222 protein-coding genes, 3 tRNA genes and 1 pseudogene (2 of these 226 cut by a window edge) are annotated in these 228,439 nt (G+C 58.6%); 122 read left to right on the top strand and 104 right to left on the bottom strand.

What is annotated here, in order from left to right; all coding sequences use genetic code 11:
• The 3 genes in view from mtnA to RDA78_RS03705 are tightly spaced (each overlapping or abutting the next) and all read left to right on the top strand, a layout consistent with a single transcriptional unit that may run on beyond the window.
• Positions 1-146, top strand: partial view of an S-methyl-5-thioribose-1-phosphate isomerase gene (gene mtnA, locus RDA78_RS03715; RefSeq protein WP_434054018.1) — the final stretch only. It extends 964 nt beyond the left edge of the window; 146 of the gene's 1,110 nt are visible here — the last part of the coding sequence; its start codon lies off the left edge, out of view; it ends in the stop codon at positions 144-146.
• Positions 143-1,147, top strand: coding sequence for a sugar-binding transcriptional regulator (locus RDA78_RS03710; protein ID WP_434054017.1), 1,005 nt, complete (start codon positions 143-145; stop codon positions 1,145-1,147). Before mtnA ends, RDA78_RS03710 begins: the two co-directional genes overlap by 4 nt.
• Positions 1,140-1,805 carry a class II aldolase/adducin family protein gene (locus RDA78_RS03705; protein ID WP_434054016.1) on the top strand — a complete coding sequence of 222 codons (666 nt, stop codon included), beginning with the start codon at positions 1,140-1,142 and terminating at the stop codon, positions 1,803-1,805. Before RDA78_RS03710 ends, RDA78_RS03705 begins: the two co-directional genes overlap by 8 nt.
• 25 nt (positions 1,806-1,830) lie before the next feature.
• On the opposite strand, the gene RDA78_RS03700 is transcribed toward RDA78_RS03705, so the two are convergent.
• From RDA78_RS03700 to aroA, 5 genes are all read right to left on the bottom strand, one after another.
• A complete protein-coding gene (locus RDA78_RS03700; RefSeq protein WP_434054015.1) occupies positions 1,831-2,685 on the bottom strand; it encodes a DMT family transporter in 855 nt (284 codons plus the stop codon).
• A 136-nt stretch (positions 2,686-2,821) separates the two neighbouring features.
• Positions 2,822-3,874: a DUF3616 domain-containing protein gene (locus RDA78_RS03695; protein WP_434054014.1), complete on the bottom strand. Its 1,053-nt coding sequence runs from the start codon at positions 3,872-3,874 to the stop codon at positions 2,822-2,824.
• A 169-nt stretch (positions 3,875-4,043) separates the two neighbouring features.
• A complete protein-coding gene (gene rpsA / locus RDA78_RS03690; protein WP_306142453.1) occupies positions 4,044-5,741 on the bottom strand; it encodes a 30S ribosomal protein S1 in 1,698 nt (565 codons plus the stop codon).
• Positions 5,742-6,017: 276 nt separating this feature from the next.
• Positions 6,018-6,644: a (d)CMP kinase gene (gene cmk / locus RDA78_RS03685; RefSeq protein WP_434054013.1), complete on the bottom strand. Its 627-nt coding sequence runs from the start codon at positions 6,642-6,644 to the stop codon at positions 6,018-6,020.
• The gene (aroA, locus tag RDA78_RS03680; protein ID WP_434054012.1) at positions 6,641-7,996 is read right to left on the bottom strand and encodes a 3-phosphoshikimate 1-carboxyvinyltransferase; all 1,356 of its coding nucleotides are present in this window, start codon (positions 7,994-7,996) and stop codon (positions 6,641-6,643) included. Before aroA ends, cmk begins: the two co-directional genes overlap by 4 nt.
• Positions 7,997-8,338: 342 nt before the next feature.
• On the opposite strand from aroA, the gene RDA78_RS03675 reads away from it, so the two are divergent.
• The 4 genes from RDA78_RS03675 (at position 8,339) to RDA78_RS03660 (ending at position 11,765) form a co-directional block, all read left to right on the top strand.
• Positions 8,339-8,728, top strand: a complete 390-nt coding sequence (locus tag RDA78_RS03675) for a TIGR02300 family protein (protein WP_434054011.1) — start codon at positions 8,339-8,341, stop codon at positions 8,726-8,728.
• Positions 8,729-8,880: 152 nt separating this feature from the next.
• Positions 8,881-8,956 (top strand) — tRNA-Ala (locus tag RDA78_RS03670).
• A gap of 390 nt (positions 8,957-9,346) precedes the next feature.
• Positions 9,347-10,663, top strand: a complete 1,317-nt coding sequence (locus tag RDA78_RS03665; RefSeq protein ID WP_434054010.1) for a B12-binding domain-containing radical SAM protein — start codon at positions 9,347-9,349, stop codon at positions 10,661-10,663.
• A 160-nt stretch (positions 10,664-10,823) separates the two neighbouring features.
• Positions 10,824-11,765 (top strand): hypothetical protein, encoded by a 942-nt coding sequence (locus tag RDA78_RS03660; protein WP_434054009.1) that lies wholly within the window; start codon positions 10,824-10,826, stop codon positions 11,763-11,765.
• Here RDA78_RS03660 and RDA78_RS03655 read toward each other — a convergent pair.
• The 3 genes from RDA78_RS03655 to RDA78_RS03645 all read right to left on the bottom strand — a co-directional run bounded on the left by RDA78_RS03655 (position 11,755) and on the right by RDA78_RS03645 (position 14,187).
• A complete protein-coding gene (locus RDA78_RS03655) occupies positions 11,755-12,546 on the bottom strand; it encodes a class I SAM-dependent methyltransferase (RefSeq protein WP_434054008.1) in 792 nt (263 codons plus the stop codon). The two genes, RDA78_RS03660 and RDA78_RS03655, sit on opposite strands and share 11 nt — an antisense overlap.
• A 7-nt stretch (positions 12,547-12,553) precedes the next feature.
• Positions 12,554-13,219 (bottom strand): phytanoyl-CoA dioxygenase family protein, encoded by a 666-nt coding sequence (locus tag RDA78_RS03650; RefSeq protein WP_434054007.1) that lies wholly within the window; start codon positions 13,217-13,219, stop codon positions 12,554-12,556.
• A 65-nt stretch (positions 13,220-13,284) separates the two neighbouring features.
• A complete protein-coding gene (locus RDA78_RS03645) occupies positions 13,285-14,187 on the bottom strand; it encodes a LysR substrate-binding domain-containing protein (RefSeq protein ID WP_434054006.1) in 903 nt (300 codons plus the stop codon).
• Positions 14,188-14,334: 147 nt separating this feature from the next.
• On the opposite strand from RDA78_RS03645, the gene RDA78_RS03640 reads away from it, so the two are divergent.
• Positions 14,335-15,294 carry a hypothetical protein gene (locus RDA78_RS03640; protein ID WP_434054005.1) on the top strand — a complete coding sequence of 320 codons (960 nt, stop codon included), beginning with the start codon at positions 14,335-14,337 and terminating at the stop codon, positions 15,292-15,294.
• Here RDA78_RS03640 and RDA78_RS03635 read toward each other — a convergent pair.
• The 7 genes from RDA78_RS03635 to RDA78_RS03605 all read right to left on the bottom strand — a co-directional run bounded on the left by RDA78_RS03635 (position 15,291) and on the right by RDA78_RS03605 (position 21,970).
• Positions 15,291-16,694, bottom strand: coding sequence for an amidase (locus RDA78_RS03635; protein WP_434054004.1), 1,404 nt, complete (start codon positions 16,692-16,694; stop codon positions 15,291-15,293). The genes RDA78_RS03640 and RDA78_RS03635 overlap by 4 nt on opposite strands.
• Positions 16,695-16,898: 204 nt before the next feature.
• A complete protein-coding gene (locus RDA78_RS03630) occupies positions 16,899-17,195 on the bottom strand; it encodes a hypothetical protein (protein ID WP_434054003.1) in 297 nt (98 codons plus the stop codon).
• Positions 17,196-17,349: 154 nt separating this feature from the next.
• Positions 17,350-18,405 (bottom strand): L-idonate 5-dehydrogenase, encoded by a 1,056-nt coding sequence (locus RDA78_RS03625; RefSeq protein ID WP_434054002.1) that lies wholly within the window; start codon positions 18,403-18,405, stop codon positions 17,350-17,352.
• Positions 18,406-18,413: 8 nt separating this feature from the next.
• Positions 18,414-19,691: a TRAP transporter large permease gene (locus RDA78_RS03620; RefSeq protein ID WP_434054001.1), complete on the bottom strand. Its 1,278-nt coding sequence runs from the start codon at positions 19,689-19,691 to the stop codon at positions 18,414-18,416.
• Between the two features lie 2 nt (positions 19,692-19,693).
• Positions 19,694-20,191 carry a TRAP transporter small permease gene (locus RDA78_RS03615; RefSeq protein ID WP_434054000.1) on the bottom strand — a complete coding sequence of 166 codons (498 nt, stop codon included), beginning with the start codon at positions 20,189-20,191 and terminating at the stop codon, positions 19,694-19,696.
• A 64-nt stretch (positions 20,192-20,255) separates the two neighbouring features.
• On the bottom strand, positions 20,256-21,233 hold the full coding sequence (locus RDA78_RS03610) for a TRAP transporter substrate-binding protein (protein WP_434053999.1): 978 nt from the start codon (positions 21,231-21,233) through the stop codon (positions 20,256-20,258).
• Between the two features lie 5 nt (positions 21,234-21,238).
• Positions 21,239-21,970, bottom strand: a complete 732-nt coding sequence (locus RDA78_RS03605; protein ID WP_434053998.1) for a GntR family transcriptional regulator — start codon at positions 21,968-21,970, stop codon at positions 21,239-21,241.
• A 125-nt stretch (positions 21,971-22,095) separates the two neighbouring features.
• Here RDA78_RS03605 and uxuA point away from each other — a divergent pair, with 125 nt between their 5' ends.
• Positions 22,096-23,316, top strand: a complete 1,221-nt coding sequence (gene uxuA, locus RDA78_RS03600) for a mannonate dehydratase (protein WP_434053997.1) — start codon at positions 22,096-22,098, stop codon at positions 23,314-23,316.
• A gap of 33 nt (positions 23,317-23,349) precedes the next feature.
• On the opposite strand, the gene RDA78_RS03595 is transcribed toward uxuA, so the two are convergent.
• Positions 23,350-24,213 carry a LuxR C-terminal-related transcriptional regulator gene (locus tag RDA78_RS03595; protein ID WP_434053996.1) on the bottom strand — a complete coding sequence of 288 codons (864 nt, stop codon included), beginning with the start codon at positions 24,211-24,213 and terminating at the stop codon, positions 23,350-23,352.
• Between the two features lie 214 nt (positions 24,214-24,427).
• Between RDA78_RS03595 and RDA78_RS03590 the strand changes: the two genes are divergently transcribed.
• Together RDA78_RS03590 and RDA78_RS03585 are read left to right on the top strand one after the other, a co-directional pair.
• Positions 24,428-25,606, top strand: coding sequence for an MFS transporter (locus RDA78_RS03590; protein ID WP_434053995.1), 1,179 nt, complete (start codon positions 24,428-24,430; stop codon positions 25,604-25,606).
• Positions 25,603-26,142: an amino acid synthesis family protein gene (locus RDA78_RS03585; protein WP_434053994.1), complete on the top strand. Its 540-nt coding sequence runs from the start codon at positions 25,603-25,605 to the stop codon at positions 26,140-26,142. The genes RDA78_RS03590 and RDA78_RS03585 overlap by 4 nt, the downstream gene beginning before the upstream one ends.
• Positions 26,143-26,206: 64 nt before the next feature.
• Here RDA78_RS03585 and RDA78_RS03580 read toward each other — a convergent pair whose 3' ends face one another.
• On the bottom strand, positions 26,207-27,472 hold the full coding sequence (locus tag RDA78_RS03580) for a fasciclin domain-containing protein (RefSeq protein ID WP_434053993.1): 1,266 nt from the start codon (positions 27,470-27,472) through the stop codon (positions 26,207-26,209).
• A 220-nt stretch (positions 27,473-27,692) separates the two neighbouring features.
• Here RDA78_RS03580 and RDA78_RS03575 point away from each other — a divergent pair, with 220 nt between their 5' ends.
• Complete coding sequence (locus RDA78_RS03575; protein ID WP_434053992.1) at positions 27,693-28,007, top strand: antibiotic biosynthesis monooxygenase family protein; 315 nt, start codon at positions 27,693-27,695, stop codon at positions 28,005-28,007.
• A 66-nt stretch (positions 28,008-28,073) separates the two neighbouring features.
• Here RDA78_RS03575 and RDA78_RS03570 read toward each other — a convergent pair whose 3' ends face one another.
• Positions 28,074-28,535, bottom strand: coding sequence for a DUF302 domain-containing protein (locus tag RDA78_RS03570; RefSeq protein WP_434053991.1), 462 nt, complete (start codon positions 28,533-28,535; stop codon positions 28,074-28,076).
• 232 nt (positions 28,536-28,767) lie between these two features.
• Between RDA78_RS03570 and RDA78_RS03565 the strand changes: the two genes are divergently transcribed.
• From RDA78_RS03565 to RDA78_RS03540, 6 genes are all read left to right on the top strand, one after another.
• Positions 28,768-29,208, top strand: a complete 441-nt coding sequence (locus RDA78_RS03565) for a DUF4174 domain-containing protein (protein WP_434053990.1) — start codon at positions 28,768-28,770, stop codon at positions 29,206-29,208.
• Positions 29,209-29,221: 13 nt separating this feature from the next.
• Positions 29,222-29,707: a DUF3429 domain-containing protein gene (locus tag RDA78_RS03560; protein WP_434053989.1), complete on the top strand. Its 486-nt coding sequence runs from the start codon at positions 29,222-29,224 to the stop codon at positions 29,705-29,707.
• A gap of 228 nt (positions 29,708-29,935) precedes the next feature.
• A complete protein-coding gene (locus tag RDA78_RS03555) occupies positions 29,936-30,631 on the top strand; it encodes a cupin domain-containing protein (RefSeq protein ID WP_434053988.1) in 696 nt (231 codons plus the stop codon).
• A gap of 25 nt (positions 30,632-30,656) precedes the next feature.
• Positions 30,657-31,721 (top strand): flavin monoamine oxidase family protein, encoded by a 1,065-nt coding sequence (locus RDA78_RS03550; RefSeq protein ID WP_434053987.1) that lies wholly within the window; start codon positions 30,657-30,659, stop codon positions 31,719-31,721.
• A gap of 140 nt (positions 31,722-31,861) precedes the next feature.
• Positions 31,862-33,088: a sodium/glutamate symporter gene (gene gltS / locus RDA78_RS03545; RefSeq protein WP_434053986.1), complete on the top strand. Its 1,227-nt coding sequence runs from the start codon at positions 31,862-31,864 to the stop codon at positions 33,086-33,088.
• 58 nt (positions 33,089-33,146) lie between these two features.
• Complete coding sequence (locus RDA78_RS03540) at positions 33,147-34,169, top strand: DUF4105 domain-containing protein (RefSeq protein ID WP_434053985.1); 1,023 nt, start codon at positions 33,147-33,149, stop codon at positions 34,167-34,169.
• A 44-nt stretch (positions 34,170-34,213) separates the two neighbouring features.
• Here the strand turns inward: RDA78_RS03540 and RDA78_RS03535 are convergent, their stop codons facing one another.
• The gene (locus tag RDA78_RS03535; protein ID WP_434053984.1) at positions 34,214-34,858 is read right to left on the bottom strand and encodes an NADPH-dependent F420 reductase; all 645 of its coding nucleotides are present in this window, start codon (positions 34,856-34,858) and stop codon (positions 34,214-34,216) included.
• 87 nt (positions 34,859-34,945) lie between these two features.
• Between RDA78_RS03535 and RDA78_RS03530 the strand changes: the two genes are divergently transcribed.
• Together RDA78_RS03530 and RDA78_RS03525 are read left to right on the top strand one after the other, a co-directional pair.
• The gene (locus RDA78_RS03530) at positions 34,946-35,845 is read left to right on the top strand and encodes a LysR family transcriptional regulator (RefSeq protein ID WP_434053983.1); all 900 of its coding nucleotides are present in this window, start codon (positions 34,946-34,948) and stop codon (positions 35,843-35,845) included.
• Between the two features lie 165 nt (positions 35,846-36,010).
• Entirely contained in the window at positions 36,011-36,730 is a 720-nt protein-coding gene (locus RDA78_RS03525) for a carbonic anhydrase (protein WP_434053982.1), read from the top strand.
• Between the two features lie 143 nt (positions 36,731-36,873).
• Here the strand turns inward: RDA78_RS03525 and RDA78_RS03520 are convergent, their stop codons facing one another.
• Positions 36,874-37,221, bottom strand: a complete 348-nt coding sequence (locus RDA78_RS03520) for a winged helix-turn-helix transcriptional regulator (protein WP_434053981.1) — start codon at positions 37,219-37,221, stop codon at positions 36,874-36,876.
• A 74-nt stretch (positions 37,222-37,295) separates the two neighbouring features.
• On the opposite strand from RDA78_RS03520, the gene RDA78_RS03515 reads away from it, so the two are divergent.
• A complete protein-coding gene (locus RDA78_RS03515; protein ID WP_434053980.1) occupies positions 37,296-38,222 on the top strand; it encodes a DMT family transporter in 927 nt (308 codons plus the stop codon).
• A gap of 116 nt (positions 38,223-38,338) precedes the next feature.
• On the top strand, positions 38,339-38,905 hold the full coding sequence (locus tag RDA78_RS03510) for a hemerythrin domain-containing protein (protein ID WP_434053979.1): 567 nt from the start codon (positions 38,339-38,341) through the stop codon (positions 38,903-38,905).
• Between the two features lie 63 nt (positions 38,906-38,968).
• Here RDA78_RS03510 and RDA78_RS03505 read toward each other — a convergent pair whose 3' ends face one another.
• On the bottom strand, positions 38,969-39,709 hold the full coding sequence (locus RDA78_RS03505; protein WP_434053978.1) for a helix-turn-helix transcriptional regulator: 741 nt from the start codon (positions 39,707-39,709) through the stop codon (positions 38,969-38,971).
• A 96-nt stretch (positions 39,710-39,805) separates the two neighbouring features.
• Between RDA78_RS03505 and RDA78_RS03500 the strand changes: the two genes are divergently transcribed.
• Together RDA78_RS03500 and RDA78_RS03495 are read left to right on the top strand one after the other, a co-directional pair.
• A complete protein-coding gene (locus RDA78_RS03500; protein WP_434053977.1) occupies positions 39,806-40,219 on the top strand; it encodes a GFA family protein in 414 nt (137 codons plus the stop codon).
• 172 nt (positions 40,220-40,391) lie between these two features.
• A complete protein-coding gene (locus RDA78_RS03495) occupies positions 40,392-41,246 on the top strand; it encodes a DMT family transporter (RefSeq protein WP_434053976.1) in 855 nt (284 codons plus the stop codon).
• 57 nt (positions 41,247-41,303) lie between these two features.
• Here the strand turns inward: RDA78_RS03495 and RDA78_RS03490 are convergent, their stop codons facing one another.
• Positions 41,304-44,558 (bottom strand): EAL domain-containing protein, encoded by a 3,255-nt coding sequence (locus RDA78_RS03490; RefSeq protein WP_434053975.1) that lies wholly within the window; start codon positions 44,556-44,558, stop codon positions 41,304-41,306.
• Positions 44,559-44,757: 199 nt separating this feature from the next.
• Positions 44,758-44,922, bottom strand: a complete 165-nt coding sequence (locus RDA78_RS03485; RefSeq protein ID WP_434053974.1) for a hypothetical protein — start codon at positions 44,920-44,922, stop codon at positions 44,758-44,760.
• 3 nt (positions 44,923-44,925) lie between these two features.
• Between RDA78_RS03485 and RDA78_RS03480 the strand changes: the two genes are divergently transcribed.
• Entirely contained in the window at positions 44,926-45,210 is a 285-nt protein-coding gene (locus RDA78_RS03480) for a hypothetical protein (protein WP_434053973.1), read from the top strand.
• 27 nt (positions 45,211-45,237) lie between these two features.
• Here the strand turns inward: RDA78_RS03480 and RDA78_RS03475 are convergent, their stop codons facing one another.
• From RDA78_RS03475 to RDA78_RS03465, 3 genes are read right to left on the bottom strand one after another with little or no spacing between them, the layout of a single operon-like run.
• A complete protein-coding gene (locus RDA78_RS03475; protein ID WP_434053972.1) occupies positions 45,238-45,471 on the bottom strand; it encodes a DUF1127 domain-containing protein in 234 nt (77 codons plus the stop codon).
• A gap of 18 nt (positions 45,472-45,489) precedes the next feature.
• Positions 45,490-45,792, bottom strand: coding sequence for a hypothetical protein (locus RDA78_RS03470; RefSeq protein WP_434053971.1), 303 nt, complete (start codon positions 45,790-45,792; stop codon positions 45,490-45,492).
• A 15-nt stretch (positions 45,793-45,807) separates the two neighbouring features.
• Positions 45,808-46,062, bottom strand: coding sequence for a DUF1272 domain-containing protein (locus tag RDA78_RS03465; protein WP_434053970.1), 255 nt, complete (start codon positions 46,060-46,062; stop codon positions 45,808-45,810).
• A gap of 80 nt (positions 46,063-46,142) precedes the next feature.
• Between RDA78_RS03465 and RDA78_RS03460 the strand changes: the two genes are divergently transcribed.
• Positions 46,143-47,147 carry a GlxA family transcriptional regulator gene (locus RDA78_RS03460; protein ID WP_434053969.1) on the top strand — a complete coding sequence of 335 codons (1,005 nt, stop codon included), beginning with the start codon at positions 46,143-46,145 and terminating at the stop codon, positions 47,145-47,147.
• A gap of 258 nt (positions 47,148-47,405) precedes the next feature.
• The gene (locus tag RDA78_RS03455; protein ID WP_434053968.1) at positions 47,406-48,242 is read left to right on the top strand and encodes a c-type cytochrome; all 837 of its coding nucleotides are present in this window, start codon (positions 47,406-47,408) and stop codon (positions 48,240-48,242) included.
• 27 nt (positions 48,243-48,269) lie between these two features.
• Here the strand turns inward: RDA78_RS03455 and RDA78_RS03450 are convergent, their stop codons facing one another.
• From RDA78_RS03450 to RDA78_RS03440, 3 genes are all read right to left on the bottom strand, one after another.
• On the bottom strand, positions 48,270-48,815 hold the full coding sequence (locus tag RDA78_RS03450; protein ID WP_434053967.1) for a hypothetical protein: 546 nt from the start codon (positions 48,813-48,815) through the stop codon (positions 48,270-48,272).
• 105 nt (positions 48,816-48,920) lie between these two features.
• Positions 48,921-50,315: an adenylate/guanylate cyclase domain-containing protein gene (locus tag RDA78_RS03445; RefSeq protein WP_434053966.1), complete on the bottom strand. Its 1,395-nt coding sequence runs from the start codon at positions 50,313-50,315 to the stop codon at positions 48,921-48,923.
• Between the two features lie 352 nt (positions 50,316-50,667).
• Complete coding sequence (locus RDA78_RS03440) at positions 50,668-50,931, bottom strand: hypothetical protein (protein ID WP_434053965.1); 264 nt, start codon at positions 50,929-50,931, stop codon at positions 50,668-50,670.
• Between the two features lie 211 nt (positions 50,932-51,142).
• Here RDA78_RS03440 and RDA78_RS03435 point away from each other — a divergent pair, with 211 nt between their 5' ends.
• Positions 51,143-51,952 (top strand): alpha/beta hydrolase family esterase, encoded by an 810-nt coding sequence (locus tag RDA78_RS03435; protein WP_434053964.1) that lies wholly within the window; start codon positions 51,143-51,145, stop codon positions 51,950-51,952.
• Positions 51,953-52,047: 95 nt separating this feature from the next.
• Here RDA78_RS03435 and RDA78_RS03430 read toward each other — a convergent pair whose 3' ends face one another.
• From RDA78_RS03430 to RDA78_RS03420, 3 genes are all read right to left on the bottom strand, one after another.
• Complete coding sequence (locus tag RDA78_RS03430; protein WP_434053963.1) at positions 52,048-52,470, bottom strand: DUF4345 domain-containing protein; 423 nt, start codon at positions 52,468-52,470, stop codon at positions 52,048-52,050.
• A gap of 25 nt (positions 52,471-52,495) precedes the next feature.
• Positions 52,496-53,323: an NAD(P)H-binding protein gene (locus tag RDA78_RS03425; RefSeq protein ID WP_434053962.1), complete on the bottom strand. Its 828-nt coding sequence runs from the start codon at positions 53,321-53,323 to the stop codon at positions 52,496-52,498.
• Positions 53,324-53,453: 130 nt separating this feature from the next.
• Entirely contained in the window at positions 53,454-54,458 is a 1,005-nt protein-coding gene (locus tag RDA78_RS03420) for an AraC family transcriptional regulator ligand-binding domain-containing protein (protein WP_434053961.1), read from the bottom strand.
• 102 nt (positions 54,459-54,560) lie between these two features.
• Here RDA78_RS03420 and RDA78_RS03415 point away from each other — a divergent pair, with 102 nt between their 5' ends.
• Positions 54,561-55,391: a DUF3883 domain-containing protein gene (locus RDA78_RS03415; RefSeq protein WP_434053960.1), complete on the top strand. Its 831-nt coding sequence runs from the start codon at positions 54,561-54,563 to the stop codon at positions 55,389-55,391.
• A gap of 22 nt (positions 55,392-55,413) precedes the next feature.
• Here the strand turns inward: RDA78_RS03415 and RDA78_RS03410 are convergent, their stop codons facing one another.
• The 7 genes from RDA78_RS03410 to RDA78_RS03380 form a co-directional block, all read right to left on the bottom strand.
• Complete coding sequence (locus RDA78_RS03410) at positions 55,414-56,472, bottom strand: ABC transporter ATP-binding protein (protein ID WP_434053959.1); 1,059 nt, start codon at positions 56,470-56,472, stop codon at positions 55,414-55,416.
• Positions 56,473-57,300 carry a carbohydrate ABC transporter permease gene (locus tag RDA78_RS03405; RefSeq protein ID WP_434053958.1) on the bottom strand — a complete coding sequence of 276 codons (828 nt, stop codon included), beginning with the start codon at positions 57,298-57,300 and terminating at the stop codon, positions 56,473-56,475.
• Between the two features lies 1 nt (position 57,301).
• A complete protein-coding gene (locus tag RDA78_RS03400; protein WP_434053957.1) occupies positions 57,302-58,174 on the bottom strand; it encodes a carbohydrate ABC transporter permease in 873 nt (290 codons plus the stop codon).
• A gap of 44 nt (positions 58,175-58,218) precedes the next feature.
• Positions 58,219-59,538: an ABC transporter substrate-binding protein gene (locus RDA78_RS03395; RefSeq protein ID WP_434053956.1), complete on the bottom strand. Its 1,320-nt coding sequence runs from the start codon at positions 59,536-59,538 to the stop codon at positions 58,219-58,221.
• Between the two features lie 122 nt (positions 59,539-59,660).
• Complete coding sequence (locus RDA78_RS03390; protein ID WP_434053955.1) at positions 59,661-63,050, bottom strand: error-prone DNA polymerase; 3,390 nt, start codon at positions 63,048-63,050, stop codon at positions 59,661-59,663.
• Between the two features lie 700 nt (positions 63,051-63,750).
• Complete coding sequence (locus tag RDA78_RS03385; RefSeq protein WP_434053954.1) at positions 63,751-65,202, bottom strand: Y-family DNA polymerase; 1,452 nt, start codon at positions 65,200-65,202, stop codon at positions 63,751-63,753.
• Positions 65,171-65,773 (bottom strand): ImuA family protein, encoded by a 603-nt coding sequence (locus RDA78_RS03380; RefSeq protein WP_434053953.1) that lies wholly within the window; start codon positions 65,771-65,773, stop codon positions 65,171-65,173. The genes RDA78_RS03385 and RDA78_RS03380 overlap by 32 nt, the downstream gene beginning before the upstream one ends.
• A gap of 538 nt (positions 65,774-66,311) precedes the next feature.
• On the opposite strand from RDA78_RS03380, the gene RDA78_RS03375 reads away from it, so the two are divergent.
• The 5 genes from RDA78_RS03375 to RDA78_RS03355 all read left to right on the top strand — a co-directional run bounded on the left by RDA78_RS03375 (position 66,312) and on the right by RDA78_RS03355 (position 71,896).
• Positions 66,312-67,622, top strand: coding sequence for an extracellular solute-binding protein (locus RDA78_RS03375; RefSeq protein WP_434053952.1), 1,311 nt, complete (start codon positions 66,312-66,314; stop codon positions 67,620-67,622).
• Between the two features lie 130 nt (positions 67,623-67,752).
• Positions 67,753-68,634, top strand: coding sequence for an ABC transporter permease subunit (locus RDA78_RS03370; protein ID WP_319385507.1), 882 nt, complete (start codon positions 67,753-67,755; stop codon positions 68,632-68,634).
• Positions 68,635-68,644: 10 nt separating this feature from the next.
• Complete coding sequence (gene ugpE / locus RDA78_RS03365) at positions 68,645-69,487, top strand: sn-glycerol-3-phosphate ABC transporter permease UgpE (protein WP_434053951.1); 843 nt, start codon at positions 68,645-68,647, stop codon at positions 69,485-69,487.
• Positions 69,488-69,504: 17 nt separating this feature from the next.
• Complete coding sequence (locus RDA78_RS03360) at positions 69,505-70,581, top strand: sn-glycerol-3-phosphate import ATP-binding protein UgpC (protein ID WP_434053950.1); 1,077 nt, start codon at positions 69,505-69,507, stop codon at positions 70,579-70,581.
• A gap of 190 nt (positions 70,582-70,771) precedes the next feature.
• Positions 70,772-71,896: a DNA alkylation repair protein gene (locus RDA78_RS03355; RefSeq protein WP_434053949.1), complete on the top strand. Its 1,125-nt coding sequence runs from the start codon at positions 70,772-70,774 to the stop codon at positions 71,894-71,896.
• 476 nt (positions 71,897-72,372) lie between these two features.
• On the opposite strand, the gene RDA78_RS03350 is transcribed toward RDA78_RS03355, so the two are convergent.
• Positions 72,373-73,560, bottom strand: a complete 1,188-nt coding sequence (locus tag RDA78_RS03350) for an MFS transporter (protein WP_434053948.1) — start codon at positions 73,558-73,560, stop codon at positions 72,373-72,375.
• The gene (locus RDA78_RS03345; RefSeq protein WP_434053947.1) at positions 73,550-73,909 is read right to left on the bottom strand and encodes an MmcQ/YjbR family DNA-binding protein; all 360 of its coding nucleotides are present in this window, start codon (positions 73,907-73,909) and stop codon (positions 73,550-73,552) included. Before RDA78_RS03345 ends, RDA78_RS03350 begins: the two co-directional genes overlap by 11 nt.
• A 155-nt stretch (positions 73,910-74,064) precedes the next feature.
• Here RDA78_RS03345 and RDA78_RS03340 point away from each other — a divergent pair, with 155 nt between their 5' ends.
• On the top strand, positions 74,065-74,883 hold the full coding sequence (locus tag RDA78_RS03340; RefSeq protein ID WP_434053946.1) for an RNA polymerase sigma factor: 819 nt from the start codon (positions 74,065-74,067) through the stop codon (positions 74,881-74,883).
• A 101-nt stretch (positions 74,884-74,984) separates the two neighbouring features.
• Positions 74,985-75,476: a YybH family protein gene (locus tag RDA78_RS03335; protein ID WP_434053945.1), complete on the top strand. Its 492-nt coding sequence runs from the start codon at positions 74,985-74,987 to the stop codon at positions 75,474-75,476.
• Between the two features lie 37 nt (positions 75,477-75,513).
• Here RDA78_RS03335 and RDA78_RS03330 read toward each other — a convergent pair whose 3' ends face one another.
• Positions 75,514-75,843: a hypothetical protein gene (locus tag RDA78_RS03330; protein WP_434053944.1), complete on the bottom strand. Its 330-nt coding sequence runs from the start codon at positions 75,841-75,843 to the stop codon at positions 75,514-75,516.
• Between the two features lie 104 nt (positions 75,844-75,947).
• On the opposite strand from RDA78_RS03330, the gene RDA78_RS03325 reads away from it, so the two are divergent.
• The 3 genes from RDA78_RS03325 (at position 75,948) to RDA78_RS03315 (ending at position 77,714) form a co-directional block, all read left to right on the top strand.
• Positions 75,948-76,808 carry a LysR family transcriptional regulator gene (locus RDA78_RS03325; protein WP_434053943.1) on the top strand — a complete coding sequence of 287 codons (861 nt, stop codon included), beginning with the start codon at positions 75,948-75,950 and terminating at the stop codon, positions 76,806-76,808.
• 159 nt (positions 76,809-76,967) lie between these two features.
• Positions 76,968-77,396: an Hsp20 family protein gene (locus tag RDA78_RS03320; RefSeq protein WP_306144507.1), complete on the top strand. Its 429-nt coding sequence runs from the start codon at positions 76,968-76,970 to the stop codon at positions 77,394-77,396.
• A gap of 33 nt (positions 77,397-77,429) precedes the next feature.
• On the top strand, positions 77,430-77,714 hold the full coding sequence (locus tag RDA78_RS03315) for a DUF1150 family protein (RefSeq protein ID WP_434053942.1): 285 nt from the start codon (positions 77,430-77,432) through the stop codon (positions 77,712-77,714).
• A gap of 107 nt (positions 77,715-77,821) precedes the next feature.
• Here the strand turns inward: RDA78_RS03315 and RDA78_RS03310 are convergent, their stop codons facing one another.
• Entirely contained in the window at positions 77,822-78,343 is a 522-nt protein-coding gene (locus RDA78_RS03310; protein ID WP_434053941.1) for a CBS domain-containing protein, read from the bottom strand.
• An 83-nt stretch (positions 78,344-78,426) separates the two neighbouring features.
• Between RDA78_RS03310 and RDA78_RS03305 the strand changes: the two genes are divergently transcribed.
• On the top strand, positions 78,427-78,612 hold the full coding sequence (locus RDA78_RS03305) for a hypothetical protein (RefSeq protein WP_434053940.1): 186 nt from the start codon (positions 78,427-78,429) through the stop codon (positions 78,610-78,612).
• Between the two features lie 16 nt (positions 78,613-78,628).
• Here RDA78_RS03305 and nqrM read toward each other — a convergent pair whose 3' ends face one another.
• A complete protein-coding gene (gene nqrM, locus RDA78_RS03300; protein WP_434053939.1) occupies positions 78,629-78,856 on the bottom strand; it encodes a (Na+)-NQR maturation NqrM in 228 nt (75 codons plus the stop codon).
• 24 nt (positions 78,857-78,880) lie between these two features.
• Positions 78,881-79,915: an FAD:protein FMN transferase gene (locus RDA78_RS03295; RefSeq protein ID WP_434053938.1), complete on the bottom strand. Its 1,035-nt coding sequence runs from the start codon at positions 79,913-79,915 to the stop codon at positions 78,881-78,883.
• A 172-nt stretch (positions 79,916-80,087) separates the two neighbouring features.
• Between RDA78_RS03295 and RDA78_RS03290 the strand changes: the two genes are divergently transcribed.
• The 6 genes from RDA78_RS03290 to nqrF are packed head-to-tail and all read left to right on the top strand — an operon-like array spanning position 80,088 to position 85,945.
• Positions 80,088-81,431: a Na(+)-translocating NADH-quinone reductase subunit A gene (locus tag RDA78_RS03290; protein WP_434053937.1), complete on the top strand. Its 1,344-nt coding sequence runs from the start codon at positions 80,088-80,090 to the stop codon at positions 81,429-81,431.
• Between the two features lie 3 nt (positions 81,432-81,434).
• The gene (locus tag RDA78_RS03285) at positions 81,435-82,634 is read left to right on the top strand and encodes an NADH:ubiquinone reductase (Na(+)-transporting) subunit B (protein ID WP_434053936.1); all 1,200 of its coding nucleotides are present in this window, start codon (positions 81,435-81,437) and stop codon (positions 82,632-82,634) included.
• Positions 82,627-83,451, top strand: coding sequence for a Na(+)-translocating NADH-quinone reductase subunit C (locus RDA78_RS03280; RefSeq protein WP_434053935.1), 825 nt, complete (start codon positions 82,627-82,629; stop codon positions 83,449-83,451). Before RDA78_RS03285 ends, RDA78_RS03280 begins: the two co-directional genes overlap by 8 nt.
• A complete protein-coding gene (locus tag RDA78_RS03275; protein WP_420335378.1) occupies positions 83,451-84,104 on the top strand; it encodes an NADH:ubiquinone reductase (Na(+)-transporting) subunit D in 654 nt (217 codons plus the stop codon). Before RDA78_RS03280 ends, RDA78_RS03275 begins: the two co-directional genes overlap by 1 nt.
• Complete coding sequence (gene nqrE / locus RDA78_RS03270) at positions 84,104-84,712, top strand: NADH:ubiquinone reductase (Na(+)-transporting) subunit E (RefSeq protein ID WP_306144497.1); 609 nt, start codon at positions 84,104-84,106, stop codon at positions 84,710-84,712. Before RDA78_RS03275 ends, nqrE begins: the two co-directional genes overlap by 1 nt.
• Positions 84,713-84,724: 12 nt before the next feature.
• Positions 84,725-85,945 (top strand): NADH:ubiquinone reductase (Na(+)-transporting) subunit F, encoded by a 1,221-nt coding sequence (gene nqrF, locus RDA78_RS03265; protein WP_434053934.1) that lies wholly within the window; start codon positions 84,725-84,727, stop codon positions 85,943-85,945.
• A 138-nt stretch (positions 85,946-86,083) separates the two neighbouring features.
• Here the strand turns inward: nqrF and RDA78_RS03260 are convergent, their stop codons facing one another.
• Both RDA78_RS03260 and RDA78_RS03255 read right to left on the bottom strand, forming a co-directional pair.
• Positions 86,084-87,301, bottom strand: coding sequence for an OpgC family protein (locus RDA78_RS03260; protein WP_434053933.1), 1,218 nt, complete (start codon positions 87,299-87,301; stop codon positions 86,084-86,086).
• Between the two features lie 107 nt (positions 87,302-87,408).
• Positions 87,409-88,794, bottom strand: coding sequence for a tetratricopeptide repeat protein (locus RDA78_RS03255; RefSeq protein WP_434053932.1), 1,386 nt, complete (start codon positions 88,792-88,794; stop codon positions 87,409-87,411).
• Positions 88,795-89,065: 271 nt separating this feature from the next.
• Between RDA78_RS03255 and RDA78_RS03250 the strand changes: the two genes are divergently transcribed.
• Both RDA78_RS03250 and RDA78_RS03245 read left to right on the top strand, forming a co-directional pair.
• Positions 89,066-90,217, top strand: coding sequence for a YeeE/YedE family protein (locus RDA78_RS03250; RefSeq protein WP_434053931.1), 1,152 nt, complete (start codon positions 89,066-89,068; stop codon positions 90,215-90,217).
• Between the two features lie 97 nt (positions 90,218-90,314).
• Entirely contained in the window at positions 90,315-90,794 is a 480-nt protein-coding gene (locus RDA78_RS03245) for a DUF302 domain-containing protein (protein WP_434053930.1), read from the top strand.
• Positions 90,795-91,101: 307 nt separating this feature from the next.
• Here the strand turns inward: RDA78_RS03245 and RDA78_RS03240 are convergent, their stop codons facing one another.
• Positions 91,102-91,863 carry an SDR family oxidoreductase gene (locus tag RDA78_RS03240; protein ID WP_434053929.1) on the bottom strand — a complete coding sequence of 254 codons (762 nt, stop codon included), beginning with the start codon at positions 91,861-91,863 and terminating at the stop codon, positions 91,102-91,104.
• A 202-nt stretch (positions 91,864-92,065) separates the two neighbouring features.
• On the opposite strand from RDA78_RS03240, the gene RDA78_RS03235 reads away from it, so the two are divergent.
• From RDA78_RS03235 to RDA78_RS03220, 4 genes are all read left to right on the top strand, one after another.
• Entirely contained in the window at positions 92,066-92,851 is a 786-nt protein-coding gene (locus RDA78_RS03235; protein ID WP_434053928.1) for an ion transporter, read from the top strand.
• 118 nt (positions 92,852-92,969) lie between these two features.
• The gene (locus tag RDA78_RS03230) at positions 92,970-93,821 is read left to right on the top strand and encodes an alpha/beta hydrolase family esterase (protein ID WP_434053927.1); all 852 of its coding nucleotides are present in this window, start codon (positions 92,970-92,972) and stop codon (positions 93,819-93,821) included.
• A gap of 120 nt (positions 93,822-93,941) precedes the next feature.
• Positions 93,942-95,222, top strand: coding sequence for a CaiB/BaiF CoA transferase family protein (locus tag RDA78_RS03225; protein ID WP_434053926.1), 1,281 nt, complete (start codon positions 93,942-93,944; stop codon positions 95,220-95,222).
• The gene (locus tag RDA78_RS03220) at positions 95,219-96,835 is read left to right on the top strand and encodes a thiamine pyrophosphate-binding protein (protein WP_434053925.1); all 1,617 of its coding nucleotides are present in this window, start codon (positions 95,219-95,221) and stop codon (positions 96,833-96,835) included. The genes RDA78_RS03225 and RDA78_RS03220 overlap by 4 nt, the downstream gene beginning before the upstream one ends.
• A gap of 76 nt (positions 96,836-96,911) precedes the next feature.
• Here the strand turns inward: RDA78_RS03220 and RDA78_RS03215 are convergent, their stop codons facing one another.
• From RDA78_RS03215 to RDA78_RS03200, 4 genes are all read right to left on the bottom strand, one after another.
• Positions 96,912-97,313 carry a RidA family protein gene (locus RDA78_RS03215; protein WP_306144486.1) on the bottom strand — a complete coding sequence of 134 codons (402 nt, stop codon included), beginning with the start codon at positions 97,311-97,313 and terminating at the stop codon, positions 96,912-96,914.
• A gap of 137 nt (positions 97,314-97,450) precedes the next feature.
• Positions 97,451-98,053 carry a hypothetical protein gene (locus RDA78_RS03210; RefSeq protein WP_434053924.1) on the bottom strand — a complete coding sequence of 201 codons (603 nt, stop codon included), beginning with the start codon at positions 98,051-98,053 and terminating at the stop codon, positions 97,451-97,453.
• 28 nt (positions 98,054-98,081) lie between these two features.
• A complete protein-coding gene (locus tag RDA78_RS03205; RefSeq protein WP_434053923.1) occupies positions 98,082-98,747 on the bottom strand; it encodes a hypothetical protein in 666 nt (221 codons plus the stop codon).
• Positions 98,748-98,773: 26 nt separating this feature from the next.
• Positions 98,774-100,183 (bottom strand): FAD-binding oxidoreductase, encoded by a 1,410-nt coding sequence (locus RDA78_RS03200; protein ID WP_434053922.1) that lies wholly within the window; start codon positions 100,181-100,183, stop codon positions 98,774-98,776.
• A 165-nt stretch (positions 100,184-100,348) separates the two neighbouring features.
• On the opposite strand from RDA78_RS03200, the gene RDA78_RS03195 reads away from it, so the two are divergent.
• Positions 100,349-101,083, top strand: a complete 735-nt coding sequence (locus RDA78_RS03195) for a winged helix-turn-helix transcriptional regulator (RefSeq protein WP_434053921.1) — start codon at positions 100,349-100,351, stop codon at positions 101,081-101,083.
• A 235-nt stretch (positions 101,084-101,318) separates the two neighbouring features.
• Here the strand turns inward: RDA78_RS03195 and RDA78_RS03190 are convergent, their stop codons facing one another.
• Together RDA78_RS03190 and RDA78_RS03185 are read right to left on the bottom strand one after the other, a co-directional pair.
• Positions 101,319-103,442, bottom strand: a complete 2,124-nt coding sequence (locus tag RDA78_RS03190) for a TRAP transporter permease (protein ID WP_434053920.1) — start codon at positions 103,440-103,442, stop codon at positions 101,319-101,321.
• Positions 103,443-103,529: 87 nt separating this feature from the next.
• A complete protein-coding gene (locus RDA78_RS03185) occupies positions 103,530-104,546 on the bottom strand; it encodes a TAXI family TRAP transporter solute-binding subunit (protein ID WP_434053919.1) in 1,017 nt (338 codons plus the stop codon).
• A 728-nt stretch (positions 104,547-105,274) separates the two neighbouring features.
• Between RDA78_RS03185 and panC the strand changes: the two genes are divergently transcribed.
• The 3 genes from panC to RDA78_RS03170 all read left to right on the top strand — a co-directional run bounded on the left by panC (position 105,275) and on the right by RDA78_RS03170 (position 108,090).
• Positions 105,275-106,126 (top strand): pantoate--beta-alanine ligase, encoded by an 852-nt coding sequence (gene panC / locus RDA78_RS03180; protein ID WP_434053918.1) that lies wholly within the window; start codon positions 105,275-105,277, stop codon positions 106,124-106,126.
• Positions 106,127-106,142: 16 nt separating this feature from the next.
• The gene (gene panB, locus RDA78_RS03175) at positions 106,143-106,952 is read left to right on the top strand and encodes a 3-methyl-2-oxobutanoate hydroxymethyltransferase (RefSeq protein WP_434053917.1); all 810 of its coding nucleotides are present in this window, start codon (positions 106,143-106,145) and stop codon (positions 106,950-106,952) included.
• 70 nt (positions 106,953-107,022) lie between these two features.
• The gene (locus tag RDA78_RS03170) at positions 107,023-108,090 is read left to right on the top strand and encodes a bifunctional transcriptional activator/DNA repair enzyme AdaA (RefSeq protein WP_434053916.1); all 1,068 of its coding nucleotides are present in this window, start codon (positions 107,023-107,025) and stop codon (positions 108,088-108,090) included.
• Between the two features lie 634 nt (positions 108,091-108,724).
• On the opposite strand, the gene RDA78_RS03165 is transcribed toward RDA78_RS03170, so the two are convergent.
• The gene (locus RDA78_RS03165; RefSeq protein WP_434053915.1) at positions 108,725-109,918 is read right to left on the bottom strand and encodes a DegT/DnrJ/EryC1/StrS family aminotransferase; all 1,194 of its coding nucleotides are present in this window, start codon (positions 109,916-109,918) and stop codon (positions 108,725-108,727) included.
• A gap of 455 nt (positions 109,919-110,373) precedes the next feature.
• Here RDA78_RS03165 and RDA78_RS03160 point away from each other — a divergent pair, with 455 nt between their 5' ends.
• Complete coding sequence (locus RDA78_RS03160) at positions 110,374-110,496, top strand: hypothetical protein (protein WP_319385547.1); 123 nt, start codon at positions 110,374-110,376, stop codon at positions 110,494-110,496.
• A gap of 69 nt (positions 110,497-110,565) precedes the next feature.
• Here the strand turns inward: RDA78_RS03160 and RDA78_RS03155 are convergent, their stop codons facing one another.
• From RDA78_RS03155 to RDA78_RS03135, 5 genes are all read right to left on the bottom strand, one after another.
• Complete coding sequence (locus tag RDA78_RS03155; protein WP_434053914.1) at positions 110,566-112,218, bottom strand: ABC transporter ATP-binding protein; 1,653 nt, start codon at positions 112,216-112,218, stop codon at positions 110,566-110,568.
• A 2-nt stretch (positions 112,219-112,220) separates the two neighbouring features.
• On the bottom strand, positions 112,221-113,285 hold the full coding sequence (locus tag RDA78_RS03150; protein WP_336623432.1) for an ABC transporter permease: 1,065 nt from the start codon (positions 113,283-113,285) through the stop codon (positions 112,221-112,223).
• Positions 113,286-113,295: 10 nt separating this feature from the next.
• Positions 113,296-114,252: an ABC transporter permease gene (locus RDA78_RS03145; RefSeq protein ID WP_319385550.1), complete on the bottom strand. Its 957-nt coding sequence runs from the start codon at positions 114,250-114,252 to the stop codon at positions 113,296-113,298.
• 179 nt (positions 114,253-114,431) lie between these two features.
• Positions 114,432-116,042 (bottom strand): ABC transporter substrate-binding protein, encoded by a 1,611-nt coding sequence (locus RDA78_RS03140; protein WP_434053913.1) that lies wholly within the window; start codon positions 116,040-116,042, stop codon positions 114,432-114,434.
• 385 nt (positions 116,043-116,427) lie between these two features.
• Entirely contained in the window at positions 116,428-116,817 is a 390-nt protein-coding gene (locus RDA78_RS03135; RefSeq protein WP_434053912.1) for a CoA transferase, read from the bottom strand.
• Between the two features lie 307 nt (positions 116,818-117,124).
• Here RDA78_RS03135 and RDA78_RS03130 point away from each other — a divergent pair, with 307 nt between their 5' ends.
• Genes RDA78_RS03130 through RDA78_RS03115 form a run of 4 tightly spaced genes read left to right on the top strand, consistent with a single transcriptional unit; the run spans position 117,125 to position 121,312 of the window.
• Positions 117,125-118,672, top strand: coding sequence for a trimethylamine methyltransferase family protein (locus RDA78_RS03130; RefSeq protein WP_434053911.1), 1,548 nt, complete (start codon positions 117,125-117,127; stop codon positions 118,670-118,672).
• A 59-nt stretch (positions 118,673-118,731) separates the two neighbouring features.
• Complete coding sequence (locus RDA78_RS03125) at positions 118,732-119,835, top strand: mandelate racemase/muconate lactonizing enzyme family protein (protein WP_434053910.1); 1,104 nt, start codon at positions 118,732-118,734, stop codon at positions 119,833-119,835.
• Between the two features lie 14 nt (positions 119,836-119,849).
• The gene (locus RDA78_RS03120) at positions 119,850-120,581 is read left to right on the top strand and encodes an SDR family NAD(P)-dependent oxidoreductase (protein WP_434053909.1); all 732 of its coding nucleotides are present in this window, start codon (positions 119,850-119,852) and stop codon (positions 120,579-120,581) included.
• A complete protein-coding gene (locus RDA78_RS03115; RefSeq protein WP_434053908.1) occupies positions 120,578-121,312 on the top strand; it encodes an SDR family NAD(P)-dependent oxidoreductase in 735 nt (244 codons plus the stop codon). The genes RDA78_RS03120 and RDA78_RS03115 overlap by 4 nt, the downstream gene beginning before the upstream one ends.
• An 11-nt stretch (positions 121,313-121,323) precedes the next feature.
• On the opposite strand, the gene RDA78_RS03110 is transcribed toward RDA78_RS03115, so the two are convergent.
• On the bottom strand, positions 121,324-122,193 hold the full coding sequence (locus RDA78_RS03110) for a LysR family transcriptional regulator (protein ID WP_434053907.1): 870 nt from the start codon (positions 122,191-122,193) through the stop codon (positions 121,324-121,326).
• A gap of 90 nt (positions 122,194-122,283) precedes the next feature.
• On the opposite strand from RDA78_RS03110, the gene RDA78_RS03105 reads away from it, so the two are divergent.
• On the top strand, positions 122,284-123,306 hold the full coding sequence (locus RDA78_RS03105; protein WP_434053906.1) for a permease: 1,023 nt from the start codon (positions 122,284-122,286) through the stop codon (positions 123,304-123,306).
• A 500-nt stretch (positions 123,307-123,806) separates the two neighbouring features.
• Here the strand turns inward: RDA78_RS03105 and RDA78_RS03100 are convergent, their stop codons facing one another.
• From RDA78_RS03100 to RDA78_RS03085, 4 genes are read right to left on the bottom strand one after another with little or no spacing between them, the layout of a single operon-like run.
• Positions 123,807-125,150, bottom strand: coding sequence for an NAD(P)/FAD-dependent oxidoreductase (locus RDA78_RS03100; protein ID WP_434053905.1), 1,344 nt, complete (start codon positions 125,148-125,150; stop codon positions 123,807-123,809).
• Positions 125,147-126,646: an aldehyde dehydrogenase gene (locus RDA78_RS03095; protein WP_434053904.1), complete on the bottom strand. Its 1,500-nt coding sequence runs from the start codon at positions 126,644-126,646 to the stop codon at positions 125,147-125,149. Before RDA78_RS03095 ends, RDA78_RS03100 begins: the two co-directional genes overlap by 4 nt.
• A 2-nt stretch (positions 126,647-126,648) precedes the next feature.
• On the bottom strand, positions 126,649-127,554 hold the full coding sequence (locus tag RDA78_RS03090) for a dihydrodipicolinate synthase family protein (protein WP_434056094.1): 906 nt from the start codon (positions 127,552-127,554) through the stop codon (positions 126,649-126,651).
• Between the two features lie 19 nt (positions 127,555-127,573).
• On the bottom strand, positions 127,574-128,284 hold the full coding sequence (locus tag RDA78_RS03085) for a GntR family transcriptional regulator (protein WP_434053903.1): 711 nt from the start codon (positions 128,282-128,284) through the stop codon (positions 127,574-127,576).
• A gap of 129 nt (positions 128,285-128,413) precedes the next feature.
• On the opposite strand from RDA78_RS03085, the gene RDA78_RS03080 reads away from it, so the two are divergent.
• Positions 128,414-129,391, top strand: a complete 978-nt coding sequence (locus RDA78_RS03080; RefSeq protein ID WP_434053902.1) for a GlxA family transcriptional regulator — start codon at positions 128,414-128,416, stop codon at positions 129,389-129,391.
• Positions 129,392-129,427: 36 nt separating this feature from the next.
• On the opposite strand, the gene RDA78_RS03075 is transcribed toward RDA78_RS03080, so the two are convergent.
• Both RDA78_RS03075 and RDA78_RS03070 read right to left on the bottom strand, forming a co-directional pair.
• The gene (locus RDA78_RS03075) at positions 129,428-130,603 is read right to left on the bottom strand and encodes a mandelate racemase/muconate lactonizing enzyme family protein (protein WP_434053901.1); all 1,176 of its coding nucleotides are present in this window, start codon (positions 130,601-130,603) and stop codon (positions 129,428-129,430) included.
• Positions 130,590-132,104: a trimethylamine methyltransferase family protein gene (locus RDA78_RS03070; RefSeq protein ID WP_434053900.1), complete on the bottom strand. Its 1,515-nt coding sequence runs from the start codon at positions 132,102-132,104 to the stop codon at positions 130,590-130,592. The genes RDA78_RS03075 and RDA78_RS03070 overlap by 14 nt, the downstream gene beginning before the upstream one ends.
• Before the next feature lie 95 nt (positions 132,105-132,199).
• Between RDA78_RS03070 and RDA78_RS03065 the strand changes: the two genes are divergently transcribed.
• The 3 genes from RDA78_RS03065 (at position 132,200) to RDA78_RS03055 (ending at position 136,106) form a co-directional block, all read left to right on the top strand.
• Positions 132,200-133,117, top strand: a complete 918-nt coding sequence (locus tag RDA78_RS03065) for a LysR substrate-binding domain-containing protein (protein WP_434053899.1) — start codon at positions 132,200-132,202, stop codon at positions 133,115-133,117.
• Between the two features lie 192 nt (positions 133,118-133,309).
• The gene (locus RDA78_RS03060) at positions 133,310-135,451 is read left to right on the top strand and encodes a methyl-accepting chemotaxis protein (RefSeq protein ID WP_434053898.1); all 2,142 of its coding nucleotides are present in this window, start codon (positions 133,310-133,312) and stop codon (positions 135,449-135,451) included.
• 169 nt (positions 135,452-135,620) lie between these two features.
• Complete coding sequence (locus RDA78_RS03055) at positions 135,621-136,106, top strand: hypothetical protein (RefSeq protein ID WP_434056242.1); 486 nt, start codon at positions 135,621-135,623, stop codon at positions 136,104-136,106.
• Between the two features lie 140 nt (positions 136,107-136,246).
• On the opposite strand, the pseudogene RDA78_RS03050 reads toward RDA78_RS03055, so the two are convergent.
• Positions 136,247-136,324: pseudogene (locus tag RDA78_RS03050) on the bottom strand (SEC-C metal-binding domain-containing protein); the annotation flags it as partial.
• A gap of 665 nt (positions 136,325-136,989) precedes the next feature.
• Here RDA78_RS03050 and RDA78_RS03045 point away from each other — a divergent pair.
• Positions 136,990-137,232, top strand: a complete 243-nt coding sequence (locus RDA78_RS03045) for a hypothetical protein (protein WP_434053897.1) — start codon at positions 136,990-136,992, stop codon at positions 137,230-137,232.
• Between the two features lie 32 nt (positions 137,233-137,264).
• Here RDA78_RS03045 and RDA78_RS03040 read toward each other — a convergent pair whose 3' ends face one another.
• The 9 genes from RDA78_RS03040 to RDA78_RS03000 all read right to left on the bottom strand — a co-directional run bounded on the left by RDA78_RS03040 (position 137,265) and on the right by RDA78_RS03000 (position 145,820).
• On the bottom strand, positions 137,265-137,879 hold the full coding sequence (locus tag RDA78_RS03040) for a hypothetical protein (RefSeq protein WP_434053896.1): 615 nt from the start codon (positions 137,877-137,879) through the stop codon (positions 137,265-137,267).
• A 440-nt stretch (positions 137,880-138,319) separates the two neighbouring features.
• Complete coding sequence (locus RDA78_RS03035) at positions 138,320-138,751, bottom strand: hypothetical protein (protein WP_434053895.1); 432 nt, start codon at positions 138,749-138,751, stop codon at positions 138,320-138,322.
• 252 nt (positions 138,752-139,003) lie between these two features.
• Positions 139,004-139,264, bottom strand: a complete 261-nt coding sequence (locus tag RDA78_RS03030) for a hypothetical protein (RefSeq protein ID WP_434053894.1) — start codon at positions 139,262-139,264, stop codon at positions 139,004-139,006.
• 14 nt (positions 139,265-139,278) lie between these two features.
• Positions 139,279-139,569 carry a hypothetical protein gene (locus tag RDA78_RS03025; RefSeq protein ID WP_434053893.1) on the bottom strand — a complete coding sequence of 97 codons (291 nt, stop codon included), beginning with the start codon at positions 139,567-139,569 and terminating at the stop codon, positions 139,279-139,281.
• Positions 139,570-139,803: 234 nt separating this feature from the next.
• Positions 139,804-141,765: a hypothetical protein gene (locus tag RDA78_RS03020; protein ID WP_434053892.1), complete on the bottom strand. Its 1,962-nt coding sequence runs from the start codon at positions 141,763-141,765 to the stop codon at positions 139,804-139,806.
• Positions 141,765-143,555 (bottom strand): hypothetical protein, encoded by a 1,791-nt coding sequence (locus tag RDA78_RS03015; RefSeq protein ID WP_434053891.1) that lies wholly within the window; start codon positions 143,553-143,555, stop codon positions 141,765-141,767. The genes RDA78_RS03020 and RDA78_RS03015 overlap by 1 nt, the downstream gene beginning before the upstream one ends.
• 623 nt (positions 143,556-144,178) lie before the next feature.
• A complete protein-coding gene (locus RDA78_RS03010; RefSeq protein WP_434053890.1) occupies positions 144,179-144,949 on the bottom strand; it encodes a recombinase family protein in 771 nt (256 codons plus the stop codon).
• The gene (locus tag RDA78_RS03005) at positions 144,946-145,176 is read right to left on the bottom strand and encodes a hypothetical protein (RefSeq protein ID WP_434053889.1); all 231 of its coding nucleotides are present in this window, start codon (positions 145,174-145,176) and stop codon (positions 144,946-144,948) included. Before RDA78_RS03005 ends, RDA78_RS03010 begins: the two co-directional genes overlap by 4 nt.
• A gap of 59 nt (positions 145,177-145,235) precedes the next feature.
• Entirely contained in the window at positions 145,236-145,820 is a 585-nt protein-coding gene (locus RDA78_RS03000) for a hypothetical protein (RefSeq protein ID WP_434053888.1), read from the bottom strand.
• A gap of 23 nt (positions 145,821-145,843) precedes the next feature.
• On the opposite strand from RDA78_RS03000, the gene RDA78_RS02995 reads away from it, so the two are divergent.
• Together RDA78_RS02995 and RDA78_RS02990 are read left to right on the top strand one after the other, a co-directional pair.
• Positions 145,844-146,203 (top strand): transcriptional regulator, encoded by a 360-nt coding sequence (locus tag RDA78_RS02995; RefSeq protein ID WP_434053887.1) that lies wholly within the window; start codon positions 145,844-145,846, stop codon positions 146,201-146,203.
• A 5-nt stretch (positions 146,204-146,208) separates the two neighbouring features.
• Entirely contained in the window at positions 146,209-146,553 is a 345-nt protein-coding gene (locus tag RDA78_RS02990; protein ID WP_434053886.1) for a hypothetical protein, read from the top strand.
• Positions 146,554-147,276: 723 nt separating this feature from the next.
• Here the strand turns inward: RDA78_RS02990 and RDA78_RS02985 are convergent.
• Positions 147,277-147,717, bottom strand: coding sequence for a hypothetical protein (locus RDA78_RS02985; protein ID WP_434053885.1), 441 nt, complete (start codon positions 147,715-147,717; stop codon positions 147,277-147,279).
• Between the two features lie 136 nt (positions 147,718-147,853).
• Here RDA78_RS02985 and RDA78_RS02980 point away from each other — a divergent pair, with 136 nt between their 5' ends.
• From RDA78_RS02980 to RDA78_RS02970, 3 genes are all read left to right on the top strand, one after another.
• Entirely contained in the window at positions 147,854-148,213 is a 360-nt protein-coding gene (locus RDA78_RS02980) for a recombinase family protein (RefSeq protein ID WP_434056093.1), read from the top strand.
• A gap of 852 nt (positions 148,214-149,065) precedes the next feature.
• The gene (locus RDA78_RS02975; protein WP_434053884.1) at positions 149,066-149,365 is read left to right on the top strand and encodes a hypothetical protein; all 300 of its coding nucleotides are present in this window, start codon (positions 149,066-149,068) and stop codon (positions 149,363-149,365) included.
• A 296-nt stretch (positions 149,366-149,661) separates the two neighbouring features.
• A protein-coding gene (locus tag RDA78_RS02970) for an IS3 family transposase (protein WP_434053883.1) occupies positions 149,662-150,851 on the top strand; the annotation gives its coding sequence in 2 pieces (ribosomal slippage) (positions 149,662-149,914 and positions 149,914-150,851; 1,191 coding nt in all).
• 34 nt (positions 150,852-150,885) lie between these two features.
• On the opposite strand, the gene RDA78_RS02965 is transcribed toward RDA78_RS02970, so the two are convergent.
• Both RDA78_RS02965 and RDA78_RS02960 read right to left on the bottom strand, forming a co-directional pair.
• Positions 150,886-151,419, bottom strand: coding sequence for a hypothetical protein (locus RDA78_RS02965; protein WP_434053882.1), 534 nt, complete (start codon positions 151,417-151,419; stop codon positions 150,886-150,888).
• Positions 151,420-152,085: 666 nt separating this feature from the next.
• Complete coding sequence (locus tag RDA78_RS02960; RefSeq protein ID WP_434053881.1) at positions 152,086-153,018, bottom strand: hypothetical protein; 933 nt, start codon at positions 153,016-153,018, stop codon at positions 152,086-152,088.
• A 258-nt stretch (positions 153,019-153,276) separates the two neighbouring features.
• Here RDA78_RS02960 and RDA78_RS02955 point away from each other — a divergent pair, with 258 nt between their 5' ends.
• Positions 153,277-153,705, top strand: a complete 429-nt coding sequence (locus RDA78_RS02955) for an SH3 domain-containing protein (RefSeq protein ID WP_434053880.1) — start codon at positions 153,277-153,279, stop codon at positions 153,703-153,705.
• A gap of 103 nt (positions 153,706-153,808) precedes the next feature.
• The gene (locus RDA78_RS02950; RefSeq protein WP_434053879.1) at positions 153,809-155,113 is read left to right on the top strand and encodes a hypothetical protein; all 1,305 of its coding nucleotides are present in this window, start codon (positions 153,809-153,811) and stop codon (positions 155,111-155,113) included.
• 352 nt (positions 155,114-155,465) lie between these two features.
• Here RDA78_RS02950 and RDA78_RS02945 read toward each other — a convergent pair whose 3' ends face one another.
• From RDA78_RS02945 to RDA78_RS02910, 8 genes are all read right to left on the bottom strand, one after another.
• Complete coding sequence (locus tag RDA78_RS02945) at positions 155,466-156,380, bottom strand: hypothetical protein (RefSeq protein ID WP_434053878.1); 915 nt, start codon at positions 156,378-156,380, stop codon at positions 155,466-155,468.
• A complete protein-coding gene (locus RDA78_RS02940; RefSeq protein WP_434053877.1) occupies positions 156,377-157,807 on the bottom strand; it encodes a replicative DNA helicase in 1,431 nt (476 codons plus the stop codon). The genes RDA78_RS02945 and RDA78_RS02940 overlap by 4 nt, the downstream gene beginning before the upstream one ends.
• Before the next feature lie 126 nt (positions 157,808-157,933).
• Positions 157,934-158,248, bottom strand: a complete 315-nt coding sequence (locus RDA78_RS02935; RefSeq protein ID WP_434053876.1) for a hypothetical protein — start codon at positions 158,246-158,248, stop codon at positions 157,934-157,936.
• Positions 158,245-158,982, bottom strand: a complete 738-nt coding sequence (locus tag RDA78_RS02930; protein WP_434053875.1) for an HNH endonuclease signature motif containing protein — start codon at positions 158,980-158,982, stop codon at positions 158,245-158,247. Before RDA78_RS02930 ends, RDA78_RS02935 begins: the two co-directional genes overlap by 4 nt.
• Positions 158,983-158,994: 12 nt before the next feature.
• Positions 158,995-159,207 (bottom strand): helix-turn-helix domain-containing protein, encoded by a 213-nt coding sequence (locus RDA78_RS02925; protein ID WP_434053874.1) that lies wholly within the window; start codon positions 159,205-159,207, stop codon positions 158,995-158,997.
• Between the two features lie 208 nt (positions 159,208-159,415).
• Entirely contained in the window at positions 159,416-160,129 is a 714-nt protein-coding gene (locus RDA78_RS02920) for a hypothetical protein (protein WP_434053873.1), read from the bottom strand.
• Positions 160,130-160,137: 8 nt separating this feature from the next.
• Complete coding sequence (locus RDA78_RS02915; RefSeq protein ID WP_434053872.1) at positions 160,138-161,340, bottom strand: tyrosine-type recombinase/integrase; 1,203 nt, start codon at positions 161,338-161,340, stop codon at positions 160,138-160,140.
• A 137-nt stretch (positions 161,341-161,477) separates the two neighbouring features.
• Positions 161,478-161,567 (bottom strand) — tRNA-Ser (locus RDA78_RS02910).
• Between the two features lie 493 nt (positions 161,568-162,060).
• Between RDA78_RS02910 and RDA78_RS02905 the strand changes: the two genes are divergently transcribed.
• From RDA78_RS02905 to fdhF, 18 genes are all read left to right on the top strand, one after another.
• Positions 162,061-162,756, top strand: coding sequence for a 50S ribosomal protein L21 (locus RDA78_RS02905; RefSeq protein ID WP_434053871.1), 696 nt, complete (start codon positions 162,061-162,063; stop codon positions 162,754-162,756).
• A 54-nt stretch (positions 162,757-162,810) separates the two neighbouring features.
• Positions 162,811-163,080: a 50S ribosomal protein L27 gene (gene rpmA / locus RDA78_RS02900; RefSeq protein WP_305984616.1), complete on the top strand. Its 270-nt coding sequence runs from the start codon at positions 162,811-162,813 to the stop codon at positions 163,078-163,080.
• 141 nt (positions 163,081-163,221) lie between these two features.
• Entirely contained in the window at positions 163,222-163,827 is a 606-nt protein-coding gene (locus RDA78_RS02895; protein WP_434053870.1) for a GNAT family N-acetyltransferase, read from the top strand.
• Positions 163,824-164,393, top strand: a complete 570-nt coding sequence (locus RDA78_RS02890; protein WP_434053869.1) for a GNAT family N-acetyltransferase — start codon at positions 163,824-163,826, stop codon at positions 164,391-164,393. The genes RDA78_RS02895 and RDA78_RS02890 overlap by 4 nt, the downstream gene beginning before the upstream one ends.
• Positions 164,390-164,935 carry a GNAT family N-acetyltransferase gene (locus RDA78_RS02885; RefSeq protein ID WP_434053868.1) on the top strand — a complete coding sequence of 182 codons (546 nt, stop codon included), beginning with the start codon at positions 164,390-164,392 and terminating at the stop codon, positions 164,933-164,935. The genes RDA78_RS02890 and RDA78_RS02885 overlap by 4 nt, the downstream gene beginning before the upstream one ends.
• Positions 164,936-164,981: 46 nt before the next feature.
• A complete protein-coding gene (obgE, locus tag RDA78_RS02880; RefSeq protein WP_434053867.1) occupies positions 164,982-166,028 on the top strand; it encodes a GTPase ObgE in 1,047 nt (348 codons plus the stop codon).
• Positions 166,028-167,173: a glutamate 5-kinase gene (gene proB, locus RDA78_RS02875; protein ID WP_434053866.1), complete on the top strand. Its 1,146-nt coding sequence runs from the start codon at positions 166,028-166,030 to the stop codon at positions 167,171-167,173. Before obgE ends, proB begins: the two co-directional genes overlap by 1 nt.
• 51 nt (positions 167,174-167,224) lie before the next feature.
• Entirely contained in the window at positions 167,225-168,505 is a 1,281-nt protein-coding gene (locus tag RDA78_RS02870) for a glutamate-5-semialdehyde dehydrogenase (protein WP_434053865.1), read from the top strand.
• Positions 168,502-169,134 carry a nicotinate-nucleotide adenylyltransferase gene (locus RDA78_RS02865; RefSeq protein WP_434053864.1) on the top strand — a complete coding sequence of 211 codons (633 nt, stop codon included), beginning with the start codon at positions 168,502-168,504 and terminating at the stop codon, positions 169,132-169,134. The genes RDA78_RS02870 and RDA78_RS02865 overlap by 4 nt, the downstream gene beginning before the upstream one ends.
• A gap of 206 nt (positions 169,135-169,340) precedes the next feature.
• Complete coding sequence (gene rsfS, locus RDA78_RS02860) at positions 169,341-169,751, top strand: ribosome silencing factor (RefSeq protein WP_434053863.1); 411 nt, start codon at positions 169,341-169,343, stop codon at positions 169,749-169,751.
• Between the two features lie 122 nt (positions 169,752-169,873).
• Positions 169,874-170,356, top strand: a complete 483-nt coding sequence (gene rlmH / locus RDA78_RS02855; protein ID WP_434053862.1) for a 23S rRNA (pseudouridine(1915)-N(3))-methyltransferase RlmH — start codon at positions 169,874-169,876, stop codon at positions 170,354-170,356.
• A 51-nt stretch (positions 170,357-170,407) separates the two neighbouring features.
• On the top strand, positions 170,408-170,905 hold the full coding sequence (locus RDA78_RS02850) for a GNAT family N-acetyltransferase (RefSeq protein ID WP_434053861.1): 498 nt from the start codon (positions 170,408-170,410) through the stop codon (positions 170,903-170,905).
• 374 nt (positions 170,906-171,279) lie between these two features.
• Entirely contained in the window at positions 171,280-172,581 is a 1,302-nt protein-coding gene (locus tag RDA78_RS02845) for a murein hydrolase activator EnvC family protein (RefSeq protein ID WP_434053860.1), read from the top strand.
• Positions 172,578-173,906, top strand: coding sequence for a S41 family peptidase (locus tag RDA78_RS02840; RefSeq protein ID WP_434053859.1), 1,329 nt, complete (start codon positions 172,578-172,580; stop codon positions 173,904-173,906). Before RDA78_RS02845 ends, RDA78_RS02840 begins: the two co-directional genes overlap by 4 nt.
• Before the next feature lie 120 nt (positions 173,907-174,026).
• Complete coding sequence (locus RDA78_RS02835; protein ID WP_434053858.1) at positions 174,027-175,172, top strand: divergent polysaccharide deacetylase family protein; 1,146 nt, start codon at positions 174,027-174,029, stop codon at positions 175,170-175,172.
• 116 nt (positions 175,173-175,288) lie between these two features.
• Complete coding sequence (locus RDA78_RS02830; RefSeq protein WP_434056092.1) at positions 175,289-175,744, top strand: RNA pyrophosphohydrolase; 456 nt, start codon at positions 175,289-175,291, stop codon at positions 175,742-175,744.
• 210 nt (positions 175,745-175,954) lie between these two features.
• Positions 175,955-177,631, top strand: a complete 1,677-nt coding sequence (locus tag RDA78_RS02825) for an NAD(P)H-dependent oxidoreductase subunit E (RefSeq protein WP_434053857.1) — start codon at positions 175,955-175,957, stop codon at positions 177,629-177,631.
• Entirely contained in the window at positions 177,628-180,396 is a 2,769-nt protein-coding gene (fdhF, locus tag RDA78_RS02820; protein WP_434053856.1) for a formate dehydrogenase subunit alpha, read from the top strand. The genes RDA78_RS02825 and fdhF overlap by 4 nt, the downstream gene beginning before the upstream one ends.
• Positions 180,397-180,463: 67 nt before the next feature.
• Here the strand turns inward: fdhF and RDA78_RS02815 are convergent, their stop codons facing one another.
• From RDA78_RS02815 to RDA78_RS02805, 3 genes are all read right to left on the bottom strand, one after another.
• Positions 180,464-182,542: a hypothetical protein gene (locus RDA78_RS02815; protein WP_434053855.1), complete on the bottom strand. Its 2,079-nt coding sequence runs from the start codon at positions 182,540-182,542 to the stop codon at positions 180,464-180,466.
• Between the two features lie 226 nt (positions 182,543-182,768).
• Positions 182,769-183,917, bottom strand: coding sequence for a tRNA epoxyqueuosine(34) reductase QueG (queG, locus tag RDA78_RS02810; RefSeq protein ID WP_434053854.1), 1,149 nt, complete (start codon positions 183,915-183,917; stop codon positions 182,769-182,771).
• Positions 183,918-183,960: 43 nt separating this feature from the next.
• Entirely contained in the window at positions 183,961-184,653 is a 693-nt protein-coding gene (locus RDA78_RS02805; RefSeq protein ID WP_434053853.1) for a glutathione S-transferase family protein, read from the bottom strand.
• Between the two features lie 189 nt (positions 184,654-184,842).
• On the opposite strand from RDA78_RS02805, the gene RDA78_RS02800 reads away from it, so the two are divergent.
• Positions 184,843-185,649, top strand: a complete 807-nt coding sequence (locus tag RDA78_RS02800; RefSeq protein ID WP_434053852.1) for an undecaprenyl-diphosphate phosphatase — start codon at positions 184,843-184,845, stop codon at positions 185,647-185,649.
• Here the strand turns inward: RDA78_RS02800 and RDA78_RS02795 are convergent, their stop codons facing one another.
• Positions 185,650-186,669, bottom strand: a complete 1,020-nt coding sequence (locus RDA78_RS02795) for a helix-turn-helix transcriptional regulator (protein ID WP_434053851.1) — start codon at positions 186,667-186,669, stop codon at positions 185,650-185,652. It abuts the gene before it with no gap.
• A gap of 146 nt (positions 186,670-186,815) precedes the next feature.
• Between RDA78_RS02795 and RDA78_RS02790 the strand changes: the two genes are divergently transcribed.
• On the top strand, positions 186,816-187,046 hold the full coding sequence (locus RDA78_RS02790) for a DUF1127 domain-containing protein (protein WP_434053850.1): 231 nt from the start codon (positions 186,816-186,818) through the stop codon (positions 187,044-187,046).
• Positions 187,047-187,076: 30 nt separating this feature from the next.
• On the opposite strand, the gene RDA78_RS02785 is transcribed toward RDA78_RS02790, so the two are convergent.
• Positions 187,077-188,330 carry an MFS transporter gene (locus tag RDA78_RS02785; protein ID WP_434053849.1) on the bottom strand — a complete coding sequence of 418 codons (1,254 nt, stop codon included), beginning with the start codon at positions 188,328-188,330 and terminating at the stop codon, positions 187,077-187,079.
• Between the two features lie 354 nt (positions 188,331-188,684).
• A complete protein-coding gene (locus tag RDA78_RS02780; protein WP_434053848.1) occupies positions 188,685-189,659 on the bottom strand; it encodes a complex I NDUFA9 subunit family protein in 975 nt (324 codons plus the stop codon).
• Positions 189,660-189,834: 175 nt separating this feature from the next.
• Between RDA78_RS02780 and RDA78_RS02775 the strand changes: the two genes are divergently transcribed.
• The 7 genes from RDA78_RS02775 to RDA78_RS02745 all read left to right on the top strand — a co-directional run bounded on the left by RDA78_RS02775 (position 189,835) and on the right by RDA78_RS02745 (position 194,825).
• Positions 189,835-189,921 (top strand) — tRNA-Leu (locus RDA78_RS02775).
• 196 nt (positions 189,922-190,117) lie between these two features.
• Entirely contained in the window at positions 190,118-191,302 is a 1,185-nt protein-coding gene (locus RDA78_RS02770) for a tyrosine-type recombinase/integrase (RefSeq protein WP_434053847.1), read from the top strand.
• A gap of 90 nt (positions 191,303-191,392) precedes the next feature.
• Entirely contained in the window at positions 191,393-191,797 is a 405-nt protein-coding gene (locus RDA78_RS02765; RefSeq protein ID WP_434053846.1) for a hypothetical protein, read from the top strand.
• Between the two features lie 445 nt (positions 191,798-192,242).
• Positions 192,243-192,461 (top strand): helix-turn-helix transcriptional regulator, encoded by a 219-nt coding sequence (locus RDA78_RS02760; protein WP_434053845.1) that lies wholly within the window; start codon positions 192,243-192,245, stop codon positions 192,459-192,461.
• 1 nt (position 192,462) lies between these two features.
• Positions 192,463-192,951 carry a helix-turn-helix domain-containing protein gene (locus RDA78_RS02755; RefSeq protein WP_434053844.1) on the top strand — a complete coding sequence of 163 codons (489 nt, stop codon included), beginning with the start codon at positions 192,463-192,465 and terminating at the stop codon, positions 192,949-192,951.
• Positions 192,944-194,056, top strand: coding sequence for a tyrosine-type recombinase/integrase (locus RDA78_RS02750; RefSeq protein WP_434053843.1), 1,113 nt, complete (start codon positions 192,944-192,946; stop codon positions 194,054-194,056). Before RDA78_RS02755 ends, RDA78_RS02750 begins: the two co-directional genes overlap by 8 nt.
• A 205-nt stretch (positions 194,057-194,261) precedes the next feature.
• Positions 194,262-194,825, top strand: a complete 564-nt coding sequence (locus RDA78_RS02745) for a hypothetical protein (protein ID WP_434053842.1) — start codon at positions 194,262-194,264, stop codon at positions 194,823-194,825.
• Between the two features lie 103 nt (positions 194,826-194,928).
• Here RDA78_RS02745 and RDA78_RS02740 read toward each other — a convergent pair whose 3' ends face one another.
• Genes RDA78_RS02740 through RDA78_RS02720 form a run of 5 tightly spaced genes read right to left on the bottom strand, consistent with a single transcriptional unit; the run spans position 194,929 to position 198,771 of the window.
• Positions 194,929-195,414, bottom strand: coding sequence for a methylated-DNA--[protein]-cysteine S-methyltransferase (locus tag RDA78_RS02740; protein ID WP_434053841.1), 486 nt, complete (start codon positions 195,412-195,414; stop codon positions 194,929-194,931).
• Positions 195,414-196,643, bottom strand: a complete 1,230-nt coding sequence (locus RDA78_RS02735) for an MFS transporter (RefSeq protein ID WP_434053840.1) — start codon at positions 196,641-196,643, stop codon at positions 195,414-195,416. Before RDA78_RS02735 ends, RDA78_RS02740 begins: the two co-directional genes overlap by 1 nt.
• Before the next feature lie 56 nt (positions 196,644-196,699).
• Positions 196,700-197,593, bottom strand: coding sequence for an isocitrate lyase/PEP mutase family protein (locus RDA78_RS02730; RefSeq protein WP_434053839.1), 894 nt, complete (start codon positions 197,591-197,593; stop codon positions 196,700-196,702).
• An 11-nt stretch (positions 197,594-197,604) separates the two neighbouring features.
• Complete coding sequence (locus tag RDA78_RS02725; RefSeq protein ID WP_434053838.1) at positions 197,605-198,216, bottom strand: DUF3237 domain-containing protein; 612 nt, start codon at positions 198,214-198,216, stop codon at positions 197,605-197,607.
• Positions 198,217-198,237: 21 nt separating this feature from the next.
• Complete coding sequence (locus RDA78_RS02720) at positions 198,238-198,771, bottom strand: VOC family protein (RefSeq protein ID WP_434053837.1); 534 nt, start codon at positions 198,769-198,771, stop codon at positions 198,238-198,240.
• A 105-nt stretch (positions 198,772-198,876) separates the two neighbouring features.
• Here RDA78_RS02720 and RDA78_RS02715 point away from each other — a divergent pair, with 105 nt between their 5' ends.
• Positions 198,877-199,383 carry a MarR family winged helix-turn-helix transcriptional regulator gene (locus RDA78_RS02715; RefSeq protein ID WP_434053836.1) on the top strand — a complete coding sequence of 169 codons (507 nt, stop codon included), beginning with the start codon at positions 198,877-198,879 and terminating at the stop codon, positions 199,381-199,383.
• A 169-nt stretch (positions 199,384-199,552) separates the two neighbouring features.
• Here the strand turns inward: RDA78_RS02715 and RDA78_RS02710 are convergent, their stop codons facing one another.
• Positions 199,553-200,707, bottom strand: a complete 1,155-nt coding sequence (locus tag RDA78_RS02710; protein WP_434053835.1) for an MFS transporter — start codon at positions 200,705-200,707, stop codon at positions 199,553-199,555.
• 67 nt (positions 200,708-200,774) lie between these two features.
• On the opposite strand from RDA78_RS02710, the gene RDA78_RS02705 reads away from it, so the two are divergent.
• From RDA78_RS02705 to RDA78_RS02655, 11 genes are all read left to right on the top strand, one after another.
• Complete coding sequence (locus RDA78_RS02705) at positions 200,775-201,071, top strand: hypothetical protein (protein ID WP_434053834.1); 297 nt, start codon at positions 200,775-200,777, stop codon at positions 201,069-201,071.
• Between the two features lie 37 nt (positions 201,072-201,108).
• Complete coding sequence (locus tag RDA78_RS02700; RefSeq protein ID WP_434053833.1) at positions 201,109-201,966, top strand: LysR family transcriptional regulator; 858 nt, start codon at positions 201,109-201,111, stop codon at positions 201,964-201,966.
• Positions 201,967-202,082: 116 nt separating this feature from the next.
• Positions 202,083-202,958: an NmrA/HSCARG family protein gene (locus RDA78_RS02695; RefSeq protein ID WP_434053832.1), complete on the top strand. Its 876-nt coding sequence runs from the start codon at positions 202,083-202,085 to the stop codon at positions 202,956-202,958.
• 59 nt (positions 202,959-203,017) lie between these two features.
• Complete coding sequence (locus RDA78_RS02690; protein ID WP_434053831.1) at positions 203,018-203,575, top strand: DUF924 family protein; 558 nt, start codon at positions 203,018-203,020, stop codon at positions 203,573-203,575.
• Entirely contained in the window at positions 203,572-204,033 is a 462-nt protein-coding gene (locus tag RDA78_RS02685) for an SgcJ/EcaC family oxidoreductase (RefSeq protein ID WP_434053830.1), read from the top strand. The genes RDA78_RS02690 and RDA78_RS02685 overlap by 4 nt, the downstream gene beginning before the upstream one ends.
• A 10-nt stretch (positions 204,034-204,043) precedes the next feature.
• Complete coding sequence (locus tag RDA78_RS02680) at positions 204,044-205,069, top strand: glutathione S-transferase family protein (protein ID WP_434053829.1); 1,026 nt, start codon at positions 204,044-204,046, stop codon at positions 205,067-205,069.
• Between the two features lie 103 nt (positions 205,070-205,172).
• Entirely contained in the window at positions 205,173-205,532 is a 360-nt protein-coding gene (locus tag RDA78_RS02675; protein WP_434053828.1) for a DUF6713 family protein, read from the top strand.
• A 326-nt stretch (positions 205,533-205,858) separates the two neighbouring features.
• Positions 205,859-206,554: a Crp/Fnr family transcriptional regulator gene (locus RDA78_RS02670; protein ID WP_434053827.1), complete on the top strand. Its 696-nt coding sequence runs from the start codon at positions 205,859-205,861 to the stop codon at positions 206,552-206,554.
• A gap of 84 nt (positions 206,555-206,638) precedes the next feature.
• Positions 206,639-207,490: a hypothetical protein gene (locus RDA78_RS02665; protein ID WP_434053826.1), complete on the top strand. Its 852-nt coding sequence runs from the start codon at positions 206,639-206,641 to the stop codon at positions 207,488-207,490.
• A gap of 417 nt (positions 207,491-207,907) precedes the next feature.
• On the top strand, positions 207,908-208,813 hold the full coding sequence (locus RDA78_RS02660) for a tyrosine-type recombinase/integrase (protein WP_434053053.1): 906 nt from the start codon (positions 207,908-207,910) through the stop codon (positions 208,811-208,813).
• Between the two features lie 4 nt (positions 208,814-208,817).
• Positions 208,818-210,008, top strand: a complete 1,191-nt coding sequence (locus RDA78_RS02655) for an IS91 family transposase (RefSeq protein WP_434053052.1) — start codon at positions 208,818-208,820, stop codon at positions 210,006-210,008.
• Positions 210,009-210,542: 534 nt separating this feature from the next.
• On the opposite strand, the gene RDA78_RS02650 is transcribed toward RDA78_RS02655, so the two are convergent.
• Both RDA78_RS02650 and RDA78_RS02645 read right to left on the bottom strand, forming a co-directional pair.
• Complete coding sequence (locus RDA78_RS02650; RefSeq protein WP_434053825.1) at positions 210,543-211,562, bottom strand: CHAP domain-containing protein; 1,020 nt, start codon at positions 211,560-211,562, stop codon at positions 210,543-210,545.
• A 344-nt stretch (positions 211,563-211,906) separates the two neighbouring features.
• The gene (locus RDA78_RS02645; RefSeq protein WP_434053824.1) at positions 211,907-215,251 is read right to left on the bottom strand and encodes an AAA family ATPase; all 3,345 of its coding nucleotides are present in this window, start codon (positions 215,249-215,251) and stop codon (positions 211,907-211,909) included.
• Between the two features lie 447 nt (positions 215,252-215,698).
• Here RDA78_RS02645 and RDA78_RS02640 point away from each other — a divergent pair, with 447 nt between their 5' ends.
• The 7 genes from RDA78_RS02640 to RDA78_RS02610 all read left to right on the top strand — a co-directional run bounded on the left by RDA78_RS02640 (position 215,699) and on the right by RDA78_RS02610 (position 223,097).
• Complete coding sequence (locus tag RDA78_RS02640; RefSeq protein WP_434053823.1) at positions 215,699-216,181, top strand: Hcp family type VI secretion system effector; 483 nt, start codon at positions 215,699-215,701, stop codon at positions 216,179-216,181.
• A gap of 25 nt (positions 216,182-216,206) precedes the next feature.
• Entirely contained in the window at positions 216,207-217,565 is a 1,359-nt protein-coding gene (locus RDA78_RS02635; protein WP_434053822.1) for a hypothetical protein, read from the top strand.
• A 161-nt stretch (positions 217,566-217,726) separates the two neighbouring features.
• Positions 217,727-218,485, top strand: a complete 759-nt coding sequence (locus RDA78_RS02630; protein ID WP_434053821.1) for a prephenate dehydrogenase/arogenate dehydrogenase family protein — start codon at positions 217,727-217,729, stop codon at positions 218,483-218,485.
• A gap of 346 nt (positions 218,486-218,831) precedes the next feature.
• Positions 218,832-219,782, top strand: coding sequence for a homocysteine S-methyltransferase family protein (locus tag RDA78_RS02625; protein WP_434053820.1), 951 nt, complete (start codon positions 218,832-218,834; stop codon positions 219,780-219,782).
• 404 nt (positions 219,783-220,186) lie between these two features.
• A complete protein-coding gene (locus RDA78_RS02620) occupies positions 220,187-221,638 on the top strand; it encodes a cytochrome-c peroxidase (RefSeq protein ID WP_434053819.1) in 1,452 nt (483 codons plus the stop codon).
• A gap of 135 nt (positions 221,639-221,773) precedes the next feature.
• On the top strand, positions 221,774-222,505 hold the full coding sequence (locus RDA78_RS02615; RefSeq protein WP_434053818.1) for a hypothetical protein: 732 nt from the start codon (positions 221,774-221,776) through the stop codon (positions 222,503-222,505).
• Between the two features lie 94 nt (positions 222,506-222,599).
• The gene (locus tag RDA78_RS02610) at positions 222,600-223,097 is read left to right on the top strand and encodes a GNAT family N-acetyltransferase (protein WP_434053817.1); all 498 of its coding nucleotides are present in this window, start codon (positions 222,600-222,602) and stop codon (positions 223,095-223,097) included.
• A gap of 339 nt (positions 223,098-223,436) precedes the next feature.
• Here RDA78_RS02610 and RDA78_RS02605 read toward each other — a convergent pair whose 3' ends face one another.
• Positions 223,437-224,996 carry a winged helix-turn-helix domain-containing tetratricopeptide repeat protein gene (locus RDA78_RS02605; RefSeq protein ID WP_434053816.1) on the bottom strand — a complete coding sequence of 520 codons (1,560 nt, stop codon included), beginning with the start codon at positions 224,994-224,996 and terminating at the stop codon, positions 223,437-223,439.
• Positions 224,997-225,214: 218 nt separating this feature from the next.
• Positions 225,215-226,801: a winged helix-turn-helix domain-containing tetratricopeptide repeat protein gene (locus RDA78_RS02600; RefSeq protein WP_434053815.1), complete on the bottom strand. Its 1,587-nt coding sequence runs from the start codon at positions 226,799-226,801 to the stop codon at positions 225,215-225,217.
• 365 nt (positions 226,802-227,166) lie between these two features.
• On the opposite strand from RDA78_RS02600, the gene RDA78_RS02595 reads away from it, so the two are divergent.
• Both RDA78_RS02595 and RDA78_RS02590 read left to right on the top strand, forming a co-directional pair.
• A complete protein-coding gene (locus tag RDA78_RS02595) occupies positions 227,167-228,120 on the top strand; it encodes a homocysteine S-methyltransferase family protein (RefSeq protein WP_434056091.1) in 954 nt (317 codons plus the stop codon).
• Between the two features lie 169 nt (positions 228,121-228,289).
• On the top strand, positions 228,290-228,439 hold the start of the coding sequence (locus tag RDA78_RS02590; protein WP_434053814.1) for an AfsR/SARP family transcriptional regulator. 900 nt of this gene lie beyond the right edge of the window; 150 of the gene's 1,050 nt are visible here — the first part of the coding sequence; it begins with the start codon at positions 228,290-228,292; its stop codon lies beyond the right edge, outside the window.

The following is a 228,439-nucleotide window of genomic DNA, read 5'->3' as shown; positions in this document are numbered from 1 at the left end:
GCACACCTGGCGGCAACCCGGCCTTCGACGTGACCCCGAACCATCTGGTGACGGGCCTGATCACCGAGCGCGGCGTGTGTGAGGCGAGTGCGGACGGCCTCGCGGGTCTGTTCCCCGATCTGGCGGCGGTTGCCAAGAGCGCATGAGCCCCGCCTCGTCCAGGTCCCGGGCAGCTGAGCCCAGAAGCGGAGCGCGCCCGCGCACGCAGGACGACGCGATCGTCGAGGTGACCTGGTGCTACTATCAGGACGGGATGAACCAGAACGAGATCGCCGAGCGGCTGGGGATTTCCCGGGCGACAGTGGTCAATTATCTGGCCGAGGCCAGAAAGCGGGACTACGTGCGCATTTCGCTCGACACGGATGTCTTTCGGAACCAGGAACTCGCCCGCAGGATCGTCGACCGTTTCGGCTTGCGCGATGCTGTCGTCATTCCGTCTTCTCCCGACGGTCCCGAACGGTCCCTCGACCGCGTGACGCGCGTGGTTGCCGACTGGCTGCCGGGCTTGCTGGAGCCCGGTGACCGGCTCGGTGTCGCCTGGGGCGAGACCGTCTACCGGGTCGCGGAGGCCGCGCCGAGGGTCGATCTCGAAGATCTCACCATCGTTCAACTGGTGGGATCGCGCCCCGCCGCGCTTGGCTTTGCCGCCGAGACCTGTTCTGCCACGCTTGCACGGCGCTACGGCGCACACTGCGTGAACCTCCACGTCCCGCTGGTCCTGTCGGACAAGGACCTTGTCGAACAGCTGAAACGGGAGCCGGTCATCGAAGCGCAATTGCAGGCCGTTGCCGACTGCAACAAAACCATCTTTGCGTGCGGCACCTGCGGCGAGGACAGTCACGTGGTACACACCGGCCTTCTGGATAAATCGGATATCGGCGCCTGCGCGGCAAACGGGGCCATCGGGGTCATTTGCGGCCGGCTCATAGACCAGGACGGACACGGCCTGAACCGTGACATCGAAGACCGCATGATTGCCGTCACCCTGGAGCAGATGCGACACAAGGACATGGGGCTGCTCGTTGGTTCGGGCCCCGACCGGGCCGCGCCGATGCTTGCGGCCATTCGCGGCGGGTATGCCACCCACGTTGCGACTTGTTCCGAAACCGCGGCCGACCTGCTCAGACGATCGGAAGACCATGCTTAAGCCACCCTACAAGGACACCAACAAACTGCGTCAGGCCATCATCGATACCTGCCGCGAAATGAACCGGCGCGGGATCAACCAGGGCACGTCGGGCAATGTGTCGGCCAGAGCCGGCAAGAGAATGATCATAACGCCGTCCGGCGTTCCCTATGAGCGGATGACACCCGACATGCTGGTTTCCGTTCCCCTGAAGGGACTCGGCAAATTGAAGGGCGACTATCCGCCTTCGACCGAATGGCAGTTTCACCAGGCGCTGCTGCGGGAAAAGGAAGCCATGCACGCTGTCGTCCATGCCCATCCTGTGCATTGCACGGCGCTTTCCATCGACCGTGTCGAGATCCCGGCCTGCCATTACATGATCGCGATCTTCGGTGGAAACACCGTGCCGCTCGCGGATTATGCCCTGTTCGGAAGTCAGGCCCTGGCGGATCATGTGACCAGCGCGATGGCGGAGCGGTCCGGGTGCCTGATGGCCAATCACGGGGCTGTCGTTACCGGCGAAACGCTTGAAAAGGCACTCTGGCGGATGGAGGAACTGGAGGTTCTGGCACGCGCCTACATCGTCAGCCAGACGGTCGGCAAACCGCATATCCTGTCGAAGGCGGAAATCGACGAAGTCCTCGGCGCGGTCGCCAATTACGGCATCAAGTCTTCCTGATCTTCTGCATCGCGGCAGCGCCTATTCACGCCGCGCGCCGGGTCGCCAGGGATCCGAGGCCGGAAGCGGCAATCAGAAACAGTCCGGCAAAGGCTGTCATGTCCGGCCATTCGCCGAAAACGACAACGCCGAGAACGGTTGCGGAGATGAGCTGCGTATAGACCAGCGGCGCTACAAGACTTGCATCCGCTGTCCGGTTGGCGATCACCAGAAGATAGTTGCCTGCGGCCGAAGTCAGCGCACTCGCAATGAGCAGGAGCCAGACGCCGATTTCATTGACGGGCAGCGGCGACGACAGACCGAAGGGGGTCAGCAGCACTGTGCCGATCAGGAGTTGCGACAAAAGCAGCCGGGTGGGCCGCATGGCTCCGGCAAGCAGTTTTGTCATGAAGAGATAGCAGCCATAGGACGTTCCGGCGAGCAGAGCGAACAGCGTGCCCGTTGCCATGCCAAATCCGGGTTTGACCACCAGGAGCACCCCCAGGAACCCGACGGCCAGGAGAACGGTGTGCGTGGCCGATGGCCGTTCCTTCAGAAAAACGACGGCAAGGACATAGGAAATGATCGGTCCGATGAAAAAGGCGCCGAACACGTTGGCGATCGGCTCGGTTTCGAGCGCCGTCAGAATGGAGCTGATCCCGCCCGCGATGAAGACAGCCCGCAGGATCACCCGCCAGTCCTTCATCGGGCCAAGTTCGCGCCACTGCAGACGCGCAAGCGGCCAAAGCACAAGCGCTGCGATTGCAAAGCGCGTCCAGGCGATGATGAAGGGATCCACGCCGCTCTGTGTGAGCAGCTTGCCGCAGGTATCGCCGGTCACCACCAGCGTGACGGCAAGAAAGACAGTGCCGGCAAGGCGGCACAGATCGAGGGCTGACATGTCTGAAATCCAGAACGGAGTATCGGGCGCGGCCTGCAATCATTCAAAAGAACTGCGACGGGCACAAGCCCTGCGATCCTCAATTCGGTTCGCTTTGCGCGCGGCGAGCGAGGGCACGCCGGTTCAGTTCCAGGGGCTATTTCCCGACCATAAATTCTACCGGCGCGCCGTTTTTCTCACCATCAAACAGGACCAGCACCTTGTAGCCTGCGTCGGTTTCCTCCAGCACCAGCAGCGTTTCGGCGCTCGCATTTATGTCGACCCCGGGCAGTGTCCCAAGGGGCTTTGCAGCATCACCCGTTGTCCCGCTCCAGAACCAGAGAGACGGCGCGGGCGATGGCGGCGCACGTTTTTCGCCGCAGGTGAATTCCTCGGTGCCGCGGCGGTCGTCGCTCCGGCCCGCCAGAATGAGAAGGCCGTTCTTCACCCGGGTCAGGTCGCGAATGCCGACATTGTCGCCCAGTTGGACCTTGTCGGTTGTTGATGGGGGCGGTTTGTCCTTGAACAGCTCGCCCAGTGGCACGCGCAGGACGAGCGCGTGATTTGCTAGGCAGGGGCTCCTGAGACCGAACAGCATGTCGCCGTCCATTTCGGAGATGCCCTCTATGGTGACGCCATTGCGGTCCAGCGTCTTGTCGGCAAACGGCGCAAGGTCGGGATTGGATTTGATCGTTTCGGCGAGCAGTGTGGTTCGCTCAACAGCCGGATCGACCTTCTTGTCGTTGATCTTGAACGCTGGCTTGCCGGACTGCGTGTCGACCGGAAAGCGAAACAGCGTATACCGGGAGGGTTGAAACTCTCCGCTCCTGGAAAGCCCGTGCGAACCGGTGACATAAAAATGGGACGAAGCCTTCTCGTCACCGGAGGGCACGAACACCACACCTTCGGCGTCGATCTCGTCCATCTTCTTGCCGTCGACCTTCTTCGGCAACAGCCGGATCACCCCTTTCTTGTCCGGGTCCAGACTGTTCTTGCCGATCTTGAAGAGCTGCGCATAGTTCTTTTCGTCGTTGGCTGCGAGACACCATCCGCCGGCCGGGGCGCAATCCGCACCGCTGATCGACTCGCGCGCGGCCGCGCTTTTCTCGAAGTCTGGTTTGACCTTCCACTTGGTCTTCAGCCGTTCAATATCCGCGAGCGCGGGTGAGGCTAACATGGGTGCGAGGAGAAGGGCAAAAAGCAAGCGCATCGGTTACTCCCGTTCCGATCCATTTTGTGCTCCTCTATCAGGGCACATTCGCGTGCTGAAGTCCACGCTGCCGGGCGGACACACAGGCGCGCGTTTGGCGCAACAAAAAAGCCCGGCATTGCTGCCGGGCTTTTCATTTCCGTACCCGGTGTCCCGGGCTCCGAAAACCTTAGTCGTCGGACTGCTGCTTCAGGGCAGCACCCAGGATGTCGCCGAGAGACGCGCCGCTGTCGGAGGAGCCGTACTGTGCGACAGCTTCCTTTTCCTCGGCGATTTCGAGCGCCTTGATTGACACGGTAACCCGGCGGGTCTTCTTGTCGAACTGAGTGATGCGAGCGTCGAACTTGTCGCCGACGGAGTACTTCTCCGGGCGCTGCTCTTCGCGGTCACGGGAAAGGTCCGCACGGCGAATGAATGCGGTCAGGTCGCTGTCGGCGATCTTGACGTCCAGGCCGCCGTCCTTGATTTCGGTGACTTCACAGGTCACGACGGAGTTCTTGCGCAATTCGCCGGCTGCGCCCGATTCCATCGGATCGCCGGTGAGCTGCTTGATGCCGAGAGAGATGCGCTCTTTCTCGACGTCCACATCGAGGACGATGGCCTTGACCATGTCGCCCTTCTTGTACTCCTCGATGACCTGCTCGCCCGGACGGTTCCAGTCGAGGTCGGACAGGTGAACCATGCCGTCCACGTCGCCGTCGAGGCCGATGAACAGGCCGAATTCGGTCTTGTTCTTGACTTCGCCTTCGACGTTGGCACCGATCGGGAACTGTTCTGCAAACGCATCCCACGGATTCTGAAGGGTCTGCTTCAGGCCGAGAGAGATGCGGCGCTTGACCGGGTCGACTTCCAGGATCATCACTTCGACTTCCTGGGAAGTGGAAACGATCTTGCCCGGATGGACGTTCTTCTTGGTCCAGGACATTTCCGAAACGTGGATCAGGCCTTCGATGCCCGGCTCCAGCTCGACGAATGCACCATAGTCGGTGATGTTGGTCACGCGGCCGTTGAACTTGGCTTCCAGCGGGTACTTGGCTTCGATACCGTCCCACGGATCGGTTTCAAGCTGCTTCATGCCAAGGCTGATGCGGTGCGTTTCCTGATTGACGCGGATGATCTGCACCTTGACCGTCTGGCCGATGGTGAGAACTTCCGACGGATGGTTGATGCGGCGCCACGCGATGTCGGTGACGTGCAGCAGGCCATCGATACCGCCGAGGTCGACGAACGCACCGTAGTCGGTGATGTTCTTGACGACGCCTTCCACGGTATGGCCTTCTTCCAGGCTCTGAACCAGTTCCGAACGCTGTTCGGCGCGGGTCTCTTCCAGAACGACACGGCGGGACACGACGATGTTGCCGCGGCGCTTGTCCATTTTCAGGATCTGGAACGGCTGAGGCGTGTGCATCAGCGGGGTCACGTCGCGGACCGGACGGATGTCGACCTGCGAACGCGGCAGGAAGGCAACGGCGCCATCCAGATCGACGGTGAAACCGCCCTTGACCTGGTTGAAGATCTGGCCGTTGACTTTTTCGTTTGCTTCGAACGCGACTTCCAGGCGAACCCAGCTTTCCTCGCGGCGTGCTTTTTCGCGCGACAGGACAGCTTCGCCGAGAGCGTTTTCGACACGCTCCAGGTAAACTTCAACTTCGTCGCCGACACCCATTTCGCCGTCGCGGCCCTTGGCGCCGAATTCCTTCAGCGGCACACGGCCTTCGACCTTCAGGCCGACGTCGATGACGGCAAGGTCTTTTTCAATAGCGACAACGGTGCCTTTGACGACGGCACCTTCGTAAAGGTCGTTCTGGACGAAAGACTCTTCGAGAAGAGCTGCAAAATCCTCGGTAGAGGGATTGAAATCGGTCATTTAGTCTCCTGAGCGCCTGTTGGCGCACCGCCGGCGGGTTGGTGTTGCACTCCGGATTGCCTGTCTCCCGGGATCGCGATCTTCGCTGATCCTTCCGCTTCGAAAAGCGGGCCGGCGGAGGCGGCAGACGGAAAATCCGGTCTCGCCACAGGACACGATCTGAAACACGTCCTGCCGAAATTCAATTGTCGTTCATTAAGAACCTGCGGCTTTCAAAGCCCGAGTTGCTCCGGATGCACGGAAAGGGGCGCACCTGAAAGTGAACCCCTAAGCTCTTTAAGCATCCTTGGCGCTTGAAATGATATCCACAGCCGCCTGGAACGCGGTTTCTATATCCATTTCTGTCGTATCAAGCAAGACCGCATCTTCAGCTTGTTTCATGGGAGCGACGGTTCTCTGGCTGTCGCGCTCGTCCCTGCGTTTGAGATCATCAAGAACGGAGGCGTAATTTGCGTCCTTGCCCTTGGAGATCATCTCGTCCGTCCGCCGGCGCGCACGCGCTTCGGGAGACGCGGTGACGAACAGTTTGACCGTGGCGTCAGGGCAGACCACGGTGCCGATATCGCGCCCGTCGAGAACGGCCCCGGGAGGCGTCTCGGCAAAGCGTCGCTGGAGTTCGACAAGCTCCTTTCTGAGCCCTCCCAGAACCGCGATGCGCGAGGCCGCCTCGCCGATTTCATGTGCGGACAGCACGGTCTTGTCCATCTGGGCGAGGTCCAGGTTCTGCGCGATCTCGATGGCAACGCCTTCATCCCCGAGCGGCAGCCCCTTGGCGAGAAGCGCGGCCGAGACCGCCCGGTAGGTCAGGCCGGTATCGAGATGCCTGAGGCCGAAGTGATCGGCGAGCCTGCGCGCAAGCGTGCCCTTTCCGGATGCCGCGGGACCGTCAATCGCGATGATCATGCCGCCTCGCTGGCTCTCGCGGAAAATTTGGCACCGAGGGTTTCAAACAAAGGCGTGAAGGTCGGGAAGCTGGTGGCAATGACCGCGCCGTCGTCCACCGTCACGGCGGCGTCGGAAGCCATGCCGAGCACGAGAAAGGCCATGGCAATGCGATGATCGAGATGGGTGGTGACCGTGCCGCCGCCGATGGCATCGGCACCGCCGGTCACGGTTAGCGTGTCTTCTGTCTCCACGCAGGGAATGCCGTTTGCTTCCAGGCCGCGGGCGACGGCCGCAAGGCGGTCGGATTCCTTCACGCGCAGCTCGTCGAGCCCCGGCATGAACGTGTCGCCCGTGGCAAAGGCCGCGGCGACCGCGAGCACCGGATATTCATCGATCATGGACGGTGCCCGGTCTGCCGGTACGGTGATGCCCTTAAGCTGGCTGGCTTTCACCCTCAGATCTCCGACGTCTTCGCCGCCGGTCTCACGGCGATTGACGATCTCAATGTCGCCGCCCATTTCGATCAGCGTGGTGATCAGGCCGGTCCTGTGCTCGTTCAACAGCACATTCTCGATGGTGATGTCGGAACCTGGAATGATAAGTGCGGCAACGAGCGGAAAGCCTGCCGAGGACGGATCGCCCGGAACGTCGATGTCCTGCGGTTTCAGCTCCGGCTGTCCCGTCAGCTTGATCACCCGTTCGCCGTTCTCATTGAGCGTGACCGAGATTTCCGCGCCGAAGCCTTTCAGCATCTTCTCGGTATGATCGCGTGTCGGTATAGGTTCGATCACGGTTGTTTCGCCGGGGGCATTGAGGCCCGCAAGGAGCACGGCGGACTTGACCTGTGCGGACGGCATTGGCACCCGGTAGGTGATCGGCAACGCTGTTTCCGCACCCCGGATGGAGGCCGGCAGGCGGTCACCGTCGCGGGCAATGACGTTTGTCCCCATCTCTCGCAACGGGTCGAGCACGCGGCCCATCGGACGCTTCGAGAGGGAGGCGTCGCCAACAAAGGTGGCGGCGATATTATGGCTGCCGAAGATCCCCATGGTCAGGCGGACCCCGGTGCCGGCATTGCCGAAATCGATCACGCCTTCGGGCTCCAGAAGACTGCCCAGGCCGATCCCGTCGACGGTATAGGAGCCGTTATCGTGTTTTTCGATGGTTGCCCCGACAGCGCGCATGGCATCGGCTGTCGCCAGAACGTCTTCGGACTCCAGAAGGCCTGTCACAGTCGTTCGTCCGACCGCAAGCGCGCCGAACATCATCGATCTGTGTGAAATGGACTTGTCGCCGGGAACGCGGATCGTACCGGTCAGGGGGCTGCCCTTGCTCGCGGTAAGAGGCGTGGGCGCGGTATTATGTGACATTTTCAATGTCCGGAACTTGAGAGTTTTCGAAAAGGTGTCACGTCCTATCACGCGGACGCCGCCTCGTCATCACCCGGTTTTTTCGGTGCTGGTTTTGAATGTGCCGTCGTGACATCCGGCGCGTCCGTCCGGACGCGTTGCGTTTTGGCGAGGGCTAGGCGATGGACCCATAAATGAGATTTGTTGGCGAGAACTTTTTGGCGCGCTTGAAATTTCGTCCGCAACATGCAGAAGAATGGGGCGAACGGTTTTTTTGTCCGATTTGTCTTTGACAGCAGCTGAGCTTGACGCTATGGGGCCCCACCGACAAGTCAGCCAGACAACAAACGAAGGGTGAGCACAGTGGCAAAACCTGAACTTGGCACAAAGCGGCTTTGCCCGAGCTGCGGCGCCAAATACTACGATCTCAACCGCGATCCGATCACGTGCCCGAAATGCGGCACGATCTTCGAAACTGTCATGACCGCGCGTGCGGCCAAGGCGGCAAAGGTCGAAGAGAAGCCGGAAGAGGAAGAAGAAGAGGCGGACGCAGCAGCACCGGAAATTGTAACCCTGGAAGAAGCCGACGCGGAAGCGGAAGGCTCCGAAGACGTGCCGGATATCGATGGCGACGATGATGTCGAGATCGAGAATGAAGAATCCGACGACGACGTTTTCCTGGAAGACGAAGACGAAGACGAGGATTCCGTTCCCGGTATCCGCGTTGAGATCGAGGACGATACCGACCAGTAATCGTCTTGCGGGGCTGCCGTTCCATGCGGCCTTTCCGCTGTTGTTCACGGCGGGATATTTCTTCGAAAATTCTGCTTGATCTTGGGGGGCGGTGTGACTATGTTCCGCCTCCATCGACGCCGGGGACCTAGACCGGCGGCAAGATGCGACAAGGGGCCATAGCTCAGCTGGGAGAGCGCTTCGCTGGCAGCGAAGAGGTCAGGGGTTCGAGCCCCCTTGGCTCCACCATTCCTACATTGCGAAAATCAGTCTTCAATTGACGATGTGCCATCCGCGCATCGCACACTGTTTTCCGGACATCTGAAGTCGTCGTGTGCCGGCTTTTTTCAGCATGAGACGAACAGATCCCCGATAGCTTCGATCATGCGGCTTTCCGGCGGATCGCTCACCACGGTTGCGGGATGCCGGTGCACAGCTTCACCCGTTTGGGAATTCGCTTCTTGACGACAAATCAGACTTGCATCGCAGGCAGGTACGCAATCCAGAGTAAGCCATTCCGCATTCTTGCCTTTTCTGCACCGGGACTGTTGCGCCAAATAGCTTGACTTAGCGTCAGCTTGTGTCGCCAAATGACGGACAGGTTCCAGACATCCATTTTTGAATCTGGAGGTCTTTGGCATGGTTCGAGCATTGTTGGTTCTGCCTCCGCTGCCGCAACCGATGAATGCGCCGTATCTCGGCCAGCAATACATCGCGGCGGTGCTGCTTTCAGCCGGGCACACGGTGCGTTGCCTCGACCTGGCCAATTTGAGCGAAGCAGAAGCTCGAATTCGTCTGACCGAAGAGGTTTGCAGCTTTCGCCCCGACCTCGTCGGAATGACCCTCTTCACCTACAACGCCCTGTCCGGATACAGACTGGCGGCTTTGCTTCAGGATGACGGCGTGGTTTTGATTGCTGGTGGACCGCACCCGACGGTGCTGCCGGACGAACCCTTGTCGCACGGTTTCGATCTGTCGCTGAGCGGAGAGGGAGAGCACGCAATCCTTGCCATTGCCGAGACGCTTGACAGGGGCGGCAGCTTCGACACCATACCGGGGCTGCACACGCGGACCGGACATGGACCGCCCTACGGCACGATCGAAGATCTCGATGGCTTGCCCTTTCCCCATGTTGCGGCCGGAACCACGGACGAAGACGCCGTTGCAGGCGGCATCGTCACCAGCCGCGGGTGTCCGGCACGCTGCACCTTTTGCGCCAATTACGTCACCGGCCGCGCCTATCGATGGCGGAGCCCGCAGAACGTCGTCGCGGAATTGCTGACACTGCGGCGCCGGTTCGGCCTCGACCATGTGCCCTTTTGGGATGACGCCTTTACTGCCCGCCGCCCGCGCCTTGAGGCACTGTGCGACGCCATTCTGGCGGAACCGGATCTTGCGGGCATGACCTGGACCTGCATCACCCCTGGCAACATGGTGCTTCCCAGGGATCTTGACCGCATGCGCCGCGCCGGATGCGTCGCGATCAACTTCGGCATTGAAAGCGGTGACAAGAGCATTCTGCGCGCGATCAGAAAAGGACAGACGCCGGAACGCATCGTGACGGCAGTCGAGGCTGCAAAGGCTGCGGGAATGACGACAATCGTGAACTTCATGTTCGGCTTTCCCGAAGAGGGCCTGGAAGAACTTGCCAACACGCGCGCCCTGATGATGCAGTTGGCGCCAATAACGGATTTCTTCAACAATTTCGGCGTGCTTGTGCCGTTCCCCGGAACGGCGATCTACGACCGCCACCACCTCGAATACGGGTTCACCGGCTGGTGGCTCGATCCCGCGCGGATTCCGGCAGCGCCCGGTCCGGATCTTGGATGCGATCCGGCGCTCGAAAAGAATTTCTTCAACTACGCGCCGCACCTCAAGGCTGAGATTGCCGGACTGGTGCGCTGGAAGGCCCGGCACAATGCCGCATGGGCAAGCCGGAATTCCAAAACCGGTTAGGAATATTTTTAAGGAGACTTGAACAATGATTCGCAGTTTGCGTCGTACCAGAGTTTCTAAACATGCTGCAGAGTTTGCGGGTCAGACCGCAAAATCGGTTGCCAAAAAGGCCAGCCAGCAGATCGACACTGTTTCGAAAGCAGCCACAAAAGTAACCCATATGGCCACCGAAACCGCCGGGAAGGCATCCGGGGCGGCCCAAAAGACCGCGCAGCATGCGGCCGGGCTTGCAGCCAAGACGGCGGGCAAGGCAGGTCAGGGCGCGGCCAATACCGCGAAGTTCGTGGAGTCCAACGTCAGCAAGGTTGCCGGAAACGTCGCGAAAGTCGGCAACGCCGGTGCCAACGCGGCCCAGGCGCAAGCTGTCATGATGGTCGAACAGATGTCCTCGATCACGTCCGGATCATCAGGCGGCAGCAGCGCGCCAACCGCGTCGTTTACCACCGCCGATCAGGCTGCGGTCATCGATGCGATCAAGCCTGCAGTCAAACAGGCGGTCGACATGTGGAAGCTCAGTGCACATTTCTCCGATCTGAATGTCATGGCGGTCAGCGCCATCGGCACACCGGGCTGTCTCGACGGTCCGGAACTGGAGTCCCAGATTCGCATCCATCCGAAGATCCAGTCGCTGTCCGGTCTTGCGCGGGACATGGCCAACGGGATCGCAGAGGGGTTTTCCGACAATTTTTTCCTTTGGCAGAACGGGGTCACCGTGCCGGGTCTGCCATGGTATCCGGCCTTCGCCGCCTTTCCGGGACCCAGCGCTCCTCCCATGCCCAACGTTCCGTCGCCGCTCATCGGCTGTGTCTCGAACCGGGTTTCCAAGCTTATCCTCGCCACCGAACTGGCCGACACCATCACCCAGGCGCTGCCCGCACCATTGAGCTCTGAGACGGCGTTCATCAACCGCGTGGCCTCGGGACTGGCGATCGGAGCATCGACGTGGCTCGCCGCTGCGCAGGTCATGAATGTTCTCGGGTACGGTCCGGTTCCCTCGTTCGCGCCGCCTTACGTTCCGGTCGGTCCGGTTGTCGGGGGCACGAATATTCCCGCTCCCGGGCATCTGATGGCGGCGCCGTCACTGAACCCGATCATCGTGTAACCCGGGTTCCGGCACATAAGGCCCAGGTTTCCCAGCGCCAGGAGGACATGTCGAGACCGTCTGAACACCGGGCGAGAAGCGCCGGCCGCTCCTCCGGCGAGACTTTTCCAAGCAGTGTCTCGTTCACCGGCGGCAGCGCCAGCCAGTCGCGATAGGCATCCTGCGTGAGCCGCAGCCGGATGCTTGACCGCGACAGGAAGAACCCGTGGTCGCGAAACGCCTGGGTCAGCGATGCTTCTGTGAGGGGCGTCAGTGCGGTTGCTGTCGGGTTGCCGAGGTCAAGTCCGGCAAGTGCTTCCGTCAGCGCGATGAGCCGGGGATCGCTGCCGCCGCCTGGTGCGTCAGCCTCACCCAGATAGGCAGCTGGCAGGGAGACCGCGAGAACACCCGAGGGCGCAACATGTTGCGCCATCCATCCGATCACCTCGCTGACCGGTCCGAGGGCCCATATCGCGGCGCCGCAAATCACCCGGTCGTACTGCTGCCCCTTGGGAGGCGCGGTGTGCCAGGTGATCGGACGGTCCCGCGTTCGGGCCGAGCCTTCCTGCCGCATGGCATCCGATGCCTCAACAGCCGTGACCACGTCTCCGTCGCCCAGCTGTTCCAGGCAAGCCAGCGCAGTGCAGCCGATACCTGCGGCAATATCCAAAACCCGATGCCCAGGTGCAACGGCAGCCGCCTGAACCAGTGCTTTCGCTGCAATCCGGTATCGGTCATGCCGGTCGGTGAAAAGACGGTAGTGCCGGGCGGTTACCTGATGGTTCCAGAGGAGAAGGCTCATCCGGGTCTCATCCTGTCGGCAAGCCAAAGCGCAGGTCAAGCGACAGCCTTGGACGGTCGGCGCTCCGGTTCGGCAGGCTCCTGTGCGGGGTTAGTCCCGAAAACAAAAGAACGTCTCCCGGAGAGCAGGGCACGGCGCCCCAGTCGCACGATATGTCTCCGCTCAAACCGGTCTCGTCATGAGGCAGCAGTTCCGTTTCCCGGTCCGCGACTTCGAGGCTCCCGAGCCGCCGCGGACAGGGAACGAGCGGAAGCCAGGCGATCCACAGACCGGGTGCTTGGCAGTACCACGCATCCTGATGCGCCGCCGTACCTTGTGTTTCTCCGGGAAAGGTCATCCTGCAGACATCGGCCTGAAGAGCTTTCAAATCGTGGCCACTGATGCGTCTGAGTGCATCTGTCAGGCCTGGATCGGAACGAAGTGCGGCGACCTCTTCAAACGCAAGAACCTCGGCCAGAAACGACACGTAGCCAGGGTCGTCTGCCGTGAGCCTGGTGCCGTGTATGTGCGGTTTGGCGCGCCCGTGCCGGTCGAGCCAGCCACGTGCAGCTGCCGCGTCCTGCACCCGCGCGGCAAGTGTTCTCACAAGACCAAGATCAACGGCGTGTCGAAACAATCGCGGACGTTTGAACTCCGGATCTGGATCCGTCTGGAATGTTGCCGCCAGGGTCATCATGGCTCACTAATCAAATGATGCCGGTTTCCGGTGCGCGTCCCGGTCCGATGCCCGGTTCTTGTTCAGGCAAGCTCGACAGAAAGCCATTCCAGCAATTTGTCGGTGTCTGGATGCAATGCGCGCGCGGTGCCACGATACACCGAAATTTCCGTCGGTCGCGAAACAAACTCCTCGCAAGGTCTGATGAGCTTGTTTTCCTCGATCATGATCTGCGTGGTTCGTCTCCAGCCAAGCGCAATGCCTTGCCCTGCGACCGCGGCCTGAAGCGCAAGCGGATAGCTGTCAAAATGAAGAAGACGAGGTCTTCTGGGCGCGGTCGCCGCGACGGCGCCGAACCAGTCGGACCAATCCATCCAGTCTTGCGGGACCACCCGGTGAGCCAATAGCGGATACGATCCGAGTTCGGCGGGTTTCAGCTTGCGGTCAGGCTCCTGCAAAAGGGACGGTGCACAGACCGGGAAGATGTCATCGGAAGCCGTGAATGCCAGTTTCGCCGCGCCGGAGGGCCGTCCCGACGTTTGCATGGCCGCATCAAAGTGTTCCTTTGCTTCGGTGATCGGGTTTAACGAGCTGACAATCCGCAACTCGACACCCGGGTGACGTTGCTGAAAGCCGGCAATGCGTGGCATCAGCCAGTAGAAGGCCTCGCAAAGCTGGCAATGCAGCACCAGTTCTTCGGGCCGTCCCAAGCCCTGCAGCAGTGCCATTTCCTCGGCGATGTCCGACAGCGCGGTGCCAACGACCTGGCCGAGACGCCGCCCTTCGTTTGTGACAAAGACGGCGCGATTTCGGCGTTCGAAGAGCATCACGCCGAGTTCCTGTTCCAGAAGCGCGATTTGTTTGCTGACGGCTGTTTGAGTCATGCCGAGTTCCGCTGCCGCGCGCGAGAAACTTTCAAGCCGTGCAGCGGCTTCGAAGGGTTTGAGGCGCGAGAGTGACGGCAGTGAACGAGGCATATTTTTCATAATCTGAACTCATGTATAAACGAAGAAAAATCGCTTTTTTGATAGCTTAAATCATGATTTTTGGTTGCGCAAAGGGACAGTATCCAGCGTCGCCGCAAACCGAAAAGGTCTTGCTCGAGCGCAGCTGGCGACCAACTGGAGTTGCGCGTGGCATCGGTTTCAAAACTCGGACTGTCGTTTTGTCTTGTCTTCGTGACGCTGGAGGCGTTTCAGGCTGTCTATCTTGGTTCGGTCTTCCAGACGGTTGACTCGTTTTTGGTCGGCGCCTGCGTATTCGGCATTTCCGTTCTGGCCTGCACCTTGATCACCGCATTCTTTCGCGCGGGAGAACTCGTCGCGTCATTCAGGTCCTGGAGAATTCTGGCAACCCTCAATATCCTGGCGGCGGCAACCTGGTGCACTTATTTCTTCGCAATTCAGCTCATCGAACCGGCCATTGTCTTCACGATTTTCTCGGGCATGGTCCCGCTTTGCACTGTCATTGCCGGGTGGTGCGGGCTGCCCGAAGCAGCGTCTAGGCGTCAAAAACCGGAAATGGCCGGAAACGCATTGATCCTTCTGTCCTTGCTGCTTCTCGGGGTGGTGACTGTCTTCGGTTATTCGGGATTTGTCCGTGGCAACTGGCTTGCCGGTCTTGCCGGCGCGGTTCTCTCTGCGACGTCCGGACTTTGCACCGCGTATGTCATTCTCTTTTCGGCGCGGCTAAGCACAAAGGGCGTTGGTCCGCTGGCCCAATTCGGACTGCGCTTCATTCTGTACACTTTGCTTGCACTTGCCGCCTACGCACTGGGTTTGGATGACAAAGGCGTCCGGCCCGAACCTGTCGATCTTGCGGCAGTGGTTTTGGTTGGACTGGGTGTGATTGCGTTTCCCCTTTATCTCGTTCAAAAGGCAATCCCGCTGTTACACCCCTCCACTATAGCGGCCATGACCGCCCTGGGCCCGGTCATGGTGTTTTCGATGCAGTTGTTGGAAGGCCGCGTTGACTACTCCGCCGAAACACTGACTGGCCTGATCGTTTACATGGCCGGCGCTCTTCTTGCCGTTTACGGAACCGTTTCGCAGCCCGCACGCCCGGAGCCGGGCTGTTTTCGCACCACGTCTTAAGTTCCGCCTTCCATGCCTTCTATCGCCGCCATCAACGCCAGTACTTTTGCATCCTGACCGCGCGCGCCGATGATCTGGAGACCGACGGGCAGGCCGGCCTGTGTCTTGCCGCAGGGAACAACACCCGCGGGTTGCTGCGTCAGGTTGATCGGAAAGCTGAAACTTGCCCACTCTGTCCAGCGCTTCAGACCCGAATCCGCCGGAACCTCAAGTCCCGCTCCGAAAGCCGGAACCGTGACAGCGGGTGAAAGAATGAAACCATATTCGGCAAGGGCCAAGTCCATTCTTGCGCCGAACTCGGCACGTTCCACCTGGGCGGCAACGAGCGTTTTCGCGTCATAGGCCGAGCCCGCTTGTGCGATTTCGCAAAGACCCGGATCGATCTTTTCGCGCTCGGCCGGACCATAGGGCGCAAGGCGCGCTGCTGCACCGGTAAACCAGTGGACATGAAAGATCTCAAGCAGGTCCTTTGCGGGCAGGTCGAATGGCTCGACAATGGCCCCCGCCGCTTCCAGCTGTCTCATCCGGATGTCGACAAGCGCAGCGACTTCAGCATCGAGTTTGCCTGCGGGCGGGGCGGTCCAGTAGCCGATGCGGCTGTCCGCGATGGCCGTGGTCAGGTCTTCGAGCGCGGCGAGAGTGCCTTCTCCCTGGTTCCAATCGCGCCGGTCCCGCCCGCTCATTGCGCGCAGCATGGCAGCCGTATCATGCGCGTTGCGGCACATCGGGCCGATATGGGCGACGGTTCCGAACGGACTGGCCGGATAAGCGGGCACACGGGTGAAGGTCGGCTTGAGCCCCGTGATGCCGCAGAAGGAGGAAGGGATCCTGATTGATCCGCCGCCGTCCGTTCCAAGATGAAAGACCCCCGAACCGAGAGCCGCCGCGATCGCGGCGCCGCCCGACGAACCTCCTGAAGTCATGTCCGGATTGTGGGGGTTGCGCGTGATCCCGAAGGCGTTGCTGTCCGTGACCGCCTTCCAGCCGAACTCCGGCGTCGTCGTCTGACCGAGAAAGACGATCCCCGCGTCCCGCATCAGGCGCACGCTTGGTGCGTCTTCCGCCAGAGGCGCATCACTGGTGACAAGGCTGCCGAAGCGGGCAGGCCAGCCCTTCACCCAAACGATATCCTTGATGGTGGCCGGAACGCCATCAACGGACGACAAGGGGGTTCCCTCGGCCCACCGGGCCTCGGATGCCTTTGCAGCTTCAAGCGCGCCCTCGTGATCGAGGAACGTGAAGGCATTGAAGACGGGATCGATCTCCTCGGCACGTGCAAGGCACGCCCTGGTCACGTCAACGGGAGAGATGGTGCCTTTCCGGTAGGCGGTCGCGAGCTCGTCCGCGCTCATCCGGCAAAGCGGATCCGCCTGCTGCAAGCTGTGAAACCCGTCGCTCATTCGTCATCACCCTCGCTGTTCGTTGAAGACCGATGGTAGCCCTTTTCAGATCGCTGGGAAGGGATAAATCACGGACCAGTTCTCGTGGACGGCTTGCGCACCACCGAGCCGGCGCGAAGGAAACGGGCGCGACGCAGCAGGACATCTGCGATGTTTCTCTGCTACGTCGCACAAACTCGCTCGGTGCTGCCTCAGCTGCGGTTGTCAGGTGATGGTCCACGTAACCGTCTCGCCCTGCCCCCGGTCGTGCACGAAGGAGACCTTGTCTCCTTCGACGGCAACCGACTGGAAATCCTCGGGAAGATCCTTTCCATCGAAAAAGATGGTCCGGCAGTAATAAGTATCGCTCCAAGACCATGTTCCCGTGATGGCCTTCCGGTCGGGACCTACGCCTTCAACGCCGCCCCGGGGCGTTATGATCACCCAGCTGTCGCCGAGAACCAGCCTCCTGCCGGCCACGTGCTCCAGAAAATCCTGTCGTGTTGTGATGTTCCTTGCCATGTGATGCTTCCCCCGGGCTTGTCGCTTTCCGCGACTGTTCAGATCGCTCGAAAGTATAGGCACCGGGCGGCACAAGTCATCTCCGGAGAGTTGCCTGTCACGGTGCGGGTGCGATCAGGTTCAAGTCCGCAAGCAGCATGCGGGAGCCTGGCGGTCATTCACCAATGTAACCATTGAAGAGTATGTGCACCTTCATGGCGTGGGCGCGGTCGCCGGCCTGTTTGAACGCATCGGGCGCCCTTTCGATCGGGAACGAGGGGCTGATGATCGGTGCAACATCTATCGCGCCGCTGTTGATTGCCTGGACGGCGGCGGCAAATTCCGTGTGAAAGCGGTGTGTTCCCCTGACTGCGATTTCCTTGCCGACAATCAGGTTGAGCGGCATGGGTGTATCCCCGGCAACACCGACCGCGATCAATGTACCGCGCGGCCTGAGGCAGAGCAGCGCATCCCTGATTGCAGCGGCTGATGCGGAACACTCAAATGCGACATCGAACTGTCCCTTGTCCGCCTTGTAGCGATCGAGACCGTCACGATCCGCTGCCAGATTGAGGGTCTTGCCCGCTCCCATCTGTTCTGCGATGCGGAGAGGCATCTCCTGCAGATCCGTCGCGACGATTTCGGTTGCTCCTGCGTCGCGGGCCACGGCAACGCAGAGGGCCCCGATCGGTCCTGCCCCGGTAACAAGTACGCGTTTTCCTCTCAGATCCGGCGCTTGCGCGCGCGCATGAAGGCAGACGGCAAGCGGTTCGGCACATGCAGCCGCACGGACAGGAACATTTTTGTCGATCGGTTGGATCTGTTTTGCGGGAACCACGATCCTTTCGCGGAACAGGCCCTGTTCATGCGGCAACCGGTAGGCGGAGCCCATGAACCGCATGTGAAGGCAATGAACGTGGTTGCCCTCCTTGCAGTAAAGACAGTGTCCGCAAGGCTGGCTCGGGTTGATGGCGACGAGATCGCCGGTCTGCACTGTATCGACCTCGCTGCCGGTTTCAACGATGCGGCCGGCCGCTTCATGTCCCATGGCAATCGGTTCCCTGACCCGGACCGGACCGAAGCCGCCATGATGAAAGTAATGCAGGTCGGAGCCGCAGATGCCGCCGGCCAGAACGGCAACTTTCACGTCACCAGGCCCGGTTTCCGGCTCCGGTTGCGTTTCGATCCGCAGGTCGTGGACACCATGCAGGATGCAGGCGCGGGACAGCATGGCGGCTCCTATCCGAATATGAGATTTGGCAGCCAGGTTGCCAGGGCCGGGATGAAGGACACGAGCAAGAGGACGATGATGTTGCTCAGGAGAAAGGGCAGTATGGCCCTGACCACCGGCGACAGCGGCAATCTGGCAATCCCGGCACAAACAAACAGGCAGACGCCGACCGGTGGGGTTGTCAGTCCGATCATCAGGTTCAAAACGGCAAAGGTTGCAAAGTGCAGCGGTTCGATGCCGACAGCCTGCGCGAGCGACAGGAGGGGAACGAACAGGATGATCAGCGCGGCAATCGTTTCCATGAACATGCCGACAAACAGCAGCAGCAGATTGATGATCAAGACGACAAGTATGGGATTGTCGGTGATCGATAGCACGGTGCCCGCAATTGCCTGCGGTATCCGTTCCGACACGAGTATCCAGCCGAAGACGTTTGCAAGACCGACCAGCGCCAGGATCGAGGCCGCTGAGACGGCGCTGTCCGCAATGATCTTCGGAACTTTCTTCAAGGGCAGTTCGCGGTAAACGAATGCGCCGACGACAAAAGCGTAGACGCTTGCGACAACCGCGGTTTCCGTCGGGGTGGCGATGCCGCTCAGGAGACCGTAGATGATGATGCCTGTCATCGCGATCGCCCAGAAGGCGCTTGCGAATGCGCGGAAAAGTTCACCGGTGCCCCGCCAGGGTTCCCTCGGAAAGTTGTTCCGCCGCGCAATCACGTAGCAGGTGATCATCATTGCAAGGCCCATCAGCAAACCCGGAACAGCCCCGGCCATGAACATCTGGCCGACGGAGATGCCGCTGAGCGCGCCGACAATGATCATCGGGACGCTCGGAGGAATGATCGGCCCGACGGTGGAGGATGCCGCGGTGACGGCTGCAGAAAAGTCTGCCGGGTAACCGGCTTTTTTCATGCCGGGGATCATGACACCGCCAATGGACGCCGCATCCGCGACAGCCGTGCCGGTGATGCCGCCAAAGAGCATTGAAGCGCCGATATTGGTGAGGCCCAGTCCCCCGCGTACCCAGCCGACCAGCGCATTGGCGAACCGGATGATCCGTTCCGTGATACCGCCATTGTTCATCAGGTTTCCGGCCAGGATGAAACCTGGAATGCTCAGCAGAACGAAAACATCGATGCCGGCATAGACCTTCTGCGGCACGACCACGAGCGGAATGCCCGAGACCAGCAGATAGCTGAGAGAGGAAAGCCCAAGGGCGATGGCGACGGGGATACCGATCACGAGCGAGCCGACAAAGACGGCGAAAAGTACAAATACCTCCAACGTCAAACCTCCTGCCTGGCGTGGGAAACTTCAACATGCAGGAGCGTGAGAACGGCACGCATCACGGCAAAAAGAAGAAGCAGAAGAAACAGCAGGAACACGCTGAAATGGACAAAGGACATCTGCAGGCCCATAGCGGGAGATTTCTGGAGAAATCCGATCTGAACGTATCTCCAGGCTCCCGGCAGGAGAATGGCTGCAAGAAATGCGGTCGCCAGCGACGCGACAACGTTCAGGACGCGAGGCCACGGATCGGGCAGCGCGTCGCAGACGATATCAACATTGACAAGGTCGCCGCTCATCAGTCCGAGACCGACACCGAGCGCAGTCATGTAGATCAGGGCAAACCGGGTGAGTTCTTCCGTCCAGACCGGAGAATCGCCAATCGCACGGCCCAGGACCTGGGTGAGGACCGCTATGATCAGCACCATGAAGGCGATGAGAACGCCTGCCCGGCAGAGAAGCTCGAGCGCGCGATAGACTTGCAAGATGACCTTCATGAACCGACCTGAAGAAAGGCCCGCCGCCTTTTTTGCAGGACGGCGGGCAAGTTAGGGGAGGAAGTTACTTCTGGCTGTTGAAGAGATTTTCCACGATCGGTTTGATCTCGTCATTCACGTTGGCCAGAACAGCGTCTTTGGCTGCGGCCGCATAGGCAGCACCGTCCACCTCGACAAATGTCATGCCGTTTTCTTCCAGATAGGCACGATCCTCGGCGAGGCTGATTTCAAGAAGGCCGCGCTCGAACTCCTGGGCGCGCTTGGCCGCTTCAAGAACGTGGGCCTGGTCTTCAGGGCTCAGGCCTTGCCACGTCGATTCGGCGATTGTCAGGTAAATCCAGGACCGGACATGCTGCGTCAGGTTCACATGGGACTGGACCTCGTTGAAATTGGCGGAGCGGATCAGCGCAAGCGGGTTCTCCTGCGCCCCGATGGTGCCGTTCTGCAAACTTGTGAACACTTCGGAAAAGGCCATTGGAGTCGGCGCGGCACCAAGCGACTTCCAGACGTCCACGAAGAGCGGGACGTTGGGCACGCGCATCTTCAGGCCTTCAAGCTGATCGGGAGCCGAGATGGCCCGGTTCGATGTGAGATTTCGCGGACCGCGCGCAAAATAGGCAATCGGCCGGATCTGCGCCTTCTCGATGATCTGCGCCTCGATCTGGTCGCCGATCTCCCCGGAGGCGACCTCGTCCATATGGTCCGTCGAAGCGTAGGCATAAGGCACGGCAAGAAGAGCGGCCATCGGCGCCCAGTTCTGAAGGCTTTCTCCGGTGATCGTCATGTCGACCGTGCCGAGTTGCATGCCGTTGATCAGGTCGATTTCCTTGCCGAGTGATTCGTTCGGATAGACTTCGACCGCGATCCGCCCGTCGGTCAGGGTGGAGAGCTCTTCGCCGAATTTGACCGCCGCCTTGTGCCAGGCGTTCTGTTCATTAGCCAGATGGCCCAGTTTCAATGTGGTGTCCTGCGCCACTGCTGCGCCGGCCACGAACTGTGACACGAGGCAGGCGGCGAGAAATTTGCCAAATCTGATTGTCATGACTCTCACTCCCTTGTGGATGATGATCCATCAGTCGCCAGATCCTCGCAGCGATCGAAATAGACCTGATTTCTCTCTATGATCTGGGGCAGAGTCTTGAGGATCTCGTTCAGATGTTTGCGCATGGCCCGGGAGGCTGCATCCGGGTTGCCCGCGTCTATCTGATCGACGATGGCGGTATGCTGATCGATCAGCGTGGCAAATGGAAAGAGTTCGAAGCTGAGGAACCGGACCCGGTCCATCTGGCTTTTCAGTCCTTCCACGAACTGCCAGGCAACGTCCTTTCCGGCCGCCTCCGCGAGGGTGCGGTGGAACTTTTCGTCTTCGTTGATGAAGTCTGCTGAGGACGCTTTTCCGATCTTGGCCTGATGCCGCAATTGCGACCGCAATTCCTTTACCAGGGCCGGCTTCGGATCCTGTGCGAGCAATCGCACGATGTCGGCCTCGACCGCCTCCCGAACGAACCGCGATTGCAGAACGGTCGGATAGTCGATCTTGGTGACAAGTGTGCTGCGTTGCGGCCGGATCAGGAGCAATCCCTCCTCGGCCAGCTTGATGAACGCTTCGCGAACCGGTTGCCGGCTGATGCCATAGCTTTTGGCGATCTCTGCCTCGGACAGCTTGCTGCCCGCTGGAAGGTCATTCTTGACGATCCGTTCGCGCAATATGCGCCGCACCTGCGGCGCAATCGCAAGCGTATCGTCAAGCCATGTATCAATGTTCACTTCGTTCAACACGAGGTGTCCTCCCAGGTCGGTTATCTGCCATACTGCCATACTAGTCAACAAAAATTTGACAAGCGGCTGCCAAGCCTTCAAAAAATGCGTTACATGTTGAGATAACGGTATAGGAGGGAACCGGCTTGCGCGAAACATGGAGATGGTTCGGACCGGCAGATCAGGTCTCGCTGGATGATGTCGCGCAGGCGGGAGCCCGCGGGATCGTCACGGCATTGCACCATGTTTCGCCGGGAGACGTGTGGTTGCCGGAGGAGATTACAGGGCGGCAGGCCGCGATCCGGAACCAGACCGCGCATCTGCCCGAGCCGCTGGAGTGGGAGGTCGTTGAAAGCTTGCCGGTCTCCGAAGACATCAAGAGACAGACTGGCAATTGGCGTGAACATGTCGCGGCCTACAAGACCAGCCTGACCAACCTTGCGCAGGCTGGACTCAAGGTCGTCTGCTACAACTTCATGCCTCTGCTTGACTGGACCCGGACCGACTTGGCTTACCAGGTCTCCAACCGGGCGACATGCATGCGGTTCGATCTGGTCGACTTCGTCATGTTCGACCTCTTTCTGCTTGGGCGAAAGGCCGCTTCATCCGATTTTCCCGAGGAGGTGGTCGAGGCCGCCCGCAAGCGTTTCTCCGAAACGGACGACACCTTCAAGGCTTCCCTCGTCAGCAACGTCATTTGCGGGCTCCCCGGAGGAAACGACCAACTGACGCTTGACGACATCCGATCCCACCTGGCGGCCTATGAACCGTTTGATCATGCTGCGCTCTGCACTCACCAGGCCGCGTTTCTGGAACTTGTCGTGCCGCATACGCAGTCGCTCGGTCTGCGGCTGTGCTGCCACCCGGACGATCCGCCCTACCGCCTCCTTGGCCTGCCGAGGATCATGTCGACGGAATCTGATTACGACCGCCTCGTAAAGTCAGTTGATTTGCCGGCTAACGGCATTACCCTTTGCTCCGGATCACTGGGTGCCAGGGCCGACAACGACCTTCCCGGTATCATGCGGCGCCTCGGCGCCCACGTTCACTTCCTGCATCTGCGCAATGTTGCGCGAGAGCATGACGCGGTGTTCGGTTCTTTTCATGAATCGGAGCATCTCGGGGGCGACGTCGACATGCCGGCTCTGATTGCGGCGGTACTCGCTGAAGAGGAAAACCGCCGCCAAGGCGGCCGCGACGACACGTCGATCCCCTTCCGGCCTGATCACGGACAGGACATTCTGGATGATCTGGCTCGCCGGGCGCAGCCCGGCTATCCCGCGATAGGGCGTCTGAAAGGCCTTGCCGAACTGCGCGGGGTCATTGCGGGGCTGCAGTATGCATCTCACAGAGAAGCTGCCGAGTGAAAAGCCTCGGCTCCGCTGAGTTCGCACTGGTGGTCACGCCTTGCCGCCGAGCGCTCTTAACTCGCTGATCATGCGCGCATTGTCGAGTGCGATGACGCTCTGGTCCGCAAAGGTATGGGCAAGGGCTGTTGCCTGCGCATTGAAAGGGCGGACCTGCTGCCGGTAGATGGTGAAGGCTCCGACCAGGCTGTCGCCGGACAGCATGGGGATTGCCACAAAGGAGCGGGCGCCGCCGAGATCGGCTGTTGCATGGCGCAGCGGGTCGTCCGTTCTGTAGAGTTCTTCGGACCGGACATCGACGATATTGACGACGTCCTGCACTTTTTCCATCCGTCCAAGGCCGGTTGCCTTGCCAACCGTGAAAACACCCTGTCGATCGAGCCAGTCCCGGAAGCCCTGCGGAATGCCACGCGTGAACCTTGCCGAGAATTGCCGGTCGTCGTGATACTCGAACAGGATCCCGAATTCCGCGTCGCACAGCTCCAGTGCGTGACCCAGGATCGCGGCCATCACGGCGTCTGTGTCGCCTCGCGAACGGCTGATGATCCGCAGGACTTCGCTCAGAGCTCTCTCGCGTCCGATAGCCTCTTCAAGGCTGAGCGCCAGTTCGGAAATGACAGCCGCATGGTCCGTCTGCGCATCGCCCGGTGCACTGTCTCCTTCCAGGCGGGCATGCAGTTCGAGCTTGGAGGAGACTTCCAGCTTGCGGTAGATCGCAGCAAGATGTGTGCGCACCGTTGACGGTGCAATATGCAGACGCACGGCAATTGCATGATAGGTCTGCCCGCGGGCGTAGTTCTCGGCAATCTCCAGTTCGCGCGGACTTAGTATCGTGTCTGGCTGCACCTGCTTCCGTCCCCCGGCTGTTCCCGCGCATCCTGCGACGTCTGTCTGCAACGTGCAATCCCGCACTGATCTCCGCCAAATACTGCATCGGCATGCAAAAATTACAGCATCTGCACGATACCCGCCCGCAAACACGCTTCCTATGCTCGCCTGCATTGGGGGATCGAATGAGCAAAATCGGACATTCAACGAACCTGTTCCGGGCGCACATGCCGGCCGGGACCGGCGCGTATGCGGGTCGGGACAAACAGACAGGGCGTGCGTGATGCGCTGGCGGATGCTTGCCTTGCTTTTCTTTGCACGAATTGCGCTGGGGTTTCAGTTTCAGACAGCTGCGTCTGTCGGGGGCGATCTCGTTGCGGACTTCGGCATCGACTATTCCGAGGTCGGCTTCCTGATTGGACTGTTCATGGTTCCGGGCCTGTTCCTGGCGCTGCCGGCAGGGGCTGCCGGGCGGTTTCTTCCAGATCGAATCCTTGCGTTTGCCGGGTTGAGCGCGCTGGCCCTCGGAGGCCTGATCAGCGGTTTCGGACCAGGTCCCGTTACGATCGGCCTCGGCAGGCTGGTTGCGGGTGCAGGCTTTCTTCTCGCCACGCTCTATTTCACGAAAATGACCGCCGACTGGTTCGAAGGCCGTGAGATTTCAACCGCCATGAGCATTCTCGTCATGAGCTGGCCCTTCGGCATCGCGATGGGTCAGGTGGGACATGCCTATCTGGCCGCATTCCAGGACTGGCGGCTGCCGTTCGTGGTTGCTTCACTCTATTGCGCCATCGCGGCTGTCGGTGTGCTGCTTCTCTATCGCGCTCCGGCGCAAAAGAAAGCCGCTGCGGGCAGCAGCGGCAGCCGGTTGAGCGGGCTGGAGTTCCAGCTGATCCTGCTTGCGGGAATTGCATGGGGTGTGTTCAACGCCGGGTATGTCGTCTACCTCTCCTTTGCACCGCAAATGCTGGAAGAGCTCGGCTATGCGCCGCTGCAGGCTGCGGCACTCGTGAGCGTGGCAAGCTGGATCATGATTTTCTCGGGCGCAGCCTGCGGCCAGATTGTCGACCGGTTCAATCACCGGGATCTTGTGCTGATCGTGTGCATGGCCAGCGCCGTCGCATCGCTATGGCTGATCGGGACCTCCGGCGCGGGCCTCGCGGCAAGCCTGCTGTTCGGCCTCGTCGGCATGGCACCGGCCGGTGTCATCATGGCTCTGGCGGGCGCGGCGGTGGCCCCTGCGCGGCGGGCCTTTGGCATGGGCGTCTTTTTCACGGTCTACTATGCGATCATGGCTGTTGGTCCGCCGCTGGCCGGCTGGATCTATGAACAGGCGGCGACCGCAGGTGCCTCGCTTGTTCTGGGTATGGGCCTTTTTGCATTCGTCATCCCGGTCGCACTTGTGTTTCGATTGGTGCAGACCAGAGACCGTGCACATGAACTGGGGGAGGAAAAAGGGTGAAAATTCGAAAGACCGTATTGATCACGGAAACCGTTGAGGCCGATGAGTTCGGTGTTGCCTGTGACCCGCTGATCCGCATGGCGGCGCTGGCAGTGCTGGACAATCCGTTTGCCGGCATTGACGCCGATGACCTTTCTGAACTGTTCGAAATGGGCGCGGTTCTCGGAGACCGGCTTGCCAGCCAGATCATGCGTCAGCTGGATGGACCGCCGACCGGCTACGGCAAGGCCGCGATCGTGGGCTCTGAAGGGGCAGCCGAACATGGCGCGGCTCTCATGCACCCGATGCTGGGCAAGCCTGTGCGCGCTGCAATCGGTGGCGGCAAGGCGCTGATGCCATCCAACGTGAAGGTGGGCGTTCCCGGTGCCACGATCGATCTTCCGCTCGGCCACAAGGACGAAGCCTGGGCGTTCAACTACATCGACACGCTGACCGTGGCCATTGCCGACGCACCGCGGGCAAACGAAATCGTGCTGTGTGTCGGGATTGCAAGTGGCGCGCGCCCGCGTGCCCGCGTCGGCGACGGCCCCCGATAGAAAACGGCATCGGCCTGGTGACCGATGCCGTCTCGGCTGCGAAAGGTCGCAGCGTGGTCTGTCGTTAGCTGATCGGGTCGTCGTTCGTGAGGAACTCGACGGCCGGAAGCAGGGCTGCCGGGTCGACATCGGACGGGATACCGTTGAGCTCGATCGTGCCGGTCAGATGGGTGATCAGCAGATCGCCATCGTGGGACGCGCCGAGCGAAACGGCGCCGGCATCAACCAGGTCGAAGAGTTCCAGTTCGTTCGGATCGTTGTTGGCGACGATGGATGCCAGCAGGTCCGGATCGCCGTCCCGGAGGTCCAGCACAAGCTTGTCCCGCTTGGCATTGAAATCTGCGATCACGTCGTCGCCTTCGCCTTCGCGGAACGGGTTGAAGATGAAGCTGTCGGCAGACCGGCCGCCAACCAGGAAGTCGTTGCCCTCTTCACCTTCAAGGCTGTCTTTTCCACGGCCACCGTTGAGGTAGTCGTTGTCGGCTCCGCCTTCGAGCATGTCTTTGCCGCGGCCACCGATAACATTATCGTTGCCGTCGCCGCCATTGAGGAAGTCGTGTCCGCGTCCGCCGTTGAGGTAGTCGTTGTGGGCCCCGCCTTCGATCGTGTCGTTGTTCCGGCCACCGAAGAGATAATCGTTACCGTCGCCGCCCTTGATCAGATCGTCGCCGCGTCCGCCGAAAATGATGTCATGTCCGCCAAGACCATTGGCAATGTCATTGCCTTTGCCAAGCGAAATGAAATCGAAATGATCGGAGCCGATCACCGCATCCGGACCGTTTCCGGTAAACAGGAAGCCACCCGTGGCAAACGTGATGTCATAGGGCAGAAGAACATTGTCGATCACGTGAACGATGCCGTTGTCGGCAACGATGCCGTTTTCGGATCCCGCCGGATTGGCAACGTTGGGATCGGCGAAACCGTCATCCTTGTCGCCGAGCGAAAGCCCTGATGAGGCGTCTGGTTCGATTGTCTCACCGGAAAGGGTCGTGATGCTGCTGCTTCCGGCGACCGCGGCTCCGTCAAGAGCGCCGCCTGCGATGTGGTAGGTCAGGACCGACTTCAAAAAGGCGGTCGGATCGTCGGAAGGCGAAAGAAGTTCGGAAGCGGCGATCAGGGCTGGAACAACCTTGTTTTCGTCCGTACCGACACTCGGGTCGAGCGCATTTGCGAGATTGAGAAATGCCTGGTCTGTTGGTGCGAAAACGGTCAGCAGTGCGTTCTTGTCGCCAGCCGCGGCGGCAAGGTCTGGAAAGGCTCCAAGAGCCGCGGTGAGGATTTGAAAATCGTTACTTCCGCTCGCGATATCGAGGATCGTGTTTGTAGGCATTTTTTTGCGCTCCCTACTTGCGCCCCATCGCGCTTGTCTACGGATAGACGGAAGATTGGTTTGAAAATGAGCACAAATCTGTCTTCACAGTCTCGTGAAGACCGGACGCGACCACACTGAGCGCGCATCGCACAACGATATTGAATAATATGAATTTTTCAGTCAGGTTAACCACATCTGCGGTCGGCGACAGGTCCGGTGAACTTTCCAGGAGATATGCATGTATCTGGCAATGAACAGGTTTTCCATTCTTGAGGGCCAGGAAGACGCATTTGAAAAGGTATGGCGCGAACGGGAATCCAGGCTCGCGGATGTTGGCGGTTTCAAGACGTTTCATCTCTTGAGAGGGGCATACAACGAGGAGACGGGAACGACGCTTTATGCCACCCATACGATATGGGCCAATCGCGAGGATTTTGTGAACTGGACGAAGTCCGAACACTTTCGCGCCGCGCACAAGAATGCTGGCGACAACAGGCATCTTTATGCCGGCCACCCGCTTTTTGAGGGGTTTGAAGCTGTCCTGAGCGAGTGAAAACCCGGCCACGGATCCCGGATCGAAGCCGTGGCCAGGCCTCACTGACGGCGGTCAGGGTCGCGCTTACTCTGCCGCGTTGGCGGTCAGGTTTTTGAGCGCGCCCGTCATCTTGACGATGCTTGGATGGTCCGCGGGAAGGCCGTGGGCTGCCGCAAGCGCTTCCGGCGCGCGATAAACCAGGATCGTGCCGTCGCTCGTTTCGATGATCGCGACCCGGATTGGCAGGTCAAGACCGGCTTCCGGTGCGTCCCTGATAACGGGCGTGCCAAGTTGAGGATTGCCGAAAATCACGACTTCATTCGCCGGAATTTCCATGTCGACGCTTTTGCCGCCGGCCGCGTGATCCACCCGCGCGAAAACCTTTGCTCCCGCCTTTTCGACGGCGGCAACCAGATTGTCGGCAGTCTGAGCGACCGAATGCGCACTTGGCACGTGAACAAGCGACGAGTCGGCTGCATTGGCGGCAGGCACGATGATGGTCAGCGCCAGCGCTGAAAGAAGGGACTTGAAAGCAGTGGTCAGCATGGTGGTCTCCGCAATTGTTGATCTGAACGGCGCGCAGTTTCACTTGTTGATTGTCCATCACGCCAATCACACTTTTATGAGCAGAGCGTGGCAACGGCAATTCAGGTCCGAGATGTGCGCTCATTCTTTCCGGAAGGACACCTGTATGACCCAGACGAGATCCGACAACAGGAAGCGTGCGTAAACTTCACGGACCGCGGAGGAGCTCAACATTCATACCGCCACGATCAAGATGGGTTTGGCTTTGCTCGTGACATCCGTTTCGTTTGCCGCGAGCACATCGCTTAGGGCAAGTCCGGCGGATGCCTGGGCGTGGAAACATCGGGTTGTTGTCGTCGTCGCGCCTGACGTAAGCGATGTTTCGCTTGGAAAACAGCGTGATGCTCTTTCGGGCACCGAAGCCTCGATCTCGGACCGGCACATGTCCGTTATTGAAATTGTGGGTGGTGAGGCAAGCGCCGTGATGGGTGCCCGGATTGACGTTTCGGCACCTGAACTGAAGGCATTCCTGCGCAAGAAAGACGACAGTTTCGAGGTTTTCCTGCTTGGCAAGGACACCGGTGTGAAATTGCGCTCAGCGACGCCAGTCACGAGTGATGACCTGTTTTCGCTGATCGATTCAATGCCCATGAGGCAACGGGAAATGAGCGCCGGCGGCGCGCGGAAGTCTTAGGGATGAAAGTGTGATGGAAACGCAGACGGTCCACGCGGAGAATGCGGCTTCCTTGAAGACAGCTGCGATGCCGGTCCCGGCAAAGTGGCTCGGCGCGACCGGCGCGATCCCGTTTGTCGCCACCGCGATTTTTGCTGCTTTCGGTCCTGAAAACTGGTCCGGCTGGGCGGCACAGGCACTGGCCTACTACGGTGCCGTGATCCTGTCCTTTCTCGGTGGCATCCACTGGGGTCTGGCAATTGCGAATAACGGGGCTGAAAGGATATCGCCGGCGCGGCTGTGCTGGAGTGTCGTCCCGTCCCTGATCGCTTGGGCCGCGCTGCTCCTGCCCCTGTTCACTGGCCTGGTGGTCCTTACGGCTGCATTTGGTCTTGCTCTTTTCGTCGATACGAGAGCAAACACACGCGCGCTTGTCCCGCCCTGGTTCCCCGACCTTCGAACAGCTTTGTCCATTGCCGTGATCGCATCGCTCCCGCTGGGACTGATCGGCGCCGCCTGAACGCAAACTGTCCTGCGTTCCACATTTTGCGTCCAACGACTCCCGCGGCCATTTGCTCTCAATTCAATGCGAACGGGTGCTCTTCACGCGTTCGTGATTTGCGGACGTCACATGAATTTACAATCTATCTATCAGTAGATAGATTAACGAGCATGCGCGTGATATTGTAAGACCTGTAAGTCCCGTTGACTTTGTTGACCGGGAAACCGTTTGGTCAAGGCAGGTTACATGGAGATGACGAAAATGGAACTGAATGCGGATTTTGACGAAAGCGTCCAGGTAACTCCGGCCGAACACAACTGGGTCTTATCCCCGATGCCGGGCGTCGAACGCATGATGCTGGATCGTCTTGGTGACGAAGTGGCCCGTGCGACAACGATTGTGCGGTATGCGCCCGGCAGCGCGTTTTCTGCCCATACCCACGATGGCGGCGAAGAGTTTATCGTGCTGGAAGGGGTGTTCGAAGATGAACACGGCGCGTTTCCGGTCGGATCCTATATCCGCAATCCACCCGGTTCGAGCCACACGCCTAGCGCGCCCCAAGGCGCTGTCATCTTCGTCAAGCTATGGCAATTCGATCCTGAGGACCGCAGCCATGTGCGGATCGATACAGGCAAGCTCGGCGCGATCGCCGATATAGACCGGCCGGGTGTGAGCGTATCACCGCTCTTCAAGGACCCGTACGAATCCGTGAGCATGGAAACATGGTCCGCCGCAACCGAGGCAGTCATAGACGCGCCGGGCGGTGCGGAAATCTTCGTACTGTCCGGCAGCGTCAGCATAGACGGCGCCGTGCTCGACCCCTGGTCCTGGCTGCGCCGGTCGGACGGCCACGACGTGGCGTTGAAGGCGGGAGCCGACGGTGCCCGTCTGTGGGTGAAGCGCGGACATCTCAGCAATGTTTCCGCCCCTGAAGCCCGATAAGAGCGCGTCCGTCAGGGTGGAAGATATGCAGTTTGACAGCGTCGTGATCGGAGCGGGTTTAAGCGGTCTTGCGGTCGCCAGGGCACTTTCGAGAAAGGGCGAGACGCTCGCGCTTCTCGAAGCCAGGGACAGGGCAGGCGGGCGCATCCTGTCCCGCTCCGTTTCTGCGGATGGCGGAGCACGATACGACCTCGGCCCGGCCTGGATCTGGCCACACAACAGCAGAATTCTGGAACTCGTTGCGGAACTCGGCCTCCCGCTGATGCGGCAGTACTCCGCGGGTAAGCTGGTGTTTCAGGATCAGAATGGTTCGGTCCGGCGCGATCTCGACTTTTCCACGATGGGGGAAGCCCTGCGCGTAGAGGGCGGCCTCTCGCGGATTACCGACGGCCTTGCACACGCCTTGCCGAAGGGTGTCTTGCATCTCGCTCATGTGGTCAAGACGATCGAAACTTCCGGGACGGGCGTGCGTCTCAGGGGAACGAACGGTGACGGCGCATTCACGGTCGACGCAGACAGGGCCATCCTGGCGTTGCCGCCCCGCCTCTCCGCGCGCCGGATCGTGTTTTCGCCGGCACTCTCCGAGCCATTTCACCGGAGCTTGTCGTCCGTTCCGACCTGGATGGCGGGACATGCCAAACTCGTCGCTGTCTATGGACGTGCTTACTGGCGCGAGGCAGGGTATTCCGGTGATGCGATCAGTCATCTCGGACCGCTTTTCGAGGTCCATGACGCGTCGCCCGATCCGGACGCTTCAGGCGGGGCCGCCCTGTTCGGCTTCGTCGCGCCGGACCGCGCGGGAGCCGAATGTGATGAGGCCCGGTTGATCGAGGATGCGACCCGTCAGCTCTCGGCGCTCTTCGGTCCGATCCTTGGTGCACCGACCCGGGTGTTGTTGGAGAACTGGGCGAGCGACCCATTCACGTCGACGGAGGTTGATCGCCCGGACCTGTCCGGACACCCCCGATATCGCAATCTGACCTTTGCGGACGATCCCTGGTCCGGTCGCGTCTTTTTCGCCGGCACGGAGACAGCGCCCGAAAACGGAGGCTTTCTGGAGGGTGCTCTGGAAGCGGCTGAACGGTTTTGAGCCTGTGGTATGTACCTGATCGGACATAATGAATTTTACGATCGTGCAAGTGTGAGCGGAATTGAGATAAGGTTCCTCTCGAGCTGAAGCAGGACCGGGTGCGCATCTGGCTGCGATGCGTATCAGAAGTGGGGAATGTCATGGAGCCTGCAGCCGTCGCCGATCCGATACTGATTGACAGCTTCGCTGCTTTCACCCTCGGCATCATCGTTTACTTCATTGGCGCGCGGCTGACGAAACGCTTTTCCATTCTGTCGGCCTACAGCATTCCCGAGCCTGTAAGCGGTGGCCTTGCGGCAGCGTTTTGCGCGCTTCTTGTTGTTGTGGCCACAGGCCGGACGATTGAGTATGACCTGTCGGTCCGCGATTTCCTTCTGGTCTATTTTTTCACCACGGTGGGTCTCAATGCCCGTGTGTCAGACCTGACACGTGGCGGGCCTGTCCTGGCCATCATGCTCGGATTGACCCTTGTCTTCATGATTGTCCAAAATGGCGTTGGAGCGCTTGGCGCACTGCTTTTCGGATTGCCGTCACAGGCCGGCGTTCTGCTCGGCACAGCGTCCCTGATCGGCGGTCATGGAACGGCGATCGCTTGGGGTCCGACGATTGCCTCCCAGTATGATGTTACCGGCGCGGCAGAACTCGGCATTGCTTCGGCCACGGTCGGTTTGATCCTTGCGAGCGTGCTGGGCGGTCCGATTGCCAAGTACCTGATATCGAAGAACGGCCTGACGGCGGCGGACGAGACGGATGGCGTCGAAACCCATGAAGCCGCCGCGACCGATGAGACCCGCGCGCCGATCAACCATGTGGAGATCATGCGCTGCATCCTGTGGATCCATGTCGCGATCGTGATCGGGTACTCCGCACATGAGAGCCTTCTGACGGCAGGCCTGAAACTGCCGCTCTTCGTCCCATGCCTGATCACCGGGATCGTGTTGTCGAACCTCGTGCCGATGGTGTTCAGAAAGTCGAAATCTCCCGCCGGCACACAATCGCTGGATCTGATCAACGAGTTCAGCCTGTCTGTTTTTCTGTCGATGTCGCTGATGAGCATGGAGCTCTGGACGCTGGCCGGCAGCGCGGGCGTCCTTGCCGCGACAATGGTGCTGCAGGCAGTGGCCGCGGCCATCTTCATCGTGTTCATCGTCTTCCGGGTTATGGGCCGGAACTATTTTGCGGCGGTGCTGTCTGCCGGGTTCGCGGGCTTTGCTCTTGGTGCGACGCCGACGGCAATCGCAAACATGAAAGCCGTGACTCAGCGCTATGGGCCGTCGCCGCTTGCCTTCATCGTGCTGCCGCTGATTTCAGCGTTCTTCGTCGATCTTGCCAACGCGTTCATCATTCAGTGGTTCCTGAGCCTGTGACGACCTTGTGTCTCACACTGAGGCAGCGCGCGAATTGCCCAAATGTGAGCTGCGGCACATGAAACGGTTGCTGCTTGCCACGATGAGGATTGGCGCAGGGGTTCTGGTCCTGTTGATTGCCATCTTCATGGCACTGGCCAGCTACTACTGGCTCGGTTGGCCGGACTGGCTGCGCCTGACACTTGCCGTCGTGATCATCCCCGTGCTGGCCGGCCTGTGGTTTCTTCCGGGCGACAGACTGTGGACACGCCGCGCGGCGGTGCTGTTTTCCATTGCCGTTTTTTTCACCGCCTACTCTCAAAAAGAGGTTCTTACCCGAACCTTTGTTCCGCTGCATGAACGCATCATCGATGCGAACTTTTCAGGCGATGTCGTCGAGATCGTAAATTTCCGGGATGCGATCCATCCGGTTGGAGCACCGGCGCAGCCCAGGTGGACAACCCGTTCTTTCAACCTTGGTGAACTCACGGGCGCTCAGCTTGTCTACCAGCCCTTCGGCAATTCCGCCGCAACGGTTCACGTCATGATGACCTTCGCATTTCAGAACGGCGATCAACTGGCCGTTTCCTTCGAAGCGCGCCGCACGAGTTGGGACAAATTCGATGCGCTGGCCGGCTTCTTCAGGCACGATCAGCTCTATCCGGTTCTGGGGACGGAACGCGACCTGCTCTGGAAGCGCCTCGCCCACGTGCCGCCCAACGAGCTTTACTTCTTCGACATTGAGGGCACCAACGACGAGATCAGGGCCTATCTCAGGCGGCTTCTGGAATTTGTTGCAGAGCTGCATGACCGTCCGCAGTTCTATTCGACCGTTTCCGAAAGCTGCTTCACGACGTTGATCAAGCTGAGCCCGCAAATTCAGCAGGTGGTGCCCTGGTACGATTTGAGGCGTTGGGTGCCTGGAGCTTCGGTTGGACTGCTGCAGGAACTCGGCGTGATCGAAAGTGATGTCAGCGAAGAGACGCTGATGAAAAGGCAGAAGCTGGGACCTGGCGTAAAACCACCCTGGGAGTTCGAGAATGCCAATGCCTGGAGCCGCCATGTGCGGTCCCGGATCGGAGTTCCGGGAACCGCTTCATAGAGACTGTTGATGATCCGCAGCGCAAAACTTCAGGCGTAAACCGATCAGCGCACGGCCCGGACTTCCGGCTGGATGAAATTGAAGATGGTCTGCGGATCCCGCCCTGCGAAAAGGAACTTGATGACGATCGCCGCCGCGGCTTCGAGCTGGTAGGCGTGTTCGTTGCCGCCCAGGCGCAGCGGGTCGGCGCCGACGACCCTGATGAGCTGCGCAATCGCGTCATCCGCTCCGGCATCTGACGTATAAAGCGTAACCATCTGGCGGCCGTCATAGGTCATGTCCTCGTCTTCCCAGACCGCGACCTGCGCCATGTTGAAGGCTTTGCCGACATGAGCTTCCGGCAGATGGGCGGCGATGGCCTCGGTCAGCGACCGGCCGTCCTCGCGCGTCGTCAGGAAGGTCTCGATACTGACCGGATTGTTGATGTCGATGACGATTTTGCCTGCAAATGCCGGCGGGCCGCCTGCGCTGTCAATACCGCTGAAGGTGTCTTCCCAACGGGTGGCGAGAACGACAACGTCACCAAACGCTGCCGCCTCTTCCGCAGAACCGGCGCTTGCTCCGATGTCCGCCGCAACGGTGGAGGCCTTGTTCAAGTCTCTTCCGGAAAGCATGACCTCATGCTTGCCTGCCCATTTGCCCGCCAGCGCTTTCGCCATTCCGCCTGATCCGATGATGCCTATTTTCATGACCGTGTCCTCGTTCGTGATGGCTTGTATTTGGCGAATGACCACGCATAATTGAAATTTCCAATTTGTATGGCTTGTATAATCTGAATGGATATAAAGCAGGGCGATATCGGACTTCTCATGGCGCTGGATGCACTTCTTGAGCATGAGAGTGTTTCCAGGGCGGCCGACCAGTTGGGCATCAGCCAGCCGGCCATGTCGGCGCAGCTCAAACGGCTGCGGAATCTTTTCAACGATCCGCTCCTGACCCCGTCCGGCCGGAGGCTGGTCGCGACAAGCCGTGCCCGTGCGCTTCAACAGAACTTGCGCCGACACTTGCAGAACCTCGATGCGCTAGTGCGCGAGAACGAAGCCTTTGATCCCGCAGAAACGCGAAAGACCTTCCGGATGATCGCGACGGATTATGTGCACCTGGTTCTTGCGGCACGGCTGGAGGAACGGATCAGGGCTGCCGCCCCCGATGCGCGCCTTGCCTTTTTGCCGTTCGAACCGAGGTCGATGTGGGAAGTGCTCGAAGGGGACAGCGCCGACCTGGCATTGGTCACGGGAATGGAGCTCCCGGATGCGATCAGCCGGCCCGCGATGACGGAGACTTTCTGCGTGATCATGCGCCGCGGCCACGTGCTGGAGAAAACCGACCTGACGCACGTGGCCTTCTGCGCGCAGCGTCACATCCTGATATCACCTGAAGGTGGCGGGTTTGTCGGGGCGACCGATCGCGCGCTCGCAGGTTTCGGGATGAAGCGCCGCGTCGCCGTATCGCTTCCCAGTTTTCTGCTCGCACCGGGTCTGGTTGCCGGTTCGGATGCGCTTTGCGTCGTGCCCCGCAGGCTTGCCGATCTTTATCGTGACGTCGTTGTCTGCCGGGACCTGCCGTTCGACGTCAGGGGCTTCGATGTCGACATGCTCTGGCATCCCCGACGGCAGAATGATCCGGCGCATACCTGGTTTCGCGGTGAAATCGCGCGTTTGACCAAGAGGATTTGAAGCGGAAAACCAGGTGCCCGACAAAGGCACCGCCGCCGTCATTCCCAACGGTTGGGCTGACACTTACCTGAAATTCATTTGTTTGCGCGCAGAAAGGACACAACATCAGTTCCTGAGGTGATGCGTGTTCGAAGGATCAAACATGGGCGATGAAAGGAATAATGCATGACGGAGAGCCACGAAAAGGACGGCGTCAGCCGCCGAAACCTGATCGCCGGCGGTCTTGCCGGAGCGGGTCTTGTGCTGTCTCCTGCGGCTGTGGCGCAGACGGCGTCAGTTTCCCGGAACACGGCAAGGCCGGCCTCACCGCAGGAAGCGCTGCAACTCCTGAAGGACGGCAACGCCCGCTACGTCGCCAATGCACCGGTCAACACGGATCATTCCCTCGACAGGGCCAAGCGGTCGGCGGGGCAGAAACCGTTTGCCGCCGTAGTTGCATGTTCTGATTCCCGGGTCGCGCCCGAAATCATTTTCGACCAGGGCCTTGGCGACATATTCGTCGTTCGGGTTGCCGGAAACTTCGTCAACGAGGACGGCCTTGCGAGTCTTGAATTCGGTGCCGCCGTGTTGGGTGTGCAGGTCATCATCGTCCTCGGCCATACCGCGTGCGGAGCGGTGGATGCCACGATCAGATCCGTAGAGGACAGGACATTGCCGCCCGGACACCTGCCCAGTCTGGTCGAGGCGATCCGTCCGGCAGTCTATGACGTCATGCCCGAAAGACCGGTCGATCTTCTGTCAGCCGCCATAGCCCAGAATGCCCGGCTGAATGCGGACAAGGCGTCTCAATCGGGACCGGTTCTTGCCGAGCTGAAAGAAGCCGGAAAGCTCATGTCGGTTGCGGGAGTATATGACATTGCAACGGGCAAGGTCGAATTCATCTAGGCCGTCGGTTTTCACCGGCTTGCTCCTCCTCCGCGTTTTGAAAGGCTTGAAAATGAGGGGGCATTTCCTGCGCTTTGGCGCCTTGACGAGAAGCAAACCGCCTCAAACCAATGCGGCCTCATTTATAAGCCCATCACCTGGTGTCAGCGCAGCTTTTCCACCCAGTCCATCGCCCAGTCGCCAAGCGGCTCGAGCCTGTCGAAAAGCTGACGTCCCTCTTCGGTCAGGGCGTAGCCGTCCTCCGCATTATAGATCAGACCGGCGGCGCGCAGTTCCTTTAAACGTGTGTTGAGAACGCTTGGCGAGGCCGATCCGCACCTGTCCTGAAGGTCACGAAACGTCCGGCTCCCGTCGCTGAGGTTCCACAGCACACCCATGGACCAGCGGCGGCCGATCAGGTCGAATAGAACCATGATCGGCTGACCTGATTTCGACCCGCGCACCGGTACGCCCGGTTTCGGAAGCTTCGGCGGCGCCTTCTTTTCCGTCATATCGTCTCCATTTTGCTTGCTACTAAAATAGTAGCAGCGTATGCTACGAATATAGTAGCAAAGGACTGATCGACATGAAAGACGCTGCAAGCCCTGCCGATATTGCCCTCTGGCTTTTGCTCGCGTTGCTGTGGAGCACCTCCTACACCGCCATCAAGGTCGGCGTTGAGACACTTGATCCGGTGGTTCTTGTTGCAGGGAGACTGGTGATTGGTGCCTTGGCACTGTTCGCTGTTCTGAAGCTGCGCCGGTTGGCACTTTCTGGTCGCTTGGTTGATTGGAAACATTATGCTGTCAGCGGATTGCTCGGCAGCGCGATCCCGTTTCTGCTGATTTCCTACGGGGAGCAGTCGGTCGACAGCGCCTTGGCGTCGATATTGATGGGCATAGCACCGGTCACCACCGTCTTCATGGCGTCCTTTGTGTTTTCAGACGAGTATCTCACGCCCCGGATCGTGCTTGGCCTTGTTTTCGGTATCGCCGGGGTGACCCTTCTCGTCGGGCCGGAAGCCCTGAAGGATCTTGGCGGTGATCTGACGGCGCAACTGTCGATCCTTGCCGCCGCCCTGTGTTACGGCGTCACGACGATCTATGTCAGGCGCTTTGTCAAACGGCCGCCGCTTGAAATGGCGGCCGGGTCAACGATTTTTGCCGCCGTTGCCATGTCTGTCATGGCGGCCCTGTCCGGCTCGATGGAGACTATTGACACGAGCGCGGCCTCGCTCGGAATCGTTGTTTATCTGGGCCTTTTCTCGACCGCGCTGGCGACCCTGATCTATTTCCAGCTTGTTCCAAGACTTGGCGCTACACGGATGTCGCAGGTCAATTTTGCGGTGCCGGTCGGAGGCGCACTCATCGGCGCGACCGTGCTTTCCGAGACCCTTGCCATCCATCAGGTCGCGGCTCTCGGTGTCATCATGGTCGCAATTTTTCTCGTGACGAAGAAGCGCCGCCCAAAAGTTCGGGACGCTATATCGGTCAGGCCGGGTACAGGTGAGTAAACTCTGCCTGGCGATCGGCAATCCTTCGCTAACCGGTTGATGCATAACGGCAATGCAGGTGTGGACGTGGAATTCCTCCGATGTCGTCCCGATATGGGGGACGAAAGGAGATGGCGATGACACACGCATTCGACATCCGCACGCAAGACATGCCCGCGACCATGCGCGTCCTGCTGGACGACTATCCCCGTGACAGCTGGGACGCCCATCCGGGCTTTAAGGAGAAGACGAAACACTGGCTCAGCGCGCATCAGATGTTCCGCCGGCTCGGCGAACTCGTGCGCTCCGAAACCGAACTCTATCTGGACAAGTCCAGGGAACCGGACGATTTCGCGGGGCGGCTGTCCTATTACGGCAATGCGCTGGTGGCCAATCTCCACGGACATCACAACTGGGAAGACAAGAGTTACTTCCCGGAGCTTTCGGCAGCCGATCCTCGGTTCGATGCCGGACTGGAGATCCTCGAAAAGGACCATCAGGAGCTGGATCGTGTCCTCGACACGTTTACCGAGACCGCGAACCGGTCGATCAAGCTGATCCATCTCGACGAGCCCCAGGCACGCGAAGAAGCAGGCCGGCTGCACGGTCTCGCAGGAACGATCGAAGCTTTCCTTGACCGTCACCTTGCCGACGAGGAGGAACTCGCCGTTCCGATCATCCTGCATCATCGCTTGCTCGGTTAGCCGGCCGATACGACCCTGGCCGCACACGAAAGAGATCGTGTGCGGCTCACCCGCCAGTTTCCATCAGTCTTTCTGTGAGGACGCGCCACCAACCGGGCCAGCTTCGGTGCCGTGGAACCGCCCGCGTTCCGCCTTCATGGCCGTCTCCCATTCGCTGCGGAGCTGAGCCCGGCGTTTGGGGACGCCATCTTCCAGTATTTCCGCTTGCATGATCCGCTCGGTGCGGAAGTACCGGAACCCGTTCCGCAACTCGCACCACGCAGCCAGAATCCGTCCTTCGTCCCTGTATCCGAGCAGAACGGGCCAGATAACCCGGTTCGTCACGGTCCCCCGGTCATCCCGGTATTCCAGCCTGATTTTTTTCTGCCGCCGGATCGCGGCTCGGATGTCGGACGAGGCGAGCACCTCAGACCGCGTCTCAACGGGTGCGACGCTGGTTGCCGGCTGTGCGAAAAAGCTGTGCAGGTCGTCCGGTGCGATTGCCTCTATCTTTGCGAGCAGGTTTGCCGCCGCGCGCTGCATGTCCGGTTCGCCGCGCGTCCGCACCCATTGCGCCCCGAGAACCGCCGCTTCGATTTCGTCCGGTGTGAGCATCAGGGGTGGCATGTGAAATCCCGGCTCCAGCACATAGCCGACCCCGGCCTCGCCGCGGATCGGGACGCGTTGCGCCATCAGCGCCGCGACGTCCCGGTAGACGGTGCGTTTGCAGACCTCCAGCTCCGCCGCGATCGCCGTGGCGGGAACGGGGCCGCGTGCGCGTCTCAGGATCTCGATCAGTTCGAACAGCCGGTCGCCGCGCCTCACGTCACCTTCCTTTCTTTGATGCTGACACCATGCTGACAATACGGTGTCAGCATGGCGTTGCTAAATCAAGGGCAGCGGAACATGAAAGGAGACTCCATGGAGACGACGGACAGGAAGATCTCGGGAAGCTGTTGTTGCGGCGCCGTGCGGTTCACCGTCAAAGGCAAGCCGGGCATGATGGGTACCTGTCACTGCGCGCGCTGCCGGAAACTGGGAGCAACACCTTTTGTCTTCGTCAAGCGGGAGCAGTTTCAACTTGTGAGCGGAGAAGCGGAGATCGCCTGCTACCAGCCCGAAGCGCCCTATACATACGTCCGCTCCTTCTGCAGGCGCTGCGGCACGGCGCTCGGTGAGCCGTTATCTGAAGCAGCCTCCTTTCCCGTCAACGCGCATTGCTTCGATGAGGACCCGGGCGTCCGCAACGCGTTTCATGAATTCGTCGCCGAAAAGCCGGACTGGTACGAAATCTGCGATGGCGCGCGCCAATTTCCGGGGCATCCGGAAACCTGAAGCTGATCGATGTGCCGTGATTTTGCGAAGTTGTCGTGGACGCGGGACGCATCGCCGGATAACACTTCTGCACGGCCCCATTGATCGGACCGGTCAATGGAGATGCAAGATCGCTAGGCCGTACCCTCGCCCACCCAATCCAGATCCGCCCGGCTCCGGGCATTTCGACACGATGCGCGGGATTGCGCTCATGGCGCTCGGCATGTTCATGTTTTCCGCCGTGGACACAATGGCGAAGTTCCTGACGGACACGATCCATCCGTTCCAGATCGTCTGGTGCCGTCAGCTGGGTTTGTTGCTCGGTGTCGTTGTTCTTATCGGCCTGAAGGGCCGTTCCGTTCTCGTCTCGGCCAATCCGGCGTTGCAGATCGGACGCGGCGCTCTCGCAGCCGTTTCCGCCACGCTGTTTGTCATCGGCGTCAAGTTCGTTCCGCTGGCAGACGCGGTCGCCATCACTTTCGTCGCGCCGTTTATGGTCACGGTGATGGGCGCACTGATCCTGCGCGAGCCGGTCGGAATCCGCCGATGGACTGCGGTCATCATCGGGTTCATCGGCACGCTGATCGTGATCCGTCCGGGGCTCGGCGTGCTGCATCCGGCGGCCGGGTTACTGGTGATTGCCGCCAGCGCTTTCGCGCTCCGCCAGATCCTGTCGCGCATTCTCGCCGGTGGTGACAGCGCCGGAACAACGGTGGCCTACACCGCGATCGTGTCCTGCATCCTGTTGACCGGGCCGATGCTTTTTGTCTGGGAGACGCCGGGGTCGTCAACTGAAATCCTGCTTCTGGTCGCCATGGCGATTCTTGCGGCGGCGGGGGAAACGCTTGTCATCCTGGCGCTGGATGCCGCCCAGGCAGTCGTCGTCGCACCGCTGCAATACACGCTCCTGATCTGGGGAACTTTCTACGGGTTTGTCGTCTTCGGACAGTTCCCCGACGCCTGGACTTGGCTCGGCGCCCTGATCATCGTTGCGACCGGCATCTATACGCTCAACCGGGAGCGCCTGGCGCTACGCAGGACGCGTTGAAATCGCGCATTGTGCATCGCGGCAGACAAGGCTTGTGATGCCTAAGCTTGAACCGCTCTAGGCACCCCGGACCAGACTGTCTGGCGTTTCCAGGTGGTTCAGCAGGTCTGAAAACGCCATGGGCCTGGCAAAGTAGTAACCTTGCAGCCTGTCGCAGCCGAGCCGGGTAAGGATCTCGGCCTGTTCCCGCGTCTCCACGCCCTCGGCGGTCACGCCCAGTTCAAGGGCCTGCCCGATTTCGATGATCGAACGTAGCAGGCGCAGCCCGCCGCTGCCTTCCGCCACCAGCGAAACCAGCCTCCGGTCGATCTTCAGCCTGTCCGGATTGATCCGCTGCAGCGCAACAACCGAAGCTCGGCCGCTGCCGAAATCGTCGACTTCGATGCCGACCCCGAGGTCCCGCAGCTGGCGGAGACGGGCGAGGAAGTCATCGTCCTGTTCTTCAAGAAAGATGGTTTCCAGGAGTTCGAAACTGATGGGCCCGGCATAGCTGTTCACGCAGTCCTGGATTGTCTTTATTTCGCTGTCGTTGATCCGGTTTTCACTCACGTTGAACGACAGCGACAACGGTTCGCGGTAAGCGCCGAAGGCCTGCTGGCATTCCTGCACCGCCCTTTCGAAGATCATCCGGTCAATGTCTGCCGCCACATGCAGGTCGGTTGCAACGGAGAGAAACGCAGCGGGTGTCAGAATGCCTTTTTCCGGATGCTGCCAGCGCGCAAGCGCTTCGATCCCGACCACCTGCCGCGTCACCGCATCCACCTGCGGCTGGTAGTAAGGCACGAATTCGTCGTTTTCGATGGCGCGCAGAAGATCGTCGGCGACCTCTTTCGTGCGCTGCACTTCCTCGAGGTCGGCACGGTCGAAAATGCCAAGCTGACCACGCCCGCGCCGCTTGGCCTTGTAGAGCGCCACGTCGGAATTCGTCAGCAACTGGTCGACATCCGCGAGTGGCGTGCGTGCCAGGCCGATCGACGCACCGAACCGGCAGATCTTTCCCTCGTAGCGCATCGGTTGGGCGAGATCCTCGAGCAACACACGCGCGAGTGTTTCGGGCCGGTCATCATCGCCGGATACATAGAGCAGAACGACGAACTCATCGCCGCCGATGCGTGCGACAACGTCTTGCGGGCGAACCCGGGCCAGAATGCGTCTGGAGATACCAAGGAGCACTTCGTCGCCGGCGGCATGCCCCATCGTGTCGTTGATCTGCTTGAACCGGTCCAGGTCGATATGAAGAGCGGCGATCTCGCCGCCGGAAGCGGTCCGCCGCCGAACGAAATCTTCGAATTTCTGGGTGAGGTAGCGACGATTGCCGAGACCCGTCAGATCATCGTGCAAAGCCTTGTAAGTGATTTCCTGGTTCGCCTTTTCCAGCCGGGCGGAATACTGTTCCAGAGCGCGGCGCTGCCGAACGACTTCCGTGATGTTCAGGCGCAGGACGACATATTCACCCTTCTCGGTACGCGAACGAACCATGCGGTGATGCTGATCGTCGGAAAACTCGAAATCCTCGACGCCGGGCTCAAGCACATCCGGCGAATAATACGCTTCGACCCATTCCTCTTCGCGCCCGATGGCCGCCGGAATACGCCCGCATTTCGCCGCAGTGGTGAGAAGTGCTTTCAGACTGCTGCCTGCAGTGATCTCGTCCGGATTGTCCGACATCGAGACCGCATAGGCCGGGTTCCAGATCACCAGTTTGTGGTTTTCGTCATAGATCGCAAAGGGGTCGGGATAGGCGTTGATCGCCGAGAACAGCCGGTCCTGTGTCTCTTCCAGCGCCCGGCGCTGACGCACCAGCTCGGTTGTGTCGAGACGGAGCATGACCAGATCGCCATTTTCCACGCGCGTCCTCAGAAGCCGGTGATGCACGTCACCCGGGAGTTCCAGGTCCTGAACCGGCTTGGCGACATCGACCTCCTGATGGTCATCGGACATCCACTCTTCTTCGCGGCCGATTGCGTTTGCGATCTTGCCGGCCGAAATCGCGATCCGCGCCACGAGCGTTCTGTGCATCCCGGCCTCAAGCTCATCCGGGTTGTTCGTCATGGAGGCGCGATAGGCATCGTTGCACACAACGAGACAATCATCGGAATCGTAAATGACGAAAGGAGCGGGATAGGCGTTGAGCGCGGCCAGCAATCGCGCTTGTGCCGCTTCGGCGGTGCGTTTTTGTCTTACAAATTCCGTGGCGTTCAACCGGATAACGACGTAGTCGCCGTTTGAGGACCTAGAGCGCAGCAGCCGGTGGTGAATGTCGCCTTCCAGCTCGACGTCCTCCCAGCCGCTGCCCAGATTCTCGGGCGTCATGATGCTTTCTACCCAGGCCTCTTCCTGCCCGATGGCATCGGGGTACCGCCCGTGTCCGATCGCGAGACCGAGAACATCGCGCAGGTGCATGCCTTCGGCCAGATCTTCCGGATTGTCGGTCACGGATGCGGCGTAGCCTTCATTCCAGCTGACGAGATTGAGGTTCCTGTCATATATGACGATCGGATCCGGATAGGCATTCAGGGCCGCAACAAGCCGTGCATGCGTGCGGTCCGCAGCCTGTCGCTCGCGCGTGATCTCTGTCGTGTCGAAGCGAATAACCAGCAGGTCGCCATTCGCAATCCGGCTGCGCAGCACACGCTGGTGCACATCACCCGCCAATTCCAGGTCGGATGCGGGTTCTGTCCTGTCGGCGAGCTGTACCTGCTTTTGAAGCCAGGCTTCTTCCTGTCCTTCTGCCTCGGCAAACCTGCCGTTCGCCAACCCGATCCGCAGCAAGGCCTCAAGGTGCAAACCTGCCTTGATATCGCCGGGTGTATCGGTCAGCGAGGCCGCGAAGGCCTTGTTCCAGAAACACAGGCGCTTGTCCTTGTCGTAAAGGGCGATTGGATCGGGAAAGGTCTCAAGGGCGGCTCTCAGGCGGTTGTGTTCCGATTGTGCGTCTTCAGCTTTCGCAAGCCGGTCTGAGGCAGCACTTTCATCGGTCTCCCGGAATGTTGCACAGACAAAATGGCCGCCGTCATCGCTGCTCTCGAAGACAACAAGCGAAACACTCACCGGTAAATGCGAGCCGTCCGCACAAAGGCAGTCATCTTTGACGCGCTGTGCCTTGCCGCATTTGACGAGGTCTTCAAAAATGACGCTGACAAATCCGTGTGGGCCGGCCTGGCGGAAGAGGCTGGCCATGTCGCGGCCGAGTACATCGTCCGGCCGATACCCAAAGAGCTCGCAAAAGGCGTTGTTGACATGAACCAGGTGCGCCGACGGCGCGCCGGGCAGCAATTGCCCTACGGCGACCGCATCACCCATCAAGTCCATGAAGTTGTTCTTTAACGCCGCAAATTCCATTCCGCCTCGCAACTCAGTATTTGAGTGTAGTGGAACGGGGTTAGATAAACATAAATTTGCAGTGAGGCAGGTGTTTAAGTGAGGTTCAGGTCTGAAATATTGGTATTTCTAGCAATATATTCAGCTTGGAGCAGATGTTTGGATTGGTTTCGATGAATGTGCCGTGATTTTATTGTAAATCATGAATTGCAGCGTCGTAACTTTCAACTCGGTAGTCTTCCCCTGCGTACCGGTTCGGCTGATCCAGTGCACCCGGGTCGCCAAGGAAATGCGCCCAGTCGGCACCCGGTTTCCAGATGCTGTCCGTGATTTCGAAAGCCCTGGTTTCGGGCATTAGATGCCCGCTCTTGGCATGGCGATAGAAGAACACGCTCACCCGCGCATTGTAGATGCAGTGCACGTGGATCGCGGCCCCGTCAAGTCCTTCAAGTGCATTACGGACCGCGTCGAAATCGGAAACTGCAGAACGATCGAACTCGACCAGAATACAGACACATCATTGCGCGGCGCGGAACTGATCGGGCGCAATCTGGATATTTCGTTTTTCGGTGTGATCATTGCTTTGCTCATTTCCCGGAACAAGCCCGACGTAAAGGCCCTCTTGCGGAAGACCGGCGGCTGACTGTCCCAAGCAAGCCGCCGGTCGGTCTTATTTCCAGAAGTCAGCACGATAGCGGTGCTGGTCCAGTTCGCTGTATCCTCGTTCCGTGCGCATGAGGCCAATGTCCTTCAACTCCTGCTCATTCAGATGAGAAAGGGCACGGGCAGTCGTCCGGCGGCGAAAATACCGGCGGAACTCGTCGGCACATAAACGAAGAATGGTGAACGCAAAGCCGCGGCCATGCGCGCGGCTGCGGAAAACGTTGTCGATTTCATAGCTCATCTCTCTACTCCTCGGCGGTCATGGCCGCCGTTCTGCGGCGGCAAGGAGACAATGGCAGGTCAAACCTGACAGCTGTGAGTCAGGTTTGATCTCGTTCTGTTCGCAGGATGTGTTTTTTCCTGAAGCAACCTCCACATCCAGACCGGCAACGGGTCCCGGTTTAGTGGCAAGCGCGCCCTTGTTGTGATGCGAGCCGGGCTTGATGATATTGGTCGCGACAACGGACCTGATTTCGGCGAACTTTGATTCGCTTGGTTGCCCGAACGCGTTGATCCTTTCATTCATCCGCCGCCAGGTCAGGACGCGAGTCAGATCGCGCATGGCAAGGGTTCTCCCTCAGGCCTGCAGGGCCGCGCATTGCGGGTGCGCCTTGGTGAAGCGCTTGGTCGAAGCCGGATTTTTCAGAAGGTGATTTTCCGGCCGCACCGGCCGGATGACGAGGTTGCCGCCACAATTGGGGCAGATGTTGCCGAAGCGCTCGTCTGCGCAGTCGGCGCAGAATGTGCATTCGAATGTGCACATGCGGGCGTCGGCCGCCGAAGGCGGAAGGTCCTTGTCACAGCATTCGCAATTTGGCTTGAGCATCAGCATGGGAAGTCTCCGGTTTGTTGATCTCTGGGCGGTTTGGGTAGCTCTAGACTAGCAAGCCCTTCCATGGCATGAATGACAAGATGACCTCGTTTTCTGCCAATGTTGCCAAACCCCGGGAAACAGCCAAGCTGGTGGTGTTCATCGTATATCCGGACATCGTCCTGCTTGACCTTGTTGGTCCGTTGCAGGTCTTCAGTCATGCGCCGGACCCGGAAACGAAATCCAACGGCTACGTGTGCGCAGTCGCCTCGATCGACGGCGGCATGATCGGCACAAACACGGTGGTATCGATCCCGAGCGAACCCGTATCGGACTATCTGAACCGCGAGATTCATACGCTGGTTGTCGTGGGTGGTGACGGCGCCAAAGCGGCCATGCGGGACACGCGCATGCTTGAAACGGTCAATGCTCTGGCGGAAAGCGCGCGGCGTGTCTGTTCGGTCTGTTCCGGTGCCCTGGTGCTTGCGGCGGCAGGTCTGCTCGACGGACGAAGAGCGGTCACGCATTGGGACGACTGCCCGACGCTCGAAGCAGGTTTTCCCGAAGTGACGGTTGAAGTGGACCCGATCTATATCAAGGACGGGGATGTCTGGACATCGGCGGGTATCACCGCAGGCATCGACATGGCCCTTGCGGTTGTGGCGGAAGACCTTGGCCGTCACTCGGCGCTTCGTGTCGCAAGATCGATGGTCACGCACATGGCCCGCGCCGGAGGGCAATCGCAGTTCAGCCCAGTCCTGCAGCGCCAACTGGTGGACGCGACCGGTCGGTTCGAAGACTTGCACCACTGGATTGCGGAGCATCCTGACCGGGATTTGAGGGTCGAAGAACTTGCCGCAAGGATGAACATGAGCGCCAGGAATTTTTCCAGGCTCTACACTGCGCAAATGGGTCTGACGCCGGCGAAGGCGGTCGAGGCCATTCGGATTGAAGTCGCTCAGGGCCTGCTCGAAACGAGTGAAAAGACGATCAAGCAGATTGCTTCGTACTGCGGGTTCAACGACGAGGAACGCATGCGCCGGGCGTTCATGCGCACACTCAACGTCTCCCCGACAGACTACCGGCGCGGTTTTCGCGCTGGATGACGCAGCAGACCCGGTCCAGCCAAACCGCGAACTTCTTCGTTCGACGCTGACTACATGCCTCTACGGAGCTTTTAAAGACAAAAATCTAGTAGTTTTTCTATGAAAAATCGGGACCAGATAGCACGCTCCTGAGTATATGGATAAAACTACCTATAGATTTTTTCTCGAAATTTGTGAGAAGGTGTTCGGAAAATCGATTTTCAGAGAGCCTAAAAAAGTTCGCCGGTAAGAAGCGAAAACATGAATGAGGGGGATGAGATGTTTAAGCTAATACTTGTATTCGCCGCAGGTCTGCTGCCTGCATCAGCTTTTGCAGAGCCAAGTCTGGAACGTGGTGAGTACCTGGTGCGCGGACCCGCCGCATGTGGCAATTGCCATACGCCGCAGGGACCGAACGGTCCGGACATGACCAATGAGTTCGGCGGGTTTCTGGTCGAAAAGAACGACGCGATGGAGGCCTGGGCGGTCAACATCACCCCCGGCAGCCAGGTGGCCGGCTGGAGTGACGAAGAGCTGGCCAGGGCAATCCGCGAGGGCATCAGGCCCGATGGCAGTGTCATCGGCCCGCCGATGCCCATCGGTCTCTACAGGGGCTTGAGTGATGACGATCTGATGTCGATCGTGATGTTTTTGAGGACTGTTCCCGCCAGCGCGAACCAGACGCCGCAGTCCACGTACAACTTCCCGCTTCCGCCTGCCTATGGTCCGCCGATCGATACCGTGGCATCCATCCCCCAAGGCGTCACGGTCGAATATGGCGAATACCTCGCCGGCCCGGTCGCGCACTGCGTGGAGTGCCACACAACCTTTGGCGAAAAGGGACCGATGTTCGAGACACATCTCGGTGCGGGCGGGTTTGAGTTCCACGGACCCTGGGGTGTTTCCGTTGCTCCCAACATCACGCCTCACGAAGACGGAATTCCCGGCTATTCCGATGCTGAACTCGCGCAGATGATCACGGAAGGCAAGCGGCCCGATGGCAAGCCGATGCTGCCGCCAATGGGGTACGCCTACTACAAGGCGATGACACCTGACGATCTGGCCGCAATCCTTCTCTACCTGCGTCAGATACCGCCTTTGCCCAGCCCGGGCTGATGCCGCGCTGGCAAATATCTCGTCCGATCATTTGAGTGCCCGCATGCTGCGCAGCGGATCGGATTGAACCGCCACCCGTTGAACGTATTTCAAGTGGCCGATGGCCGGCAGGAAGTCCTGGTGCGCGGGCTTGTGCTCCAGGAAGTCCTGCAGACGCAGGAGGTTGATCGGCTGTTTCTCGATCAGGGCCTTCACGCGCTCGACAGCCTGTTCGAGCGGATAGCTGTCGATGAACTGACAGGCCGTTTGCGTCGGTGTCAGGATGTAGAAATCCTCAGGCCGCTTCGGCGCGTAGCGCGTGATGTCGAACGGCGACGCACCGAGGGCATGAAACTTGGGCATCAGTCCGCAGATGCCCGATTGTCCGTGTTTGACAACCGTGCCGGAGGTCTGCTTGTAACCGAGCCTTTCGAGCCGCTGCACCACGTGACGGCGCATGGCCGGAGACAGCATGTCGGCGTCCGAGCGATCGTATGTCAGATCGTCGAAGACAGACAGAAGACGGAGATCGGTGTCGGCGACGTGGAGGTATGGCCCCAGCTTCGGAAGATCTGATTGTTCGAAAATGTTCAAGAGACCAATCCATGATCGCCCTGTGTCCGTTTCCGGTCACAAACGCAGGCACTGACGACACGCTGACAAATAGCGCGCACGCGCCGCTTGAGAAGCCGGAGCTCGTCATACTGTCCAGACGTCGATCTCGTTCTGTCGTCCACGCAGCTTGATGGGCTTTCGGTGCGCGAACCTTGTTGCAGGCGTGCCGGCGTCCTCGGACAGCCCGGCCCGGCGCATCAGTTCCTCGCTGACGACACATTTGCAGCCAAGTTCGCGCGTCGAGGCCTCAAGCCTGCTGGCGACGTTGACCGTGTCGCCGACAACCGCAAATTCCAGTCTGCGCGACGGACCGATATCACCCAGAATGACCGGTCCGAAGTGAACGCCGATGGAGACGTTGATGGGCAGCTGACCTGCGGCCTCTCTTTGCCTGTTGAAGCTCTCGGTTTCTTCGATCAGCTGAAGCGCCGCCTTCAGCGCGTTGGCCGCGTCGCCGGGACCTGTTTCCGGTGTGCCAAAGGTCGCCATGACACCGTCACCCAGATATTTGTCCAGCGTGCCGCCGTTCTGGAAGATCGAGCGTTCCACAAACGCGTGGTAATGACGAAGCAGCTCCATAACGTCTTCCGGCGAGTGTTCTTCCGCATATTTTGTGAAGCCGACAATGTCGGTGAAGAGGACGGCGACGTCCTGTGTGCGCACCGCGCCGATGTCCCGGTCCGTGGACGCCAGAACATCGACCAGGCTGGAGGGAAAGTAGCGCGACAGGTTTGCGCGCTCCGCGGCAATGTTCGCCTGGCGCATGAGAAGCTGGTTCGACCGCCATCCCTTGATGGCGAGGATCGCGGCGACAATCAGCATCACAACCAGCTCCTGAACACGCACGCCGGGTTGAACGCTGTTCGGATCCAGCTCCTCTGCGACAAGAGAATACCCGGCAAATGCATTTGCGGCAGCGGTACTGAGCTCCGGTATCTTGTGTCCGAACCAGGAAACGCCGACCGAACCGATCAGCCACAGCACGACAATCCAGGTGCCCATGGCCCAGACAGTCCGGTACGAATAGGCCAGTGTACCAAGGGCAAGGAATATGAAGAAGTAGATGAAATTGTCGAACCGGTACATGAAGGCCGTCGGCACTTCCTGGCTCAGGAAGGGATTCGGTGTGACGAACAGAAGTGTCAGAAGGCCGACATCGGCAAAGATCAGCAGCAGCTCCGACTTCGAATAGCCGACGCTCGCGAGGCGCAGTTGCAGCCAGCCAAGCGCAATGAACATCAGCAGCGTGGCTTCGTAAAAGATCACGCTCGGGCTGAAATTCAGGAATGGCAGGAGAAGTCCGATCAGGATCAGGGCGACCGTTCGGGCAATGATCGCGAGCCGGTGCCCCTCCATTTTTTCCTTTTCAAGTGCCTGCGCCAGGAAGGGGTTTGAAAGGGCTTGCTGCTTTTCTTCTTCCTGCATGGCGCGCAGGCGTTCGAAGAACCTGAGTGGCTGGGGTAATCTGAGGGCCGGCATGCTCGCTCCGTGTCACGGTCGGTACGTGCAAGGATATCATTCAATCGAGTCCGGACTGAAACGATTTCGGCAGGTGCCGGGTGTGACATTCGGCGCGCACGGCCGTTCCGTGACCGGGTTCAAAACAGCCGCGCCCCGTTGGCAGACGTGTTGAACTCACCTGAGTTTACGCAGGCCTGTTGCCAGGTCCCAGCCAGGAAGAGGTCAGACAATCTGCGTGGAATTGCGTGCCATCCGCAAAGGCCGAAGGGCAATGCCTGAAAAGTTCCGTTGTGAAATGTTGCAAAATATCAACCGGATAGACCGGGGGCAAAAAGTTCGTACCGTAATTCCCGGATGTCATAAAAGCAGGCTACGCAAAAAAGTCATCGAAAATCCGAACGTCGGTATCATGAGGGCGTTCGATGTGTTCATGAGCGATGATCACCTCTTCCATTGCGATATCCGTTTCAGTGTTTTCCTCGCCGGCGGAAAACTCCGGATCGAACTCGTCCGCGGCATCTTTGCTGCCGGCCGTCTTGAAATTGAAGTTGAACGTGTCGCGGTCATTGCTCTGATCCGACCTGTGATAGGTCCATTCGATTTTTTCGTAGTTGAGTGTGACTTGTTCGGACATTTTCCTCTCCGTGAGTTTGGATGACGTGAGGTTATTTTCAGACGTGGTTCCGGTCTGTGACCCAAGTTACAGTGTGACGTTTTGCAGATTGCTGTCCCGCTTCTTGCGAAGCGACCCCGCGAAAGGAAGAGGACGAACTCACGGACAATTGCCTTGCGGTTTGCCTGTGTTCGGCAAATCATCGGCCCGTTTTCAATCAGGGCATTGCCGCATGCGTGCGTTTTTCTTGTCGGTCTTTCTGTTCGTTCTTTCGCTCCCCGCGCTCGCTTGTGGCCCCGAGACCCGGTGCGAAGTGCCGGGCGGGTATTATCTTGCCGCCGCACCCGATGGCTGGGACGGCGAGACACCGCTCGCGCTCGTCGTCTACTTCCATGGCTGGAACAGTTCACCGGAAGCAACTTTCCGCAACACGGCAATGGTCAACGGCGTCACCAGCCGCAACGCACTGTTGGTCGCGCCCTTTGCCGAGCGTGGCTATTGGCGTCAGATCGGGGAGGGCAGGGCGGAACCCGGCCGTGATGAAGCAGCCTTCATTCGCGCGGTTCTGAAGGACGTCAGAAAGCGCTGGCCGATTGACGGGATCAGAACCCTGGCATCGGGTTTCTCGCGCGGAGCCTCAACGGTATGGAATGTCGCCTGCTACATGGGCAATGAGTTTCGGGGCTATGCACCGATTGCAGGCGGCTTCTGGCGGTCGAACCCGGATACCTGCCCGGGCGGGCCGGTCAACTTGCGGCACATTCACGGTCTTGCCGACGGTGTCGTCGCGTTTGACGAGGTCGGCATCTACAACTCCATGGCGATCACTGACGGATTTGACATCCTCTCAAGGCTGAATGGAGCGTCCGGCGAAAGCCGCGCTGTCGCGAGCGGCGACCGGCGTCTTGACTGCGAGCGCTGGGACAGGAGCCGCGGCGGGCGCGCTCTCGAACTGTGCCTCCACGAAGGCGGTCATTCTATCCCGGCCGAGTGGGTTGCCCAGGGCCTCGATTGGCTGGACGCTTTGCCGGAAGGGTCATGAAGGGATGCGGCATGGCAAGACCATGCCCCAAAGAGCCGGAGCGGCTCGCGTGGATGCGCGAACCGCTTCGTGGCTCTGGTGGTTTGAAACGCAGGTCAGTGCGCCGGTTGGGCGCTTCGCTGTGAGCCTGCCTCGCGTCCGGTGCGCCTCAGGGCCTGCGCGCACAGGCCGCCGAGGGTCAGTTCGATGACGAGCGCAAGCAGGATGGCCTCGGACGGCAGTCCATCGAGCGCGATGCTTATCATCCGGCCGGTCGCGTAGGCGAGAAAGACACAGGTTCCGAGCGCTGCCGAAAATCGTATCCAGGCCGCCCTGAACGCCCCGATGAGCATCAGGGCTCCTAGGACAGCAAGGTTCGCGCCCGGTGCCCTGATTTCGCTGGTAAAGTCCGGGCTGGCCGGAAGCGCGACACCGTAGGACCCGTAAAAGGCATGAGGCGTCAGTGCAATGGCAGCGCCGATCCCGAAGGCGAGCGCCCCGGCGACGCCAAGCGTCAATCGCGTGAACATGGGTTTCATGTCGATCTCCCTCGGAATTTCCGGGTCAGGCCGCATTTGACCAGGCACCGGCCCGGGCAGCTTTTGCGGCAAACTCTGTGAAGTCGCGGGGTTTGCGGCCGAGGGCGCGTTCAACACCATTGGTCACATGGGCGTTGCGCCCGTCGAGCGTCTCGCGCGCGATTGCCTCGAAGACACCTGCGATGAACGGTCCGGCCGCTTCCGCGACACCAGCCCGGAATTCCTCGAAGCTGATCGGAATGTGCCTGACCGGGTGCCCGGTAGCGGCGCCGAGTTCGTCGGCCATTTGTGCGAAGGACATGAGGCGCGGACCGGTGACTTCGTAAAGTTCGCCCCTGTGTCCGTCTTCCGTCAGTGCGGCCACTGCGACATCCGCGATATCGTCGATATCGATGATCGGTTCCAGGACATCGCCACCCGGCATCGGCAATACGCCCTCCAGCACCGGATCGCGCAGATAGCCTTCGGAAAAGTTCTGGGCGAACCAGGCAGAGCGGACGAGCGTGTAGTCGACCCCGGAAGCGCGGATCACCTCTTCACCGAGCCTTGCATGATGTTCGCCGCGCCCCGTCAGCATCACAAGATGTTCGACACCGGCGGATTTGGCGGCGGCTGCGAGAGCTTCGACTTTCTCAACGGCGCCTGGAATGGCGATATCGGGAAAATAGGTGACATAGGCGCTGACAGCGCCGTCGAGAGCCGCGTTCCAGGTATCCGGCCTGTCCCAGTCGAATGGAATGGCGGCAGCGCGTGAACCGCGCCGGACGGGGATGCCTTTGTGTTCGAGAATGCTGGCAACGCGCGAGCCGGTCTTGCCGGTCGCACCGATGACGAGTGTAGGTCTGGTCTGCATTGGATTTCTCCCCTTGGGTGACGTGATGACCAAGAGATAGAAAACCGGACGTCCGGAGTATTGACTGCGCGTGCCACAGTTTTGATCCGCCGCGCCAATCATGCCGCGCGGGCGGGGGATGCGACCGGGATCAGGCGTGCTGAATGGTGCGCCGGAAGTTGGCTGGTGTTTCGCCGCGCCAGCGCTTGAAGGCACGCGTGAAGGCGCTTTGCTCGGCAAATCCGGTCAGAAACGCGACTTCTGCCAGCGCGTAATCCGTGCGCCTGAGAAGCCGGACGGCGAGGTCCTGACGCGCATCGTCGACAAGATCCTGGAAAGCGTGGCCCTGTGCTGCCAGCCGCCGCTGCAAAGTGCGGGCGCTGAGGCCAAGGCGGGCGGCGACATCAGCAACGTTCGGCACGCCTTCGCTCAAGGTGCGCGATACGAGGCTGCGCACGCGTCCGTCCAGCTCCTGGGCTTCGGGCAGTTCCGCGATTTCCTTTTCCATATGGGTATCGAAGAAGGCGGAAATGCTCGGGTCGCCCAGCTTGTTCGGCGCAAGGAGATGATCCTTCGATACCTCGATGGCGTCGCGATCCGCATCATAGTGAACCGGACAGCCGAAATAGCTTTCATGCGCGGTGATATCATCCGGTCCGGAATGCCGGAAATAGACGGCGTCCGGTGAAAACGGCTCCTGCGCCACTTCCCGGCTGATCTGCGTGACCGCAACGATGGTCTGTTCGTTTGACAGGCGCATGCCGAGGTGGCGCTCGCCGGCGCGGTTGAGGGTCATGAAGAACCGGCCGTCCTCCTCGACGCATTCATAAGTGGCAACGCTCGTCAGTACCCTCGCATAGCGTTCCGAACGCTGGTAGGACCCGCGCAGGTCGATCGCGGATTTCCAGGCAAGCCCGAAAGCACCGTAATCGTCGCAGCGCATCGAAGAGCCGACGCGGATCGGCACCGAGGCCCCGTTCGGGTCTTCCCGGGCAACCCTTGCGCACAGCGCGTAGTAATCCGTGTCCGGCACCATCTGCTTCGGATCGACCGGCCCATCCGGGTCCACGCCGATAGACCGGAAGAGATCACGCCGGCGCGTGCCCCCGGACGGCTCCGCCGCGGTCGCCGCATCAATCACCTTCTGCGCAAACAAGGCCGATATCTGTCCCATGCCGGAAAGTATAGCGGAGGGAGAAGAAAGTTCGAGATGGCTGGAAAGTTGCTGACTTGAGTGACACAACCCATGCGCTGTCATATGTTCAAAACTATGTCTTCAGACGATTGGTCAGACGCGGAGAATGACGCGACCGTAGCATCTTATTTTACGATGCTTGGCGATGAACTTGCAGGTCGCCCTTATGTTAAAGCTGAGCAAAACCGCCTGCTGCAGGAACAGATTGGACGCAGCCGCGGCGCGATTGAATTCAAGTATTGCAATGTCTCCGCAGCTGCCATGGGATTGGGCCTTCCTATCATCAGGGGCTATCAACCCAGATTTAATTTTCAGATGTCGCTCGCTGAAGCGATTTCGCGTTGGCTGGCGCAGCATCCGAATTGGGACTTGTTGCGAAAAGATGTCGAAGTAGCGGAGGCTCCTTCATTGTTCGTCGGTGTGGCGCCAACGCTTAGGAATGCGCCGCCACCGAAGGAAACGGAAATGCTTCAAGCTATAGCGCGGCGGTTCGATGTTGCCGGTCGTGATGAGCGCAACAGGGCTTTGGGCAAGGCTGGAGAAGAGTTAGTATTTCAGCGCGAACAAGCCTTGCTTCGGCGACAGGGAAAGGAAGACCTTGCAAAGCGAGTTCGTTGGATTTCGCACGAGGACGGGGATGGTGCAGGTTATGACATTCTCAGTTTCATGCCCGATGGGCGCGACCGTTTGATCGAAGTAAAAACGACCAACGGCTGGGACCGCACCCCATTTTATCTCTCCCGGAATGAGTTGACGGTCGCCGACGCTCACCGGGAAAACTGGTTTTTGTTCCGGCTTTACGATTTCGCGAGAACGCCAAGAGCTTTTGAACTGCGGCCTCCGCTGGAAGCGCATGTGGAACTTACGGCGATGAGTTTTCAGGCGAGTTTTTGAGGGTTGATAGCCATCTTAGTGGTCAAAGCCGTATCCGTTTTTCGCTCTCCGGATCGAAGAGATAGAGATGGTCCGGGTTGAGGCTGAGGCCGACGACGTCATCCTGTTCCTTGCGCAGATGCCGATCGCCGCGGGCGATCACGCGCTGCTGGCCCCATTCGACGGTCAGGAAGGATGCTTCCCCGGTGTTCTCGAAGGCGTAGATCGGGGCATCGATGTCCCCGGCACCCGCCTCGTGCACGTTGATGTCGTCGGCGCGCACGCCGAGGACAACGTCATCCCTGTCCCCGGTTGCGATCGGGGTAAGGTGCAGCCCGTTTTGGGTGACGAAATGACCGTCCCTGACGCTGCCGCGTACGAGGTTCATCGCCGGAGACCCGATGAACCCTGCGACGAAGAGATTGGCAGGGTCGTTGTAGATCTCGTCCGGTGTGCCGAGCTGCTGGATGACGCCGTGCTTCATCACGGCGACCCGGTCGGCGAGGGTCATGGCCTCGATCTGGTCATGGGTGACATAGACGGTCGTGACTTTAAGTTCCCGGCCGAGATGTTTCAGTTCAGCGCGCATGGTCACCCGGAGCTTGGCGTCGAGGTTCGACAGCGGCTCGTCCATCAGGAACACTTTCGGCGTGCGCACGATGGCGCGGGCAAGCGCGACGCGTTGGCGCTGCCCGCCGGAGAGTGCCTTGGGCTTGCGGTCCAGAAACTGCGTCAGTTCCACCTGCTCCGCCGCGCGCTCCACCCTCGGGCGGATCTCGGCTTTCGGCGTGCCGCGCACCTTCAGCGGGTAGGCGATGTTGTCGAAGATCGTCATGTGCGGGTAAAGGCCGTAGTTCTGAAAGACCATGGCGACGTCCCGGTCCTTCGGCAGGTCGTCATTGACCTTCCGCTCCCCGATCCAGATCTCGCCCGAGGTCGGTTCCTCCAGGCCGGCGATCATCCGCATCGTTGTCGTCTTGCCGCATCCGGACGGCCCGAGCAGCACCAGGAACTCCTTGTCGTGGATATCGAGGGACTGGTTGTCGACACCGACAAAGTCACCCCAGCGCTTTGTCAGGTTTTTCAGGATCACCTCGGCCATTTACCGCACCGCTCCCATGGTCATGCCCTGTACGAAATATTTCCGGATGATGAGCGCCAGCACGAACATTGGCGCCATGATGATGATCCCCGCAGCGGACAGGAGATTCCACAGATCACCTTCTTCGCCCTTGAACAGCGCCAGCCCGATCGGCAGCGTCACCGCATCCTTGTTGGTGAGGATGAGCGCGAACAGGAACTCGTTCCACGCAATGATGAAACAGAAGATTGCCGCGGTCAGAAGCCCGGGCGCCGCCATGGGCAGCACGATGTTGCGGATCACCTGGAGCCGCGAGGAGCCGTCCACCATGGCGGCTTCTTCGGTATCCATCGGAATGCCGTCGATGAACCCCTTGATCATCCAGATCGCGAAGGGCATCACGATGGCAAGGTTCACGAGGATCAGACCGAGGCGGGTGTCCAGAAGCCCGACATCGCGGAACATGACGAAAAACGGCAGGATGATCACGACCGCCGGAACGAACTGGGTCGCCAGGATCATCACCAGCATCGTCGTCTCGCCGCGCAGGCGGAACCGGCTGAAGGAATAGGCGGCACAGGTCGCGATCGGGATGGCGAAGACCACCGTGACGAAGGCGACCACCGTGGAATTGTAGAGCTTTTCCCCGAGCCGGTAGGGATCGTCGAAAACGGTGCCGAAATTTTCAAGCGTCGGCCGGAAGAACAGTTTGAGCTGGTAGACGTCAACATGCGTCTTGAACGCCGCCAGGAAGATCCAGACGATCGGAACCAGCATGATGAAGGTGGCGATCAGGATCAGTGTCAGCTGAACCGCGTTCCAGAACTGTTTGCGTTGTTTGCCGGTCATGTCAGTCCTTCCGGAACACGTATTTCGCGTAGAGATACGTCAGGAGGATCATCGGGATGACCATCAGCCAGGCGACGGAAGCCGCGTATCCGATCTGGCCGTATTTCATCCCGTTGAAATAGATGTAGTGGCTGAGCGTCTGGGTCGCCGTTCCCGGCCCGCCGTTGGTCAGCATGAAGATCTGGTCGAAGGTCTTCAGCGAGAAGATCGATTTCAGGATGATCACGACCGCGAGCACCGGTGCGAGCTGCGGCAGCGTGATGTCCCTGAAGACCCGCCACCCGGAGGCGCCATCGACCTGGGCGGCTTCGATCGTGTCCTGCGGGACGGACGCCAGCCCGCCGATCAGGACCAGTGTCAGGAACGGGATCCAGCCCCAGACATCGGCCATGACGCAGACCGCGAAGGCAAGCGTCGGGTCGGCGAGCCAGCTTACATCGGCCAGCGGCGGCATCACCGCACCGAAAAAGGCGTCGAACAGGCCGAATTCCGGGTTGAACATGAAGCGGAATGAGACCCCGATAAGGGCCGGAGACATGGCGAAAGGCAGGATCAGCAGCGTTTGCACGCCCGAGCGCAGCCGTCCCCCGGGAGCCAGCAGAAGCGCAAGCCCCAGCGCCAGCAATGTCGTCAATCCCACAGTGAGCAGGGTGTAGATGCCGGTGACCCAGACCGAATTCCAGAAGGCGGGCTCTTCGAAAAAGGCCCATGTGTAGTTTTCCAGGCCGATATACTGGTCGAGCGAACCGGGCCGGTTCAGCCTTCCGACGGTCGCTGACAGCCGTGCGCTCTCCATCAGCGGCCAGATCGCGGTCGCAAAAACCACCATCACTGCCGGAAGCACCAGCACGTATTTGAGTGTGTTGTCGCGCATGGGATAGCGTGCCCCTCTCCCTGGCGGAGAGGGGCTTTTGGACCTTACTGGATGCAGCCGGAACGGCGAAGGACACGGGTCGCCTGGTCGGCGGCACCGGTCATGAGTTCGCGGACGTCTCCGCCGGCCGCAGCTTCCGCGATGGCCGCGGACAGCAGGTCGCCGACCTCGGGCCATTCGGCGATTTGCGGCATGATGTCGGACTCCTCCAGAGAATCCCAGGCCGCCGCCTGGATGCCGTCATTGGCGGCGTTCACATCCGGATCCTGCAGCGAGGAGATGTGCGTGACCACATTGTTGACGATGGGCTTGCCACCGACTTCCCGGACGATGGCGTTTGCCTTGTCCATCTCCGGGTTCGAGAGCCACTTCATGAACTCCCAAGCCGCATCCTTGTTCTTGGAATAATCGGAGATCGAGAACGGCATGGAGATGGCGTAGGTTTTCGTGGCGCCCTGATAGGACGGCATGCCCGCGAAGGCGACCTGGTCCTTGGTCAGCGTGCTGGAATCCGGATTGTGGAAACCGGAATAGGCCCACCACCAGACGGGGATCATCGCGGATTTTCCCTGCATGAACGACTGGCGCGCGTCCTGTTCGACAAAGGCCACCGAATTCGGGTTGGTGACCTCATGCACCGTGTGAAGGGCGATGTAGTCTTCCGTTGCCTTCAGCGCTTCTTCCGTGGTCCAGGCCGGTGTGCAATTGTCGTTGAAGACATCTCCGCCGGCGGCCCACAGGAAGTTCAGCCAGATGAACAGGTTCTGCCTGTTGCCGTCATTGTTGAAGTAAAGCGCAAGCGGTGCGATGTCGGGATTGCTTTCCTTCAGTTCCTTGCCGATGCGAACCACGTCTTCCCAGGTCTTTGGCGGTTCTGGAATGAGGTCCGCGCGATAGAACATCAGCTGCGGGTGGGCACGCAGCGGAAAACCGAGGGTCTTGCCCTCGAACTGGGCCGACCTGGCAAAGGCGGCCGGGTAGCGGTCCATCGAGATGCCGTCGCGGGCCATCAGGTCGTCGATCGGCATCAGCCAGTGCGCGTTGGGCGGTCCCCAGCTGTCGAGATAGTTGACCACGTCGAAGGTGCCGTTCGCCGCGATGCCCTCGGCGTTGATTTTCTCCTGAAGGCTGCCAAAGGGAATGAAGGTCCATTCGGTCTCGATACCGGTCAGTTCGGTGAACTCGCCGTCGCGCAGCATCAGCCCGTCGAATTGGGGCGTGACGACGCTCAGGATGTTCAGCTTGGTACCGTCGAACGGTTTGCCGGCCGTCAGGCCATGGGGCAGGTCTTCGGCAGTGGCCTGAGGCACACTCCATGCCAGTCCCGCGGCTGTCACTGCCGCAAGAAGTGTCCGTCTGTTCATTGTTCAGTTTCCTCCCTGGATCGTGCGGTTGACCGCAATTTCCAGGATCAGGGTATCACGTTTGCATACGAATGCAAAAAAGATTCACGCTAGGTCACTTTTGATGCGCTGCATCACGATGCTCAATGAAAATCCCGGCTCGGGAACAGTTTCTTCGCCTGGTCGCGCGGGTGCATGGCGCGGGGCTTGGGGGCGGCTGACTTGAGGTGGACCGGCACCTCGTCGGTCTTGCCGGTCATCTGTCCCAGGACCTCGTCATTCGGGTGGCCGAGCAGGGTGAGCTTGTGCGAGCAGTCCTCGATGTGATCGGCGATCAGGTGAACGACAATGCCTTCGCGCTCCAGCCGTCCGGTCACCTTCAGGAGACGCCCGCCGATGACGGCGGCCCGGTATTGCTCGTACATCTTCGGCCAGACGACCACGTTGGAAACCCCGGTCTCGTCTTCCAGCGTGATGAAGATGACGCCGGAGGCGGTACCGGGGCGCTGGCGGGTGATGACAAGACCGGCGACGGAGACGCGCCGGGCCTCGTAAGGCGTGAGCCGCGCCAGCCGGTCATGGGGTGTCAGCTGCGGGATATGCGGGCGTAACAGCTCCATCGGATGGGCGCGCAGGGTCAGGCGGGTGGCGAGATAATCCTCCACCACTTCCTGGCCGAGATGCATGGCGGGCAGGAGGATATCGGGCTCGAAGATCGCCTCGCCGTCGATCGGATCGTTGAACAGCGGCAGTGGCTTCGGACTGCGGATGGTCTTCACCTGCCAGAGCGCATCCCGGCGGCTGAGGCCCATGCCGGCAAAGGCGTCGGCCTCCGCAAGGCGCTCCAGCGTCGCGGGCGGCACGCCGGTCCTGAGCCAGAGGGTCTCGGTATCCGGGTAGCCGTTGCCGCGCGCGGCCACGATCCACTCGGCGTCCTCCTCGCGCATGCCCTTGATCTGGCGGAAACCGAGTCTCAGCGCCAGCGCACCGTCGCTGCGCCGCTCCAGCGTGTTGTCCCAAAGGCTCGTGTTGACGCAGATCGGGCGAACCTCGACCTGGTGCTCGCGCGCATCGCGCACGATCTGTGCCGGGGCATAAAAGCCCATCGGTTGGGAATTTAAGAGCGCGCAGGCGAACTCGGCCGGGTAGTGGCATTTCAGATAGGCCGAGACATAGGCGAGCATGGCAAAGGCGGCCGCATGGCTTTCGGGAAAGCCGTATTCGCCGAATCCTTCGATCTGGCCGAAGCAGCTTTCGGCGAACTCCCTGTCGTAACAGCGCCGGATCATGCCGGCGATGAACTTCTCGCGCAGCTGGCCGATCGTGCCCATGCGCCGGAAGGTCGCCATGGAGCGGCGCAGCTTGTCGGCTTCCGACGGGGTGAAACCGGCAGCGACGACGGCGATCTGCATGGCCTGTTCCTGGAACAGCGGCACGCCGAGCGTCTTGCCGAGCACTTCCTCCAGTTCCTTCGATGGAAACCGGACCGGTTCCTTGCCCTGGCGGCGGTTGATGTAGGGATGCACCATGCCGCCCTGGATCGGTCCGGGGCGGACGATCGCCACCTCGATGACGAGATCGTAGAACTCGCGCGGGCGCATGCGCGGCAGGAAGTTCATCTGCGCCCGGCTTTCCACCTGGAAAACGCCGATCGCGTCGGCCTTGCACAGCATGTCATAGGTGGCCGTGTCGGCCTGGGGCACGGTGCCGAGGGTGAAGTCCCGGTCATGATGGCTGCCGATCAGGTCGAAACACTTGCGGATGCAGGTCAGCATGCCGAGGCTGAGCATGTCGACCTTGAGGATGCCGAGCGCATCGATATCGTCCTTGTCCCACTCGATCACCGTGCGGTTTTCCATCGCCGCGTTCTCGATCGGGCAGAGCGCGTCAAGCCGCCCCTGCGTGATCACAAAGCCGCCGACATGCTGGCTGAGGTGGCGCGGAAAGCCGATGATCTCCCGGATGAGTTCAATGGTCTGGGCAATGCGCCGGTTCTCCAGGTCCAGCCCGAGTTCCTTCATCCTTGTGTCGTCCGGTCCGCTGTTGGAACTGCCCCAGATCTGGCCGGAGAGGGCAGCGGTCACATCCGCGTTCAGCCCCATCACCTTGCCGACCTCGCGGATGGCCGCGCGGGTGCGGAAATGGATCACCGTGGCACAGAGCCCGGCCCGGTGGCGGCCGTATTTCTCGTAGACATACTGGATCACCTCCTCGCGCCGTTCGTGTTCGAAGTCGACGTCGATATCCGGCGGCTCGCCCCGGTGCTCGGAAATGAAACGCTCCGAGACCATGGTGATGGTTTCCGGCCCGACATCGGTGATGCCGAGCGCGTAGCAGATGATGGAATTGGCCGCCGACCCGCGCCCCTGGCACAGGATATGACGGCTACGCGCGAAGCGGATGATGTCGTGGACGGTCAGGAAATAGGCGGCGAACTTGAGTTTGCGGATCAGCCGCAATTCCTTGTGCGCCAGCTTTTGCGCGTGCTCCGGCACGCCGGCGGAATAGCGCATCTCCAGGCCTTCGAAGGTCAGCCGTTCCAGCCGGTCCTGCGGGTCTTGCCCGTCGGTGATTTCGTCCGGGTATTCATAGGAGAGTTCCGACAGGTCGAAGCTGCAGCGCGTGGCGATTTCGACCGTGCGCCTGAGGGCCGCCGGGTGGTGGCGGTAGAGGCGGGTCATGTCGGCGGCCGATTTCAGCCGCCGCTCGCCATTGGGCTGCGCCCGTGTGCCGATCTCGTCGATGGTGCAGCCTTCGCGCAGACAGGTCAGCACGTCGGCAAGCCGCCGCCGTCCGGCATGATGCATCATGACATCGCCGACGGCGACCATGGGGGTTGCGAGGGAATGGGCCACTTTCGCGCAGGTGCGGAACCAGGCCTGGTCGGTGCCGTCATAGCGGGGTGCTGCCCCCAGGAATACGTGGCCCGGCACCTCCTGGCGCAGCGTGCGGATGTGATCCCGGGCGGTCTTGGAGAACGCGTCCTGCGAGTGTCCGCCCTGGGGCAGGGCAACGAAGATAAGCCCCTCGGAGAACCTCACCACATCCCCGAATTCCAGGTGGCAGTCGCCCTTTTCCGCCCGCCGCTTGCCGAGGGTCAGAAGCTGGCTGAGCCGTTCATAGGCGGCCCGGCTTGTCGGCAGTGCGACGAAGTCGACCGGGCTGTCGGTGAGCACCAGCCGGGCGCCGACGATCAGCCGCGGCAGCTTCAGGACCTCCGGCACGGGCAGGGGCGGGATCTCGTTCGTCTGCTGCCGGGAGGAGGCATCGATCTGCGAATGGGAACGCACCGGCACGCCGCCTTCACTCGCTGCACGCTTGATTTCCTTGAGCGCCGAATAGGCCCTGACGACACCGGCCAGGGAATTCCAGTCGGTGATCGCAATCGCCTCAAGCCCGAGTTCGGCAGCCCGCGTCACCAGCTCTTCCGGATGGGATGCACCGCGCAGGAAAGTGAAGTTGGAGGTCACGGTCAGTTCCGCATGCCGGGGAACATCCCAGTGCAGGCTTTCCGGCAAGACGTGAGAGGTCATCGTCGGACCTCCCGCTTTCTTTCCGGGGCTTGCCCCGGGAGCCGGACAGCCTTGTTGTCTCCGTGCCGCCCCGGTCCTGAGCCGGTGCCTTTTGAAGACAGGTGGTGTGCTGGTCCCGGCTCAAGGCCGGGACGGCGAGATTTTTTGATGCCATCCCCGATCAAGCCGGCGATGACCGTTGAAAGTTGGGGCCAGGCCGAATGTATCGGTCGAGGGCCTTTTTCCGCGTCAGTGAACAGAAAACCCTCATCCTGAGGAGGATCGTGAGGTCCGTCTCGAAGGATGGGCCTGACGGTTCTGAACTCGCCGTACGTCCTTCGAGACAGCGCTACGCGCTTCCTCTGGATGAGGGAGGATTTGCGCGGCGGCTTCCGGGGCGGGCAGGGCGCTTGGGCAGGCATTATCCGGGTTGCCTCCGCCTCTCCATCGTCATCCCCGGCTTGATCGGGGATCCACTCGTTTCCAGAAACGGTTTTTCTGGACCACCGCTTTGCCGCTTGGGCGTGCCCTGAAACCAGGGCCGGATTTGCGGGTTTGTAGATTGGCCCCCCGATCAAGCCGGGGATTACATTCATGGAAAGGAAGCTCACCCGATACGCCGCCCCGGCCTTGAGCCGGGGCCATCTCCAGGGTCTCTCACAAGGAGGTCCCGGCTCAGGGTCCGGACGGCGGGAAGAAAGTGATCGAGCGCAGAGACACATCAGCCGAACTCCCCTTGCACATACCAGCCGGGGTTCTGCGGCGTGTGGAACAGCCACAGGCGTTGGCCCTGTCCCGTGGCGACGCGCCAGTAGTCGCGCAGGCCCCGTGTCCAGTCGTCGTCGCCTTCCCACCAGGCGGGCGTGATCCGTTCCGGACCTTCGGCCTGAAGCGTCGTCAGGACGCGGCCGCGCCAGCGGAAGCGCGGCGGCGGGGTGGTGCCGGCCCCGGTGATCGGTTCGGGAGGAAACAGACGCAACGGGCGTGGACGCCGGTATGGCCACGAGCGGGCCGGCATGCTGTAGGCCGCAGGCACCAGCTTGAAACTGCGTTCCGGGATATGGCTGTCGACCGGGGTGAAACGCTGGATATTTTCCAGTCCGATCCGGTTGCCGAGCTGGGTGATGAGATCGGCCAGACTGTCCTTTTCCAGGGTCTGCGACGGGGTCAGCTGACGAGGCCCGAGATCTTCCACCTGGATGGCTTCCAGGCGGATCATGTCGATGCCGTAGCCTGCATCGACCGCACTGACCCCGCGTTCGAAAAGGGCCAGCATCCGATCGCCGTCGCGCATCGGCCGCGCCAGGCGCAGTTCGACCGCCTGGTTTTCCTGGTCCACTCTGCGGAAGGTCAGTTTCAGGCTGCGGGCGCCTTTCTGGGCCGTGTCCAGTTGCTCGCACAGATGGCCGATCAGCCGTTCCGCCCCGGCCATGACGTCGTCCACAAGGCCGATCGGGTCGGGCAGGGTCATGCGCACGGCGAAACTGAGATCTTCCTTCAAGGGAGAGATCTGTTCGGGAAGATTGCCGAGGGCCTGGTCGAGGCGGCGCAGCACCTCCGGATCGTAGCGCCGCGCCACGCTTGCCCGCGGCAGGTTGTGGAGATCGGAGACGGTGGCAATGCCGAGCCGCTCCAGGCTGGTGCAGGTCTGGTCGGCAAGGCGCAGGGCCGCCAGCGGCAGAGGCCCTATACGGGCGAGCGTTTCGACCGGTTCGGCGATGCCTTCGGCAAAACGGGCAAGCGCCCAGGCGGTGCCCGGGGTGGAGGCAAGACCGAGCCGGGCGGTGAGACCGGCCCGGGCAAGGCGGGCGCGGATATCGTCAAGCAGGGGAGCTTCGCCCCCCATCAGATGTGCCGAGCCGGTGATGTCCAGAAACAGGCCGTTCAGCCCGTCGAGCCCGACCCAGGGACAGTAACGGGTCGCCCACCGGGCCAGCAGCCGCAGAAACCGCTGGTCGGCCTTCGGGTCGGCGGGCCGGGTCAGCAGCCCCGGGCAGAAGCTTCTGGCATGAACAAGCGTGATGCCCCTGTTGAGACCCGCGCTTTCCGCGCGCGGACACAGGTCGTAGACGCGTTCGGAATTGCGGTCGTAAAGGGTCAGGGCAAAGGGCGCGTCAACGGGATTGGCGCGGAGCGAACGCTCAGCCGCCAGCCTCGGAAACCACAATGACACGATGCGCCGCTGCATCCCAACGCACTACCCATTCAGATAATGTTCCTGTTTTGTTCTTTATAATCGACCACAGCCAGGGAGTCGAGTCGTGGTCATTTTGCCAAGGGCCGGTTGACGGGGGCATGCCCTGGCCATGCGTGCCGGAAGCGGGCAAGCCGGTGCAGCGCCATCTTGTCTCCGCGGCGTTGCTGCCACCGCCTTCGGGAACCAGAAGCAGCGCCGTCGTGCCCCCGGTTTCGGCGGCGAGCTGCAGCCTGCGGCCCTCCGTCAGCCCGATCGGGTCGGTGATCTCGGCGACCACAAGCCCGGCCGCCCCGGACCTGAGCGCGGTTTCCGCGCTGGCAAGGACGTTGAGCGGCGTATCCGCACGGGTGATCAGGAGCTTGCCCGGATCACAATAGGGCGCAAGCCCTTCCGGATTGATCACGGGCCGCCAGCGTTCCGACACCCAGACGACAGCACCGCTTGCCTGGCCGGCCGTGATCGCGGCAAAGACCAGTCCGCCTTCGCCGCACACTTCATGGGCACGGGCGCGTTTCAGCGGAAAGGCGGAGGAAAACGGCAGGGACATGATCTGGCAGAAATGGCATCGGGTTAAACGGTCCCTGTTGAACATAAGGCCAACAGGGCTGGCGTCAAAGCCGGATTTCATACAGCGCGAATCGTATTCATGCGCACCAGGCGTATGTGATTGAAAAACTCCGTCGATTCAGCACCGTAACGAACTGTCATTGCTTCTTCATGCAAGCGCCGCTGAAGCGTCATGTAAGCCGACTAATCTTTGGTGAAAACAAGAGGTGCTCAGGGGTAAAAGTGCGGTACCGGAGGCAAATGCCGAGGTGGCCGCTTCGTCAGTTTTCATCAAAATGCGACCGCGAAAACCTTCGTTCGCCGGACTGCCGCCATGTAGGGGCAAAGTAAAGTCCGTTCTCGATTGCGGACGCGGTTAAGGCGTGTTTAAATGTTCATATGAGCGTCATACAACGTTCATATGAAAACAATACGAAACGCAGGCGTTATCGTTTCTGGTGCCCGCAAAGCCATTGCAGCACCGTGAGAACAAACTGCTGACCGGGGCATATCGCCCTCCAATGTGGGAGCAAACAAACATGGCTTATCGTAAGACCGTCGCCAGCTTCGTTGCTGCGGCCGCCCTTCTGGGGACTTCCTCCGCTTCTTATGCGGCGACCGACATCGCCTGGTGGCACGCAATGGGCGGTCGTCTCGGCGAAGTCGTTGTCGACATCGCAAACGGCTTCAATGCTGACCAGAGTGCCTGCAAGATCACCCCGGTCTACAAGGGCACATACGAAGAGACGCTGACCTCCGGCATCGCCGCTTTCCGTGCAGGCGAACAGCCGAACATCCTTCAGGTCTTCGATGCGGGCGCAGCGACCATCATCGGTGCCAAGGGTGCGGTGATCCCGGCTCAGGACATTCTTGAAACCTCGGGTGCGGGCTTCGATATCGAAGATTACATTGACGGCGTTCGCTATTTCTACGCTGACAGCGACGGCAAGATGATCGGCATGCCGTTCAACTCTTCCACCCCAATCCTCTACTACAATGTGGACGCTCTGGAAAAAGCCGGTGTTGAAGCTCCCAAGACCTGGGAAGAGTTCGAAGCGATCGCTCCGAAGCTTAAGGAAGCCGGTTACGTACCGCTCGCCCAGTCCCACCTGCCGTGGATCTTCACCGAGAACTTCAAGTCGCGTCATAATCTGCAGTTCGCGACCAACAACAACGGTTACGACGGAACCGCCGACACCAAGCTGGTTTTCGGTGAGCCGATCAAGAACCACTTCACCAAGGTGAAGGGTTGGCTGGACGACGGCATGTTCGGCTACTACGGCACCGGCTGGGGCGACAACCAGACCCCGTTCAACGAAGGCAAGGTCGCCATGTGGCTCGGGTCTTCGGGCTCCTTCGGCGGCATCCAGAAAACCGTCGAGTTCCCGTTCTCCGCGACTTATCTGCCTTACTGGGATGCGGTTGACGGCGCTGGCACCGGCACGTTCATCGGCGGTGCAGCCCTCTTCGCGATGGCCGGCAAGCCGGAAGAAGAGAACAAGTGCGTTGCGTCCTTCTACGAGTACCTGACCTCTCCGGAAGTCCAGTACATGTGGCACAAGGAAACCGGTTATGTGCCGATCACGACCGCTGCCTACGACATGGCCAAGAAAGACGGCTACTATGAAAGCACCCCGGCCGCTGAAATCGGCATCAAGCAGCTGACCCTGCCGGGCGGCGACTGGACCAAGGGCTACCGCATGGGCTTCTACGTTCAGATCCGCGACGTCATGAACCGCGAGTACGGCAAGATCCTGTCCGGTGAAACCTCTGTTGAAGACGCATTTGCTACCATCGAAGGCGAAGGCAACAAGCTTCTTGAGCGTTTCTCCAAGACCACCGGCAACTGAGCCGGACGGACCACTTGTCCTTGGGGGCGCATCACCTGCGCCCCCATTTCCATGCTCATGAAGCGGGCCGGCCTGGTGACAGCCCGCTTTCCCGCTCCCGGCGGTCGAGCAACAATCAGGTCGCGGCCATATGAAAAAAGTCCAGTTCAAGTCCCCGTTGCTGCCCTATCTGCTTCTTCTTCCGCAGTTGGCAATCGTGACGATCTTCTTCCTGTGGCCGGCGGCCGAGGCGGTGCGCTCGTCCTTTTATCTTGAAGATCCTTTCGGCTTCGGGTCGACCTTTGTCGGCATCGACAACTTCACCGACACGCTGACCTCTTCCGACTATGGCAGGGTTGCGCGCTTTACCGCCGTCTTCACGTTTTTCGTCACCTTCCTGTCGCTTGGCATCGCTCTTTTGCTGGCAGTCAAGGCGGACAAGGTCATTCGCGGCGCGTCCAGCTACAAGACGCTGCTGATGTGGGTCTACGCGGTTGCGCCTCCGGTGGCCGGCCTGATCGGTGTCCTGTTGTTTGACCAGCATGTCGGGCCGATCGTCGATTTCTTCGCGATGTTCGGCTGGAGGATGCAGATCGGCGTCGACTATTTCGACACCAGCTTCGCCATGATCGTCACCTCCGTCTGGAAACAGATCCCGGTCAATTTCATCTTCTTCCTGTCCGGCCTGCAGGGCATATCCAAATCCGTTCAGGAAGCGGCCAGCATCGATTGCCGCTCCGGCATGCGCAGGTTCTGGACCGTCACGTTCCCGCTTCTGGCACCGACCGGGTTCTTCCTGCTGATCATCAACATCACCTATGCCTTCTTCGACACGTTCGGCATCATCGACGTGATGGTGAAGGGCGAGCCGGGCAACAACCCGGTAACCCTTGTCTACAAGGTCTATCTCGACGGTTTCCGGGGCAATGACCTCGGCGGGTCGTCGGCGCAGTCCGTCATCCTGATGGCCCTTGTGTTCATCCTGACAATCATACAGTTCCGCTTGATCGAGCGGCGTGTGCACTACACGTGAGGAGCCGGAAATGAAAAAGAACCAGATCTGGGACCACGTCATTCTGCTTGTCGGCGTTTTCTTCATGGTCTCGCCGGTCGTTCTGACCCTCATGACGAGCACGCACGATGCCATCACGGTCTACAAGGAAGGCGTCCAGTTCCTTCCCGGCGGCAAGTTCCTCGAAAACTACGAAACGGTCCTGTTCCAGGCCGGTGGCTTCACCAAGGAAGTCGACGGCTTCGTGATGCTCAAGAACTCGATGATCCTCGGCCTCGGCTTTGCAATCGGCAAGATCATCATTTCCATGCTTGCGGCTTACGCCATCGTCTATTTCCGGTTCCCGATGGCCTCGCTCTGCTTCTGGGTCATCTTCGCGACCCTGCTGCTTCCCCTTGAAGTCCGCATTCTGCCTTCTTACGAAATCGTCCAGCAACTCGGCATGGTGAACACCTATTCGGGACTGATCGTCCCGCTGATCGCGTCGGCGACGGGGACCTTCTTCTTCCGGCAGTTCTTCCTGTCGGTTCCAGATGAACTTCTGGAAGCAGCGCGTATCGACGGTGCCGGCCCGTGGAAATTCTTCAAGGATATCCTGGTGCCGCTGTCGCAGACCATGATCGCGGCGATCTTCATCATCATGTTCGTCTTCGGCTGGAACCAATATCTGTGGCCGACCCTGATGACGACGGATGAAAGCCTGTTCACCCTGGTGCGCGGCATCAAGCAGATTCTGCAGGTCTGGGTCGGGGCCCAGATCCCGGCCTTCAACGAGGCGATGGCGCTGGCGATCCTGGCAATCGTACCGCCGGTGCTCATCGTGGTCATTTTCCAGAGCTGGTTCGTCAAGGGACTCGTCGAGAGCGACAAGTGAGAAACTAGAGGTAACTTATGTCAACGATTACTCTCGACGCCGTCCGGAAGGTCTATGCGGGCGATGTGGAGGCCGTCAAAGGTGTCTCCATCGATATCGCCGACGGCGAGTTCATCGTGCTTGTCGGTCCGTCCGGTTGCGGCAAGTCGACCCTGCTGCGCATGATCGCCGGTCTGGAAGATATCACGACGGGCGAAGTCAAGATCGGCGACCGTCTCGTCAATGATGTCGACCCGGCCGATCGCGACATCGCCATGGTGTTCCAGAACTACGCGCTCTACCCGCACATGTCGGTCTACAACAACCTGGCTTACGGTCTGAAGAACCGCGGCATGGCCAAGGACGAAATCGACCGGCGCGTGAAGGAAGCCGCCCGCATTCTGGAAATCGGCGATTTTCTCGACCGCAGGCCGCGGCAGCTGTCCGGCGGCCAGCGTCAGCGTGTTGCGATGGGCCGCGCCATCGTGCGCGAACCCGCAGCCTTCCTGTTCGACGAGCCGCTGTCCAACCTCGATGCCAAGCTGCGTGTCCAGATGCGCGTTGAGATCAAGCGTCTGCAGCGCTCGCTCGGCACCACCAGCGTCTACGTCACCCACGACCAGCTGGAGGCGATGACCCTGGCGGACCGCCTCATCGTCCTGAACGGCGGTAACATCGAGCAGATCGGCGCGCCGATCGATGTCTATGACAAGCCCGCCTCGACCTTCGTTGCAAGTTTCATCGGCTCGCCGGCCATGAACCTTCTGAAAGTGAAGGCAGGTGAAGACGGTCTTTCAGGCGAAGAAGGCGGTGGTCTCTCAGGTCAGAACACCAAGGGACGGGACCGCTACACGATCGGCATCCGGCCGGAACATCTGGAAGTGACCGATGCGCCGGATGACGGCGATGGCGTGAAACTGGAAGTGACCGTGAATGTTCTGGAGCCGATCGGTGCGGAAAGCTTCCTCTATGCCAATCTCGTGGATGACGGCCCGGAAATCGTTGTGCGGGTCTCCAGCCACGCCAAACATGAGCCGGGCGAAAAACTGTTCCTTCAAGCTGCCGCCGAAAACGTGCATTTCTTTGACGTGGAAACGGGACGCCGCATCGACTGAACACTCCCGAACTTGGACGGATAGCGAACGAGGGTGCTGTCCGTTTCGAAAGGCCACTCCGGGAAACCGGGGTGGCCTTTTGATTTCATCCTGACGGTTCTTGTCAGGAGAGTGGCAGGAAGAGACTGGGACGAGCGCTCCGCTTCTGGCAAAGACAGGGCAACCGAACCGCGACAAACAAGGACCGCCGATGGAACCGTTCAAGAACAAGATCTCGCCGGACCTCGTAAAGTGTCTGGGACTGCATGTCGAGCGGCATCTGGAAGGGTTCGACCGCGCGTCCTATGAAGCTGCCATCCTGGCCGAACTGGACAAGCTCGAGCTGAAACAGCGCGCCCGGCTGATCGCCGACGAGACCGGCAGGGTCCTGCCTGAATCACTGGATGCGAAATTCGAGATCCTGAGAGCGATCCTGCACCCGCTGGAAAACGAAGGTGTCGACCGGGCGAGCGATGAGGCGGGAATCCGCGGCTGGGGCATGATGCCGCTCGGCATGGTCGTCACGGATTTTGGTCTGGAGGATTTCGACAAGTCCTTTGCGCTCTTAAAGGAAATGACCAAGCGCGCGACAGCCGAGTTCGAGGTACGCCCCTTTCTCGACAGGGATCAGGACAGGGCGCTCGCCATCATGACACCCTGGGTAAAGGACGACAGCGTCCATGTCCGCCGGCTCGTCTCTGAAGGCACCCGCCCGCGATTGCCCTGGGGCATGCGGCTGAAGCAGCTCGTCGAAGACCCGACGCCGGCCCTGCCGCTTCTGGAAGCGCTCAAGGACGATCCGGAAGAATATGTCCGCCGGTCGGTCGCCAATCATCTGAATGACATTGCCAAGGATCATCCGGACCTTGTTGCGGCGATCGCCACACGCTGGCTGAAGGGTGCTGACATGAACCGGCAGAAACTGGTGCGCCACGCCTGCCGTTCGCTCATCAAGCAGGGTCACGCCGGAACGCTGACGGCGTTCGGACTGAACCCGCCGAAGATCATTGTGGATGGCCCGAACATCAAAACGCCCAGGGTAGCTTATGGCGACGCCGTCTCGTTCGATGCTGAGCTGAGGTCATCAGGCAAGCGCACACAGGAGCTTGTGATCGACTACCTGGTGCATTTCAAAAAGGCCAATGGAGCGCTCGCGCCGAAAGTCTTCAAATGGACGAAGGTGAAACTTGCGCCGGGAGAGACGGTCTTCATGTCCCGCGATCACGCCATCCGGCCGATCACCACGCGGGTCTACTACGGCGGAACACAAGCCGTCGGCCTCAGGATCAACGGCAAGGATTTCGGCTATGCGGAATTTGAGCTGGTGATGGACTAGGCGAGCGTGGGAAAACCTCATCCTGAGGAGAACCGGAAGGTCCGGCGCGCACGCTGGACCACTCACGGGTTGTCTTCCCGGTTTGCCGCATTGGCGGCAAGACCCGGAACCAGTAATCCGTAGGGTTGGCCAGTGATAAAGACGGTCAGACAAGCGGATACTGGATCCCTGCCTTCGCAGGGACGACAAGAAAAAACACGCATCACGGTATTCTGAAAACTCTGGATTTTGGCTTTCCATCGTCACCCCGGGCGAACGTGAGTGAGATCCGGGGCCGGGGAGCCGAGTCGCGTGTTTTCATATCCCGAGAAGCCTTTGCCTCTCCGGTCCCGGCTCGCGCTGCGCTTGGCGGGGATGACAACGGCAGACCGTGCCGCAAGCGTCTCCGCCTCTCTTCCGCAAGACCTCATCCTGAGGAGGACCGGAAGGACCGTCTCGAAGGATGGGCCACGCGCGCAGGTTCCGCCGTCCACCCCTCAACCGATCCGCTTCAGCCGCAGCATGCCCAAAATCCCGAGCGCAGGCCCGATCGCCATCAGGGTGAACATGCCCGGCCAGCCGATCAGGTCCGCCCCGAGCGGTGTGAGCTGGACGGTGAAGAACGTCAGCGCAAACCCGAGGGCGGTCTGGAAGCTCATCAGGCTGCCGGCCTGTTCGGGCGGAGCGTAATCGGCGACGAGGGCTGAGAACTGGGCGGAGTCCGGCAGGATCGCCGCGCCCCAGACAAGCACGCAGACGATTGTCAGCCAGACAGGTCCGCCGAAGGTGAGGGCCGAGGCGATCGCCGCGGTGCCGCTGACCACCATGGCCAGGATCGCGATGTTTGCCTTGCCGACCCGGTCGGCGACAATCCCGGCGAGGACACTGGCGACACCGCCGGCCGCGATCGTCAGAAAGGCGATCAGGCGGGAGAGGGATACGGCCTCGCTTTCCGCCATATGCGCGGAAAAAGAGAGCGTGAGCGCGACGCCGATCCAGGCCCACATCGCATAAAGCTCCCACATGTGACCGAGATATCCGGCATAGGCATAACGGATCCGGGCATTGGTCCAGGCGTAAAAAATCGCGTCGATCTTCATGCGCGGGGCCTTGGCGTGAAACGGCCCGAGACCAGCGAACAGGCAGAGCATGCCGCCGATGGCGGAGGCAAGCGAGGCAATCGTCAGGCTCCAGCGCCAGTCGGCGCCGCCCAGAAGCGCCAGGAGATGCGGTGCCGCCGAGCCAAGCGTCAGGGCACCTACAAGCGCGCCGACAAGAAAACCGCGGTCCTTCTGACCCCAGCCGACGGCAATCTTCATGCCGACGGGATAGACCCCGGCAAGCAGTGCGCCCGTTGCAAATCTTGCCAGGATCGAGACGGTGCCTCCCGGTTCGGCAACAAGAAGGCTTGCATTGAACAGCGCAGCGGCGATGGCGCAAAAGGCGAACAGCCGGCGCGGGTCGATCCGGTCGGCAAGCCCGAGCAGCGCGGAGGCAAGCGCGCCGACGACAAACCCGATCTGGACGGCGCTGGAGAGCGCCGCCTGCCGCATTTCGGAGATCGGAAACTCACGGGTGAGGTCCGGCAGGATCGCGGCCGACATGAACCAGAGACCCATGCCGGCGACTTCCGCGACCATCAGGAGCGAAAGCGAGCGCCATTTGCCTGTGAAGTCAGTCTCCAAGGCCGAGCTCTTTCCGGGCTTTTTTGGTGAGCTTGCCCGCAATGATCTTGTGAGCTGCGGTGATGTAGGCCTTCAGATCCTCTTCGGTGAGCGCGCCTTCCCGTTCCATCTGCACCCACTTCGCACGCGCAAGATAGGGCGCAGGGATCAGGCCTTCCTGCTGGGTCAGCAGCGAATAGGACATGTCCGAACACTTGAACCCGATCCGCTGATGGTCTCCGTCGCCCCAGCGCGAGCAGATCGCGAAAATCTTGCCACCGACTTTCCAGACGGATGCATTGCCCCACTGGATCACGTGGGTGGTTGCAGGCAAGCTTTTGCAGAAGGCATCGAATTCGTCGCGGGTCATATGAAACTCGTGTCTGAACAGCACGCTGGGAACGGGAGCGCAGAGTGACGATTCATGTCCGCTCGCGCAAGCCGCGCGCCGATCAAAAAAATATGTCACACATTCCGTTGCGCTGCCCTCTAACACTGTGAAGGACCGAAAAACAGGATCGCGAAATGACAATTGCAGATGTACCTCAGGCAGTGATCAAGGCCGCACAGCAAGGCGACAGGGTGGCCCTGGAAAAGGTGCTGCAGGGCGTTCAGGACCGGATTTACAACCTTGCACGCAGAATACTGGTCAATCCCGACGATGCCAGCGAGGCGACCCAGGAAATCCTGATCCGGATCCTGACAAAACTGTCCACGTACCGCGCAGAGAGCGCATTCTCCACCTGGGCCCACCGGATCGCCATCCGTCATATCCTCAGCGCGAAAAAGCTGCGGGACCGCGACCCTGGCCTGACCTTCGAAATGTTCGCAGCCGATCTGGAATCGGGTCTTGTTGCAGATCCGCCGGAAGCGCCCGATGAGGCGCTGCTCCTGAACGAGCTGCGGGTTTCCTGCACCATGGCGATGCTCCTGTGTCTGTCGATGGATCTCCGGCTTGCCTACGTGCTCGGCGATGTCTTTGAGCTGGACCAGTCCGAAGCCTGCGCGATCCTCGAACTGCAGCCTGCGACCTACCGCAAGCGGCTGTCGCGCGCCCGCGCAGAGGTGATTGCCTTCACCTCGCGACATTGCGGGCTGGTTAGCGAGAATACGAAATGCCTCTGTCCCAGAAGGCTGCCGGCTGCCATACAGGCCGGTCGGGTGCAGCCCGGTGCCTATCCGAACTCGGCCGGATCGCGTCTCTCCTACGCGGATGCAAGAGACGAGATTGGTGCCGTGGTTGAAGATCTGAAGACCTTCAAGCTTCAGCAGGCGGTCCCGCGTCGGGACTGCCCTCAGGACATTCGCAGCGAGCTCACCAGAATTCTGTCGCCGGGCCGTTAGGACCGCTTCCGGCACAGACCTGCCAGAAACCGAAAACCTTAACCGGCTTGGCAACGGGCGGGACTGGCACCGCTTTGCCTCATCCATGAAGGAAGACCCCAATGAAACATCGACTTCACACAGCAGCGGCCGCGGCCGCGATGGCAGTTTCAACCCTTGCCTTTCCGGCACATGCAGAAGGAACACTAAAGATGACACAGGATCAGCAAGACGTTCTGGCACTTATCGGAAAAATGACAGGTTCATTCGAGGCAGGTGATCTCGATACGGTGATGCAGACCTATGAAGCGGATCAGACGATCATGTTCGAGCCGGGCAAGCCCGTTTCGGATGCGAAAGGTGCAAGACTGGCCTTTGAACAGTTTCTTGCCGTCTCACCGAAGTTTTCCTATTCCGGCCACGAAGTGATCGTGGAAGGCGATATTGCTGTTCACATCGCGCCCTGGCAGATGACGGGAACCGATCCAGCAGGCAAGCCGGTCGAAGCGGCGGGGCTTTCCGTCGCCGTCCTGCGCAGGCAACCGGACGGTTCCTGGAAGATGGTGATCGACAACCCGCACGGCAGTCACCTGATGACGGGCAGAGCCGACTGAGTTTGGGAGTAAGCTGGGCCGGACCGGCGCAGCCCTTTCACGACGGTGTGGCCCGGCGGTCTTTCGCCGCGCCTTGCCCGGTCCGTCTCTGCATTGGATCTTCCGGCATCAGGTGCGGCCAATGTGGTGCCCGTGCAAAAGCCATCACGGCACCGAGCCAGCGAAGCCTGAAAAACGAACGCACCCACGCGCGCTGTTTCTGTTTCCGGAGCCATTTTGCCTCTCTTTCGAAGCGGACATGCTCGGGAAGGTCCTCCGGCCAGAGTTCTGCATGGTGCGGATAGAGCTGTCTGCGCGGGTCGTTCCAGGCGTGGCACCCGTTACAATCATCCGTCCCGGTGGTGAGAAGCGAACTGGGAATTATCATCGTTAAATTCCTCTCATATTTGATTTTGAAGAAGCATGTGATGCATTATTTCTCACGAATGGGATCTATCTGCATGTTTTTGAATTGAAATTGAGGTTTCAAAAATGAAACAAAATATGGATTGGGAGGATCTGAGGCTCTTTCTCGCGGTTGCCAAGGCAGGCGGCCTGGCTGGCGCCGCCGAGACGACCGGAGTGAGCGCGGCAACGCTTGGCAGGCGTGTCGCCTCCCTGGAAAAAAGCCTGAATGTACGGCTGGTGGAGCGCGAGGCGCGCGGCTATCAGCTGACATCGACCGGCCGTGACCTTCTGGTGCGTCTTGAGGATATGGATGACGCCGCCCGCGCGATTTCGGCATGGCGGGACAGCGGCAGCACGAAGAGGCGCGTTCGCATCTCCGCGGGCGACTGGACCGCGCGGCTGCTCATGGACAATATCGGTGCCTTCTGGTCGCAGGATGATCCCTGGGTCCCGGAGTTTCTGGCTGATCCGCGCAGCCGTGATGTTGCGCGGCGGCAGATCGATATCGGGGTTCGTAGCCGGCGCCCGAAACAGGAATGGCTTGCGGGCAGGAAGATCGGAACCGTCCGGTATGCCGTCTACCAGGCCGCGTCGGTCAGCGACGGATCAGGGATCGGCTGGATCGGAGTCGTCGAGGATGAGGCCCATTTCCCGACCGGCAACTGGATACGGGACAACCACGGCGGTGAGGTGACGATTACGGTGAACAGGGCCATGCATGCGCTGCCGCTGGTTCGTCAGGGTGCGGGGCGCATGCTGTTGCCGACATTCGTCGGTGACGCTTTTGCCGACCTCGCGCGGCTGAATGGCCCGATCGAGTCCCTGCAGACGGAAAGATGGCTTGTCATGCATCAGGATGAGCGCCATGAACCGGCCGTTCGCCAGGCTCTGTCCGCACTGGGAAAGCTGTTGAAAACAGACCCGGTCTTGCGTCCCGAACTGTGAAAACCCGCCCGATAGGCCAGCGAAACCGGTGGAAATGACCGCTCTCCTTGAATCAATTTTAACTAGGCTCCATATTTACTAACGAATGGAGCCGGTTGGTTCCTGCCTGGATGCCTGATTGGGTCCGGGTGCAAGGTCGCTTCGACAAGGACTTTGAGGATGTCACGCATGTCAGCGTTTTCCAGCCCGTTTATGCTCGGGTTCGACGATATCGAACGTGTGCTCGATCGCGTTTCAAAAGCCGCCAATGACGGCTATCCGCCCTATAACATCGAACGGCTTCCCAAAGTCGAGGGCAGAGGTGACGTCATTCGCATCACGCTTGCGGTCGCCGGCTTTACCCGGGAACAGCTTGATGTTTCGGTGGAAGAAAGCCAGTTGGTCATTCGCGGCAGGCAGGTCGACGACAAGTCACGCGAATATCTGCATCGCGGCATCGCCGCCAGGCAGTTTCAGCGGGCATTTGTCTTGGCCGAAGGCATCGAGATCCTCGGCGCTGACCTCAAGGATGGCCTCTTGTCCATCGATCTTGCGCGTCCCGAACCGGAACGCGTGATAAGAAAAATAGAAATCTCCAGCGGCGAATAGACCCTCGTCGGCAAAAAGAACGGAGAAAGACTGATGCACGATCCCAATAGCCCGGACTGGGCCGACCAAACCGTTTTGTCCGAATTCATGTCCGCGGATGAACTGACCGAGCTTGGTACCGGCGACGTCGCCTACATCAAGCCGATCAAGGCCGGAGACCTGAAGGAGATGTTCCCGGACGTCCCGCCACTGCATGACAACGTGACGCTCTACGCGCTGCAGAATGCGGACGGAACACCCATCCTGCTCGCGGACAGCCGCGAAGCTGCCGTTGCAAATGCCTTCGAGGCGGAACTGGAAATGGCATCCCTGCACTGAGCAGCGACGCTGACTGGTGACTGTGGCTTCAGCGCAGCCTGATCCGGCACGCGGTGCGAAGCGGGAACAAGGATTTGGACGCGGCCTCCTCGGGCCGCGTTTTCGTTTCAGCCAACGATCAACTGCTTCAACTGCAGGGACTCGTATTCGAGTTCGGTAAGCCGGTAGTTCACGACGTCGCCGATTGTGACCATGCCGACAACAGCGCCGTTTTCAACAACGGGCATGTGCCGGAACCGTCCTTCGGTCATCTTGCGCAACAGGGAAATCAGCGGATCATCCGGACCGCAGACCTCCACGTCGCGTGTCATGATGTCCCCGACCGTCTGTTTCAGCGTTTCCCCGGGCGTCTCAGCGAGCCTGCGCACGATGTCCCGTTCCGACAGGATACCCTGCAGTTCACCGGCGGCATCCTTGACGATCAGCGCGCCGATTCTCTTGTCCCGCAGCATTTCAGCGGCTTCCAGAAGCGTGTTCTGGGGGCGGAGGGCGAAAACCTCCTGTCCCTTGGAGGCGAGGATCTTGCGCACGGAAGCCGCCTCGCTCGTCGTGTTGGATTGCGAGGACTGGCTGTGGGTTGTCGCTTGCATCTTGTCTTTACGGCTCGGGGCCTGATAAGAGCTTGGCATGATTTTGGCTCCCTTTTGTCTGTCCCTCTGCGGACCTGACAGTCAGCTTAGCCGAAACATGCCTGTTTAAGGAACTCTTCAAATTGCAAGATTTGATACTCTCCCCGTTTGTTGCCACAAGCCTGTTCGTACTGGCCTGTTTCGCCGGTTTTCAGTACCGGCGTGTCTGGGTCAACGAGGGGCCGAGATGGAAACTCTGGGTTTTCGGGGTACTGGCAGGCGCCTGCCTGGCCATTGTGGCGTTCATACCGGTCGCGGCGACGAGTTGATCCGGACCACCGGGCCTCAGCTATCCATTTGCGCCAGCATCTTGCGTGCGCGGGGACAGGCCAGGCGTTCGCGCAATGGGCTGTCCGGATCGATTTCCTTGTTGCAGACCAGGCAATGATCCGCATCTGCGATCGCGTTCAGGCCGCCGCAGCTTCCCTTGATTGTCCGTCCGGAGAAAATCACGCCGATTGCCATGCCGACAACAACGACAAGCAGAAGCGCAAATGCCAGAACGAAGGTCATCAGGATCTCAACCCGGTTGCTTTATCAGGCCTGGAGGGCTTTGAAGCGATTGCTTGTGGCAGTCACGAAGCCGCTGTTCGGCGCGTCTGATTTCCGATCGATGAACATTACCGCCAGATCGCGCTGGTTGGCAATCTCAAGTCCGCGCTCCGTGCCTGCAGCGAGGAGAGCGGTCGACCAGGCATCTGCCATCATCGTATTTTCCGCCAGAACGGTCACCGACGCCGTCTTGTGCGTGATCGGCCGGCCGGTATGGGCATCGATAATGTGCGAATACCGCTTGCCGTCATGCTCGAAATAGTTCCGGTAGTCGCCGGACGTGGCCATCCCGAGATTGGAGACACTGGCGACCTGGAAGGTCTGGCGTGAGAGTGCACTCGGCGACTCGATGCCGATCTGCCACTCCATGCCGTCCGCATTCCGCCCTGAGACGTAGACGTCGCCGCCGATCTCGACCAAGAAATCCGAAAGACCGAAGGATCTGACGACCTCTGCGATCTGGTCGACGCCGTAGCCTTTGCCGACCGAGGGAACGTAGATCTGCGTGTCCGGCCGTGTCTTGCGCAAGGTTGCGCCTTGAACGTCCAGCCCATCCGTCTGGCCTGCCGAGCCTTTGGCGGCTGCAAGAACCAGCATGTCGGGTTCGGTGTGGATGCCCGGCTTGCTGGCACCGAAGCCCCAGGCTTCGATCACCGGGCCGAGCGTGATGTCGAATTGCCCGTCGCTGGCGTGATTCACGTCCTTGGAAGCCTGCACCACCTTCGCAAGGCCATCGGATACCTGCATGGGATCTGTCGACGTCGATGCGTTGAAACGGGAAACTTCGGAAGCCGGATCCCAGTTGGACAACTGGGCGTTGACGTTTGCAAGGCTTTTTCCGATCGCCTTTTGCAGCGTGGCCTTGTCCACCTGCCGGTCATGATCGACAGCCGTTACCGAATATCCGGTCCCCATCGTGGAACCGGAAAATTCCAGAATATCCGCTCCGCCCTTGCAGGCGGCCAAGGACAGCGACATCAGGATGAAGCTGCGCCGGGAAAATAAGATATCAGTGGGCACGGTACCAGTCTCCGGTAGATCATGAGCAACATGTGTCGCATGTGCACTCGCGCTTTTCATTGGTTTTGCCGGCCAATTCAACCAAAAAATTTTGTCCACAGGCAAATTAGTGCTTTTGACCGCGGCAAAAACATAGCATATGCGGGGCTAGAATTTTCTGGAGGCCGGGTGCGTGCAAAGCTTTAAGCTCAAAAAAGGTCTTGATCTGCCGATAACGGGAGCACCCGTACAAGAGGTCAGCGACGAGCGAAAGACGAATTCCGCTGCGGTTCTGGCGGCAGACTATATCGGCCTCAAGCCGCGTCTGCTCGTGGGGGAAGGCGACACCGTCGGCATCGGAACGCCCCTGTTCTTCCATAAAGATACACCTGACGTTATGATCGTGTCGCCAGTCGCAGGCCGTGTGCGGGCAATCAATCGCGGTGCGCGGCGCGTGCTGATCAGCGTAGTGATCGACATTGACGACAACGCTGCCAACCCGGTCGACTTTTCCGGTGTTGGCGATCTGGGTGAAACGTCCGGCCTCGTGGAACGGCTCTGCGCCTCCGGGCTCTGGACATCGTTCCGCACGCGTCCTTATTCGAAGGTTCCGGACCCGGCAGCACGGCCGGCGGCCTTGTTCGTAACCGCGACCGACACCGAACCGCTTGCGGCCGATCCGGCCATCATCATAGGCGAAAATGGCTCAGCGTTCGAAAAGGGCCTTGAGGCGATCACGTCTCTGAGCGAGGGAAAAACCTACCTTTGTTGCGAAACCGGTGCCGAAATCCCCGGTTTGACCATGTCCGGCGTCGAAGTCGCCGGCTTTACCGGGCCGCATCCGGCGGGCCTCGCCGGCACGCACATCCATTTCCTGGATGCACCAAGCGCCGAAAGGACGATCTGGAGCATCGGCTACCAGGATGTCATCGCAATCGGAAAGTTGCTTGAAACCGGGCATTTCGATCCGAGCCGCGTGATCGCCCTGTCTGGTCCGCGCTGTGCCAAGCCGAGGTTGATACGCACGATTGCCGGCGCGTCGATGGAAGAATTGGCCGAGGGCGAGATCACCGGCGACGAGCCGGTGCGGCTCATTTCCGGGTCCGTCTTGAGCGGACGACTGGGCGAGGGTCCGAGTGCCTATCTCGGGCGCTACGCAAGGCAAGTGACGCTGATTGAAGAGGATCACAAACAGATCCCGATGGGCTGGATCCTTCCGATGCCGTCGAAATACGCCTTTCAGCCCGTATTGGGCTCCGCGTTTTCAAAGAAACTCTACGCGCTGACTTCGAACCTGAACGGCGGACGCCGCGCGATGGTTCCGCTCGGCACGTTCGAGGAACTGATGCCGCAGGACTATCTGCCGACCCAGCTCCTGCGCGCGCTACTCGTCATGGACACCGACCAGGCACAGGCGCTTGGTGCGCTGGAACTGGACGAAGAAGATCTCGGGCTGGTAGGCTTTGCCTGCCCCGCGAAGTATGAATATGGCATTGCGCTCCGTGATTGCCTGTCGAAGATCGAAAAAGAGGGCTAGGTTTTGGGTCTGCGCAGCTACTTTGACCGCATTGAGCCGCTTTTCGTAAAGGGCGGGAAATACGAGAAACTCTTCCCGGTCTACGAGATGGTGGAAAGTTTCCTTTACACGCCGAAAACGGTCACCACCGCAGCGCCGCATGCGCGTTCCTACATCGACATGAAGCGCATTATGACCTACGTGGTCATCGCGACGATCCCGTGCATTCTGGTGGGCCTCTACAATATCGGCTTCCAGGCAAACCATGCGATTGCGACCTATGGCGCATCCGGATGGCGTGCCTGGATCATCGAAGCGCTTGGGATCGGGTTCAATCCGGCCAATCCGTTCGCGAATTTCGTTCACGGCCTGCTTTATTTCCTGCCCATCTACATCACCACGCTGGTCGCCGGCGGCATCTGCGAGGTGGTTTTCGCGACCGTGCGCGGCCATGAGGTCAACGAAGGTTTTCTCGTTACCTCGATGCTTTACGCACTGATCCTGCCGCCAACCGCGCCGCTCTGGCAGGTCGCGCTCGGGATCGTGTTCGGTGTCGTGATCGGCAAGGAAGTCTTCGGCGGAACCGGCAAGAACTTCCTCAACCCGGCGCTCACGGGCCGTGCCTTCCTTTATTTCGCCTATCCCGCGCAGATGTCGGGCGACACGATCTGGACACCGGTGGACGGGTTTTCCGGCGCAACAGCGCTCTCCGTCTCCGCATCGGATGGCTACGCGCAGCTCGCCGCGCAAGGCATGACCTGGATGGATTCGTTCCTCGGCATCATCCAGGGCAGCATCGGCGAAACCTCGACCCTTGCCTGCCTGATCGGCCTTGCTTTCCTTCTCGTGACCAAGATCGCCAACTGGCGCCTTGTCGTCGGCTGTCTTGGGGGCATGATCGCGTTTTCCACGCTGCTCAACCTGATCGGTTCGGATACCAATCCGATGTTCGCCATGCCCTGGTACTGGCATCTGGTCGTCGGCGGGTATGCGTTCGGCCTCGCCTTTATGGTCACCGAGCCGGTCTCGGCATCCCATACCAATGTTGGGCGGTACATATACGGCGCCTTAATCGGTTTCATGGTGGTAATGATCCGGGTGATCAACCCGGCCTTCCCGGAGGGCATGATGCTCGCGATCCTGTTCGGCAACGTGTTCGCGCCGCTGATCGATTATTTCGTCGTGCAGGCCAACATCAAACGCAGGGCGAAGAGAAATGCCTGAAGACACCGGACAGAACGAAAAAAGCCGGAACAAGGGCTTTGTGCGGCGGTTTCTCGACATGCCAGCCGACTCCGTTCCCAAGACGGTGTTCGTCGCCGTGTCGCTTTGCCTGGTCGCCTCCATGATCGTATCGGCGGCTGCCGTTTCCCTGCGCCCGCTTCAGGCCGTTAACGCGCTGAAGGACAAGCAGATCAACATTTTGCAGGTCGCCGGCCGCTATGAGCCCGGCACGGATGTTGCCGAAGCATTCAAGGTGTTCAAGCCGCAGGTGCTGGAGCTTGCCACCGGCGACTTCACGGATGCGTATGATCCTGCAACCTTTGACGATCTTGCCGCCGCCAGCGATCCGGAAACGTCCATCGCGCTGGAGAACGATCCCGCATCGATCGGCCGCCAGTCCAAATTCGTCACGATTTACTTGCTGCGCAAGGAAGACGGCAGCCTGGACAAGGTGATCCTGCCGCTTCACGGCTACGGTCTTTGGTCGACGCTTTACGGTTTCATTTCGCTCGAGGCGAACGGCAACGACATTTACGGATTGCAGTTCTACCAGCACGCGGAAACGCCGGGGCTGGGTGCGGAAGTCGACAATCCGCGCTGGAAGGCCCTGTGGAACGGCAAGAAGCTTGCCGATGACAGCGGCAATCTGCTCATCACCGTTGCCAAGACGGCGCCGCCGCAGGGCGAAGAATATCATGTGGACGCGCTGGCAGGCGCAACGCTAACGTCGGTTGGCGTTGATAACCTCGTGCGTTTCTGGATGGGCGAGGCGGGCTATGCGCCCTTCCTGGCCAAACTGCAAGCAGGAGAAATCTGATGGCGCAGACCAGAAGACAGATGCTGATCGATCCACTGGTCGACAACAATCCCATCACATTGCAGGTTCTGGGGATCTGTTCTGCCCTCGCCGTGACCTCGTCGCTGCAGGTTTCGTTCGTGATGGCGATCGCGGTGACCCTGGTGACCGGTTTCTCGTCGATGTTCATCTCGATGTTGCGCAATCACATCCCGGGCTCGATCCGGATCATCGTGCAAATGGTGATCATCGCCTCTCTCGTGATCATCGTGGACCAGGTCCTGAAAGCCTATGCCTTCGAGATCTCGAAGACCCTCTCGGTCTTTGTGGGCCTGATCATCACCAATTGCATCGTCATGGGCCGAGCGGAAGCCTTCGCCATGAAGAACCCGCCGGTGGCCTCCTTCATCGACGGTGTTGGCAACGGCCTGGGCTACGGTCTGATCCTGATGTTGGTCGGCTTCATTCGCGAACTCTTCGGCGCAGGCAGCCTCTTCGGGTTCAACATCCTGCAGACCGTGAACAATGGCGGCTGGTACGTTCCCAACGGCATGCTGCTGCTGCCGCCATCGGCCTTCTTCATCATCGGACTGCTGATCTGGGCGTTCCGGACCTGGAAGCCTGAACAGGTCGAGGAACCCGAATACAAGATCCAGGTGGTGGACGCGCACTGATGGAACATCTGGTCTCCCTTGCCGTCAAGGCGATCTTCGTCGAGAACCTCGCACTGTCCTTCTTCCTGGGCATGTGCACTTTCATCGCCGTATCGAAGAAGATCTCGACCGCGATCGGCCTCGGCATTTCGGTCATGATCGTTCAGTCGATCACGGTTCCGGCCAACAACATCATCCTCAACTATCTGCTTGCGCCCGGCGCGCTCGCCTGGGCGGGGTTCAGCGATGTCGACCTGACCTTCCTCGGTCTGATCTCCTATATCGGCGTGATTGCGGCCCTGGTGCAGATCCTGGAGATGGTGCTCGATAAGTACTTCCCGCCGCTCTACAACGCGCTCGGTGTGTTTCTTCCGTTGATCACGGTGAACTGCGCGATCCTGGGCGGTTCGCTGTTCATGGTGGAACGCGATTACGATTTCACCGAGTCGGTCACGTATGGCCTTTCCTCCGGTTTCGGATGGGCGCTGGCAATCACGGCGATGGCCGGTGTCCGGGAAAAACTGAAATATTCCGACATTCCTGAAGGGCTTCAGGGGCTTGGTATTACTTTCATCACTGCCGGGCTGATGGCGCTCGCCTTCATGTCCTTCAGCGGCGTCAAACTGTAACGGGAGAGCCTTGTGGCCACATTCGGACTCGGCATTCTGCTCTTTACCCTGATCGTGCTGGCGCTTGTCACGATCATTCTCGGCGCGCGTTCCAAGCTCGTGTCGACCGGCAATGTCAACATAAGCATCAACGGCGAGAAGACGATCTCCGTCCCCGCCGGCGGAAAGCTGCTGCAGACCCTTGCTGAACAGAAGCTCTTCGTGCCGTCCGCCTGCGGCGGCGGTGGAACCTGCGCCCAGTGCCGGGTCAAGATCTTCTCCGGTGGCGGCTCGATCCTGCCGACAGAGGAAAGCCACATCACCAAGCGCGAAGCGGCTTGTGGCGATCGCCTGTCGTGCCAGGTTGCCGTCAAGCAGGACATGGAGATCGAGGTTCCCGAGGAAGTCTTCGGGGTCAAGAAATGGGAGTGCACCGTTCGCTCCAACGAGAACGTGGCGACCTTCATCAAGGCGCTGGTTCTGGAGTTGCCGGAAGGCGAAGACGTCAACTTCCGCGCGGGCGGCTATATCCAGATCGAGGCCCCGCAACACGCCCTCAAATACACCGATTTCGATGTCGAGGAAGACTACCGGGGCGATTGGGACCGCTTCAATCTCTGGCAGTTTGAATCCGTCGTTTCCGAGCCGCTCGAGCGCGCCTATTCCATGGCGAACTACCCTGAGGAAAAGGGGATCATCATGCTGAATGTGCGTGTGGCGTCTCCGCCCCCGGGTTCGGCAGGCATCCCTCCGGGCAAGATGTCGAGCTACATCTTCAACCTGAAACCGGGCGACAAGGTCACCATCTCCGGTCCGTTCGGCGAGTTCTTCGCTCGCGAGACCCAAAAGGAAATGGTGTTCATCGGCGGTGGTGCAGGCATGGCGCCGATGCGCAGCCACATCTTCGATCAGCTCAAGCGTCTGAAGTCGAAGCGCAAGATCAGTTTCTGGTACGGCGCACGCTCCAAGCGCGAAATGTTCTTCGTCGAGGACTTCGACGAACTGGCGGCTGAAAATGAGAACTTCGATTGGCACGTGGCGCTGTCGGATGCGCTGCCGGAAGACGACTGGACCGGCTACACCGGCTTCATCCACAACGTGCTTTACGACGAATATCTGAAGAACCACCCGGCACCGGAGGACTGCGAGTTCTACATGTGCGGACCGCCCATCATGAACTCGTCGGTCATCAACATGCTGCTTGAGCTGGGCGTCGATCGCGAAGATATCATGCTCGACGACTTCGGTGGCTGATTCCAAAACGGTTTCAGCAGTAACCGATAATGAAACTGCCCTGATCGCCAAGCGGTCAGGGCAGTTTTATTTTCGGGGTGCTGACACCCGACCGATGCAGCCCCTCAAGTGGACTCAGGTCTTTGAATGGCACACATGCTAAACGAGCGCCGGGTCTTTCGATTTCGGAGCGGTATCTTCAGCGCTTGCCGATCCGCTTGTCTGCGGGGAAGACCCTTGCGCTTTTGCGGATGATGATCCGGAGACAGCAGGCGGTTTGCGCCAGGGCTGGCCTTTGAACCAGGCAACCACATATGCAACCGCGATCAGGGCCAGGAAGCCGCCGAAATTGGTGTAGATCTGCGCCGTCCACTCACCGCGTGCCCAGGCCATGTCACGAAGGATCGCGACCGTCTGGGCAATCACGAGGCTCGCCATGAAGACCGCAAGGGACTGTTGGCCCACCTTCTGGACGACCCGGACAAAACCGCCCCACAGCGCGCCGTGGCCGAGGAGGTATTTCCCGTGTTCGCCGGCGGCCACCCAGGCGACATAGGCCAGCGCCAGGAAATGGACATAGCGCAGGATGCCGAACTCGGTCTTGACCCAGAGCGGTCTGATTGCCTCGCGCACTTCGCGCGCCCAGACAACGTCCAGATGGTTCTCGCTGTGAACGCGGAAATAGGCGAAGGGAACCGTGATCAGGATGATCGCGAGAGCGGCCAGGATCAGGTTCCGGCTGACCGGCGGTGCCGGGATCCAGCCGCGCATGAACGCGAACCCGGTGAAGAACAGCATTTGCCAGGCAAACGGATTGAAGAACCACTTGCGCTCCGACCAAGGCTCGGCCGGAAGGTCCAGCAGGCCGAACTGCGAGGCGAGCCAGAGCCCGAATGAAAAGGCGAACGCACCAGGCACGGAATAACGGGCGATCAGCATGATGGCCGGCATCAGAGCCAGGATCACGACGTACATCGGCAGGATGTCGAAATAGTTCGGCACCCAGGTCATCGTCATGAGGCCGGGCAGGGCAATCTCCGTCTTGTTGTAGAGATGCCATAGGTTCAGCGAGTTGACGTAGTCCTGGGTCAGGCCGCAACAGTCGTTCAGGAAGCCGCTTTCGTGCACCATGACCAGTACGACCGCGATGATCAGGAACTGGCCGATAAAAGCCCAGTAGACCTGCCACATGCGTTGCACGACACGTGCCGCACCAATGCCCCATCCATAGACATCGAACGTCTTGCCGAACGCCAGGGCAGACGCCATGCCGGAACAGAAAACAAAAATCTCGGTCGCGTCGGAAAAGCCGAAACGTGCAGGGATCCAAAGCGTCCACCAGTTCCACGGCACATGGGCGATGAAGATGATGAACATCCCGATCCCGCGAAAAAAATCGAGCCGCGGGTCGCGAGGACGTTTCGTTTGTGTATGTGCGTTCACGTCAAATCCAGAAATTTAAGTCACCCGGGCGGACAAGTCCGTCAATAGGAGTTGGCTGCCCTGAGGTTCTCGTCTTCCATAACCTGCTCGGCTTTTTGCATCTTGCCGCAAATTTCAAGCCGTTGCTCGGCGAAGCGGTCGAGCGCGCCGCGCTTGCCGCTGCGGCTCTTGATAACGGTTTCGGCCTCACTCGAAAAGCCTGCGCGCAGGGCTGCGTCGATCGTGATGCGTTCAAACACGTCGCGCTGGGCATGGGACCCGCCGATCGTGTGCAGACTGTCGCGGGCGGATGTCAGCAGGGAGAAAGCGGAGGCATAGTTGCCTTTCCGGTACTGCTCCAGGCCGAGCCCGGTCGGCAGCCCGGCCTCCGCCGAGATGCGGCCGAGGTCCGTTTCGGTTTTCGAGCGTTCTTTCAGACCGGTCAGCAGTCTGTCAGCACCCATACGCCGCCCGCCGTTCAGGAGGGCCAGCAGGTAATGAAGGTCTGCAAATACGTTGCACCCGTCCTCGGCACGCTTGTCCGAGAGCTGCGCGATCTCTTCCCAGCGAGACCCGACATCGACACCTTCCAGTTCGAGCCTGACCAGAAGCGAGGCCGCGTTGGAGATGTCGCGGTAATCGTCCGTCTTGTCCTTGCGGATGTCGGCATCGTAAAGCGCAAGCGCCTTGTCGGCCTGTCCCTGGTCGAGATACATCAGCGCGAGGTGCCACCAGACATGGTAGCCGAAATTGTTGCAGTGGGCCCATCCGTCGGGATGGTTTTCCAGCCAGCCGACGCCTTCTTCGGAGCGGCCGGTCATGTCATGAACGTGCGCGACCGCATGCAGGCCCCAGGCATCGTCCCGGGCAAATTCAAGTCCTTTGCGCCCCGACGCTTCGGCAAGGCGGTAGTCCCCTGTCTCTTCGAGGGAGAACGCCCGGCAACCAAGCAGGTAGCCATAGGCGGGATGTTTCTCGTCATAGGCGGAATAGATGCGGTCGATGGACTGGCGCATGCCGACCGCATCGCCCAGGACAAAACGGATCGCGTGGATCAGCTTCATCATGAAGGCATCTTCCGGCACACGCACCAGCATGGCGTCGAGAACATCCGCTGATCTGGAAGGGAAGCCGTTAAGCCAGACATCGAGCGCCTGGACAAAGGCCGCTTCGCGTTCTGTGATTGGCGTGTTTTGCGCGGAGGTTTTCGCAATCGCGAGACACTCGCGCGCTGTCGCGTTTAGTTCCTTGCGTCCCAGAAGAAGGCAGAACATTCCGCGTGCCGCATGGGCGAGCGCGAAATCGGTGCTCTTGCCAAGGCACGTCTCGAGATGGACCGGTGTGGCTTTTCCATGAGCCAGAAAGGCCAGCACGGTCGCGTTCCAGGCCGCCAAGGCGTCCTTGTCCGTGAGAGTGAGATCATATCCAAATTGATCGCTGAGACGCATGTGTGGCCTTCTCGTTTCCAATGCTGACGGTTACCGTGCGTTTTTGGTACAACGCAAACGGCAGCGGGCAGCCGAATGAATATTCACCGCTAAAAATCCGCAGCCTTCTCATGAACTGCAAAACACAAAAAGGTGTTGGCAATGTGTAGTGCAGACGTTGAGCTTTGGATTGTGAAGATATGGCGGCTGATGCAAGGGTAAAGCCCAATTTTCAGGCACTCCGGCCGGGAGCGGCTGCGACGATCGGCAGTAGAAAAAGGGTAGCGATTCTATGGCTGTCACGATTCCGAGGTCACAGGGCACCGTTGTCGCCGTTGCGGCCGGCCTGCTTGCGCTGATTTCGCTCGGCGCCTATGCCGAGGCCGGTGTGCGTCAGGCTGTCGCAGTTCTGATTGGCGGTCTCGCGGGGCTTTCGCTCTATCACGCCAGTTTCGGATTCACCGCGGCCTGGCGGCGCATCGTGACGGAACGGCGCGGAGCCGGGCTGCGCGCGCAGTTCGTGCTGATCCTTCTGACCAGCGCGGTTTCCTTTCCGCTGATCGCATGGGGTTCCCAGCTCGGATGGCCAACGGGAGGCTTTGTTTTCCCGTTCGGTGTCGCCGCGGCTATCGGTGCGTTCATGTTCGGCGTCGGGATGCAGCTTGGCGGCGGCTGCGGGTCGGGAACGCTGTTCACGGCCGGCGGCGGATCGACGCGCATGATGATAACGCTCGCCGCATTCATCCTGGGATCCGTCCTGGCAACGGCCCATCTTCACCTGTGGGGGCAGCTGCCGAAACTGCCCGCGACATCGCTAATCCGTGAATTCGGTCCGCACGGCGCTTTCCTGATCACGGCGGCCGTGCTGGGCGCGTTGGCATTTGCAACCGTTCGCATTGAACGCAGCGCGCATGGGGAATTGGCCGCATCGCGCAAGACGGGTTCCTTCCTGACCGGGCCCTGGTCGCCAATGATGGGGGCCGTGATGCTGGCCATCGTCGGCATCGCGACCTTTGTGGTTGTCGGGCGGCCGTGGGGCATCACATCAGCTTTCGCCCTTTGGGGCGGCAAGATCTTTCACGCGGTGGGCATTCCGGTCGACACCTGGCCATACTGGACGTGGCAGCGCGGCGCGCTGGAGAACTCCGTGCTCCGGGACACGACGTCTGTGATGGATTTCGGCGTTATCCTGGGTGCGATGGCGGCTGCGGCCCTTGCCGGCAGGTTCGCGCCGGTCTGGCAGCTCAGCCGCCGGGATCTTCTGACGGCAATCGCGGGCGGACTGCTGATGGGATACGGGGCGCGGCTTGCCTATGGCTGCAACATCGGCGCCTATCTCGGCGGCCTGGTCTCCGGCTCGCTGCACGGCTGGCTATGGCTGCTGTTCGGCTTCCTCGGAAGCCTTCTTGGTACGCGACTGCGCCTGAAACTCGGGATGGGTTAGCGCGCGGTTTTCCCTGCACACCCGATTGTGAAATGCGCGTGAGCGCTGGGGCGTTAGGCTCGGTTCACTTTTCATTTTTTTCCAAAGGGACAGGCATATGCGCACTCTTCTCAGCTTCTTTGTGCTGATTTTCGTCTCTTTTTCTTCCGCGCTGGCAGACAGCATCCCGGAGCGCGATGGCTGGCGGGTCATCGCGACGGACAAGCCCTACCAGGCACTCGTCGATGATTTGAAGGCCGCAATCAAGGCGGAAAAGATGCTTCTGGTAACACAGGCGAGCGCATCTGCCGGGGCCAAGGGGCGCGGACTGACAATCCCTGGCAACCGTGTCATGGGCGTCTACCGCAATGACTACGCGATCAGGATGCTGGAGGCATCGGTCGCTGCCGGCATCGAAGCACCGATCCGGTTCTATGTCACCGAGGACACCGGCGGGACCGCAACGCTCTCCTGGAAAACGCCGAGTTTCGTGTTTGCGCCTTACATGGAAGAAGGCGGTGATGCGCTCGCCGAACTGGCCGCGGAACTCGACGGTGTGTTCCGAACCATCGCTGACAAGGCTGTTGCATCCCGGTAACACGCGGCTTTCATTGTGCTTTGACGATTGGGGACGAGGAAAGTTTGTGCTTGTCGTGACTCACTTGCGAGGTCACACTCAAGCCATCGTCAACTATTGAAAGGAGGTGTGCCCATGTCTAGTGAGTATCGGAACGTGGCCCGGAAGTCTGGGTGGAATGGATCGGTGCTGGAGCAGCCTCTGGTATTGCAAAGTTTCACCGGGATCTGATCCGGACCTTGGGTCTACGTCGATCTCATGGGAGGGCCGCACCGCGGCCCTCTTTTGTTTTTGCGGCTTTGCGCGGCGAAACTCTCTGCCGTGAGCGTCAGATGAGGCCGACGGCCTTGCGAACGTCCTCGTCCCGCAGGGAGCAGTCGATGCCACGATAGGGGTCGCCGGCGTCTGTGCTCAGCCAGCAGATGGCCTCGCCGACCCATTCGGCCGGAATATGAACGGACGGATCCAGCTGACTGACCGGATTGACCCCGGACGCCTTGATGTCGATCTGCATCTGGGTCGCGACGGTTCCGGGGCTGAGACCGATAACCCGGATGCCCTTGTCGCCGAACTCCTTTTCGCCGCATCGCGTCAGCGAAAGCGCAGCAGCCTTGGACGAACAGTAGTGGCTCCAGCCTTCCAGCGCGCCTGAGGCCGCTCCGGAACTGATGTTGATGATCGTTCCGGACCCTTCTTTCAGCATCTGCGGCGCGGCGGCGCGAATCCCGTTATAGACGCCTTTGACATTCACATCGATGACATTTGCCCAGGCTTCGGGATCGGACGTCTCGATCCTGCTGATCGGCTCGATGACCCCGGCATTGTTCACCAGGATGTCGAGTTTCCCAAAAGTATCGAGACAATATTGAACCGCCTTTTCAACGCTCGGGTAGTCGGCGACGTTGCAGGCGACTGCAGCCGCTTCACCGTCTCCGGCGTTGATTTCCGCGGCGATCCGGTCGATATCTGCTGCCGAGCGCGCCGCGAGCACGACCTTGGCGCCATATTTCGCAAAACTCCGTGCGGCAGCTTCGCCGATGCCTCGGCTTGCGCCTGTCACCAAGGCAACTTGTCCAGACAAATCAAACATAAAACGTCCCTGAAATGTGCGGGCCCTTTGGGGGCCGCGTTGAGCTTGGCGCAAACTTAGTGTGAGAAAGCCGCAGAATAAACAGTTCGTTTGCAGTAACATCATGCGCGAATTACACGAATGACTGAACGATGTATTTTGAGAATTCCTGATCCTGCCCTCCGGCCTTGCCAACGGGGCGGACAATGACAAGGTCTGATTGATGGCTGCAGAAAAATCCGCGCTGCAGACGGGGCTCCGTCAGCTTTATTTCGGTCACTCGACGCGGGCGCGGGTCTTCAGGTTCACCCTTCTGGCATTCGACGTCATCACGATCGGATACTTCATTGTTTCCTCCGTCATGGATCCGGAGCGGCACTTTCACACGCTCGACTTCATCCTCGCGGGCGTGTTGTCGCTGGACTACATCGCGCGCCTGATCGCCTCGGCAACACCTGCGCGGTACCTGTTCAGCTTTACCTCGCTAACCGACATCGTCGTCATCGCGTCGCTTCTTGCGCCGGTGTTTTTGGAAAACTTCGCTTTTCTTCGGGTCGTCAGGATGCTCCGGCTGCTGCGTTCCTACCATCTGCTGAAGGAATTGCGCGAAGCCTCGAGCTGGTTCCGCAGAAACGAGGACATCCTCCAGTCCGCTGTAAACCTCGTGGTATTCATCTTCGTCGTGACGGCGATCGTCTTCGTCATAGAGGATGACCGGAACCCGAACATCAACAACTATCTCGACGCGCTCTATTTCACGGTAACGACCCTGACAACGACGGGCTTTGGCGACATTACCATGACCGACAGTGTCGGGCGGCTGATGACGGTTCTCATCATGATATTCGGCGTCGCGCTGTTCCTGCGTCTGGTACAGACCATTTTCCGGCCGTCCAAGGCGCAGGTCAACTGCCCCGACTGCGGCCTGAACCGTCACGACACGGATGCGATCCACTGCAAGCACTGCGGGCGTATGCTCAATATCCCGACGGAAGGGGCATGGGACTGATGGTTCGTCTGTCTCGCTGACTTGTGATGACACCAAGCTGGACAAACCGGCCACAACGCCCTTCTCTTCAATCGGCCGCTCCGACTTGTGAGCGGGACGTGCGTGACAGGAGCCGATCTTGATATCAAAAACGTTTCCCTCTGCCGCCTGCGCCATTTTGCTGGCATCAACCGGTCTGGCCGGCCCGGTTTACGCTGACGATCAACCGGGCTGCGGCGGCGAGATCCCGTGCATGCTGGACGGCGGCGAATATTACATTCACCTGCCGCAGGACCGGGCTGGAGACGAGCCCCTTGGAGCGATCTTCTACCTTCACGGTCATCGCGGCAAGGCGGTCAACGCCATCCGGAACCAGGGCTTCCAGCGCATGGCGGACAAGCTCGGCGTCGCTTTTGTGGCGGTGCAAGGTGTCAACGGCACCTGGTCGTTTCCGACCGCGCCGAGAAACCTGCGCGACGAATCGGTCTTTTTCGACAAGGTCCTGAGCGATCTCGAAGACCGGTTCGAAGTCGAACGGGACAAGACAATGCTGTCGGGGTTTTCATCAGGCGGTTTCATGACATGGTACCTGGCCTGCGAAAACGCCGGCCGTTTTTCCGGATATGCGCCGATCGCAGGAGCGTTTTGGGAGCCGCTGCCCGAAAACTGTCCGACCGACAATCCCTACCTGTTTCATGTCCACGGAACCGGCGACACGGTTGTTCCGCTCGCCGGACGCTGGCTGGGCGGCGGGCAATGGAAGCAGGGCGACGTGTTCGAGAGCTTCGATGTCTGGAGGCGCCAGAACGGCCTGTCCGAGGCAAGCTCTGAAAAACTGACGGACGGCAATCTGGAATGCCAGCGATGGGCACCCGAAGGCGGTCTGTTTGAGCTCTGCCTGCACGACGGCGGACACAGCGTGGAAGCCAAGTGGATCGAACGCGCCTGGACCGAACTTGGCGCGATCAAGGGTTGGGACCGGAAAAGCTGAACACTCACACCGGATTAACGGGAATGTGAGCCAAGGTGTTGCGCGCGCTATCTGACCGCAGTTGACGGGGAAGGGGCTATGTGTCCATTTCCCGTTAAAACGTCAGTCAAAAGGTGTTGCGTGTCCCAGTCCGCCCCCCAGCCCGGTGCCTTGTCCGGTCTTGTTGTTCTAGATCTCTCGCGCATTCTCGCCGGGCCGACCTGTACCCAGGTGCTTGGGGATCTCGGAGCCGAGGTCATCAAGATCGAGCGACCGGGCCGCGGCGACGACACGCGCGGCTGGGGCCCTCCCTTTCTGAAGGATGGTGCGGGCAACGAGACAGCGGAAAGCGCCTACTATCTCTCGTCGAACCGGAACAAGTCCTCGGTTGCTATCGATCTGGCAACGCCGGAAGGCCAGAAGCTGATCTCCGACCTTGCGGTCAAGGCCGACATTCTGGTCGAGAATTTCAAGGTGGGCGATCTCAAGCGGCGGGGCCTCGATTACAAGACACTGAAGGCACTCAATCCCGGGCTGATCTACTGTTCCATTTCCGGTTTCGGTCAGACCGGCCCCTACGCGCACCGGGCAGGCTACGACTTCCTGATCCAGGGCATGGGCGGGATCATGTCGCTCACCGGGTTTCCCGACGACGAAGGCGGCACCGAAACCAAGTGCGGTGTCGGGATCGCCGACGTGATGTGCGGCATGTATGCCACCGTCTCGATCCTCGCCGCGCTCAACCACCGCCACGCGACCGGCGAAGGCCAGCATGTCGATATCTCCCTGCTCGATGCGCAGGTGTCCTGGCTGATCAACCAGGGCGTCGCCTACCTCGTCTCCGGCAATGTGCCCGGACGGCTGGGCAACGGTCACCCGACCATCGTCCCTTATGAAACCTTTCCCGCGGCCGATCAGTCCTTCATCATTGCCGTCGGCAACGACGCGCAGTTTCAGAAGTTCTGCGAGGTGGCGGACGCACCCGAACTGGCGGAAGATCCGCTCTACGCAAAAAACGCCGACCGCGTCCGGAACCGTAAGCAACTGATCCCGCTGCTTCGCCGCCTGACCATCGACAAGACCGCTGCCGAGTGGATCGCGGAGCTGGAGAAGGCCGGTGTCCCCTGTGGTCCGGTGAATGATCTCGGGCAGGTGTTCACGGACCCGCAGATCCTGGAACGGCAGATGCGTATCAGCTTGCCGCACCCTGTCAGCGGGATGGTGGATCTGATCGGATCTCCGATCAATCTGGAAAAAACACCTGTCACCTACGCCAAGGCGCCACCGATGCTCGGAGCCGATACAGCCGAGATCCTGCGGCGCCACCTCAACTTAAACGACAAGACGTTGCACGCCCTTGCCGACAAGGGCATTGTCGGCCTCCGAAACGCACCAGAAGACAAGGAAAAACCCGCCAAATGACCACCGGCGCAGATATCATTGCCGGCAAGCTTCATGCTGCCGGTTGCCGTCATGCCTTCGGCATCCCCGGAGGCGAAGTTCTTGCCCTGATGCAGTCTCTTGATCAGGCCGGCATGAATTTCGTTCTGGTCAAGCACGAGAACGCCGGCGGCTTCATGGCGGAAGGCGGCTGGCATGCGGACGGGGCACCGGGCGTCCTCCTGGCAACGATCGGGCCCGGCGCGGCCAATGCGGTCAATGTCGTCGCCAATGCCTGGCAGGACCGGATGCCGCTCATCTTTCTGACCGGATGCGTCGATCAGGGCGAAGCAGAGAGCTACACGCACCAGGTTTTCGACCACCAGCAGCTGCTGCGCCCGATCGTCAAGGCGAGCTTTTCCGCCCGTCTCGGTGCGCTCGATGTCGTGATGGAAAAGGCGCTGGCAATTGCGCTCGACGGCCAGCCGGGTCCGGTTCACATCGATGTGCCGATCAAGGTCGCCGAAGCGGAAACGCAAGAGCCGTGGTCGCACTCCTTCCTGTCGGCTCCGGTTGCGACACGCCCTGCGACGGGTACGGATCTGGACACCGCGATGGCGCTCTTTGCCAAGGCAGAACGTCCGATTGCGATTGCCGGTGTTGATGCGGTCAACGAAGGCGCGTCAGCCGCGATCAGTGACTTCTGCAGGGAATTCAGGATACCGCTCGTCACCAGCTACAAGGGCAAGGGCCTCTTGGACGAAAACGACCCGCTGGCCCTGGGCGGCGCGGGGCTGTCTCCAAAGGCGGACGGTCATCTCCTGCCGCTGATCAATCAGAGCGACTGCATTCTCCTGCTCGGCTACGACCCGATCGAGATGCGCATCAACTGGCGCAATCCCTGGGACACGGATGCATCGGTCATCGACGTGACGCCGGTTCTCAGGACCCACGGCATGCACAGCGTCTCCGCGACGCTTCGAAGCGCGGTTGGGCCTGCACTTGAGCTGTTGAATGCGGCGCGCAAACCGGATCAGCCCTCCTGGCCGGACGGTGACCCGGATAAAGTCAGGGCAGAGCTCGCCGCAGGCTTTGCACCGGAAGGGGATGGCTGGGGCCCGGCAACGGCATTCCACACCTTGCGCGATGTCATGCCCGCCGAAACCGTTGCCACCGCGGACAGCGGTGCCCACCGCATTCTCGTCAGCCAGATCTGGCGCTGCCCGTTGCCGCGCCAGATGCTGCAGTCTTCGGCGCTGTGCACCATGGGCTGCGCCGTGCCGCTGGCCATGGGTCACAGGCTGGTAGAGGGATCGGCTCCGGTGATCGCATTTGTCGGCGATGCCGGCCTTGAAATGTGCCTTGGTGAGTTGTCGACCCTCAGGGACCTGAAGATCCCGGTGACCATCTGTGTTCTCGTCGACACCAGCCTTGCGCTTATCGAGCTGAAACAGCGCGGCAGCCAGAGACCCAATGTCGGTGTTGACTTCGGCGAGACGGATTTCCCCGCCGTCGCGCGCGCCTATGGCGGCCACGGTGTCTGGATCGACAACGCCGATGACCTGCGGCAGGAAGCCAAGGACGCGCTGGAGCGGGACGGCTTCACCATTCTTGCCTGCCGCATAGAGCGGCGTGCCTACGATGGAGCGTTTTAGGAAAGCTGCTGTTCACCAAGGACCGCGTCATGCGCGGTCCTTTCGCGGGTTTGAAGCAAAAACCGGTTACCCGTCCTCAGGGCAGAACGGCTGTTCCCTCGATCTCGACGAGAAATTCCGGGAGGGCGAGCGATTGCACCCCAAGCCAGGTGTTCGGTGCCGGTGTTACATCGCCCCAGAACTCACCAAGCGCCATGCCGACGGGTTCCAGCTTTTCCGGCGTGTGGTTCACGACATAGGTTCTGAGCCGGATGAGGTGCTGCGGCCCGAGGCCCTGATCCGCAAGTACCGCCTTCAGATTGGCAAGGCACTGCCGGGCCTGCGCGTTGAGATCGTCACCGCCGACCAGTTGGCAATCCTTGTCCCAGGCAACTTGCCCGGCAAGATGCAGAAGCCTCCCCGGTTCGCTGACGGCTGCGTGTGAGAAGCCCCACTGGACGCTGTTATAGAGTGTTTCGGGATTGATACGATCGGACATGAGACCCTCTTCGCAAGACACGGTAGGCCTTCACTTTAGCTGAGTGTTCGTCTTTGGCCACCCCTTGGGCGGAAAGGGTTTGTTTCCTGGCAAACGTGACGGGCGCGGCGGCACAGTGCCAGGCCGCGCCCGGTCATTCAGGCCGTCTTGAACCCGTCCTTCCGGCCGCGTTTCCAGAAGCCAAGTCCGAAAAATCCACCAAGAACCCCGGCAAGAAGTAGCCCGGGCGCGGGCAGGGGAACCGGTGTCGTGGGTGTCGTGAGAGCTTCGAACTCGCTCACCTGCACTTGCCGGGTGATGCCGATCGCCCCTGTGACCTCGATCCCGAAGAGCGTAAGCGAAGCGACGTCTAAGGAGCCGGCAAGACCGGTAATGTCGACAAATCCAGAGCGCGGGATCCGGGCCGGGTCGGATGGGCCAAGCACACCCGGCAGGAAATTCGAACGATCGGTCGGTATGCCCACGGTGGGATCTTGCGCCGGAGTGAGTGCGTCCACCCTGGAAAAGAGCAGCGGGGTGAGACTGGAATCCAGGATACGAACGCCGACGGCATCATTGCCTCCGAACAGATCGGCCGAGGACAGTCTCAGGAGGAGCGAGTTCGGTTCAAGCTCCGGGGCACCGAAAGTTGCAAATGTATAGCTTCCCTGGATCGTGTCACCCGTGCCAACGGGGACGGCGATTGCGGCGCTCGACAGAAATGCCCAAATCGCGGCAGAGGTGAAAATAGTCCTCAACATCTGAAATACTCCTTTTAAAAATCGGCGCTCATTTTCCCTTGGACGCCGTCGCCGTGAAAATGGCGTCCTGGATCAGGCGGCAGGCGTTGGGGCCGACCGTTCCGTCGGCTTTCGCCGTGTCGGGAAATGGAGGGGGCAGACTGTCGTCTCGGCAGCCCCCGCGGTAGCTCGTGAGCATGGCGGCTGCGATGTCCGGGATCAGCGGACCATGGTCGTTCAGCACCAGGTGGATCTCGCTTTCCTGCGGCGCGTCGAAGCTCTGGTCGTACCAGCCGCCGAATACGCTGCCTGCGGGCAGATAGGCGGCAAACTCCGCATGCCCGTCAGGAGCGTTGACCGCGCCATCGGCATAAACGATCTGCGTGCCGACCTCCGCGGCTCTGCCGATGACGTCTTCGGCGGTGCACGGTGTTGCCGAGCAGTTTTCCGGCCGCGTCATGATCACCCACCAAGCCGTTGTGACGTGGCCGGGAACGAGTTCGGCCGTGCGCAGAGTCATTGTCGCCCCGCTGGCTGTACGCGACAGACGGGCCTCGGAACCCTTGATCGGCTTGGCCGGTTGCTCGGCTGTTGCCATGTGTTCGACGGTTCGTGCGACCATCGCTCCGTCGGCGGCATGGGTTCCTGTTGCGAGGACGGCCAGGCCGGCTGTGGTGAGGAAGGCCTGCCGGACAATTCTGGAAGCGTTCATCATCGTTTGGTCCTTTCAAGCGTGGGTCTTTAGCGGGAAAGAGGTGCGCGCGGCCCGGTGGAAAGGGATTGAGGCGCGATATTCTGGTTGAACCTGAAAAGGTTGGCCGGATCGTACTTGCGCTTGATCGCAGCAAGCCGGGCAAGATTGCCGCCATAGGCACGCCGGGCGCTGCCTTCGGGCTCGGCAATGAAGTTGACGTAGGAACCCGGCACGGCGTGCTCCGTGATCCTGTCTGAAACGTGCCTCAGCCAGCCGATCATTTCAGCGTCGTCTGTCTCTTCGGTCCAGCGGGCACCCGGCGTCGTCATGAACGGGATCTGCCGGTGTGGGAAAGCCGTGGCGTCGTCACTTTTGTCGGCAATTGCACCGCCAAGAAGGCAGATCAAAAGCTCCGATTCCGGGGTTGGCAGGCCGGGTGCCAGGTCGACCAGCAGATCAATCAATTGGGATTTCAGGGTGTCATGGTTGTGCGCGCGCCAGTAATTGCGTGCGCCGAAGTCATAGGCGGCATCAAGAAAACCCTGCGCCTCCGTATAGGGCCTTGGAGCAAATGCACTGCCGAGCGGTTCGGCACCGGCGTAGAGAGCGTGCAGATCAGCCCGTGCTTCTTCCGCAGTGCCCGCATGAAACTGCATCAGCGTCAGAACCTTGGTCCCGTGAACGCTCTCAGGCAGAACCGGCACCGGTGGCGCAGTCATGAGATTTGCCCAAACGCAGGCTTTGCGTGGCAGGGAAGGGGCGTGTTGCGCGTATGCGGAAAGGACTTCTCGCGCGTCCTCAAGGGCAAAAAAGGTCGGTCCGAAGCATACATCGGGGCCCACGGGATGCAGCCGGAATGTGAATTCCGTAACGACACCGAAATTGCCGCCGCCACCGCGAAGTGCCCAGAACAGATCGGCGTGTTCGGTCTGCGAGCAGATTGCGATCGTGCCGTCCGCCAGGACGATCTCTGCCGAGAGCAGGTTGTCGATGGCAAGTCCGTGAAGGCGCGCCAGCCATCCGAAACCGCCCCCGAGAGTCAGTCCGGCAACCCCGGTCGAGGAGACGACGCCGCCCGGCACCGCAAGGCCCCGGGCCTGTGCGGCTGCATCAAGCTCGGCCCACGTCGCCCCGCCACCGGCGCGCGCAATGCAATGTTCGGCGTCGATCTCGACCTGTTTCAGATTGGACATGTCGATCATGAGCGCGCCGTCGGCAACGGCAGAGCCGGCAATGTTGTGGCCACCGCCCTTGACGCAGATATCAAGCCCGCAAGCAGCAGCGGTCTTCACTGCGTTGCGGACATCATCGCTATCCCCAGCAACCACGATTACAGCCGGGGAGCGATCGATCGAGGCGTTCCAGACCTGTCGTCGCTGCTCGTAACCGGCGTCGCCGGGAAAGACGGCAACAGGGCCGAGGCGTTCCGCAAGCCTGGGATTGAGTAAGTCGTCCATACCGTCATCCGCTGTCCGTTGGGTGTTTATGATTGCGACAGCGTGCCGGGAATTGCAGGCGCGAAAAACTCAAGAATGTGCAGTAACTCCAGATTCTGGAGTTGTCCGGCTTCAGGCGCCGCCGTACTCTTTTGCGGAACTGACGCCAGATGTGAGGAGTGCCGGATGCCGTATAAGGGTTATGGACAGTACTGCCCGCTTGCCTTGGCTGCAGAGGTCCTTTGCGAACGTTGGACCCTGCTTGTCATCAGCCGGGTGATTGATGGCTGCACGCGTTTCAATGAAATTCACCGTGGAGTTCCCAAGATCTCCGCGACGCTGCTGAGTCAGCGTTTGTCGAGCCTCGAACACGCGGGCCTGATCACGCGCCGCGCGCTCGACAACGGGCGCGGCTTTGCCTACGAGCTCACCGACGCCGGGCGGGATCTCGATCCGATCATCATGAGCCTGGCGGTCTGGGGCCAGAAGTGGTCCCGGGACATGGAAACGGAAGATCTCGACCCCGCCTTCCTCGCCTGGAGCATGCACACGAGGCTGAACGTGGAGGCGATGCCCGACAAACGGATCGTGATGGAATTCGCGTTTTCCGGCACCCACAAGGGCTTCAGCCGCTTCTGGCTGGTGGTGGAGGACGGTGAGGTCGACATGTGCCTGAAATATCCGGGCTTTGAAGAGGACCTGTCGATCTCGTCCAATATCAGGCGGTTTGTCGAAGCCTGGCGCGGCATGCGTGATCTGCGCAGCGAAATCGCAAACGGGCATATCACCGTCGTCGGGCAGGAAAAGTACCGGCGCGCCCTGCCGGACTGGCTGATGCTCAGCGCGCTTTCGAGCTTCCCCAGACAAACGGGTGCCGAGGCGGACCTGGACGGGGACGGAAAGGTCGCACAGGCGGGCTGACGAAGCTCTTGTCAGGGTTTCTGCGGTGCGTGTCTGAATGCGTTTTGAAACGCCACCGGACCCGGCGACACGCGCGCTGCAATCCGTTCACTTTCCGAGCCGGATCTCTTTGCCGAACCTTGCCCGGCCCTGTGCTGATGTCGCGACTGCGAAGAAGATGCACCCCGGCTCTGAAACGGCTGCGTGCAAGCGACCCCACTGGTCGCTGTTGCAAAGAGTGCCGGTATTGATGCACTCAGGCTGCGGACGAAAGCGGCGTCTCGCGCCGCGATTTCAGCCAGAGACCCGCTCCCAGTAGAATGCCGATCACATCGGTCCGCCAGTCCCCCGAAATCATGCAGAGTGCTGCTCCAAGCAACAGAACGCGCCAGATAGGTCCAAGCGGACCCATCAGGTAACCCTGCACGGCGCCTGACAGGAAGTAGACACCAATGATCGCGGTTATGGCGTTGCGGATGATCTCGAGCCAGCCCGCCTCCATCAGAAGACCGGGGCTGTAGAAGAACATGTAAGGCACGATGAAAGCGGCAAGACCGACACGAAATGCGGTCACGGAGGTGCGCATCGGTTCGGCCCCGGCAATCGCCGCGCCCGCATAGGCGGCGAGCGCCACCGGCGGTGTGATCGCCGAGACGACCGCGAAATAGAAGACGAAGAAATGCGCGATCAACGGCTCGATCCCGAGTTCGATCAAGCCGGGGGCCACGACTGAAGCGGCGACCGCATAGGCCGCTGTGGTTGGCATTCCCATGCCCAGAATGATCGAGATGATCATCGCGAAAATGAGCGCAAGCAGCTTGCTTGTTTCGGCCAGTTCGAAAAGAAGTGATGAAAACCGCGCACCAACGCCGGTCAGTGAGATCACGCCCACGATAATGCCTGCGGTCGCACAAACCGAAATGATCTGGATTGACATTTGCGAGGCATTGCGCAGCGCCTCGATGATCTCACGGGGCCCCATCTTGAAGGGGGTCAGCCAGCTCACAACAGCGGCGGAAGCAATCGCGAGCGTCCCGGCGCGGATCACCGAATAACCGAGGAACAGGGAGCCCACGAGAATGATGATCGGCAGGAACAGGAAGGCCTGCTTCGCCAGGTTCCGGAACTTCGGCACCTCTTCATTTGTCATGCCGCGCATGCCAAGCCTGCGCGCCTCGAAATCGACCATGAAGTAAATGGACACGAAATAAAGCACGGCTGGAATGAGCGCGGCGATCACGAGCTCGGTGTAGGGAATGCCTGTGATTTCGGCCATGATAAACGCACCGGCACCCATGATAGGCGGCATGATCTGGCCTCCGGTGGACGCAGCGGCTTCAATCGCGCCGGCCGATTGCGGCCGGTAGCCGACACGTCTCATCAGCGGAATCGTCAGCGAGCCGGTCGACACAACGTTACCCGCCGAGGTGCCGTTGATCATGCCCATCAGACCTGACGCAAACACCGCGACCTTGGCGGGCCCCCCGCGCGCACGGCCTGCCGTGGCAAAGGCGAGGTTCACGAAATAGTCGCCGACCTTGGAGCTTTGCAGGAAGGCCGCGAAAATGATGAAGAGGATAATGTAGGTCGACGACACCGCCGTCGTCGGGCCGAGAATGCCGTTGTCCGTGAAGACGTAACTGAAGAACCGTTTTGCATCGTAGCCACGATGTTCCAGGAAGCCGGGAAGCCAGGGGCCGAGAAAGGAGTAGGTGACAAATACAGTCGCGATGACGACGAGCGCCATGCCGGCGACACGCCGTGTGAGTTCCAGCATCAGTGCCATGGCAACGAAGGCCGCCCAGGCATTTTGCGGGTCGGCGAAGGGAGTGCCTGCCCGAAGTCTCAGATTAAGCGCATCAAGACTGAGCGCGATGAAGCCGGTCGACGCGATGCTGGCCAATATGAGCACCCAGTCGATCGGTGAAACGGATCCATCCCTGCCGCGCAAAAACCAGCCGGCAAAAATGGCAAGCATGGTTCCCGAGCCGAGCGCTATCCCGAAATACGCGAAAGTCGTGTCGGGATTTTGAACCGTGCCGCTGTTCCAGTACTGGCTTACGCCATAGGCGGTGAGAGCGAACGCGTAGAGAACGGGTAGTCCGGCGAGAACCGCGATAATCCACTGCAGTTTGTCGTTGCGCCAGCGCTTGTTGATGCCCGCAACCACACTTGGCAGAGCGAACCCCAGGACAAGCGCACCCAAGATGTGGAGAATGCGAAAGAGCCAGGTTTCAAGCGGCGCAATGTTCAGGCTGTAGAGGTGCCAAGCGGCGTAGAGCACACACAAAAGGCCGAACACGTTTCCTTGCCAGCCTTCAAGGCCGGTATGAGCGTCGCGATCGACGCTGGCGGAGATGGGCTCGGATGGTTCTGACATGGCGGCAGGGTCTCAAAGGTTCGCGCACGGAGCCCGGGCCGCGATTGCGGCCCGGGCCTTTTCCAACCAGCGAAAGGAGAGCGGAAATCAGCCGCCCAGAGCTGGATCGATCTCGAATCCGTTTTCCTTGAACCAGCGTACAGCGCCTGGATGCCAGGGAATGAACGCGTTCTTGTCGTAGTTTTCAGGAAGCGTTTCGATGGCAGCCTTGTGAATGTCGAGCATCTTCGGATTGTTGCTCATCACGGTGTCAACAACTGCGTAAACGAAATCATCCGGCAGGTCGGCGCGGGCAATTGCAAAGTTCCACATGGAAACGCTTGCATGGTCTTCTCCTTGCGACGGATAGGTGTCCGCCGGGATTGTGAAGAGTGAAACCGGATGGTCCTCGGCGATTTTTTTCGCCTGCTCTTCGGTCATGCCGAAAAAGTTCACATCCGCCTGGGCTTCTACCTGCGAGAAAGCCGGGAAGGGAACGCCTGCCGCCCAGGTATAAACGTCGATCAAGCCGTCCTGCAGTTGCCCGGCCAGGTCGGCTGCACCACCATGTTGGGCGTCGACATTCTTGCCGAGTGTTTCAAAGAAACGAGGCCAGTATGTGCCGGGCGTGCCGCCAACCGGGCCGAAGCCCACTGTCGCGCCGTCAGGTATCGCTTCAAGACTATCGATGCCGGAGCTTTTCAGCGTCATCACATGAAACGCGGTCTTGTACATCGGGAAAATCGCCCTGATGTTATCGTGCTTCAGACCGGGGGCGAGCGCACTTTCACCATTGATCGCATCAAAGGCGGGACCCATTGTGACCATACCGAAATCGAGATCGCCGGTTTGCACCAGCGCCGCGTTCTGTACCGGTCCGGCCGTTACTTCAGCGCCACCTGGAATGCCAAGTGCGTCGGCAACCATATTGGTCCAGCCCGACCCATAGACGAAATAGGTTCCGCCCTGGCTTGCAGTGCCTACGGAAAAGCTGGTCGGCCAGTCACTGCGGTCTTGCGCCAGTGCTGCCGGGGCGAGAAAACTCGCGGTGAGTGCCGCGGCCAGTGTCGCCGGCACTCGTTTTGAAAAAAGGCTCAATAAACCTGTCACGCTATTTGAAACCATCGTATTCCTCCTCAGATCAAGACGACCTACATCTTGTTCGTTCAAAGAGTCTCAGTTGCATGTCCAGCGATGCTTGGAGTCTTTGGAAAATCAAATTGAGCAGAAATTCCGATAATCAATGTCCGGCGCGATAACATTTTAGACAGGACTTGCCTTTTGTGCATCAAAGCAATCGCGTGCAGCTATGAGCCGGGATTACGAGAGCGCGGAACGGAGATGTTGAGCAGCTTAGGTGATGGACCCACAAATGAGACTGAAATGGCATGCGAAATGGCGAAATTCCGTCAGGAAGGGTGTGCGGAGCGGGCTTTCTGCCCGGTCAAGCACGCTGACGCCACGGGGTGAAGCCATTTCCATGTCCTTCGGATTTGATCGGCTTGCGCCTCCTCGGCGTTGCGAAAGGCTTGAAAATGAAGGACATTTCCTGCGCTTCCGCGCCTTGACGAGAAGCAAGCCGCCTCAAACCATTTCGGCCTCATTTGTGGGTCCGTCACCTGGTGTGCTTTTCAAAGGGCGTTTGAAATTGCGCGTTCAAGTCAAATATCCGCTTCAGTTTTCGTGAAGAACAGACTTGGTTCAAACCGTCGGCACGTCGTTCTTTTCTGCATGTTGCCCACGGGTGGTCTGCGTTCCCTGCTTTGGTTACTGGACCTCTGTCTTTCGTGCGCTTATGTTGCACCTGCGAAGAAGATGCACCCCGGCTGGAACCGGGGGGTAGGAGGACGAGGATGATAGTCTGCCGGACCAAGGCGGAGATGCGGGCCACCGTGTGCGATTGGCGCGCGGACCGGGCGACGGTCGGACTGGTGCCGACCATGGGGTATCTTCACGAAGGGCATCTCGGTCTCGTTCGGATGGCGCGTGAAACCGCGGATCGCACCGTCGCCAGCATTTTCGTCAATCCGACCCAGTTCGGCGTCAACGAGGACCTCGACACCTACCCGCGCGACGAAGCAAGAGACCTGGCTCTCCTGGAACAGAAAGGTGTCGATTCGGTCTTTCTCCCCGGCGTTGAGGAAATGTACCGGCCAGGCGAACCCGCCTATGTCGACGTTCCGGAGCTGTCCGGCATCTTGCAGGGCGCGCTGCGCCCGTGCCACTTCCGCGGTGTTTCAACGGTCGTGACAAAACTGTTCAACATCGTCACGCCCGATCTCGCCATATTCGGCGAAAAAGACTACCAGCAGCTCACGCTGATCCGGCAAATGGTGCGCGATCTGGACATGCCGCTTGAGATCCGCGGTCACCCGACCGTGCGCGAGCCCGATGGTCTCGCCATGTCCTCCAGGAATGTGCGCCTGCGGCCCGATCACCGGCAAGAAGCGGTCGCGCTGAACGAAGCGCTCGACAGGGCCGTGGTTGTGGCGAAGACGGGTCCTTCGATTGCGGATCTTGAGACGGCGGTCAGATCACGTCTGGAGGGTTCGCCATCGGCGACAATTGAAAGCATCGACATCCGCGATGCCGACACGCTTGAAGAGGTGTCCGGCACCTTGGATCGCCGCGTCGTCATCTTGCTCGCAGTCCGTTATGACACCGTGCTGCTGATCGATCAGCGTGTCGTCGCGCCGCCAAATTGAAATATAAGGACATCAGATGAGCGCCCAGAAACCTGTCCGCCGGATGACGGCCCCCCAGATCGCAAAGCGCAAGGGCGGCGAGCCGATCGTCTCCCTGACATCCTACCACGCGCATACCGCGTCCATCGTCGACACCTACGCCGACTTCATCCTGGTCGGTGACAGCCTCGGCATGGTCATGCATGGCATGGAATCGACGGTGGGCGTGTCGCTCGACCTGATGATCATGCATGGCAAGGCGGTCGTCAGGGGGACAAAAACGGCCCTCGTTGTCGTGGACATGCCCTTTGGCAGCTATGAGGAAAGCCCTGCGGAGGCCTTTCGAAATGCGGCGCGGGTCATGAAGGAAACCCAGTGCGGTGCGGTCAAGCTGGAAGGCGGCGTGCGCATGGCCGAAACCATCCGTTTCCTGACCGATCGCGGCGTCCCGGTGATGGCGCATATCGGCCTCACGCCGCAGTCTGTGCACGTCATGGGCGGGTTCAAGACGCAAGGACGGCAACAGGATGACTGGGACCAGCATTTCGAGGATGCACGCGCGGTAACCGAGGCGGGCGCTTTCGCGGTTGTCCTGGAAGGCATGGTGGAGCCGCTCGCGGCCCAGATCACCGGGGAAATCCCGATACCCACCATCGGCATCGGGGCATCCGCCGAGTGCGACGGCCAGATCCTCGTGCTGGAGGATATGCTGGGGCTCAATCCGGCACCGCCGAAATTCGTCAAGGTATACGGCAATCTCGGCGGCCAGATCGAGGCGGCGGTCAAGGCCTACGCGAACGAGGTCAAGGAGCGGAGTTTCCCGGCAGAGGACCAGGTCTACCGTTGATTTGCCGGTTGACAGAATAAACGCCCGATTTCCGGCTGCATCGGTTTCACGGACGGCCTATGGTCATTCCATGCTGATGATCCGACCTGACTTCGATACGCTCTATGAAGCGCTGCTCAATCGCGATCCGTCCTATGACGGGCGCGTCTTCGTCTGTGTAGCTTCCACGGGCATCTTCTGCCGGCTGACCTGTCCGGCGCGTAAGCCGAAACGGGAAAACTGTACCTTCCATGAAACCGTCGGCGAATGCATTGATGCCGGTTTTCGTCCGTGCAAGCGCTGCAAGCCGACGACACCGGAGGCGAGCGCGGACCCGGTCGTCAAACCGCTGATCGAGGCGCTTGAAAAGCGGCCAGGCTATCGGTGGGGTGAGCCCGATATCGTCAGGATGGGGCTGGACCCATCGACGGTGCGCCGCGCTTTCAAGCGGCATTTCGGCATGACCTTTCTGGAAATGGCACGCCAGCGCCGCCTGCAGGAAGGCTTCTCGACGCTAGCCGAGGGCGGCAAGGTGATCGATGCCCAGATCACGGCCGGATTTGAATCGCCGAGTGCGTTCCGCGAGGCCTTCGCGAAAATTCTCGGGCAGGCGCCCGGCACCTTTTCCGACGACCCGCTGCTGGTTGCCGACTGGGTGTCATCGCCGCTCGGTCCGCTGATTGCCGTCGCCGACAAAACGCAGTTGCATCTTCTGGAATTCCTGGACCGCAGGGCCCTGCCGGCCGAGTTCAGGAAGCTGCTGAGATTTGCAAAGGGAAGGATCGGCTTCGGACGGACCATGGTTACTGATCAGATCCAGGAAGAACTGGATCGTTTCTTTGCCGGCAAATCAGGTGTCTTTGAAACCCCTCTCGCCCTGCATGGTTCCACCTTCACCAAGGACGTTTGGCGGGAGTTGATCAAGATCCCGGCAGGCCGAACCAGAAGCTACTCCGATCTCGCCAATGAACTCGGTCGGCCGTCGGCTGTTCGGGCGGTGGCACGCGCCAACGGAGCAAACCAGATCGCGATTGTCGTGCCCTGTCACCGCGTGCTCGGAGCGGACGGTTCGCTCACCGGATATGGCGGCGGTCTCTGGCGCAAGCAGCGATTGATCGAGCTGGAACGGAGTTATGCGGCCACCGATCAGGCGTCCTAGAGTGCGCCGCGCTGCTGTCAGGACTAGAAGGTTCGACCTAGTTTATTCACTCAAAAAGGCATGATCCCAACGAGCACCAATTCGGTATATTCGAAGTTGTTGTCAACTCATTGTCGCGATTTCGTCTCTTGCTCTTGCGTGCTCACTTGGCAGAGCGTGCGTTGCCGAGGCGTCAGGGCATGGATTGCAGGGTCGAGCCCTGCAATGACGGGCGGCGAGTGACGTTTTCCGGAGACAGCCCGACCTACACTGGTCATGCCATGGCTTGACCATGGCATCCATGCCGTTTCGTTTCCACTTGGCAGGGCGTGCGGTTTTGGCTGGTCAGGGCATGGATTGCAGGGTCGAGCCCTGCAATGACGGACGGCAGGTGATGTTTTCCGGAGACAGCCCGACCTACACTGGTCATGCCATGGCTTGACCATGGCATCCATGCCGTTTCGTTTCCATCCGGCAGGGCGTGCGGTTTTGGTTGGTCAGGGCATGGATTGCCGGATCAACTCCGGCAACCGCGGCCGGAGCTCTTTCGAGACGGGTCATGACAGTGGTATCCTGTTCATGCCTCGGATTGTTTGCGGGCGTGCTGTCACCAGAGGCCCAATCAACTCTCCCGGCGGGAGAGGGGACTTTCGCTTCACGGAACTCGGCCAAGCTCCTCCACGATGATGGTTCCGATCGTGTCGCAGTCCTCTTCGGTGAAGCTCAACGGGACGCGCAGGTCCATGATCCGTCTGAGGATCGCGATGGTTCCCGGCAGCGATTGCTCCGGTGCGTATGTCCAGCTGTCGAACCGGCTGGTGAAGCCGACCGGATTGGCATCGCCGAACCATTTCAGCTCAACCCCGCGCTTCTTGCAGGCCTCCACGAAGGATCGGCAGGTCTCGTCTGTCCATTCTGGGACGAGAAACTGGAAGGACGAGCCCACATAAAGTTCCTTGTCCGGGCGGTTCGGAACGGTTGCGTTGGCGGCGGAGCGCAGCTTCGCTTCAAGGATCTTGTAGCGCCGGTTCCAGCGGTTGATGTTCCGGTCAAGGTGCGGCAGTTGCGGCCGCAGGATCGCGGCCCGCAGATTGTCCATGCGCGAGGAACAGTTTGGGTTTTCGAATCTTGATGTTTCGAAGGCGTCTGTGTCGGGACGAGCCAGATGTTTCTCGAACAGCATGTAGGAGCCGGACAGGATCACGGCCTTCGCCATGAAGTCGGGATCATCCGTCGTCAGCAGACCGCCTTCACCGCTGTTGAGATGCTTGTAGGTCTGCGTGCTGAAGCAGGCCGCTTTGCCGTAGTTGCCGCTTTTGACGCCATTCCATTCAGCACCCATCGTGTGGGCGCAGTCTTCGAGCAGCAACACGCCGTGGTTTTCAAGAAGCGCGCAAAGCGCATCCATGTCGGCGAGATGCCCGCGCATATGCGAGAGCAGCAGCACCTTCGCGGTGCTTGCCTTGATCTTGGCTTCAAGATCGCTCAGGGCGATGGTCAGGTCCGCCGTGGTTTCGATGAATACCGGCACCGCACCCACGGCCGCGATCGCACCGGGGACGGGCGCGAGCGTGAAGGCATTCGTCAGGACGGCGTCTCCGGTCTGAACGCCTGCAGCCCGCAGCGCGATCTGCATGGCGGTTCCACCGGATGTGGTTGCGAGGCAGTACTTCGCGCCCTGGTAGACAGCATATTCATTTTCCCAGAGCGCCGTGTCCCCGTCTTCACCGTCAACTGTGTTGTACCGGTGCAAACGCCCGGTTTCCAGAACGCGTGCCGCTTCCGCGATCGCTTCGGTAGATATCGGTTCTTGCTGCGTGAACGGTTTATTGAAAACCAAAACGGACATGGCATCAGCTCTCCGGAAGCGCCCCGTGTTCTCATAAGAAACGGCAAACGCACATCATCGTCAGCCTCGCACTTTGGCAGGCTTTTGAAGGATTGTCTTGCAAAGGATTGTCAACACGCCTGCGCTTCTCGCCGTCTGTTTCTGGCCAACCGGTGAGAACGCATTAAGGAGCGAGCCGCGAGCGCGATAAGGCTGGAAACGGGCGTTCCGAACCAGGATGCGGTGTGTTGCCATACGGTGCCTTGGGAATGCCGGGAAATCTTCACAAAACGCATGAAGAAACGCCATGTTTGCAAGAGCTAAGCGTTTCATGAATAAGTCACGGGTCAGATATGCAGAAATAGACGTGCGATTCTCAGTATCGATGCATTGAATTCTTAACTTCTGTCGATTAAGTGTCCGAATAAGTTGAAACGCCATCATTCTGGACGATGTTCAGGCAGAAGGAGGTCGCGATGACCCGTGATGATCTAATTCGCGAGTACAGAGAGCACAGCGGATCCTGGCAGGGTCTCGTCGGTGTTTACGCCGTGATTGTTGGCGTTATGGCTCTGTCCGGCTATCTGATGGTCGGCTGACCGCACCGTAAATCGTGCGCAAAGAAAAACCCCGGGATGAAAATCCCGGGGTTTTCTCTTGTTTGTAAATCAGACGTTGGCCGCTTCGCCGATTGAATCCGTGCCTCTTTCTTCAAGCAGCGTCGTCAGCCAGTTCGGATCCATTTCCGGAACCGACGACAGCAGGAGGTCCGTGTACGGGTGATGGGGCGGGGTGAACATCTTGTCCTTCGGCCCCTGTTCGACAACCTTGCCCTTTTGCATCACCACCACTTCGTCGGCAATTGACCGGACGGTTGCCAGATCGTGGGTGATGAACATGTAGGCGAGGTTCAGGTCTTGCTGCAGCTTGTCCAACAGCTTCAGGATTCCCTCCGCGACAAGCTGGTCGAGCGCACTCGTCACCTCGTCGCAGATGATAAAGGAGGGTTCGGCCGCAAGCGCGCGGGCGATACCGACACGTTGCTTCTGACCGCCCGACAGCTCTGGCGGGAACCGGTTGTAGAACTTCGCCGGATCCAGTTCGATCAGGTCGAGCAGTTCGTCGACGCGGTTTTTCAGTTCGGCGCCATGAAGGTTGCCGTAGAACTGTGCCGGCCGGCCGATGATCTCGCTGATGCGGATCTTGGGGTTCAGCGCGGTATCGGCCATCTGGTAGATCATCTGCGCCTGGCGGAGCTGATCCTTGCTTCTGTCCTGGTACCTCTGCGGAAGGGCTTCTCCGTTGAACAGGATTTCGCCCTTGGTCGGCGGCAGCAGTCCGGTGATACAGCGGGCCGTTGTCGACTTGCCTGACCCTGACTCGCCCACAACCGCAACGGTCATGCCCGCATAGATATCGAAAGAGACATCATCGAGGACCTGCACCTTGCCATAGGCGGCATCCACATTCTTGACCGAGATGATCGGCACGGCATCGGCAGCTGTCGGCCGGTCTTTCTGCGGCCGCTTGAAGCTGCGGACTGCCCAAAGGCTCTTTGTGTAGTCCTCGCTGGGGGAATCCAGCATCTGCTCCGTGGGCGCTTCCTCGACTTCCTCGCCTTTGAGCAGCACCTTGATCGTGTCTGCCATCTGCGCAACCACGGCAAGGTCATGGGTGATATAGATCGCCGCGGTGTTGAACTGGTCGACAATGTCCCGGATCGCGGCCAGAACCTCGATCTGGGTGGTCACGTCCAGGGCGGTTGTCGGCTCATCGAAGATGATGAGGTCGGGACGGCATGCCATCGCCATGGCGGTCATCGCGCGCTGCAGCTGTCCGCCCGACACCTGGTGCGGGTAGCGGAACCCGATTTCGTTCGGATTGGGCAGACGCAGGCGATGATAAAGCTCCATCGCATCTTCCTGCGCTTCGACGCGCTTCTGGATGCGGTATTGGATCGGAGCTTCCGTGTGCTGGTCGATAATCCGGTGCGCCGGGTTGAACGAGGCCGCCGCCGATTGCGCGACATAGGCAATGCGCGATCCGCGCAGCGCCCTAAGGTCGCTTTCCGGCGTCGTGGTCAGCTCCATGCCGTCGAACTCGATGGAGCCGCCGGAAATCCGGCAGCCGTCTCGCGCGAACCCCATGGAGGCAAGCCCTATGGTGGACTTGCCGGCGCCCGACTCCCCGATCAGGCCGAGGACTTCCCCCTTGTGCAGGGTCAGGTCGACACCGTGAACGATTTCGACCCATTGCTCGTCGGAATAACCCTCGATCCGAAGGTCCTTGACTTCAAGAAGGACTTCTTTCCTTGGGACCATGATCAAACCTCCTTCAGGCCGGAGGACCGGAACAGCATCCAGTCGACGACGAAGTTGACCGCAACCGTCAGCAGCGCGATGGCTGCAGCCGGGATCAGCGGTGTGAGTTCACCAAACGAAATCAGCGTTGCGTTCTCGCGTACCATCGATCCCCAGTCCGCGGTCGGCGGCTGAATGCCGAGACCCAGGAACGAAAGACCGGCGATGAGCAGGAACACGAAGCAGAATTCGAGACCGAATTCCGCGATCAGCGGTGCGGTCGAATTCGGCAGGATTTCCTTGCGGATCAGGTACCAGGTTCCTTCTCCGCGCAGCTTGGCGGCTTCGATATAGTCCATCACCACCACGTTGCCGGCGACGGCTCGCGTCAGGCGGAACACCCGCGGCGAATAGATCAGCGCGATCACCACGACGATCACGACGAGGCTGGTGCCGAAGATACTCAGCATCAGCAGCGCGAAGATCAGCGACGGGATCGACATGATCACGTCGGCCGCACGGCCCATGAACTGGTCGAACCAGCCACCTTTCGTGGCGGCGAGCAACCCGGCCAGCGCACCGGCGATGAACGCAAGTGCTGTGGCCAGCAGGGCAAGGCCGACGGTGTTGCGCGCGCCATAGATGATCCGGCTGAACATGTCACGCCCGAGCTGGTCGGCACCGAGAAGCATGTTCTCGTCCGCAGGCGCAAAGGCCGAGGAAATAACTTCCGCCTCGCCGAAGGGGGCGATCACGGGTGCGAAGATCCCTGCAATTGCATAGGTGAAAATCACGAACATGCCGAAGGCGGCCGTCAGCGGTGCGGTCCTGAGTTCCTTCGCGACACCATCGGGAGCGATGATGATCAGGAACTCGCGGAACGCGTAGGAGACACCTGCGGCGAGTGCGAGCAGGCCTGCCGCAATCGTGATGAAGCGCAACGCCGGTACGCCGCCGATGATCCCGGTTACGAAGGAGATCAGCGTCAGCGAAAAGATCAGCAGGAAGATCTGCCGTTGCTTGAAATACGCTGCCAGGCACGAGGCCCCAATCAGCAGCGCATAATATCCGATAACGAATGAATTCATGTCGCTGCCCTCACTTCGGATGCCGCAAACGCGGGTTTGTCAAGATGGATCCGACATCTGCTGCAAGGTTGAGCAGAATGAAGGTCGCAGCGAAAATGAGACAGCACGCCTGAACGATCGGGAAGTCGCGTTTCGACACCGCGTCGACCAGCAACTGTCCGATGCCCGGATAGACGAACACCACCTCGACCAGGACAACACCGGTGATGAGGTAGGCCAGGTTCAGGGCGACAACGTTGATGATCGGCGCCCACGCGTTCGGCAGGGCGTGTTTGACGATGACCTTCCACGCCGGCACGCCTTTCAGGCGGGCCATTTCGATGTAAGGCGATGCCAGCAGGTTGATGATCGCGGCCCTTGTCATGCGCATCATATGCGCGGTCACGACCAGAACCAGCGTCAGCGCGGGCAGGAAGGTCCTGTGCAGCAATTCACCGAAACTCATGTCTGAGCTGAGACTGGCGATTGCAGGGAAGTAGTTTGTCTTCACGGCCAGATAGAGGATCAGGATGTAGCCGAGAAAGAACTCCGGGGAACTGATCGACGTCAGGGTGACGACGTTGGCGACCCGGTCAAACAGCGTGTTGCGCAGAAGCGCGACGATGACGCCGAGAATGATCGAGATCGGAACCGCGATGACGGCCGCGTAGCAAGCCAGGAAAAGCGTGTTGATGAAGCGGTCGCTGATCGCTTCACTGACCCGTTCACCCGAAATGAGCGATACGCCGAAGTCGCCGGTCACGGCACCGCCGAGCCATTGGAAATAGCGGAAGATCGCGGGCTGATCGAGGCCCATTTTCTCACGCAAGGCAGCAACGGTTTCAGGTGTGGCGGCCTGCCCAAGAACGGCCTGGGCAATGTCGCCCGGCAGCAGCTCGACCGCGAAGAAAATCAGGATTGAGATCACGAGAAGCGTGACCACACCTAAGCCAAGTCTCTTTAGGACCAGCTGTAGGATGTCCCCCATTTAACCCTCCAGAATTAAGACGCCCGGCACCCCAGGTAACCGGATTTGTGTCAGGCGCGGATCCCGAATGGGTCCTCAATTTGTCTTTGTAAGGTGCCCGACAGTCTAGGACGGAACCGGCCGGTGAAAGACGGTTCCAAGCGAATTGCGGCGGACAGTGTCCGCCGCAACATCTTAAATCAGCCTTCGAACCACCAGCGGTGTGTTCCCCTTCCGCCGTCGGTTTCCCAGGATGCGGAAACGCTCGGGCCGTGCTTGACGTTCTTGCGGCGCGCATAGACAAAGTTGACGAACATCGGAATGACCGTGCCGCCGTCGTCGCGGGCCAGCATGCACATTTCGTGGTACATCTCGGCACGACGGGTTTCGTCCAGCTCCGCTTTCGCCTGAAGCAGAAGCTCGTTGAAGCGCGGGTTCTTCCAGTGCGCTTCGTTCCAGGCGGCATCGTCCTTGTAAGCGAGCGTGAACATGTTGTCGGGGGTCGGGCGTGCGCCCCACTTCACGAACACCCATGGCTTCTTGAGCCAGACATCCGACCAGTAGCCGTCATTGGCTTCGCGCACCGGCTTGATATCGATGCCCGCTTTCTTGGCCTGCTCGGAATAAAGCACGATCATGTCGACCGCACCCGGCAGCACGCTGTCCGCGGCAGACAGGCTCACCGAGAGGTTTTCCATGCCTGCCTGCTTCAGGTGCCATTTCGCTTTTTCCGGATCGTATGTCCGCTGCGGAATGTCGGACGGGAAGTAAGGCATGTTCGGCGACACGTGGAAGTCGTTGCCCGGGATGCCGGTGCCGAACACGATCTTCTCAACGATCTCTTCGCGGTCGATCGCAAGCTTCAGGGCCATGCGGACGTCGACATTGTCGAACGGTGCGACGTCGCAGAACATCGGCAGGGTGATCGCCGAGCCGGAAGGAATGTTGTCGACCTCTACGTCAGGATGACGCTGCAGAAGGGCCATGGTTTTCAGATCGACAGACGAAATCGCATCGACGTCGCCGGTAACAAGAGCGGTCTGACGTGCGTTCGGGTCGTTCAGAACGGTCATGTCGATGCGGTCGAACCAGGCACCTTCGCGGTGCCAGCCGTCATGACGGACCAGCGACGTGCCGATGCCGAACTCGTTCTTCTCGATCTTGTAAGGACCGGCGCCGACACCGCTCTCCCAATCGACCGTGCCGTCGTCGTTTGCCGGCAGCATGACAAGGTGATAGTCGGTCATGATCCACGGCAGATCCGCGAAGCCCTGGCTCAGTTCGATCACGATGTGCTTGTCGCCATCGACCTTGATGTCGACGACACTGTCGAGAAGGGCCTTGGCTGCGGATGTCGACTTTTCACCGCGGTGATGGTTGAGCGACGCGACCGCGTCGTTGGCCGTGAACTTGCGTCCGTCGTGGAACGTGGCATCCGTGTCCAGTTCGAACGTCCAGGTCTTGGCGTCCGGGCTTGCTTCCCAACCGACGGCCATATCCGGACCAAGTCCGTTTTCTTCCGTGATTTCAGTCAGGTAGCTTCGGTGCGTGTGCGCCAGCTGGATTGAATAGACACTCTGATAGGTGCCTGGATCATGGTTGTCGCTGGTGTTGCCGTCGTGAACGCCGTAGCGGAACGTTCCACCGCGTTTCGGCTGCGCTTTTGCCTGAGACGTCCAAAGACCGGTCGCCGTTGATGCCGTCACACCGGCAAGCATCGAATATTGCAGGAATTCACGTTTCGAGATGCCGCCCGAGCGGGCCGCCTTCTCAAGATTGTTCATCAGCTCTGGATTTTTTGATTTTGTCATACTTACTTCCCTTCAGGATCGGTGCCAGACGCAAGGCCGGCGAAACTCCCACATACAGCTTCTTCATTTTTCCGGTATTTGCAAAGCTCATATGCGACATTTAATCAGCAAAACACGAACACCGCCGATTCCGCTACCCTTTTGATAAAATTCTTTCTTCCTCATTTTGGAATTTGTCGAACACCATTTTTTCGAGTGAGCGCACAGAATTTGACCAGTTGCTTCATTTTCGGGCGGCGAAGTGGCGAATGATCGGCTCTTTCGCTGCAAATATTATTGAATACTTGGGAAACATCTGGCAACACGATAGATATTACCTTTTTTTAACGTTCAAGTCGTGAACCGGCCAAGCTTCCGGGGTCGGGGCCAAATAATTCCGGTGGACTTACAGGGTTCTTGCGTCTCGACACTCTCTTTCCAGGGTTTGTGAACTGGCCGGATAGATCACTCTTGTAAAGTTGTCGTGAAGTGGTTGATGATCGATCTTTCTGTCATTCGGGCAAAACCTCATCGGCCGGAACGCACCGGCACTCCCGGCTGCACTCAGGGCGTTAGTCTCTTTATCTTGCTGCCAATGTCGGTCGAGGGTTCGAGCGTCTGCGCGCTTGCCGCGTGACAGCATGTCGAACGCCGGATCTCGCCAGTGCGGGCCGCCGGGCGGGTCGATCCGGATGACCTCGGCACCCAGATCGGCGAGCTTCATTCCCACAAGCGGACCTGCCAGATAATGCCCGAAATCGAGCACCCTGATGTGCGAAAGCGGCCGATTTTGCACGGATGCACACTCCGAGTTTGGTTCTCTGACCGACCAGACTATGTGAACCGCCAGAAAAAATTGGTCCCATTCAGCTAAAAATCATTTTCAAACGGCCAACCCCGCCATGCAGGAGAGACCTGTTTTCTTGCAGGCACGCATGTTGCGTTCGAACGCGCCGCGACCTTCACCTGGCCGCCACCCGGTGTCCAGCAGATCAAATCGCGGCGAAATGTCGGAAAATGCGGACCCTGTTCGGTTTCGGGCAGGAAAAGCGCGGGCATAAAGAGCAGTCTGAGGTCCCAACAGACAGAGTTCGGAGATGTTTATGAGTGTCGCAGTTCGCAGCCGCAGTGGCGGCCGTGCAGGCCGAAGGGCCCTTCGCACCGCTCCCGACCACGAAATGCTTCCCGGCCTGACTCGGAACCTGCCGCTGTGCGAACCGCTCGACGACGACCAGATCCGCAAGCTCGACGATGCGTCCATGTCGATCCTTGAGGACGTCGGCATCATATTCCGTGATCCGATCGCACTGGACGACTGGAAGAAGGCCGGAGCAAAGGTTGACGGTGAACGGGTTTATCTCGATCGCGGCCACGTGCGAGAACTGATCAAGACCATTCCGTCAAGCTTCACCTATCACGCACGCAATCCGAAAAAGAACGTACCGCTCGGCGGCAACCGGACCATCTTCGTGCCGATGACCGGCGCCCCTTTCCTGCGCGATCTGGACGACGTCCGCCGCAACCCGACGCTGGAAGATCTGGCGATGTTCCACAAGCTGAGCCACATGCTGCCGGCGATCCATTCCAGCGCACACCACATCGTCGAACCCTACGACCACCCCATCAGCCACCGTCATCTGCGCATCACCTATTCGTCGATGAAACACTCCGACAAGACGTTCATGGGCATGACCACGAGCCCGAAGAACGCCGAGGACGTCATCGAGATGTGCGCGATCCTTTTCGGAGAAGACTATCTGGAAGACCACCCGGTCACGACCGGCAACTGCAACGGCAACTCGCCGCTGGTCTGGGACGAGACCATGCTCGGGGCGATGCGTGCCTTTTCAAGGCGGAACCAGCCGGTCCTGTGCTCGCCTTTCGTGCTCGGCGGTGCCAACACACCGGCATCCGTCGTTCCCGCGGTCGCCCAGCTGAACGCGGAAGCCCTGAGCGCGCTTGCCTATACGCAGGTCATCCGCAAGGGCGCCCCGGCGATCTACGGGCACTATCTCTCGACAGTCTCGATGAAGTCCGGCGCCCCGATGGCAGGCACGCCCGAGATCAGCCTGATGAATTTCCTGATCGGCCAGCTTGCCAGGTTTTATGACGTTCCCTGGCGCACCTCAGGGTCGCTTGGCGGCGCCAAGACCTTCGATGCCCAGGCCGGCTATGAAAGCGCAACGACGTTGAACGCGGTCATCCATGCAGGCGCGAACTACGTCTGGCACACAGCCGGCTGGAACGAGGCGGGCATGCATTGTTCCGTCGCCAAGTTCATTGTCGATGCAGAGCAGACAGCGATGGTCTACCGCATGGCAGAGGGCCCGCGATGGGATGATTTCGACGAAGCACTCGCCGCGGTTCGCGATGTCGGCCCGGGTGGTCACTACCTCGGGCACCCGCATACGCAGGAAAATTTCCAGCGCGCGTTTTTCATGCCGGAAATGTTCGACAACAATTCAATCGAGCAATGGAAGGCTGAAGGCGAGGTGGAGATTACCGAACGTGCGCTGAAACAGGCCCGGAAGCTGCTGTCCGAGTACCAGGAACCGAAGCTGGATGAAGCACGCAACGAGGCGCTGCTTGACTATATCGCCCGCCGTGAACGGGAAATCCCGGCGGAAGACGCCCTGAACCAGGACTATTGATGGCCTTGCGGAATTGTGTTCGCGTCGTTGCGGCACCACCGCGAATTCCGGACTGACGCATGAAAATAAAATCGGTCGAGATTTTCCGCCACGATCTCCCCGTGAAGAACGGTCCCTACACGATGGCGAATGCCGAGGTTTGGGCCCTTCAGACAACGCTGGTCAGGATTGTCGCCGACAATGGCCTTGCCGGTTGGGGAGAGACATGCCCCGTCGGACCCACTTACGCGGAGGCACACGCATTGGGCGCCCAGGCTGCGCTGCAGCAGATGGCACCTTCGCTGATCGGCCAGGAGGTCAGGCCGCTCTTGTTGAACCGGGCGATGCATGGTGCGCTCAACGGGCATAACTATGCCAAGGCGGCGATCGACATCGCCGCGCATGATCTCCTCGGGAAAACTTATTGCGTGCCTGTCGCCGACCTCCTCGGCGGCGCGGCACGGAACCGGGTGCCGTCCTACTATGCCACAGGGGTCGGAGCGCCGGAGGAGATTGCCAGGATCGCGGCAGAAAAGCGCGACGAAGGTTATCCGCGCCTGCAGATCAAAGTCGGCGGGCGTCCGGTGGAGGCGGACATCGAAACAATCCGCAAGGTCTGGGAAACGGTGTCGGGTTCAGGCATGCGTCTCGCCGTCGACGGCAACAGGGGCTGGACGACACGCGACGCCTTGCGCGTCAGCCGGGAATGCCCGGAGATCCCTTTCGTCATGGAACAGCCCTGCAACCGCATCGAGGACCTTGAAAAGATCCGGCCGCAGGTCAGCCACGCGATCTATATGGATGAAAGCGGCGTCGATCTCGCGACGGCCGTGCGCGCGGCAGGTCTTGGCATCGTCGACGGTTTCGGCATGAAGATCACCCGGATCGGCGGCCTGCAGCAGATGGCAGCGTTCCGCGATATGTGCGAGGCCCTGAACCTGCCGCACACATGCGACGATGCATGGGGCGGCGATATCATCGCCGCTGCCTGCACGCACGTCGCGGCGACGGTCAAGCCCACCCTGCTCGAAGGCGTCTGGCTGGCGGAGCCGATGATCGAAACGCCCTATTCCGAAAACGGCGGCGTTCGAATTCGGCAGGGTCACATCGATCTGCCCTCCGGCCCCGGTCTTGGTGTCGATGTGAACGAGTCCCTGTTCGGGGACCCCATTGCCACTTTCTGACGGAGAAACAGTTCATGCGATTTTCAGGCAAGAAAGTGCTTGTGACCGGATCGGCAGGCGGGATTGGCAAGGTCATCACGGGAATGCTGCGCGCGGAGGGAGCGATCGTTGCTGCGGCTGACCGGGATTGCTCGGATGTTGAAGCCGAGGCCCGGTTGGAGGGGGACCTGCTGGACGCCGCCTATTGCGACGGCTTGCCGCCGGCTGCCGCCGAAGCGCTTGGCGGGCTTGATATCATCATCAACAACGCGGGTGTCATCACCCGTGGCCCGGTGACGGAAACAACGGATGCGGATTTTGAACTCTCGGTAGGGGTAAATGTCGAGGCGCCTTTTCGGATCTGCCGGGCGGCCATCCCGCTTCTGGCCGCGAACGGGGGCGGCGCAATCGTCAACACGGCGTCGTGCTGGGGCGTTCATCCGGGCCCGAACCATGCCGTCTACTGCATGACAAAGGCGGCGATCGCTTCCCTGACCCAGTGCATGGGCCGGGATCATGCCCGCGAAGGCATCAGGATCAACGCCGTTTGTCCGAACGAGGTCGATACACCAATGCTCAGAACGGGGTTCGAGATGCGCGGCTTCGACCCGCAATCGGCTATCGAGGAACTCGGTCAGACCGTGCCTCTCGGCCGGGTGGCAAGACCGGACGACATTGCCGACGTCGTGCTGTTTCTTGCCTCCGATGCGGCCCGCTACATGTGCGGGGCGCTGGTTGAGGTCAATGGCGGGAAATCCGTTTCATGACGCGCTTTGCGGGGAAAGTGGCGCTCGTTACCGGCGGGCGCAGCGGTATCGGACGGGCCATCGCGACGCGTTTGCGCAGCGAAGGCGCGCAAGTCTTCACGGTGCAGCGCGGCGACGATCCCGAATTTGACAACATCTTCGCAGATTTGTCCGATCCGGGGGCGGTGCCCCGCGTGATTGATGAAGTCGCCGCTCGTGCCGGTGGACTCGACATTCTGGTGAACAATGCCGGCATCATGCAGGAAGCGTCGGTAGAGAACATGGAGCTTGACGCCTGGCAGCGGGCGCTCACCGTAAATCTGACCGCGCCGTTTTTGCTGATCAAACATGCCTTGCCGCACCTGAAGGCAAGCCGCGGAGCAATCGTCAATGTCGGGTCCATCGAGGCGATCGGCTGCAACGGCAATCACGCCGCCTATTCGGCGTCCAAGGCCGGGCTCCACGGCCTGACGCGCGCGGTTGCCGTCGATCACGGCAAGGACGGCATCCGCTGCAATGCGGTTGCGCCTGGTTGGATCGACACCGATCTCAATCTCGATTTTGTCAACTCAATGCCCGATCCGGACGCCTTCAGGCGAGATGTCGGGTCGCTCCATCCCCTTGGACGCACGGGCGACCCGGAAGAAGTCGCTGCGCTCGTCGCCTTCCTGGCCGCTGGCGAGAGCGGTTTCATCACGGGTCAGACCTACGTGGTCGATGGGGGCCGGATGACGAGGCTGAGCCTGCCCTGACCGCTCCGTGCTCAGGTGAATGGTGTCGAACGGCCCTGGAACGCGGCACGGATTTCTTCTTTCATGGAATTGATCAGGTCGGCGTCCTGATGCGCGCCCGCACCGATCACCAGTTTGGAAGACGGTGTCGGCACGAAACCCTCTTTTTCCCGCAGGATCGTCATGGAGCGGTCAATCGAGGATTTGCCGAGGACGCCGACGGCGACGCCCGCTTCGACGGCCGCCTTGACGCCGGCGACGCTCTGGCTCGAATAGACCATGCGGTAGGCCTTTCCGGCAGCTGTCAGCGCGGCGATGGCAGCCTCGCGCCACCAGCAGGCACGGTCGAACAGCGCAACGGGCAATGGCTCCAGATCCAGGAGATTTCGGTGCTTGCTCATGACCCAGTGCGTGCTGTCTTCATAGATTATTTCCTCGCCGGGCGCGGGGTTCTGAACCTCGTAGACGGCAAGATCGAGCCGGCCTTTTGCCAGCATCCCGGGAAAGTCAGGGCTCAGGGAACAGGTCACATCCAGTTGGACCTGGGGGTGGGACCGGGCGAAGTTGCCGACGATCTGCGTGAGTTTCGCGCGGCCGTGATCATCGGGAATGCCAAGGCGCAAGGATCCGCTGAGGGGAGTTGTGGCGAGGTCGCGCAGCGTCGCGTCCAGTCTCGCCGTCACATCTCTTGCGACCGGATAGAGCTGTTTGCCCGCATCGGTCAGCACAACACCGCGCCCGTTCCGGTGGAAGACGCTTTGGCCGATGGTCTGTTCCAGCCGGGCGATCTGGAGGCTGATTGCGGACTGGGACCGTCCAATGAGTGTTCCGCCTTCCGTGATGCTGCCGGTTTCGGCGACGGCAAGAAAGGTGCGCAGGAGTTCGCTATCGAGATTGGGCATTGGTTTTCTCAATATCTGGAATTTAAGCTATTCATTTTTCTTATGAAGAAGACACGCTTATCCTGCTGACGTCAATCAGGAGAGCCGTCCATGAACATCTCGCAAACGACCTTAAGCCGCAGCAGGAGCCGGATCTGGCGTCATGCAGCGCTGGCCGCCGTCATCATCATCCCGGTGCTTGTCTGGCCGGATTTTGTCATCGACGGCCTGAGGTTTTCGTTTCTGGGTCTCGTGAGCGTTTCTCCGCTTGTGGTGCCGGGCATCTTGTTGACCGCCTGGATCATGGCGAGCGGCGCCGACAAGATCATCAGCCGGGCATTTGAAGGGCGGATGCTGCGTGCGATTTTTGCCGCTTCCCTGATCGGTGCGATAACACCCGTTTGCGGCGTCACGATCCTGCCGCTTATGGTCGGTCTTCTGGCAGCGGGCGTGCCGCTCGCACCCGTCATGGCATTCTGGCTGTCCTCTCCGGTCACCGACCCGGCCATGCTGGCAACGACAGCAGCAACGCTCGGCCTTGCTTTCGCTGTCGGCAAGACGGTTGCAGCCTTCGGCCTGGGCCTGTTCGGTGGGATCGTCACGGCAATGCTCAGCCGGCACAACGAGGTCGGAAACATCCTGCGCAAAGGCGGGCTGGCGTCCGACCTTGCGGCCGGATCATGCTGTGGTGCCACCTCCTTCGAGCCGCGGGTCTGGCGGGACGAGGGCAGGCGCACCGCCTTTTACCGGCAGGGGGCGGCGACAACGCGCCTCATCCTGATCTGCCTGATCCCGGCCTTCTTCGCCGAATATGCCCTCAACGCCGTGCTGACCCCCGGCTCGCTTGCGCAATATGTCGGAGCCGACAAGTGGTGGGCCATTCCCGCCGCCGTTTTCGTTGGCGCTCCTGCCTATATCGACGGCTACGCGGCGCTTCCGCTGACCCGCGCCCTTGTCGACAACGGCATGGCCCCCGGTGCGGCCATGGCCTTTCTGGTGTCCGGAGGCGTTGTCAGCATCTGGGGCGCCCTGGCGATTTTCCCGGTTCTGAAACTGCGTCCGTTCCTTCTCTATCTGGTCCTGGCGGTGACGGGATCGATGATGGCCGGGTATGCGTTTGGCTGGGTGGTTTGATGGCCGGTCATTGCTGCAGAATCGGATCAGCATTCCCTCTCACCTTCCTTGTCCTTCCGGATCTTCGCTGCGCTTATGCGGGGCGACGATGCAAAGCACCGTACTGCATCGATCAATTGTCATGCCATGGCTTGACCCACTCCTGTCCGGTTTATGACGAAATGGGTCCCGTAGGGCGCGTTTGCGTATGCAGACTTGTCATCCCTGCTGAAGCGCAGTGGAAGGCAGGGAACCAGTAACCCGTTGTTTCTCCCGCTTCTTCTAACCTGAAGTCACACGGCGTACTAGATCCCGGTCTTGCCGCTTACGCGCCAAACCGGGACGACAAATCCGGAAAACAAGTCCTTGTCCCAACTTGGCGCCGGACGGAACACTGCCGCTTTCTCAATGACATAAGTTCGACAAGCAAATTCCAAACCGGACAGCAGTGGGCTTGACCATGGCATCCATGTCGTGCCCGTTCCATTTCCCTCCCGTCCCGTTGCGAGCAGTTTGCAGGCTCATTCCGCCGCAGCGCGCCACTCTTTCCAGCGCAGAACCAGGTTGGCGCCCAGTTCGCGGAAGGGCTGCGGGGGCAGCTTCTTCGGGCGGGCTTCAGCATTGAAATGCCGGGTGATTACACTCGACACGCTGCAGGCCAGCTCAGCGGCACCCATGCCGGTGAGGGTACCGCGTGCCGTCCCGAGACCATTCTGAACGCAACCCGAATAGACGCCCTCTTCCAGTTCCCGCATCACTGCGACCGAGTTCAGGCTGAGGCAAAGATGCCCGGCCCACCGGTACTCCATTTTCATGCCGGAAAGTTGCGGAAACCGCCGGTCGAACTTGCGCTGCATGACACGGGCCGCGCGGTCGAGGCTCTTTTCCTGTGGCCGCATGTCGGGTTTCAGAAGCGCGCAAGTGCGCGTGATGATCCGGTTGCCGCCCTGGCCGGTATCAATTCTTCGCATGGTCGTTCCCATCGGGTCCGACGGGGTGACGCCCCAGCGGGAGGAACCGCCGAGTTTTGCAAGTTGATCCTTATCCAGTTCGGGCGTCATCACCGCGAACAGGAACAGCTGCATCAGGCGGTCCTGTTCATAACCGAAACTTTCCAGATGCCCGTTGACGGTGAGAATGATCTTCTCTGTTGCGACGTGGCCCCCAGGCGTGACGACCTTCCAGGCGGGTCCTTCGCGTTGAAACTGCGTCACCGGGCTGTGCTCGAAGATACGAACCCCCGCCTGCCGTAATCCGCGCGCGAGACCGCGGATGTAACCGGCAGGCTGCAGCATGACGGTTCCCGGCGTATGAAGGCCGGACAGGTAGTGGCGGCTTCCGGTGATCTCCGACATCTGTTTTGCGTCCAGCATCTCGAAGGTCTCACCGAGACCGGCAAGGTGCCTGGCGTAACTTGCGTTGTGCTCGGCCGCCTTGGCGCTTGCCGCACCGTTGATCTTCCCCGCCCGATCGAAGAAATTCGGATCGATCTGATACGCGTCAACCGCCTCGCCGGCGAAATCGATGGCCTTGCGGTTGAGGCTGGTGATCGCCTGATCGTCGCCCGCACTTGCGTAGTCTTCTGAATTCAGTTCATGCGGAAGGTCGATCATGAAGCCGGAATTGCGTCCGGCGGAGCTTTCCGCGATCCGGCAGGCATCCAGGACGACGACGCGCAAACCCGTATCGATCTGCGTGAGGCGGCGCGCTGCAGAAAGTCCGGCAAAGCCGGCACCGACGATCACGACATCCGCTGATGTGGAGCCGGTAAGTGCTTCGGGTTCCGGCTGGTCCGCCAAAATCCGGTTCCAGGCGGCAGGTCCCGCCAGGTCCGGAAGTAACTTGGCGGACCGGATTGCGGTCATCCCACGGCCTCGTCCTCGTCGTCGGAGAGATCAAGCCAGATCGTCTTGAGTTGCGTGTACTGGTCATGGGCGGCGAGGCTGTTGTCGCGGCCGCCAAAACCGGATTGCTTGTAGCCGCCGAAGGGCGTTGCGATATCGCCTTCGCCGAAACAGTTGACCGTCACCGTCCCCGCCCGGATGGCGCGCGCGCCGCGAAGGGCCTTTTTCGTGTTGGCGGTGAAGATCGATGCCGCCAGGCCATATTTGGTGGAATTGGCCAATTCAATCGCCTCATCGAACCCGGTCACCGTCATGACATTCAGCACCGGTCCGAAAATCTCTTCCTGCGCAATACTGGACCCAGCCGGTGCTTCCAGGATCGTCGGTTCGACAAAGGCGCCGTCCTGCGTCCTACCTCCCATGAGCACGGTCGCGCCCGTATCAAGGTAGGAGCTCACCTTGCCGAAATGCGCCGATGAAACCAGCGCGCCGACGCGGTGCTCCGGATCGAGCGGGTCACCCATGGTCCACTCCCGGGCATGGGCAAAGATGCGTTCCAGCAGAGCGTCCTTCACCTCTTCCTCCACGATTAGGCGCGAACTCGCGGAGCAGTTTTCGCCCATGTTCCAGAACGCACCATTGACGACATGCGCCGCGACGCGGTCGAGATTTTCGGCGTCCTTCAGGACAACGCTGGGGTTCTTGCCGCCCATTTCCAGTACAACTTCCTTCAGATTGCTGTCTGCCGCATAACGCAGGAACCGGCGGCCGGTCTCCGTCGATCCGGTGAAGGAGACCATGTCGACATCCATGTGCCGGCCGAGCGGTTCGCCGACATCAGGTCCGGTGCCCGGAACGACGTTGAAGACACCGCGCGGAATACCGGCTTCCATCGCGAGTTCGGCGACACGCAGCGCGGTGAGCGAGGTTTCCTCTGCCGGTTTCACGATCACCGAACACCCTGCGGCAAGCGCGGGACCGATTTTCCAGGCCAGCATCAGGAGGGGAAAGTTCCAGGGCAACACGAGACCGACAACGCCAACGGGTTCGCGCACGATCATGGCAATATGGTCGTCGGAGGCGGGCGACACCTGGTCGTAGATCTTGTCGATGGCCTCCGCATGCCACTTCAGGCAATGGATCGTCTCGGGAACGTCCACGGTTTCACAGTCGAAGATCGTCTTGCCGCTGTCGACACTCTCCATGACGGCAAGCTCGCGCCGGTTGCGGGTCAATAGCTTGGCAAAGCGGATCAGGATGTCCTTACGCTCGGACGGATGCATCCTGGACCAGCGTCCGTCTTCGAACGCTTCGCGCGCCTTCAGAACAGCGAAATCGACATCCGCAGCGCCGCAGGCCGCAATCTCTGCAAGTGTCTCGCCGGTCGCCGGATTGACGGTCGCAAAGGTCTTTCCAGATTGGGCGGGCCGATAACTGCCGTCGATAAACGCGCTGGTGGGCAGGACGAGATTGGCGGCAAGGGCCCGGTATTCTTCGTGTGTCAGAAGATCAGTCATGCTCACGCTCCCGCCGAGATATCTTGGATTGTGGATTTCAAAACCCGGATGACCTGTTCCAGCTGGCGCTTGTCGTCCTTGTTCAGCGCTTTCAAGGGTGGCCGCGGCGGGCCGGCGCGAAGGCCCGTCATCTCGACGCCGTGCTTGACGCACTGGATGAACTTGCCACCCTGTTCCAGAACGCGCATCAGCGGCATCATCGCGGACATGATCCGGCGGCCCTTGGTGAAATCGCCTTCCACGGCGCAGGCCCGGTAAAGGGCGACGTGTTCATCGGGTAGGAAATTTGATCCGGCGCAGACCCAGCTGCGCGCACCCCAGGCGAAGAACTCAAGGGCCTGATCGTCCATGCCGCAGGACATCTGAATATGGGGATAGTCACGCGCCAGCAGGTGGACCCGGTTGATGTCGCCCGAACTCTCCTTGATGGCACAGACATTGCGCGAGCGGCCGACACGGTCGAGAAATTCCTCGCCCATGTTCACGCCCATGCGTCCGGGGTAGTTGTAGAGCATGATCGGCAGATCGGCGGCCCGGTCGATGGTCAGGACGTTGAGCGCGTTTTCCCGCTCGGTCGGCACCGCGTAGGGCGGTGTTGCAACCAGCAGCGCGGCAGCACCGATCTTTGCGCCGCCTTCCGCCAGTGCAATGGAGTCCGGGGTTCGCATGGTACCGGTCCCGACGATCAGCGGCAGCCGCCCGGCCAGTTTCTCATGGGTGAAACGTGCCAGTTCGAGGCGTTCCTCGACGGTCTGGGTATAGTTTTCACCGGTTGATCCGCCGGAAATCAGTCCGTGGACGCCGCTGTCCACCAGGTGGTCGATCACCTTTCCAAGTGCATCCCAGACGACATTGCCGTCCTCGTCATAAGGGGTGACCACGGGCGTGTAGATGCCCTCGAAAGCCATGATGGGTGTCATTGGGTCCTCATGCGGATTTCTGCTTCGGCGGAACGCCGAGCGGTGCTTCCAGTCCGTCCGGCATCACGAACAATTCAATCTGGTCGCGCGACAGCGCCCAATGCTCCAGCGCCAGCTCGGCGGCGCGATCCTCATCGCCGTTTTCGATGCAGGCAATCATCTCGTCGTGCTGAGCGCATGCCAGTGCCAGCCGGTCTTCCTTTGCGCCCGACTTCGGCTTGAAGAACGTCATCGCGATCCGCGTGTGATCGATCAGCAGCCTGTCGAGGCTCGCAAGCAGGTAGCTGTTGCCGGCCATTTGCCCGGTGATGCGGTGAAACTGGTCATTGGTAAGCGCACGGTCTGTGGTGCCGCCCGATTGCAATGCTTCGCGAAAGGCTTCCTGCGCCTCTTTGAGGTCTTCGATCTGGGACGGTCTGGCGTTCTGAACGGCGAGACGCAGGATCGAGCTGTAGATGAGAGGTGCTGCCAGAAAGAAGTCGCGGAGCGTGTAATGGGTCATGTCGGACACCCGCGCGCCGCGGTTCTGTTGCAGCACGACGAAGCCTTCGCCGGCCAGTTGCTGCAGCACCTCGCGCAAGGGCGTCCGCGACAGACCGTAGCGGTCGCACAGCTCTCCCTCTTCCAGTGAACTTCCCGGCAGCCGGTCGAGCGTCAGGATGGCTCGTTTCAGATCTTCATAGGCGAGCGACTTAGCACTGCCGCGCACATTGGGCATGGCACCTTCCCCAACCGATTTTTGTTGACCTGTTTGTATACATGATGAATACAATAGCAACACAAGAATTATACAAAGGCGTCGCCGGGGCTCATGAAGCTGAGGCGACAGAGGCCGGAGAAAAGCGACATGTCCCGCACAACCGACGTCAGCTTTCTTTTGCTGGACGATTTTTCCCACATCGCATTTTCATGCGCGGTCGAGCCACTGCGCATCGCCAACCTGCTTTCGGGCAAGGAGCTTTACCGATGGCGTCTGGTGTCACCCTCGGGCGAGAGCGCGGTCTGTTCCAACCGCACCGTCACCCTCGTAGATCAGGGTCTTGATCCGCTGCCGCCCCGGGGCAGTCTGTTCCTGATCTCCGGCCTCAATGTGGGTGAACGCGCCTCGCCGGAGGTCCTTTCCTTCATTCGCCGGGAGCGGGCGCGCGGCACCCGGATCGGTGCTCTGTGCTCCGGTGCTTTCGTGCTCGCCAAGGCAGGCCTCCTGGACAATCGCCGCGCGGCCATGCACTGGGCGTTCCATGACAGCTTCCAGGAAAATTTTCCCGAGGTGGAACTGGTCCGCAACGTCTTCGTGGCCGATGAAGCCTTCGTGACCGCGTCCGGCGGCACGGCTGCAACAGACCTGATGCTGCATCTGATCGGGGAGACACATGGTCTTGATCTGGCCATGGCGATCGCCGACCAGATGGTCTATTCGGGCGTACGCCCGGCGCATGCGACGCAACAGATTTCGGTTCAGGCGCGTTACGGCATCCGCAATCCGCATATTGCGGAGGCGATCCGGCTCCTGAACGAAAGCGCGCCCTTCTACATGCCGACCTCGGAAATCGCGCGGCGCATCGGCATTTCCACGCGTCAGCTGGAACGGCTGTTCCAGAAGCATCTGAAAATGTCGCCGAAGAAATACGCGATCAATCAGAAGCTGACAAAGGCCCGGAACCTTCTGCTCCAGACCGAGCAATCGATTTCGGAAATTGCGCTCGCCTGCGGATACGAGTCTCCGTCTCATTTCATCCGCACCTATCAGAACCGGTTTGGCGTGACGCCTCACAATCAGCGGGTCTTCGCGCCGGACACACTCTCCGCGCACCAGATCGCGTGATCGGGATTGAAGCCGGGCACGGCCTGCCAGGGGACTTCAATTCAGCGGCAGCCGCCGGAAACGGCCCGGCAGCGCCGGATCGTGGAAGTGATCGAGCGGTCCGTTCTCAACGAAGTGCCGGTGCCAGTGGGCGAGGGCGCTCCGGTCGAGCGTCACGCCGAGCCCGGGATCTTCAGGCACCGCAATCACGTCGTTGGTCTGACGGAACGGGCCGCCTTCGATGACATCGCCGACCTGCCAGCGGAACAGCGACTGGCTCGGTTCGGTTATCCAGGCCATCGCCGCAGACATGTGCAGGTAACCGGCCGTGGCAATCCCTGCATCTCCCGAATAACACCAGAAGCCGACACCCATCGCCTCGCAGGCCCCGATGAAGCGGACAGTTCTGGCAATCCCGCCCAGAACGGCGAAGTTGGTTACGATGTAGTCCGGAGCACCCAGGCTGACAGCGCGGCGGATGTCCGGAACATGGGTCGACATGCGGATCGAGGAATGTTTGCGCAACTCGGCCATCTCCTCGAAAGTCGCGACCGGGTCTTCGTAGTTGCGGATGTCGTAGGGTTCGATCTCCCGGAAGATCCGGATGGCGCTCGGAAGCGACCATTGCATGTTGCTGTCCAACCGCAGCATGGCTTCGGGCCCGAGCGCCGTGCGCAGCGCCTTGACCGTGTCTATCTCCAGCTTCGGATCACCGAGGATGAGTTTGCCTTCGAACATCGTCGCGCCATGCTCCTCACGCATGCGCAGGCAATAGTCGGTGACTTCGCCGGGGCTCGTTTCACCACCGGCGCGAAAGGCGAAATATTCCGTAAAGGGGATTTCCTTTCGCACCGCGCCGCCGAGAAGCCGGTAGAGGGGTTCTCCTGACACCTTTCCGCGCAGGTCCCAAAGGGCAATCTCGATCGCCCCGAACGCCTTCACGACGGAACTGTCATCGGTGTTCTGCACGATCTGCCAGGGCGGAACGCTCAGGCTTTCGCAGCCGGCAATATCGAGCGGGTCCGCGCCGACCAGCCGCGCACCCATCTCTCCGATCGTGGCGAGAACGTCGACCGACGGGGCTTCGCCGAGGCCGACGAGACCCTGATCGGTCTCCACCTCGATGATGGTTTTCGACGTGCCCGGATAGTGACCGCCGGTCCACCACATCGGCTTTTCCAGTGGAATGTTGACCGGTGTAGCCTTGAGACCGGTTATCCTAATACCAGGCATCGGGCAGGTCTTCTTTCCGGCGCGCCACGAAAGCTTCAAGCTCCTCACGCGTCGCCTCGTCCATCGCGGGCGGCTGGTATTCACCCAGCATGGTCTGCCAGCGTTCAAAAGCGCGCTGGCGCATATCCTTCGATCCGCCTTCTTCCCAGCTTTCCACGTTCTCGCTGTCCGACAGCCTTGGTTCATAGAAAGCCGTCTGGTAGTTCCGCATCGTATGCGCCGAGCCGAGGAAGTGTCCGCCGGGCCCGACCTCGCCGTATGCGTCGCGCGCAAAAGCTTCGTTGGACGTGTCGAGGCCACCCCCAAGCACCTTCTGGTAGGAACCGAGCCGGTCGGCATCCATGATCAGTTTCTCAAAGCCCGTGCACAGTCCGCCCTCAAGCCAACCTGCCGCATGCAGGACGAAGTTTGCTCCGGCCAGCATGGTCGAATGCATGCTGTCGACGCTTTCATAGGCAGCCTGGGCGTCTTCGATTTTCGAGGCGGTCAGCGAGCCGCCGCATAGGAGCGGCAGACCGGCCCGGCGCGCGAGCTGTCCGATGGCATAGTTGGACACCAGCGGCTCGGGCATGCCGAACGTCGGCGCGCCGCTCTTCAGGCTCATGGAACTCAGAAAGTTGCCGAGCACGAATGGTGCGCCTTGCCGGACCAACTGGGAAAACGCGCAGACCATCATCGCCTCGGCCATCGCCTGGCAGATCGACGCCGCCGTTGAAACGGGCCCCATGGCGCCGGACAAAATGAACGGCGCAACGACGATGCCCTGCCCGCGCCCGCAATAGACGCGCACAGCTTCACTCACCACCTTGTCCACCAGCAGCGGCGAGTTGGTGTTCACATTGCCCATGATCACGCATTCATGCTCCATCACCGAGCGCCCGAAGACGATCTCGGCCATGGCGACGCTGTCTTCCGCCCGGCCCATTTCGGTGATCGCGCCGAGATGCGGCTTGTCGCTCAGTGTCATGTGCGCGAACAGCATGTCGAGGTGGCGTTTCGACACCGGCACGTCACAGGGCTCACAGGTCACGAACCCGCCGTGATGCAGATAGGGGTGCATGTAGGTCAGCTTCACGAGTTTCTCGAAGCTGTCCATGTCACCGTACCGGCGTCCGCCCTCAAGGTCGCGCACGAAGGGGGATCCGTAGACCGGTGCAAACACCTGGTTGGCACCGCCGATGGTGACGGTCTTTTCCCTGTTGCGCGCGAGCTGTCTGAATTCCCGCGGTGCCTTGCTGCAGAGCGAGCGCACAAAGGCCGCATCCGCGCGAACGAGATCTCCCTCCAGCCGCGCACCGGCGTCGCGCCAGATACGCAAGGCTTCGGGATCATCCCGGAAAGCGACGCCAACCTCTTCGAATATCCAGTCGACCTGGGCCTCGAGCGCCGCGATCTGCTCCTCGTCGAGGATGTTGATCTGAGGCAACACACGCCTGATGAACGGGGCGTCCGGTTTGCCTGTCACACTGCGTCCGCGCGCTGCGCGTGCACGTCTCGCCATGGGTTTGCCTTTCACGGAACCTGTCAAGCAAATCTAGTTCGTGCTTGGGATCTTGTGACGATTGAAAAATACACCAACTTGCATAAACTGAGTTTATGCAAAGCCTTTGGAAAGTCGTCGGATCTCCGCGCTATCTCCTCATCTTTGAGGCGGCGGCGCGACATGGATCCTTTACCCGGGCGGCATCGGAGCTCAACGTTCAGCAGCCGGCCGTGAGCGCAGCGATCAAACAGCTTGAACAGTCCCTCGGCACACCACTGTTTCTCAGATCACACAAGAGGGTCGAGCTGACGCCTGTCGGGGCAGGCTACTACGCCGAGGTATCGAAGGGCCTGCACCAGATCCTCGAGGCAACCCGCACCGTCCAGTCTGAAGCCAGGAGTGCGATCGTCACCCTGTGCGCATCGACAGCCTTCAACACCTACTGGATGATGCCGCGCCTCAGGACCCTGCGTGACCTTCATCCGGAGATCGACCTGCGTCTGCAATCGAGCGACCGGGAACCGGATATCGACGATGAGGGTATTTCGCTCGCCGTCCGGCGTGGAGACGGAGACTGGCCGGGGTGTCATGCTTTCCTGATCGCGCCCGAAGTCATCTATCCGATTGCCAGCCCGGGATTGATGGCACAAACGGCTGTCCTCCGGAGGGAAGACATTCTCACCGCGACACTGATCCATCTGGAGGAGCCGGTGCGCGAGCGGCCGGGTTGGAAAGACTGGTTCGAGGCACAGAACTGCGCTGTGTCGATACCACCGTCTGGTCTCAGGCTGAATGACTACGCGCTTGTCCTGAACGCCGCGATATCAGGAGAAGGCTTTGCCTTCGGCTGGAACCATCTCGCGGCGGATCTTGTCGCGAACAACCTGCTTAGCGCCCGCCGGGAGTGGAGCTGGCACACCGGCATGGGTTTCTACCTGGTGTGGTCGAAGGCCCGTCCGCTCAGCGAGAATGCAGAGCGCGTCAGGAACTGGCTCATTTCCGCAGCTGGCAGCGGGTTAACCGCGAATTGACTGGCACGCGCCGGAGGCAAGCAATCGTACCATCGCGACCGCTCATCCACTTGTTCTCATGCATGTGCGGAAGTTTGCGCAAAATGCATCAACAATAGTATTGATGCAGCATAATCAAATAAAACAAGTTTAATATTTTGTAAATCAAAAGAAAAGATACATATATTTACAAATATTACTTGGAATCATCAGATGACTCGTTATCTTTCAAAGTTGAGTTTTCGCCTGCCGGCAATCATTTCTGGCTGTGCCGTTCTGGCCGCCGTCTTTGTGGGGGCTCTGGCCTACTGGTTCAGCGTTTCGAATATCGAAAAACAGGCGGACGAACGCTTGACTGCTCTGGCTAGTGCCCGTTCAGCGGGCCTTTCGAACTACCTTGAAGGTATCGGGCAGGATCTGACCGTTACTGCCGCGAGCCCTTTGGTCAGCGCTGCTCTTTTCGATTTTGAAAGCGCCTGGAAGACAATTGACGGCAATCCGACGGCGGTTCTCCAGAAGGCGTATATTCACGACAATCCGCATCCCCTCGGAGAAAAGGATGCTCTGTCGAGTGCCGGAGAGACGCCCTATGACGTCACCCATGAGCGGTATCACCGCTGGTTCCGCAAAATGCTCAAGACCCGCGGCTATTATGACATTTTCCTGTTTTCGCCGGATGGGTCGCTGATTTATACGGTTTTCAAGGAACTGGATTTCGCAACAAATCTCATGACCGGCGAATACCGGGACTCGGACCTCGGCAACGCGTTTCGTGCGGCTCTGAACGGCGACGGTGATAGCTTCCATTTTTTCGACTTCAAGCCCTATGCGCCGAGCGCCGGCGCACCCGCGAGTTTCGTTTCGGCTCCTGTCACGCGCGATGGTGAAACGCTCGGTGTTCTGGTCTTTCAGATGCCGATCGACAACATCAATGCCGTCATGTCGGATCCATCCGGATTTGGGGAGACGGGGGAAGCCATCCTGATCGGACCGGACAGGCTTTATCAGAACGACTCCGCAAAGACACCCGATTCAAACGACATCCTGAAGGCGCGTCTGGACGGTGATGTCGTCACCGCTGCCCTTTCCGGGCAAGTCGGTCATGGCCGCCTTGACGGGTTTCGCGGGCAGACCTTCATCGCTGCCTCTGCACCGCTTGAATTTCAGGGGACCAAGATGGCTGTTGTTGCGGCTGAAGCAGCATCGGAAGTCTTGTTGCCGGCCAGGCAACTGGGTGTTCAGATCGCCGTTATCTGTGCCGTCATCCTGGTCATCATGATGGGGGTCGGTTTGGTTGCCGCGCGCGCGATCACGGTGCCCAGCGGCCAGTTGGTTCAAAGCGCCGTCAGGCTTGCAGGCGGGGACGTCGATGTTGCGTTCGCCGAGGCGAAGCGGAAAGATGAGATCGGCGAGATCGCCTCGGCGATTGCCGGCTTCCGCGATGGCGTCGCCGAACAGGCCCGCCTTGCCAGTGCGCGGGATGAGGAAGAGCGGCAGGGCGGCGAACGGCAACACCGCATTGAAACCCTCATCGCCCGTTTCAGGGAACAGTCATCGGACATCATTGCTGCTGTTGAAGCCTCGATGGACGGCATGCAGACAAACGCGTCTGACCTGATGAAAACCGCCGGGACCGCAGCTGGAGAAGTCGCTGATGCGGCAACGGCGACAACGCGCGCTTCCGGCAACGTCCAGACAGTCGCCGCCGCAACCGAGGAGCTGTCGTCTTCAATCTCCGAGATCGGGCGCCGCGTGGAAGAAACCACCAGGGTGATTTCCGATGCGACCGGCCGGACGAAGATCAGCACGGAAAAAATGGAAATGCTGTCGTCAGGCTCTGCCCGTATCGGCGAGGTGATCGACCTCATCCAGGGAATTGCTGAACAGACGAACCTGCTTGCGCTCAACGCAACGATTGAAGCTGCGCGAGCGGGCGAGGCAGGCAGGGGGTTTGCCGTTGTCGCTGCCGAGGTGAAGGAACTGGCAACGCAAACGTCCAAGGCAACGGATGATATCTCCAATCAGATCTCCGAAGTCCAGGCCGCGACGGAACAGGCCGTTGCGGCCATTCAGGGTGTTGCCGAAATCATGGTCATGGCCAACGAGAACACGGCAACCATCGCTGCCGCAGTTCAGGAGCAGGACGCGGCGACGGGAGAAATCAGCCGGAGCGCTGCGGAAGCGTCGAGCGGCACGACCGCCGCAAGCGACAACATGTCCAACGTCAGCTCCGCCGTCGAAGTAACGTCCACGTCTGCCCGCACCGTTGATGAGGCAACGCGGGAGGCCTCGGCGAAACTCAAGACACTCAACAGCGCGGTCGCGGATTTCCTGAACGAGGTCGCTGCGGCGTGACGGCGAACGGACGCTCCGGCATCTGCTCTTCGGGATCTCGGTGTGTGCAGCTGTTTTCACAGATTCGGGTGTATGCCCGCCGCAATGGCTCCAGCCTTGATCTCGGGCCGGAAAAAGCATCCCCTCTCGTTGAGGCAGGGATGAACGTGCATTTGCAAAAGGACGTCACGTGCAACTCATTGATCCCGGTGATGTGCCGCGAGCCCTCACCTGCGAAGGCACCGTGCCCCGCCCCTGGCAGCAACAGAACCCCAACGCCTGGGGGGAGATCAAGTGCGCCCGCGAGCACGGGGCGAAGCGGGTGGTGGCCTCGGCCGATGCGCATGTTTCGGTGCCCAAGAGCGCGCACATTCTCGGCCTTCCGTTTGAAAGCATTGCTGTCCTTGAAAGTGGCTGCATGGACACGGGCCTGATGCCGGATCTGACAAATGCCGCCCTTGTCCTGACGGCTGGCACCACGGGCCGCGGCGTGATCGACGACCTGGATCTTGCAGGCAAGCGGCTGGGGAAGAGCGGTGGGCCGTCCTGGGTGCATGTGGACGCCTCCCCGGGCTTGGCCCCGTTGCCTCGCGCACTGACATCGCCGGAGAGCCGTGGGTCCGCCAGGTGGCGGCAAACATGCACATGGAACTGGACGCGGTCTGATCGCGGATAGACGCTGTTCTGGCTGAGTGCGGGTGAAGGCGACGCTGGCGGAAGCGAAGAGCGCCGGGCTACCGGCGCTCTCTGAAAGTAGTGATTTCTGTTGCTGCCGTCGAATTTGCCGCTCTTGAGGCAGCACTGCTTGTAGCGCTTGCCTGAGCCGCAAGGACAGGGGTCGTTTCGCCCGAGCTTTTCGACAAGCTCGACATCGCCCGCGCACCATGCGCGCACCGGTTTTGACACGGGTCTCGGACGGGAACGATTTGCGCCGCTTAGAAATGACCTCGAAAGGAGGGCAGGTCGTCGAATATGTGCTGGAATGTCATGGCTGCCTGCACGGTACAGGTTGACAGACTGGCGGAGAGAGGGTCCGTCTTATTAAGTAGGTAAGTTATTGAATAAAAAAATCAAAACTTCAGAATAAAACATTGTGCCTACTTATGTGCCCACTTCCGCATCTCGTGCCTATTTGTCTAGACCCTGTGGATTTCCAGCATGTCGATTGAAACGTCGGCTCAGGTTTACGAAATGTGTATCGGAACAAATTTGAACACATCGAGGACGGCGATACCTTCCGGCTTATAAGCCCATCCATGAACATCAGGCTCTGCGGTGTCGACACGCCTCCAAAGAACACACCAGAGGGTCGCTGTCGAAGGAACTATTGCTCGCTGCCATATGGTCTTAGACCGTTACCTGATATCCCGTAGGCATGGGCACTCCCTGCGACGGTCGATCGCCAAAGAAATCGTGGGGCAGTGTCGATGCGCAGTGTTTTGTCGGTGACAAGGATATCGCGCAACTGCTTGCCTCTCGCGGTATGGCGTGTAACTGGCCAAAATACTCCGGCGGGTATTATCGTCGTTGGGCGAACTGCAGCCGATAGGAGCGATCTGATGCCGGAAGCAAAAACTATCTCTGTCGCCGAGCTCATTGAGAAGCTCAAGACATTTCCGCAGCATCTGCCGGTTGTCACCGGTGGATTCGACGACATGGACTATAGCCCGGTCGATAGCATCGAGGTGATAAAGCTGGTGGAATTCAAAGGAGGCATCGCAGAGTTTAGGGATGCCGATGACATTAATCTAGGGCAGACAACCATCCGCGGCCCATTTCAGGCACTCTACATCGACCACTGAGCACCATCGGAGAGGCTGAACTGCAACAGATTTCAAAAATTTTGTCCGCTACACTTCGGTCTTCCTCCTTCAGCGCGCCCCTTGCAGTGATAGACAATCTCGTTGCCAGATTCGATTGGAATAGTGCAACGCCCGCGCCGAACCAAATCCTCCAGCTGAGGCCTCGGGACGTCTTCGACAACCAAAACGGCATCTATCCAAGTTCTACCTTCACCAATCTGTAACTTCGGGGTTTGACCGTATATACGCAGCGCTCCAGCTGATATCGCGATTGAAAACGAAGGCGTTTTTCGACCTGCTACACTGTCAAATTCAAGCGTTGCTCGGCAGAACGCTCGCATGTCTCCGCTCGAATCAGCGTTTAGATAGAAGCGGGTCTCTTCGCCTTCTCTGTTGTAAGTAGCCTCTAAGACCGTCGCCGCGGCGTCGACAGCTGCCGGTGAAACTCCGTAGTATTCGGCAACCCTTTTCACGACGTCTTTGCACCACTCATTTGCTGCGCACTCATTAATGAATTCGTAGACCCCGTCAGGCTTCATGATAGGATTGAACCGAACTTCGTAAACACGAGTGTCTTGTGCGTTAACAGAATAGGCGGCAGACAAAATCGCAAAAGATGCCAGAATTACCTTCAAGAAATGAGACATGAAATCCTCCTGCCAAAATATGCTTTGAAATTCACGTTGTGGCGTACCTCGGACTATGCACAATTTAAAATAGCAGATCTGGCCTCCATTTGCACGAATTGGCAATAAGGACTCGCGAGTGGCGCCTCAGCTGATCAAGATTGCAACGCTGGCGGAATACAGGAAGCGCGGCAACAGCCTCGTTGCGAACTGCAATACGCTCTAGTGCATGAAATGCTCAGCACTTGAACTGGACGTTCTGATCAAACGCCATAGGCCAGACTACGTCGTTCCCTATGAGGCCAGGACCGTTTTGGGGCTCCAATTAGAGGTTTGGCATGATCGATTACTAAGTGGATCTGCAATCCTGTGCGGCGCCGTTCAAAGGTGGAAGCGTTGCCAGCGCAAACTTCGCTACTACGAAACCGAATGACCCAGGCGCTCTGGCGGAGAGTGGGCCTTTACGCTTTTTGCCAACTCGCCTCTAAAGCTTCCAGACGCTCTAATACCTCGCCTGTCTCAATTGCCTTTCTCTGAGCCTCCAGGATTGACACGACTCCCTGCGCCTCTGATGGCGCGACCTCACCCGCGGACACAGCCTTCGTGACCGCGGCCAACGCGTCTTTGATCCCGTCAATTGTTGATGTGTCCGGCAGTTTGATTTCAATGCGGTTTGCCATTGGTGCTGGGCGCGCGTGAATGTACGGTGCAGCTTTCTCCGCTGCCCAGGCACGATCCTTCGCTTCAGCGCTTTTGTCCCGCATCACCGACAGCATGTACTCAACCGGCGTCACGCCCTGCTTTACCGCTCCTGCAAGGATTTCCGCACTCTTTTTGTTCGTGGCCCCTGGAGGGCGACCGGCACCAGCACGGGCACCGCCTGTTTTAGGCATGAGAGGATTCCAGACTGCTAGAAATGATTTCCAGAGGAATGCAGGATTTCACAGGTCCGTTTGGACTTGGCTCAAAAGCGCAAAGCTTTATAAGCATCGTTTCGTCGTCAAGGTCATATCCTTGATCGCTCTGGAACCGGTTTGTTTCGTCCTTAGACCGCCTTCCAACGGTCAATAGAATGAAATGCGATGGACGGACATCGTCTCCGATAATACGCTTTTCCAGCTTGGCGAGCCTGTTTGAAATGCTTGTCACCAAACTGCCTCGCTCACTGACAAGAGCCTTAAGGTGGATTTACTTGCTAGCGGGCCGCGCTCACCCACGCCCACTAATCTCCGATTGATCAAAAGATCCGAATGCGGAATGAACTGATAGCCCTGATCCTTTAGCCAACCATGGATTTCATCATCTGACTGACCACCGCTGACGATGCGAAAAACACGTGTCGGCAAACCACGATTTCCCTTCAACTTGTTTTCCAGCTTTGAAAGCCGTCTCAGGGTCGCACTCATCGAATTCTCCTGATTTAATTCAATGGGGTGTCAGCAGGGGCGCAAGCATCTGCATCGCCATCGTTTCCAGCGCTTTCCATCACAGCCATCGTCTCAAGGACTTCGCAACGGGGGCCGATATAGTCTCCCAAAACGTAGTCAAGGAACTGATCAGCTATGTCCCTGGGGTCGCCTTCCATCTTGCTTTGAATTGCGAGTTCTAGGAATTCACGACGCACAACCGTAGCCTGAATGCCCATGATGCGGCTGAAGTTATCAAGCTTAACTTTCATCGCCTGCTTTTGCTGTTCGTCTTGCTCAATCATGGTTGCTCTCGCTTTTCTCGATCCGTGTTTCTCTGTATGGTTGACCGATGGATGACGTTGCTTTTTGGAAAATTGTTGTCGCCGTGCTTCTGGGAAACAGCCTCACGGTTATGTGCCTCTACGGGTTTTACCACGCCAATCTCTCTGAAAAGCGTGGGGAGAAGCCTCGACTTGTGCACCTTGCAGGCATCATTTTCCCGTTGGCATTATCAGCCGGTGGAATGTTGATCATATTCAAGGGTTAACCCCTTGCGTTGCCATGAGTGCGCGCACGATTGCGTCACGCTCTGGAGCCAGCCTTGCCTCGAAGGGCGCGTTAATTCTGGCCTGTGCGCGCGAGAAGTCGGCGCGGTCAAGTAAGGCCCTAAAAAGCGCTTCATTTCGACGCTCAAGACCTGGCGCATTGAATGCGCGAGCTGCACGTTCGCCAACCGTTGAAATCGCATCCCCCATATTAAAGTTCATCGCGCTCCGCACAGCTCCAGGCCCGTCTGATTTTCCGGTTAGCTGATTGATAATTTGCTGCCTTGCAGCTGTGCGGGAGTTGCCCGTCACCTGATTGCGCGTTTGCGTAAAGGTGCGCTCAAGGTCCAGCTGTTTCAGCAGTTGCGCCGCCTCTGTTTCGCCAACAAGGATGGAGAGCTTCTCCTTGTTAAAGCCGCGATCAAAGAGCGCTTTGGCTGCGTTCGCGTCGTTGCGAGCGGTTCCCATGATATCGGCAATCGCTGCACGCGCGCCCTGGGTATATGCTTCACGCTCGCCTTCATTCATTCCGGCCATAGTGCGGCGGATCTGTTCGGGTGTTTGGCTGTTCTTAAAGACGGCCTTGCCACCCTCCATCGCCTTCAGTACGCCAGACGGGCCAGCGAACGCTTTACGGGCTTTCGCGTACTCTGGGACGGCATCGTCAATGATACCTGTGAGTTGCTTTTTCAGGCCAACAAGAATGCGACCTTCATTCGTATGAGCACCCGCGCTAGTGATCATGTCATCAAGTGCGCGCTTGGTATAATCAAGCTGGCGGACATCGGGAACGTTGCGGATAGATGCTGCACCATCATCTGCGATGTTGATAAACCACTGTTGGGATGGAATGCCTTCGTTTGCCGCCAACGTCTGAGCTCGGCCCAGCGCTTGCTTCATTGCAGGACGCGCCAAAAGGTCTTCAAGCTCTTTCGAAAACGGGACTGGTTTAGAACGAGATGCCTCATACAGCGGACCTGACACAGCGCTGCGTTGCGCAATGATGTCATCCGCTGATTTCAGAGTGTTAACAGGCTGTCCGAGCGCCTTATCTACAGATGCCGTGATCCTATCGCCTGAACCGGTTACACGGCTTCTAAGAACATCAGCGACTTGCTTTTGGGGATTGCCGGGAATCGCGGCCAATCCTTCTGCGTACTGCTGGAGTTGCGGAAGATCGGTAGGAAGCGCATCAGGCCCCATAGAATTCAGACGGGCGGCTGCATCGTCAATATTCATGCCATCAGCTGCGAGGGCCCTGGAAATGATGCTATCAGCGCCGCGCGCGGCCTTGTCCGATTTGCTTGAAAGTGCTCTTACGATTTGGTTTGCGACGGAATTTGCCCCCGAAGCGACTGAAGGTCCAAGCACGCCCAAGCCAAAACCGACTCCCGCGCCACCTGCGGTTCTTTTCAAGTCACCGTCAGACCTTGCGGCGGCGTCGGCTGCACCTATTACACCTCCAGAAGCTCCAGACGCCAAACTGTTCGCAAGAAGGCCACCGCCACCAGCACCAAACACAGCGGGCGCTGCGGCAACAGCCGGAGCAACACCGGCCACTGCACCGGCAACTTGAAGGCCGGTAGACGTAAGCGGGCGCTCTTCGGAGAACTGGTCCATTCGCCTTGAAGCGATTTCCCTTTGGACGGGATCACCCATACCAGCAACATCGCGCATGTATGCACCAGCAATAGGAACACCTTCCATCGCTGCGGCACCAGCTGTACCGAGCTGGCCCATAAGACCCTGATTTTGGCGCTCAGCAGCCGCAGCCGTATCAACGTATTGCCCGGTTTCAGAATTGAAAACCATACCGTCAGGAATATCAGGAGATGCATTGGAAGACGCCTGACGAAAGCGTTTGAGTTCGGCAGCAAGCTTCCGCGCTGCGGGAACATCACCAGCTTTGTGAGCATTTCGCAGAGCAGTTTCCAGTTGGTTCAGATCCGCCATCATTGCCCCCCGTACATCTGCAAAAGGTCGTCAACGCTCAACTCTGGCGCAGCCTGTCGAGAGCTATTGAAGATCTGCAAACCGGCTTCGGAGCCATGAATCACTTGCAGCAAAGTCAGTTCGTAGTCGTCAAGATCGCGCAGAAAGTTAGGGCTCGAAGGGTCCAGCGCCCCCGCCTTGTCAGCAAGCATTGCACTTTCTTTTTCTGTGACGCTGCCTAGCGCACCGCCAGTCTGAGACGCGGCGCGCATCGCTTGAAGGTTTTCAATCTTGGCGTTCGCTTTCAGAACCTCGACTTGTCGCGAAACTTCCGCGCTATCAGTCCAGGGAAGGTGCTGGACAAGGCTTTGCCCATATGGGCCGAAGTCCCGTTGACCTGCCGCCTCACGGGAACGCATTGCCGCACTCGAAACAACACGCGTCGAAACCTCGGCCTGACCAGACTTGATTTCATCTTTCTGTTGCGCTGTTTCCTGCTTCTGAGCTGCCAGCGAGCCAGGAACAGGTGCGGCTGTTGGAAGGCCAGTTTCGGGATCGATAATTGGCTCTCCGGTCTCCGGATTGCGGATATATCCGTAGTCTGTTGAGAGCTTACCAAGTTCGGGGCCACCACCCACATTTACTGTTACGCCGGACTTGCCACCCGAAAGCATGAATTCGTTATACTTTTCGGTTCCGCGTTCAAGCCCAGCGCGCACTGCTCTTGCGTCCAACGCCCTTACGCTATCCGGCAGCGGTGGATCGTTAAGCCGTTCGAGTTCCAGACGACCCTTCTCAAGCTGCATCTGCCGGAGCGGATCATTCGCCTGCATGCGTTGCTGGAGCAGAGCCTGTGCGACCGCTTTTTGGCCCGGATCAAGCCAAGGGTTGTTCACCAGTCCAATCAACTGCTGGGTCTGCTGATCCATACCCTGCTGTGCCTGGGCGACACGCTGAACACCGGGGCTTGGCTGCGCCTGTGCAACCTGGGGCATCTCGGCGACGGGGTTGGCTGAGACCTGCCCGCCCTGCATTTGAATCAAACGCTGAGCCAGAACGCCTTTCGGGTCAATCGCGGGCTGCTGGGGCACAAGTGCTGGATTGAGGGATGCGGTCTGTGTACCGAGTGCTTTGTTGAACTTGTCGACGTAACCACTTCCGGTCATGCCGTTCACATCAGCGCGGTCGGCACCTTCTGCGGCTGGTTTTCCTGTGAACCACATAGAAGCAGCGTCTTGCGGGTTGCCGTACTTCTGGACGTATGACCCGAATTCGCCATTGAACACCGCGTCTTGGGCCTCTGGGCTAGCGAGGAATTCATCAGGCGACAGACGTTTGCCGTAATGCTGCTCAGTCCACGGCCCCACATTGAAGCCCATGACCTGATAGCGGCCATATGCGCGACCCTTACCGGTTTCCGGCCCTATAGCGGCATAATCCCCACTGCCCGCGCTTTCGATGGACGCAATAGCATCTGCATAGTTCGCACCACCCTCATCGCCGCCAAAGGCCGCAAAGCCCTGGTTGATGCGGCGGTTGACGGGATCAGTTTCAAGATCTGCTGCCGGGATCTCACCAGAGAACGACACCCCGCTACCAGATGGTACAGAAGCAGTATCACCACCACCGGAACCAAATGCGGACATGATGGAGTTGAAAGCTTCGCTCGCACCTTCTCGGCCTGCTTTCTCGGCGTTGTTCGCCTGACGCAAATAGAGACCTGAGGCAACGCCCTCACCAAGGGCAGTCAGACCCTCACCAACGCTTTTAGGCGTACGGCGCTTACGAAGAGCATTCGCGATGGCACGCATCCGCGTTACTTCTTGCTGAGTCTTAGGGAGACCATCCCCGCCGAAAATAAATGACATTTTGCTAAGCCACCCCCTTATCCGTTATCGCTGTGTGACGGTCGATGGCTCAGACAAGTATTTGCCTAGCGCTACCCGCACTAGCTTGGCGCAGGACATGTCGCGCTCTTGAGCAGCCTTGGTTAGCTGCTCACGCTGCCAACGTGTAAGCGTAAGTGGAAAGTTCTCCGTGTACTTTGCCGTTCGCATAAAAGCACTCCATTTCGCATTGAGTGCAATATAATGCTGGTGAAGAATCGCGTAAATCCGAAACGTTTGTTTGGGGGGAAACTGCAGTTTCGGTCGATATTGCGACGAACAGCGCTCGATTTACGTGAAATGAGCGCTGTTTTATTCACTTAGTCAAGAATTCCCATATCTCGCTTAATTTGGAGGAAAGCGAGTGTCTTTTGGTCCGGCTTCAAGTTTTGGAACAGTGACACAATGCCCATTACCCGAACTGTTAGGCCCCGAACTGAGTCCACGTACTTCTTATGACTGGATTTGTTCAGCAACGGCCTCCACGTCCTCCCGCATGCTGTTTGCAACCGCGAGCTTGACCTTTGCTGCTGCCGCCTTCTGCCCCATCAGAAATCCGCCGAAATGCTATCGATACGGCCAACAGCAGCTTCATGCTGACCATGGCGGATCTGTTGTTTGATGAAAGAAAGGTGCTGCCGCAAATCGCCCACCATCGCCTGAAGCGTTTCGGCATTCCGCGCTGTCTCTTCGTCAGCCTTTGCCAATGCCTTGGACAAGGACGACGCCCGAATTTCGATCTCATAGAGATGATGCAGATCGACACCAAGGTTTCCGGCTTGCGGATCGGGACTTGCCAAATCCTTCTCCACCTGCGCAATGAAATCATCCAGTTCGCCAGACTGCTTTAGGCAGGTAAGTTTGATTTCCTTGTCCTTAAAGAATTGCAGGAGTTCGAACAGTTGCGGTGCGCAGAGGCCGAAACGGTCAAGCTTGTAGACATAGACCGTATCACCCGACTGAAGCCAGAATTTCAGCCACTTTAGCTGACTGCGCTCAGTCTTCGGAACAACGTCTTCAAAATAGGTATCAGCACCGATTTCTTTGAGTGCGACGCTTTCACTGATATCCATGCAGCCATTCACGACACATGAATACACGAAGGTCTGTGTTTCGTAAGGGTTCTTGGACATGCCTGGGGACGCTTTTCTGTATGTGACACAGCGGTCTAATTTTTGCCTTGCCATGAACAGGCCGAATTGCCGAGTCACTTCTTCACTGCTGAGCTGTTCAATCTCTGGGAAAAAATCGGCCACGATGCCTTTTCCCTTCGGCTGGGTATCTGCGTGATGCAAACCCCTCCGGGCAGCGTTGTTCATTCGCTTTTGGCCTTGGCGCAACAGTGGTTGCTATAGAATTCATCTATTTCGCTTTGCAGAATTTTTGCTGCCTTTTCGGACGTGAAAATCAAAGCGCTAAGGTTATCCAACTTCTGTATCCGGTTGCCGTCTTTGTCCACGTAGTCCAGATCAAGAAGAAGATCGATTGCGATTGACATACGGTGTCTAAGGTTGGACGCGTTGGCTTCCAGTTCACCATAGTCCATGAATAAGTCACGCTCCGTCTTAAACTCTTCATTCTACATCAACATTACCCTTTACCCCCTCAGTTCGCTGCACGGCGTTTTTCAGCAAGTTTCTTGATGTAGAGTCCTGCGTTTGCATCCTTCCAGTTTTGGGCGCTCTCCCTTCGCTCCTCCGGGGATCCTGCCTGTCCGGTACAGTAAAAGTAAAAGAACACGCACCCGGTTTGATCATCGAAAGCTTCAAACTGGTCTACGGTGATCGCGTCCAAATCAGCGTGACCAAAGAGCTTTTCGCACTCCGCCTCACAGTAGGCGCGGAGTTGCGGATTAGTCTTTATCGTCTTTATTCGATCCAGAAGAACCTCTTCTCGGGAAACTGTTGAGACAGTCGAAATGATGTGGGCGAGCTCAACTTTGAAGACTTCAGATTGATCTGGGGACCGCTCACCCAGATATGCATAGGCTTCGGAAAATTCGGTTTGATTGCGGCTTGTCTCAGCTCGGTTATGGGCTTGGGTCATCATCGGTTTGCGCTCCTGAATGACGGGGAGAAATTGCTGGTACATGAGGGCTTCCACTTCCGTTTCGATTTTGAAATGACGCGACAAAATACGGCTTGGCACAGTTAATTTTCTACTAAAAGTTGCAAAAATGAATTCACGCATCTGCATATGTAATTTGTACACACATGTTTCGAACGAAAATTTTTGAGGCCTTTAAACTGTCGGCGCTTGCAACTAAATATCTCCTGATAGTTTTAATATCAAAAAATCAAAAAGAGATCAATATGAAATCAGAAGATATTTTTCATATCAATCCGGCGCAATTGCGTGCCGCTCGCTCACTCGTTGATTGGAGCGCCCAAACGTGCGCAGATGCTGCAAATGTTGGTGTAGCTTCGATACGAAGAGCAGAACGCCGTGCTGACGGGAAACTTGGCCTGCTTCCGGCAGTTGAGGCGGCCATCAGAAATGCCCTCGAAGAAGCCGGCGTCGAATTCATTCCCGAGAACGGTGGCGGGCCTGGAGTGCGTCTCAAAAAGGACTGACGAAGTTGAGTATCAAAACACAGGGTGAAAGCTTGGATACGTTCCTAATTGCTGGGAAAGCAGACTTCCGTGATGCCGAAAGTGTAATGGTAGCAATGGAAAAGATGGCTAAAGTGTCGGAAGCTGAATTGGATCGGATGATGTGCTACAAGTTGATTGCCACCAATCAATTGCGCACCAAGACGGCTGTCTCTCTCGCGACACTTGAGCGTGAAAGAAGGGCCGCGAAGGCAACGGAAGAGCTAGCGTTCAGAACGACGCGGTTGGCGGGCTGGATTGGTATCGCTGGTGCGCTGATTGGAGCGGCATCTGGCGCTATTTTTGCCTTCCTGCTGCAGTTTTGGATTTGATGACGGCGGAGCTAAGCCTCTGAACTAAAAGATCTTCTGACTGAAAGTCTTTACTTTCCCGCTTTGGGGACACGCGCTGATCAAACCAATCCTCAAACACGATTCACCTCCGCCAACAACATCCGAACAACGCACATTGCAAGAACCAAAATTGGATGAAGAATAGGGAGTTGGAAAGTGCCTAGCGACCTGACGAAAATGTTGGACGAGGAGTTAGCTCTCATGTCGTCTTCGCGTAGTTCCGACGCTGGAATACGCGTAGATTTAGGGTTTCGGCGCTGCGAACTCGCTGTGCAGCGCAGGGTAGCAAATTCTCAAATCGAGGCTTCTGAGCACCAATTAGCAGCTGCGGACGCGCAGAAATCAGCTGCAAAATGGACGCGTGTGTCGGCTATCGCAGTTGCAGCTTCAGTGGTCGTGACTGTCATTGGAATTTGGCTGAACTTCTTTTTCAGCGACTAGACGGGCCAAGCGATAAGAGAGCAGATCAAAATGAGAAAATGCGGGCGATATGGGCATCGTAACCATTTTGGCCACCGTCTCTAGGCGGGCAAAACCGAACGCGAAAGGTCGTCAGCAAAGGCGCGATCCACAGGCCGATCTTTAGACTGAAAGTTATAGCCGGGGCGCCGCAGTTTGGCGCTAAGTCTTTTGATTAATCACTCAGCCTTTCCATTTGGAGGCATGTGACAAAATCTTGTCTTCAAGTAAGCAAAATAGTTTTCATTTCTCGAATATGTATCCCGTAGGCTTTTCAATATTTAAAACTCTGAGCAGACCGTCACAAGTATCTTGATATGCCTCCGGGTCTTTTTCGTGTAAATACGTTTGTTCTGCGCGATAGAAACTATAAATATAGTAATACTCGTGATCTGGATTTTCTACGTCGACGTCGACTGCTTTACCTTGGGTCTTAAAATCGCTGAACGCGAATAGTGCCCACTTATTCATTTTTTCACGATCTACGCCCAACTTAGGGCAATTGTCGAGCTGTCCGTCGGTGGAAGCATAACTTGCGTAAATTCTTTCAATTCCATCCTTTATTTCAGGGGCATTATTGTAATCATTGTGACTAAAACCCTCCTTAAGGTAATCCTTAGCAATAGCAGCGTTTGAGAGAATAATTAATGACGAAACAATTACTGCGACTGTACGCTTATGCATAATCAGCACCTCATTTTCTTTCCAGCAAAGTCAACTAAAAACAATCAAAAGTAGTAAGTCAAGTGTACAGTGTTCGATATCGTATTGGACACTTTCGGGTTGAGTTCGAAACGTTGAGTTTTTCGATGAAAACGATATCAACTTCGTCAGCCTTCGAGACAACATTGACACCCATACGGCCATGGGGAGGTTAATGTTGTATTTGCTTGCATTCCTGGCTCAACTGGAACGGGATTTCACAGCTGAGAGAACGCAGGCCGGAATGGATGCGGCGCGAAAACAGGGCTGGCATCCAAGTCTACAAACTCTGGTTCAGAGCTTGCAGAAGGATGATCCGAAGCAACTTAAGGCGCTGCGCAGGAATGCCGCCGATCCAAAAACATCTTGGCATGAGCTGCTCAAGAAGTATGGTTATGCTATTGCATCTCTAAGGCGAAATTTAGAACATGACCGTAAAAAAGAGCTTGCTAGACTGGCTACCGAAGACGGAAATTAAGGATAGTTGAAATGAAGTTGTGCTTGAGAACGTCTTTAATTCTATTTGTTGTTGCTGGATGCAGCGGTGGTGAACTTGCTAAAGCCGTAGACTCTTTGAATTCTAGTCTGCAAAGTTCGAGTACTAGTATAAACAACTTGGGTAACCCTGGGCAAACTGGTTACAGGAGCGGAGGGGCAGGTTATAGCGCTGGAAGTTACCCTCGAACTTACTCAACATATACGCCATCTCGGTCAACAACTTCTACTAGTTCGACGGGGCAACTATACGACGAAAAAGTATTGTGCCGAGATACTCAAGACTGTCGTGCGCAGCAGGCCGAAATAGACAAAGGTGTACGTGATTCGCAACGAGCACTTGAAAACTGGGGAAGACCATCAAGTGGTCCGCCTTCTAAGGCTGCAATATTTGAGTAAGCCCCGATAGAGGACAGACCGTAGAAAAGATAGAATACGCCTGGCTTGCATGGACAAGCAATCAGTATGCGACCAACGAAGAAGCGCTTGAAGCTCTGCAAAAACTCGGCTGGACGCGTCACCTCATGAACAAATACGAATTCGGCGGATCTGGTCGGAAGGCTGGAAAGCCGAAGGGTAAATAGGATAGATAAGATGGCTGCCCGAGATCGGTGGACGATGACCATTACATGCCCGAACTGTGGGCATTCAGGTTTAGCTGAGTGCTCAGAGAGCGACTATCCATTCATGAGTAGCCCGGACTTTAGATATGACGCACTGCCAGCGGGGTTCAAACGTGGAAAGCGTTTGAGGGATACACGTCAGCAAACATTTGTCGTTTGCAAGTGCGGCGAAGAATTTCATAGCTGACTGCGGCTCAAGAGGGATGAACTAGATGACGCATTTGTTGGACTATTGGCCTTGGGCAATCATTGTTATTGGGCTCTTGCTCCTATTGTATTTTTCTCGGCCTAGGTATTTTCAGTTTGATATTTCTCCAGGCGAACACGCCAGTGCACCAGTGTTTATTCCAGTGTCGGCAATTATGTCGGTTGTTGTAAGCCTCGCTGTACTGGGAAGTTCTCTCTTCATTATTTTGTCAGGAGGTTACGAACCTGATGCTCAGAAGTGGGCATTCGGTTCCGTAGGAACGATTTTGGGCTTTTGGTTAAAGCCGTCGAAAAAGGAAACGTGACTCATAAGGAGCCGAGGTCTTGAACGGTGCCGTTTTACTCATTTGTGCAACGCTTTCCGTTTACGATGGCGATACATTTTATTGCAACGGCGAAACCATGCGGCCAATGGGAGACGGCAGGCCGCATGAGTTTGGTTTTGACACACCCGAAATCGGCTCTAACGCAGATTGCGACAAAGAGCGTGTTCTCGGAATAAATGCTGCGAAACGCTTTCAAGATCTATTACTGACGCTGACCTGCCATGGGATTTTTCCTCCGCTGTCGATTAGAGTCCGACCCAATTTGAGGACGGACAATGAAGCGAACAAGATTCACGGACGAGCAGATCATCGGGATCCTCGCCGAGCATGAGGCGGGGGCGAAGTGCGCCGATCTGTGCCGCAAGCACGGCATGTCGGAAGGCACCTTCTACAACTGGAAAGCCAAGTTTGGCGGCATGACAGTGTCAGAAGCCAAACGGCTGAAGGCGCTCGAAGATGAGAACGCGAAGCTGAAGAAGCTTCTGGCCGAGCAAATGCTGGATCTGGCTGCCATGAAGGAGCTGGTTTCAAAAAAGTGGTGACGCCTGCCGTGAAGCGCGAGGCGGTCGCGCACCTGAGGTCCCTGCTCGGGCTCTCGGAACGGCGGGCGTGCCGGATTGCCGGGGCGGATCGTAAAATGGTCCGCTACGAGGCGCAGCGTTCACCAGACACGGTGTTGCGTGGCCGCCTGCGCGAGCTGGCCAATGAACGACGGCGCTTTGGCTATCGGCGCCTGTTCGTTCTGTTGCGGCGCGAAGGGGAGCCGTCCGGCATCAACCGGATCTATCGGCTCTACCGGGAAGAAGGCCTGACCGTGCGCAAGCGAAAGGCCCGACGCAAGGCAGTTGGGACGCGGGTGCCAATTCTGATCGAGGCGCGACCCAATGCACGCTGGTCTCTGGATTTCGTTCATGACCAGTTGGCTAATGGTCAGCGTTTCCGGGTGCTCAATGTGGTCGATGACGTCACCCGCGAATGCCTTGCTGCGATCCCGGACACCTCGATCTCAGGGCGGCGTGTGGCGCGTGAACTCACCGCCTTGATCGAGCGCCGCGGAAAGCCGGGAATGGTTGTCTCTGACAATGGAACGGAACTGACTTCGAACGCCATCTTGCGGTGGTGTTCGGAGTATCGGATCGAGTGGCACTACATCGCGCCGGGCAAACCGATGCAGAATGGCTTCGTCGAGATTTTCAACGGTCGCATGCGTGACGAACTGCTCAACGAGACCATGTTCCGCAACCTGGCTCATGCGCGCGTCGTGATCACTGCCTGGATCGCCGACTACAACACCGAACGCCCACACTCGGCGTTGGACTATCAGACCCCGGCCGAATACGCCCGGACCCTGACCACCGCAATCGCCCGACCCGCTATGCGATCTGACAGCTCCGCGCGACGGGCGATTGCTCAACCTGCGCCGAATGGCGTAAACACCAATCGGGCTCAAGTCGCAACTGGATGAAAGTTCAGTGGCAGGTCAATCGAGCTCACCTTCTCTAGTGGCACTGGCGAAAAAAACAAAGGAGGCTGAACACAAGCTCGAACATAAACAATAAGAAAAGAGCTATTGAAACGACGGACCAGTAAACTCGATCAAGTTGCGTTGCGCTGAGCGCATAACCTTTGCCCTTCACTACTCGCATCAAATTTCCGGTCAGGTTCGAAGGAGGGTTTTTTTCTTCGGCGCGGATTTTCTGAAGCTGTGTTTCCCAACCCAACTCGACACTGTCACTACCTGCGTGAATGCGGTCTTCGATTGATTTGACATACCTTCCAAGCCTCATCCCGTAGAGTTTGAAACGTGCTTGTGTCAGTAAAGTATAGAAAGCAATCGCTGAACCTGCCAACAATATGAATGGGTTGTCCATGTTAAAGGTGCCAGAGTAGTAAATTCCCAAGACTGCAATAATCGAGAGGTTGCCGTTTCGTTGGAGTTGCTGGTCTAAGCGGCTGCGATCCAATATTTCGTCACGGGCCGCCTTGTATTCTTCAATCAAAAAATTAATTGAAACTTCGGATATATCTTTCATCTGAGCTCAACATACCTAAAGATCTAGTTGGGTGCTTTGACTTAATGAGCTTCATCATAGCGAATATTGAGTTCATCTCAGTTAATCGACTTTTTAGACCTTTATCAACGTTCGCAGATGGCAATTCATGTTCTACAGTTCGAAAGTCTAACAACTTAGAGCAGACGCTGGTGCAATTTGCAATATATTGAGCTTTTGGCTCGGAGCAATCATTCGGCATCCGTGAGGTAAAAGGGGTCTGACCCCAGCTTTGCTAAGTTCTGAGCGTTCGGCTTGCGCTTCAGCGATGTCAGGTTTTGTTAGGTTATCAGCGCTCTTTCTGCGCTTCCGAGATGGCGTCAGCAATCTGAGGTTTTCTGCGGTATTCATACCCCCATGTCAGCTGCCGTCTTATTGCTATGTCTCGAGCAGATCGCCGAAAGCCACGCGGACATGAAAATTTTTGCGATCTATGCTCAGGCTGCGGCCTTAATACCAATCGTCATTGTTCAGGAACGATGCGCCCAACCGCGCCAGTCGTCCGCTTTCCGGAAACGTGCGCAACCAAGCCAAAACGCGGTCACTAATAGCGACCCTCTATGAGTAGCAGGACTTAGAACTTTGATCTCCCAAAAATTAGCTTGAGTCTGACAACATTCTGGGGAGGGGTCGCATTTTTTGACTTACTTATTTCGGTTCGAAGCCTTCAATAAAATACTGCATGGAAATTTCGCCCTCCTTGCCGTTAATGTCAATCATCCGGCATTTGCCTAAGCCAATTGCACGCATCAAATGCCCATCCTTACCGAGTATATGTCCTTTTGCGGAATTGACATTACATGATGCGCTTTTCCATTCATCTTTACTAAAGCCGGCTAAACGGCTGTTTTGAGTTGTGAAAGTGCCATCAAATGTTAATTCCCCCGTTTCTGATATCTCAAAAGTATACTGTCCATCGCTAGGCCCCATATTCGGAGCAAAGTCAGTATTTTCATTGACTGAAACCTCGCCCTGCCCGTTTTCTAGCGCCAACGTGCCGGTGAGAACAATCGGCGGAATCTTTTGTGTGTATCCGTCCCACTCCGATTCGGTTTCGCGATAATAAAAAGCAGCAATGTAAAACGGAATCATACGTCTCTTTGATGTATTCTCTGCGAGAAATTCGTACAAATATCCTCTGGCAGAATAGCTATCCGTTTTGTATTTTGTTATTTTGGGACCGCCTAGGTAATTGGTGCGTATGCTTAGCTCTGGCGATACAATCGAAGTCTCGTCATAAGACGACCAAGTCGTAATTGACGGTGCGATTTCCATACTTGTTTTTTTACTTGGTTCACCCGATTCTGACAAACGCTCAAAACGTTCTGCATCTCCAGTTCTTCGGACGATTTCAAAGCCGGATATGTTTTCAATAGCGGCGACGTGACCACCTTCACGGTCGACGCACACTTCTGAAATGGCTTTTTTGTCAATACCACTTGCACTAAAGGAATAAAGTGCCAAACCACGTTCAAAATCACAGTCTTCAATCTCATAAACCTGTGCTCCAACGGCTGGGGAAAAAAATAAAAAGATTATTGATGCAGCGACCGTGCTGCAGAACTGCGTATTTCTTTGCATAAGGTACTCATAAATTTGTTGTTTAAGTGTTTTGCGCAAAACTTGTCGCAGGTGGTACTTTAACAGATCAACGATTAGCGCAAAGTCTATAAATCCAGCCAGCCAGAAGTCAATTTACCTCCAAACCGTCTCTTTTTGGCATTTTCCGCAGATTCGAGAACGCACATTAATCGTGATTTCAATCACACCATAAATCACGCATTAGTTGCATAGTGGGTAGTGAGATTCTCAAAAATCAAACTCGAGACGGAAACAAGAATGTTCAACAAAAGTATCAACACTAAGTCTCTCTTCCGCTGCGTGGTTCTTGCGATTTTGATTGGCGCGGCTCCAGTAGCAGCTGCCCCCCTCGATGTCACCATTTATGAGAATGGCGGAGATGGACAGATGGCAGAATGTTCACTTGAGCAGGTGGCAGGTCTCAAGGCGAACGGAGACGGGTTTCTCGCCGTTCGGACTGGACCAGGTTCAGATTTCCGGAAAATCGACGAACTCTATAACGGAGACTATGTGCTCGTTTACGATGGGTCCCATTTTCCTTGGGTGGGTGTCCTATACGGTCATGGGCGAGAAGTACTAAATGGCAACACGGGCTGCGGGTTCGTCGGTGAAGGCAAACGTCCATTACCCTATCCAGGGAAGAAAGGCTGGATTCATAGCAATTGGCTTCAGTCTGTAGCGGGATAATATCTTCTCAGATGAGCTGCTCCCCTTAAAGCCCCTCGTTCTGAGGTTAGTCTGTTCTCGGTTGTGATATCAGCGAACATAACTAAGCTGGAGTGTATTTTTGATGTTGAAATTCCGATTTCCCTTAGTTTTCACCGTGTTGTCAATTGCCTTTTTTGGACACCTTCAAACTGCGCTGGCAACCGACGAGGATCCCATCGAAAGACTCTACAACGAGCATGGGATCAGGTTTTCGGATGAATATCCATGTACAGTTAAGTGGATCAGCAATGAGCCTTGCAAGTCTTTCGTGCTTTCTGAGGTACGTATTGATAGCGAAGCATACTACGCGGGTCTGCGAAAAGGGCATGTGTCTGGACTATTTCCTGGTTACACCAAAAGAATAACAAAGACAAAAAGCCAGTATGCAGAAGATGTACTGTATAGTATTTCTGTGAAACGTTTTTCTGCTGTTCGGTATTGCGAATTTAGCAAAATGTTGGCCAAATATGAAAGTGGCGGGACGCCAGAAGAAGTTTCCTGCGGCCACAAAAATCCCAATAGCAAAGTCACAATGCTAGGGAGAGCCACCGCTGAATCACACATAGGCATAAAACTAGACGATGACGGAGTTGTAACGTCCTTAATCGTTCCATCTCCAGCAAGTGTAGGTGGTATTCAGATCGGAGATCAGCTTCTATACGGCCCTAAGCCGCCTCGAGATCTCGAAATTACGCTTACTATGCTTAATCAGCTGTTTGTGAATGTTGTGAACAAAGGGCATGGAGAGTTTTTTCTAAGAGGTGGCAAAACTATTGAAGTAAACATGCCACTTGTGCGCATGGGACAAACTGTAGATCCAAGACTAGCGCAGACTGAGCTTACATCATCAGAAGCGACTGTGTTTGATGAGCTTCCTGATGCAATTCGACCGTTCCTAACAGCAATTTATGGCGGGCGTTTTGAACGGGCTGAGATGGAGAAAAAGGTATTTTATCTTAAGGCCTACAGTTTGACACTTGGCGCGCAGCTTGGGGAAACTCCCATTGGTGGAGCGCTAAATGCAAATTACGATAGTGCAGTAGATGCCACGCGTTTTGCCCCATTAGTTGCTCAATATGGTTTGGTTAAGTTAAACACGGTCGGAAACTGCGGAAATCCAGTTACGACAATTCCTTATACTGAAACAGTTGTTCGGACACTGTCAGATGGTTATGGCTTTGTTTGGTCTGAATCTGTGGTATCGAAGACGAGTAAAAGCTTTGATATTGATGCACGATTTGCACCATTTGTCGTACGTTCGGAGTTGGTTTCGCCAAGGCCGATGTGGTCTGCGGGGATCCGGTACTTTATTTCAGCTGCCGGCGGGTGCGAAAGCGCAATACTAAACCAATTCGAAGATAACTTCTTAGCATACCAGAAATACTAAGAAGTGGCCCGTACGGGTTTGCGATTGTGACAGCTCTGGAGTGTGGCATTTGAGATCGCTTCAGAGCAATCGCTCAACAGTCGACACGCTTGCTGTTCTGCAGTCTTCTCGCTGCACCTCCGCGTTCTAGCTCAGATCTTGTCACACAAAACATTCGAAGTTTTGGAGTATTACGCACAAAGAGGGCTAGTTGTATGCTGTTTGCGCACATCTTGTGCACATGGAGCAACTAGAATGCCTCAAATCTTCAAAACAAGAGTCGCTGGCGCGCGTTCTGTGCCTTTCTGGTGTCAGCCTACCTGAAAATCTCTATCGCGCGCCCAGCAAGCCTTAAAATGGCTCCCCTCAACTATCACGCAGCCCCCCTCTCCAGGCTACCCTTCACGCCCATCCGTTCTTTGACCTCGTTCACAAGATCTGGAGGGATGACGCATGCAGGATGCTCGGGCGGATGATCGTCGGACCAAGCCGGGGTAAATCGCCACTCGGTCATTTGTCCAGAATACCAGCGCTCCAGTTTTGCGATCACGGCAGAGCGACTTGCTGCATTGTCGTTCAGAAGCTGAATCGTGTCCTGAGGGTCGCTTGACGGAATTCTGGACTGGCCGTTGCCGCCAAGTGTTGGCGCGGGCTGATCGGCCCAGCGCTCTTGGTTCAGCCATGTGGCGGGGTTGCACCACGAACGATCTGCGGGCTTGGTAAGGACATACCGTTGCAAGCCGGTCTTGAGGGTTTCGAGATCGGTTTCCTTGATAACGGTTTTGAACGCCTTGAGAGCTGCCCCTCGGCCAACCTTGTGCGGATAGCCTGCATACCAATCCTCAAACAGCTCATCATCGGTTGGCGGTTCCGGCTCCGGATCAGGTTCCGAGCTAGGACTTTCAGCGCCTTCGGGCGCGCCCGTTTTTGTCTCTGCCTTTGTCTCTGCCTCTGTCTCTCGCGAGCGCGCGAGGGATATCGCGTTGATATCATCATGATATCGCTCTGTTTCATCGAGAATCAGGAAGTCTTTAAGCTCTTGAAGAGACTTGTTTATTTCACCCACCGATTTCCGAAGGCGGAACGCGATATCCGAAATTTCCGGCAAAGTTCCCTTTTTTTCCTTGTCTTCCGATGCGAGCAACCAGAGGCCTATCAAAACACGAAAGTTACAGTCTGATATCATCGCGATATCACGACGATCCAAGAGGGATTTATAGAGCTTAATCCAGGGTGGATTCCGGTCTTTGAAATGCTGGAATTCGGACCAGTTTTTTATGCGGATCATGCTTGCATACCCCTTTGTGATTTGCTGGCAATGTCACCAGTTTCGACGGAGCAATAGACCGTGTGGTCACGGCATGGCCCGAGCCTGTTCTTTCCAATCCTGATCAGCAGATCATTTGCGCGCTTCTCATACTTATCCAGTGCCTCAGAATCCGGGTTTGGATTGTGAGCGTCGTAGTATGCGGGCCGGTAAAGAAGCAGCACCTGGTCTGCGTGTTCTTCGATGCTGCCGGAGTCGCGCAAGTCGGACATGACGGGCCGCTTGTCGTCACGGCTTTCGACGGCGCGATTGAGCTGAGCCAAGAGCACAACGCAGATGTCCAGGCGCTTCGCCATACACTTGAGCGACCACACCAGTTCTCCGAGTTCGTGAACAAGATTGCCGCGATACCTATCTGATTTTCGCATGAGCCCCAGATAATCGACAAAGATCACGCCAAGGGTGATGCCCTGCCTTTCAAAGTCCGACTTCCAGAGACGCGCCTTCGCTTCGATCTGGGCAGCACTGAGCCCGCCTGCATCGGTAATCTTCACCGGCAGGTTTGACGTGGACCGTGAGTATTTTTGGAACTTCAAAAACTGCTGGTCGGTCAGCTTACCATTCTGGATATCGGAATAGGTGATCTTTTCCCCATGCCCGAGCGCCGCCTCTGCGGAGATAAGGCGGGACACCCATTCTTGCCTGTCAATCTCAAGCGATGCGATGCCAACGCCGTAGCCCTGCCGCGCCACCCTACGGGCGAAAGCGACCATCGCCTGAGACTTGCCCATTCCAGGCCGCCCCGCCATGACAACAAGACGCTTGGGCCGCAAGCCTGTCATGGAATTGTCCAGATCCGTGAGCCCGGTCAGTGGCACCTTCGCGTCTTTACCGTTCATACGGGACACAATGTTGGATTCAAGCTCAGATACGACGGCGGGCAACGCAGTAGCTGTGTCTTCGCTACCCTCTATGTCGGTGCGGAGTTCCAGTATGCTGGCGTCGATTTCTTCAAGAAGTTCGTTGGTGTTCGCCGCACCTGACATTGCGCGGGAAGCAACAGAACCGGAAAGCACCATGAGATTACGCCTGACGGCTAGTTCAATGAGCTGATCCGCATATTCGTGAAGATGCATCGGGCTGGCCGCACCCACGGTGCATGCCATCATATATTGAGGCACCGACTGCCCTTTCGGCCCTTGCGCCGTGATGCGGGTTTTCAGTGTTACCGGATTAGCCGCCCTACCTTCGTAAAACAGAGCCTTGGCTTCCCGGTAAATTTCTGAATTCAGAGGACTATAGAAGTGCTCTGGTTTCAACCTTTCCGCTACTTGCCCAATGAGATCGTTGTTCGATAAGAGTGCGCCGATCACAAGCTGCTCTGCCTTGATGTTCTCAGGTGGCTCGTTCAGCGTGATGACAGTTGACTGATTGATGTTCGGGGTCATTTTCCACCCCCTTTCAAATGAAGCTTTTCGATTACGGCACCAACCGCCGCACCGATGGGAATCCAGCCCTGGCAAGCCACGTCTTCACACGGCTTCGGTTTTTGGAATGTCGGGGAGACTTGAGGCTCAGCCATGGTCCCACCCCGCTGATTCTGCTTCGCTGGAAGGGTTGTAGAAATTCTCACGCAGCCAACGATAAGTCACGCAACCGTCGCGACGGAAAAGGCGATGCCCGAGGTCGTTGCGACCAGCACAGATCATTTCGCACCGATCATGCAAGAGACGCGCACCCGGCACGGTGTTCTGCATGATTTGCGCAGCCACACTGATGGGAACGTGAAACGGATAGTGCGCGAACTTTGCCAGCTCTTGTCTCAAGGACGTGACGGGAAGCGGCTCAAGAACAGAAACATTCTCACTAACGATAGCGGGATTGCTCATTTGTTCGCCCTCCCGTTGTCATTTGACGGAGCGCCAATCACAAGATTGAACGCATGCTTTCTAGCCGCAATGGCGCAGCAAACTTCTGAGAAGCTGCCAAGCTTTACAACCTTGCCACCGACGCCAAGGCTGGCGACGTATTTCTGCTGTCTCTTGTCCCACGAGACGCCAAGGTATCCGGTATTGGACGTTGACGGGGCAATCCGGTTGAGAGCGTTTTGCCACGGCAGCACTTCCCGCAAGTTTTCCAGGCGGTTGTTGATCTTGTCGCCATCGCGGTGATCAAGATATCCAACCGGCTCACGTCCGGTCAGCATCTTGAAGATGACGCGATGCGCCCGATAAAGCTTGCCGTCAATACACAGCTGAATATAGCCGTGGCTGTCGGTGCCGCAGATATCGCCAGCACGGCGACCACCACGTGACACACGGCCAGTCAGAAAGCCGGTTTCTTCGCAATACTCGAAGAGTTCATGACACCGCTTCTGCGATGGCAGTGGAGCGCATTCAGGCGCTTTGGCTGGGGTGAACGCCGCCAACTGTGCAAGAACGCGACGCGCATTACTATCAGCCTGCTTTTCGTCAAAATGAAAGCTGTCACCAGTTGACGCTTTCCCTTCGCAGGGGCATATTGAGCTCTGTTTAGAAGCAAATTTGCAAAGCGTTGCAGCGCTTTGGAGTTCAACCCTGGTGAGACCACTACCCTCACCAGGGTTTTCCATTTCGAATGTCATTGAAGTGCCCCCTTATGCCGCTGCCGGTTGGCGATTGTCATCGCCTGCCGGTTCGGGTCCGTCAGCGACCGGGAGCTTTTCCAGCTCAGAAACTTTGAAGAGAGTTTTTGCGCCGAGCTTGTACTTGTTCAGCTCGCCAGCATAGATCCGGCGATAAACCGTCGCGATGCTGCAATTGCCAAGGAACGCGCGCGCTCCGTCGATGTCTGTAAAGCCTGCCTGCATGTTCGTTCTCCGCTTTTGCAAGCGCGGATACTCGAAACTCATTCCGCCATGAAGTGAGAGGTACGCGTCTTGGTGCGCGCTGCCCTCGTGACACTTGGAGGTAAGCACGGGGAAAGCAGGAAATATATAGCAGTAACAGTGGTTTAATTGGTTCGTTTGGTTCAAACTCAAATCGCGTTTAATTGAACCAAGTGTATTCTTTGAGGCTCTAAGGCTTTGGGAATTCTCGATCAAGTATCCTACGGACCTGGCCTTTTATCGCAGACCGGTAGTCGTTGCCGTTTTGAACGCCATCATTCGTTTCAATTCGTTCCTCTAGGGCATCGTAAAGCTGTTCAAGAGATGCGTATTTTTGACAGCCATCAGTTCTGGGGTCGCCGTGAGTTCTAAGTTCATGGACAATCCAAGCTTGGTCTTCTGACCAGTCTCTCAAGCCTTTCGGGCCAGGGCGCGCTCTACTTTGAGCCACTGGCTGATCAATTGTGCCATTCGACCAGGGAGGCCAAATGCGCAAGACATCTTCCCGTGAAAAATTCACGCCATCGTATACGGCAACGCCGCGACTTTCATGCAAAGAATAAATTGAGCGGTTGCGGTCTAGAACGAAACAGAGCCACTCACCCCGCTCAATGGGTTTCACACGGCAGTCCTCAATATGCCTGCCATAAGCGGTCAAAGAGCCGTCCACACCGCTGCTTTGAAGCTCCGTGAAGGCGTCGCCGGGATCAACAAAATAATCAACACTGCAATTGTCATCGGCTTGATCACACGCCATCTCCACGGTGAACGTTATCCATGTGACTTGATCTGAGCTCAACCGCTGCACTTTCTCCCAATCTCTCCATATTATCCAGGCGAGCACCATAGGCAGCGTCCAAGACGGTAGCTTCTTTGGGTGAGATCCTATCTGGTCGTTCTCCATCTAGGCACCTATCCGGCAAACTTATTAATCTGAACGACTTCGCCGGACGCGCCACTAATGTAATTCGCCCATGCTGTCAGAAGATTGCGTCGCTTCTTAATTGCGGTGCTACGGCGATAGGCATTTTCTGTCGCATCTCCGACTTTATGCGCTAGGCATCCTTCCGCCACTTCGCGGGGAAATTCGGTTTCGTCCCCGGCCCAATCCCGGAAGGACGACCGGAAGCCGTGAGGCGTGTAGTGCCCGCATTCCATCCGGCGGAGCTGCATTTCCAAGACCATGCCGGAAAGTGGTTTGTCGCGCTTGTTGCCGGGGAACACCCATTCGTCACGGCGACGCTCGTGAAGCGCTTGCAGAAGCTTATAGGCCGGATCGGTCAACGGCACAGAATGGACCTGTTTCATCTTCATCCGCTCTGCCGGTATCGTCCAAACTCGGTTTTCAAGGTCTACCTCTGCCCAGCGCGCGTTAAGAACCTCGCCTGATCGGCAGGCGGTGAAAATCAGCAATTCAAGAGCGCGTGCTGAGAGGCCTTGCCGTTCGCGAAGCTGTGTTAAGAAGGCGGGGACATCGGGATAGGGCATGGCGGCGTGATGCTGCACGTTTTTCAGTTTGGACGGCTTAGGTAAAATATTATCGAGGTTGCCACGCCAAGCGGCTGGATTTTCACCGTCGCGCCAGCCCTTAGTCTTTGCAAAGTTCAAGACCCGTTCGATGCGCCCTCTAATCCTTGTGGCGGTTTCAGTCTTTGTTGTCCAGATTGGTTTGAGAATAGCGAGCACATCCGCAAGGCCGATCTCTGACGGGCGTTTGTTCTGAATCTTTCCGCAGTAGGCCGGGCCAAGGGTCATTTGCCACTGAGCGCGATGCTTCTCGTTTGACCAACCCTCATGATTGCTCTCAAGGAACTGCTTGACGCATTCCGAAAAGTTCGGTTCTGCCTCTTTACTGACTTCATTTCGAGGGTTGCCGCCGGTCGCAATCAGCTCTCTGAAATGTGCAGCTTTCTTTCGGGCGGCGGATAGTGTGACGGCAGGATAAGGCCCCATGCCAAATTCATCACGCTGCCCGTTCCTGGTCCACATGAATGACCACGATTTAGAGCACGACTTAGATACCCTCAGAAAGAGGCCGCCGCCGTCACTCACGCGACCGGGTTTGCTTGCCGCCTTGACCTTGGCGTCATTAAGCTTGTGGATCTGGCGTGCCATGAATTGCCTACTTCCGTGCCTACTTAATTTGTGCGCTGCCTAGAGAATTGCAGAATAACACAGAGAAAACGGCGCGCAAGAAACGGCGGAAAGCTCACGGAAAATGGAAGGCCGAGAAAAGTAGGGAGAAGGGTGACTGGCGGAGAGAGGGGGATTCGAACCCCCGGAACGCTTGCGCGCTCAACGGTTTTCGAGACCGCCCCGTTCAACCACTCCGGCACCTCTCCGCGGTACTTGCGACAAACGGGTCTCAAGTGGCGCGGAACATAGACAAGCTCTTTTTTATCCGCAAGACCCGATTTGCATTCTTTGAACAGGCACGTTCATTGCGGAGCTCGCAAGGCTGCTGTAGACGCGTGGTGCCGGGTGCCGGGCTGATCGGATCTTCCATTGGATTGCAGGCGCAAGGACAAAACGCGCCGGTAGGCTCTCCGCGCACCAAGGGCGTGCGTGCGGCGCGCCGCATGCCGCACATTTCCGTTTGACTCCATGCGCCGGAGAGTTATATTGCGCGGGCTCGAAAAGGTTCAGCTTTTTCGGGTTTTCTTTGTCGATCAAGGCCTGGCGGGCTTTTCGCTTCACGCAACCCGACGCAAAGATCTGTCCGACGGATGACAATCCGCTGGGGCAGGCGCCTGAGTTCGACCTGAACGCAACCGGTACTTCATGAGCCATAAGGCCGTGCCGGTGTTAAAAAACGAAAAGAAGGACGTGCGCGACATGTTCGCTGTAATCAAAACCGGTGGCAAACAGTATACTGTTGCCGCAGACGACCTCCTGAAGGTCGAAAAACTCGACGCCGAAGCCGGCAGCACCGTCACGTTCGACGAAGTGCTCATGGTTGGCAACGGCACGGACACGACCGTTGGCGCTCCGACCGTGGAAGGTGCCAGCGTTGTTGCGGAAGTGGTCGATCAGGGCCGTGGCCGCAAGATCATCGTATTCAAGAAGCGCCGGCGTCAGAATTCCCGCCGCCGCAATGGCCATCGTCAGTCCTTCACCCTCGTCAAGGTGACCGACATCCTGACCGGTGGTGCAATACCGGCCAAGAAGGCTGCGCCGAAAAAGGCAGCGCCGAAGGCCGAAGAGACCGAAGCTGAAGCAGCGCCTGCTGCTGAAGCGGCCCCGAAAACCGAGGAAGCCCCGAAGGCTGCCGCGGCAAAGGAAACCAAGAAGGAAGATGCAGCTGTCGAGCCGCTCTTCACCGCACCGGACGGCAAGGACGATCTGAAGAAGATCTCCGGCGTCGGCCCGGTCCTTGAGAAGAAACTGAACGCTCTGGGCATCACCACCTACGAGCAGATCGTCAACTTCTCTGCGGACGACATCGCCCGCGTTGATGAGGTCCTGAATTTCAAGGGCCGTATCGAGCGCGACAACTGGGTTGAACAGGCCAAGGAGCTGGCAGGCCAGTAAGCCGCCGTTTCAGGACTGTTGATTTAAGAATTCGAAGAACGAGGAGTTCTAACGATGGCACATAAGAAGGCAGGCGGTTCATCCCGCAACGGCCGCGACTCAGCTGGCCGCCGTCTCGGCATCAAGAAATACGGCGGGGAATCCGTGATTCCCGGCAACATCATTGCTCGTCAGCGTGGCACAACGTGGCACCCGGGCACCGGCGTGGGTATGGGCAAGGATCACACCATTTTCGCGACCGTTGAAGGCAAGGTTCAGTTTAAGGCGGCAGCCAACAAACGAACACTCATCAATGTGGTCCCAGTGGCGGAAGCTGCGGAGTAAAGCCGACGTGAAGTTTCGAAACGCCGGCGTCCCTTAAGACCCCGGCAATTCGAGACAGGTCAGCAACCAAAGACCAGTCGAAGATCCAAGGGGGAGATGGGACGCCATCTCTCCCTTGATTTGTTTGTGCTGGAGGAAATGATGGTTGTTGAAAGCGATGGGTTGTTAGACGAGAGCAGTTTGGTCGCGGCCCCGTTGCCGCAGGAAGCGGTTCATGTGCGGCTCGACATGCCGCGCAAGGACGATCTGGCCGATCTGGTGTTTCTGGCCAACAACAAGACCGTGGCGGCGAACCTCGCCATGATGCCCCACCCCTTCACCCTGGAAAACGGCCGTGCGTTGATTGCACGGGCGGAACAGGTGAGAAAAAACACCGGCCTTTTTGCCATCCGGCTGAAAAGCACGGGCCGCCTGATCGGCGTTGCGAAATACGCAGCACTCGAAGAGGACGGAACCGTGCATGTCGGATACTGGCTGGGCGAGTCCTTCTGGGGACAGGGCTATGCCACCGAAGCGGTGCATGCGCTGGTCGATCACGCCTTTACCCACCATGACATGGAGGAACTCCAGGGGTCCTGCCGGGTCACAAATCCCGCCTCGCGCCGGGTGTTGGTGAAATCCGGTTTCCAGTACCGGGATCAGGCGATGATCCGCTCCATAGGCGCGGGCGGGTCCGTGCCGATCGAGCGATACGTTTTGGACAGAACCGTTTGGAAGTCTTTGAAAGGATGGGGGCAGGGACAATGACCGGATTGCAGGACCTGAGAACACGACGATTGATCTTGCGGCCAATCGCGATGGCGGACGCCGAAGCGATGATCGAACTGGGCGGCAAGGATTTCGAGGTCGCCCGCTGGATGACATCCTTCGCCTGGCCCTATGAGGAAGGTTCGGCCGAAGCGTTTCTTAAAACGGTTGTCGACAAGGACCCGATGGAAACGGAAGCGGTGTTCGCGATCACGCTGGGCGGCGTTTTCATCGGGATCGCTGCTGTTGAAGCGCCCGGCGACCTGGAGAATCTCGCCGATCATCCGACCCTCGGCTACTGGATCGGCCGGGCGTTCCAGGGACACGGCTATGCAAGTGAGGCCGTTGAAGCGGTGATCGAATGGGCTTTCGCAGCTTATGGAACCGAGGCTCTTGCCGCGCGAGCCTACGAAGAGAATTTCCGCTCGCGGGGGCTCTTGCGCAAACTCGGTTTCAAGCCTTACAGCATGACCGAGCGGTTCTCCAGGGCACTGGATCGCAAGGTGCCCAATGTTGTCGTGCGGCTTGCGCGGTCCGACTTCGAGGCCCGGAAGGCCGCGGCGTGACCGCGCCTTCAATCCGGACCCGCCGGTTGATCCTCCGGCCACCGGCACTGGAGGATCTCAACCGGTGTGCCGCACTTCTTGGCGACTACGAGGTCGCCAAGATGCTGTCGCGCGTTCCTTATCCTTATGACCTGGAGCAGGGACGGCAGTATCTGGAAAAGTCGGTTGCGCGTTGGGAGAAGCACGAGACGGCGGACGAACTCGGCTTTCATGTTGACCATGAAGGCGAATTGATCGGCGGCCTTGGCTTCAAAAAGTTGCAGGAGACCCCGGAGATCGGCTATTGGCTGGGGCGGCCTTATTGGGGCAGGGGGTTCATGAGCGAGGCCCTGACGGCCGCGATAGGCTGGGTGTTCGACAACACGGCGCACGACCTGCTGGCCTGCGAAGCGATGACGGAGAACCCGGCCTCGATCAAGGTGATGGAAAAGGCCGGATTCCGGCCGGTCGGCGAGGTCGGCTGCGAGAGCGTGTCGCGCGGCGAGACCCTGCCCGCCATCAGAAGCGAAATGACACGAACGGATTTCATGCGCGGTCTTTGAGCCTCATCGGTCATGGCCTGACAGCAGGACGAAAAAGAGAAGAAAAATGAAATTCCTAGATCAGGCCAAGGTGTATGTCCGTTCTGGCAATGGCGGCGCAGGCTGCGTGTCGTTCCGGCGCGAAAAATACATCGAATATGGCGGTCCCGACGGTGGCGATGGCGGCAAGGGCGGAGACGTCATCGTCGAATGTGTCGATGGTCTCAACACGCTGATCGACTACCGTTACAAGCAGCATTTCAAGGCGGAAACAGGTATTCACGGCATGGGCCGCAACCGGACCGGTGCCCACGGCAAGGATGTTGTGCTCAAGGTGCCCGTCGGCACCCAGATCCTGGAAGAAGACAACGAAACGCTGATCGCCGACCTCACCGAACTCGGCCAGCGCGTCGTTCTGATGAAAGGCGGCAATGGCGGTTTCGGCAATGCTCATTTCAAGTCTTCGGTCAACCAGGCGCCGCGCCGGGCCAATCCGGGTCTCGAAGGTGAGGAAAAGTGGATCTGGCTTCGGTTGAAGCTGATCGCAGATGCCGGGCTGGTGGGCCTGCCCAACGCCGGAAAGTCGACCTTCCTGGCGACGGTGTCGGCTGCCAAGCCGAAAATTGCGGACTATCCCTTCACCACGCTCCATCCCAATCTCGGCATTGTCCAGATCGACGGAAACAGCTTCGCGATGGCCGATATTCCCGGGCTCATTGAAGGCGCGCACGAGGGCACCGGTCTTGGTGACCGGTTCCTTGGCCATGTCGAACGCACGCGGGTTCTCCTGCATCTGGTTGACGGCTCCGGCGAGGAAGATCCGGGCGAGGCCTACAAAGTTGTTCGCGGTGAACTGGAAGCCTATGGCGCTGGCCTCACCGACAAGCCGGAGATCGTCGCGCTTTCGAAATGCGACGCTCTCACCGATGACCTGATTGCCGAACGGTCGGCGAGCCTTGAGGCCGCCTGCGGACAGAAGCCGCTGATCCTGTCCTCGGCGAGCGGGCTCAATGTTGACCGGGCTCTGCGCATGATCGTACGCGGTATCGACAGGGACAAGGAAGACGCCGCCAATCAGGTGCCGGCCCCCGAACAGGAGGGGTGGCACCCCTGATGTCTGCCGAAGCACATCGCGGTCTTGCGGCCTTCAAACGGATCGTCGTCAAGATCGGCTCTGCCCTGCTGGTTGAAAACGGCGAGTTGAAGCGCGACTGGCTGGAAGCGCTCGTCTCCGACATCGTGGGGCTGACGGGCTCTGGCGCCGAGGTTCTGATCGTGTCCTCCGGATCGATTGCCCTGGGGCGCGGCGAACTCGGATTGCCGCAGGGGCCGCTGAAACTGGAAGAGAGCCAGGCCGCGGCTGCCGCGGGCCAGATAGCGCTGGCGCAGGCCTATGCTGGCGCGCTTGAAAAGCACGGGAAAAAGGCGGGCCAGATCCTTCTGACGCTGGGCGACACGGAAGAGCGGCGTCGCTATCTCAACGCGCGCGCAACAATCGGCACCCTGTTGAAGATGAGTGCGGTGCCGATCATCAACGAGAACGATTCCGTTGCCACGTCTGAAATCCGCTATGGCGACAATGATCGTCTGGCGGCACGTGTGGCGACAATGGCGAGCGCGGACTGTCTCGTCCTGCTCTCCGATATTGACGGCCTTTATACCGCCCCGCCTTCGGAAAAACCGGATGCGGTTTTCCTCCCCGAAGTGCCGCGCATTACCGCCGAAATCGAGGCGATGGCCGGCAGCGCCGGATCGGAGCTTTCGCGCGGCGGCATGAAAACGAAGATCGATGCGGGCAAGATTGCGACCGCGGCCGGGACGTCGATGGTGATTACCTCCGGCAAGGAACTGAACCCGCTGGCGCGGCTGAGCGACGGCGGGCGGGCAACCTGGTTTCCGGCGGCCGCCACACCGGCCAGCGCACGCAAGGCCTGGATCGGTGGCCACCTGGAACCCCGCGGCAAGATCACGCTGGACGAGGGAGCGGTGAAAGCCATGAAGGCAGGCAAGAGCCTGCTGCCCGCAGGTGTCGTCTCTGTTTCGGGAAGTTTTTCGCGCGGCGACGCCGTGACACTTCTGAGCCCGGAGGGCCGGACGATCGGGCGTGGCCTTGTTGCCTACGACATTGTTGAAGCCCGCCTCATTGCCGGCCGCAACAGCCGGGAAATCGAGGCGATCGTCGGATATCCGGGGCGTGCTGAGATGGTGCACCGGGATGATCTGGTGCTTGAGGATGCGTTTTTGAACGGAACGCGCTAAAAGCGTGCGAGCGCGCGGGCGAGAAGACCCGCCTTTTGAGGAGTAGTGGACATGCTGGATGTGGTTGAGGCCAGAACGACCGAAGATCTCATGGCAGAGATCGGGCAAAGGGCCCGTGCTGCCGGCCGGGTTCTCGCGACCGCGCCAACACCAGCAAAGAACAGGGCCCTGAGCGAAATGGCCAAGGCCGTGCGTGCAGCAACGCCGGAGATCCTCGCTGGCAACAGGCTTGATGTCGAGGCAATGACCGCCAACGGTCAAACAGCGGCCTTTCTGGACCGGGGAACCCTGACCGAGGAGCGGATCGAGGCGATTGCCAAGGCGCTTGAGGATATCGTGGCGCTCGACGATCCGGTCGGTGGCGTGATTGCCGCTTGGGACCGCCCGAACGGTCTCAGGATCGAGCGCGTGCGCACACCCCTTGGCGTGATCGGGGTGATCTACGAAAGCCGTCCGAATGTGACGGCGGATGCGGGCGCATTGTGCCTGAAGGCCGGAAACGCCGTGGTTCTGCGCGGAGGATCTGACACGATCCACTCCAACAGGGCGATCCACGCGGCACTTCAGACGGGCCTCAAGGAGGCCGGATTGCCCGAAGACGCCATTCAGATCGTGCCTGTCACTGACAGGGCCGCGGTCGGCGAGATGCTCAAGGGTCTGCAGGGCAATCTCGACGTGATCGTGCCACGAGGTGGACGCAGCCTCGTCGGGCGGGTTCAGACCGAGGCGAGGGTGCCGGTTTTCGCGCATCTGGAGGGCCTCGTTCACATCTTTCTCGACAAGGACGCCGATATCGGGAAATCCGTCGATGTCATCGTGAATTCGAAGCTGCGCCGCACCGGCATTTGCGGTGCGCTCGAGACACTCCTGGTTCATGAAGATATTGCACGCGCGCACCTGCCGGCCGTTGTGGCAGCCTTGCGGGAACAGGGTTGTGAGATCCGCGGATGCGACGAGGTGCGCAAGATTTGCGGAGACGTGCTGGCCGCGAGCGAGGATGACTGGTCGACCGAGTATCTCGACAAGATACTGGCCGTCAGGATCGTGCCGGACCTCGACGCGGCCATGGAACACATCGCGACCTATGGATCGAACCATACCGATTGCATTCTGACCGAGAACAAGGCAGCGGCGGACCGGTTTCAGGCGGAAGTGGATTCAGCCATTGTTCTGCACAACGCCTCGACCCAGTTCGCCGACGGCGGCGAATTCGGCATGGGTGCGGAAATCGGCATTGCGACCGGACGCATGCATGCGCGCGGGCCTGTCGGGGTCGAGCAACTGACCAGCTTCAAGTACAAGGTGCACGGCTCGGGCCAGACGCGTCCATGAACCGATTGAATATCCGGGCCGGTCTCCACCAGGACTGGCTCAAGCTTCCGCATGTCGAACCGGGTAACCGCATCGGTCTGTTCGGCGGATCTTTCAATCCGCCGCATTCCGGCCATCGCCTTGTTGCGGCCACGGTCCTCAAGCGCCTCGGTCTTGATCAGGTCTGGTGGTTCGTGACACCCGGCAATCCGCTGAAAGATCATGCCGACCTGGCCCCCCTGGAAATGCGGCTTCATCTGACCAGTGCGCTTGCCGACCATCCGCGGATGAAAGTAACGGCATACGAGACCGTGCTCGGGACGCCCTACACTGCCAAGACGGTCGCTGCGCTGTGCGCCATGCGACCATCCGTCCGATTCGTTTGGGTCATGGGTGCTGACAATCTTGGCAGTTTCCATCGCTGGCAGGACTGGCGGAAAATTGTCGGTTCCGTGCCCGTCGCGATTGTCGACAGACCGGGAGCCTCGCTTTCGGTTCTTTCCTCTCCAATGGCGAAAGCTTTTGAAAAATATAGACTTCCGGAAGAGGACGCGGAGCTGCTTCCGGACATGAAGGCGCCGGTCTGGACCTTCCTGCACACGCCTCTGGACCAGACGTCTTCGACCGATCTGAGGCATCTACCTAAATAGGAAAACTGTCAAATTTACCTAGAAAAATCCGGCGTCTTGAAAATGCCAAACGGGAAGCGGTATTATAGGGACGGTCGCGGCGAGCGCGGCCGAGGTACGGTCAACCGGTCCTGCATCCAAAACGGGTGACGTGAAACCGAACTATCTGGTTCGTGACGACGTTGGTTTCGGGACGGCACAAACGGCGAAAGGCACTACACCTGACCATGACCTTTGAAAGTGGGCGGACAGAATTGTCCACTCCTCTGCAGGCTTCCGTAAGCGCTGATCTTGCGGCAGGCCTCCTCGATACGGTTCTTAGCAGTCTTGACGATTCCAAAGCTGAGGACCTGATAACTCTCGACATCGCTGGTAAAAGTTCTCTGGCAGATCACATGGTGATTGTGTCCGGTCGGTCGCATCGTCATGTCGGCGCAATCGCCGATCATTTGCTGAAGAACCTGAAATCCGCCGGGGTCAAATCCGCAACGGTGGAAGGTCTGAGCACCTGCGACTGGGTGTTGATCGATGCGGGCGATGTGATTGTACATATTTTCCGTCCGGAAGTTCGTGGCTTCTACAATCTTGAAAAGATGTGGGCACCGGACACGGACGAAGCGCCGCAATATATCGGCTGAACAGCCTCCCTTTCCGGCTTTCAGGCGTGACGGCCTGAAAGCCTTTTGAGCTGGGGCGTTCCTGCGCAAGCAGGCCGGGTTGCCGCGAATTAAAAGACCGGATTTCTTCCGGCAGGGATCTTATGCGCTTCACACTCTCATGCATCGGCAAGATGAAAGCAGGTGCGGAAAAGGACCTGCTCGACAGGTATCTTGATCGCGCACGCAAGACCGGCCGGGGTCTCGGCATCACCGATGTCCGCGTTGCGGAACTGGCCGAAAGCCGGGCGCACCGCCCGGAAGACCGGAAAGCAGAAGAAGCTGCCGCGCTTCTGGGATCATTGACGAGTGCGGCGAGGGTTGTGGTTCTTGACGAAAACGGCAAGAACCTGACAAGCGCGGAATTCAGTCAAAAACTGGAAGGCTGGAAGGATCAGGGCATTTCCGATGTCGTGTTCGCGATCGGAGGCGCTGACGGTCACGGCCCGGACCTCATCGCTCGGGCAGACCTGAAACTCGCGCTCGGAGCAATGACGTGGCCGCACCAGATCGCCCGGATCCTTCTGGCGGAACAGATTTATCGCACCATGACCATCCAGTCCGGCCACCCCTATCACCGGGTCTGATGTCTCTGCAGGACCGCGCGGTTGACCGCGCCAATCATTTTGGAAGCTAAGATGGCAGACATTCCCGTGCTTCGCACCGAACGCCTGATATTGCGGCCGATGACGATGGGCGACTGGCCGGCGTATTTCGACTTCATGCAGAGCCCCCGGTCGGCCGGCATGGGCGGGCCGTTCGACAGGAAGATGGCTTGGGCATTGTTTTGCCACGACATGGCCCAATGGCCGCTGATGGGTAACGGAGGCCTGATGATCGAAGACGGAGCGTCGGGGTCATGCCTCGGTCAGGTCGGTATCAATCACGGCCCACTTTTTCCAGAACACGAACTGGGTTGGTTCGTCTATCCGGAGGCGGAAGGCAAGGGCGTTGCTTTCGAGGCTGCGCAACGGTTTCTGGACTGGGCACGGAACGATCGCAAACTTCCGAGCCTTGTGAGTTACGTTGATGAGGACAATCCGCGGTCCCGCCAGCTTGCCGAACGCCTTGGCGCTATCCGGGACGACGAAGCCGCAAGGCCGGACCCCGCAGACCTGGTCTATCGCCACTTCTAGGCGCGACATGATGACAGGTTTCGCCCTTCGAGCGCGGCTGCACACGCTCATTGAAGACGGGATCATTAACATTTGTTAACGCTTCAAGTGATCTGAAAACACGTTTTCGCCCGTATCTCGCCGTATTCCGAACGTAACGGATAAGGGAACAAAAAGGTGGAACAGATACAGGCGGTCGCGAAACCGAAGCGGGTACCGGATTAAGGCGCTGGTTACCTGAGTAAACGGTTCGTTAACGCAGTCAGTGTATCGCGGAAAGGGTAACCTTTGGGAGCTGACGGGAATTGAGACCGGATCGCATTAACGCTGTGCGTCCTGGATTTCGGAACTGGTGGACATCGGGCTCGTTTTTGAGTGGGCTCGCGCTTTGTCTCATGCTCGTTCCCGCACCCTTGCAGGCAAGTGAAAGTCTCGACGAGGAAGCGCGGGCCGAAACTGCCGAAGCGTCCGAGATCGATGCGTTTTTGGAACGGAAGAAAGAGCGCGAAGACGAACTGGCCGCCTTGTCGCGGGATATTGAAGTATCGTCCGATCGTCAGGCCGCGATCGCCCGCGAGATCCGCGCACTGGACCGTGACCGGGAAACGTTGAATGCGAAGATCATAAGCACCTCGGACACGATCAAGAGCCTTGAAACCGAGTTGACGGACACCGAACGCAGATTGATGAGCCTTGGAGAGAACGAAGACGCGGTGCGCCTGTCTCTGGTCGCGCGTCGTGACGTGCTGGCGGAAGTCCTGGCCGCGTTGCAGCGGATCGGCAAACGGCCGCCGCCGGCGCTTGCGGTGCGTCCGAGTGATGCCCTGTCGGCGGTTCGCAGTGCGATCCTTCTGAATGCGGTCATGCCCGAACTCAAGGTGGAAACCGAAGCCCTTGCCGCTGATCTTGCCGAATTGCAACGTCTGAAATCGGTGATCGCGGAGGAGAAGAACCGGCTGGGCGGCGATGCGATGCGATTGGCTGAGGAAAAGTCGCGCCTTGAACTTCTCCTGAGCGCGAAAAGGCAGGAACATCTGAAGTCGGTCAAGGTACTTGAAGAGGAAAAAAGGCGCGCGGCGCAGCTGGCGGAACAGGCAGGCTCACTCGAGGAGTTGATCGCAAACCTTGAGGTCGAAATCGAGAGCGCGCGCGACGCGGCCGAAAAGTCCCGGCAGGCGGCACTCGACGCTAAACGCAACGCCTCGCGCAATTTTGATCCGTTTGCAGATCCAGGACGGCTTGCGCCGCAAATCGCGTTTGAAGAGGCTAAGGGCCGATTGCCGCAGCCGGTAGCAGGAACCCTGCTCAAGGACTTCGGACAGGAAGATGAATTCGGTGGTTTGACGGAAGGTCAATCTATTGCCACAAGGCCGGGGTCTAATGTGACCTCGCCGGCGGACGGATGGGTGGTTTATTCAGGTCCTTTCCGTTCTTTCGGACAGCTCTTGATCCTGAACACCGGCGACGGCTACCATGTGCTCCTCGCCGGCCTGAATCGGATAGACGCGGAATTGGGGCAGTTTGTTCTTACCGGGGAACCGGTTGGTGTTATGGGCGCTACCCAGTGGGCAAGCGCGTCGACGTTCGGCTTGGGTTCGACCCAGCCGATCCTATATGTTGAATTTCGGAAGGACGGCCGTGCGGTCGATCCCACGCCTTGGTGGGCGCGCACAGAAGAAGAAAAGGCTCGCGGATGATACGGAAAGCTTCCTTGCTGCTGGTGGGTGCCCTGATGGGGGCTGCGGCAGTTACGACAATGTCCCAGATGCCGTTCAAGGTATCGGCGGCGGCGAACGCGGCCGCCACCGACACGTACCGGCAGCTCAATCTGTTCGGCGACGTTTTCGAGCGTGTGCGTTCGGATTATGTGGAAGTCCCCGATGATGCACAGCTCATCGAGAGCGCCATCAACGGCATGCTGACGTCACTTGACCCGCATTCCAGCTACATGTCGCCGAAAAGTTTCCGTGACATGCAGGTGCAGACCCGCGGTGAGTTCGGCGGCCTCGGAATCGAGGTCACGATGGAGGAAGGTCTCGTCAAGGTCGTTTCCCCGATCGACGAAACTCCCGCCGCGAAAGCCGGTGTTCTTGCCGGTGACCTGATCACCTATATTGACGGCGAGCAGGTTCAGGGTCTGACCTTGAACGAAGCTGTCGAAAAAATGCGTGGTCCGGTGAATACCGACATTGTGGTGACGATCCGCCGTGAGGGCCGCGCCGATCCTCTGGACATCACCATCACACGAGACATCATCCGCATCCGCTCTGTTCGCTGGCGTGAAGAGGAAGATGTCGGCTATGTCCGCGTGACACAGTTCAACGAACAGACGTTCGATGGCCTCAAGAAGGGCATTGAGGAAACCACGGCCGCGATTGGTGAAGACAAGGTCAAGGGTTACGTCATTGATCTGCGCAACAATCCCGGCGGATTGCTCGACCAGGCCATCGCCGTGTCCGATGCGTTCCTCGACCGCGGCGAAATCGTTTCGACACGGGGCAGGGAAGCCGATGAAACGCAACGCTACAACGCTCGAGGCGGCGATCTGACCGACGGCAAGCCCGTGATCGTTCTGGTCAATGGCGGTTCGGCCTCAGCGTCCGAAATCGTTGCCGGTGCCCTTCAGGACCACCGCCGCGCCACGATCCTCGGCACGCGTTCCTTCGGCAAGGGATCGGTACAGACCATCATCCCGCTCGGAGCCAACGGTGCGATCCGCCTGACGACCGCGCGCTACTACACACCGTCCGGAAACTCCATCCAGGCGAAAGGCATCGTGCCGGACATCGAAACCCTGCAGGAACTGCCCGAAGAACTGGTCGGCCGTGTCGAGACGCGTGGTGAAGCCGGCTTGCGCGGACACCTGGAAGCGGAAGGCGAAGAGCAGTCCGGCAGCCAGGCCTACGTCCCGCCGGATCCGGAGGACGACACCCAACTCAATCTCGCGCTTGATCTTCTGCGCGGCGAGCAGGTGAACAGCGCCTTCCCGCCGGTGTCTGACAGCGCGGCGGTCAAGAACTAACCGCTTCAAACGATCAGCTGCGCGCCGGCAAACGGCGCGCAGTGCTTCCATTCTCGTTCTGCGTATCCCGACAACAAGAAACCTCGCCGGCACCACGCCGGAACAAAGGCTCAGAACGACATGTCGAGCGAAGATCTCACAGCTCCCCTAGGGATGGGCAAGCGGCGGCTGGTCAGGCTGCCGTTCGGCCTCATCGGCGTTGGCCTCTTGAGTGTCTTCGTAACAACGACACTCATCTGGGTCGCCGTCGTGGATGATCCCCTTGGAGGTGAACCGGTCGCACTGATCCCGCTCGAGGCCACCGTTGAAGGTGTGACCTCCCAGGACATCGAGGTCGTTGAAATCCGGCCAGGGCTGAACGAGGATCTCGGTCCGAACCTGAGGCCCGACGCCGGCCAGGATCTGCTTGGGCCGCGTTACGCTATGGTCCAGCGTCCGGACGGCAAGGGACCGGAAGCGCCGGTTGAAAGCCTGTCGGCCAATCCGGACACGCGGGTCAGTGAGCGGTCCGATTATGGTTTCCTTCCGAAAGTCAGTGATGCCGGGGTGCGTCCTTTGGACGCCTATTCCCGTCCGATTGTCCGCGAGTTTACATCCATCCCGAAGATTGCCGTTATCCTGAACGGCATGGGCCTGAGCGAGACCGGGACGCAGAATGCGATCGACCGCCTGCCCGCGGATGTCACGCTTGCCCTTGCGCCCTATGGCGATGATCTCGATCTGTGGATGCAGCAGGCGCGCACCAAGGGGCATGAACTGCTCCTGCAGCTTCCGCTGGAACCCTTTGACTTTCCGGACAATGACCCGGGCCCGCATACGCTTCTCGTCAGCCTGCAGCCTGCGGAGATGCTGGATCGGCTTGCGTTTCTGCTGACACGGGCGACAAACTATGTCGGCACGATCCCCGACATGGGCGCGCGTTTCACCTCGACCAAACCGTCCATCCAGTATCTGCTTGAAAAGCTGAAATCCCGGGGGCTCATGTTCGTCGACAACGGCACGTCGTCCCGCAGTCTTTCCGCGGAAACAGCCAGTGAGTTGCGGATACCCTTTTCCGGTGTCGACGTCGTTCTGGATGAAGTGCCGCGCGAAGACAATATCGATGCCAAGCTGCTCCAGCTGGAGAGCATTGCAAGATCCCGTGGCATCGCCGTTGCGGCCGGTTCGGCCCTGCCCGTGACCGTTCGTCAGCTCGAAAAGTGGGTGCGCGACTTGGAACAACGTGGTCTTCAGCTTGTGCCGGTAAGTGCAACAATCGACGGATAGGCCCGAAGGTTGGGCTGACTGGATTTCTGATAGGTGTTGAAGTGAACAAGCGCGCCCTTGGCCCGGGGTTTCCGGAGCCGTCCGAAGGCCTGCCTTACCGTCCCTGTGTCGGGATCATGCTGATAAACGGGCAAGGCAAGGTCTGGATCGGCAGCCGCGACGATGGCGGCAGCACGGCCAATTACGAATTTGCCTGGCAGATGCCGCAAGGCGGCATCGACAAGGGCGAGACACCGCTCGATGCCGCGCGCAGGGAGCTTTACGAGGAAACGTCGATCAGTTCTGTCACGCTTCTGGAAGAAGCCCCGGACTGGTTCGCCTATGACTACCCGCCGGAAGTCGTGAGATCGACGCGCAAGGGCAAGTATCGCGGGCAGGCACAGAAATGGATTGCCTACCGTTTTGACGGGTCCGATGACGAGATCGACATCCTGACCCCGCCGGACGGCCATTCGGCGGAGTTCGCGGAGTGGCGCTGGGAGCACGCGGAACGCCTGCCCGACCTGATCGTGCCGTTCAAACGGCCGGTCTATCTGCAGGTAGTTTCAGCATTTTCCCACCTGACATCCTGATCGCACGCAACGGTCATCGTCAAAGCGTCAAGTTTTGAAGTTTCGTTGTCGCTTTTCAAACAGACAAGGCAAAGTTCCACCGCTAGCATCCGGCACAAATGGATTTTCAGCGCGTCAGCCGCATGCGGTTTTCGTGTTTTTCCAGGACTTGGGTCAGAGCATGGGCACGCGTAACAGGCCGCGTGCCTTGCACGTTTAGGAGGAACGCCAATGTCTTTCGGCAAGGGGCTTTCAAGAAAGCCGTCCCAGCCAAAAGGGCGTCAGTTGGAAGATGCGGCCCTGAGTGAAGTTCAGGCACTCCTGGGCGAAGAACCGCGCCGCGCCGATTTGCTGATCGAGCACTTGCACAAGATACAGGATGCCTATGGCTGCCTCGAGGCACGCCACCTCAAGGCGCTGTCGGTCGAGATGAAGATGTCTCAGGCGGAAGTCTACGAAGTCGCCAGCTTCTACCACCACTTCGACATCATTCGCGAGGAAGACCGGAAGCCTGCACCCCTGACAATTCGCGTCTGTGACAGCGTAACCTGTTCCATCAAGGGTGCCGACGCTCTGGCGGCGGCTCTTGAAGCCGGAGTGGACCCGGCCAAGGTCCGTATCCAGAAAGTTCCCTGTATCGGCCGCTGTGACGGCGCGCCGGCCGTGCAGGTCGGCAAACGGGCCGTCGACAATGCCAGCGAACTTTCCGTGCGCGCGACACTGTTCGAAGGGCAGACTGCACCGGATATGCCGGATTACATCAAACTCGAACAGTATCGCGCTGATGGCGGCTACAAGCTGCTGGAACGCGTGCGCGCTGGTGAGTTCGATGCAGCGGCTCTAGCTGGCATGGCGCTGGAAGCAGGCCTGAGAGGTCTTGGTGGTGCAGGATTTCCCACCGGAACCAAATGGAAGATCGTCAACGATCTTCCGGGACCGAAATACCTGACGATCAACGGCGACGAGGGCGAGCCGGGTACCTTCAAGGACCGCTACCACCTGGAACGCGACCCGCACCGGCTCCTGGAGGGGGCCCTGATCGCGGCTCACGCGATTTCAGCTGACCGGGTCTATCTCTATATGCGGGATGAATATCCGGCGGTGCTGGAGATATTGGCGGCTGAAATCGAAGCCTTGCGCAGCACCGGTATCATCACGGGAATTGACATCGAGTTGCGCCGCGGCGCCGGCGCTTACATCTGCGGTGAAGAGAGCGCTATGATCGAATCGATCGAAGGCAAGCGCGGTCTGCCGCGCCATCGTCCGCCTTTCATTGCCCAGGTGGGCCTGTTCGGCCGGCCAACGCTCAACCACAATGTTGAAACGCTCTACTGGGTCCGTGACATCGTCGAAAAGGGACCGGAATGGTTCGCATCGCAGGGCCGGCGCGATCACAAGGGCTTCCGGTCATTCTCGGTGTCTGGCCGGGTGAAGGAACCCGGCGTCAAGCTGGCACCCGCCGGGATTACCATGAACGAACTTCTGGAAGAATTCTGCGGCGGCATGGAAGAGGGTCACACGTTCAAGGGCTACCTTCCGGGCGGGGCGTCTGGCGGTATCCTGCCTGCCTCGCTTGCCGACGAGCCGCTGGATTTCGGAACGCTCGACAAGCATGGCTGCTTCATCGGCAGCCACGCGATTGTCGTCTTTTCCGATCAGGATGACATGCGCGACGTGGCGCTGAACCTGATGCGCTTCTTCAAGCACGAGAGCTGCGGCCAGTGCACGCCATGCAGATCTGGAACGGAGAAGATGGAACATCTGCTCGCCGCCGGCGATTGGAACGAGGCAAAGATCGCGGACCTTGATGCGGTCATGCGCTCTGCCTCCATCTGCGGCCTTGGTCAGGCAGCGAGCAATCCCGTGGCATCCGTGCTCAAGTTTTTCCCGGAGGAATTCGAAAGATGAGCGAGATCACATTCTCCCTCGACGGCAAGGACGTCACCGCCCAGGAAGGTGAGACCATCTGGCAGGTGGCCAAGCGCGAAGGCGTCGCGATCCCGCATCTGTGCCACAAGGATGCTCCCGGATACCGGTCCGACGGCAACTGCCGCGCCTGCATGGTCGATATCGAAGGAGAGCGGACGCTGGCGGCCTCCTGCATCCGCATGCCGTCCGCAGGCACGGTCGTCCAGACGGAATCGGAACGGGCGTCCAAGGCGCGTGAAATGGTGTTTGAACTGCTGGCAGCCGATCAGCCAAGCCGTGAGGCCCACCCCGATCCGGAAAGCGATTTCTGGAAATGGTCCGACGCGATCGGCATGACGGAAAGCCGGTTTGCTCCCTGCGAAAGACCGCAACTGGATATCTCCCACCCGGCGATCGCAGTCAACCTTGACGCCTGCATCGCCTGTAACCTGTGCGAACGCGCCTGCCGGGAAGTCCAGGTGAATGACGTGATCGGTATGGCCGATCGCGGTTCCCACACGGCTCCCATCTTCGACCTTGCCGACCCGATGGGCATTTCCACCTGCGTTGCCTGCGGTGAATGCGTTTCCGCGTGCCCGACCGGTGCGCTGATGGAAAAGAGCCTCCTGGATGATGCCGGCAAGGTGCGTCAAGTGTTCGCCGAGGAAACCGTCGACAGCGTCTGCCCGTTCTGCGGCGTCGGCTGCCTCACATCCGTTTCCGCAAAGGACGGCGAGATCGTGAAGGTCGAAGGCCGCGACGGACCGGCCAACGAAAACCGGCTCTGCGTGAAGGGACGTTTCGGCTTCGACTATGTTTCCAGCCCGGAGCGCTTGACCAAACCCCTGATCCGCCGCGACGACGCTCCCAAGCGCGGCGACATTTCCATGACCCTGGAAAACCATCTCGACTATTTCCGGGAAGCCACCTGGGAAGAGGCGCTGGACCGTGCCGCCGGCGGCCTGAAGGCCGCTTTCGACGCGAAGGGCGGTGCCGGCGTGGCGGGCTTCGGCTCGGCAAAGGGATCCAACGAGGAAGCTTATCTCTTCCAGAAACTGATCCGCCAGGGTTTCCAGACCAACAATGTCGACCATTGCACGCGGCTGTGCCACGCCTCCTCCGTGGCGGCACTGATGGAGGGGATCGGCTCCGGCGCGGTCACAGCACCGTTCAACGCGGCCGAAGATGCCGATTGCATGATCGTCATCGGCGCGCGCCCGGCTCAGAACCATCCGGTCGCCGCGACCTATATCAAGCAGGCCGCCAAGAAGGGCACGAAGCTGATCGTGATGGATCCGCGCGGACAGGACCTGATGCGGCATGCGGATTTCGGATTGAAGTTCAAGCCCGGCACCGATGTCGCCATGCTGAATGCCATCCTCAATGTGATCATCACGGAGGGCCTTTATGACAGCCAGTACATTGCCGCGCATGTCGACGGGTTCGAAGCGCTTGCCGAAAAGATCCGCGAATTCACGCCCGAGGCCATGGAACCTGTCTGCGGGATCGACGCGCAGACCTTGCGCGAGGTTGCGAGACTTTATGCGACCAGTGCCAGGTCCATCATCTTCTGGGGCATGGGCGTTTCCCAGCACGTTCACGGCACCGACAATGTCCGTTGCCTGATCGCAATGGCGCTGACAACCGGCCAGATCGGCCGTCCCGGCACCGGGCTGCATCCCTTGCGAGGACAGAACAACGTGCAGGGTGCCTCTGATGCCGGGCTCATCCCGATGGTGTTTCCCGACTACCGGTCCGTTGAAAACCCGGATATCCGGGGCGAATACGAAGACGCCTGGGGGCGGATGCTCGATCCGGTGCGCGGGCTCACGGTCGTTGAAATCATGAACGACATCCTGGCCGGCGGCATTGAGGCAATGTTCGTGCAGGGTGAAAACCCGGCCATGTCCGACCCGGATCAGACCCATGCCCGCAAGGCGCTGTCCTCGCTGAAGCATCTCGTCGTTCAGGATATTTTCCTGACCGAAACCGCGTGGCATGCCGATGTCATTCTTCCGGCCTCCGCGCATGCGGAAAAGCTCGGCACCTACACCAACACGAACCGACAGGTCCAGATCGGCCGGCCGTGTGTTCCGATGCCCGGAGACGCCCGTGCTGACTGGCAGATCCTGATCGATATCGCCAACCGCCTGGGGCTCAACTGGAGCTATGACGGCGTTCCGGCAATCTATGAGGAAATGCGGTCGCACATGGCGTCCCTCAACAACATTTCCTGGGACAGGCTCGAGCGCGACGGAACAGTCACTTATCCGGCAGATGCGCCGGACAAGCCCGGTAACGAAATCCTGTTCGGCCAGTCCTTTCCGACCGCGGACGGTCGCGGCAAGATCGTGCCGACGGACCTCGTGCCGCCGAACGAGTTGCCGGACGAGGATTTCCCGCTGGTGCTCACCACGGGCCGGATGCTGGAACACTGGCACACCGGTGCGATGACCCGGCGTGCCGCCGTGCTCGACGCCATCGAGCCGGAACCGGTCGTTTCCATGAACCCGCGCGACATCAAGCTAGCGGGCCTGGAGATCGGTCAGCAGGTGACCGTTGAAACCCGGCGCGGTGCGATTACGCTGACCCTGCGCGCGGACCGGGACGTGTCCAGCGGCATGCTGTTCGTTCCGTTCTGCTTCTTCGAAGCGCCGGCCAATTTCCTGACCAACCCGCAGCTTGACCCTTTCGGCAAGATACCGGAGTTCAAGTTCTGCGCGGCTAGGATAGGGCCGGCCGAACACCGGCAGGCCGCGGAATAACAGACAGGAAAAGGCGGCCACTGGCCGCCTTTTCTGGTTTCAGTTGCCTGAACGATCCACTCGCGACTCAGTTGGCCTCGATCTGCACGTTCAGTAGATCCGGCAGGGTCTGTGGCGCCGCCATGCTGCCGAGAATCTGGGCCAGCGGCACCGGGTTCGGCGGGGTCAGCGTGATCTTCAGGTCCTTCGGATCATTGAGGAACTTTGACGCCGCGTCGCTGACCATCTTCGTGAAGGCTTCGTTCTGAATTGGAGCCGTCGCTCCCGCTGCCTGGGCGATAAGCGCCTGCTTCAGGGCTTCTTGCGGAATGCCCTGGGCGTCCGAGATGAACTTGATCCCGTTTGTGGTCAGGCCGGCGTCGTTGAAAGTGATTGAGGCGTCGACGAACTGAGCCGAAATCGCGGCGAGTTGGCCCTGTCCTTCCGGATCTTCGAAGAGCGCCTTGGGCACGTTGGCGAACCGGAGAGACGCCTCTGCACGGCCAACCCCTTCTATGTCGATCATCAGGCGTTCCAGGCGAAGGTCCTGTGTCGCCTCATCCCAGTAAAGACGCGCTTCGTCCGACCAGACGATCGTTTCCAGTCCAAGACCCTGGAGCAGCGCCTGTGCCTGCGGGTCCTGAATTGCCTTGACAGGAATGCGCAGGCCATCGGTCTTGGAGAAAAGGCTGGTCGGAATGGGTGGGACCGTGGTCGAAAGAGTTGTTTCAACCTTGCCGATCGCGGTTTGGCCGATCTGCGGAATGTTGACCTCAAGGCCTTCGAGTTCATATCCAAGCGACCGTGGCATGAAGGCCCGCGCAACTTCCAGCGGGTTGTTCTCGCCGTATGTCGGATCGGATATCAGCTTGCCGATGATTTCCTCGATCGGCTCATATTCGGCGAACTCGATGTCGCCAATGGCGGCCCAGTCCAGTTTGGCGGAGATGCCTTCCGGCAGATTGGGCGCATCCAGACCGACCAGCATCATTTCACCGATACCGTCCGAGCCGATATCGGTCATCGCCATTTCCTTGATCTTGATCGCCGACTCCAGGCCTGGCCCAAGCGGAAAGATGATGGAGACACCACTGATGCGGGCATCGGCAAAGGCAAAGGACCGGTAAAACTGGAATACGTTGGTGATCAGCTCTTCCGGTCCGGGTGCCTGCTTGTTGAGGACCTGATCGAGAAGTTGGAGAACGTTGTTGTCGCGTTTGACAATCGTTGCGTTGTCGAGCGTCGCCTTTTCGGCCTCGATCGTAAATGCGACGCCCTCGGCGATTTCCTGGCTGGATTTGTAGTCGACAGCGGATCCCGATCCGATCAGTGTTTTTTCCTCACCGGTTTCGGGAACCGACGGGTCGAAGAGATCGATCATGCTCTTGATGTCGATGTCGCTGTAGATCGTTTTTCCCTGGCTGGTCGTCTGCACAAGCATCTGCCCCGACGCGGGGTCGAGCGTCCTGAGGTTCTGCGTCATCTGGTCGATCGCGTACTCCGCGACGCGTCCGTCCCGCGCGCCGGCCATGAGATACCCGTCCATCTGGATGGTACCGGAAAGCACTTCGGTCTCCTTGCCGTCCGCCGAAGCATAGGCTTCGATCGTGACGGCGGTGTTGTCCACCTTGACCTCGTCATAGGACGTCAGCAGCGTCGCTTTGACGAACGGGAGCCATCGGCTCGCCCGCTTCGCGTCGTCCTCGGCCGGAATTTCAGGAAGGACGAACTCATAATTGGTTGCGGAAATGCCGGACATGCGGCCGTCGACCTTCAGGCGGCCCTTGCTCTCTCTCGCGCCCTCGATCAGGAGCGTGGAATTGTCCGCATAGGTCCAGCTCTTGGATGTGAAGCTGCTGTCGTCATGCGTCAGCCCGGTAATCGTGACCGACGGTGAGCTGAAGGAGATCGAATAGGTGATGTCTTCCAGCTTGGACGGATCGATCGCGGTCGCCCCGTCATTGCCCGTGACGTTTGTTTCTTCGACCGGAACGTCCTTGAGCACGCCGCTGAAGGTGAGGGTGCTGTCCGTCAGTGTCAGCGTATCGCTGCCTTCGTCGTAGTCGACAGATCCGTTTTCAAACTCCAGCCCCAGCTTCTTCAGACCGTCGGCGTAAGCGTCAAACGCGGCCTTTCCGGTATCCTGTGCGAAGGCGGTTCCGGACATGAGCACGAATGCTGTACTGAAGGACAGAAGTCGTGCACTTGTTTTGAAGGATCTTGAGGTCTCGGTGGAGGCGGCTTTTAAAATCAATGTTTTGGCTCCAAATCGGATCATCGGACTAAACCGTCGGGCGACGGTCGACTACGATATAGGGGGCTGTCATTGGCCATTCCATGACTATGACCCATTCTTTTGGTGACGTCGAATCATGCTGGGTAAAAGTGCGGATCTATGACTGCCACTCGTCGCGGACCTGTTTGTCTGTTTCAAGGGTCAGCGCAACATCCTTCTTGGCCGTCCATTCGTCATCAAGCGCAAGCTGCCGGTAGGCCCAGACCGCCGCTCCCCGGACGGTCGGATCCGGATCGTCAAGAAGCGCTTCGACCTTGGCTTGCAGATGTGCCAGTCCGGAATTGCCCGCGGCAATCAGGACATTGCGCAAAAACCGGTTACGGCCGATCCGCTTGATCGGAGATCCGGAAAAGAGTTTGCGGAAGGAAACATCGTCCAGATCGAGCAGCGAGGCGAGTTCCGGATTGGTCAGGTCGTCGCGAGCGATGAGCTTGGCCTCGCTCGCAGCCTGGGCGAACTTGTTCCACGGACAGGCCGCCAGGCAATCGTCGCATCCATAGATCCGGTTTCCCATCGCCTTGCGGAACTCATGCGGGATGGGACCGTGATGCTCGATGGTGAGATACGAGATACAGCGCCGCGCGTCGAGCTGATAGGGGGCCGGAAAGGCATGCGTTGGACAACTGTCGAGGCAGGCCCGGCAAGTGCCGCAATGGTCATGTTCGGGATCGGTTTGCGGAAGCTGCAGCGTCGTGAAGATCGACCCGAGAAAAAACCACGAACCCAACTCGCGGGAAACCAGGTTGGTGTGTTTGCCCTGCCAGCCGAGACCGGCGGCCTGGGCGAGCGGCTTTTCCATCACGGGCGCCGTGTCGACGAAAACCTTGACGTCTCCCCCGGCCCTCGAGACGAGGAATGACGCCAGTTCCTTCAAGCGTCCCTTGATCACGTCGTGATAGTCGCGGTGCCGCGCATAGACGGAGATCCCCGCCGTCCCCGGATCATCCAGATGCGCCAGCGGATGGTTTTCCGGTGCATCGTCCGGACCATAATTCATGGCCAGCATGAGAACCGATCGCGCCTCCGGCCACAGGGCTCGGGGTGATCCGCGCCGATCTTCCGTCTCCTTCATCCAGCCCATCGTGCCGTGATACCCGTTCTCCAGGAATGCGCGCAGTTGTTTGCCCGCATCGGGTATGCTGTCTGCGGCAGTCACCCTCAATCCTGCGAAGCCGAGCGAAACGGCTTTTTCTTCGAGTGCGCTGAGCAGTTTGCGGGTCTTGGTGTCCAATGGTGTCGGCAGCATGGGTTGGGACCGGTTTGAAGACAGGAGACGCCTGGTCCTGACCCTAGAAATCAAGGTCTGCGTAGGACGCGGTCGGCGGCATGCCCAGAACCTTTTCGCCAAGGAGCGGGCGCATGCACGGACGCGACTTCACTCGGGCATACCAGCTCTTGACGTCCGTTTCGTTGTTCCAGTGAACCTCGCCAAGGTAGTCGGCACAGGAAAGACCCGCCGCGAGTGCGAAATCGGCGAAGGACAGGCGATCCCCTGCCAGCCAGCGGCGGGAAGCAACAAGATAGCCGAAATACTTCAGATGATGATGGATGTTGGCCCGGGCGACGCGCAGAGCCGCCGAATCCGGTTCACCGCCACCCGCGGACTTGGGCATGATCTGCTTGTAGATGCGCTCCCGCACCAGGTGGCCCACCACTTCCTGATCGAATTTCACCAGGCTCCATTCGACGAGACGCCGTGTTTCGGCACGCGCTTCGGGATGGTCGGGCATGAGCCGCCGGTCGGTGAGCGCATAGCCGCGCGTCTCGTCGAGATACTCCATGATCGGACCCGGTCCGCAGATGGCCGGGCCATCGTTTTCCACCAGCACCGGAACGGTTCCGGCGGCGTTGAGCACCAGAAGCTCCTGTGGCCGGTCCCAGGGTTCGACGTGACGCTCTTCAAAGGCGGCGCCATATTCGCTGAGGACAAGGCGAACGAATCTGGACGACGGCGAGAAAGGGTGATGGTAAAGCGTGAGCATGAAAGGGTTTAGAGCCCGAACTGTGGCAAGACTAAGAATTCTTGAACCAGTTTGCCTCACATATGGTTATCAAGGGTTTGACGTGGGGAAATTGGTCCTGCAAACAGGCAGCCGCCGCGCAAACGACGAGCCGCGAATTATTGCCGGTGCGGCTCGATACGCATCACGCCTGCTGGAGAAAACGATCCAATGGACGGCCAAACAATTGTAAGTGCACTTATTTTGGGAATTGTCGAAGGACTGACGGAGTTCATTCCCGTATCGTCGACAGGACACCTGCTACTGCTTGGCCATTTTCTCGGATTTGAAAGCACCGGAAAAACATTCGAGGTACTGATTCAGCTGGGCGCGATCCTGGCGATTCTGTCCGTCTACTTTGCCAGATTGTGGAATTTGGCCATGTCCCTGCCGAGCGACCCGGCCAGCCGCCGTTTTGTCTTCGGTATTCTGATCGCGTTTCTCCCCGCCGCCGTCATCGGGGTCATGCTGCACGGTTTCATCAAGGAAGTGCTGTTCGAGACACCGGCTCTCATCTGCACCACGTTGCTGGTGGGTGGTGTCATCCTGCTCTGGATCGACCGGTTGCCGCTCAAGCCGCGCTACACCAACGTGATGGATTATCCGTTGTCGCTGTGCCTGAAAATCGGCTTTTGCCAGTGTCTTGCGATGGTTCCCGGCGTTTCCCGCTCCGGTGCGACGATCGCGGGCGCGCTGCTGATGGGGACCGACAAGCGCTCCGCCGCCGAGTTTTCGTTTTTTCTCGCCATGCCGACAATGGCCGGGGCCTTTGCCTACGACCTCTACAAGAACCGCAACATCCTCTCTGCAGATGATGCCACGCTCATCGTCATCGGCTTCGTGGCCTCGTTCATCTCCGGCGTCTTTGTTGTGAAGGGCCTCCTGGATTTCGTCTCCCGGCACGGCTTCGCACCGTTTGCCTGGTGGCGTATTTTCGTCGGCCTGGCCGGGTTCGCCGGTCTCTATTTCCTGGGCTGATTATCCAGCGGACGCCTCATTGCCGTAAAGCGTGGTCAGTGCGGCAAGTTCGGCGGCGAATTCTGCACGCAGGCCGTCCGGGGACAGCAGTTCGGCGCCCGGCCCAAGCCATCTGACAAGCGGCAGAATGCGCGCCCGGTCAGTGCTGGGAATGCTCAGCAGGATCTTGCCGTCGCCTGCGGGTGTGAAAACCGCATGGCGGTAGTACCAGTCCGCGCTCAGTTTCTTGGCCTGCTGCGCGGTGATCAGGATCTTGGCGATTTCCTCTTCCTGCTCCCACCTGCGCATGGCCTGCGACAGCCAGGCGCCGCCCAGCAGTGTCTTGATGGAAAATGACTTGTCCGCCCGGAAGAACATGCCGCTGATCTCGAGATCGCGCACGCGGTCGGCCCGGTAGACCTTGACGGTCTGCGTATCCACACAACGCCCCGCCAGGTACCAGAGATCCCGGTCGAACATGACGCCATAGGGTTCGACATCATGTGCCTTCGCCGTGTTGCGCGACGGGTTGACATGGTCGAACCTGACGCGCTTGCCGTCCAGGATCCCGGCCATGAAACCGTCCAGTGCCCGTTGCCAGTCTTCCGTGGGCTCGGCCTTGGTGCCGGCATGAAAGATATCGGGTGGAATCGGTTCGATGCCGACGATCTTGTCGGCCTCCTTCAGCAGTCCATGCACTGTTTTCGGAAGGGTAGCGAGCAGCTTCTTTTCTGCAGATGCCAGGTCGTTCGCCAGCGGCACGGTGCGGCTGCTGCGCACCAGTGCCATGGCGGCTAGGAGCGCGGCCGTTTCGTCCCGGGACAGCGCAACGGGGGGCTGCAGATACCCGCTTGCGAGCCGGTATCCGCCCTCGGCACCGCGTTCCGCGTCAACCGGAACGCCAAGCGCGATCAGCCTGTCGATATCCCGGTAGATGGTCCTGTGGGACACCTGGAAGCGTTCGGCAAGCACAGTTGCCGGAACAAGCTTGCCTCCTGTCAGCAGCAAAAGAATGCCGAGCGCGCGTTCAATCGGGTTCATGAAAAGGACCTTGGGCGGTTGTTTCAAAAAAAATCATATCCCGGGAACAGAACGAGATCAAACCTGACTCACAGCTGTCAGGATTGACCTGCCATCTTGTTCCTGTCGCCGCAAAACGGCGGTCATGATCCCCGAGGAGTTGAGAGATGAGCTATGAAATTGAAAGCGTTTTCCGCAGCCGTGCGCATAGCCGCAGCATTGTGTTCACCGTTCTTCGTGTATGTGCCGACAAGTTCCGCCGGTATTCTCGCCGCCGCACAACTGCCCGTGCCCTTTCTCATCTGAACGCGGAGGAGTTGAAGGACATTGGCCTCATGCGCACGGAACTCGGATACCGCCAACTGCACCAGGATCGCTACGGCGCCGACTTCTGGTAAGGAACCGAACCGGCGGCTGGCTCGAAACAGTCAGTCGCCGGTCTTTCGCAAGAGCGCCTTTACCTCCGGCTTGTTCCACAACAGGAACATCACCACCAGCGCCGTCAGGGCGCAAACGATCACGATGTAAAACGGCAGATCGAGGTTGATCCCGATCAGCTCTCCCCCGATCAGCGACATGGCGCCCGCGTTGAAGGTGAAGACCGCAATCGTCATCCCCATCACCCATCCCTGTTCTTCGGGTCCGACGGACGCTGAGAAGATCGACAGCAACGTCGGATAGGCAATGCCGAAAATGAAGAAGAAGCAGAACACCGGCACATAGGTCAGCGGACCGTCCGGTGACAGGATGAACGCGCCCGTCGCCAGGATCCAGACAATGAAATTGACCGCGAGAATCCGCTCCTTCGTGAACTTCTTTTGCACGGGAACGACAAAAAACGTGCTCGAAATCGCAATGGCCGCGCCGATGGTCATCATGGCAACACTGCTGCCGAGAACGCCGTAGCCGAACCGGCTGGTGAGGTAGTTGTCGACGAAGACGTAGAACGTCACGTTTGCCAGATGAAAGAAGAACAGCACGATCGTCAGCCGGATGACGAGCGGAAAATCCTTGATCCGCCAGAGCGTTTCGAAGATTTCTGCCGGCCGCAGCGCGAAGTCTTCCCGCTCGCCGGGATCTTCCTTGTAGAAGAAGACAACCAGTACAACGGCAATCGCAACAAGGACGAGACTGGCATAGAAAGGCAGCTTGATGCTGGCCACGCTTCCGATCAGGGCCGGGTCGGACAGGAAGCCACCGAGCAGCGGGCCGCCGACAAGGCCGAAACTGATGCCGAGCATGATGTAGCCCATGTTTCTCGACAGGTCTTCGTCATCGGTGCTGCCATCCACCATCGCCGCCTGGGCAATCGGCTGGTTGCCGGCGGTCAGCCCGGTGATCGCGCGCCCCAGGATGAGCAGAAGGAAACTGTTGGCGTAAAGCGCGACAATTGTCAGCGCATAGCCGGCAAACGCGCCGAAAAGGCAGATCAGGATGGCGTTCTTGCGCCCGATCTGGTCCGACAGTTTCGAGATATAGGGTGCGCCGAAGAACCAGCAGATGAAGAAGATGCCGATAATCAGTCCGTAGTCGAAATGACGGGCTGCGGTCGACGTGTCCTTGGCCAGGATCGACGTGCTCGGCTCCATGATCAGTCCGTTGATGATCGGGAACACGAGTCCCTGACCCAGAAGATCAACGAACACGACAAAAACCATGGTTATCTTGGCAATGGGTGACATGGCCCCCTCCTGTCAGGAGAAAGCCTAAAGCTATTTTCAACAGATTAGAAGCTTTCCGCGCGAGCGGGTCTGATCGTGCCTGTCGGCCAGGTGGGTTTGCGCTCGGCTCTTCCGCTGTAAGCGGCTTGCGGGTTTCATTCAAAGAAGACCAGATTTGAAACCATGCTGTCCTTGACAGATGACGGCACAATTCCGTCTCTCGCCGGGAAGGGATGCGCAGTTCAATCCCGGATTTGTCATTCCGGTTTGCCGGGTCAGCGGCAAGGCAGCAGTGGATCAAGCCCCGTCTTGCGGAGCATCCTGAGAGAAAGGATTACGCCGCAGTTCGTACCTGGCTCCGGGCCGCGTCGCAACTCAAACGGGTTTGTGCGCGTCATATTGCCCGTGCTGGCGGAACCGTTCCAGGTATGTCGGCAGGATGCTTGCGAGCGTGGCGGGCTCAATGCCGATGCCCTGCAGGGTACGCTCATCCTTGATCGCGGCGTCCGAAACCACATTGTCCGTTTTCAGGAGTTCCACCTGATCCGCGGTGAGTGGAGCGCCGGGAAGCAGCTGCATGACCTTGCCCATTGCCGAGGCGACCGGGAAGGGGATCGGCAGCAGGAAGCGCGACCGGCGGGTGATCTCCAGCATCTCTTCCAGGCAGTCGCGGAAGCTCTTGTGCTCCGGTCCGCCGAGTTCGTAAGTCGCGCCCGGCGTTAGCTCGCCGTCGACGGAGCGCGCGACGGCTTCGGCAACATCGCAGACATAGACCGGCTGAAACTTTGTTTCACCGCCACCGATCAGCGGCAGGGCCGGTGCGAATCGTGCCATCTGCGCAAACTGGTTGAAGAAATCGTCTTCCGGCCCGAACACGATCGACGGACGCAGGATGACGCTGTCGGGCAGCGTTTCCAGGACACCGGCCTCTCCGGCCGCCTTGGTGCGCGCATATTGGGAGGTGCTGTCGGCATCGGCACCGATCGCGGAAATGTGTGTGATCGCGGAAAGTCCGGCGCCGCGCGCGGCTTCGGCGATCGCGCGCGGACCGAAGGCCTGTACGGCATCGAATGTCTGGTTGCCGGTCGGGGCAAGGATGCCGACGGCGTTGATGACGGCGTCCGAGCCGATCACCGCGCGGTCGATCGACCAGCGGTAACGCAGGTTTGCCTGCACCGCCATGATCTGTCCGGGCGCACCGAGCGGCTGCAGGTGGGTTGCCAGGTCCGGTCGCCGGACGGCGGCCCGGATTCGGTAGCCGCGCCGCGCGAGCGACTGCACGATATGCCGTCCGAGGAAGCCTGACCCGCCGAAGATTGTGACGAGTTTGCCGTTGAGAGGTGTGGACATCTGGAAATGCCTTTTTTCGCGTCCGAACTGGAGGGCCGAAGCGTCAGCACCGCGCCCGTCAGCTTGTTACTTAGAGCTTTGTGAGCCGGGTGTGAAGGCCTGCCTGCGTTTGATCGAAAAAAGTCGCACCTTGCGATTGACAAGGGCCAGCCCGCCGCTTACAAGCCCCGGCACAGCCCAGGTGGCGGAACTGGTAGACGCGCTAGCTTCAGGTGCTAGTGCCCTTACGGGCGTGGAGGTTCGAGTCCTCTCCTGGGCACCAAATTCCGATTTCAGACAGTCCGATACGGTCTGACATGTTCCAAAAAAGCTCCGGTTTCCGGGGTTTTTTTGTTTGTGCTGTCCCTTGTTGTCCGGTGGGGTGTGTTGGTATCCAGCGCATTTGTTGGTATGATTCCGCAACCAAGACCAACGAGCAGCTTTTCGCGTTGGTCTTTCATGGAATCGGGAGACCAACAATGCCGCTGACCGATGCCCAAATTCGACGCCTGAAAAAGCCCGACAAAGAGAAAAAGGTGAGCGATGGCGCGGGCTTGCACCTCCTCCTGAAGCCAGCCGGTTCGCGCTTGTGGCGGTTGGCATACAGGTTTGGCGGAAAGCAGAAAACGTTGGCGCTAGGAAAATATCCTTACGTTAGTCTCGCTGAAGCGCGGCAAAAACGAGATGCTGCCAAGACGCTTTTAGCTACTGGCGTCGATCCGTCTCAGCAGGCAAAGGCGGAGAAGGCGTTGGCAGCGCTTACCAGCGGCAACATATTCGACGTTATCGCAGATGAGATGATGGCCAAGGCAACGCGAGAAGGCCTTGCCGAAACCACTTTGAAAAAGAAGCGCTGGCTGCTCGATCTTGCGCGGTCGGATCTGGGGCTAAGGCCTATAAAGGACATCTCTGCTCCTGAAATCCTGTCGACGTTGCGTAAAGTGGAATCTCAAGGCAATTACGAAACGGCGCGTCGCCTGCGGGCGACAATTGGCCAGGTATTTCGATATGCCATTGCAACGGCCCGCGCTGACAATGATCCGACATTCGGTCTCAGGGGAGCATTGACGACGCCGCAGGTAGTCCATCGTGCGGCGATAACCGACTGGCATCGCTTTGGCGGGCTGGTTCGCTGCATTTGGGAATATGTAGGCTCCTATGAAACCCGTTCCGCATTGAAGTTGATGACTTTGCTTTATCCGAGACCAGGTGAATTGCGGCAAGCCGAATGGGATGAATTTGATTTTGCTAAAGGTGTTTGGACTATCCCAGCGCAACGCACGAAGATGCGGAGGGAGCACAGGAAGCCTTTGCCGGAAAGCGCATTAGAAATATTGAGGGATCTGCACAAGCTGACGGGAACGGGCAATTTTGCTTTTCCATCTATTTCCTCACCAAGACGACCTATAAGTGAAAACACCTTGAACGCCGCTTTACGGCGCATGGGTTTCACCAAGGAGGAAATGACCTCCCATGGCTTCCGGGCAACGGCGTCGACATTGCTCAACGAGAGCGGCAAATGGAACCCGGACGCGATCGAAGCAGAGCTTGGTCATGTCGGGGCTGACGAAGTGCGACGGGCCTATCATCGGGCTGCCTATTGGGACGAACGCGAAAAAATGGCGGGGTGGTGGTCTGTTGAAATCGAACAACTGCTCAAGTGAGTTTTCCAGCAGATTCTGTAACTGAGGTGAAGTTTGCGGAAAAGACGACCTGTTTCAAAGGCAGATTTGACTTCTGATCATGAGAAGCTTTTGAACGAAGCCCACTTCCGATTGGCGGAAGATACGCGCGATTTTCCGAAAGATCTTGTTCCGGAATACGGATCGAAATGGTGGCTGCCTATTGATGAGGTAATCAAGAAAATCGCTTCTCGTAATATACCACCGAAATTACGCTCCAAAACAGAGAACAGTCGATACGCATTGTTGATCTGGCGAGTTTTCGGACCGTATGGCTTGGCCAGAAACCACATTGAAATGGCTTTCTCAGCTGTGGCCACTCTTACGCCAGAACGTAGAGAGATGGAGATTGAGGAAGCGCAACGGTTTCTGGAAAATTGCGATGAACTACGCCGCACCCTTGCAGAGTTTTCAAGCATCGAAATTCAATCGTTTGTTTATTTCTATTCCATAATGCGAAATTTATCAAAAGAATAGTTTGGTTTTCGTATGAGGTTTACTTATGAATTTTTCGATTGTCTTGGAAATTTAGATTCTTATCTGGAGCATTTTGAAAGGTGGGCGGGAGAACGCTATGATGAACTATCTCCTCCACAAGGCGGCAAACCGAAATCGGAGTGGCGGCACGAGTTTGTGTTTCGTATGTCTCACCTCTGGTTTCTTCTAACAGGCGACGATGCCCCATCTGGGCCAAATACAATTTTCATGGAATTTCTTGAAGCGGCATGGGCATGCGGCGGAGATGATATGCCTGATGTTGCCTGGGAGGCTACTGTGCGGGCAGTAAATTCCCGAAGGCAAGATAAGGATGATGTAACTTCGGGCGCAAACGACTAGGTTTCGACATCCCGAATCGGGCATGCAACAAATATTTATTCCGTTACCAGCCGGGGTTGTCCGGTAAAGACCAGGTAACGCGATCATGAACGAATCATTTGCACCTTCCGACGGCATTCCATCCACTGGATTTGTCCGACTGAAATCTATTATTGCGCCTAGCGGTCCTATTCCCGTCAGCAAGTCTACATGGTGGGCAGGTGTGAAAGATGGGCGCTTTCCCAAGCCGTTGAAGCTTGGCGAACGCATTACGGTTTGGCGGGTGGAGGACATCCGCGCTCTTCTGGAAAAAGGCGCAGTTTGAGATGGCCGGCAAACGTCCCAATGGGCGCCGGATCAAGAGCCATCGAAGCTACGACGTTGCCGAAGCGGCTCGCGCGCTGGGCGTTGCCAAAGGCACGGTCAGGCGCTGGCTGAAGAAAGGGCTACCTAGTCTCAATGAACGGCGCCCGATTTTGATCCTTGGACAAGACTTAAAGGCCTTTCTCGATGGAAGGCGTAAGCCAAAACAGACATGCCGCATTGATGAGTGTCTCTGCATGTCTTGCAACGCTCCTCGGAAGCCCGCACTCGATGAGGTGGAATTTCATCCCACAACAGCTGGGCGTGGCAACATGCGTGCGCTCTGCAACGTCTGCTCCACTGTGATGCACAAGTTGGTGTCCGCCGAAGGATTGAAGGCTCTGAAGGCCATTTTGACCGTGACGATTGTGCAGGCGGAGACACGCCTAAATGATGGCAATCCTCTCCGCTCAAATGATCACTTCACTAAGGAGCCTGCAACCCATGCGTAAGCATCACTCCAAGAACGAACGTATCAAGCGCCACTATCTCGCCTATCTGGTAGAAGCGAAACGCATGTCGGAAAAGACGACGGACCAGGTTGCGGCAGCGATTGCAACGTTCGAAGCTTCTTCTGGCTACAAGGACTTTGCGCTCTTCAGGATCGAGCAGGCGCGCAAGTTCAAGCGAGACATGGCCGATCATGTCAATCCGGAAACCGGAAAGCCGCTTGCAAAGGCAACCATGAGGTCGCGCCTCAATCATGTGAAGGCATTTTTCCAATGGCTGTCGAGAGAGCCAGGTTATAAGTCCAAGATCCGGTATTCGGATGCCGACTACTTCAATCTGTCGGCCAACGACACGCGCGTAGCCACTGCAAAGCGTGAACAACCCGCGCCCAACGCTGAACAGATCCGACATGTTCTGAAATCCATGAACGCGCAAACCGACATCCGAAAACGCGATCGCGCGCTGATCGCGTTTGCTTTTCTAACCGGCATCCGTGACGACGCGCTTGCTTCACTAGCAATCAAGCATGTCGATCTGGCAAGACGGCAAGTTTTCCAGGATGCCCGTGACGTTCGCACGAAGAACCGCAAGACCATTCTGTCCGTGTTTTTTCCGGTCGGGGAAGACGTGGAGACGATCGTGCATGACTGGATCAGGTTTCTGCAGACGGAACGTTTCTATGGACCGGATGATCCTTTGTTCCCGTCAACCGAGGTGGGATTGACCGACGCTGACGTTTTCGGAGCGCTGGGCTTGTCCCGTACCTTCTGGAAGAATGCCGGGCCGATTCGGAAAGTCTTTCGGCGCGCCTTCGAAGGCGCCGATCTACCCTATTTCAATCCGCACAGCTTCCGCAAAACCCTGGCCCAGATCGGCGAACGCGTCTGCCGAACCCCGGAAGAGTTCAAGGCCTGGAGCCAGAACCTTGGTCATGAGAATGTCCTCACGACGTTCACGAGCTATGGCGAAGTGCGTAGCGACAGGCAGGCGGAAATCCTAAGCAACTTTTGTTCAATGTCTGGCCAGCAAAAGGTTAGCGACGAAGCTCCAGATCCGGCCACGGTTGATAGAGTACTTCAGCATTTGTCTAAACAACACGGAAGATGAGGCTTGGTTCAAGGTGGAATTTGAGTGTCCTAAAGGGGCGGGAAGTGTGAATTCGCCGCGCCGGAAACCAATGTCCGCACTGCGGACAAACCGGCCGTTCGATTTCGCAACACAAACATCCGCTTGTGCGCTGTCGAAGGGCGAAACTTCCTACCCTTGACGTTATGTGCGCGCCGCACATAATAGCCCTCAAAATGAGGGCTCCATGATGAAATACAAAACCAAAGCACTCGACGCGAGTACCTGGGACGACTTTTCCCGCCTCGTCGAAGAAAACAACGGCGTGTGGGGTGGCTGCTGGTGCATGTGGTACCATGGCAAAGAGAATGCCGAAGCCTCGGTTGAAGAAAGACGCGCTTTAAAAGAAACCCGCGTCAGAGCTGGCGAGGCGCACGCTGCCCTCGTCTATCACAACGACACATGTGTCGGATGGTGTCAGTTCGGATCACCCGAGGAACTGCCTCGCATCCACAACGCACGGGCCTACCAAAAAGAGAACCCCGCGTTGCCTGACTGGCGCATCACCTGCTTCTTCTCGGGCAAAGGACATCGCGGCGGTGGCGTCGCCTCCGCCGCCCTCGCAGGCGCTGTTGCACAGATCAAAGCGCTCGGTGGTGGACGCGTTGAGGGCTATCCTGAGAGCATTGAAGGGCGCAAGGCAACGCCTGCGTTTCTCTTCAACGGCGCGCTGCACATGTTCGAAAGGTTGGGGTTCGAGCGGTCTCGCAAGATCGGCAAGCACAAATGGGTTGTCACGCTCGAACTGTAGAAATCGGATGCGTTTACCTCTTCACCGAGAGCGGTAAGTCTCCAAACAAACCCGGTTCGCCACCAATCTGTGCCCCTTCGATTTCGAGCATCTTGAGCTTCAGTTACACGCCGCCCGGCGCCGAAAAACCGGTCAACTTCCCGCCAGCACCTAACACGCGGTGGCAAGGAACAATGATCGGAAGTGGATTGTGGCCCAAAGCTTGTCCGACTTCCCTCGCCCGCTGCTTCTCGCCGATCTCGTCCGCGATCTCGCCATAGGTCGACGTTTCGCCCGGAGCCAGGTTTTGTGTGATCGCGTAGACCTTGGCTGCGAAGGGATCGACGCCTTCAAAACTACACGTGATGAATGAATGGTCTGTCCGATCCCCTTCGAGAAGTCCGGTCATGGCCGTGATCGCCCGTTGAACTGGCTCCGGCGGTATGCCTTCTTCTGCATTTCGCCGTTCTGCGAAGAAACGCGCGGTTGTCGCTGGACGGGCATCTGGCAGGCGCGTTGCGACCACCAGGTCGCCGCGCCACGCCACACCGCATGTGCCAATGGATGCTGCAAAGAGTGCAAACTGTGTGGTCGGTGATGTGTTGGTCATCAAGTCCCTTCCTTGGGCGGCTGCGGCAGTCGCCAGAAAGCGAATGTTGCCAGAGCGATAACGGCACCGACATGCAAAAGCGCTGCGCGTGACGGTTCGATGCCCAAGTCCGAGGCGAGTGTTCCTGCCACCCCGCTGAGCCATTGCATCGCCGCGACACCCCCAAACATCGCCATCGTGAAGACACTGAGAGCTCGGCCCGTCATTTCTGTGGGGTAAGACGAGCGCACGTCCGCGTATTGCATTGTCACATAGCCGCCGGACAGGCCTGTGAAGACCGCAAGCGCCACGTCAATCTGCACACCCCAGCCTATCGCAAGAAGTGCGAACTGGACGGCGTAGGCTGCGCTAAACCACATGATGATGCGTCGGCGGCGGGGCGGACCTGGATCGATCCGCCCGAACAGGTAGGGCCCAAGGATGGCGGCAAATGAGATCGCCAAAACGAGGTTTCCAATGTCGATGTGCGATAGTGCGTATCGATCTGTCAGGAGTGGGCTAATCCAAAGTCCACGCAAGGCCATGAACGCCGCATAAGTGGTCGCACCTAGACAGCAGATGCCAAGTGTGTGGGGTTGTGCAATCACGGCACCAAGACCGCGAAGCTCAGCGCCTATCGTCTGATCCTGCCCCAGCGTTCGGGTTGGGTCCTGTTCCAGAAACCAGAACACGGCCAGCCAACTCAAGGCCGCCAAACCCATGAGAACGCCAAATCCGACGCGCCAGGACCAGATCTCAATAATCCAAGCGAGCGGAGTGGCCGTCAGCAGCATGCCCACGCCTCCCGTCGCAAGGATGACGCCTAAGAGCGCCGCGAACCTCTCAGGGGGGTAGCGCCTTGAGATGAGGACCATCGCTGCGAGAAGTGCGGGAGCACAGCCGATCCCAAGCAGGCATTGTCCAAGGATCAGCATGTCCACGCGATGCGCCATCGCAGAGATCACGCCCCCTAGAAGCGCGATCACAAAGGCAACAAGCACGGTGCTTTTGGGCCCATATCGGTCAAGCGCTACACCCACAGCAGGTTGGGCGAACGCAAAGGCCAGATGAAACGACCCCGCAACAGCCCCGAGAGCCTGTGCCGACGCATTGAATTCAACTGTGATTGGCTCTGCGGAAACGCCAACGACCGTACGAAAGGCGTGGCTGAGGATAAAGACGAAAACCAGCGCCGCCAGCATCAACGGCACGCTCTTTTCAGCGAGCGGCGAAACACTACCAGGTTGCATTCCGCGCGCTCCAAGAAACCGTCCGGGAGATCAGTTTGGCGACGGATTTCACCGTCTCACCGCATCAGCTCATTCAGAGCCGGATACGGCATGCCACTCTCCGTCCAACCAAATGTTCCCGCTTCGTGAAGCTCCTGCGCCGCGGCTTGCAGACAGCCCGCAACAGCGCTGTAAAACTGCGATCCAACGCTGATGCGGCGAACCCCTCGTTGTGCAAAATCAGAAACGGTTCCTTCGTTCCCAATGCTTGCCAAGACGTTGATCGGTGTTTTGACGTGATCGATTACCTTGTCCACATCCGCGAGGGACATGAGCGCCGGGGCGAACAGGAGATCGGCTCCGGCCTCCTCATAGAGCGCCAATCGGGCGAGTGTCTCGTCGATATCGCAGGCTCCGGCAAAGAGGCCATCTGCGCGAGCGCAAAGAACAAAGGGTCGATCCAGCCCGCGCGCGGCTTCGACGGCTGCGATGATCCGCTCCTTGGCAAGCTCCCGGTCGAAAAGGGGAGCCGAAGGATCGCCAGTCGTGTCTTCAATTGATCCACCAGCCAGCCCGACCCCACCGGCGAGGCGAATGGTTTCCGCTACCGCCTCAGGTGCAGCTCCGAACCCGTTTAACAGATCGCCTGAAACGGGGATGTCGACGGCTTCAACAATTGCACGTGCATTCTCCAAAACAAGGTCTCGAGATGTTTCGCCGTCTGTTTGACCAATCGACCATGCGAAGCCCGCGCTAGTCGTGCCCAAACCAGAAAACCCGACCGCCTCCAGCGCACGTGCAGACCCTGCGTCCCATGCGTTGGCCATGACAAAGCAACCGATGGCATGCAGGTCCTCGAAGCGCCGCGCCTTATCCTCAATTGTCGCTGCCATTTCTTGTCCCGCTTGTTCAGTGTTTACGTTCGACGGGCGAGTGGTTCTCGCACGGCTTGTGATGACTTGCGTCGCCAAGATTCGGATCTTCAGAGCACGGCGTAAAACCGATGGATCGGTCCACCGTCGCCGGTGCGCGATTTGGTGACGGCCACAATGTTGTTGAGCCACGCATAACGCGGATCGCCCGTTTCAAACTGCGGTGCGGCGCGAAAATAGTAGCGCCAAGCGTCGTCCGGATCGTCCGCCTTCGTGACATCAGCGGCATATTCGGCATCTTCAGGGCCTGACCAGAACCGCCCATGCCAATGGACATAGATCAGCGCGTTGTCGTGCGTTTCCCAGGTGAAGCGTACGTCAAGATCGCCGACGCCGTCTGCGCGGATGTTCACCCAGTCTGCGCCTGCGTCTTCTGTCACATGTCCTCTCAGATGCGGGCCATCAAAGGTGCCGCCCGTCACGTTGAAGATCAACCGCTGTCCGCCTGGTCCTGCGCCCGTGGTCGTCGGCGGCAATTGAAGCTGAACCCGCGCTTCTGTCAGAAACACCAGTTCAGGCGGGGCTTCCGCATCCCACCCTTCGGGGCTGAGCATTACGCCACCACCGTTCGGGTCGACACCATGGGCCTGGCTTTCTCCAGCTAGTGCTGCGGCACCCAGTGCGCCAGCACCTACAAGCAAGCTTCTTCGTGTGTGATCCATCGGAAACCGTCCCTGTTTCTGTCAGTTGTTTGTGGCTTGATAAAGTTCGATCAACTCGCCGCTTGGCCCTTGAAGGAACGCCATCCGCATCGGTTCCGGTCGCGCGCCGGACATAATCACATCAAGCGGCGTTCCGTCCCATTCTTCATTCGGAATTGGTATGTCGAACCGGGCACCGCCGGAGGCGAGGGCTTGCGCGTAAGAGGCATCCACATCGACGACTGCGAGCGCCAGATGGTTTATTGGAAACCCCGGCGGAGACATCTCCCCGTCACCGGCAGGGTGTAGTTCGATATATCGGCCTTCACCTGCTTCAAGGAAGATACTCGCGACTGTAAACGGAAAGCGGTGCGTTCCTCTCAACCCAATGATGTCTACGAACTCTTCGCGCAGGGTAAGACCAAGACCTTCCGTATAAAAGAGCGTTGATACTTTCATGTCAGAGACGAAGAGGCTGACGTGATGGAGAACGGGACTCTGCATCGGGCAAAAAATTTTTTGGTCTGATTGTACAGCATTGGCTGGATCTACGGATTTGTTCGGCCTTGCCGCCATCCCACGCGCCTCTCATCTTGCTCCGCATTCGCATCTTCAAAATTATGTGCGCTCCGCACATATTGTCAAGTTGAAAATCGTGCACAGCGCACATATTGTACCGTCATGACAGACAGAACAGCCAATCTTCTCGGGGTCCTTGGTCTTGCCGTGGCCGACCGTATAGAGGACATCGCGCGCGATATTCTGGGCCGCGTCGGCGAAACACCGGCCGCTCTTGTGGTCCTCGGACACGGGACCGGATTGTCGAATGACGGGCTGCGTCGCATTTTGCGTTTGTCGCACCCAGGCACGGTTCGGCTTGTTGACAGGCTGGTTGCAGATGGTCTCGTTGAACGTGGCGAAGGAAAGGATAGACGCGCGGTTGCGTTGAGGCTTACCGAGCAGGGCCAAAGCATTCGCGACAAGCTGCTGCAAGGCCGTCTCTCAGCCTTGGACGCATTGCTGGTCCCTCTCTCTGAACAAGAGCGAGAATTGTTCAACGGTCTTTTGGGCAAAATCCTGATCTCTATGGATACGACAGTCTCTGACCGGCGCACGCTTTGCCGCCTTTGCGATGTTCAGGTTTGCTCGGACTGTCCAATACCGGCGAGTGAAGGAAGAGCGGCGTGATGCAGCGAAGCTAGAAACGAGATTGCCCGCAGTCTGACATGCGAAAGCCGCCATTCATCAATGGCGCAGCATTTGAGACATTGGGCTCCATGTGGCCATCTGCTGCGCCACGCACTAAGATCTGCTGTGCGGACAAAGCAGATATTCTCTCGAATGCTTACAGGACTGCTTATCGAGTTTTGACCGCCATAGCTGTCACAAATGCTGAAAACGCAAAACCTGCTCCGACGTATCCAAGGGTCGCAAACCCAACGGATCCAACGACCAAGCCACCAATCCCCGCGCCGATCCCCTGTCCGAGGTAGATGACGGACGTGTTGAGAGCTAGCGTCAACGCACTTTGCTCAGGATCAGCTTGCACGAGAGCCTTTTCGATGGCTGGAGACGGCGCGATAAGAGTGGCCGAGGTCAGAAAGATCACGACTACGACGAGCGCGATGTTGAACCACGAACTTGGTGTGTCGGTCAGGAACACAATGCTCCAAACACCGAGAACGAGCGCGAATAGCAGGTACATGATCCGCATGTTCGGCAGGAACCCGCGACGGTCCGCAAGGATACTGCCTATGATGAGGCCGGCAATGGAACCGAAGCCAATAGCCGACTGCATTGCGCCGATCCCAGCACCTTCGAGGCCGGTGGATGCGGTAATGATCGGGCCGAGATATGCGATGATAGGATAGGCCGCGATGAATGACGTGCCGATCAGGAAGAGCGCCAGCAGCACAATCGGCTTTTTGACAACGGACCAATCGGATTTCGGCGGTGCTTTGTCGGCGGCGCTCGAAGGTACTAAGTATGCAATCGCGGGGATCACCGCCAAAGCGACAACGGCGGCAAACACAAAGGTCGCGCGCCACCCAAAGGCGCTGCCGACGATTGTGCCGAGCGGAACACCAACGATGAAGGCAATGGTGAGGCCCGACAGGATCATGCCAAGGGCCTGCCCTTGACGCTCTGCCGGGACGAGGCTTGCCCCTATGGAACCAGCCATCGGCATGACGCCCGCCGAGACGATTGCGACCAGGACCCGGGCGGCAAGGAACCATTCGAAGAGCGGCAGAAACGCCGTAGCCAGATTGACGACCGAGACGCCAGCCAACGAGGCGATCAGCACTTTCTTACGCTCGAACCGCGACACGGCACTGACCACCAGCGGGGACGCAATGGCGCTGGTGATTGCAAATGCCGCAATGAGCTGGCCCGCGGTCGAGACACTCACACCAAGATCGCAAGCCAAGTCTGCCAAAAGGCCCGAGAAGACGTAACTCTGAGTACCAACGACAAAAGCGGCAAGCGCCAGGATATAGATTGCCATGGGCATTCGAGTTGGTCCTTCGCTGAAGCCGTTTCAGAGGATGCTGGGACTAAACAGGCCGGGACGTTGCTTGATGGTGACCGCGTCCGGAAGGCTTTTCGCCATCTTCGATAATGCGGCCGGACTTGGCTGCCTGGTTTGCCACGGTGTGGATGCGAGACGTTTGGGTTCCGATATTGCCGATATCGAGCAACTGGGCGTCGAAGCTTGGAAATTCATTTGCCAACACCTGCCCGGCATGTCTGCACGCCTAGTGTTGGCAGGCGAAATGCGATGGATGGACCTGGCTGCAAATACACGCATGGAAGACTTTCGGAGTTTCTTGTCCAGGTTCAAATGGGGTGTTGCAGAAAAGATGAATAGAATGTGAGATGTGCATCTCATGCTCATCAGAGTGACAAAGGGATATGGACAACTGGAACGAGATACGCACCGCGGCCCATGTCGCCCGTCTGGGAACAGTCAGCGCCGCTTCCGCCGAGTTGGGCGTGCACAGGATAACCGTAACTCGGCACATAGATGCCTTGGAAGGCTTGCTCGGCGCCAAGCTGTTTCAGCGTCATGCCCGTGGCTTCACCCCAACCGAGCTTGGTTATGAACTCCTGAGGATCGCCGATGCGACATATGCGCAGTTCGGCGAGCTCAAACGATTGGCCCGTGGCGCTTCCGACGCGATTGAGGGAACCGTCACCATTACAGCGCTCGACGTTCTGGTTCCTTTCGTCCTGCCAATGATTGCCGATGTCCGAGCCCGTCATCCCAATTTGAACGTGAATCTTGTCAGCAGTGACCAGGTCCTCAAGTTGGAGTACGGGGAAGCCACGCTTGCGTTCCGGATCGGATCAAAACCCGACCACCCCGATAACGTGGTCATCTCGGCCTTGAAAATTGAAATGGGCCTTTATGCAGCGCCGCAATACATTCAAAGGCATGGGCAGCCGCACAAGTCCGAGGAGTTTGCCGACCACATATTTGTCGGACCAGATGACAGTTCTCCGCGCCCTCCTTACTTCGATTGGTTAGATGCGAATGTACCGACGGACCGGGTACATATCCGTTGCAACAACGTGGCGAGTTCCTTTGAAGCCGTTAAAGCGGGGCTTGGCGTCGGCTTCCTTCCGCGCGTGACCGCCGAGGCGAGCGGCTGCGTTCAGATCCGTGAACGAGACAATTCATGGAATGAGACAGTCTGGGCGGTCACGCACATGGACCTTCATAGAAGCTCAAAAGTTCAGGCGATACTTGCTGCAATTCGCAGGGAATAGGTAGACGCAGACATATCACTTTAATGAGCACATCATGCTCAAACGACGATCTTCTCGACACGTGCGCAACATCACATCTATCCGGTACCAGCAACTCAACCGGAGTGATCTAACCAATGTTGTCATCCCCGAAAATCTATGACCGTCCCATTGTTGTCTCCGGTGCCACCGGTAAGCAAGGTGGTGCCGTCGCAAAGCATCTGTTGGCGCATGGCCATAAAGTGCGGGCTCTTACGCGTAGTCCGGACAAACCCGCAGCACTGGCCCTCGCTGAAGCCGGAGCCGAGATCGTGAAGGGGGACTTGGAAAATCGCGCGTCGCTTGATGCGGCCCTGAAAGGAGCCGCAGCACTCTACTCTGTGCAGGACTTCTTGGAAGCCGGGGTCGAAGCCGAGGAACGCCAGGGCCTCAACTTGACGGAAGCCGCCGCCGCGTCAGACATCGAGCATATCGTCTATACGGGCGCGTCCACAATGGACCGAAACACGAGCGTGCCACATCTCGACAGCAAGTGGAATGTCGAATTGGCGATCCGCAGCTCCGGGAAGCCTTGGACCGTGTTCCGCCCCGCCGCCTTCATGGACAACTGGGAGTGGGAACGCGAAAGCATCGCGGAAAGCGGAGCGATCCACTACCCGATGCACCCCGACATGCCCTATGCCCAAATCGCCTGCGACGATATCGGCCGCATGGTGGCGCTGGCGTTCGAGCAACCCGGTATGTGGGCGAACAAGGCATCTCCGATCACCGGCGACATCTCGACCATGAAAGAGGTTGCTGCCACGATTGGACGCGTGATGGGTCGCGATGTGGGCTACAATCAGGTCAGCTACGACGAGGCCGAGAAGGCCATGGGCGAAGAGCTGATGCTTATGTTCAAGTCCTTCGACGATATCGGCATGGATGGCAGCCCCTACTACCTACGTCATTGGCTTGGGGAGACTACCGGCTTTGAAACCTATCTGCGCAATGCCCGATGGGGCCAAGGCTGAAACATTGAAGCGAGCGGCGCGGCGTCCGAGCCGCCTGCTCGACAGCGTAGGACTTTCAAATGACCCTTACCATCCAAGAGGTGCTGCAATTCTGGTTCGCAAAGGGCATGGCCCGCAATTGGTTCGATGGTGGCGAAGCGTTTGATGTCGAGGTCAGCAAGCGTTTCGGGCCTACGTTACGAGCAGCGGCGACAGGAAAGCTTGAGAATTGGACAGAGACAGTCGAAGGGCGCTTGGCAATTGTGATCGTACTCGACCAATTCAGTCGCAACATCCATCGCGGCGATGCCGCGACCTGTGAGAATGACACTGCTGGCCTGGTTATTGCGAAACATGCGCTTCGAATGGGTGACGATTTTTGGCTGAAGACCTATCGCCCTGATGACTGGCGCACCTTCCTATATCTGCCGTTCATGCATAGCGAAGATCTGGAGGATCAGCGCCGGTGTCTAGAGCTTTATGTGACGCACGGTCCTGAACACGGCGTAGCCCATGCCCGCCATCACCTCGACATTGTGGCTCGCTTCGGTCGTTTCCCGCATCGCAACGCGATACTTGGCCGCGAAAGCACACCTGAAGAGCTGGCTTTCATGGCGACGAAGGAGATCGCGGGATGACTCGAACCTACGAGACTGGTGAGGACGTAACCCTGGCCTTCTTCGACGCCTGGAACGCTCAAGACCTCGACGAGCTGGCTGATCTGTTCGTCGAGGACGCAGATTTTGTGAACGTCGTGGGCTTCTGGTGGACGACACGACGCCAAATCCGCAAGGCCCATGACTATGGCTTTCGCAAGATTTTTCAGGAGGCTCGTGTTGAAATCGTCGCGCTGAAATCGCGCCCCTTGGGTGGTGACGTGGAGGTCGTTCACACCGTTTCGACACTTGACGGCCAGACCGATGAAAACGGTGTCACCGCGGGTCAACGTACGGCTGTCATCACCATCGTGGCGCACAAGCAGAGGGAGGGCGGTTTCCGGATCGTGAGCTGTCATAATACAGATCGCGTGGACGGGGCCGATACGCATCTCAACACCGATGCCGGGTTCCGTCCGGTCTCCTATCAGACAGACTAAGGAGACACGGATGGGGGTTCTCATCGAAGGAAACTGGTATCCCGAAGGCCATGATACAGAAGTGGTTGATGGTGCATTCCGGATGGCCACCTCGAAATTCCGCAACTGGATCACGACGGACGGATCTCCCGGTCCGACCGGGGACGGCGGCTTCAAAGCGGAGAGCGGCCGCTACCATCTTTATGTGTCCTATGCCTGCCCCTGGGCGCACCGCACGCTGATTTTCCGCGTGCTGAAAGGCTTGGATAAGCACATCGACGTATCGGTTGTTTCACCGTTCCTCGGTGACCAGAGCTGGACCTTCGAACAAGATGCCGAAGATGCAACCGGCGACAAGCTAATGGGTCACAAATACCTGCGTGACATCTACGTAGCATCTGAGCCGGAAGCATCTGGCCGTGTGACGGTGCCGGTCCTTTGGGACACGAAGACGGAGAAGATCGTCTCGAACGAAAGCGCCGAGATCATCCGGATGTTCAACAGTGCGTTTAGTGGGATCACCGGCAATCCTGCCGACTTTTGCCCGGAAGAATTGCGAGATCAGATCGACGCCATGAACGCGCTCGTGTTCGAGGCGATTAACAGCGGCGTCTACGCAGCGGGTTTCGCCACCTCGCAGTCAGCTTATGATGAGGCTGTGTTGCGCCTCTTCGATATATTGGGAGAGCTGGATGAACTCCTGGGACATCAGCGATATCTCGTCGGCAACAGTCTGACAGAGGCGGACTGGAGACTCTTCACGTCGCTCGTGCGCTTCGATCATGTTTACCACGGCCACTTCAAATGCAACCTGCGTAGGTTGATCGATTATCCAAATCTGACGGGTTGGCTGCGCGAGCTTTATCAGATGCCCAGGATAGCACAGACCGTTCGCCTCGATCATATCGTTCCGCATTACTACGCAAGCCATGACTGGATCAATCCGAGCCGAGTTGTGGCGCTTGGGCCAGACATGACATTTGATCGACCTCCCAAAAGAGAGCATTTGAACATCAAGCCGGTTATGAATAAGTCGACATTCGCGGCGTTGCGTTAGTTCCGTAGGTTGGGGTTCTTATCGGGCATTCGATGTGCTGGAAACGAACGATGCCTAGCTTGTTCTTACTGAGTGGTAGTTGGTGACTTTAAGGACGTTCGCTGTGCTCGATTTTCTCTACTATTCAATGATCGGTGCCTTTTTCACGCATGAACTCGATGCCGTGAAACGTCACGAATGGCGTATTTTACCGTTGTTGCGTGTATTGCCCGAACGGTTCGGTGAACAAGTCTTTATCTGGATTCATGTCCCCCTTTTTGCTTTGCTCTTGTGGGGCGGCGACGGCGTCCCCGATAGCGCGACACGCGTTGGGCTTGCCGTGTTTAGCATCGCTCACGTAGGACTTCATTTTGTTTTTCGCAGACATCCAGCATATGAGTTCAACAACCCAAGTTCATGGGGTCTCATTCTGCTGACAGGTCTTCTAGGCGGTACCTATCTTGTATTTTTGAGCGTCAGCTAGAGGTGTTCACCGCATGCCGGGAGCCTGACAGCCGACGTTCACGGAAGTCGCAGCATCGGTCAATTTGGACTCGGAGCTGACTTTCGCGGCACATAAGCCGAATGACCGTTTAGCGCCTGCAAATCGGTCGTTCGCCGGATCGAAGGCTGCGCCCGAAAGCTGACATTTATTCGAAAGGCAGCGAACTCACTGATTGGGCGGGATGCGGACCTTCGCTGCGGCGCGAAAGCGTTGACGTAGCTTCACAAATACTACCGCGCCCTTCGTGACCTGCTCGATGCGAGCGACAGCCCGTTGCGCAAGCGGGTTCGTGCAAAATTGCCTTTTTGAAACAGCTGAAAAGCTTCCGACTCGAGAAATCAGAAGGAGTTGGTAGCTTACGCCAGGTTCGAGGGCGAATTTGTGATGGTGAAATTATGGATGACGCCAAGAAAGCACTGGCTTTAATGGAAGACGACATCCTGCGTTTGGATGTTGCGCTCGATTTGAGTGACTGGGGTCAAATCAAGCAACGGTGCAGGTTCGTGGATGTTGCCGCGGGCGACAAGATCCAGAACCAGGCGCGCGTGACAGATAGCTGGATTTACCTTTCCAACGGAATTGCGGCATCGGAACAGACCTGGCTCGATGGGACTTCGACGATTGCCCGCTTTTTTGAGCCCGGAAACATCTGTGCAAACCTTACCAGTGCCTGGACACGCGACATTGCATCAGATGATCTTGTCGCCGTGACGGATGTTGCCGGCATTGCCATACCCAATGATCTCTTCAGGACTGAGTACCTTGAGGGAGGTTTTTTCGGCACCTACCTGCGGCTTAAGTTGATGGATGCACATCTCTTCGCGAAAGAACTCATTTGCGCCAAAACGTCCGGTCGGACCGAAGCTCGGTATCAGTTCCTCGAACAATATCATCAGCACGTCATCGCATCTGTGCGTCAGAAAGACATCGCACGGTTTCTGGGCGTGACGCCGCAAGGGCTTTCCCGGTTTTTGCGACGGAGAAAGTCCGGTACGAGTTAACCCAAGTTCATTGCCGACAAAATTTTTCCGATACAGATCAACGGTATTCGCCCCATGGGGCAATTGATCTGTGAGGTGGAAGCAATGACAAACCTGCAAATGCCAGCGGAACGGAACTATCACTGGGACCTCAAACCGGCCTCCTCGTCGCACTTCGATATCCATCAAAGGGACAACGGCCAGTTCTGTGTCGTTTTGAACCACGCCTTGCTGCGCGGTGTTTCGACCGAGATGCTTCAATGGTGGTTCATGAACTTCACGCGCCTGGAGGTCCTTTTGAGGGACGTTCCAGGCTACGAAGGGCAACGTGTTCCCGGTTACTGGCTCTGGCATCCTGTGGACCATCTGAGTGCCGAGCTGTCCGGGGCCCTTGGCCCCGGCGGCGTTGCCCAAGAAGGATGTTTCATCCACATTCGCGAAGCCATGCAGTATGATCGCTACGGTTGGAGATACCCGGTCGATACTGAATTGAAAGTGCTTTATGTGGGCGCTGATGGCTGGGCGATGGGCAAAGTGCTGCCGCTAATCGGTCCGGTCATGATGTTGCGTATCCACTTCCAGGACGTGTTTGAGAATGGGCTGCATGTCGGCGTGCACTACCACTACGAAGTTGTGATCGGGGCAAACGGTAACAACCCGGTCGCACGGTTCATCAATCGTCGGATCACCGGTGAGTTCGGAACTGAGTTCTTTGCGGCCTGGCAACGACACAATGTGATTGAGGTCGGGACCTTTGAGAATTTCCTCCCGGCGCTCCATGCACAGAAAGATGACCTTTCGTCACTCGCATATTCGCGGGACATGAACCCGGACCTGCCATCTCCGGACACGCAGCAAGGTTATGACAGGGAGCTATTCGAGGGACGTTTGCTTGGTTACATGAACACCAACACGCCTTACATATTCCAACAGTATCAAAGTGCTTCGTTCTTGTAAGTGTAGGTGTCCTTCCGCAGCTTGGGATTCCCCATATGCCGATCGATACTTCATCCATTGCTGCGAAATGGCAGCAATGCGCTGCCAAATTGGACGTTGACCGCGTTGAAGCCTGCGCCCCAAAGCAGACATTCATTTGAGGTGCAGCAATTTCATAGGATGGGCGGGAAACAGATGTTCGCTGCGGTTTGAACGAAGGTCTGCTCTGCGGACCTTTCGGACTTTTGACCGAATGGTACTCACGGCCCGAAGCGGACGTTTAAAACCTATTGATTCAATGGCGGCTTTGCGTCCCCATGCACGAACCCGCTTCGCGGGAGGGTGCACGTGGCGCGGTTTGGTGGATTTCTCTGAGGCTCTGGGCAGGTAGAGGCAAAGGTCCGAGCATGGAGTTCCTTTCAACCGGAGGAACTCAACATGACGACCTTTCAGACCGAAGCCCCGATCACACAGCTACGCCAGCGCATGCAGCAAGACATGGTGATGCGGGGCCTGGGCTCCCATACACAGCAGGATTACGTTCGCCACGTCCGGAACTTCGCCGCTTTCCTCGGGCGTCCTCCCGACACCGCGACCACGGAGGACATCCGGCACTACCAGTTGCACCAGCATGAGACCGGCGTAGGTCCGGCGACGATCAACAGCACGGTTTCGGCGCTGCGCTTCCTGTTCACAGTAACGCTGAACCGACGGGATCTGTCGCGAACTCTGGTGATCACCCGCAACCCGCGCAAGCTGCCCGAGGTGTTGAGTGTGGAGGAAGCCGCTCAACTGCTCGAGGCGGCACCGGGCATCAAATACAAGGCAGCGCTCGGTGTTGCCTATGGCGCGGGCCTGCGCGTCTCCGAGGTCGCGCATCTCAAGGTCGACGATATCGACTCGACCCGCATGCTGATCCGCGTCGAACAGGGCAAGGGACGCAAGGACCGCAACGCCATGCTCTCACCGCAACTCCTGGAGCTTTTGCGTGTATGGTGGCGCGAAGGAAAGCGGCGCGGCGTGATGCTGCCCCATGGCTGGCTGTTTCCGGGACGCAGTTGCACCGATCCGATCTCGTCACGGCAATTGCATCGCGCAGTGCAGGAAGCGGCCGAGGTCGCCGGCCTCCGCAAACGTGTCAGCCCGCATACATTACGGCACAGCTTCGCCACACACCTTCTGGAGGACGGCACCGATATCAGGGTCATCCAGGTTCTGCTTGGACACAGCAAGCTTGAGACAACCGCCCTTTACGCCAAGGTCTCGACCCGAACGATCCACGCGGTTGCGGGGCCTCTCGATCGGCTGATGGCGCTGATGGAAGGCAAGACGCCGCCCGAGTGAACAAGTGCGCACCTCAATCGAGGTCGCTGACATCTTCCGCGCTGCCGGTCCCGCCTACCGGGCAACCCATGAAGGACACCTGAGCCTTGCCCAGCTCAAGGTGATGTCGGCGGTCGAACAGTGCCGCACAGCTGCCTTGGGCGGACATGTCGAGGCCTGCGAGGACTGCGGGCATTGGCGCATCGCCTATAACAGCTGCCGCAACCGGCACTGCCCCAAGTGCCAGGGTGCCACCGCGCGCGCTTGGCTCGCCGAGCGGGAGGCCGACCTCTTGCCGGTCGGCTACTTCCACGTCGTCTTCACGTTGCCCGCCGAGATCGCCTCCATCGCCTTCCAGAACAAGGCGTTGGTCTACGACCTGTTGTTCCGGGCTGCCTCAGAGACGATGCTGACAATCGCCGCCGACCCGAAGCACCTCAGCGCCCGCATCGGCATCACAGCGGTGCTCCACACTTGGGGATCGGCGATGACCCACCATCCCCATGTGCACATGATTGTGCCGGGCGGCGGCATCTCCCTCGACGGAACGCGCTGGATATCGTCACGCCCCGCATTCCTCCTGCCGGTGCGCGCCCTGGGCAAGTTGTTCCGTCGCCTGTTCCTGACCCGGCTGATCGCGCTCCACGATGCCGGCCGGCTCGCCTTCTTCGGATCTATGGCCCATTTGGCGGACCGCGGCGTCTTTCTGCGTCACCTGAAGCCTGTGCGCAGCAAACGCTGGATCGTCTACGCCAAGCCGCCCTTCGCCGGACCGGAAGCGGTACTCGCCTATCTGGCGCGCTACACCCACAGGGTCGCCATCTCGAACCGCCGCCTCATCGGCTTCGACGAGAACAAGGTCACCTTCCGCTACAAGGATTACCGCCGTGGCGGCACCGACCGGCAGCAGGTCATGACCCTCGCCACCGACGAGTTCATCCGACGCTTCCTGCTCCATGTCCTGCCGCGCGGCTTCCACCGTATTCGCCATTACGGCCTCCTTGCCGGCACCTCTCGCAAGGCCAGTCTCGATCGTGCACGCGCATTGCTGAGCGTCGCTACAGTACCCGAAGACGACGCGCCAGAGGTGTCCGATACTCGGCCACCATGCCCTTGCTGTGGTGGACGCATGATCATCATCGAGACCTTCGCCCGCTGGCAACAGCCCCGCGCACCCCCGCACTGTGCCGCGTCAACCCGGGAGACTGCGCCATGACCCGGCATGGCCTGTTCGATCAACCGGCCGCCCTGCAACGGCATCAGCCGATGAGACGGCTTGCGCTCTGCGAAAACAGGACGGCTCTCAGCCGCGCAAACCCGCAACAGGCCAATGCGACAAGCGCTGCTCTAACGCCGGAAAGGCCATTGCGCACCCCGATCTGCCCACCAATTGTTGCTGATCGTAACTGCCCCAGACCTGCCGAAAAAAACAAAACCCCATAGCCTGCAATGCGCGGACCGCGGGTTCCTGCATGAGAGGTTTTCGTACGCCTAACGGCACCCGAAAACCTTAGCCATCTAAGTCATTCAGGCTCTTGGATTTGGTACCCAGAAGCGGACGTTCGATCCGTCCATCCGAGGCGGCAAATGGCCGATAATTCAGACTTTGGAACTCATTAGCGTCTCCTGACTGAATTGAGACGGGTTGCGACCATTTGGAGCCCGCTGCGTAGTGAGAGAAGCGCTGAGAACAGAGCCATTCCTGTTGCGATATCAGGTCACTACCAAGATTTCTCAACTACGCCTTCGACTACTGCCACTGCTCCCCGCAGAAATGGGGTGCAACCGTCGGCAATTCGACATTGCAATTTGAGTCCTCAGCCCCCCTGAGAGGATAAAGATAAGGCGACCTATTTCCAAACTGGTCTTTCGCATCAAAAAAGGTCCAATTGTAAAACTCCTTCGAGTTGACACTGTTACCACCCTGGTTACCTCCCAGTATCGTATAGCCATCGTACTTCTTCGAGTTGATGTCGCCTTTGGGGTTTGAGGGCAGGTCACCGACCTCATCAAGGAAGGCAACGTGGTCCCATTTCTTCTTGTTGTGTCTCATGACAATGACGCACCCCCGTTTCGGTTCGTTCAGGGCCTGAAACCGCCAGCGCCTTCTATGCAAAAACGAGAATGCGCCGGTGCTTCCCGTATGACTGAATCCGGCGGTGTGGAGACAATAATTCACGAATGCCGAACACCAGTGGTCGTTGTCCAGATCGCGCTTGTGACTCTTTTTGCGCTCCCAGGCTCGTTTACCCATATAGGGACACGCCTCGAAATAGCCCTCGTCGACGCGCGTTTCGCCCTCAACGATAGCGGTGCCATCGTGGTTCAGCCAGTTGGTTTTGCGCTCGCGCAGCGCGACGTCCATCCAGGGCGCATTCAAATTCAAGGCTTCCACACCGATCGCTTTGATCGGTGATCGCCCGGGGGCAGAAACCGGGAGCCATGGAGGAGGCGGCAAATTCTTGATGACGATACGGGCCTCTGCCTGCATTTGGCGCCAGGTATTCTCGCCTAGCATGCCGTCCGGATTGAGTTTCCTGGTCGTCTGAAACTGAGCCACAAATTGGCTGAAATCAGCTGCCTGCAAGAGACCGTTGGATATTTTCAGAACACGGCAAACGCCTGACCAGTGATGTGACCAGCCGGTGCGGCGCGCCCGCTTTGCGTTGTAACGCGCTGCCTTTCTAGCCTGTGGTTCTGACAGAACTTTGGGAACGAAGTCGTAATCACTGTTAAGACGCTGGAGTGCGTGTTGATTATGAATGGGCATCTTGCCTGGTCCTCAATTTCCATGACAGGAATTCTCAAGAAATCGCAAGCAAGCCACTGAAATATATATTTTTTGAATCGAGCAGATGGATCGATTCGTTCAGCTGCAACTTTGAAATTACGAGCGTTCGAAAGGTTAGCGACTTGATGCGAACTCCAGGCAATTTCCTGGTGATGCGTCAAATCGCTGTTACATCTGCCTGAAGCCTGTGCTCAAACGGAGGCTCGGTGCATCAAAAAACCGTCAAATTATGCTTGAAGCTGAGTTAGAGCATCCGGTAACTGGATCTGTTCCAAGTTTAAGCGGCTGCTGAACACCGAATTTGTGCGTCCTTGAAGCATCGCTCAACGGAAAATCGAGAGTCCGCGCTGCACGGCCAGATCCTGTGCAACCTCGATTGCATGACGACGTTCGGTTTCGCTTTTGTATTGTGCCAGAACCTTCAGGGCTGTGGGCTCAAGCACAAGGTCGCCTATCTCCCTCGCAGAGCGGAGAGCCGCGGCGGCTTCAGCTTCCGCCTCTTTGGAGCGCTTGTTTGCTCGAAGCAACTCGGATTTGTTCAGACGAAGCCAGCCGTGGAACTGGCGCAGTTTGAGCTGTTGCGCCACCTCGATCTGACGGTTCAGCAAATTGCTTGCCTCGTCGATCCGTCCGCAGGCCAAAAGCAATGGGAAAGCGTCACAAGCGAACCAGGACCGGAAGATGGGAGCATCTATCTCTTCGGCGCGACGCAACGCCTCCATAAAGAGCGAAAGGGCTTCTTCGGTATTTCCCGCAAAGTTCTGCGCCCTTCCAAGCAAGTGAAGCGAGAAGATCGTATCGAGTGGTCTTCTGGTTTCGCCCGCAAGGTCGAACGCCCGTTCGGCGTGCCTGAGCGCAGCTTCGGTCTGGCCGCTGAGGCCGAAGGCATTAGAAAGATGACCATGACACCAGACAGATCTCGTTCCCGTATGACCGAACCTTTCGTGCCTGTGCTCTTCCCAATACGGTATGGTTGGCGCCAAAAGCGCGATCGTGCTGTGCCAGTCGCCCATGAGGGACAGCGCCTGGCCTTCCGCCAGTTTTGCCTCATAGGCCGGTTGCTCCTCGTGGTCACTTAAGGCAGTTGCGTGTCTGGCATGCTCAATGGCGTTTTTCAGATAACCATGGGTGCTGAACAGGTAGCTTTTGCTGATGTGAACAGCGACGCGGAAACCGCGGCTGTCAATCTGTTCAGCAATGGTTTCGGCCGTATCCAACTCCGCGAGCGCGGTTTCATATAGCCCGAGTGGCACGAGAACCGGGCGACGCTTGAGTGCAAGCTCGAGGCGCTTTTTCTGCAAACCATGCTGGTCCTGACATTTGGCAAGCGCGTCAACGGCGTAACCGTAAGCCTCGGACGCTAGCGCATAAGACGACAGCGTAGCAAAGCGGTCACCGGCCCGGCGGTACCATTCAACGGCATCTTGCCAATCTTCGGAGAACCAGGCGTGGTGCGCTATCGCGGCTGGATCAATGTCGGGACGTTCTCTCAGGTGCGCAGATGCGCTGGCGTGCAGCAACTTTGATTCCGTCTTTGGAATCATCGCATAGATCGCCTCATGAAGAAGTGCATGCCGGAAACGGTGACGCGAAGTCGAACCGTAACCGCTGCTGCGGACCACTAGCTCTTCCTGCCTTAGCGTGGCCAGAGCATCGTCCAGACGCGTTTCTTCAAAACCCGTCAAAGCGGCGACCGCGCTGTCCGACGCTTCGAAGCCAAGCACTGCGGCGCACTGAAGCACACGTCGACTGTCGGACGAAAGGCGGTGGACCGTCGCATTCAGGATGTCGCGGATCGTAGCCGGTACATCATCGAGTGCATCAGTACCGCCAGCTGAAACGGCCCTTGCGGTTTCCACCAGCAGGAACGGATTTCCCGCTGCACGTTTCAGTATCTTGTCGCGGATGTTTCCAGACAGTTCCTTCACCCAGGGAGAAATCATTGCCTCGGCATCTTCGAGTGCAAGCGGTGTCAATCGCAAGAGCCGGAAAGAACTTCGTCCGATCCAGTTAACCTGATACTCGGGACGAAACGTAGTGACAATTGTTAGAGGATCCCCCGATGTCTCTCCGATAAGCCGATCCAGGAACTCCGCTGAGTCTCTGTCAAGCCAGTGCACGTCTTCAACTGCCAGGATGGCCCCGCCATTCTCGCACGCCCGGAGAATGACTTCGCGGGCCAGCTTGAAGATCCTGAGGCGCTGTTCTTCACGGACCAGGATGTGCCGCTCGGCCTCGGTGGCAAGACCCAAGAGGTCCAATAGGACTTCGCGGTGCACCTCCCGGACGCGATTTTCGGCGATAACACCGTCGACCGAGGCGCGACTCGGGTTTTCGCCACCAAAAATCCGCGTCACAAGAAATCGCGTGATTGCGCCAAATGAACGCGACGCTTCACGGTCATAACCCTCAATTGTTAGCACTTCAGCGCCTTCGCATGAACGCAGAAACTGTCGCAGAAGTGTCGATTTGCCGATCCCAGCTTCACCTACGATTCCGATAACCTGCGCCTGGCCATATTGCGATTGGGTGAATGCGGACCTCAATGCGTCAAGCTCGGCTTCGCGTGCAATGAAAGTCTCTTGGCTTGGCCTTGCGTTCAGCCTGGACGATGTTGCCGGGGAAAGCTTACTCTGCCCCGGTTCGGCGGTCTGCAGCAGAACATTTGCCTGTGAGAGGAGCGGAGCCAGGACGGTGAGATCAATACCGTCTGAGCCATCGGAAGCAGAATCGATGATGTCTCCGGAGACGATTGCGAACTTTAAAGTATCCCCGGTTCGCCCGGCCAACGCGTTGGCTGTGTGCACTGCCGCTTCCGCGTGACGCTCAACCAGCCCTGAAGCACCAAAGGCGCAGGCGATGGTGGGGCCTGCCTGTTCCAGTATCTGTGCCGAACCATCCTGAAGGGTCGCTTTCAGAAGCGTGTTTACCCGTGCAAAGTCGCTTGCAAACTGTTCTGGATCCGAAGCTATTTCAGATGGAGTGACCGCAAGCAGCGAGACGCTTCGTCGCTCTCGAAACGCAACCTCAGTGGAAGCCGACGGAACCGGGTCAGGTGCAGATTCAGTTGCAGGCTCAGCGCTCCGGCTTGCGATTTGATCGCGCAAGTCCTGAGTAGCCGTTTCGGGTTCGATTCCGAGCGCCGCCTGAAGTCCTTCCTTGAAGTCTTCATAAATCGCGACTGCAGATGCGCGCCTGTCCATGTGAACAAGTGCATGCATGCGATGACGAAGCGCTTCCTCGTTGAAAGGGTCGATTTTCAAACCAAGTGAAGAAACTGCTTCAAGACTTGCCCAGTCTTTCCCGGAATGGCGACGATCTGCAGCAGCGGACGCGGCTTCAGAGATCTTGACGCCAATCGAGCGCCGCTCCTGATCGAGCCAATCCTGAAAAGCTGGATCGACGCGACCGACGGCGCCAAGAAGCTCGCCGCGATAAATCTTCGCAGCGGAAGTGGGATTTGCCTCCAAACCGTGCAAGAGACCATCGATGTCAGTTCGAAACGAGCGTTCTTTCAAGGAGATGGTGTGCCGGGTAACGCCCAGTTCCGGCGCTCCCGCCGAGCCGAAGACCTTCTGGATATGATAGATCGTCTGCCGCAACGAAGCACGTGCCTGCGCTTCATCGCGTTCGCCCCAGAGTTTGGAAGCGGCGATTTCGCGACGCATGGATCCTTCCAAAGCGAGCAATGCGATTAGGAAGCCAGCATGGCGGGTGGGAAACGCTAGTATGCGTTCACCAAAGTGAATTTCCAGCCGGCCAAGCAGCCGTATGTCCAGAAAACTATCGCAACCCATCCAGCAGTAGCAACCTCGTGTGACAAACCGTTTTGGCGAAAATTTAACGCTTCGCATGCGGCTTAGCCAGCTTTTGTGACGGAGACAAAACGCAGTCTTCCTATTCGTTCCACGCCACCTTGCGGAACATGCAGCGTGAAAGGTCTGACGAAAAGGCCGCTGAAATCATGCAGCAGCCTCACAACGCAGATCCGACTGAGTGGCAGTCTCCGTGCCTCGTACTCAGGCGCAGCGCATTGGTGTCCGATGTCCCGGAACCTGGCTGTCTTAGACCGAGGCGAGTTTTTTCAAACGAAGCAAATCGAAGGAAACATTAAGATGGCAGTCGATCATTTTCTGAAATTGGAAGGCATCAAGGGAGAAGCTCAGGACAAGATTCACAAGGATGAGATTGACGTCTTGGCCTGGTCATGGGGAGCAACGCAATCCGGCACAACGCACATGGGAGGGGGATCGGGATCTGGTAAAGCGCATTTCATGGATCTCACCGTGAATAAGTATGTCGACAAGTCTTCACCGGTCTTATGGCAACATTTGTCAACCGGAAAACATATCCCGAAAGGGTCCCTTATTGTCCGCAAGGCAGCCGGGGAAAACCCGCTTGAATATGTAAAGATCGAGATGAAGGACATCATTGTGACCAGCATCGACAACGAAGGCAGTGACGATGAGCGTCTGTTTGAATGCCTGACCCTAAATTTCGGTGAGTACAAGTTGATCTACACCGAGCAAAAACCGGACGGTTCCAAAGGGGCTGCGCCTGAGTTTGCATGGGACATTGCTGGAAACACGAAGGTCTAAGCCGACCTGACTAATCTGAAAACGAATGGTGGCATTGGCTGAGCGGATGAATGTTGAAGCATTCTGCCGCCGCCGCCGTTTCCGCTTTGGAAGGACCACTCAAATGGCGAATGAGAAGAACAATTATCGAAAAGCGCGGGAACTTGGTGCGCCGGACGTGACAGAACTCATAGCAACTGTGCCTTACCTCAAGCGCCTACTGTCAAAAGGACAGGTTGCGCAGCTTCAAAGGGTGATAGACGCTGAATTCCTGAACCCGGTCTATGTGAAGGAATTCCGGAAGGCGATTGAGGCCTCGGTGATTGGGCGCGGCGGAAACCTCGTGGCTTACGATCCGAAAAAGAAGCGGCGCGCCTATCGAATTTTGGACCGGCGGATAAAGGTTTCCGAACGGGACGCTTATGTCAGGCTTGATCACAAAAAGATGCTGACCGCAGATGCCCTGACGCCTCGAACCAACAATCCCGACGAGGCTGATTACCTCCTGAAGGTACGCAACATTCTGAACACAAAGGGTGTTTGGATGCGGCTGCGAAGGCCGTATGACACCAGGAGACGGGACCCAACGCTTTGGGAGTTTTGGTTTTCACTGGGCATCAAGGGCGATCTTGTCGAGACGACGGATGCCATGATTGACCGGGAGGAGCTTCTCGGCGTTACCATGCTGGGAGCCGGTTATTACCGCTCCGTTCTAACGGGACCCATTCAATCCAAGCTGAAGCGTGCCTCGGATCGTACGCACACATTTTTTGAAAACACTTGGGACAAACATCAGGAACTTGCTCGCAATCGGCGCGAACAACCTATCGCGGCATTTGCCGCCGAATTCATCGGCGGTGGATCGCTGCCGAGTCAATCGATCTGGAACCCTCCGCGAAAGTACCAGGAAAAGTACCGCAACGCCCTGATCAGCGGAGATGTTGTCAAAGCGCAGATCTATATGCTGGTGACGTTGTGTCTGATCGAGCAGAACGCCCGCTTGCTGGCAGACTATCTATCTAGAACCATCGATGGTGCCGAACAGGCTCTTGCGGTGTTTCAAGTCGTCGAAAAGATCATCGATACGTTTGAAATCGTGGCGTGCGTCACCGGAGTCGGTCTGGGATACAAATTGGCAAAAACTGCGGGAAAGAAGCTCGCAAAAAGAACCGCCGGGAAGAGCCTTGCCAAGAGAAAGGCCAAGCGTCGCGCTCAAAACGACAGGCTCAACGACTTGTGGGCAGAGATTGAAACCAAAAAGCGGCAGCGCGATCCTACCGCGATCATGACGGATGCCGAACTGGCGGAGGTCAGGGCGATTCTTAAGCCGGGTTCAAACACGCTCGGTGCCATGAAGGCCGGACATAGCTCCGGGTATGGCAAGGGGTATCATTCCTATCCTTGAAGCTAAGAGACCTTAGCATGGGCTGTATCACGCACACTTGCCCGGATACAAAGTGCATGCACAAAAACTGCGCGATGTATAAGTTGCCGGTGCGGTGTGGTCGAAAGTCAGGTACTTTCCGGCCAAGGGGCGCAGAGCTGGATGGACCGGTGAACACGGGAATGATCGAAACACTTGGGATCGTCGGCTACGGACAGTTCGGTGCTTTCCTTGAAAAAATTGCCGAACGTTTTGCGCCCGGGATCCGTGTCCGCATTCATTCCAGACGTGCAGAACCAGACGAAGACAGGTTCTTTTCTCTCGACGCGGTTTGCCGGAGCGACGTGGTAATAATCGCATCCTCGATCGCTCAGTTTGCTGCAACCCTGGAGGCCGTTGTCCCCAGGCTGGGAAAGCGCAGTGTGCTGGCGGATGTGGCAACTGTGAAGTTACATACGGCAGAGCTGCTGAAAGAACACGCAGCTCGATCTGAACGGCCTTTGCGGTATGTCGCGACCCATCCGATGTTCGGGCCACACAGCTATTCTAAGGTCGGCCAGAGCCTGCAAGGACTGCGCATCGTTCTAACAGATCACTCGCTTGATCCGGCTGTCTATGATGACGTCAAGGTTGCATTGAATGCGGTTGGACTGGTCGTACTGGAGATGTCGGCGGACCAGCATGATCGGGCTTTGGCGGAAACTCTTTTTCTCACGCATTACATTGGCCAGGTTGTCACGCACGGCGACTTCCTGCGCACCGAGATAGACACGTTGTCCTTTGGATTTCTGATGGATGCGGTCGAGAGCGTGCGTCAGGACGGAGACCTGTTCCGCGACGTATTCCGCTTCAATCCGCACTGCCGAGCGGTCGTAAAACGGTTCGAGATAGCAGAGGCCAAAGTCGCAAGAATGTTGGAAACGTTCGATGCGGATGGATGACTCATCTCAGTGCACGCGAGTGCGAGCCACTCGCCCAGCTCTGGTGACCACAGTGAACCGCTGAGCGACCTGAACACGGTCACTATTCAAATAACTGGATCTAATACTATCGCAGTCACAGTCGCTCGGAGCGGTTGTTTGAAGCGCGTGCCGACACACCCCTTCCGATCTCGCTGCGGCTCTCTCTCGCGAGGCGTGAACATCGATGGCTTCGTCAAGATTGATCGCCGGGACGCTGATTTAGCGAAAATTTGACGTTTCAATCCGACCTCAACCGGTATTTGTGACGGAGGCAAAACGGTCTCTTCCCAATTCTTCTCCTGTCAACGCGCAGAGGAGAAGCGACATGAAAGAGCTTTCAAAGACCCTACCGCAGATGAGCGGCGACCTCTTTGTAACGGATGGGGGTATCGAAACCACGTTGATGTTCGATTATGGGATCGACCTGCCACTTTTCGCTGCTTTCCCTTTGTTGTCGACGGAAGATGGCCGTGAAGCGCTACGCCGCTATTACCGAAGCCACGCTTCTGTTGCGGCTGCACACGGAACCGGCTTCGTGTTTGAAAGTGCGACCTGGCGGGCAAGCCCCGACTGGGCCGAGAAGCTTGAAGTCAGCTTGGAAGATTTGATCGCGCTCAATCAAAGCTCAGTTTCCTTGATGGCGGACCTGCGGACAGAATTTCCCGGACTGAAATGCGTATTGTCAGGGTGTATTGGACCACGTGGTGACGGTTACGTGCCCGGAGAGGTCATGCAGCCGTCGGAAGCAGAGGCCTATCATGCCGTTCAGGTCAGTGCCTTCGCCGCGACAAGCGCGGATCTGGTGACGGCGATCACCATCAACAACACCCCGGAAGCAATCGGTATCGTTCGCGCCGCGCAAGGGTACGGTATTCCTGTTGTGATCTCGTTCACCGTTGAAACCGACGGGCGCTTGCCAACCGGTCAGCCCCTTGGCGATGCGATCAACGAAGTGGATGCAAAGACCGACTTCGGCCCAGCCTATTTCATGCTGAACTGCGCCCATCCGGACCACTTCCGAGAGACATTGCGCACAGGTGGCGAGTGGCGCAACCGGATCTGCGGAATACGCGCCAACGCCTCGCGTCTCAGCCATGCCGAACTCGACGAGGCTGAAGAACTCGACGATGGCAACCCCGTCGAGACCGGACGCGACTATGCCGACCTCAAGAGCTTTATGCCGCAACTGGTCGTGCTCGGCGGATGCTGCGGAACGGATCATCGGCATATCGAACAGGTGTGCCTGGCGGCCAAGAAAAACCTGAGCGCTGCTTAGCGCAAAAAGGTCGGCCGCTCGAGAAGCGAAATCAAGAACCCCGAGGAAAGAAAATGAAACGATCAAGTTGGCCTCTCGCCGGGCCACTGGTCCTGGCGCTCGCAATCGTCTCCGGTCTCGCAGTTGCGCTTGAAGGCGATCCGCAGGTCGGTGGTGGATGTGGAAGTTCCCTAAATCATTCAAATGAATTTCTTGTGGAAGGGACCAAGCCTGGATCGCAAGTGACCGGCATGCTGCCGGGCGCGGCCGTATCCAGTCCCGCTCGGCGCGGAGCTTCGATGAAGACGTTGTATTTTTCAATAGATCCGCGCCATCGGCCTGCATGGTGGCGGTCCGCTGGAGCTGCTCGCCGAGGCGACGAGGGCAGATATTCACGACTTCAAAAGCGATGAAGGAAAGGCATGATGCCCCGTATTTCCCTGAAAGCTATTCTGGTGTCCGGCTCTTACCTGGCAGCGATGGTACCCGCAGAAGCGGGCGAATTGCCAAATCCGCTGGAAGATGCCGACTATCTCTACGATGGTGCCGCGGATCCCGATGTGGTCGAACTCGGCCGAATGCTCTTTTTTGATCCGATCCTGTCGGGTAACCGGAACATATCATGCGGTACCTGCCACGATCCGAGCCGCGGCACTGGTGACGATCTGGCTCTGTCGATCGGCGAGGGCGGTGAGGGTTTCGGAGCGGTTCGCCGCACTGGCCCCAGTGGTGTGACAGGACGCGTTCCGCGAAATGCACAGCCGCTTTACAACATTGGCGCACGCTCCTACCGAGCCTTTTTTCATGACGGCCGGCTGGAGCCCGACCCGGCCGGCGTGTTCAAGAGCGGCTTCTGGAGCCCCGCTCGTGAGCATCTGCCGGAAGGGCTCGACAATCCGCTCGCGGCCCAGGCGATGTTTCCAGTGCTTTCACCCGTCGAAATGGCCGGGCAAAAAGGCGAAAACCCAGTGGCGACAGCGGTCGCCGAGGACCGGCTGGCCGACGCCTGGAACCTTTTGGCAAAGCGGCTTTCCGGGATCGGCGAATATCGCGAAATGTTCCGCGAAGCTTTTGATTCCAGTGAGGTCTCGTTCGTTCAGGCAGCCAACGCCCTTGCAGCGTTTCAGGCTACCGCCTTCAGGTCAAATGGCAGTCCGTTCGAACAAACACTGCGTGATGGTGAATTTGCCAGACTGAGTGACGGCGTCTGGGCCGGCATCGATTTGTTCTACGGACGGGCTGGGTGTGACAGCTGCCATTCCGGACCGCTCATGACAGATCACGGATTTCACGCGATCGCAATGCCGCAGACCGGCCCTGGAAAGGGACATGGCAGCGACACAAGTTACTGGCGCGCGAGCGGCTTCATGGATCGCCTGGAGGATGAGGGGCGTTTTCGTGTCACCTTTGAAAGAGAGGACCTCTTCTCTTTCAGAACCCCGTCATTGTTGAACGTCGCCCTTACCGGGCCCTGGGGACACTCGGGGGCCTATGACACGCTCGAAGGTATCGTTCGGCATCATCTGGCACCAAAAGCGTCTCTGGAAGCATATGACGGCACAGAATTACCGGTTCTCGACGCCGTCATCGAGCAAACGGGCAAAGGATCGAAGTTGATCTTCAGACCAATGAACCCGGCCCGCCGCAATGCTTTCGATCGCCGCGATACTTGGGTCCAAACAAATGAGCGTCTGACAAACCGTATTGCCGAAGCAAACGACCTTGAAGCGATAGAACTCAGTGACGAAGAAGTCGGGCAACTGGTCGCGTTCCTTGAAAGCCTCACCGATCCGGCGATGCGCGATCGGCGGGATTTGATTCCGGCGCGCGTGCCTTCCGGCCTGCCTCCGCAGCCGCCGCCTCAAAGAAGCCGATAACGAGAACCTTCAAACACTGTTCCGGTGACACGTTGCAGACACCGGACCTTGTCGGGTCCGCAAGAGGCGGACCATTAGGCTCAGGACCCGCGGCTTGGTCCGAGCACCCAACATGTAACTCAGGAAGGAAATCACATGAAACGTACACTTCTGGCGCTATCGCTTGCGCTTTCGACCACGCTGCCCTCAATGGCCGACGATGCCGTTCAAATGGTTTCAGCCAATGCGGCCTATGACATGGATGAAAGCATGTCACTCGCCTTTATTTTTCACATTGATGAAAAGCTGGCCGAGCAGGATGTTTTCTTTGAAAAGGTCGCAGGATCGGGCGAGGTGTTTCGTCCAACCGGCGCGACGAGAAACATGGATGCCCCGCTTTTTGCACCTGCTGACGCCGTTCCGCATACTCCGCTCCAAGTAGAGAACACGGGCCCTTGGCCGAGAGGCAAGGCTCTCGGCATCACTCTAGGTGAGTGGTTCTCGGCCAAGGGAACCGGAAACTACTCTTGTTCGAACGGCACCGGGATCGTGAACCTCCAGTTTGAGAACCTTGTTCCGAATGGCCTCTACACTGTCTGGCATGACTTTGCGATCTGGCCGCCGACCGAGCCCTTTCTCGGCTTTTATGACACACCGCTCGGCTCCCGGGACGGGACCGAGAATGTTTTCACCGCTGATGAGAGCGGCAACGCAAAATTCGTTCGCGAGATCACGCCCTGCCTCCAGTTAACAGGCGAGCAGCTGATTTCCGAATTGGCGATCGCATGGCATAGCGATGGCAAGACGCATGGCCCCCTGACAGGTGAGTTTTCCACCCAGACTCATGTGCAGATGTATGTGCCGCTTCCAAAGCGGACCGGCCTTTGAACATTGAGAGACTGGTCTGACGCAATTGATCGGACCTATTCTTAAAAGAAAGCGGCCGTTCCGTGAGCGGCCGCCGCGCCCTGAGGAGGGTTTCATGAACTACACGATACGCCACGCCGAGCCTGCTGATGCGTCGGGACTTCATGCGATCCTGACAAGCCCGCACGTTGTTCAAGGATCAATGCGGTTGCCTTATATGCGGCTCAAAAACACTGAGGATCGCTTGTCTGCAGATCCGAACACAGTTCAGATCGTCGCCGAAGATGGCGGCAAAGTCATCGGTTTCGCAGAGCTCGTTTTGCACCAAAACGTGCCACGCGCCGCGCATGCCGCTGAGCTCAACATGGTCGTCACAAAAGAAGAGCAGCAGGGCAACGGCGTTGCGCGTACCCTGATCAAGGAGGTAATCCTGCTCTGTGACGGATTTTACCGGATCAGACGCCTCAGCCTGGTCGTTTGGGTGGACAACGCACGCGCCATCGAACTTTATCGCTCACTCGGTTTTGAAGAGGAGGGACGCATGCGGGACTACGTTTGCACCGAAAATGGATATTGTGACGCTCTCCAAATGGCTCGGATCTCATCAAATTGAAACGCCTGCCTGTTTTATTTAGCGAATGCCAGTCATCGCTTTAGGAGAGATTTGAAAAACCCGCGCTGGAGACAACGAAGCTTCTATTATTATTTTGGATCAACAGTTTAGCTTGGCTGGTCGAGAAGGTCTGGCAACTAGCTGCATCCAAATCGGCGCCGTCGTCTGACTGACTTGAGGCCTGTTCCAAAGTCGGACAGTCAGCTTGCAGTTCTCCACCGCCAGTAGCGTTCACACATAGTTCCGACGGCCAATGAGGGCAGAAGGAGACTTCAATCTGGCGACGTGCAGTTCGGTTCACACCAAATCCGCAGTTTCCGAGATTTTTCGGTGTGACCGTTACAATTGTCGCTCGAGCACTCTGGCTTTGTGAAAGCCAGCTTTCCAGTGATCTCTGTCTTGCTCTTTCTGAAAGAAGCGGTCCACTACAGCCAGGAAGCTGCAGAAATCAAATTTTGAGGGACGTGAGCGGTTGAACTCCAGCGCATGTTGACATGCTTTCTCATCGTCGCCAGACAGAGCGTAGCAAGCTGCCATATAAGCCAGAACATGAAGGCTCGGCTTGTCCCATTGCTCGAACGCCGCAATGGCGTCATCATATCGACCAAGCAGAAAACAGGCCTCGATCACACCTTCCAGATAATACGAGGGACACAGCGGATCCAGCCGCATCGCCGTTCTGTGAAAATCGAGTGCTGTCTCATGCTCACCGGCTGCGCATTGAATCAACCCGCGCGTATGGATTGCTTCTGTTGAATAAGGATTGATTTCGAGGGCTGACTGGCTGAATTGCAAGGCGCGTCTGCAGTCTCCTGACAGGGCAAGACCCAGAGCCGCTTTTGCCACGACGCGCTCGTCGTCGTTGCTTAGAGAAATGGCATGGAGTGCGTGCTTCGCTGTTTTGCTGATGATTTCCTCGTCGTGGCGTGCGTCTTCAAACCCGGCATATCCGAGCAAGACAGAAAGATGCGCGTGCGCCAGTGCGAAATCACCATGCTTCTCAATCAGTTTCTCAAGGTCGATGGCAACGTTTGCCGCTGTTTTCCCCTGACGCAGGGGCCATACCAACCGCAAATAATTCTGGAACAGATTCAATTTAGTGGATGTTGCATCGGTGTTCCTTGAAGCAATTTCTCCATGAATGCGTGTTGGGAGCGCGGCTGCAATCGATCGTGCGACGCTGTCCTGGATTTCAAATGACGTCAGAGCTGACCCTTCGAAACGGTCAGTCCACAGGTATTCGCCGCTCCGCAGATCTATGATCCGATAGTTGACCCTGATGGTTTCCGTTGATTTCTGGACAGATCCTTCGACAGCATACTTAAGACCCAGCCGCTCACTGATCTCTTCAAGCTGCACGTCTGTCCCGCCGATAGCGAAGGCAGACGTTTTGGCGATAACCGTTATGTCACTGCACCTTGAGAGAGCCGTCGTGATTTCCTCCGTCAGCGTCTCAGCGAAAAAATCTGATGCTGGTTCAGTGGTGAAATCTCGAAAGGGAATCACGACAAGCCGGGGAGCGTCCTGAGCAGGTTTCGCCCATAGCCCCGTTGCCAGATCGATGTTCTTCTGAAACTCAGGCTCGATGCTGCCCTCGGCAAGATCGGCCACGAACCGTAATCCCCTTCGGTGGATCGTTTTGATAAAGAGCTGTTTTTTTCCATCGTCGCCGAGCGTTGATCGCGCCTGGCTAATTCTGCTCGCAACAGCTGCTTCGGAGATAAATCGACCGTTCCAGACTGTCTGGATGATTTCGTCTCTTGTGACCACCCTGTGCGCATTTTCGACAAGAAGCAGCAGCAGCGTGAGTACCTGCGGCTCCACGGCTACTGGAGCGCCATTCTTGCGCAGCTCAAATTGCTCCCGGTCGAGTTCGTATGCGCCGAATTTGTAGGTCATCTCAGGTCGAAAGCATCTGTCACAGCATCAAACCCAGAACCTCGGCCGGATTGATATGCTTCATCACGCTCAACTGTTTCAAACACACACCCCCGGACCGTTGCGAGTTTTGTTTTTCGAATGTACCGGGACGACCAAGAGACATCAAATTACCGGCAATCTTGCCATGCCATGCCATGAAGCAATTTCGGCCCACATGATAATCAAGATCAACAGGCTCAGGAGCCAGGCGGGCCTTTGTCTTGAGACATATCGGGAACGAAAGTTCCGAGCATGAACTCGGACAACTTCTTGAAATCCCGCTGATCTGCAAAAGGGTAAGCGCGGTTCAAAAAAGCCGCGTTCAGCTCGGGACGCGCTGCCAGCGCTTCTGCGAGTGCAACAGCGGCTGCCTTTTCTTGACCGAGCGCCGTCAACGCTGCCGCTTCAGCTGCTTTGGCCCAATGTGGCGCATTTGGCATTCTCAAGGACCTTTGAGCCCAGGAGAGCGCAACGTCGGCTCGATCAATGATCAGATTGGAAAAACACAGCAAGACGCAAACGGACCATCCCTGCGGATCGCGCGGACTGAGTTCGAGCACCGTTTCGAAATGCCTGATTGCAGCTGGTGCCCTCCCGCTTAAAGAAAGGGAATAGCCCTTTCCAAAATGGCCATAAGCGTGATTGTGGTTTCGGGCAATCGCTTCGTCATAGGCGGAGATGGCTTCATCATACTCCTGACGTGCCAGGTGAGACCTTCCGAGTGCGACATATGAAAAGGCATCACGCTGATCCAGCTGGACAGCCTGGTGGGCGGCGGCAAGCGCCTGGTCAAGAGCATCGATCTCCATTACGCCTTCCTTGTAGGCATGGCACAAGGCGTAAGCCAATCCGGCGTGCGCAAGAGCATAATCCGGATCTCGGCTGCATGCGGTTTTGAGAACCGAAACAGCTTCTTTATGCAGGCCGCTCTTTTGTTGCCACAAGAGCCAAAGGCCCTTTTGCGTGCTTTCCCAGGTCGTCAGATCCGTTACGGGCTTTCGCCGAATTCGGTCTCTTTCGGCCGACAGCAGTTCGGGCTCAATCGCCGCGACAATTCGATCCGTGATGTGATCAAGATTTTGCAAGGATGCCTGCTCAAGTTCCCAGCGCTCGCTCCAGATCTGGGTTTGGGATCCGGTGGAGACGATCGATACCTGCAAGCGCCACGCCGTCTGAAGGCGTCGAACACTGCCTTCAACAACATAGTCCGCTGCCAACCCTTCGATCGCCAGGTCCAGGTCTTTCTGGCTAAGGCCCGCGAGCCCAAAGGAACTCAGTCGCGAAATGACACGGAGCTCCCGAAAACGGGACAGTCCGGTTATAATGTCATCGCAGATACCGTCGATGAGCCAGTCAAAGTCCAGATCAGCCGGCATCGCCGAAAACGGGAGGACGACAACAACCGGGTCCTGATCCTTTGCTTCGCTGTCTGCCACGTCCTGCGGTCCGGCGGACGGTGTCCCCACTGAGCCCGGGAATGTCGTCGGTTCAAATTGAAACCGGAACCCCTGCTTGTAGAGCGTGCGCAGAAAGCGTGGCTTTTTCGACCCTTCACCAAGCGCCTTTCGGACCTCGCTGATCCTGCTCGAGACGGCGGCCTCGGAGATGAACCGACCATCCCAGATCTTTTCAATGATCTCGTCTTTGGAGACGACGCGATTGTGATTTTCGACCAGCAACAGCAGCAGCGAAAAGACCTGCGGCTCCAGACTCACCAGTTCAGAGTCGCGGCGAAATTCGCGCTTTGCAGCATCAAGTTCAAATTCCTCAAATCTGTAAATCATCTGTTGGAAATCTGGGCCCGGGTTCCGTAGTTCCTCAAAATACATGAGTTTCGTGCGCATCGAAATGTTTCAAGGACGCGATGCTCATACATCGCTTCTGCCAAGGTGCAAGAAGACCTCTCAGAAGAAGCGGCGCAGCAGCTCAAACCGTTCACTCTCTTCGAGAAAGTGTCGAAACCAGAAAATCCAAAGGAAACCCAAAGGAATCCTGAAAGTCTTCTTTCCGCGGACGCACTAAGTCTCAATCCACAGTTCTCCGGAACCAAAACACAAAGATCTGTTCCACCAGCTCGCAGCCAACCGGTTTGCGACACAGGCGGGTTTTGTGCGGTCTGAATGTGTGACAGCGAAAGGTCTACGACATGATCCCGAAGTACAGAAACAAACTGCCTCAACTCGGGAACCGGGAATTCCTGACAGACGGGGGGCTGGAAACCTGGATGGTCTTTCAGGAAGGCCTGGATCTTCCCGCGTTTGCGGCCTTCACGCTTCTGAACAGCAAAAAGGGCCGTGCCGCGCTCGACCGCTACATGATGAATTTCGGGCGGATCGCGGTGCGCCACCAGCTTGGGTTTATCATGGATACGCCGACCTGGCGGGCCAGCAGCCGGTGGGCCGATGACCTGGGCGTTTCAGTCCAGGATCTAAAAGAAATCCACAAGCAGGCGATCATGTATCTCCTGTCGCTGCGGGAATGGCTTGAAACCGATACCTCACCCTTTGTCCTCAACGGCGTTCTCGGACCGCAGGACGATGGCTACAATCCCAGGCACCTGATGACGGTGAGCGAAGCCCGGGGCTATCACGCCCAGCAGATCGACTGGTTCTTCGAATTTGCCACCGACATGGTGTCCGCGATCACGATGACCTATGTCGAAGAAGCGCTCGGAATTGCGCTGGCTGCGAAGCAGCGCGGCATGCCGTCTGTAATATCCTTCACGTTGGAAACCGATGGCCATTTACCGAGCGGCCAGAGCCTCGGTGACGCGATCCGCCAGGTTGATCTGGAGACCGGCGAAGCGCCCGCCTATTACATGATCAATTGCGCACATCCGGATCATTTTGTCGATGTTCTGAAAGGCCGTGGTCACTGGGTGCAGCGCATAGGCGGCGTAAGGGCAAATGCGTCCCGGCTGTCTCATGAAGAGCTGGACAATGCCGAAGAACTCGACGACGGCAATCCGGAAGAACTGGCATCCCAGTATCTGGAACTCAGGCGGCTCCTGCCGCAGGCAACCGTCCTTGGCGGCTGCTGCGGAACGGACCATCGCCACATAGGGGCAATCGCCGTGACCTGCAATTGTTGCCACGCGCATTGATGCATTCACGGCAGTGAAGCCCGTGGTTCGCTCGCGCCGCTCGGTATGGAACGCGATTGCACCCTGTAGCCGGCCGAGCGTCTCTGCAAACCATCTCATGAACCGCCAAACTTGCAGCGGATTTTCTTCGATGCGCTGAGCTTGATCGCGATCGGAAAGAGGCAAGAACATGAATAACGTGCTGAAATTTGCCGTCCCCATCTCTGCTCTTGGGCCACTTTTCCCAGCTGAAAAGGCCAGCCGCCCGACGGTCCCGGATCGCGACAAGATCCTTGAAATCCGGCTGATGGGCAGACTGGATATTCGGTTTCATGGACAA

It is taken from the genome of Roseibium sp., assembly GCF_051016195.1.
GTDB lineage: Bacteria > Pseudomonadota > Alphaproteobacteria > Rhizobiales > Stappiaceae > Roseibium.
This window is presented reverse-complemented; position numbering and strand designations above follow the sequence as displayed.

Coding starts and splice junctions, on each gene's coding strand:
- RDA78_RS03710 (WP_434054017.1), top strand. CDS start 143: ATGAGCCCCGCCTCGTCCAGGTCCCGGGCAGCTGAGCCCAGAAGCGGA.
- RDA78_RS03705 (WP_434054016.1), top strand. CDS start 1,140: ATGCTTAAGCCACCCTACAAGGACACCAACAAACTGCGTCAGGCCATC.
- RDA78_RS03700 (WP_434054015.1), bottom strand. CDS start 2,685: ATGTCAGCCCTCGATCTGTGCCGCCTTGCCGGCACTGTCTTTCTTGCC.
- RDA78_RS03695 (WP_434054014.1), bottom strand. CDS start 3,874: ATGCGCTTGCTTTTTGCCCTTCTCCTCGCACCCATGTTAGCCTCACCC.
- rpsA (WP_306142453.1), bottom strand. CDS start 5,741: ATGACCGATTTCAATCCCTCTACCGAGGATTTTGCAGCTCTTCTCGAA.
- cmk (WP_434054013.1), bottom strand. CDS start 6,644: ATGATCATCGCGATTGACGGTCCCGCGGCATCCGGAAAGGGCACGCTT.
- aroA (WP_434054012.1), bottom strand. CDS start 7,996: ATGTCACATAATACCGCGCCCACGCCTCTTACCGCGAGCAAGGGCAGC.
- RDA78_RS03665 (WP_434054010.1), top strand. CDS start 9,347: ATGGTTCGAGCATTGTTGGTTCTGCCTCCGCTGCCGCAACCGATGAAT.
- RDA78_RS03660 (WP_434054009.1), top strand. CDS start 10,824: ATGGCCACCGAAACCGCCGGGAAGGCATCCGGGGCGGCCCAAAAGACC.
- RDA78_RS03655 (WP_434054008.1), bottom strand. CDS start 12,546: ATGAGCCTTCTCCTCTGGAACCATCAGGTAACCGCCCGGCACTACCGT.
- RDA78_RS03650 (WP_434054007.1), bottom strand. CDS start 13,219: ATGACCCTGGCGGCAACATTCCAGACGGATCCAGATCCGGAGTTCAAA.
- RDA78_RS03645 (WP_434054006.1), bottom strand. CDS start 14,187: ATGAAAAATATGCCTCGTTCACTGCCGTCACTCTCGCGCCTCAAACCC.
- RDA78_RS03635 (WP_434054004.1), bottom strand. CDS start 16,694: ATGAGCGACGGGTTTCACAGCTTGCAGCAGGCGGATCCGCTTTGCCGG.
- RDA78_RS03630 (WP_434054003.1), bottom strand. CDS start 17,195: ATGGCAAGGAACATCACAACACGACAGGATTTTCTGGAGCACGTGGCC.
- RDA78_RS03625 (WP_434054002.1), bottom strand. CDS start 18,405: ATGCTGTCCCGCGCCTGCATCCTGCATGGTGTCCACGACCTGCGGATC.
- RDA78_RS03615 (WP_434054000.1), bottom strand. CDS start 20,191: ATGAAGGTCATCTTGCAAGTCTATCGCGCGCTCGAGCTTCTCTGCCGG.
- RDA78_RS03610 (WP_434053999.1), bottom strand. CDS start 21,233: ATGACAATCAGATTTGGCAAATTTCTCGCCGCCTGCCTCGTGTCACAG.
- RDA78_RS03590 (WP_434053995.1), top strand. CDS start 24,428: ATGCGCTGGCGGATGCTTGCCTTGCTTTTCTTTGCACGAATTGCGCTG.
- RDA78_RS03580 (WP_434053993.1), bottom strand. CDS start 27,472: ATGCCTACAAACACGATCCTCGATATCGCGAGCGGAAGTAACGATTTT.
- RDA78_RS03575 (WP_434053992.1), top strand. CDS start 27,693: ATGTATCTGGCAATGAACAGGTTTTCCATTCTTGAGGGCCAGGAAGAC.
- RDA78_RS03570 (WP_434053991.1), bottom strand. CDS start 28,535: ATGCTGACCACTGCTTTCAAGTCCCTTCTTTCAGCGCTGGCGCTGACC.
- RDA78_RS03565 (WP_434053990.1), top strand. CDS start 28,768: ATGGGTTTGGCTTTGCTCGTGACATCCGTTTCGTTTGCCGCGAGCACA.
- RDA78_RS03560 (WP_434053989.1), top strand. CDS start 29,222: ATGGAAACGCAGACGGTCCACGCGGAGAATGCGGCTTCCTTGAAGACA.
- RDA78_RS03555 (WP_434053988.1), top strand. CDS start 29,936: ATGGAGATGACGAAAATGGAACTGAATGCGGATTTTGACGAAAGCGTC.
- RDA78_RS03550 (WP_434053987.1), top strand. CDS start 30,657: ATGCAGTTTGACAGCGTCGTGATCGGAGCGGGTTTAAGCGGTCTTGCG.
- gltS (WP_434053986.1), top strand. CDS start 31,862: ATGGAGCCTGCAGCCGTCGCCGATCCGATACTGATTGACAGCTTCGCT.
- RDA78_RS03540 (WP_434053985.1), top strand. CDS start 33,147: ATGAAACGGTTGCTGCTTGCCACGATGAGGATTGGCGCAGGGGTTCTG.
- RDA78_RS03535 (WP_434053984.1), bottom strand. CDS start 34,858: ATGAAAATAGGCATCATCGGATCAGGCGGAATGGCGAAAGCGCTGGCG.
- RDA78_RS03530 (WP_434053983.1), top strand. CDS start 34,946: ATGGATATAAAGCAGGGCGATATCGGACTTCTCATGGCGCTGGATGCA.
- RDA78_RS03525 (WP_434053982.1), top strand. CDS start 36,011: ATGACGGAGAGCCACGAAAAGGACGGCGTCAGCCGCCGAAACCTGATC.
- RDA78_RS03520 (WP_434053981.1), bottom strand. CDS start 37,221: ATGACGGAAAAGAAGGCGCCGCCGAAGCTTCCGAAACCGGGCGTACCG.
- RDA78_RS03515 (WP_434053980.1), top strand. CDS start 37,296: ATGAAAGACGCTGCAAGCCCTGCCGATATTGCCCTCTGGCTTTTGCTC.
- RDA78_RS03510 (WP_434053979.1), top strand. CDS start 38,339: ATGACACACGCATTCGACATCCGCACGCAAGACATGCCCGCGACCATG.
- RDA78_RS03500 (WP_434053977.1), top strand. CDS start 39,806: ATGGAGACGACGGACAGGAAGATCTCGGGAAGCTGTTGTTGCGGCGCC.
- RDA78_RS03495 (WP_434053976.1), top strand. CDS start 40,392: ATGCGCGGGATTGCGCTCATGGCGCTCGGCATGTTCATGTTTTCCGCC.
- RDA78_RS03490 (WP_434053975.1), bottom strand. CDS start 44,558: ATGGACTTGATGGGTGATGCGGTCGCCGTAGGGCAATTGCTGCCCGGC.
- RDA78_RS03485 (WP_434053974.1), bottom strand. CDS start 44,922: ATGCCCGAAACCAGGGCTTTCGAAATCACGGACAGCATCTGGAAACCG.
- RDA78_RS03480 (WP_434053973.1), top strand. CDS start 44,926: ATGCCCGCTCTTGGCATGGCGATAGAAGAACACGCTCACCCGCGCATT.
- RDA78_RS03475 (WP_434053972.1), bottom strand. CDS start 45,471: ATGAGCTATGAAATCGACAACGTTTTCCGCAGCCGCGCGCATGGCCGC.
- RDA78_RS03470 (WP_434053971.1), bottom strand. CDS start 45,792: ATGCGCGATCTGACTCGCGTCCTGACCTGGCGGCGGATGAATGAAAGG.
- RDA78_RS03465 (WP_434053970.1), bottom strand. CDS start 46,062: ATGCTGATGCTCAAGCCAAATTGCGAATGCTGTGACAAGGACCTTCCG.
- RDA78_RS03460 (WP_434053969.1), top strand. CDS start 46,143: ATGACCTCGTTTTCTGCCAATGTTGCCAAACCCCGGGAAACAGCCAAG.
- RDA78_RS03455 (WP_434053968.1), top strand. CDS start 47,406: ATGTTTAAGCTAATACTTGTATTCGCCGCAGGTCTGCTGCCTGCATCA.
- RDA78_RS03445 (WP_434053966.1), bottom strand. CDS start 50,315: ATGCCGGCCCTCAGATTACCCCAGCCACTCAGGTTCTTCGAACGCCTG.
- RDA78_RS03440 (WP_434053965.1), bottom strand. CDS start 50,931: ATGTCCGAACAAGTCACACTCAACTACGAAAAAATCGAATGGACCTAT.
- RDA78_RS03435 (WP_434053964.1), top strand. CDS start 51,143: ATGCGTGCGTTTTTCTTGTCGGTCTTTCTGTTCGTTCTTTCGCTCCCC.
- RDA78_RS03430 (WP_434053963.1), bottom strand. CDS start 52,470: ATGAAACCCATGTTCACGCGATTGACGCTTGGCGTCGCCGGGGCGCTC.
- RDA78_RS03425 (WP_434053962.1), bottom strand. CDS start 53,323: ATGCAGACCAGACCTACACTCGTCATCGGTGCGACCGGCAAGACCGGC.
- RDA78_RS03415 (WP_434053960.1), top strand. CDS start 54,561: ATGTTCAAAACTATGTCTTCAGACGATTGGTCAGACGCGGAGAATGAC.
- RDA78_RS03410 (WP_434053959.1), bottom strand. CDS start 56,472: ATGGCCGAGGTGATCCTGAAAAACCTGACAAAGCGCTGGGGTGACTTT.
- RDA78_RS03405 (WP_434053958.1), bottom strand. CDS start 57,300: ATGACCGGCAAACAACGCAAACAGTTCTGGAACGCGGTTCAGCTGACA.
- RDA78_RS03400 (WP_434053957.1), bottom strand. CDS start 58,174: ATGCGCGACAACACACTCAAATACGTGCTGGTGCTTCCGGCAGTGATG.
- RDA78_RS03395 (WP_434053956.1), bottom strand. CDS start 59,538: ATGAACAGACGGACACTTCTTGCGGCAGTGACAGCCGCGGGACTGGCA.
- RDA78_RS03390 (WP_434053955.1), bottom strand. CDS start 63,050: ATGACCTCTCACGTCTTGCCGGAAAGCCTGCACTGGGATGTTCCCCGG.
- RDA78_RS03380 (WP_434053953.1), bottom strand. CDS start 65,773: ATGTCCCTGCCGTTTTCCTCCGCCTTTCCGCTGAAACGCGCCCGTGCC.
- RDA78_RS03375 (WP_434053952.1), top strand. CDS start 66,312: ATGGCTTATCGTAAGACCGTCGCCAGCTTCGTTGCTGCGGCCGCCCTT.
- RDA78_RS03370 (WP_319385507.1), top strand. CDS start 67,753: ATGAAAAAAGTCCAGTTCAAGTCCCCGTTGCTGCCCTATCTGCTTCTT.
- ugpE (WP_434053951.1), top strand. CDS start 68,645: ATGAAAAAGAACCAGATCTGGGACCACGTCATTCTGCTTGTCGGCGTT.
- RDA78_RS03360 (WP_434053950.1), top strand. CDS start 69,505: ATGTCAACGATTACTCTCGACGCCGTCCGGAAGGTCTATGCGGGCGAT.
- RDA78_RS03355 (WP_434053949.1), top strand. CDS start 70,772: ATGGAACCGTTCAAGAACAAGATCTCGCCGGACCTCGTAAAGTGTCTG.
- RDA78_RS03345 (WP_434053947.1), bottom strand. CDS start 73,909: ATGACCCGCGACGAATTCGATGCCTTCTGCAAAAGCTTGCCTGCAACC.
- RDA78_RS03340 (WP_434053946.1), top strand. CDS start 74,065: ATGACAATTGCAGATGTACCTCAGGCAGTGATCAAGGCCGCACAGCAA.
- RDA78_RS03335 (WP_434053945.1), top strand. CDS start 74,985: ATGAAACATCGACTTCACACAGCAGCGGCCGCGGCCGCGATGGCAGTT.
- RDA78_RS03330 (WP_434053944.1), bottom strand. CDS start 75,843: ATGATAATTCCCAGTTCGCTTCTCACCACCGGGACGGATGATTGTAAC.
- RDA78_RS03325 (WP_434053943.1), top strand. CDS start 75,948: ATGAAACAAAATATGGATTGGGAGGATCTGAGGCTCTTTCTCGCGGTT.
- RDA78_RS03320 (WP_306144507.1), top strand. CDS start 76,968: ATGTCACGCATGTCAGCGTTTTCCAGCCCGTTTATGCTCGGGTTCGAC.
- RDA78_RS03315 (WP_434053942.1), top strand. CDS start 77,430: ATGCACGATCCCAATAGCCCGGACTGGGCCGACCAAACCGTTTTGTCC.
- RDA78_RS03310 (WP_434053941.1), bottom strand. CDS start 78,343: ATGCCAAGCTCTTATCAGGCCCCGAGCCGTAAAGACAAGATGCAAGCG.
- nqrM (WP_434053939.1), bottom strand. CDS start 78,856: ATGACCTTCGTTCTGGCATTTGCGCTTCTGCTTGTCGTTGTTGTCGGC.
- RDA78_RS03280 (WP_434053935.1), top strand. CDS start 82,627: ATGCCTGAAGACACCGGACAGAACGAAAAAAGCCGGAACAAGGGCTTT.
- RDA78_RS03275 (WP_420335378.1), top strand. CDS start 83,451: ATGGCGCAGACCAGAAGACAGATGCTGATCGATCCACTGGTCGACAAC.
- nqrE (WP_306144497.1), top strand. CDS start 84,104: ATGGAACATCTGGTCTCCCTTGCCGTCAAGGCGATCTTCGTCGAGAAC.
- RDA78_RS03260 (WP_434053933.1), bottom strand. CDS start 87,301: ATGTTCATCATCTTCATCGCCCATGTGCCGTGGAACTGGTGGACGCTT.
- RDA78_RS03255 (WP_434053932.1), bottom strand. CDS start 88,794: ATGCGTCTCAGCGATCAATTTGGATATGATCTCACTCTCACGGACAAG.
- RDA78_RS03250 (WP_434053931.1), top strand. CDS start 89,066: ATGGCTGTCACGATTCCGAGGTCACAGGGCACCGTTGTCGCCGTTGCG.
- RDA78_RS03245 (WP_434053930.1), top strand. CDS start 90,315: ATGCGCACTCTTCTCAGCTTCTTTGTGCTGATTTTCGTCTCTTTTTCT.
- RDA78_RS03240 (WP_434053929.1), bottom strand. CDS start 91,863: ATGTTTGATTTGTCTGGACAAGTTGCCTTGGTGACAGGCGCAAGCCGA.
- RDA78_RS03235 (WP_434053928.1), top strand. CDS start 92,066: ATGGCTGCAGAAAAATCCGCGCTGCAGACGGGGCTCCGTCAGCTTTAT.
- RDA78_RS03220 (WP_434053925.1), top strand. CDS start 95,219: ATGACCACCGGCGCAGATATCATTGCCGGCAAGCTTCATGCTGCCGGT.
- RDA78_RS03215 (WP_306144486.1), bottom strand. CDS start 97,313: ATGTCCGATCGTATCAATCCCGAAACACTCTATAACAGCGTCCAGTGG.
- RDA78_RS03210 (WP_434053924.1), bottom strand. CDS start 98,053: ATGTTGAGGACTATTTTCACCTCTGCCGCGATTTGGGCATTTCTGTCG.
- RDA78_RS03205 (WP_434053923.1), bottom strand. CDS start 98,747: ATGATGAACGCTTCCAGAATTGTCCGGCAGGCCTTCCTCACCACAGCC.
- RDA78_RS03200 (WP_434053922.1), bottom strand. CDS start 100,183: ATGGACGACTTACTCAATCCCAGGCTTGCGGAACGCCTCGGCCCTGTT.
- RDA78_RS03195 (WP_434053921.1), top strand. CDS start 100,349: ATGCCGTATAAGGGTTATGGACAGTACTGCCCGCTTGCCTTGGCTGCA.
- RDA78_RS03190 (WP_434053920.1), bottom strand. CDS start 103,442: ATGTCAGAACCATCCGAGCCCATCTCCGCCAGCGTCGATCGCGACGCT.
- RDA78_RS03185 (WP_434053919.1), bottom strand. CDS start 104,546: ATGGTTTCAAATAGCGTGACAGGTTTATTGAGCCTTTTTTCAAAACGA.
- panC (WP_434053918.1), top strand. CDS start 105,275: ATGATAGTCTGCCGGACCAAGGCGGAGATGCGGGCCACCGTGTGCGAT.
- panB (WP_434053917.1), top strand. CDS start 106,143: ATGAGCGCCCAGAAACCTGTCCGCCGGATGACGGCCCCCCAGATCGCA.
- RDA78_RS03170 (WP_434053916.1), top strand. CDS start 107,023: ATGCTGATGATCCGACCTGACTTCGATACGCTCTATGAAGCGCTGCTC.
- RDA78_RS03165 (WP_434053915.1), bottom strand. CDS start 109,918: ATGTCCGTTTTGGTTTTCAATAAACCGTTCACGCAGCAAGAACCGATA.
- RDA78_RS03160 (WP_319385547.1), top strand. CDS start 110,374: ATGACCCGTGATGATCTAATTCGCGAGTACAGAGAGCACAGCGGATCC.
- RDA78_RS03155 (WP_434053914.1), bottom strand. CDS start 112,218: ATGGTCCCAAGGAAAGAAGTCCTTCTTGAAGTCAAGGACCTTCGGATC.
- RDA78_RS03150 (WP_336623432.1), bottom strand. CDS start 113,285: ATGAATTCATTCGTTATCGGATATTATGCGCTGCTGATTGGGGCCTCG.
- RDA78_RS03145 (WP_319385550.1), bottom strand. CDS start 114,252: ATGGGGGACATCCTACAGCTGGTCCTAAAGAGACTTGGCTTAGGTGTG.
- RDA78_RS03140 (WP_434053913.1), bottom strand. CDS start 116,042: ATGACAAAATCAAAAAATCCAGAGCTGATGAACAATCTTGAGAAGGCG.
- RDA78_RS03130 (WP_434053911.1), top strand. CDS start 117,125: ATGAGTGTCGCAGTTCGCAGCCGCAGTGGCGGCCGTGCAGGCCGAAGG.
- RDA78_RS03125 (WP_434053910.1), top strand. CDS start 118,732: ATGAAAATAAAATCGGTCGAGATTTTCCGCCACGATCTCCCCGTGAAG.
- RDA78_RS03120 (WP_434053909.1), top strand. CDS start 119,850: ATGCGATTTTCAGGCAAGAAAGTGCTTGTGACCGGATCGGCAGGCGGG.
- RDA78_RS03115 (WP_434053908.1), top strand. CDS start 120,578: ATGACGCGCTTTGCGGGGAAAGTGGCGCTCGTTACCGGCGGGCGCAGC.
- RDA78_RS03110 (WP_434053907.1), bottom strand. CDS start 122,193: ATGCCCAATCTCGATAGCGAACTCCTGCGCACCTTTCTTGCCGTCGCC.
- RDA78_RS03105 (WP_434053906.1), top strand. CDS start 122,284: ATGAACATCTCGCAAACGACCTTAAGCCGCAGCAGGAGCCGGATCTGG.
- RDA78_RS03100 (WP_434053905.1), bottom strand. CDS start 125,150: ATGACCGCAATCCGGTCCGCCAAGTTACTTCCGGACCTGGCGGGACCT.
- RDA78_RS03095 (WP_434053904.1), bottom strand. CDS start 126,646: ATGACTGATCTTCTGACACACGAAGAATACCGGGCCCTTGCCGCCAAT.
- RDA78_RS03090 (WP_434056094.1), bottom strand. CDS start 127,554: ATGGCTTTCGAGGGCATCTACACGCCCGTGGTCACCCCTTATGACGAG.
- RDA78_RS03085 (WP_434053903.1), bottom strand. CDS start 128,284: ATGCCCAATGTGCGCGGCAGTGCTAAGTCGCTCGCCTATGAAGATCTG.
- RDA78_RS03080 (WP_434053902.1), top strand. CDS start 128,414: ATGTCCCGCACAACCGACGTCAGCTTTCTTTTGCTGGACGATTTTTCC.
- RDA78_RS03075 (WP_434053901.1), bottom strand. CDS start 130,603: ATGCCTGGTATTAGGATAACCGGTCTCAAGGCTACACCGGTCAACATT.
- RDA78_RS03070 (WP_434053900.1), bottom strand. CDS start 132,104: ATGGCGAGACGTGCACGCGCAGCGCGCGGACGCAGTGTGACAGGCAAA.
- RDA78_RS03065 (WP_434053899.1), top strand. CDS start 132,200: ATGCAAAGCCTTTGGAAAGTCGTCGGATCTCCGCGCTATCTCCTCATC.
- RDA78_RS03060 (WP_434053898.1), top strand. CDS start 133,310: ATGACTCGTTATCTTTCAAAGTTGAGTTTTCGCCTGCCGGCAATCATT.
- RDA78_RS03045 (WP_434053897.1), top strand. CDS start 136,990: ATGCCGGAAGCAAAAACTATCTCTGTCGCCGAGCTCATTGAGAAGCTC.
- RDA78_RS03040 (WP_434053896.1), bottom strand. CDS start 137,879: ATGTCTCATTTCTTGAAGGTAATTCTGGCATCTTTTGCGATTTTGTCT.
- RDA78_RS03035 (WP_434053895.1), bottom strand. CDS start 138,751: ATGCCTAAAACAGGCGGTGCCCGTGCTGGTGCCGGTCGCCCTCCAGGG.
- RDA78_RS03030 (WP_434053894.1), bottom strand. CDS start 139,264: ATGAGTGCGACCCTGAGACGGCTTTCAAAGCTGGAAAACAAGTTGAAG.
- RDA78_RS03025 (WP_434053893.1), bottom strand. CDS start 139,569: ATGATTGAGCAAGACGAACAGCAAAAGCAGGCGATGAAAGTTAAGCTT.
- RDA78_RS03020 (WP_434053892.1), bottom strand. CDS start 141,765: ATGGCGGATCTGAACCAACTGGAAACTGCTCTGCGAAATGCTCACAAA.
- RDA78_RS03015 (WP_434053891.1), bottom strand. CDS start 143,555: ATGCGTGCCATCGCGAATGCTCTTCGTAAGCGCCGTACGCCTAAAAGC.
- RDA78_RS03010 (WP_434053890.1), bottom strand. CDS start 144,949: ATGAACAACGCTGCCCGGAGGGGTTTGCATCACGCAGATACCCAGCCG.
- RDA78_RS03005 (WP_434053889.1), bottom strand. CDS start 145,176: ATGGACTATGGTGAACTGGAAGCCAACGCGTCCAACCTTAGACACCGT.
- RDA78_RS03000 (WP_434053888.1), bottom strand. CDS start 145,820: ATGCGTGAATTCATTTTTGCAACTTTTAGTAGAAAATTAACTGTGCCA.
- RDA78_RS02995 (WP_434053887.1), top strand. CDS start 145,844: ATGTTTCGAACGAAAATTTTTGAGGCCTTTAAACTGTCGGCGCTTGCA.
- RDA78_RS02985 (WP_434053885.1), bottom strand. CDS start 147,717: ATGCATAAGCGTACAGTCGCAGTAATTGTTTCGTCATTAATTATTCTC.
- RDA78_RS02975 (WP_434053884.1), top strand. CDS start 149,066: ATGACGCATTTGTTGGACTATTGGCCTTGGGCAATCATTGTTATTGGG.
- RDA78_RS02965 (WP_434053882.1), bottom strand. CDS start 151,419: ATGAAAGATATATCCGAAGTTTCAATTAATTTTTTGATTGAAGAATAC.
- RDA78_RS02960 (WP_434053881.1), bottom strand. CDS start 153,018: ATGCAAAGAAATACGCAGTTCTGCAGCACGGTCGCTGCATCAATAATC.
- RDA78_RS02955 (WP_434053880.1), top strand. CDS start 153,277: ATGTTCAACAAAAGTATCAACACTAAGTCTCTCTTCCGCTGCGTGGTT.
- RDA78_RS02950 (WP_434053879.1), top strand. CDS start 153,809: ATGTTGAAATTCCGATTTCCCTTAGTTTTCACCGTGTTGTCAATTGCC.
- RDA78_RS02945 (WP_434053878.1), bottom strand. CDS start 156,380: ATGATCCGCATAAAAAACTGGTCCGAATTCCAGCATTTCAAAGACCGG.
- RDA78_RS02940 (WP_434053877.1), bottom strand. CDS start 157,807: ATGACCCCGAACATCAATCAGTCAACTGTCATCACGCTGAACGAGCCA.
- RDA78_RS02935 (WP_434053876.1), bottom strand. CDS start 158,248: ATGAGCAATCCCGCTATCGTTAGTGAGAATGTTTCTGTTCTTGAGCCG.
- RDA78_RS02930 (WP_434053875.1), bottom strand. CDS start 158,982: ATGACATTCGAAATGGAAAACCCTGGTGAGGGTAGTGGTCTCACCAGG.
- RDA78_RS02925 (WP_434053874.1), bottom strand. CDS start 159,207: ATGCAGGCAGGCTTTACAGACATCGACGGAGCGCGCGCGTTCCTTGGC.
- RDA78_RS02920 (WP_434053873.1), bottom strand. CDS start 160,129: ATGGAGAACGACCAGATAGGATCTCACCCAAAGAAGCTACCGTCTTGG.
- RDA78_RS02915 (WP_434053872.1), bottom strand. CDS start 161,340: ATGGCACGCCAGATCCACAAGCTTAATGACGCCAAGGTCAAGGCGGCA.
- RDA78_RS02905 (WP_434053871.1), top strand. CDS start 162,061: ATGTTCGCTGTAATCAAAACCGGTGGCAAACAGTATACTGTTGCCGCA.
- rpmA (WP_305984616.1), top strand. CDS start 162,811: ATGGCACATAAGAAGGCAGGCGGTTCATCCCGCAACGGCCGCGACTCA.
- RDA78_RS02895 (WP_434053870.1), top strand. CDS start 163,222: ATGGTTGTTGAAAGCGATGGGTTGTTAGACGAGAGCAGTTTGGTCGCG.
- RDA78_RS02890 (WP_434053869.1), top strand. CDS start 163,824: ATGACCGGATTGCAGGACCTGAGAACACGACGATTGATCTTGCGGCCA.
- obgE (WP_434053867.1), top strand. CDS start 164,982: ATGAAATTCCTAGATCAGGCCAAGGTGTATGTCCGTTCTGGCAATGGC.
- proB (WP_434053866.1), top strand. CDS start 166,028: ATGTCTGCCGAAGCACATCGCGGTCTTGCGGCCTTCAAACGGATCGTC.
- RDA78_RS02870 (WP_434053865.1), top strand. CDS start 167,225: ATGCTGGATGTGGTTGAGGCCAGAACGACCGAAGATCTCATGGCAGAG.
- RDA78_RS02865 (WP_434053864.1), top strand. CDS start 168,502: ATGAACCGATTGAATATCCGGGCCGGTCTCCACCAGGACTGGCTCAAG.
- rsfS (WP_434053863.1), top strand. CDS start 169,341: ATGACCTTTGAAAGTGGGCGGACAGAATTGTCCACTCCTCTGCAGGCT.
- rlmH (WP_434053862.1), top strand. CDS start 169,874: ATGCGCTTCACACTCTCATGCATCGGCAAGATGAAAGCAGGTGCGGAA.
- RDA78_RS02850 (WP_434053861.1), top strand. CDS start 170,408: ATGGCAGACATTCCCGTGCTTCGCACCGAACGCCTGATATTGCGGCCG.
- RDA78_RS02845 (WP_434053860.1), top strand. CDS start 171,280: ATGCTCGTTCCCGCACCCTTGCAGGCAAGTGAAAGTCTCGACGAGGAA.
- RDA78_RS02840 (WP_434053859.1), top strand. CDS start 172,578: ATGATACGGAAAGCTTCCTTGCTGCTGGTGGGTGCCCTGATGGGGGCT.
- RDA78_RS02835 (WP_434053858.1), top strand. CDS start 174,027: ATGTCGAGCGAAGATCTCACAGCTCCCCTAGGGATGGGCAAGCGGCGG.
- RDA78_RS02830 (WP_434056092.1), top strand. CDS start 175,289: ATGCTGATAAACGGGCAAGGCAAGGTCTGGATCGGCAGCCGCGACGAT.
- RDA78_RS02825 (WP_434053857.1), top strand. CDS start 175,955: ATGTCTTTCGGCAAGGGGCTTTCAAGAAAGCCGTCCCAGCCAAAAGGG.
- fdhF (WP_434053856.1), top strand. CDS start 177,628: ATGAGCGAGATCACATTCTCCCTCGACGGCAAGGACGTCACCGCCCAG.
- RDA78_RS02815 (WP_434053855.1), bottom strand. CDS start 182,542: ATGTCCGGAACCGCCTTCGCACAGGATACCGGAAAGGCCGCGTTTGAC.
- queG (WP_434053854.1), bottom strand. CDS start 183,917: ATGCTGCCGACACCATTGGACACCAAGACCCGCAAACTGCTCAGCGCA.
- RDA78_RS02805 (WP_434053853.1), bottom strand. CDS start 184,653: ATGCTCACGCTTTACCATCACCCTTTCTCGCCGTCGTCCAGATTCGTT.
- RDA78_RS02800 (WP_434053852.1), top strand. CDS start 184,843: ATGGACGGCCAAACAATTGTAAGTGCACTTATTTTGGGAATTGTCGAA.
- RDA78_RS02795 (WP_434053851.1), bottom strand. CDS start 186,669: ATGAACCCGATTGAACGCGCGCTCGGCATTCTTTTGCTGCTGACAGGA.
- RDA78_RS02790 (WP_434053850.1), top strand. CDS start 186,816: ATGAGCTATGAAATTGAAAGCGTTTTCCGCAGCCGTGCGCATAGCCGC.
- RDA78_RS02785 (WP_434053849.1), bottom strand. CDS start 188,330: ATGTCACCCATTGCCAAGATAACCATGGTTTTTGTCGTGTTCGTTGAT.
- RDA78_RS02780 (WP_434053848.1), bottom strand. CDS start 189,659: ATGTCCACACCTCTCAACGGCAAACTCGTCACAATCTTCGGCGGGTCA.
- RDA78_RS02770 (WP_434053847.1), top strand. CDS start 190,118: ATGCCGCTGACCGATGCCCAAATTCGACGCCTGAAAAAGCCCGACAAA.
- RDA78_RS02760 (WP_434053845.1), top strand. CDS start 192,243: ATGAACGAATCATTTGCACCTTCCGACGGCATTCCATCCACTGGATTT.
- RDA78_RS02755 (WP_434053844.1), top strand. CDS start 192,463: ATGGCCGGCAAACGTCCCAATGGGCGCCGGATCAAGAGCCATCGAAGC.
- RDA78_RS02750 (WP_434053843.1), top strand. CDS start 192,944: ATGCGTAAGCATCACTCCAAGAACGAACGTATCAAGCGCCACTATCTC.
- RDA78_RS02745 (WP_434053842.1), top strand. CDS start 194,262: ATGATGAAATACAAAACCAAAGCACTCGACGCGAGTACCTGGGACGAC.
- RDA78_RS02740 (WP_434053841.1), bottom strand. CDS start 195,414: ATGACCAACACATCACCGACCACACAGTTTGCACTCTTTGCAGCATCC.
- RDA78_RS02735 (WP_434053840.1), bottom strand. CDS start 196,643: ATGCAACCTGGTAGTGTTTCGCCGCTCGCTGAAAAGAGCGTGCCGTTG.
- RDA78_RS02725 (WP_434053838.1), bottom strand. CDS start 198,216: ATGGATCACACACGAAGAAGCTTGCTTGTAGGTGCTGGCGCACTGGGT.
- RDA78_RS02720 (WP_434053837.1), bottom strand. CDS start 198,771: ATGGCGGCAAGGCCGAACAAATCCGTAGATCCAGCCAATGCTGTACAA.
- RDA78_RS02715 (WP_434053836.1), top strand. CDS start 198,877: ATGACAGACAGAACAGCCAATCTTCTCGGGGTCCTTGGTCTTGCCGTG.
- RDA78_RS02710 (WP_434053835.1), bottom strand. CDS start 200,707: ATGCCCATGGCAATCTATATCCTGGCGCTTGCCGCTTTTGTCGTTGGT.
- RDA78_RS02705 (WP_434053834.1), top strand. CDS start 200,775: ATGGTGACCGCGTCCGGAAGGCTTTTCGCCATCTTCGATAATGCGGCC.
- RDA78_RS02700 (WP_434053833.1), top strand. CDS start 201,109: ATGGACAACTGGAACGAGATACGCACCGCGGCCCATGTCGCCCGTCTG.
- RDA78_RS02695 (WP_434053832.1), top strand. CDS start 202,083: ATGTTGTCATCCCCGAAAATCTATGACCGTCCCATTGTTGTCTCCGGT.
- RDA78_RS02690 (WP_434053831.1), top strand. CDS start 203,018: ATGACCCTTACCATCCAAGAGGTGCTGCAATTCTGGTTCGCAAAGGGC.
- RDA78_RS02685 (WP_434053830.1), top strand. CDS start 203,572: ATGACTCGAACCTACGAGACTGGTGAGGACGTAACCCTGGCCTTCTTC.
- RDA78_RS02680 (WP_434053829.1), top strand. CDS start 204,044: ATGGGGGTTCTCATCGAAGGAAACTGGTATCCCGAAGGCCATGATACA.
- RDA78_RS02665 (WP_434053826.1), top strand. CDS start 206,639: ATGACAAACCTGCAAATGCCAGCGGAACGGAACTATCACTGGGACCTC.
- RDA78_RS02660 (WP_434053053.1), top strand. CDS start 207,908: ATGACGACCTTTCAGACCGAAGCCCCGATCACACAGCTACGCCAGCGC.
- RDA78_RS02650 (WP_434053825.1), bottom strand. CDS start 211,562: ATGCCCATTCATAATCAACACGCACTCCAGCGTCTTAACAGTGATTAC.
- RDA78_RS02645 (WP_434053824.1), bottom strand. CDS start 215,251: ATGCGTCGCGAAATCGCCGCTTCCAAACTCTGGGGCGAACGCGATGAA.
- RDA78_RS02640 (WP_434053823.1), top strand. CDS start 215,699: ATGGCAGTCGATCATTTTCTGAAATTGGAAGGCATCAAGGGAGAAGCT.
- RDA78_RS02635 (WP_434053822.1), top strand. CDS start 216,207: ATGGTGGCATTGGCTGAGCGGATGAATGTTGAAGCATTCTGCCGCCGC.
- RDA78_RS02630 (WP_434053821.1), top strand. CDS start 217,727: ATGATCGAAACACTTGGGATCGTCGGCTACGGACAGTTCGGTGCTTTC.
- RDA78_RS02625 (WP_434053820.1), top strand. CDS start 218,832: ATGAAAGAGCTTTCAAAGACCCTACCGCAGATGAGCGGCGACCTCTTT.
- RDA78_RS02620 (WP_434053819.1), top strand. CDS start 220,187: ATGCCCCGTATTTCCCTGAAAGCTATTCTGGTGTCCGGCTCTTACCTG.
- RDA78_RS02615 (WP_434053818.1), top strand. CDS start 221,774: ATGAAACGTACACTTCTGGCGCTATCGCTTGCGCTTTCGACCACGCTG.
- RDA78_RS02610 (WP_434053817.1), top strand. CDS start 222,600: ATGAACTACACGATACGCCACGCCGAGCCTGCTGATGCGTCGGGACTT.
- RDA78_RS02605 (WP_434053816.1), bottom strand. CDS start 224,996: ATGACCTACAAATTCGGCGCATACGAACTCGACCGGGAGCAATTTGAG.
- RDA78_RS02600 (WP_434053815.1), bottom strand. CDS start 226,801: ATGATTTACAGATTTGAGGAATTTGAACTTGATGCTGCAAAGCGCGAA.